This is a genomic window from Pantoea sp. X-Soil-OKNW-556 (genome assembly GCF_059730695.1).
In genome coordinates, this window is the sequence record NZ_AP035990.1 from 3,678,817 (window position 1) to 3,909,502 (window position 230,686).

At 54.3% G+C, this 230,686-nt stretch carries 205 protein-coding genes, 2 tRNA genes, 1 pseudogene and 1 riboswitch; of the genes and pseudogenes, 88 read left to right on the forward strand and 120 right to left on the reverse strand.

Translation table 11 applies throughout. From position 1 onward, the window contains the following. Window positions 1-144: 144 nt before the first annotated feature. Both speA and AC6I8T_RS17080 read right to left on the reverse strand, forming a co-directional pair. Window positions 145-2,121, reverse strand: coding sequence for a biosynthetic arginine decarboxylase (gene speA / locus AC6I8T_RS17075; RefSeq protein WP_071783608.1), 1,977 nt, complete (start codon window positions 2,119-2,121; stop codon window positions 145-147). A 242-nt stretch (window positions 2,122-2,363) separates the two neighbouring features. Beyond that, complete coding sequence (locus AC6I8T_RS17080; RefSeq protein ID WP_208723662.1) at window positions 2,364-2,789, reverse strand: hypothetical protein; 426 nt, start codon at window positions 2,787-2,789, stop codon at window positions 2,364-2,366. Between the two features lie 128 nt (window positions 2,790-2,917). Between AC6I8T_RS17080 and metK the strand changes: the two genes are divergently transcribed. The 8 genes from metK (at window position 2,918) to ruvX (ending at window position 10,232) form a co-directional block, all read left to right on the forward strand. Further along, window positions 2,918-4,069: a methionine adenosyltransferase gene (gene metK / locus AC6I8T_RS17085; protein WP_021186208.1), complete on the forward strand. Its 1,152-nt coding sequence runs from the start codon at window positions 2,918-2,920 to the stop codon at window positions 4,067-4,069. A gap of 463 nt (window positions 4,070-4,532) precedes the next feature. Continuing rightward, window positions 4,533-5,927 (forward strand): sugar porter family MFS transporter, encoded by a 1,395-nt coding sequence (locus tag AC6I8T_RS17090; protein WP_208723661.1) that lies wholly within the window; start codon window positions 4,533-4,535, stop codon window positions 5,925-5,927. Between the two features lie 100 nt (window positions 5,928-6,027). Further along, window positions 6,028-6,540, forward strand: coding sequence for a SprT family zinc-dependent metalloprotease (locus tag AC6I8T_RS17095; protein WP_497834170.1), 513 nt, complete (start codon window positions 6,028-6,030; stop codon window positions 6,538-6,540). A gap of 75 nt (window positions 6,541-6,615) precedes the next feature. After that, window positions 6,616-7,323, forward strand: coding sequence for a deoxyribonuclease I (gene endA / locus AC6I8T_RS17100; RefSeq protein ID WP_021186205.1), 708 nt, complete (start codon window positions 6,616-6,618; stop codon window positions 7,321-7,323). 74 nt (window positions 7,324-7,397) lie between these two features. Beyond that, entirely contained in the window at window positions 7,398-8,129 is a 732-nt protein-coding gene (rsmE, locus tag AC6I8T_RS17105; protein ID WP_036627824.1) for a 16S rRNA (uracil(1498)-N(3))-methyltransferase, read from the forward strand. 91 nt (window positions 8,130-8,220) lie between these two features. Then, entirely contained in the window at window positions 8,221-9,165 is a 945-nt protein-coding gene (gshB, locus tag AC6I8T_RS17110; RefSeq protein ID WP_013510368.1) for a glutathione synthase, read from the forward strand. A gap of 87 nt (window positions 9,166-9,252) precedes the next feature. Further along, window positions 9,253-9,816: a YqgE/AlgH family protein gene (locus AC6I8T_RS17115; protein ID WP_208723660.1), complete on the forward strand. Its 564-nt coding sequence runs from the start codon at window positions 9,253-9,255 to the stop codon at window positions 9,814-9,816. After that, a complete protein-coding gene (gene ruvX, locus AC6I8T_RS17120; RefSeq protein WP_021186202.1) occupies window positions 9,816-10,232 on the forward strand; it encodes a Holliday junction resolvase RuvX in 417 nt (138 codons plus the stop codon). Before AC6I8T_RS17115 ends, ruvX begins: the two co-directional genes overlap by 1 nt. Before the next feature lie 4 nt (window positions 10,233-10,236). On the opposite strand, the gene AC6I8T_RS17125 is transcribed toward ruvX, so the two are convergent. After that, window positions 10,237-11,229: a type IV pilus twitching motility protein PilT gene (locus AC6I8T_RS17125; RefSeq protein ID WP_497834171.1), complete on the reverse strand. Its 993-nt coding sequence runs from the start codon at window positions 11,227-11,229 to the stop codon at window positions 10,237-10,239. A 16-nt stretch (window positions 11,230-11,245) separates the two neighbouring features. On the opposite strand from AC6I8T_RS17125, the gene AC6I8T_RS17130 reads away from it, so the two are divergent. From AC6I8T_RS17130 to hemW, 4 genes are read left to right on the forward strand one after another with little or no spacing between them, the layout of a single operon-like run. Further along, window positions 11,246-11,953 carry a YggS family pyridoxal phosphate-dependent enzyme gene (locus AC6I8T_RS17130; RefSeq protein ID WP_497834172.1) on the forward strand — a complete coding sequence of 236 codons (708 nt, stop codon included), beginning with the start codon at window positions 11,246-11,248 and terminating at the stop codon, window positions 11,951-11,953. Window positions 11,954-11,965: 12 nt separating this feature from the next. Then, window positions 11,966-12,520, forward strand: coding sequence for a YggT family protein (locus tag AC6I8T_RS17135; protein WP_021186199.1), 555 nt, complete (start codon window positions 11,966-11,968; stop codon window positions 12,518-12,520). Between the two features lie 20 nt (window positions 12,521-12,540). Beyond that, window positions 12,541-13,134: an XTP/dITP diphosphatase gene (locus tag AC6I8T_RS17140; RefSeq protein WP_021186198.1), complete on the forward strand. Its 594-nt coding sequence runs from the start codon at window positions 12,541-12,543 to the stop codon at window positions 13,132-13,134. After that, window positions 13,127-14,266, forward strand: coding sequence for a radical SAM family heme chaperone HemW (hemW, locus tag AC6I8T_RS17145; RefSeq protein WP_497834173.1), 1,140 nt, complete (start codon window positions 13,127-13,129; stop codon window positions 14,264-14,266). Before AC6I8T_RS17140 ends, hemW begins: the two co-directional genes overlap by 8 nt. A gap of 53 nt (window positions 14,267-14,319) precedes the next feature. Here hemW and AC6I8T_RS17150 read toward each other — a convergent pair whose 3' ends face one another. Next, a complete protein-coding gene (locus AC6I8T_RS17150) occupies window positions 14,320-15,054 on the reverse strand; it encodes a GntR family transcriptional regulator (RefSeq protein WP_208723656.1) in 735 nt (244 codons plus the stop codon). 500 nt (window positions 15,055-15,554) lie between these two features. Here AC6I8T_RS17150 and tkt point away from each other — a divergent pair, with 500 nt between their 5' ends. The 4 genes from tkt to ulaA all read left to right on the forward strand — a co-directional run bounded on the left by tkt (window position 15,555) and on the right by ulaA (window position 19,815). After that, window positions 15,555-17,549 (forward strand): transketolase, encoded by a 1,995-nt coding sequence (gene tkt / locus AC6I8T_RS17155; RefSeq protein WP_497834174.1) that lies wholly within the window; start codon window positions 15,555-15,557, stop codon window positions 17,547-17,549. 33 nt (window positions 17,550-17,582) lie between these two features. Further along, complete coding sequence (locus AC6I8T_RS17160; protein WP_021186194.1) at window positions 17,583-18,044, forward strand: PTS sugar transporter subunit IIA; 462 nt, start codon at window positions 17,583-17,585, stop codon at window positions 18,042-18,044. A 35-nt stretch (window positions 18,045-18,079) separates the two neighbouring features. Further along, entirely contained in the window at window positions 18,080-18,352 is a 273-nt protein-coding gene (locus tag AC6I8T_RS17165; RefSeq protein WP_021186193.1) for a PTS sugar transporter subunit IIB, read from the forward strand. A gap of 86 nt (window positions 18,353-18,438) precedes the next feature. Beyond that, complete coding sequence (ulaA, locus tag AC6I8T_RS17170; protein ID WP_021186192.1) at window positions 18,439-19,815, forward strand: PTS ascorbate transporter subunit IIC; 1,377 nt, start codon at window positions 18,439-18,441, stop codon at window positions 19,813-19,815. 80 nt (window positions 19,816-19,895) lie between these two features. On the opposite strand, the gene AC6I8T_RS17175 is transcribed toward ulaA, so the two are convergent. The 3 genes from AC6I8T_RS17175 to trmB all read right to left on the reverse strand — a co-directional run bounded on the left by AC6I8T_RS17175 (window position 19,896) and on the right by trmB (window position 21,748). Next, the gene (locus tag AC6I8T_RS17175; protein ID WP_208723654.1) at window positions 19,896-20,612 is read right to left on the reverse strand and encodes a YggN family protein; all 717 of its coding nucleotides are present in this window, start codon (window positions 20,610-20,612) and stop codon (window positions 19,896-19,898) included. 89 nt (window positions 20,613-20,701) lie between these two features. Next, window positions 20,702-21,028, reverse strand: coding sequence for a YggL family protein (locus AC6I8T_RS17180; RefSeq protein ID WP_021186190.1), 327 nt, complete (start codon window positions 21,026-21,028; stop codon window positions 20,702-20,704). Further along, window positions 21,029-21,748 carry a tRNA (guanosine(46)-N7)-methyltransferase TrmB gene (gene trmB / locus AC6I8T_RS17185; protein WP_021186189.1) on the reverse strand — a complete coding sequence of 240 codons (720 nt, stop codon included), beginning with the start codon at window positions 21,746-21,748 and terminating at the stop codon, window positions 21,029-21,031. A gap of 154 nt (window positions 21,749-21,902) precedes the next feature. Here trmB and mutY point away from each other — a divergent pair, with 154 nt between their 5' ends. From mutY to mltC, 3 genes are read left to right on the forward strand one after another with little or no spacing between them, the layout of a single operon-like run. Further along, window positions 21,903-22,988, forward strand: coding sequence for an A/G-specific adenine glycosylase (mutY, locus tag AC6I8T_RS17190; protein WP_208723653.1), 1,086 nt, complete (start codon window positions 21,903-21,905; stop codon window positions 22,986-22,988). Continuing rightward, window positions 22,988-23,260 (forward strand): oxidative damage protection protein, encoded by a 273-nt coding sequence (locus AC6I8T_RS17195; protein WP_013510385.1) that lies wholly within the window; start codon window positions 22,988-22,990, stop codon window positions 23,258-23,260. The genes mutY and AC6I8T_RS17195 overlap by 1 nt, the downstream gene beginning before the upstream one ends. Before the next feature lie 51 nt (window positions 23,261-23,311). Continuing rightward, window positions 23,312-24,391, forward strand: coding sequence for a membrane-bound lytic murein transglycosylase MltC (gene mltC / locus AC6I8T_RS17200; protein ID WP_021186186.1), 1,080 nt, complete (start codon window positions 23,312-23,314; stop codon window positions 24,389-24,391). Between the two features lie 175 nt (window positions 24,392-24,566). Here the strand turns inward: mltC and AC6I8T_RS17205 are convergent, their stop codons facing one another. Further along, window positions 24,567-26,714, reverse strand: a complete 2,148-nt coding sequence (locus AC6I8T_RS17205; RefSeq protein ID WP_208723652.1) for an ornithine decarboxylase — start codon at window positions 26,712-26,714, stop codon at window positions 24,567-24,569. A 190-nt stretch (window positions 26,715-26,904) separates the two neighbouring features. Here AC6I8T_RS17205 and AC6I8T_RS17210 point away from each other — a divergent pair, with 190 nt between their 5' ends. Next, window positions 26,905-27,111: a hypothetical protein gene (locus AC6I8T_RS17210; RefSeq protein ID WP_209012096.1), complete on the forward strand. Its 207-nt coding sequence runs from the start codon at window positions 26,905-26,907 to the stop codon at window positions 27,109-27,111. A gap of 96 nt (window positions 27,112-27,207) precedes the next feature. On the opposite strand, the gene AC6I8T_RS17215 is transcribed toward AC6I8T_RS17210, so the two are convergent. From AC6I8T_RS17215 to AC6I8T_RS17225, 3 genes are all read right to left on the reverse strand, one after another. Beyond that, a complete protein-coding gene (locus AC6I8T_RS17215; protein WP_208723650.1) occupies window positions 27,208-28,536 on the reverse strand; it encodes an NAD(P)/FAD-dependent oxidoreductase in 1,329 nt (442 codons plus the stop codon). Window positions 28,537-28,564: 28 nt separating this feature from the next. Continuing rightward, the gene (locus tag AC6I8T_RS17220) at window positions 28,565-29,269 is read right to left on the reverse strand and encodes an SDR family NAD(P)-dependent oxidoreductase (RefSeq protein ID WP_497834175.1); all 705 of its coding nucleotides are present in this window, start codon (window positions 29,267-29,269) and stop codon (window positions 28,565-28,567) included. A gap of 127 nt (window positions 29,270-29,396) precedes the next feature. After that, entirely contained in the window at window positions 29,397-30,197 is an 801-nt protein-coding gene (locus AC6I8T_RS17225) for an IclR family transcriptional regulator (protein ID WP_208723648.1), read from the reverse strand. 191 nt (window positions 30,198-30,388) lie between these two features. Between AC6I8T_RS17225 and AC6I8T_RS17230 the strand changes: the two genes are divergently transcribed. From AC6I8T_RS17230 to AC6I8T_RS17250, 5 genes are read left to right on the forward strand one after another with little or no spacing between them, the layout of a single operon-like run. Beyond that, the gene (locus AC6I8T_RS17230; protein WP_021186180.1) at window positions 30,389-31,213 is read left to right on the forward strand and encodes a transporter substrate-binding domain-containing protein; all 825 of its coding nucleotides are present in this window, start codon (window positions 30,389-30,391) and stop codon (window positions 31,211-31,213) included. 17 nt (window positions 31,214-31,230) lie between these two features. Beyond that, the gene (locus AC6I8T_RS17235) at window positions 31,231-31,941 is read left to right on the forward strand and encodes an amino acid ABC transporter permease (protein WP_021186179.1); all 711 of its coding nucleotides are present in this window, start codon (window positions 31,231-31,233) and stop codon (window positions 31,939-31,941) included. A gap of 3 nt (window positions 31,942-31,944) precedes the next feature. After that, the gene (locus AC6I8T_RS17240) at window positions 31,945-32,754 is read left to right on the forward strand and encodes an amino acid ABC transporter permease (protein WP_021186178.1); all 810 of its coding nucleotides are present in this window, start codon (window positions 31,945-31,947) and stop codon (window positions 32,752-32,754) included. Beyond that, window positions 32,751-33,500, forward strand: a complete 750-nt coding sequence (locus AC6I8T_RS17245) for an amino acid ABC transporter ATP-binding protein (RefSeq protein ID WP_208723647.1) — start codon at window positions 32,751-32,753, stop codon at window positions 33,498-33,500. Before AC6I8T_RS17240 ends, AC6I8T_RS17245 begins: the two co-directional genes overlap by 4 nt. Before the next feature lie 17 nt (window positions 33,501-33,517). Then, on the forward strand, window positions 33,518-34,828 hold the full coding sequence (locus AC6I8T_RS17250) for an NAD(P)/FAD-dependent oxidoreductase (protein WP_208723646.1): 1,311 nt from the start codon (window positions 33,518-33,520) through the stop codon (window positions 34,826-34,828). Between the two features lie 211 nt (window positions 34,829-35,039). Here AC6I8T_RS17250 and AC6I8T_RS17255 read toward each other — a convergent pair whose 3' ends face one another. Then, a complete protein-coding gene (locus AC6I8T_RS17255; RefSeq protein ID WP_497834176.1) occupies window positions 35,040-35,159 on the reverse strand; it encodes an Rpn family recombination-promoting nuclease/putative transposase in 120 nt (39 codons plus the stop codon). Window positions 35,160-35,406: 247 nt separating this feature from the next. Between AC6I8T_RS17255 and acuI the strand changes: the two genes are divergently transcribed. Continuing rightward, complete coding sequence (gene acuI, locus AC6I8T_RS17260) at window positions 35,407-36,390, forward strand: acrylyl-CoA reductase (NADPH) (RefSeq protein WP_208723645.1); 984 nt, start codon at window positions 35,407-35,409, stop codon at window positions 36,388-36,390. 81 nt (window positions 36,391-36,471) lie between these two features. Here acuI and AC6I8T_RS17265 read toward each other — a convergent pair whose 3' ends face one another. Genes AC6I8T_RS17265 through AC6I8T_RS17285 form a run of 5 tightly spaced genes read right to left on the reverse strand, consistent with a single transcriptional unit; the run spans window position 36,472 to window position 42,538 of the window. Continuing rightward, entirely contained in the window at window positions 36,472-37,251 is a 780-nt protein-coding gene (locus AC6I8T_RS17265) for a heme ABC transporter ATP-binding protein (RefSeq protein ID WP_208723644.1), read from the reverse strand. After that, window positions 37,244-38,245: a FecCD family ABC transporter permease gene (locus tag AC6I8T_RS17270; protein WP_021186386.1), complete on the reverse strand. Its 1,002-nt coding sequence runs from the start codon at window positions 38,243-38,245 to the stop codon at window positions 37,244-37,246. The genes AC6I8T_RS17265 and AC6I8T_RS17270 overlap by 8 nt, the downstream gene beginning before the upstream one ends. Beyond that, window positions 38,238-39,062, reverse strand: coding sequence for a heme/hemin ABC transporter substrate-binding protein (locus tag AC6I8T_RS17275; RefSeq protein ID WP_497829497.1), 825 nt, complete (start codon window positions 39,060-39,062; stop codon window positions 38,238-38,240). Before AC6I8T_RS17275 ends, AC6I8T_RS17270 begins: the two co-directional genes overlap by 8 nt. Beyond that, window positions 39,059-40,090 carry a hemin-degrading factor gene (locus AC6I8T_RS17280; protein ID WP_497834177.1) on the reverse strand — a complete coding sequence of 344 codons (1,032 nt, stop codon included), beginning with the start codon at window positions 40,088-40,090 and terminating at the stop codon, window positions 39,059-39,061. The genes AC6I8T_RS17275 and AC6I8T_RS17280 overlap by 4 nt, the downstream gene beginning before the upstream one ends. 51 nt (window positions 40,091-40,141) lie before the next feature. Then, window positions 40,142-42,538, reverse strand: coding sequence for a TonB-dependent receptor domain-containing protein (locus tag AC6I8T_RS17285; protein ID WP_021186383.1), 2,397 nt, complete (start codon window positions 42,536-42,538; stop codon window positions 40,142-40,144). Window positions 42,539-42,783: 245 nt separating this feature from the next. Between AC6I8T_RS17285 and AC6I8T_RS17290 the strand changes: the two genes are divergently transcribed. After that, complete coding sequence (locus AC6I8T_RS17290; protein ID WP_021186382.1) at window positions 42,784-43,071, forward strand: Rdx family protein; 288 nt, start codon at window positions 42,784-42,786, stop codon at window positions 43,069-43,071. A gap of 80 nt (window positions 43,072-43,151) precedes the next feature. Here the strand turns inward: AC6I8T_RS17290 and AC6I8T_RS17295 are convergent, their stop codons facing one another. The 8 genes from AC6I8T_RS17295 to AC6I8T_RS17330 all read right to left on the reverse strand — a co-directional run bounded on the left by AC6I8T_RS17295 (window position 43,152) and on the right by AC6I8T_RS17330 (window position 49,717). Then, the gene (locus AC6I8T_RS17295; RefSeq protein ID WP_021186381.1) at window positions 43,152-44,027 is read right to left on the reverse strand and encodes a LysR family transcriptional regulator; all 876 of its coding nucleotides are present in this window, start codon (window positions 44,025-44,027) and stop codon (window positions 43,152-43,154) included. Between the two features lie 69 nt (window positions 44,028-44,096). Then, the gene (locus AC6I8T_RS17300) at window positions 44,097-44,819 is read right to left on the reverse strand and encodes a DUF554 domain-containing protein (RefSeq protein WP_208723640.1); all 723 of its coding nucleotides are present in this window, start codon (window positions 44,817-44,819) and stop codon (window positions 44,097-44,099) included. Window positions 44,820-44,829: 10 nt separating this feature from the next. After that, on the reverse strand, window positions 44,830-45,408 hold the full coding sequence (locus tag AC6I8T_RS17305) for a UbiX family flavin prenyltransferase (RefSeq protein ID WP_021186379.1): 579 nt from the start codon (window positions 45,406-45,408) through the stop codon (window positions 44,830-44,832). Between the two features lie 11 nt (window positions 45,409-45,419). Then, complete coding sequence (locus tag AC6I8T_RS17310) at window positions 45,420-46,901, reverse strand: UbiD family decarboxylase (protein WP_208723639.1); 1,482 nt, start codon at window positions 46,899-46,901, stop codon at window positions 45,420-45,422. Between the two features lie 195 nt (window positions 46,902-47,096). Continuing rightward, window positions 47,097-47,636: a PadR family transcriptional regulator gene (locus AC6I8T_RS17315; protein WP_021186377.1), complete on the reverse strand. Its 540-nt coding sequence runs from the start codon at window positions 47,634-47,636 to the stop codon at window positions 47,097-47,099. 92 nt (window positions 47,637-47,728) lie between these two features. Next, a complete protein-coding gene (locus AC6I8T_RS17320) occupies window positions 47,729-48,517 on the reverse strand; it encodes a siderophore-interacting protein (RefSeq protein ID WP_497834178.1) in 789 nt (262 codons plus the stop codon). Between the two features lie 20 nt (window positions 48,518-48,537). Then, entirely contained in the window at window positions 48,538-49,332 is a 795-nt protein-coding gene (locus AC6I8T_RS17325) for an SDR family oxidoreductase (RefSeq protein WP_497834179.1), read from the reverse strand. Continuing rightward, entirely contained in the window at window positions 49,274-49,717 is a 444-nt protein-coding gene (locus AC6I8T_RS17330; RefSeq protein ID WP_497834180.1) for a GlcG/HbpS family heme-binding protein, read from the reverse strand. The genes AC6I8T_RS17325 and AC6I8T_RS17330 overlap by 59 nt, the downstream gene beginning before the upstream one ends. Window positions 49,718-50,099: 382 nt before the next feature. Here AC6I8T_RS17330 and AC6I8T_RS17335 point away from each other — a divergent pair, with 382 nt between their 5' ends. The 4 genes from AC6I8T_RS17335 to AC6I8T_RS17350 are packed head-to-tail and all read left to right on the forward strand — an operon-like array spanning window position 50,100 to window position 53,517. Further along, complete coding sequence (locus AC6I8T_RS17335) at window positions 50,100-50,993, forward strand: metal ABC transporter substrate-binding protein (RefSeq protein WP_369758295.1); 894 nt, start codon at window positions 50,100-50,102, stop codon at window positions 50,991-50,993. Window positions 50,994-50,996: 3 nt separating this feature from the next. Continuing rightward, window positions 50,997-51,818: a manganese/iron ABC transporter ATP-binding protein gene (locus AC6I8T_RS17340; protein WP_021186372.1), complete on the forward strand. Its 822-nt coding sequence runs from the start codon at window positions 50,997-50,999 to the stop codon at window positions 51,816-51,818. A gap of 2 nt (window positions 51,819-51,820) precedes the next feature. Next, window positions 51,821-52,681: a metal ABC transporter permease gene (gene sitC / locus AC6I8T_RS17345; RefSeq protein WP_208723636.1), complete on the forward strand. Its 861-nt coding sequence runs from the start codon at window positions 51,821-51,823 to the stop codon at window positions 52,679-52,681. Continuing rightward, the gene (locus AC6I8T_RS17350; RefSeq protein ID WP_208723635.1) at window positions 52,675-53,517 is read left to right on the forward strand and encodes a metal ABC transporter permease; all 843 of its coding nucleotides are present in this window, start codon (window positions 52,675-52,677) and stop codon (window positions 53,515-53,517) included. The genes sitC and AC6I8T_RS17350 overlap by 7 nt, the downstream gene beginning before the upstream one ends. Here AC6I8T_RS17350 and AC6I8T_RS17355 read toward each other — a convergent pair. The 5 genes from AC6I8T_RS17355 to AC6I8T_RS17375 form a co-directional block, all read right to left on the reverse strand. Next, window positions 53,514-53,723 carry a hypothetical protein gene (locus AC6I8T_RS17355; protein ID WP_021186369.1) on the reverse strand — a complete coding sequence of 70 codons (210 nt, stop codon included), beginning with the start codon at window positions 53,721-53,723 and terminating at the stop codon, window positions 53,514-53,516. The genes AC6I8T_RS17350 and AC6I8T_RS17355 overlap by 4 nt on opposite strands. Before the next feature lie 177 nt (window positions 53,724-53,900). Then, window positions 53,901-54,767, reverse strand: coding sequence for a helix-turn-helix domain-containing protein (locus tag AC6I8T_RS17360; RefSeq protein ID WP_021186368.1), 867 nt, complete (start codon window positions 54,765-54,767; stop codon window positions 53,901-53,903). A 251-nt stretch (window positions 54,768-55,018) separates the two neighbouring features. Beyond that, a complete protein-coding gene (locus AC6I8T_RS17365; protein WP_021186367.1) occupies window positions 55,019-55,165 on the reverse strand; it encodes a DUF2474 domain-containing protein in 147 nt (48 codons plus the stop codon). Between the two features lies 1 nt (window position 55,166). Further along, window positions 55,167-56,171, reverse strand: a complete 1,005-nt coding sequence (gene cydB, locus AC6I8T_RS17370; protein ID WP_021186366.1) for a cytochrome d ubiquinol oxidase subunit II — start codon at window positions 56,169-56,171, stop codon at window positions 55,167-55,169. Beyond that, window positions 56,172-57,584: a cytochrome ubiquinol oxidase subunit I gene (locus tag AC6I8T_RS17375; RefSeq protein WP_021186365.1), complete on the reverse strand. Its 1,413-nt coding sequence runs from the start codon at window positions 57,582-57,584 to the stop codon at window positions 56,172-56,174. Window positions 57,585-58,042: 458 nt separating this feature from the next. On the opposite strand from AC6I8T_RS17375, the gene yghX reads away from it, so the two are divergent. Then, window positions 58,043-58,933 carry a YghX family hydrolase gene (gene yghX / locus AC6I8T_RS17380; protein ID WP_021186364.1) on the forward strand — a complete coding sequence of 297 codons (891 nt, stop codon included), beginning with the start codon at window positions 58,043-58,045 and terminating at the stop codon, window positions 58,931-58,933. Window positions 58,934-59,022: 89 nt separating this feature from the next. On the opposite strand, the gene AC6I8T_RS17385 is transcribed toward yghX, so the two are convergent. Then, window positions 59,023-59,394 (reverse strand): winged helix-turn-helix transcriptional regulator, encoded by a 372-nt coding sequence (locus tag AC6I8T_RS17385; RefSeq protein ID WP_021186363.1) that lies wholly within the window; start codon window positions 59,392-59,394, stop codon window positions 59,023-59,025. A gap of 101 nt (window positions 59,395-59,495) precedes the next feature. Between AC6I8T_RS17385 and AC6I8T_RS17390 the strand changes: the two genes are divergently transcribed. Next, entirely contained in the window at window positions 59,496-60,350 is an 855-nt protein-coding gene (locus AC6I8T_RS17390) for an SDR family oxidoreductase (protein WP_497834181.1), read from the forward strand. 112 nt (window positions 60,351-60,462) lie between these two features. Here the strand turns inward: AC6I8T_RS17390 and AC6I8T_RS17395 are convergent, their stop codons facing one another. After that, window positions 60,463-61,329: a LysR family transcriptional regulator gene (locus AC6I8T_RS17395; RefSeq protein ID WP_497834182.1), complete on the reverse strand. Its 867-nt coding sequence runs from the start codon at window positions 61,327-61,329 to the stop codon at window positions 60,463-60,465. Between the two features lie 94 nt (window positions 61,330-61,423). Here AC6I8T_RS17395 and AC6I8T_RS17400 point away from each other — a divergent pair, with 94 nt between their 5' ends. The 4 genes from AC6I8T_RS17400 (at window position 61,424) to treF (ending at window position 66,008) form a co-directional block, all read left to right on the forward strand. Beyond that, on the forward strand, window positions 61,424-61,924 hold the full coding sequence (locus tag AC6I8T_RS17400) for a lactoylglutathione lyase family protein (RefSeq protein WP_013510426.1): 501 nt from the start codon (window positions 61,424-61,426) through the stop codon (window positions 61,922-61,924). Then, window positions 61,917-62,867 (forward strand): zinc-binding dehydrogenase, encoded by a 951-nt coding sequence (locus AC6I8T_RS17405; protein ID WP_208723632.1) that lies wholly within the window; start codon window positions 61,917-61,919, stop codon window positions 62,865-62,867. The genes AC6I8T_RS17400 and AC6I8T_RS17405 overlap by 8 nt, the downstream gene beginning before the upstream one ends. Window positions 62,868-62,885: 18 nt before the next feature. Continuing rightward, complete coding sequence (locus tag AC6I8T_RS17410; protein ID WP_208723631.1) at window positions 62,886-63,989, forward strand: NADH:flavin oxidoreductase/NADH oxidase; 1,104 nt, start codon at window positions 62,886-62,888, stop codon at window positions 63,987-63,989. A 360-nt stretch (window positions 63,990-64,349) separates the two neighbouring features. Next, entirely contained in the window at window positions 64,350-66,008 is a 1,659-nt protein-coding gene (gene treF / locus AC6I8T_RS17415) for an alpha,alpha-trehalase TreF (protein WP_497834309.1), read from the forward strand. A gap of 102 nt (window positions 66,009-66,110) precedes the next feature. On the opposite strand, the gene AC6I8T_RS17420 is transcribed toward treF, so the two are convergent. Next, complete coding sequence (locus tag AC6I8T_RS17420) at window positions 66,111-66,932, reverse strand: alpha/beta fold hydrolase (RefSeq protein WP_415174922.1); 822 nt, start codon at window positions 66,930-66,932, stop codon at window positions 66,111-66,113. 217 nt (window positions 66,933-67,149) lie between these two features. Here AC6I8T_RS17420 and AC6I8T_RS17425 point away from each other — a divergent pair, with 217 nt between their 5' ends. Continuing rightward, a complete protein-coding gene (locus AC6I8T_RS17425) occupies window positions 67,150-68,739 on the forward strand; it encodes an MFS transporter (protein WP_036625608.1) in 1,590 nt (529 codons plus the stop codon). A gap of 2 nt (window positions 68,740-68,741) precedes the next feature. Here AC6I8T_RS17425 and AC6I8T_RS17430 read toward each other — a convergent pair whose 3' ends face one another. Beyond that, window positions 68,742-69,650, reverse strand: coding sequence for a LysR family transcriptional regulator (locus AC6I8T_RS17430; protein ID WP_208723629.1), 909 nt, complete (start codon window positions 69,648-69,650; stop codon window positions 68,742-68,744). Between the two features lie 122 nt (window positions 69,651-69,772). Between AC6I8T_RS17430 and AC6I8T_RS17435 the strand changes: the two genes are divergently transcribed. Both AC6I8T_RS17435 and AC6I8T_RS17440 read left to right on the forward strand, forming a co-directional pair. After that, window positions 69,773-70,333 (forward strand): antibiotic biosynthesis monooxygenase, encoded by a 561-nt coding sequence (locus AC6I8T_RS17435; protein ID WP_021183385.1) that lies wholly within the window; start codon window positions 69,773-69,775, stop codon window positions 70,331-70,333. 18 nt (window positions 70,334-70,351) lie between these two features. Next, window positions 70,352-72,220, forward strand: a complete 1,869-nt coding sequence (locus tag AC6I8T_RS17440; protein WP_208723628.1) for an amidohydrolase — start codon at window positions 70,352-70,354, stop codon at window positions 72,218-72,220. Window positions 72,221-72,265: 45 nt separating this feature from the next. On the opposite strand, the gene AC6I8T_RS17445 is transcribed toward AC6I8T_RS17440, so the two are convergent. After that, entirely contained in the window at window positions 72,266-73,213 is a 948-nt protein-coding gene (locus AC6I8T_RS17445; protein ID WP_208723627.1) for a sensor domain-containing diguanylate cyclase, read from the reverse strand. 370 nt (window positions 73,214-73,583) lie between these two features. On the opposite strand from AC6I8T_RS17445, the gene uxuA reads away from it, so the two are divergent. Continuing rightward, entirely contained in the window at window positions 73,584-74,648 is a 1,065-nt protein-coding gene (gene uxuA, locus AC6I8T_RS17450) for a mannonate dehydratase (RefSeq protein ID WP_036625611.1), read from the forward strand. A gap of 84 nt (window positions 74,649-74,732) precedes the next feature. Here the strand turns inward: uxuA and AC6I8T_RS17455 are convergent, their stop codons facing one another. Continuing rightward, on the reverse strand, window positions 74,733-75,818 hold the full coding sequence (locus tag AC6I8T_RS17455) for an oxidoreductase (protein WP_208723626.1): 1,086 nt from the start codon (window positions 75,816-75,818) through the stop codon (window positions 74,733-74,735). 204 nt (window positions 75,819-76,022) lie between these two features. Here AC6I8T_RS17455 and AC6I8T_RS17460 point away from each other — a divergent pair, with 204 nt between their 5' ends. Further along, the gene (locus tag AC6I8T_RS17460) at window positions 76,023-77,087 is read left to right on the forward strand and encodes a sugar ABC transporter substrate-binding protein (RefSeq protein ID WP_208723625.1); all 1,065 of its coding nucleotides are present in this window, start codon (window positions 76,023-76,025) and stop codon (window positions 77,085-77,087) included. A gap of 8 nt (window positions 77,088-77,095) precedes the next feature. Further along, window positions 77,096-78,340, forward strand: coding sequence for an LVIVD repeat-containing protein (locus tag AC6I8T_RS17465; RefSeq protein WP_208723624.1), 1,245 nt, complete (start codon window positions 77,096-77,098; stop codon window positions 78,338-78,340). Window positions 78,341-78,423: 83 nt separating this feature from the next. Here AC6I8T_RS17465 and yfiB read toward each other — a convergent pair whose 3' ends face one another. The 4 genes from yfiB to AC6I8T_RS17485 all read right to left on the reverse strand — a co-directional run bounded on the left by yfiB (window position 78,424) and on the right by AC6I8T_RS17485 (window position 81,949). Next, entirely contained in the window at window positions 78,424-78,897 is a 474-nt protein-coding gene (gene yfiB, locus AC6I8T_RS17470; protein ID WP_036625454.1) for an outer membrane lipoprotein YfiB, read from the reverse strand. Then, complete coding sequence (gene dgcN / locus AC6I8T_RS17475) at window positions 78,894-80,108, reverse strand: diguanylate cyclase DgcN/YfiN (RefSeq protein ID WP_208723623.1); 1,215 nt, start codon at window positions 80,106-80,108, stop codon at window positions 78,894-78,896. The genes yfiB and dgcN overlap by 4 nt, the downstream gene beginning before the upstream one ends. A 1-nt stretch (window position 80,109) precedes the next feature. Beyond that, entirely contained in the window at window positions 80,110-80,679 is a 570-nt protein-coding gene (gene yfiR, locus AC6I8T_RS17480; RefSeq protein WP_208725545.1) for a regulatory sequestration protein YfiR, read from the reverse strand. A 343-nt stretch (window positions 80,680-81,022) separates the two neighbouring features. After that, window positions 81,023-81,949, reverse strand: a complete 927-nt coding sequence (locus AC6I8T_RS17485; protein ID WP_497834183.1) for a proline dehydrogenase family protein — start codon at window positions 81,947-81,949, stop codon at window positions 81,023-81,025. A 521-nt stretch (window positions 81,950-82,470) separates the two neighbouring features. Here AC6I8T_RS17485 and adiC point away from each other — a divergent pair. The 3 genes from adiC (at window position 82,471) to AC6I8T_RS17500 (ending at window position 88,821) form a co-directional block, all read left to right on the forward strand. Further along, window positions 82,471-83,805, forward strand: a complete 1,335-nt coding sequence (gene adiC / locus AC6I8T_RS17490; protein ID WP_497829521.1) for an arginine/agmatine antiporter — start codon at window positions 82,471-82,473, stop codon at window positions 83,803-83,805. Window positions 83,806-83,819: 14 nt separating this feature from the next. Beyond that, window positions 83,820-86,126, forward strand: a complete 2,307-nt coding sequence (locus AC6I8T_RS17495; RefSeq protein ID WP_208723619.1) for an Orn/Lys/Arg family decarboxylase — start codon at window positions 83,820-83,822, stop codon at window positions 86,124-86,126. Between the two features lie 157 nt (window positions 86,127-86,283). Then, complete coding sequence (locus AC6I8T_RS17500) at window positions 86,284-88,821, forward strand: M60 family metallopeptidase (RefSeq protein WP_497834184.1); 2,538 nt, start codon at window positions 86,284-86,286, stop codon at window positions 88,819-88,821. Window positions 88,822-88,907: 86 nt separating this feature from the next. Here AC6I8T_RS17500 and AC6I8T_RS17505 read toward each other — a convergent pair. Beyond that, window positions 88,908-88,983, reverse strand: a tRNA-Phe gene (locus AC6I8T_RS17505). Between the two features lie 193 nt (window positions 88,984-89,176). On the opposite strand from AC6I8T_RS17505, the gene AC6I8T_RS17510 reads away from it, so the two are divergent. Continuing rightward, window positions 89,177-90,499, forward strand: coding sequence for a methyl-accepting chemotaxis protein (locus AC6I8T_RS17510; RefSeq protein ID WP_497834185.1), 1,323 nt, complete (start codon window positions 89,177-89,179; stop codon window positions 90,497-90,499). Window positions 90,500-90,543: 44 nt separating this feature from the next. Here the strand turns inward: AC6I8T_RS17510 and mrdA are convergent, their stop codons facing one another. The 13 genes from mrdA to AC6I8T_RS17575 form a co-directional block, all read right to left on the reverse strand. Further along, window positions 90,544-92,436: a penicillin-binding protein 2 gene (gene mrdA, locus AC6I8T_RS17515; RefSeq protein WP_497834186.1), complete on the reverse strand. Its 1,893-nt coding sequence runs from the start codon at window positions 92,434-92,436 to the stop codon at window positions 90,544-90,546. A gap of 397 nt (window positions 92,437-92,833) precedes the next feature. Beyond that, entirely contained in the window at window positions 92,834-93,547 is a 714-nt protein-coding gene (deoD, locus tag AC6I8T_RS17520; protein WP_013510469.1) for a purine-nucleoside phosphorylase, read from the reverse strand. A gap of 33 nt (window positions 93,548-93,580) precedes the next feature. After that, complete coding sequence (gene deoB, locus AC6I8T_RS17525) at window positions 93,581-94,804, reverse strand: phosphopentomutase (RefSeq protein ID WP_021183402.1); 1,224 nt, start codon at window positions 94,802-94,804, stop codon at window positions 93,581-93,583. A gap of 95 nt (window positions 94,805-94,899) precedes the next feature. Further along, on the reverse strand, window positions 94,900-96,222 hold the full coding sequence (deoA, locus tag AC6I8T_RS17530) for a thymidine phosphorylase (protein ID WP_208723615.1): 1,323 nt from the start codon (window positions 96,220-96,222) through the stop codon (window positions 94,900-94,902). A gap of 53 nt (window positions 96,223-96,275) precedes the next feature. Then, window positions 96,276-97,055 carry a deoxyribose-phosphate aldolase gene (gene deoC / locus AC6I8T_RS17535; RefSeq protein ID WP_208723614.1) on the reverse strand — a complete coding sequence of 260 codons (780 nt, stop codon included), beginning with the start codon at window positions 97,053-97,055 and terminating at the stop codon, window positions 96,276-96,278. 283 nt (window positions 97,056-97,338) lie between these two features. Continuing rightward, on the reverse strand, window positions 97,339-98,115 hold the full coding sequence (locus AC6I8T_RS17540) for a TatD family hydrolase (protein WP_208723613.1): 777 nt from the start codon (window positions 98,113-98,115) through the stop codon (window positions 97,339-97,341). Further along, entirely contained in the window at window positions 98,112-99,164 is a 1,053-nt protein-coding gene (locus tag AC6I8T_RS17545; RefSeq protein ID WP_497834187.1) for a patatin-like phospholipase family protein, read from the reverse strand. Before AC6I8T_RS17545 ends, AC6I8T_RS17540 begins: the two co-directional genes overlap by 4 nt. Window positions 99,165-99,307: 143 nt before the next feature. After that, a complete protein-coding gene (locus AC6I8T_RS17550; protein WP_013510475.1) occupies window positions 99,308-99,469 on the reverse strand; it encodes a DUF1328 domain-containing protein in 162 nt (53 codons plus the stop codon). A 113-nt stretch (window positions 99,470-99,582) separates the two neighbouring features. Beyond that, window positions 99,583-100,197 (reverse strand): molecular chaperone OsmY, encoded by a 615-nt coding sequence (gene osmY, locus AC6I8T_RS17555; protein ID WP_021183407.1) that lies wholly within the window; start codon window positions 100,195-100,197, stop codon window positions 99,583-99,585. Between the two features lie 258 nt (window positions 100,198-100,455). Then, window positions 100,456-102,045 carry a peptide chain release factor 3 gene (gene prfC / locus AC6I8T_RS17560; RefSeq protein WP_013510477.1) on the reverse strand — a complete coding sequence of 530 codons (1,590 nt, stop codon included), beginning with the start codon at window positions 102,043-102,045 and terminating at the stop codon, window positions 100,456-100,458. Between the two features lie 252 nt (window positions 102,046-102,297). After that, on the reverse strand, window positions 102,298-103,401 hold the full coding sequence (locus AC6I8T_RS17565) for an amidohydrolase (protein ID WP_497834188.1): 1,104 nt from the start codon (window positions 103,399-103,401) through the stop codon (window positions 102,298-102,300). A 10-nt stretch (window positions 103,402-103,411) separates the two neighbouring features. After that, window positions 103,412-103,885 (reverse strand): YjiG family protein, encoded by a 474-nt coding sequence (locus AC6I8T_RS17570; protein WP_021183410.1) that lies wholly within the window; start codon window positions 103,883-103,885, stop codon window positions 103,412-103,414. Further along, on the reverse strand, window positions 103,875-104,543 hold the full coding sequence (locus tag AC6I8T_RS17575) for a nucleoside recognition domain-containing protein (RefSeq protein WP_021183411.1): 669 nt from the start codon (window positions 104,541-104,543) through the stop codon (window positions 103,875-103,877). The genes AC6I8T_RS17570 and AC6I8T_RS17575 overlap by 11 nt, the downstream gene beginning before the upstream one ends. A gap of 467 nt (window positions 104,544-105,010) precedes the next feature. Here AC6I8T_RS17575 and ftnA point away from each other — a divergent pair, with 467 nt between their 5' ends. Then, window positions 105,011-105,517 carry a non-heme ferritin gene (gene ftnA, locus AC6I8T_RS17580; protein WP_021183412.1) on the forward strand — a complete coding sequence of 169 codons (507 nt, stop codon included), beginning with the start codon at window positions 105,011-105,013 and terminating at the stop codon, window positions 105,515-105,517. A gap of 33 nt (window positions 105,518-105,550) precedes the next feature. Here the strand turns inward: ftnA and AC6I8T_RS17585 are convergent, their stop codons facing one another. From AC6I8T_RS17585 to AC6I8T_RS17615, 7 genes are all read right to left on the reverse strand, one after another. Next, window positions 105,551-108,400, reverse strand: a complete 2,850-nt coding sequence (locus AC6I8T_RS17585) for a sensor domain-containing protein (protein ID WP_497834189.1) — start codon at window positions 108,398-108,400, stop codon at window positions 105,551-105,553. Between the two features lie 306 nt (window positions 108,401-108,706). Then, entirely contained in the window at window positions 108,707-110,413 is a 1,707-nt protein-coding gene (gene olsF / locus AC6I8T_RS17590) for a bifunctional ornithine lipid synthase OlsF (protein ID WP_208723610.1), read from the reverse strand. A gap of 143 nt (window positions 110,414-110,556) precedes the next feature. Beyond that, window positions 110,557-111,261: a proteasome-type protease gene (locus AC6I8T_RS17595; RefSeq protein ID WP_021183415.1), complete on the reverse strand. Its 705-nt coding sequence runs from the start codon at window positions 111,259-111,261 to the stop codon at window positions 110,557-110,559. Window positions 111,262-111,281: 20 nt separating this feature from the next. Next, window positions 111,282-112,082, reverse strand: a complete 801-nt coding sequence (locus AC6I8T_RS17600; RefSeq protein ID WP_208723609.1) for a transglutaminase family protein — start codon at window positions 112,080-112,082, stop codon at window positions 111,282-111,284. Then, complete coding sequence (locus tag AC6I8T_RS17605) at window positions 112,079-113,008, reverse strand: alpha-E domain-containing protein (RefSeq protein ID WP_021183417.1); 930 nt, start codon at window positions 113,006-113,008, stop codon at window positions 112,079-112,081. Before AC6I8T_RS17605 ends, AC6I8T_RS17600 begins: the two co-directional genes overlap by 4 nt. Beyond that, the gene (locus AC6I8T_RS17610; RefSeq protein ID WP_013510490.1) at window positions 113,002-114,441 is read right to left on the reverse strand and encodes a circularly permuted type 2 ATP-grasp protein; all 1,440 of its coding nucleotides are present in this window, start codon (window positions 114,439-114,441) and stop codon (window positions 113,002-113,004) included. Before AC6I8T_RS17610 ends, AC6I8T_RS17605 begins: the two co-directional genes overlap by 7 nt. A gap of 124 nt (window positions 114,442-114,565) precedes the next feature. Next, window positions 114,566-115,186 carry a cupin domain-containing protein gene (locus tag AC6I8T_RS17615; RefSeq protein ID WP_021183418.1) on the reverse strand — a complete coding sequence of 207 codons (621 nt, stop codon included), beginning with the start codon at window positions 115,184-115,186 and terminating at the stop codon, window positions 114,566-114,568. A 261-nt stretch (window positions 115,187-115,447) separates the two neighbouring features. Here AC6I8T_RS17615 and AC6I8T_RS17620 point away from each other — a divergent pair, with 261 nt between their 5' ends. Beyond that, window positions 115,448-115,930 carry a YlaC family protein gene (locus AC6I8T_RS17620; RefSeq protein WP_021183419.1) on the forward strand — a complete coding sequence of 161 codons (483 nt, stop codon included), beginning with the start codon at window positions 115,448-115,450 and terminating at the stop codon, window positions 115,928-115,930. 102 nt (window positions 115,931-116,032) lie between these two features. Here AC6I8T_RS17620 and AC6I8T_RS17625 read toward each other — a convergent pair whose 3' ends face one another. The 3 genes from AC6I8T_RS17625 to AC6I8T_RS17635 form a co-directional block, all read right to left on the reverse strand. After that, the gene (locus tag AC6I8T_RS17625) at window positions 116,033-117,445 is read right to left on the reverse strand and encodes an aminotransferase-like domain-containing protein (protein WP_208723606.1); all 1,413 of its coding nucleotides are present in this window, start codon (window positions 117,443-117,445) and stop codon (window positions 116,033-116,035) included. A 107-nt stretch (window positions 117,446-117,552) separates the two neighbouring features. Further along, a complete protein-coding gene (locus AC6I8T_RS17630) occupies window positions 117,553-119,634 on the reverse strand; it encodes a putative bifunctional diguanylate cyclase/phosphodiesterase (protein ID WP_208723605.1) in 2,082 nt (693 codons plus the stop codon). A gap of 155 nt (window positions 119,635-119,789) precedes the next feature. Continuing rightward, complete coding sequence (locus AC6I8T_RS17635) at window positions 119,790-121,889, reverse strand: putative bifunctional diguanylate cyclase/phosphodiesterase (protein WP_497834190.1); 2,100 nt, start codon at window positions 121,887-121,889, stop codon at window positions 119,790-119,792. A gap of 543 nt (window positions 121,890-122,432) precedes the next feature. On the opposite strand from AC6I8T_RS17635, the gene AC6I8T_RS17640 reads away from it, so the two are divergent. From AC6I8T_RS17640 to AC6I8T_RS17660, 5 genes are read left to right on the forward strand one after another with little or no spacing between them, the layout of a single operon-like run. Continuing rightward, window positions 122,433-123,002: a spore coat protein U domain-containing protein gene (locus tag AC6I8T_RS17640; RefSeq protein ID WP_013510497.1), complete on the forward strand. Its 570-nt coding sequence runs from the start codon at window positions 122,433-122,435 to the stop codon at window positions 123,000-123,002. Between the two features lie 29 nt (window positions 123,003-123,031). Next, window positions 123,032-123,541, forward strand: a complete 510-nt coding sequence (locus tag AC6I8T_RS17645) for a Csu type fimbrial protein (RefSeq protein WP_036625498.1) — start codon at window positions 123,032-123,034, stop codon at window positions 123,539-123,541. A gap of 25 nt (window positions 123,542-123,566) precedes the next feature. Further along, the gene (locus AC6I8T_RS17650; RefSeq protein ID WP_021183425.1) at window positions 123,567-124,256 is read left to right on the forward strand and encodes a fimbrial biogenesis chaperone; all 690 of its coding nucleotides are present in this window, start codon (window positions 123,567-123,569) and stop codon (window positions 124,254-124,256) included. Continuing rightward, window positions 124,256-126,694 carry a fimbria/pilus outer membrane usher protein gene (locus tag AC6I8T_RS17655; protein WP_497834191.1) on the forward strand — a complete coding sequence of 813 codons (2,439 nt, stop codon included), beginning with the start codon at window positions 124,256-124,258 and terminating at the stop codon, window positions 126,692-126,694. Before AC6I8T_RS17650 ends, AC6I8T_RS17655 begins: the two co-directional genes overlap by 1 nt. Next, window positions 126,691-127,668, forward strand: a complete 978-nt coding sequence (locus AC6I8T_RS17660; RefSeq protein ID WP_208723601.1) for a Csu type fimbrial protein — start codon at window positions 126,691-126,693, stop codon at window positions 127,666-127,668. The genes AC6I8T_RS17655 and AC6I8T_RS17660 overlap by 4 nt, the downstream gene beginning before the upstream one ends. A 100-nt stretch (window positions 127,669-127,768) precedes the next feature. Here the strand turns inward: AC6I8T_RS17660 and AC6I8T_RS17665 are convergent, their stop codons facing one another. From AC6I8T_RS17665 to exbB, 3 genes are all read right to left on the reverse strand, one after another. After that, a complete protein-coding gene (locus AC6I8T_RS17665) occupies window positions 127,769-129,085 on the reverse strand; it encodes an MFS transporter (protein WP_208723600.1) in 1,317 nt (438 codons plus the stop codon). A gap of 244 nt (window positions 129,086-129,329) precedes the next feature. Continuing rightward, window positions 129,330-129,752, reverse strand: a complete 423-nt coding sequence (gene exbD, locus AC6I8T_RS17670; protein ID WP_021183429.1) for a TonB system transport protein ExbD — start codon at window positions 129,750-129,752, stop codon at window positions 129,330-129,332. Window positions 129,753-129,757: 5 nt separating this feature from the next. Further along, a complete protein-coding gene (exbB, locus tag AC6I8T_RS17675; protein ID WP_208725544.1) occupies window positions 129,758-130,480 on the reverse strand; it encodes a tol-pal system-associated acyl-CoA thioesterase in 723 nt (240 codons plus the stop codon). 343 nt (window positions 130,481-130,823) lie between these two features. On the opposite strand from exbB, the gene AC6I8T_RS17680 reads away from it, so the two are divergent. From AC6I8T_RS17680 to AC6I8T_RS17700, 5 genes are all read left to right on the forward strand, one after another. Next, window positions 130,824-131,801: a TRAP transporter substrate-binding protein gene (locus AC6I8T_RS17680; RefSeq protein WP_208723599.1), complete on the forward strand. Its 978-nt coding sequence runs from the start codon at window positions 130,824-130,826 to the stop codon at window positions 131,799-131,801. A 46-nt stretch (window positions 131,802-131,847) separates the two neighbouring features. After that, window positions 131,848-132,354, forward strand: a complete 507-nt coding sequence (locus AC6I8T_RS17685; RefSeq protein ID WP_021183432.1) for a TRAP transporter small permease — start codon at window positions 131,848-131,850, stop codon at window positions 132,352-132,354. Window positions 132,355-132,369: 15 nt separating this feature from the next. After that, window positions 132,370-133,656 carry a TRAP transporter large permease gene (locus AC6I8T_RS17690; protein ID WP_208723598.1) on the forward strand — a complete coding sequence of 429 codons (1,287 nt, stop codon included), beginning with the start codon at window positions 132,370-132,372 and terminating at the stop codon, window positions 133,654-133,656. A gap of 184 nt (window positions 133,657-133,840) precedes the next feature. Beyond that, the gene (gene metC, locus AC6I8T_RS17695; RefSeq protein WP_208723597.1) at window positions 133,841-135,031 is read left to right on the forward strand and encodes a cystathionine beta-lyase; all 1,191 of its coding nucleotides are present in this window, start codon (window positions 133,841-133,843) and stop codon (window positions 135,029-135,031) included. A 106-nt stretch (window positions 135,032-135,137) separates the two neighbouring features. Further along, window positions 135,138-135,800 (forward strand): DedA family protein, encoded by a 663-nt coding sequence (locus AC6I8T_RS17700; protein WP_013510509.1) that lies wholly within the window; start codon window positions 135,138-135,140, stop codon window positions 135,798-135,800. Here AC6I8T_RS17700 and AC6I8T_RS17705 read toward each other — a convergent pair. Further along, window positions 135,795-136,721, reverse strand: a complete 927-nt coding sequence (locus tag AC6I8T_RS17705) for an AraC family transcriptional regulator (protein WP_497834192.1) — start codon at window positions 136,719-136,721, stop codon at window positions 135,795-135,797. The two genes, AC6I8T_RS17700 and AC6I8T_RS17705, sit on opposite strands and share 6 nt — an antisense overlap. A gap of 204 nt (window positions 136,722-136,925) precedes the next feature. Between AC6I8T_RS17705 and dkgA the strand changes: the two genes are divergently transcribed. Next, complete coding sequence (gene dkgA, locus AC6I8T_RS17710; protein WP_021183437.1) at window positions 136,926-137,753, forward strand: 2,5-didehydrogluconate reductase DkgA; 828 nt, start codon at window positions 136,926-136,928, stop codon at window positions 137,751-137,753. A gap of 118 nt (window positions 137,754-137,871) precedes the next feature. Here dkgA and ftsP read toward each other — a convergent pair whose 3' ends face one another. The 3 genes from ftsP to parC all read right to left on the reverse strand — a co-directional run bounded on the left by ftsP (window position 137,872) and on the right by parC (window position 142,481). After that, entirely contained in the window at window positions 137,872-139,302 is a 1,431-nt protein-coding gene (gene ftsP / locus AC6I8T_RS17715; protein WP_021183438.1) for a cell division protein FtsP, read from the reverse strand. A gap of 121 nt (window positions 139,303-139,423) precedes the next feature. Further along, on the reverse strand, window positions 139,424-140,161 hold the full coding sequence (locus AC6I8T_RS17720) for a 1-acylglycerol-3-phosphate O-acyltransferase (RefSeq protein ID WP_021183439.1): 738 nt from the start codon (window positions 140,159-140,161) through the stop codon (window positions 139,424-139,426). 49 nt (window positions 140,162-140,210) lie between these two features. Continuing rightward, window positions 140,211-142,481, reverse strand: coding sequence for a DNA topoisomerase IV subunit A (parC, locus tag AC6I8T_RS17725; protein ID WP_021183440.1), 2,271 nt, complete (start codon window positions 142,479-142,481; stop codon window positions 140,211-140,213). A gap of 411 nt (window positions 142,482-142,892) precedes the next feature. On the opposite strand from parC, the gene AC6I8T_RS17730 reads away from it, so the two are divergent. The 6 genes from AC6I8T_RS17730 to AC6I8T_RS17755 all read left to right on the forward strand — a co-directional run bounded on the left by AC6I8T_RS17730 (window position 142,893) and on the right by AC6I8T_RS17755 (window position 148,241). Then, window positions 142,893-144,452 carry a BglG family transcription antiterminator gene (locus tag AC6I8T_RS17730; RefSeq protein ID WP_208723596.1) on the forward strand — a complete coding sequence of 520 codons (1,560 nt, stop codon included), beginning with the start codon at window positions 142,893-142,895 and terminating at the stop codon, window positions 144,450-144,452. Between the two features lie 18 nt (window positions 144,453-144,470). Then, window positions 144,471-144,941, forward strand: coding sequence for a PTS sugar transporter subunit IIA (locus AC6I8T_RS17735; RefSeq protein ID WP_021183443.1), 471 nt, complete (start codon window positions 144,471-144,473; stop codon window positions 144,939-144,941). Between the two features lie 22 nt (window positions 144,942-144,963). Further along, window positions 144,964-145,278 (forward strand): PTS fructose transporter subunit IIB, encoded by a 315-nt coding sequence (locus AC6I8T_RS17740; protein WP_013510517.1) that lies wholly within the window; start codon window positions 144,964-144,966, stop codon window positions 145,276-145,278. An 11-nt stretch (window positions 145,279-145,289) separates the two neighbouring features. Further along, on the forward strand, window positions 145,290-146,381 hold the full coding sequence (locus tag AC6I8T_RS17745; protein ID WP_021183444.1) for a PTS fructose transporter subunit IIC: 1,092 nt from the start codon (window positions 145,290-145,292) through the stop codon (window positions 146,379-146,381). Between the two features lie 9 nt (window positions 146,382-146,390). Then, window positions 146,391-147,242 carry a class II fructose-bisphosphate aldolase gene (locus AC6I8T_RS17750; RefSeq protein ID WP_208723595.1) on the forward strand — a complete coding sequence of 284 codons (852 nt, stop codon included), beginning with the start codon at window positions 146,391-146,393 and terminating at the stop codon, window positions 147,240-147,242. 135 nt (window positions 147,243-147,377) lie between these two features. Beyond that, window positions 147,378-148,241: a ketose-bisphosphate aldolase gene (locus tag AC6I8T_RS17755; RefSeq protein WP_021183446.1), complete on the forward strand. Its 864-nt coding sequence runs from the start codon at window positions 147,378-147,380 to the stop codon at window positions 148,239-148,241. Window positions 148,242-148,270: 29 nt separating this feature from the next. Here AC6I8T_RS17755 and AC6I8T_RS17760 read toward each other — a convergent pair whose 3' ends face one another. Together AC6I8T_RS17760 and AC6I8T_RS17765 are read right to left on the reverse strand one after the other, a co-directional pair. After that, on the reverse strand, window positions 148,271-149,254 hold the full coding sequence (locus AC6I8T_RS17760; RefSeq protein ID WP_497833612.1) for an IS110 family RNA-guided transposase: 984 nt from the start codon (window positions 149,252-149,254) through the stop codon (window positions 148,271-148,273). A 274-nt stretch (window positions 149,255-149,528) separates the two neighbouring features. Next, on the reverse strand, window positions 149,529-150,296 hold the full coding sequence (locus AC6I8T_RS17765) for a transporter substrate-binding domain-containing protein (protein WP_021183447.1): 768 nt from the start codon (window positions 150,294-150,296) through the stop codon (window positions 149,529-149,531). Window positions 150,297-150,449: 153 nt separating this feature from the next. On the opposite strand from AC6I8T_RS17765, the gene AC6I8T_RS17770 reads away from it, so the two are divergent. Next, a complete protein-coding gene (locus tag AC6I8T_RS17770; protein WP_021183448.1) occupies window positions 150,450-151,031 on the forward strand; it encodes an NAD(P)H-dependent oxidoreductase in 582 nt (193 codons plus the stop codon). Between the two features lie 30 nt (window positions 151,032-151,061). Next, on the forward strand, window positions 151,062-151,373 hold the full coding sequence (locus AC6I8T_RS17775; protein ID WP_208723594.1) for a putative quinol monooxygenase: 312 nt from the start codon (window positions 151,062-151,064) through the stop codon (window positions 151,371-151,373). A gap of 96 nt (window positions 151,374-151,469) precedes the next feature. On the opposite strand, the gene AC6I8T_RS17780 is transcribed toward AC6I8T_RS17775, so the two are convergent. From AC6I8T_RS17780 to nudF, 6 genes are read right to left on the reverse strand one after another with little or no spacing between them, the layout of a single operon-like run. Then, complete coding sequence (locus AC6I8T_RS17780; protein WP_021183450.1) at window positions 151,470-152,369, reverse strand: LysR substrate-binding domain-containing protein; 900 nt, start codon at window positions 152,367-152,369, stop codon at window positions 151,470-151,472. 56 nt (window positions 152,370-152,425) lie between these two features. After that, the gene (gene parE / locus AC6I8T_RS17785) at window positions 152,426-154,321 is read right to left on the reverse strand and encodes a DNA topoisomerase IV subunit B (protein WP_021183451.1); all 1,896 of its coding nucleotides are present in this window, start codon (window positions 154,319-154,321) and stop codon (window positions 152,426-152,428) included. Window positions 154,322-154,368: 47 nt separating this feature from the next. Then, the gene (gene yqiA / locus AC6I8T_RS17790) at window positions 154,369-154,950 is read right to left on the reverse strand and encodes an esterase YqiA (protein WP_208723592.1); all 582 of its coding nucleotides are present in this window, start codon (window positions 154,948-154,950) and stop codon (window positions 154,369-154,371) included. A 3-nt stretch (window positions 154,951-154,953) separates the two neighbouring features. Beyond that, a complete protein-coding gene (gene cpdA, locus AC6I8T_RS17795) occupies window positions 154,954-155,781 on the reverse strand; it encodes a 3',5'-cyclic-AMP phosphodiesterase (protein ID WP_208723591.1) in 828 nt (275 codons plus the stop codon). Between the two features lie 43 nt (window positions 155,782-155,824). Next, entirely contained in the window at window positions 155,825-156,250 is a 426-nt protein-coding gene (locus AC6I8T_RS17800) for a DUF1249 family protein (protein ID WP_013510528.1), read from the reverse strand. Beyond that, on the reverse strand, window positions 156,247-156,882 hold the full coding sequence (gene nudF / locus AC6I8T_RS17805) for an ADP-ribose diphosphatase (protein WP_021183454.1): 636 nt from the start codon (window positions 156,880-156,882) through the stop codon (window positions 156,247-156,249). Before nudF ends, AC6I8T_RS17800 begins: the two co-directional genes overlap by 4 nt. 213 nt (window positions 156,883-157,095) lie before the next feature. Here nudF and tolC point away from each other — a divergent pair, with 213 nt between their 5' ends. From tolC to AC6I8T_RS17820, 3 genes are all read left to right on the forward strand, one after another. Continuing rightward, window positions 157,096-158,568 carry an outer membrane channel protein TolC gene (gene tolC / locus AC6I8T_RS17810; protein ID WP_021183455.1) on the forward strand — a complete coding sequence of 491 codons (1,473 nt, stop codon included), beginning with the start codon at window positions 157,096-157,098 and terminating at the stop codon, window positions 158,566-158,568. Between the two features lie 142 nt (window positions 158,569-158,710). Continuing rightward, window positions 158,711-159,370 (forward strand): DUF1190 family protein, encoded by a 660-nt coding sequence (locus AC6I8T_RS17815; RefSeq protein WP_021183456.1) that lies wholly within the window; start codon window positions 158,711-158,713, stop codon window positions 159,368-159,370. 8 nt (window positions 159,371-159,378) lie between these two features. After that, complete coding sequence (locus AC6I8T_RS17820) at window positions 159,379-160,542, forward strand: glutathionylspermidine synthase family protein (protein ID WP_021183457.1); 1,164 nt, start codon at window positions 159,379-159,381, stop codon at window positions 160,540-160,542. Window positions 160,543-160,586: 44 nt separating this feature from the next. Here AC6I8T_RS17820 and ygiD read toward each other — a convergent pair whose 3' ends face one another. Further along, on the reverse strand, window positions 160,587-161,372 hold the full coding sequence (ygiD, locus tag AC6I8T_RS17825) for a 4,5-DOPA-extradiol-dioxygenase (RefSeq protein WP_208723590.1): 786 nt from the start codon (window positions 161,370-161,372) through the stop codon (window positions 160,587-160,589). A 156-nt stretch (window positions 161,373-161,528) separates the two neighbouring features. Beyond that, on the reverse strand, window positions 161,529-162,185 hold the full coding sequence (gene ribB, locus AC6I8T_RS17830; RefSeq protein WP_021183459.1) for a 3,4-dihydroxy-2-butanone-4-phosphate synthase: 657 nt from the start codon (window positions 162,183-162,185) through the stop codon (window positions 161,529-161,531). Between the two features lie 109 nt (window positions 162,186-162,294). Beyond that, window positions 162,295-162,444, reverse strand: a riboswitch (FMN riboswitch). A gap of 171 nt (window positions 162,445-162,615) precedes the next feature. Here ribB and ubiK point away from each other — a divergent pair. Then, window positions 162,616-162,900, forward strand: a complete 285-nt coding sequence (gene ubiK, locus AC6I8T_RS17835; protein ID WP_208723589.1) for a ubiquinone biosynthesis accessory factor UbiK — start codon at window positions 162,616-162,618, stop codon at window positions 162,898-162,900. Between the two features lie 103 nt (window positions 162,901-163,003). Here ubiK and hldE read toward each other — a convergent pair whose 3' ends face one another. Genes hldE through AC6I8T_RS17850 form a run of 3 tightly spaced genes read right to left on the reverse strand, consistent with a single transcriptional unit; the run spans window position 163,004 to window position 168,682 of the window. Further along, on the reverse strand, window positions 163,004-164,428 hold the full coding sequence (gene hldE, locus AC6I8T_RS17840) for a bifunctional D-glycero-beta-D-manno-heptose-7-phosphate kinase/D-glycero-beta-D-manno-heptose 1-phosphate adenylyltransferase HldE (RefSeq protein ID WP_021183461.1): 1,425 nt from the start codon (window positions 164,426-164,428) through the stop codon (window positions 163,004-163,006). Between the two features lie 54 nt (window positions 164,429-164,482). After that, on the reverse strand, window positions 164,483-167,341 hold the full coding sequence (glnE, locus tag AC6I8T_RS17845) for a bifunctional [glutamate--ammonia ligase]-adenylyl-L-tyrosine phosphorylase/[glutamate--ammonia-ligase] adenylyltransferase (protein WP_497834193.1): 2,859 nt from the start codon (window positions 167,339-167,341) through the stop codon (window positions 164,483-164,485). 30 nt (window positions 167,342-167,371) lie between these two features. Continuing rightward, window positions 167,372-168,682, reverse strand: coding sequence for a CYTH domain-containing protein (locus AC6I8T_RS17850; protein WP_497834194.1), 1,311 nt, complete (start codon window positions 168,680-168,682; stop codon window positions 167,372-167,374). A 203-nt stretch (window positions 168,683-168,885) separates the two neighbouring features. On the opposite strand from AC6I8T_RS17850, the gene AC6I8T_RS17855 reads away from it, so the two are divergent. Both AC6I8T_RS17855 and AC6I8T_RS17860 read left to right on the forward strand, forming a co-directional pair. Further along, window positions 168,886-169,506, forward strand: coding sequence for a TIGR04211 family SH3 domain-containing protein (locus AC6I8T_RS17855; protein ID WP_208723586.1), 621 nt, complete (start codon window positions 168,886-168,888; stop codon window positions 169,504-169,506). 136 nt (window positions 169,507-169,642) lie between these two features. Next, window positions 169,643-170,875, forward strand: a complete 1,233-nt coding sequence (locus AC6I8T_RS17860; RefSeq protein ID WP_497834195.1) for a multifunctional CCA addition/repair protein — start codon at window positions 169,643-169,645, stop codon at window positions 170,873-170,875. 17 nt (window positions 170,876-170,892) lie between these two features. On the opposite strand, the gene bacA is transcribed toward AC6I8T_RS17860, so the two are convergent. Next, complete coding sequence (gene bacA, locus AC6I8T_RS17865) at window positions 170,893-171,711, reverse strand: undecaprenyl-diphosphate phosphatase (protein WP_497834196.1); 819 nt, start codon at window positions 171,709-171,711, stop codon at window positions 170,893-170,895. A gap of 190 nt (window positions 171,712-171,901) precedes the next feature. After that, entirely contained in the window at window positions 171,902-172,261 is a 360-nt protein-coding gene (folB, locus tag AC6I8T_RS17870) for a bifunctional dihydroneopterin aldolase/7,8-dihydroneopterin epimerase (protein WP_036625522.1), read from the reverse strand. Window positions 172,262-172,367: 106 nt separating this feature from the next. On the opposite strand from folB, the gene plsY reads away from it, so the two are divergent. Continuing rightward, on the forward strand, window positions 172,368-172,973 hold the full coding sequence (gene plsY / locus AC6I8T_RS17875; protein ID WP_208723584.1) for a glycerol-3-phosphate 1-O-acyltransferase PlsY: 606 nt from the start codon (window positions 172,368-172,370) through the stop codon (window positions 172,971-172,973). Window positions 172,974-173,003: 30 nt separating this feature from the next. Here the strand turns inward: plsY and tsaD are convergent, their stop codons facing one another. Further along, a complete protein-coding gene (tsaD, locus tag AC6I8T_RS17880) occupies window positions 173,004-174,017 on the reverse strand; it encodes a tRNA (adenosine(37)-N6)-threonylcarbamoyltransferase complex transferase subunit TsaD (RefSeq protein ID WP_021183468.1) in 1,014 nt (337 codons plus the stop codon). A 280-nt stretch (window positions 174,018-174,297) separates the two neighbouring features. Here tsaD and rpsU point away from each other — a divergent pair, with 280 nt between their 5' ends. From rpsU to rpoD, 3 genes are all read left to right on the forward strand, one after another. Further along, on the forward strand, window positions 174,298-174,513 hold the full coding sequence (gene rpsU / locus AC6I8T_RS17885; protein WP_001144069.1) for a 30S ribosomal protein S21: 216 nt from the start codon (window positions 174,298-174,300) through the stop codon (window positions 174,511-174,513). Window positions 174,514-174,631: 118 nt separating this feature from the next. After that, window positions 174,632-176,377: a DNA primase gene (gene dnaG / locus AC6I8T_RS17890; protein ID WP_021183469.1), complete on the forward strand. Its 1,746-nt coding sequence runs from the start codon at window positions 174,632-174,634 to the stop codon at window positions 176,375-176,377. 245 nt (window positions 176,378-176,622) lie between these two features. Further along, window positions 176,623-178,467, forward strand: coding sequence for an RNA polymerase sigma factor RpoD (rpoD, locus tag AC6I8T_RS17895; protein ID WP_013510546.1), 1,845 nt, complete (start codon window positions 176,623-176,625; stop codon window positions 178,465-178,467). A gap of 47 nt (window positions 178,468-178,514) precedes the next feature. Here the strand turns inward: rpoD and mug are convergent, their stop codons facing one another. Together mug and AC6I8T_RS17905 are read right to left on the reverse strand one after the other, a co-directional pair. Continuing rightward, window positions 178,515-179,027: a G/U mismatch-specific DNA glycosylase gene (gene mug, locus AC6I8T_RS17900; RefSeq protein WP_021183470.1), complete on the reverse strand. Its 513-nt coding sequence runs from the start codon at window positions 179,025-179,027 to the stop codon at window positions 178,515-178,517. Beyond that, on the reverse strand, window positions 179,024-179,611 hold the full coding sequence (locus AC6I8T_RS17905; RefSeq protein WP_497834197.1) for a TetR/AcrR family transcriptional regulator: 588 nt from the start codon (window positions 179,609-179,611) through the stop codon (window positions 179,024-179,026). Before AC6I8T_RS17905 ends, mug begins: the two co-directional genes overlap by 4 nt. A gap of 136 nt (window positions 179,612-179,747) precedes the next feature. On the opposite strand from AC6I8T_RS17905, the gene AC6I8T_RS17910 reads away from it, so the two are divergent. Next, the gene (locus AC6I8T_RS17910; protein WP_208723582.1) at window positions 179,748-180,539 is read left to right on the forward strand and encodes an SDR family NAD(P)-dependent oxidoreductase; all 792 of its coding nucleotides are present in this window, start codon (window positions 179,748-179,750) and stop codon (window positions 180,537-180,539) included. A gap of 195 nt (window positions 180,540-180,734) precedes the next feature. After that, window positions 180,735-180,810: transfer RNA gene (locus AC6I8T_RS17915), tRNA-Ile, on the forward strand. Window positions 180,811-180,865: 55 nt separating this feature from the next. Here the strand turns inward: AC6I8T_RS17915 and AC6I8T_RS17920 are convergent. Beyond that, window positions 180,866-181,159, reverse strand: a complete 294-nt coding sequence (locus AC6I8T_RS17920) for a hypothetical protein (RefSeq protein ID WP_208723581.1) — start codon at window positions 181,157-181,159, stop codon at window positions 180,866-180,868. 56 nt (window positions 181,160-181,215) lie between these two features. Further along, window positions 181,216-181,341: pseudogene (locus AC6I8T_RS17925) on the reverse strand (hypothetical protein); the annotation flags it as partial. 301 nt (window positions 181,342-181,642) lie between these two features. Here AC6I8T_RS17925 and AC6I8T_RS17930 point away from each other — a divergent pair. From AC6I8T_RS17930 to AC6I8T_RS17950, 5 genes are all read left to right on the forward strand, one after another. After that, window positions 181,643-182,134 carry a hypothetical protein gene (locus tag AC6I8T_RS17930; protein WP_208723580.1) on the forward strand — a complete coding sequence of 164 codons (492 nt, stop codon included), beginning with the start codon at window positions 181,643-181,645 and terminating at the stop codon, window positions 182,132-182,134. A gap of 477 nt (window positions 182,135-182,611) precedes the next feature. Further along, window positions 182,612-185,041 carry an EcoAI/FtnUII family type I restriction enzme subunit R gene (gene hsdR, locus AC6I8T_RS17935; protein WP_497834198.1) on the forward strand — a complete coding sequence of 810 codons (2,430 nt, stop codon included), beginning with the start codon at window positions 182,612-182,614 and terminating at the stop codon, window positions 185,039-185,041. 73 nt (window positions 185,042-185,114) lie between these two features. Beyond that, entirely contained in the window at window positions 185,115-186,584 is a 1,470-nt protein-coding gene (locus AC6I8T_RS17940) for an N-6 DNA methylase (protein ID WP_208723578.1), read from the forward strand. Beyond that, window positions 186,584-188,320, forward strand: a complete 1,737-nt coding sequence (locus tag AC6I8T_RS17945; protein WP_497834199.1) for a restriction endonuclease subunit S — start codon at window positions 186,584-186,586, stop codon at window positions 188,318-188,320. Before AC6I8T_RS17940 ends, AC6I8T_RS17945 begins: the two co-directional genes overlap by 1 nt. A 10-nt stretch (window positions 188,321-188,330) precedes the next feature. Then, complete coding sequence (locus AC6I8T_RS17950; RefSeq protein WP_497834200.1) at window positions 188,331-189,434, forward strand: DUF8606 domain-containing protein; 1,104 nt, start codon at window positions 188,331-188,333, stop codon at window positions 189,432-189,434. Between the two features lie 505 nt (window positions 189,435-189,939). Here AC6I8T_RS17950 and AC6I8T_RS17955 read toward each other — a convergent pair. From AC6I8T_RS17955 to tssB, 24 genes are all read right to left on the reverse strand, one after another. Next, window positions 189,940-190,983 carry a VasL domain-containing protein gene (locus AC6I8T_RS17955; RefSeq protein WP_497834201.1) on the reverse strand — a complete coding sequence of 348 codons (1,044 nt, stop codon included), beginning with the start codon at window positions 190,981-190,983 and terminating at the stop codon, window positions 189,940-189,942. Window positions 190,984-191,001: 18 nt separating this feature from the next. Next, window positions 191,002-193,365 carry a T6SS phospholipase effector Tle1-like catalytic domain-containing protein gene (locus AC6I8T_RS17960; protein WP_497834202.1) on the reverse strand — a complete coding sequence of 788 codons (2,364 nt, stop codon included), beginning with the start codon at window positions 193,363-193,365 and terminating at the stop codon, window positions 191,002-191,004. Further along, window positions 193,353-193,832 carry a Tli1a family immunity protein gene (tli1a, locus tag AC6I8T_RS17965; protein WP_497834310.1) on the reverse strand — a complete coding sequence of 160 codons (480 nt, stop codon included), beginning with the start codon at window positions 193,830-193,832 and terminating at the stop codon, window positions 193,353-193,355. Before tli1a (AC6I8T_RS17965) ends, AC6I8T_RS17960 begins: the two co-directional genes overlap by 13 nt. Before the next feature lie 35 nt (window positions 193,833-193,867). After that, window positions 193,868-194,386, reverse strand: a complete 519-nt coding sequence (tli1a, locus tag AC6I8T_RS17970) for a Tli1a family immunity protein (RefSeq protein ID WP_497834203.1) — start codon at window positions 194,384-194,386, stop codon at window positions 193,868-193,870. Window positions 194,387-194,398: 12 nt separating this feature from the next. Continuing rightward, on the reverse strand, window positions 194,399-195,166 hold the full coding sequence (tla1, locus tag AC6I8T_RS17975; RefSeq protein ID WP_208724212.1) for a toxin Tle1 chaperone Tla1: 768 nt from the start codon (window positions 195,164-195,166) through the stop codon (window positions 194,399-194,401). Between the two features lie 20 nt (window positions 195,167-195,186). Continuing rightward, a complete protein-coding gene (locus AC6I8T_RS17980) occupies window positions 195,187-197,580 on the reverse strand; it encodes a type VI secretion system Vgr family protein (RefSeq protein ID WP_497834311.1) in 2,394 nt (797 codons plus the stop codon). A gap of 44 nt (window positions 197,581-197,624) precedes the next feature. Beyond that, complete coding sequence (gene tssE, locus AC6I8T_RS17985; RefSeq protein WP_208724213.1) at window positions 197,625-198,065, reverse strand: type VI secretion system baseplate subunit TssE; 441 nt, start codon at window positions 198,063-198,065, stop codon at window positions 197,625-197,627. Continuing rightward, a complete protein-coding gene (gene tssJ, locus AC6I8T_RS17990; protein ID WP_497834204.1) occupies window positions 198,062-198,598 on the reverse strand; it encodes a type VI secretion system lipoprotein TssJ in 537 nt (178 codons plus the stop codon). The genes tssE and tssJ overlap by 4 nt, the downstream gene beginning before the upstream one ends. Next, window positions 198,576-199,646: a type VI secretion system baseplate subunit TssG gene (tssG, locus tag AC6I8T_RS17995; protein WP_497834205.1), complete on the reverse strand. Its 1,071-nt coding sequence runs from the start codon at window positions 199,644-199,646 to the stop codon at window positions 198,576-198,578. Before tssG ends, tssJ begins: the two co-directional genes overlap by 23 nt. Then, window positions 199,610-201,364 carry a type VI secretion system baseplate subunit TssF gene (tssF, locus tag AC6I8T_RS18000; protein ID WP_497834206.1) on the reverse strand — a complete coding sequence of 585 codons (1,755 nt, stop codon included), beginning with the start codon at window positions 201,362-201,364 and terminating at the stop codon, window positions 199,610-199,612. Before tssF ends, tssG begins: the two co-directional genes overlap by 37 nt. A gap of 31 nt (window positions 201,365-201,395) precedes the next feature. Then, window positions 201,396-202,982 carry a type VI secretion system protein TssA gene (gene tssA / locus AC6I8T_RS18005; RefSeq protein ID WP_497834207.1) on the reverse strand — a complete coding sequence of 529 codons (1,587 nt, stop codon included), beginning with the start codon at window positions 202,980-202,982 and terminating at the stop codon, window positions 201,396-201,398. A 17-nt stretch (window positions 202,983-202,999) separates the two neighbouring features. Then, window positions 203,000-206,356 (reverse strand): ImcF-related family protein, encoded by a 3,357-nt coding sequence (locus tag AC6I8T_RS18010; protein ID WP_497834208.1) that lies wholly within the window; start codon window positions 206,354-206,356, stop codon window positions 203,000-203,002. Further along, on the reverse strand, window positions 206,349-207,449 hold the full coding sequence (locus tag AC6I8T_RS18015; protein ID WP_208724219.1) for a KPHS_23130 family T6SS system protein: 1,101 nt from the start codon (window positions 207,447-207,449) through the stop codon (window positions 206,349-206,351). The genes AC6I8T_RS18010 and AC6I8T_RS18015 overlap by 8 nt, the downstream gene beginning before the upstream one ends. Window positions 207,450-207,473: 24 nt before the next feature. After that, window positions 207,474-209,837 carry a T6SS phospholipase effector Tle1-like catalytic domain-containing protein gene (locus AC6I8T_RS18020; RefSeq protein ID WP_497834209.1) on the reverse strand — a complete coding sequence of 788 codons (2,364 nt, stop codon included), beginning with the start codon at window positions 209,835-209,837 and terminating at the stop codon, window positions 207,474-207,476. Further along, window positions 209,825-210,304, reverse strand: a complete 480-nt coding sequence (gene tli1a / locus AC6I8T_RS18025; RefSeq protein WP_437180280.1) for a Tli1a family immunity protein — start codon at window positions 210,302-210,304, stop codon at window positions 209,825-209,827. The genes AC6I8T_RS18020 and tli1a (AC6I8T_RS18025) overlap by 13 nt, the downstream gene beginning before the upstream one ends. Before the next feature lie 35 nt (window positions 210,305-210,339). Further along, on the reverse strand, window positions 210,340-210,819 hold the full coding sequence (gene tli1a / locus AC6I8T_RS18030) for a Tli1a family immunity protein (protein WP_497834312.1): 480 nt from the start codon (window positions 210,817-210,819) through the stop codon (window positions 210,340-210,342). A 35-nt stretch (window positions 210,820-210,854) separates the two neighbouring features. Next, window positions 210,855-211,334, reverse strand: coding sequence for a Tli1a family immunity protein (gene tli1a / locus AC6I8T_RS18035; RefSeq protein ID WP_497834313.1), 480 nt, complete (start codon window positions 211,332-211,334; stop codon window positions 210,855-210,857). 148 nt (window positions 211,335-211,482) lie between these two features. After that, the gene (gene tssH, locus AC6I8T_RS18040; RefSeq protein WP_497834210.1) at window positions 211,483-214,107 is read right to left on the reverse strand and encodes a type VI secretion system ATPase TssH; all 2,625 of its coding nucleotides are present in this window, start codon (window positions 214,105-214,107) and stop codon (window positions 211,483-211,485) included. Window positions 214,108-214,228: 121 nt separating this feature from the next. Further along, window positions 214,229-214,732, reverse strand: a complete 504-nt coding sequence (gene tssD / locus AC6I8T_RS18045) for a type VI secretion system tube protein TssD (RefSeq protein ID WP_208724224.1) — start codon at window positions 214,730-214,732, stop codon at window positions 214,229-214,231. Between the two features lie 5 nt (window positions 214,733-214,737). Further along, complete coding sequence (locus AC6I8T_RS18050; RefSeq protein WP_497834211.1) at window positions 214,738-216,327, reverse strand: OmpA family protein; 1,590 nt, start codon at window positions 216,325-216,327, stop codon at window positions 214,738-214,740. Continuing rightward, complete coding sequence (tssL, locus tag AC6I8T_RS18055) at window positions 216,324-217,004, reverse strand: type VI secretion system protein TssL, short form (protein ID WP_208724226.1); 681 nt, start codon at window positions 217,002-217,004, stop codon at window positions 216,324-216,326. Before tssL ends, AC6I8T_RS18050 begins: the two co-directional genes overlap by 4 nt. Beyond that, the gene (gene tssK / locus AC6I8T_RS18060; RefSeq protein WP_208724227.1) at window positions 217,001-218,341 is read right to left on the reverse strand and encodes a type VI secretion system baseplate subunit TssK; all 1,341 of its coding nucleotides are present in this window, start codon (window positions 218,339-218,341) and stop codon (window positions 217,001-217,003) included. Before tssK ends, tssL begins: the two co-directional genes overlap by 4 nt. Window positions 218,342-218,356: 15 nt before the next feature. Further along, window positions 218,357-219,898 (reverse strand): type VI secretion system contractile sheath large subunit, encoded by a 1,542-nt coding sequence (gene tssC / locus AC6I8T_RS18065; protein WP_497834212.1) that lies wholly within the window; start codon window positions 219,896-219,898, stop codon window positions 218,357-218,359. A gap of 38 nt (window positions 219,899-219,936) precedes the next feature. Then, entirely contained in the window at window positions 219,937-220,434 is a 498-nt protein-coding gene (gene tssB, locus AC6I8T_RS18070; RefSeq protein WP_021183490.1) for a type VI secretion system contractile sheath small subunit, read from the reverse strand. Between the two features lie 568 nt (window positions 220,435-221,002). On the opposite strand from tssB, the gene AC6I8T_RS18075 reads away from it, so the two are divergent. Beyond that, window positions 221,003-222,433, forward strand: coding sequence for an RHS repeat-associated core domain-containing protein (locus AC6I8T_RS18075; RefSeq protein ID WP_497834213.1), 1,431 nt, complete (start codon window positions 221,003-221,005; stop codon window positions 222,431-222,433). 181 nt (window positions 222,434-222,614) lie between these two features. Next, on the forward strand, window positions 222,615-223,709 hold the full coding sequence (gene ddlA, locus AC6I8T_RS18080; protein ID WP_021183493.1) for a D-alanine--D-alanine ligase: 1,095 nt from the start codon (window positions 222,615-222,617) through the stop codon (window positions 223,707-223,709). A gap of 3 nt (window positions 223,710-223,712) precedes the next feature. Here the strand turns inward: ddlA and AC6I8T_RS18085 are convergent, their stop codons facing one another. From AC6I8T_RS18085 to AC6I8T_RS18100, 4 genes are all read right to left on the reverse strand, one after another. After that, window positions 223,713-225,137, reverse strand: coding sequence for a GGDEF domain-containing protein (locus AC6I8T_RS18085; RefSeq protein ID WP_208724230.1), 1,425 nt, complete (start codon window positions 225,135-225,137; stop codon window positions 223,713-223,715). Between the two features lie 254 nt (window positions 225,138-225,391). Further along, a complete protein-coding gene (locus AC6I8T_RS18090) occupies window positions 225,392-226,840 on the reverse strand; it encodes a SulP family inorganic anion transporter (RefSeq protein WP_208725584.1) in 1,449 nt (482 codons plus the stop codon). A gap of 2 nt (window positions 226,841-226,842) precedes the next feature. Beyond that, window positions 226,843-227,484, reverse strand: a complete 642-nt coding sequence (locus AC6I8T_RS18095) for a carbonic anhydrase (protein WP_208725585.1) — start codon at window positions 227,482-227,484, stop codon at window positions 226,843-226,845. Window positions 227,485-228,053: 569 nt separating this feature from the next. Beyond that, complete coding sequence (locus tag AC6I8T_RS18100; RefSeq protein WP_036625550.1) at window positions 228,054-228,863, reverse strand: 5'-nucleotidase, lipoprotein e(P4) family; 810 nt, start codon at window positions 228,861-228,863, stop codon at window positions 228,054-228,056. A 109-nt stretch (window positions 228,864-228,972) separates the two neighbouring features. On the opposite strand from AC6I8T_RS18100, the gene AC6I8T_RS18105 reads away from it, so the two are divergent. Then, complete coding sequence (locus tag AC6I8T_RS18105; RefSeq protein ID WP_208724231.1) at window positions 228,973-229,692, forward strand: purine nucleoside phosphorylase YfiH/LACC1 family protein; 720 nt, start codon at window positions 228,973-228,975, stop codon at window positions 229,690-229,692. Here the strand turns inward: AC6I8T_RS18105 and idnR are convergent. Further along, window positions 229,656-230,675 (reverse strand): DNA-binding transcriptional regulator IdnR, encoded by a 1,020-nt coding sequence (gene idnR, locus AC6I8T_RS18110; protein ID WP_208724232.1) that lies wholly within the window; start codon window positions 230,673-230,675, stop codon window positions 229,656-229,658. The genes AC6I8T_RS18105 and idnR overlap by 37 nt on opposite strands. Window positions 230,676-230,686: the final 11 nt, after the last annotated feature.

Below are 230,686 nucleotides of genomic sequence, written 5' to 3' on the forward strand. Positions count from 1 at the left end.
GTCTGCGCCATTCCTTCTTTAAATGACAAGAGAAATTACCACGGTGATCACGATCGCAATTTTAATAAAAAAGACAGGAGTGAAAAAATAGTGGAGAAATAAATGGACCGAGCCACGAACGTGGCCCGGTGAAGAGACGATTAATTATTCGTCTTCAAGATAGGTATAACCGTACAAACCGCTCTCAAATTCTTCCAGGAACTGCGCACGCAGATCTTCGTCTATATCGGTTTGCTTCACCTGATTACGGAACAGCGTCATCAGTTCTGCCGGGTTGAGCTGCACATATTCCAGCATATCTGCCACTGTATCGCCTTCATCTGAAAGCTGAACTTCCACGCTGCCATCCTGGAAAGCAAACACGTCAACCGCTTCGGTATCGCCAAACAGGTTATGCATGTTGCCGAGAATTTCCTGATACGCGCCCACCATAAAGAAGCCCAGCATCGGCGGGTTGTCGATATCGTATTCCGGCATCGGCATGGTGGTGGCAATGCCGTCGCCATCCACATAGTGATCGATAGTGCCATCTGAATCGCAGGTGATGTCGAGTAGCACCGCACGACGTTGCGGCATTTTGTTCAACCCTTCCAGCGGCAACACCGGGAAGAGTTGATCGATACCCCAGGCATCCGGCATCGACTGGAACAGCGAGAAGTTGACGTAAATCTTGTCAGCCATACGCTCCTGCAACTCATCGATAATCGGGCGATGAGCACGGTTGCTCGGATCAAGGTGCTGCTGGATGTAATGACAGATGCTGAGGTAAAGCTGTTCCGCCCAGGCGCGCTGACGCAGATCATAAGTGCCGGACGAGTAACCGGTATGGATGTCAAACAGATCCATCTGGCTGTCGTGCAACCACTCACGCAACGAGCGACGCACGTTCGGTTCGTGCATCTCCTGCCAGGTATCCCACATGCTCTGGATTGGGCGTGGCGCATCTACATCCGGCGCTTCCGGGTTGCTAAATTCGTTGCGCTCAACACCAATAATATTGGACACCAGCACGGTGTGATGAGCGGTTACCGCACGACCCGATTCGGTAATCACCGTAGGATGCTCAAGACCGTGTTCATCACAGGCATCACCAATCGCCCAAATCACGTTGTTAGCGTATTCATTCAGGCCGTAGTTAACCGAGCAATCGGACTGTGAACGTGTTCCTTCATAATCCACACCCAGACCGCCGCCGACGTCAAAACATTTGATGTTAACGCCAAGCTTCGCCAGCTCTACATAGAAACGGGCTGACTCACGCACCCCGGTAGCAATATCGCGAATATTCGCCATCTGCGAACCAAGGTGGAAATGCAGCAATTGCAGGCTATCGATACGACCCGCTTTACGCATGATCTCCACCAGCTGCAACACCTGCGACGCCGCCAGACCAAATTTGGACTTTTCACCGCCGCTCGACTGCCATTTACCGGAGCCTTGCGATGCCAGACGTGCACGAATACCGAGGCGAGGCACGACATTCAGCCGTTCTGCCTCTTCCAGCACCATGCGTACCTCAGTCATCTTCTCGATCACCAGATACACCTTGTGACCAAGTTTCTCACCAATCAACGCCAGACGTATGTATTCGCGGTCTTTGTAGCCGTTACAGACGATAACGGTTCGGGTTTTACCCGCATGCGCCAATACCGCCATCAGCTCCGCCTTGGAACCAGCTTCCAGCCCCAGCGGTTCGCCGGAGTTGACCAGCGACTCAATCACACGTTTGTGCTGGTTTACCTTGATGGGATACACCAGGAAGTAGTCACCTTTATACCCGTAGGATTCGCGGGCACGTTTGAAGGCACCGTTAATCGAACGCAGACGGTGCTGCAAAATCTGTGGGAAGCAAAACAGCGCGGGCAGGCGCTGACCATCAGCTTCACGCTCTTTCACCAGTTTGGCGAGGTCGACACGAACTTCCGGCATGTCCGGATCCGGGCACACGCTGATGTGGCCCAATTCGTTGACGTCGTAATAGTTATTACCCCACCAGGCAATATTGTAGGTGCGCAGCATTCGGCTCGCTTCCTGATCATTCATCGCCACCTCCTGCATGGAGCGGAGTACACCCTGTTCGCCAGCTGACGAACCCTTGATATTCTTCATGTCGTCAGACATCACGAACCTCAATTTTCCGTTGAAATATGAAAAAGTTGCCGGGTTTTGTCGTTATTACGCCGGGATAAAATTGCCCCATTCTGCCTGCTTATCCTCAAGAGCTGCTGACGTTAAGTGTAAAACACCAGGCCGGGATGCGTGCAACCGTGCCAGAAATAGCCTGGCAGTGCCATCATCACCCGAGCGTGAAAAAAATCACCAGGATTGTGGGAACAAGTTAGCCGGCGCTCGTGTCGGGATAATTACCGCAACGAACAAAACTTCGACTGGAGTGAAAAACAGAAGTGGAAATGGAAAGGATTGCCAGCGCGCACGTTGAGCGCAGTGAACCGTAAAAAGAGAAAGGGTGGTTCATTACTTTTATCACCTCCAACGCATGGGGAAAACATGCGGGAAACGGCCTGGGTGAAAGCCAGATACACACATATCTGACGGGCGCGACGCACGGCGGCGTCATCCTTTTGGGCTGTGGTCGACAGCAGCGGCGATTTATACAGCCTGACGCATAAAATTGCAAAAGCTTTTGCCAGAGCGGCCGATACCGGGATCAATACGGTGATCCGTGTCAGGAAAATTTTCCAGTTCAGCTGTTGCGTAAAATGCGGAAACAGAAAAAGGGCTGGTAATTCGCTCAGTGAGTAACCTAAAATAGCCGTCCAGATGGTCATCCATCTAAACTGGTTAACATCCAAGCTTTCTTACTGCTCGCGGCTTTGCCTGAAGGGGCGTCGAGCCTGGCACAACCTCGCTTACGCTATGCAGTCGAATTCAAACCATTTGTAAGGTAAAGAACAGAATGGCTAAACACCTTTTTACGTCTGAGTCCGTATCAGAAGGACATCCTGATAAAATCGCTGACCAAATTTCTGACGCCGTGCTCGACGCCATCCTTGAACAGGATCCGAAAGCTCGTGTGGCCTGCGAAACTTACGTGAAAACCGGTATGGTGCTGGTTGGCGGTGAAATCACCACCAGCGCATGGGTTGATATCGAAGAGATTACCCGTAATACCGTTCGTGAAATTGGCTATGTTCATTCCGATATGGGCTTCGATGCCAACTCTTGCGCAGTACTGAGCGCCATTGGTAAACAGTCTCCGGACATCAACCAGGGCGTTGACCGTACCGACCCGCTGGAACAAGGTGCTGGCGATCAGGGCCTGATGTTTGGCTACGCCACCAACGAAACTGACGTTCTGATGCCTGCTCCGGTAACCTATGCGCACCGTCTGGTCCAGCGTCAGGCTGAAGTACGTAAAAACGGCACCCTGCCGTGGCTGCGTCCGGATGCAAAAAGCCAGATCACTTTCCAGTACGATGGCGGCAAAATTGTCGGTATCGATGCCGTGGTACTGTCGACTCAGCACGCGGAAGAGATTTCCCAGACTGACCTGCGTGAAGCGGTAATGGAAGAGATCATCAAGCCGGTTCTGCCAACTGAGTGGATCAACGCCAGCACCAAATACCACATCAACCCGACTGGCCGTTTCGTTATCGGTGGCCCAATGGGTGACTGCGGTCTGACCGGTCGTAAAATCATCGTGGATACCTACGGCGGCATGGCGCGTCACGGCGGCGGTGCTTTCTCTGGTAAAGACCCATCAAAGGTTGACCGTTCTGCGGCTTACGCAGCACGCTACGTGGCAAAAAACATTGTTGCGGCTGGCCTGGCTGACCGTTGTGAGATTCAGGTTTCCTACGCAATCGGCGTGGCAGAACCGACATCGATCATGGTGGAAACTTTCGGTACTGAGAAAGTGGCAACCGAGCAACTGACCCTGCTGGTACGCGAGTTCTTTGACCTGCGTCCGTACGGTCTGATCCAGATGATGGACCTGCTGAAGCCTATCTACAAAGAAACTGCCGCTTACGGTCACTTTGGCCGCGAACACTTCCCATGGGAAAAAACCGACAAAGCTGCACAGCTGCGCGAAGCTGCTGGTTTGTAAGTTTATACCCCTGCGGTTCAATTAAGGGAGGCCAATGGCCTCCCTTACTATTTCTCACATCCGTAGCGGCGCGATTTATCGCGCATTTTTTTCGTGCCAGAAACCAAAGCGCGCGATAAATCGCGTCGTTACATTTCGGGTCAGCTTTTCCATTAACAATAAATTGTTAACGATTACATTTTGAAACGCTTTAAATATCTGAGATTTAGGAATTTTGCAGCGTGGTTATTCCAGTAAAAATGCGTTATTTTCAGCGTCGTCTGATAGCCGATATTTAGAATGATGTCAGAAACTTAAAGGGTGCTATACCTTACTGGTTACAGAACCATTTTGGGCGAAAAATGCTGAATGACAGGGATTCAGCGAGTGTAACCGATTACATTCATGTGATCCTCCTCACTTTTTCCCGCAAGCAGGTTCCTTAACATTGATAAAAACAACGATAGATAAATTTGGAGGCAATATGCCTGGCAATACTCATAAAAGCAGAACCTCAAATAAGGCGATGACCTTGTTTGTCTGCTTTCTCGCGGCTCTGGCCGGCCTGCTGTTCGGTCTGGATATCGGCGTTATCGCTGGTGCCCTGCCCTTTATCGCTAAAGACTTTAACGTTACCGCCCACCAGCAAGAGTGGATCGTCAGCTCCATGATGTTTGGTGCAGCAGTGGGTGCTATCGGCAGCGGCTGGATGTCATCACAACTGGGTCGTAAAAAAAGCCTGATGGCCGGAGCCATTCTGTTTGTGATTGGCTCCCTGTGGTCAGCCTTTGCACCCAACCCGGAAATGCTGATTGTTGCCCGTGTGGTACTCGGTCTGGCAGTCGGTGTAGCGTCTTACACTGCGCCACTGTATTTGTCTGAAATCGCACCGGAAAAAATCCGCGGCAGTATGATCTCCCTGTATCAGCTGATGATCACCATTGGTATTCTGGCCGCGTACCTGTCCGACACCGCGTTCAGTGACGCGGGTGCATGGCGCTGGATGCTGGGTGTCATCACCATTCCGGCAATCCTGCTGTTGGTAGGCGTGGTATTTCTGCCAAACAGCCCGCGTTGGCTGGCGGCGAAGGGTAACTTCCGCGATGCGCAGCGCGTGCTCGATCGCCTGCGTGACACCAGCGAGCAGGCCAAACGCGAGCTGGATGAAATCCGCGAAAGCCTGAAGATCAAACAGTCAGGCTGGCAGTTGTTCCAGAGCAACAGCAACTTCCGTCGCGCGGTATTCCTTGGCGTGCTGTTGCAGGTGATGCAGCAGTTCACCGGTATGAACGTCATCATGTACTACGCACCGAAAATCTTTGAAATCGCGGGCTTCGCCAACACCACACAACAAATGTGGGGCACGGTGATTGTCGGCCTGGTCAACGTCCTGGCAACCTTTATCGCTATTGGCCTGGTGGATCGCTGGGGCCGTAAGCCTACACTGGTGCTGGGTTTCCTGGTGATGGCAGCCGGTATGGGTATCCTCGGTACCATGCTGCATGTCGGTATTCACTCAGCCGGTGCGCAGTACTTCGCGGTTGCGATGCTGTTGATGTTTATCGTCGGCTTCGCCATGAGCGCCGGTCCGCTGATTTGGGTACTGTGCTCTGAAATCCAGCCGCTGAAAGGCCGTGACTTCGGTATCACCGTCTCAACAGCGACCAACTGGATTGCCAACATGATCGTCGGTGCCACCTTCCTGACCATGCTGAACTCACTGGGCAACGCGCCGACCTTCTGGGTCTACGCCGGACTCAACGTGTTCTTTATCCTGCTGACGCTCGTGCTGATCCCTGAGACCAAAAACGTCTCGCTGGAGCACATCGAACGCAACCTGCTGTCGGGTAAAAAACTGCGTGAAATCGGTCAGGAATGATCGAAACATGCGCTAACAAGGGCTGCCTGCGGGCGGCCCTTTTTTATGGCACGTCCCGCAGCAGTTGAGTTCCCCCGCGCAACGCCTTATGCTTTCCGCCATGAAAACGCCCCGCCTGCCCATTGCCATACAACAAGCCGTGATGCGCTCACTGCGCCAGTTCCTGCAACTGGCAAATGAGCGGCTGAAACGCAGCTATCCCGAACCGAAACTGATTTATCAACAACGTGGTACAGCGGCAGGCACCGCCTGGCTGGAGAAGTGGGAAATCCGTCTCAACCCGGTGTTGTTGCTGGAAAATCAACAGGCGTTTATCGACGAAGTGGTGCCGCACGAACTCGCGCATCTGCTGGTATGGAAAACCTTCGGTCGCGTTGCCCCACACGGCAAAGAGTGGAAATGGATGATGGAGGAAGTGCTGGGTGTACCCGCACACCGCACACATCAATTCGAAATCGACTCGGTGCGCAGCCGTACCTTTGCCTACCGTTGCCGTTGTCAGCAACATCAACTCACCGTGCGCCGTCATAACCGCGTCGTGCGTGGCGAAAGTGAATATCGCTGCGTACATTGCGGTACGATATTGCAACCTGGTGAATTTTCAGCAAGTTAGTCGGTAATCTCATTTCACCGCCGGGCGCATTCTGCTAACCTGCCGCCTTTTTTCGCATCGGGTTAAGTTTGGAATATGTCTCGCAAAATTATTATCGCCCTGACCTTGTTAGTCGCTCCGCTGAGTGCCTGGAGCCTCAACCTCAATAATTACCATCAGAATAACTTCCAGCAGGCCAAAGAATACGCGGCCTCAATCAATGCCGATGCGCCCGGCAGTTTCTACTGTGGCTGCAAAATCAACTGGCAGGGCAAGAAAGGCGTACCTGACCTCAGCAGCTGTGGCTATAACGTGCGTAAAAATGCTAACCGCGCAGCTCGCATCGAATGGGAACATGTGATGCCTGCCTGGGAGTTCGGCCATCAGCGCCAGTGCTGGCAAAACGGTGGACGTAAAAATTGCAGCAAAGATGCCGATTACCGCCGCATTGAGAGCGATCTGCACAACCTTGAGCCGGCAATAGGTGAAGTGAATGGCGATCGTGGCAACTTCCAGTACAGCCAGTGGAACGGTGGTGAACAGCCCTACGGCCAGTGCAGCATGAAGATCGATTTCAAACAGAAACTGGCGCAGCCACCGGAGCGCGCCCGTGGAGCCATTGCCCGCACCTACTTTTATATGCGCGATCAATACAAACTGAGCCTGTCACGTCAGCAAACACAGCTGTTTACCGCTTGGGATAAGCAATATCCGGTGACGCCGTGGGAGTGCGAACGCGATCAACGCATCGCCAAAGTGCAGGGCAATCATAATCCTTATGTGCTTCAGGCTTGCCAGCGCTAAAACCGCTACCCTACACTAGCTGCTTTCCGATTGAGCCGTGCCGCTGGCACGGCATTAACGCTGGCAGGAACCGCATGCGTATACCTCGCATTTTTCACCCCGAACCCCTTACTGTGAACAGTGAGGTCTTCCTTGATGAAGACGCCGCCAATCACGTCGGACGCGTGCTGCGTATGAACGCAGGCCAGCGGCTAGAGCTGTTTGATGGCAGTAATCTGACTTTTGCCGCCGAAATCACCCAGGCTGATAAAAAGCGTGTAAAAGTAAGAGTCCTTGACAGTCAACAGGATGATCGCGAATCACCGCTGCATCTGCACCTTGGACAGGTGATGTCGCGCGGTGAAAAAATGGAATTCACCATCCAGAAATCCATCGAACTTGGCGTCAATGTCATTACGCCCTTGTTTTCTGAACGCTGTGGCGTAAAGCTGGATGCTGAGCGTCTGGCAAAAAAAATCCAGCAATGGCAAAAAATTGCAATTGCCGCCTGCGAGCAGTGCGGCCGTAATCGCGTGCCGGAGATTCGCGAAGCGATGACGCTGGAAGCCTGGTGCAGTGAAGCCGATGAAGGGCTAAAACTGAATTTACACCCGCGCGCCAGCCACAGTATCAACACGCTGCCCCACCCTGTTGAGCGCATCCGCCTGCTGATTGGTCCTGAAGGCGGCCTGTCGACAGAGGAGATTGCCATGACAGCACAGCACGGTTTCACTGATATTCTGTTGGGACCACGCGTGTTACGCACCGAAACCACCGCCCTCACCGCCATTACGGCACTTCAGGTGAGGTTTGGCGACCTCGGTTAAGGGATACTTTCGGGTTGTATAAAGACGCCAGCGTTAACATGGCGTCCTGACTAAGCAGGGGTAGTGAGTTCCCCCCTTTGAGGAGAGAATAATGATTAAGCTTGGCATCGTTATGGACCCGATTTCGTCCATCAACATTAAAAAAGACACCAGCTTCGCCATGTTGCTGGAAGCGCAGCGCCGTGGTTACGAAATTCATTACATGGAGATGAACGATCTCTCCCTGCGTGGCGGTGTGACGTACGCACGCACGCGCCTGCTCAGCGTAGAGCAAAACTACGATAAATGGTATGAATTTGGCAGCGAGCAAGAGATCAAACTGGCCGATCTCAATGTGGTGCTGATGCGTAAAGATCCGCCGTTCGATACCGAATTTATCTATGCCACTTACCTGCTGGAACGTGCTGAAGAGCAAGGTACGCTGATCGTCAACAAGCCGCAGAGCCTGCGTGACTGCAACGAAAAACTCTACACCGCGTGGTTTGCCGATCTCACCCCCGACACGCTGGTGACGCGCAGCAAAGAGAAATTACGCGCCTTCTGGCAGGAGCACGGCGATGTGATCCTCAAACCGCTGGATGGCATGGGTGGTGCATCGATCTTCCGCGTGAAACAGGATGATCCTAACTTCGGCGTTATCACCGAAACCCTGACCAATCACGGGCAGAACTTCTGCATGGCGCAAAACTACCTGCCAGCCATTAAAGATGGCGACAAACGTGTGTTGGTGGTTGACGGTGAACCCGTCCCTTACTGCCTGGCGCGAATTCCGCAAGGTGGCGAAACCCGTGGTAACCTGGCAGCGGGTGGCCGTGGCGAAGCTCGTCCCCTGAGCGACAGCGACTGGGAGATTGCCCGTCGCGTTGGGCCGACGCTTAAAGCAAAAGGGCTGATTTTTGTCGGTCTTGACATCATCGGTGATAAACTGACGGAAGTGAATGTGACCAGCCCGACCTGCGTGCGTGAAATTGAAGCCGCCTTCCCAATCTCCATCACCGGTATGCTGATGGATGCCATTGAGAAACGTCTGGGCTAAGGATGCCGTCGGAGCCAAGGCTCCGTGAATGTCTCCAATACCGGCATTGCCGCAGCAATGCCGGTTATTTTTGGTATACGAGTGAGAATGAATTTACAGCATCATTTTTTGATTGCGATGCCATCCCTGCAAGATCCCTTCTTCAAGCGCTCGGTCGTGTACATTTGCGAGCATAACGAAGATGGTGCTATGGGCTTGATTATTAATAAGCCGATGGAGAATCTGACGGTCGAAGGCATCCTTAAAAAGCTCAAAATCAGCCCATCAGATCGCGATCCAGCTATCAGGCTGGATAAACCGGTATTCGCTGGCGGCCCGCTGGCGGAGGACCGTGGCTTTATTCTGCATTCTGCACAACGCGTCTACTCCTCCAGCATTCGTATTTCAGACACCACCGTGATCACCACCTCAAGAGATGTGCTGGAAGCGATTGGTAGCAGCTCTCAACCAGAACATGTGCTGGTGGCGCTGGGGTACTGCGCCTGGGAAAAAGATCAGCTCGAAAACGAATTGCTGGAAAACGCCTGGCTCACCACACCAGCATCCAGCACCATTCTGTTCCAGACGCCGATCGCGGAACGTTGGCGTGAAGCCGCGAAATGCCTGGGTGTGGATATCCACAATATGACTAACGATGCAGGACACGCCTGATGGCCAGTGAAACGCTGCTGGGCTTTGATTTCGGCACCAAAAGTATTGGCGTTGCTGTCGGACAGCAACTGACAGGCACCGCCCGCGCGCTGGCGGCGCTTAAAGCGCAGGATGGTACGCCGGACTGGAACCTGATCGAGCGGTTACTAAAAGAATGGCAGCCCGACTACGTAGTGGTAGGTCTGCCGCTCAATATGGATGGCAGCGAACAGGAACTGACCGCGCGCGCACGTAAGTTTGCCAACCGCCTGCATGGTCGTTTTGGGGTGCGTGTTGAGTTGCAGGATGAACGCCTCAGTACCGTTGAAGCGCGTGCCGGTTTGTTCGAACGTGGTGGCTACCGCGCGCTGCAAAAAGGCGCGGTCGATTCGCAATCGGCCGTCATCATCCTCGAAGATTGGTTCGACACCCACTGATCGTTCAAATCATCCCTGCCTGCTGTCGCGCCAGCTCGCTCTGGGCGAAGGTTTGCATTCCGGCCTGTGCGCCGGTTTGCAGTACTCCCGGCAACTGATGCATTTTCCCTTCGCGAATCAGGTTAGCTACCGCAGGCGTCGCCACCAGCACTTCAAACAATCCCACCCGCCCTCCCTGCTTTGCCGGCACCAGCCGCTGCGCCAGCACCGCTTTCAGGCTCCCTGCCAGTTGACTGCGCACCAGGTTTTTTTCCTCGGCGGGAAACACGTCCACCAACCGGTCCACTGCCTGAGTCGCACCACGCGTATGCAAGGTTGCCAGCACCAGATGGCCAGTCTCAGCCGCCGTTAATGCCAGGCGGATAGTTTCGCTATCGCGCAGTTCACCTAACAGAATCACATCCGGGTCCTCGCGCAGCGCCGCCTTCAGTCCCTGACGGAATGAAGCACAGTGCGCCCCAACTTCACGCTGTTGAATCAGCGAACGCAGGCTGTGATGAATAAACTCGATGGGATCTTCCAGCGTGAGAATATGGCGTGACTGCGCACGGTTCAGGCTATCGACCAGCGCCGCCAGTGTGGTGGATTTGCCACTGCCGGTTGCACCGGTGATGAGAATCAATCCCTCCTCCAGCAGAAGCAATTGCTCAACAACCGGCGGCAACCCCAGGCTGTCGATTGCCGGTACCTGACTGGCAATCAACCGCAAAGCCAGGGACAAACCGTGCCGTTGGAGAAACAGATTGGCGCGCAGTCGCACGCCACTTGCCAATGTGATGGCAAAATCGACGTGCCCCTCTGCTTCCAGCGCCGTCTGCTGCGCGGTATCCAGCCACTGCATCATAAAGGCTTCCAGCCAGGCCGGTTCCAGTGCGGATTGCTCCGGGATGGGCTCCAGCACCCCTTGCCGTCGCCAGTGTGGCAAATGTCCGCTGCAAAGGTGCAGATCGGCGGCGTTATGCTTTACACTAAGGGCCACAACTTTATCCAAATCCATAGAAATTCTCCTGACTATGACTTCCATTGAGCACAACTTACAGCAAGTACGCGAGCGTATCGCCGCTGCTGCCGCGCGTTGCGGACGCGCTCCAGAAGAAATTACGCTGCTTGCAGTGAGTAAAACCAAACCTGTGAGTGCGGTCGAAGAAGCCATTGCTGCCGGACAGCGGGCGTTTGGCGAAAATTACGTGCAGGAAGGGGTTGAAAAAGTCACCACGCTGGCCGCACATCCTGAACTGCAATGGCACTTCATTGGTCCATTGCAATCGAACAAAAGTCGCCAGGTGGCGGAGCATTTTGACTGGTGCCATACCGTGGATCGTCAGCGCATTGCGCAACGTCTTAATGACCAGCGCCCGACGCACCTGCCGCCACTTAATGTGTTAATTCAGGTAAATATCAGTGACGAGAACAGCAAATCTGGCATCATGCTGGAGGCGCTGCCGACGTTGGCACAGGAGATTTCTGCCTTGCCGCAGCTACGTTTGCGCGGCCTGATGGCGATTCCGGCACCGGAACAGGATTATGATCGCCAGTTGGCGGTCTGCCAGCAAATGGCTGCCGCGTTTCGTGCCCTGCAACAGAATTACCCTGACGTCGATACGCTTTCTCTGGGAATGAGCGACGACATGGAAGCGGCCATCGCCGCTGGCAGTACTATGGTGCGTATCGGCACCGCCGTATTTGGCGCGCGGGATTATGCGCGCACTTCACAACAATAATTGAGGAACCTCATGTTAACAATGACGTTTTTAGTCAAAACGCTGATCGACCTGTACGTGATGGTCTTGCTGCTGCGCATCTGGATGCAGTGGTCACGCTGTGACTTCTACAACCCGCTGTCGCAGTTTGTCGTGAAGATTACCCAGCCAATTATCAAACCACTGCGCCGCGTATTACCGGCATTAGGGCCGATTGATACCGCCTCGTTACTGCTGGCGTTTGTGCTGACCACCCTGAAATACCCGATTCTGCTGTTGATTCAGGTAGGCGTGTTTTCGGTAGATCCAACCAACCTGTTGGTTGGCCTGTTATCACTGCTGAAGTCAGCCGGTTATCTGGTGTTCTGGGTAATTATCATTCGTTCACTGATGAGCTGGATCAGCCAGGGCCGCGGTCCCATTGATTATGTGCTGATCCAACTGACTGAACCGCTGATGGCACCGATTCGTCGCATTTTGCCAGCTATGGGCGGTATCGATTTTTCTGCCATGATTGTCATTCTGGTGCTGTATGCGCTGAATTTCCTCGGCATGGACCTGTTCCCGGGTCTTTGGTATTTGCTGTAATTCGTTAATCTGGAACTGTTATGCAAAAAGTTGTTCTCGCCACCGGTAATCCGGGCAAAGTTCGTGAACTGGCCGACCTGCTGGCGGCCTTTGGTCTGGATATCGTGGCGCAAACCGAGTTAGGCGTAGAGTCAGCGGATGAAACTGGTCTGACTTTTATTGAAAACGCCATTCTCAAAGCCCGCCATGCCGCGCAAATCACCGGTCTGCCTGCGATTGCCGACGACTCCGGTTTGGCGGTCGACGCCCTCGGCGGTGCGCCGGGTATCTACTCTGCCCGCTATGCCGGTCTCGATGCCAGCGATCAGCAGAACCTCGACAAATTGCTGATTACGCTGGAAAATGTGCCAGACGGCGAACGTCAGGCGCAGTTCCACTGCGTGCTGGTTTACGTGCGTCACGCGGCCGACCCTACGCCTCTGGTATTCCACGGTAGCTGGGCCGGTGAAATCACGCGTGCTGCCGCGGGTGCAGGCGGTTTTGGCTATGACCCGATTTTCTATGTACCTGAATTAGGCAAAACGGCGGCTGAGCTGAGTAAAGATGAAAAGCGCGCTGTTTCTCACCGTGGCAAAGCATTGACGCTGTTACTGGATGCGATGCGCAATGCCTGATTTACCACCGTTAAGCCTGTACATCCACATTCCGTGGTGTGTACAAAAATGTCCCTACTGTGATTTCAACTCCCACGCATTGAAAGGCGAGGTGCCGCACATCGAGTATGTGCAGCACCTGCTGAACGATCTTGAGCAGGATTTACCGCTGACCAGCGGCCGCGAAGTCCGTACCATATTTATTGGTGGTGGTACGCCAAGTCTGTTAAGCAGCAACGCGATGCAAATGTTGATGGATGGCGTACGTGCGCGGCTACCGCTGGCGCCCGATGCCGAAATCACCATGGAAGCCAACCCTGGTACGGTAGAAGCCGACCGCTTCAGCGGTTATCAGCAAGCCGGGATTAACCGCATTTCAATTGGTGTGCAGAGTTTCAGTCCGCAAAAACTGGAGCGTCTCGGACGTATTCACGGTCCGGAAGAAGCAAAACGCGCGGCACATCTTGCCGCCGGTCTTGGGTTACGCAGCTTCAACCTCGATTTGATGCACGGTCTGCCAGACCAGTCGTTGGAAGAAGCGCTCGACGATCTGCGCCAGGCGATTTCCTTAAATCCACCTCATCTGTCGTGGTATCAGCTGACCATTGAGCCAAATACGTTGTTTGGCTCACGCCCGCCAGTGCTGCCGGATGATGACGCGCTGTGGGATATCTTCGAACAAGGCCATCAGTTGCTGACCGCCGCGGGTTATCAGCAATATGAGACTTCGGCCTATGCGAAGCCCGGCTATCGCTGTGAGCATAACCTCAACTACTGGCGCTTCGGTGATTACCTCGGTATTGGTTGTGGTGCGCATGGCAAACTGACACAGCCGGATGGCCGCATTGTCCGTACCGTAAAAACCCGTCATCCGCGTGGTTTTATGAAGGGTAATTACCTCGATAAACAGCATGATGTCGCAGATGCCGACAAACCGTTTGAGTTCTTTATGAACCGTTTCCGTCTGCTGGAAGCGGCACCGCGCGCCGATTTCCGCCGCTACACCGGGTTGGATGAGGCAGTGATTCGTCCACAGATCGATGCAGCGATCGCAGCAGGATATGTGCTGGAAACGGAGCAACATTGGCAGATTACGGAAAAAGGTAAGTTGTTCCTGAACTCACTGCTGGAGTTGTTCTTAGCTGAAGAGTAGCCCCGACTTAGCGGCGCGATTTATCGCGCGTGTTTAAAAAAACGCGCGATAAATCAGCCTCTCTCGGTATTTTGTCGCAGCTGAAGCAGGTGGGTGTTAATCAGCGCGATATTCACTTCGCACGGCGTACCATCATCCAGATAGACGGTTTCACTGATCTCCAGCACGGCATCGTTCTCTTTCAAATTCAGCAGATTAAGCTGATCAGCATCGGTTAAGTTGATAGCGCTTAGGTTCTGATCCCTGCGCTGCACTTTCTTCCCGGTGAGCTGTTCAATATACGAGTATTTGGAGATCTCCAGCTTGCTGAATTCCATGCTGCTAAACATGGTGACCGGCAAATGAATATGTTCCAGCGCCACCGGGATATCATCAAAGCACATTAAACGGACGATTTTATACACCTGATCGCTGTTCTTAATGCGTAACGACTGTGCCATATCTGGCGTTGGCACCTTCATGATGCTGACGGTGATAACTTTCCTGATGCCTTTATAGCCTTTTTTCTGCGCCTGATAATCAAAAGGTGACAGCGCATGAAAACGGCCAGAATGGTTACTTTTGCCAATCGAGCCAACAAACAGACCTGAGCCTTTCACCCGGTAAATTCGCTGCTGTTCAATCAAAATTCTGGTTGCTTCGCGCACCGTCGCGCGGGTGATGCCGATGTTCTTGGCTATCGCGATTTCGGTGTCGAGCTTATCGCCAGGCAGAAGCCCATCCTCTTTGATTTTGCGGAGGATGTAATCGACAACCTCTTTCTGCTTCTCAGTAATGCCATCGACCATCAGCGTTGTTCCCGATAAGTGTAAGACCCGACAACCGCGAGCCATCAGTGCACATGTATGCCTGAGTTTATTTTCTTCGTACCAGCCTGACCGTATGAGGATGTGATCCAGTTAACGAATTTGCACTCCCGCTCAGGGTGTCCAGCCAGATTTGAATCTTACATATTGTATCTGTACACGTCCAGGTGCATCATCAAGATGACTAGACACATTAAACATGTATAGACTTAATCAGGCAACCATAAAACCCGATTGATATAAAATAAAAATCAGGACACCTGCATAACAAATCAAATCAAGATAATGATATTTATCATTATTTATTTAGATGCTGTGACTTCCCAGCCGAAAGCAGGATGACGGTGGGAATATCTTCACACATCACGACAGGGCGCCACACCAGGGGCAGCCACCGGGAAGTGACTGGACATCTTTTACCACCGACCCAGCGATGACAGTCAGGATTTCTGCATAAAACAGCGCTAGAGCGAGATCAGTTCATGGTAAATAGAGAGTTAGCAAACGCGATTCGATTTCTGAGCATTGATGCGATCCAGCAAGCCAATTCAGGGCATCCTGGCGCGCCAATGGGAATGGCGGATATTGCCGAAGTGGTATGGCGTCACCACTTACGCCACAACCCCAAAAACCCACAGTGGTTCAACCGTGATCGCTACGTTCAGTCCAACGGACATGGCTCCATGCTGCTTTATTCCTTGCTGCATCTGACTGGCTATGATGTGACCATTGAAGACATCCGTCAGTTTCGCCAGTTGCATTCCCGCACGCCAGGACACCCCGAATACGGTTATACACCCGGCGTAGAAACCACCACCGGCCCACTTGGTCAGGGCGTGGCAAATGCCGTCGGGATGGCGATTGCCGAAAAAGGGCTGGCGGCACAGTTCAATAAACCGGATTTCGCGCTGGTCGATCATTACACCTGGCTGTTTTTAGGCGATGGCTGCCTGATGGAAGGGATCTCCCATGAGGCATGTGGCCTGGCAGGCACTTTGCAGCTCGGCAAACTGATTGCCGTCTGGGACGACAATGGCATCTCGATTGATGGGCATGTGGAAGGCTGGTTCTCAGAAGATACCGCCGCCCGCTTCCGCGCTTATGGCTGGCATGTGATTGAAGGTGTCGACGGACATGATGCAGCGGCAGTGGATGCTGCGGTGCGTGAAGCCAAAGCCGTCACCGACAAACCCAGCCTGCTATGTTGCAAAACCATCATTGGTTTTGGTTCACCGAATAAAGCCAATAGCCACGATTGCCACGGCTCAGCCCTTGGCAGCACAGAAGTCGCGTTGGTGCGTGAAGCTCTGAACTGGCCGCATGCGCCCTTTGAAATTCCCGCTGCCATCTACCAGGCCTGGGATGCAACCGAGCAGGGTGGAAAAAACCAGCAAGAGTGGGATCACCTGTTTGCCGCTTATCAACAGCGCTGGCCGGAGCTGGCGGCGGAATTTAGCCGCCGTATGCAGGGTGAGCTGCCTGCCAACTGGGCACAGGACATGGACAGCTACATCGCCGGATTGCAGGCAACGCCAGCTAATCTTGCCACCCGTCAGGTCAGCCAAAAGTGCCTGAACCATTTTGCCGATTTACTGCCGGAACTGCTGGGTGGATCAGCGGATTTGTCACCCTCAAACCTGACCCGACAGCAAACCTCTGTCGATTTCAGCGCTGAAAATCCGGCGGGAAATTACATCTCATACGGTGTGCGTGAATTCGGTATGTCAGCCATCATGAATGGCCTGGCGCTGCATGGTGGTTTTATCCCCTACGGCGGCACTTTCCTGATGTTTATGGAGTATGCACGCAATGCGGTGCGTATGGCGGCGCTGATGAAAATCCGTTCGGTCTTCGTCTATAGCCACGACACCATCGGTTTGGGCGAAGATGGCCCAACCCACCAACCGGTGGAACAATTAGCTTCGCTGCGACTGACACCCAATATGGAAACCTGGCGTGGCTGCGACCAGGTTGAGGTCGCGGTGGCATGGCGTCAGGCGATTGAACGCCAAAACGGACCAACCGCGCTGGTCCTTACCCGACAACCGCTTGAGCAGCAACCGCGTTCGGCGGCCCAGGTGGCGGATATTTCCCGTGGTGGTTATGTCCTTGTCGATTGTGATGGCAAGCCCGAGTTGTTGCTGATCTCATCCGGTTCAGAAATCGAGTTGGTGGTTGCCGCCGCTAAAGTGCTGCGCGAAGAAGGCTGCAAAGTGCGGGTGGTTTCCCTGCCCTGTACCGAGCGTTTCGATCAACAGGACGAACAATATAAAGAATCGGTACTACCGAAAGACGTGCGTCAACGTCTGGCGGTGGAAGCCAGCATCGAAGGATTCTGGCAGCGGTATACCGGTCTGGATGGGAAAGTGATTGGTATGAAATCATTTGGTGAGTCAGCACCGGCCAACGTCCTGTTCAAACATTTTGGCTTTACGGTGGAGAATGTCCTTGAGACCGCCCGTAGCCTGCTGAAGTAAACACCGAATACGACTTTAATTCAGGATATAACTATGTCGAATCTGTCAAAGTGGCTGAATGAGGAAAAGATCCAATACCTGGAAAATGTCTCTGACTGGAAAGAGGCAATTCAGGTTGCAGGACGCCCACTGCTGAATGAAGGCGCCATTTCTCAGCAATATATTGATGTCATCATTCAGCAAAAAGAGGACATTGGTCCCTACTTTGTTATCGCACCACGTATCGCTATGCCCCACGCGCGCCCTGAACAGGGAGCGCAAAAACTGGGGTTATCGATTGTCAAACTGGGCCATGCCGTTAAATTCGATGCGGATGAAAATGATCCGGTTGATGCTATTTTTATGTTCTCAGCACCGGACAGTAACAGCCATATTGAAATGATTTCGCAACTGGCTGAAGTCCTTTCCGATGACGAGACGATGGGGCGATTATTCAACGCAGGTAGTAAAGAAGAATTGAGCGCCATTTTACTGGCAGATAAGGCTGTTAATTAAGAAAACCATTCAGAATACGAATCAAGAGGTGTTATATGAAAATTATGGCGGTTTGTGGCTCAGGCCTGGGAAGCAGTTTTATGATGGAAATGAACATTAAAAAAGTTCTTAAAGCCATCGAAATCACAGCGGATGTCGAACATTCCGATCTGGGTTCAGTTACCCCGGATGTTGCTGATGTTTTTGTGATGGGTAAAGACATTGCCTACAGTGCGAACCTGCCTGAGGACAAAGTCATCATCATCAATAACATCATTGACATCAAAGAGCTTGAGCTAAAGATCCGCGAATATTTTAATAAAGCCTGACTCAACCTTCTCTACCCTTAATAATTCAGGTTGCAACCAGGGTATATGCAACCTGAAAAAATAGAACGCTTACCGCTGAGGTTAATATGTTTATCCAAAACCTTTTATTGGTAGTTGTCGACGTGCTGAAAGTGCCTTCAATCCTCGTAGGGTTGGTGGCTTTATTTGGTCTGGTCGCGCAAAGAAAACCGTTCCCGGATGTGATTAAAGGCACGGTAAAAACGATTCTGGGTTTCTTAGTACTGGCAGGTGGTGCCTCCGTATTGGTTGGTTCACTGACGCCACTCGGTGATATCTTTAAGCAGGCATTTGATGTACAGGGAATTATCCCTAACAACGAAGCGATGGTTTCCATTGCACTGGAAAAATACGGCGCGCCCACCACGCTGATTATGGCGTTTGGTATGGTGGCGAATATTGTGGTTGCCCGCTTTACCCGCCTGAAATATATCTACCTTTCCGGTCATGTGACATTTTACATGGCCTGTATGGTGGCAATTATTCTGTCGGTGGCCGGCTTCGAAGGTGTCCAGCTTATTTACACCGGTTCACTGGCACTCGGCATGTTGATGGCATTTTTCCCGGCGCTGGCTCAGCCGCATATGCGTAAAATCATCGGCCATGACCAGGTCGCGTTAGCCCATACCGGCACGGTGGGTTACGTGTTGTCTGGCTGGATTGGTTCATTAGTCGGTAAAGGTTCAAAATCTACCGAAGAGATGAACATGCCAAAAAACCTGAGTTTTTTGCGTGACAGCACCATCTCTATTTCCCTGACGATGATGATTATCTATTTTATTCTGTCCGTTTCTGCGGGCAAAGAGTATGTGGAAAGCCATTTCAGTCATGGTCAGAACTATCTGGTCTACTCATTCGTGCAGGCGATCACCTTCGCGGCTGGCGTATTTATTATTCTGCAAGGCGTTCGTTTAATTCTGGCAGAAATCGTCCCGGCGTTTACCGGTTTCTCTGAGAAGCTGGTGCCAAATGCACGCCCGGCACTCGACTGTCCGATTGTATTCCCTTACGCGCCGAATGCGGTACTGGTTGGCTTTATTTCCAGCTTCGTTGGGGGTCTGGTTGGATTATTTATCCTCGGCCAGCTGAAATGGGTATTAATTCTGCCAGGCGTAGTGCCTCACTTCTTCTGCGGTGCCACCGCCGGGGTATTCGGTAATGCGACCGGAGGTAAACGTGGTGCAATGCTCGGTGCGTTCGCACATGGTGTATTAATTACCTTCCTGCCGGTAGCGCTGTTACCAGTACTGGGCGCGTTGGGATTAACCAACACCACCTTCTCGGATACCGACTTTGGTGTCACCGGGATCATCCTCGGCAATATGGCCCGATATATGGACAAGGGCACCATCACTATGGTGATTACCGGGATTTTCGCTCTGCTGGTTATTTATAACTTTGCCACCAGCAATAAGGCCGTGGCAAAAGAAGTGAAAGGCGAATAAAACTTATCACTGAAAAGTAGCGGCGCGATTTATCGCGCAGTGTCGGAAAAAACCGTGCGATAAATCGCGCCGCTACGAAATTAACCTTTAAAACCTTGTACCAGGCCTTTACGCTGCCCTTCCAGATCCGTCACACGATTACATACTTCATGGCCAAAATTCTGGAAATCCTGCTCCTGCTTGTTCCACTCGGTTTGAATCGACTGTTGTAAACCACCAAGATTGCCCATCAGCGCCTGCAATGGGTTATTGCCGCCACCTGTCTGCTGGCTACCCATCTCGTTCAGGCTGTCCTGTAAGATGCCGCCCATAGTGCTTTGCACCAGCTTTTCACCGTCGGCACGCACCTGATCAATGGCCTGATGATGGAAAGTCAGACCATCATTGCGATGTTCGATAATGCGGTTCATCTGCTGCTTCAGCTGACCATCCAGCTTAGTAAGACGATTACGCACGTTGCTGTTTGGCCCCAGCTTCTCGACAATCACCTGATCCAAAGCAACGCGGCTACGCTCCAGTCGCGTGCTGGCACCTTGATCAATCCAGGGCAAGTCACGGCGCAACGCATTTTGATAGTTGATCGCTTTCTGGCGCGTCGCGTTATCAACGCTAACTTTCTGACCATTGAACTGCACGTCACCCTGCGGCGAGATTTCGAGGTTGCCGTTCTCTCCCACCACCTGCACGCTCTGCGGCTTAATAATCACATCATCTTGTGGCTTAACGCTGCATTCATAAGCAGCCTGAGCCTGTGTCGCCGCCAGCAATAACGCGGCGAGAAGCGCTTTACGAACCATGAAATCTCCTGCGTCCATTTGCGGAACCGTAGCGGCGCGATTTATCGCGCCGCTACGGGGTGTACCAATAAGTACCGTCTACAGGATTCTTAGTCCCACCACACATCAAAGAGTTCAGTCACCTGCACGTCTGTCAGGCCACGATCCTGTAACCATTTGCGAACCAGTTCACGATGCTCATCGGTGCACTTGCCAGTTTGTTGCAGGCACACCAACCCTTCCCAGACCAGGTAACCGCTACCATCGTAAGCCAGACCATTTGGATCAATCACTTCATTGATGAAAGCATCCAACGTGCTGTCAATTTGCTCCTCGCTGGTACCTTCGGCAAAACGCCAGGCAACGGAGAAACCCAGTTCCTGAAACTCATCAATATGCAATTTTTTACGTAAACGACGGCTGCGCTGTGTGGCCATTTATTTCACCCTCTCAAACATCAGATCCCAAACGCCGTGGCCCAGTCGCTGCCCGCGTTGCTCAAATTTGGTTAACGGACGCGTCTCCGGACGCGGCACGTAATCATGACTTGCAGACAGGTTTTGATAACCCTGAATGCTGCTCATTACTTCCAGCATGTGCTGGGCGTAGGCTTCCCAGTCGGTCGCCATATGGAAGACACCGCCCAACTTCAGCTTACGCATGACCAGCTCAGCAAACGGTACCTGAACGATACGACGTTTGTTGTGGCGCGCTTTATGCCAGGGGTCCGGGAAGAACAACTGCACCATGCGCAACGAGTTATCTGGAATCATCTTCTCCAGCACTTCAACGGCGTCGTGACACATCACACGTAGGTTTTCCACGCCCGCTTCTTTTGCTGAACCCAGACACGCACCAACACCTGGCGCATGAACTTCAATGCCGAGGAAGTTCTGATGCGGGTTATTTTTCGCCATCGTCACTAACGAGGCTCCCATACCAAAACCAATTTCCAGCACCAGCGGCGCATCACGGCCGAACAACGCGGTCAAATCCAGCGGTTCCGGCTGATACTCGACGCCCATCTCCGGCCAGTATTGATCGAGTGCCAGCTGCTGCCCTTTGGTTAAGCGCCCCTGGCGGCGCACAAAACTGCGGATACGGCGCAATGGCCGCCCGTTCTCATCAAATTCTGGGGTGATGACGTCATTAATCATGTCAAAGCCTGTTGATTAGCGTGTTCAGGGAAACGCGCATTATGCAAAGTTCAATAGCAGAAGCAAGCCTTTGCAAACTTCCGGTTTACACCCTGATGTCTCTATGCTGGAATTCCTGCCTGAGTGTAGAGTAACCACGGAAAATTTCCTTCTTATGATGCAAGCGCCGCAGTTCGCGCAACAGGTGCTGGACTGGTATCAGCGCTTTGGTCGCAAAACCCTGCCCTGGCAGCAGGAGAAAACGCCCTACAAAGTATGGCTCTCCGAAGTGATGTTGCAGCAGACCCAGGTTGCCACCGTCATTCCCTATTTTGAACGCTTTATGGCGCGCTTCCCCACGGTTGCCGATCTGGCGGCTGCGCCACTGGATGAGGTGCTGCATCTGTGGACCGGTCTGGGCTATTACGCCCGTGCGCGTAACCTGCACAAAGCGGCAAAGCAGGTGGTGGATAAGCACGCTGGTGAGTTCCCGCGTAACTTTGATGACGTGGCCGCGTTACCGGGTGTTGGCCGCTCAACGGCGGGGGCGATATTGTCGCTGTCGCTGGGACTACACTTCCCCATCCTCGATGGCAACGTTAAACGTGTGCTGGCGCGCTGCTACGCCGTAGCAGGCTGGCCGGGGAAAAAAGAGGTCGAGAAGCGGCTATGGCAACTGAGCGAAGAAGTGACGCCAGCACAGGGCGTCAGCCAGTTTAATCAGGCGATGATGGATCTCGGCGCGTTAGTGTGTACCCGCTCACGTCCGAAGTGTGAGATTTGCCCGCTTAGCAGCGGCTGTGTCGCATATGCCAATGCCAGTTGGGCCAACTATCCCGGCAAAAAACCTAAGCAGACGCTGCCCGAACGCAGTGGCTGGTTTCTGATGATGCAACACGGTGATGATGTCTGGCTGGAACAACGCCCACCCGTGGGCCTGTGGGGCGGCCTGTTCTGCTTCCCGCAATTCACCACCGAACAGGCGATGACCGACTGGCTGGCAGAACGCAGTATTCACGCCAAACCGCAGCAGCTCACTGCATTCCGCCATACTTTCAGCCATTTCCATCTGGATATTGTGCCTATGTGGCTGGCATGGCCTTCGTCCGGGTCGCTGATGGATGAAGCAGGCGGTCTCTGGTATAACTTAGCGCAACCACCGTCAGTGGGTCTGGCTGCGCCGGTCGAGCGCCTGTTGCATGAACTGCGACATCCCCAGCAACTGGCACTGCATACGCGAGTGACCGAAGAGGAAGAGTAATGAGCCGCACTATTTTTTGTACTTATCTGCAACGCGACGCTGAAGGTCAGGACTTTCAGCTCTATCCTGGCGAGCTGGGTAAGCGCATCTACAACGAAATCTCCAAAGAGGCTTGGCAGCAATGGATGACCAAGCAGACCATGCTGATCAACGAGAAAAAACTCAACATGATGAACCCAGGCGATCGCAAAGTGCTGGAACAGGAGATGGTGAATTTCCTGTTTGAAGGCAAAGATGTGCACATTGAAGGTTACACACCGCCGGAAAAATAAACTTTCTGGGCCTCACCTTGAGGCCCTTTTCAGGTCAGGCTTGCATTAACAATGAATAAAAAATTGATCGCCCTGCTGGCAATCGCACCGCTTTTGGTTTCCTGCTCCGGACACAAACAAGGGCAATATCACGAAGAGTGGGTTAAGGACACCAACGGTTTCGACATTCTGATGGGTCAGTTCGCCCATAACATTGAAAATATTTGGGGAATCAATGAGGTTCTGATCGCAGGCCCCAAAGATTACGTCAAATATAGCGACAACTATTACACCCGCAGCCATATCAACTTTGATAGCGGTAGCATTACCATTGAAACCATTTCCGGCACCGATCCGATGGCGAGCCTGCGTCAGGCGATCATCACCACGCTGTTGATGGGTGATGAACCGGGTAATGTGGATCTCTATTCAGATGCCAACGATATTCAGATCAGTAAAGAGCCAATGCTGTACGGCCAGGTGCTGGACAACACCGGCCAGGCCATTCGCTGGCAGGGCCGTGCTGGTAACTTTGCTGACTACCTGATTCAGAACAAACTGCAAAAACGCACCTCTGGCTTGCATGTTATCTGGTCGGTGACCATCCCGATGGTGCCGAACCATCTCGACAAGCGTGCGCACAAATACCTGCCAATGGTACGCAAAGCCGCAGAAGAGTATGGCGTGGATGCGTCATTGATTCTGGCAATTATGCAGACCGAATCGAGCTTCAACCCCTATGCGGTGAGTAATTCTGATGCGCTGGGACTGATGCAGGTAGTGCAACATACCGCCGGGGTTGATGTGTTCCGCATGAAGGGCAAATGGGGTAAACCCAGCCGTAGTTATCTGCTTGATCCGGAGAACAACATTGATGCCGGTACGGCCTATCTGTCGTTGTTGCAGAACACCTATCTGGGTGGAATCCAGGACCCGGTATCACGCCGTTATGCAGTGATTACCGCTTATAATGGCGGCGCGGGCAGCGTATTGCGGGTGTTCTCCAGCGATAAAGATCGCGCGTTTGCGATGATTAATGGTATGTCGCCGGGGCAGGTATATCAGACGCTCACCACCAACCATCCATCAGCGGAATCACGTCGTTATCTGTACAAGGTGAACAGCGCCCAGCGCAGTTATCACCGTTATTAAGTGCGGTCAGTTCCCTCACCCCAACCCTCACCCCAACCCTCTCCCGCAAGACGGGAGAGGGGGTAGATCGGGCAGACTTCTCCCGCTTACGGCAGAGGGCGAAGATTCAGCATATTGCACATCTCCTTCTCCCGCTTGCGGGAGAAGGCCGGGATGAGGGCAACAGCAAGCACAATCAAACCATCATATTCGCCACTAAATGCTTACGCCCGCTGTCATCCTCTTCGGTGTAAACCCCCTGCAACTCCGGCGAGAATCCCGGCAGCAGGTTAATACCTTCTTCCAGTGCGAGGAAATAGCGCTGCACCGCCCCACCCCATACCTCGCCCGGCACCACGCACAGAACGCCCGGAGGATAAGGCAACGCACCCTCAGCGGCGATACGTCCTTCCGCTTTGGCAATCGGCACTAACTCAACGTCGCCGCGAATATATGCCTGATGCGCATCCTGCGGGTTCACCTTAACCGGCGGGAAGCAGGCTTCGCGGAACATGGCTTTTTGCAGATCTTTCACGCCATAGCTGACATACAAATCATGCATTTCCTGGCACAGACGGCGCAGGGTATACCCCTGATAACGCGCCATATTTTTGCGATACACGCTCGGGAGTACCTCCGCCAGAAGCGCATCCTCTTTAACGTGCTGCTCAAACTGCTCCAGCATCGCGACCAGATGCGCCATCTTCTCGGCGCTTTCCGCTGGCGTTAGCAGGAAAAGAATCGAGTTGAGGTCGCATTTTTCCGGCACGATGCCGTTTTCACGCAGGTAGTTCGCCAGAATGGTGGCCGGAATGCCGAACTCGGTGTATTCCCCGCTGGCGGCATCAATGCCCGGCGTGGTCAGCAACAGTTTGCAGGGATCCACCAGATATTGCTCGCTGGCATATCCGGAAAATCCGTGCCATTTCGCGCCTGGTTCAAAGCTGAAGTAAGCCGGATCGGCGGCGATAGCCTCCGTTTCCGCTGCCTGCCACGGTTTACCGTGCACCTGCTCCGGCAGAAATGGCAGGATCATCTCACAGCGTTCCAGAATCGCTTTACGTGCATCAATGCCCAGCGTGACGCACTCGTGCCACATGCTACGACCCGCCTCGCCCTGATGCATACGCGCGTTGATATCCAGCGCGGCGAACAACGGGTAGAACGGGCTGGTTGAGGCGTGCAGCATAAAGGCATTGTTCAGGCGCTTGTGGGGACAAAAACGTTTCTGCCCACGCAGATGGTTATCTTTCTTGTGAATTTGAGAGGTTTGCGAGAAACCGGCCAGTTGCTTATGCACCGACTGGGTGACGAAAATTCCCGGATCGTTCTCGTTCAGCTCCAGCGTCAATGGTGAGCAGCCTTCCATCAGCGGGATAAATTGCTCGTAACCCAGCCAGGCCGAATCAAACAGGATGTAATCACACAGATGGCCAATGCGGTCCACCACCTGGCGTGCGTTGTACACCGTGCCGTCGTAGGTGCCGAGCTGGATAATCGCCAGACGGAACGGACGTTGCTCTTTGGCACGCTTCGGCGCGACTTTCTTTACCTGCTCGCGCAGATATGCTTCGTCAAAGCAGTGCGCATCAATACCGCCAATAAAGCCAAACGGGTTGCGCGCCGCTTCAAGATATACCGGCGTGGCACCGGCCTGAATCAACGCGCCATGATGGTTGGATTTATGGTTGTTACGGTCAAACAGCACCAGATCGCCACGCGTCAGCAGTGCGTTAGTCACCACTTTGTTGGCGCTGGAAGTGCCGTTCAACACGAAATAGGTTTTATCGGCGTTGAAGACTTTGGCCGCATATTTCTGTGCGTCTTTGGCTGAGCCTTCGTGGATCAGCAAATCGCCCAGTTTGACATCCGCGTTGCACATATCGGAACGGAAGACGTTTTCGCCATAGAATTCATAGAATTGACGACCAGCCGGATGCTTTTTGAAGAAGGCGCCGCCCTGATGCCCCGGACAGGCAAAGGTGCTGTTTTGCATATCAACATAGCGTGTCAGGGTGTCAAAGAACGGTGGCAGCAGTTCCGCTTCATAAGCTTGCGCCGCTTCTTCCAACGCGTCCCACTCTTCCGGTGCACCGTTGATCTCGGCAACGACGCCCGGCAGTTGCAGCACCTCTTCGTCAAAGGCATTGGCAACGAACACCGGCAGATTGAAGCCGGTATGGCGCAACAACGCCAACACGCCACTCCGCGTATCTGCCAAAGAGACGACAACAGCCGCTACGTCGGTAAAGTCAGTATTGTCCAGCGTCACCACGTCGCGCATGGTGTTCAGGCTCAGGTTTGGCGCTACAGCAGCGCTGGCAGCAATTTTCAGTGGTGTCATAACACAAATCCCCAGAGGTCAAGGATGAGTGGGTGCCAGTGGCACAGCAATGAGGAAGATTCCCCGGCGAATAACGTCAGACGGATCGGTGCAAAAAGAGATCACAGCCGCAACCGATAGACATCAGTAAAGTCAGAAAATGTCTGTCTTTACTCATGTCCAACAGTGAGCGCGTGGCTGGCCTCACCGCATGGTGAGCGAGAAATGCGAACAACAGATGACGGAGGAACGCTTGCAGCGAAGCGAACAGGAACAAGTGCAGATGCGCATTGTACCGACCATGGCGGCGTCCTCAGTGATTAAGGGGGTGGATAACTATCAGGGGCGCAATAATGTCATCTTTTTTTTGCCGGAACAACCCGCTACCCGCAATTTCCGCATAGCGATAACTTATTGATAAAAAATGTTTTTTATCAACCGATAAAATTAAAAGTGCTTAATTATCCGCACCTTATGCAAATTTATGCAAGGCGCGGATATTGATAACAAAGCATTACAACCAATGCTGCGCGCGAATCTTTTCACCATCGCTAAACCGGCTAAAGCGGAACGGCTGGGCATCCACCGACGGCGTGCTGTTCAGCACCAGATCCGCCATCAGCTGACCGGCTCCGGGCGCGATACCGAATCCGTGACCAGAAAAACCGGTCGCCAGATACAACCCGGCTACCTGATCAATCCCGGAGATCACCGGAATGGCATCCGGCATGGTATCAATTAACCCGCCCCAGCTCTGCGCCACCGGCAGATCGCGTAGCGGTGGCAGCAACTCTGCCAGGTTTTGACGCATGCGCTGTACGATCAACGGATTAATCACCGGATCGAGCACGCGCAGCACTTCATAGATCGATCGTTTATCTGGCTGGCCGGGCTTCCAGCGCAGCGCTTCATCGACAAAACGCTTACCGAGACGCAACTGCAACGATTTACGTTCCACCCAAAAGGCAGGCATAAAGCGTGGGCTAAAACGTAACGAATCCAGCGTGATATCGGCGGTATTGGTGGCCGAACTGGCGACCGTCAGGCCACCATCCAGCCGTTTACGCAGCGCAACACTACCGAAGCTGGCGCAGGCACCAGGATCGAAATCCACCGGACGGGTTCGTAGCACCGTCGACAACACCTTCAATTGCGGCAACGTCACGCCCAGCCCTTGCAACAACAGGCGTGACCAGGCTCCCCCCGCCACCACCACTTGCTGACAACGAATGGCGCCGTGCTCGGTGACCACTTCGCTCACGCGCCCATTGGTACGTTCAATGGTGCGAACCGCGCAATGCTGTTGCAGATTCAGTCCCTGCTCCATCGCCGCAGCAACCATCGCCGGAGCCGCTTTCTGCGGTTCGGCGCGCCCGTCCAGCGCGGTATATAACCCACCGGGATAGCTGCCCTGTAGCTGCGGCAGATGCTGACTCAGCTGTTGCGGCGTCAGCATCTCGCTGTGAATACCGTAATGTTGCGCTTCATTGACCCAGCGCTGATGGCGCTCACGCTGCTGTTCGGTGCGTGAGGCATAAACGATGCCATTGCGACGAAAACCGGTTTCGCGGTTTACACGCACATTCATCCCCTCCCACAACTGCATGCTGAGGTTGATCAGCGGCAGCTCGCGCAGGTCACGCCCGGTACGACGACACCAGCCCCAGTTACGGCTCGACTGCTCTGCCGCCACCGTGCCCTTCTCCAACAGCACGGTTCTGACACCGCGCTGCACCAGCGACAACGCGGTCGCCACGCCGATAATCCCGCCACCAATCACCACCACATCGGCGCTCGTCGGAAAGGTTTCCGAAGAGGGAACTGCATCAACGCTGGGACCCATGATTATTTCCTCGTCAGGTAAAAGGGCATCAATAGTTATCTTCCACCGTCCAGTTCACCGGAATTTCGGCGATGCTGGTGGTGGTGGGTAATTCCAGAACCGTACGGATCAGGTGCGCCAGATCTTCCGGCTGCGTCATTTTTTCTGCGGGCACCTCGGTCAATGCCGTCCCCATATCAGTGGCGACAAAGCCGGGGCAGATGGCGGTACAGCGAATGCCATAGGCATCACCGATTTTGCGCAGCCCGTGGGCCAGCGCCAGCGCGGCATACTTGCTCATGGCATACAGGCTGGAGCGTTCGGCTTTGACGCGTTTTCCGGAAAGCGACACCAGCATTACGATGCGCCCGGCACCGCTGGCCTGCAAATGGGGCCATGTCAGACGGCTCAACCGCATCGGTGATTTGACGTTAACGTCAAAGGTACGATCGAACTCGTCGTCAGTGGCTTCCAGGATCGACAGCGGCAGCATCATGCCGGCGTTATGTACCACCGCATCAATGCGACCGAACTTCGCGAGGGTGGCATCGACCCACGCCTGTTCCGTGGCGGCATCAAACGCATCAAAACGACATACCAACTGATTTTCGCTATCGCTAACCAGCACATCCTCTGGTGACCGGCAGCCCAGGCTCACCGCCCAACCGTTTGCCAGCAGATTGGCGGCAATCGCCGCCCCGATACCGCGACTGGCACCACTGATTAACGCGACTTTACGTGTTGATTTTTTCATAGCTCCCCCTTGTGAAATGTTTGGCTAAAGCCTGCGCGATGAATCGCGCCGCTACGGATATGTGCATCATCAAACGCCGCTGCCTGCCATTTCTCCCTGCGGTAGCGGCGCGATTTATCGCGCGTGTTTACAATGACGCCCGCAACCGCGTATCCAGCGGGCTGATCAGTGGCGCAATTGCCGCCACTTCCTCTTTCAACAACGCCACATAACGCTGCTGCACCTCGGGGTTCAGACGTGGTGAGAGGAAGGTCAACCCCAACGATCCCACCACGCCAGCGCCGGAAACCATGATCGGCACGGCGATCCCGGCGATCCCCGGAATTAACTCCCCCGGATCGATAGCGAAACCCTGCTGCCGCGTCTGCTCCAGCTTGAGCTGCAAGGTTTGCACCGTAAGTTGCGGCCAGCTATCAAGCCGTGCCCGGTTACGCGCCAGAATCGCCTGCTGCTGTTCCTCCTCCAGAAACGCCAGGATCGCCAGACTGCCAGGCCCAAGGCCCAACGGCACCGCTCCGCCCACCGAACCGGTCAGCGTCTGCATCTGGTATTCGCTGTCGTAACGGTCAATGCACACCGAATCATCACGATCGCGCGCCATCAGCATCGCCGTCTCACCGGTCTGCTGCCGTAACCGCTCCAGCGCAGGCTGGAACTGGCGACGCAGGCCAGGCCCGCGCGCCGCTTTGGCACCGAACACCAGTAACTTGGTGCCCAGCCGATAACATTTGTCACTCTGCACCTTCTGCAACAACTGATGTTCCACCAACGAATTAAGAATGCGGTGGCAGGTGACTTTATTCAGACCTGAAAGCTCACACAGCGTTTTTAACGTCGTCCCTTCACTGCCCGCATCGGCGACCAGATCGAGCAACATCACCGCACGATCCAGCAGTTGTACCCCATTTTTCCCCGAATTTTCGCTCATCGGCCTCACCGCTAAAGTTCCACATTGTGAAACTTTAAATCATAAGATTTCAGTATATGGTTTTTTGTTGACTAATTTTCTAGCAGATTTCATATTCGGTTGACAAGTGAGCAACGCGTTTCAACAAAAAAAGTCGCTCACAGAACAAAATTTACAACACCTGCAGATTCACCCCGACAGAGGAAATATCTATGAAAAACCATCGCATGCGTATTCTGGCTGCCTCGATGTTGCTGTTGGCTGCCCCGGTAATCACCCACGCGGACACCCTGTCCGACATCAAGGCCCGCGGCGTGTTAACGGTCGGGGTGAAGAATGACTACCCGCCTTACGGCTACATGGACAACAACGGCAACACCGTCGGTTTCGAGATCAGCCTGGCGCGCTATATCGCCAACGAACTGCTCGGCTCACCAGACAAAATCAAGCTGGTGCCGGTAAACGCCTCCAACCGTATGCAATTCCTCAACTCCGGGCAGATCGACATCATCATGGCAACCCTCGGCGTCACGCCGGATCGTGCCAAACAGATCGATTTTACCGATGAGTACGTCTCCGCCGCTGGCCCGTCGATCCTGGCGCGCAAAGAGGTGAAATTTACCCAGTGGGAGCAGTTAAAAGGCCAGAAAATCTGTGGTATCCAGGGGTCTTACTTCAATAAAACCGTGACAGAAAAATATGGCCTGCAACTGGTGAACTTCACCGCGCTGCCGGAAGCCTATCGCGCGTTGCAGGACAATCGCTGTGTGGCGATGGTGTTTGATGACATGTCGCTGCAAAACAAGCTGAAAGAGCCGGGCTGGAGCGACTACAAAATCGCGGTGAAACCCTATGAATACCTGCCGATGGCCGGTGGCCTGCGTAAAGGAGACGATGCCTTCCGCGCCGCCGTCGATAAAGCAATTGTTAAAGCAGAAGGCGAAGACAAGCTGATTGGCTGGGAAAAAGAGTTTGATATGCCACCGTCGCCGTATATCGCCAAACGTGCGGAAGCGGCGCGCGCTGCGGCCAAATAAGCCGTCAGGAGCGAAATATGTTCGGACTCGATTTCTCCTGGCTGCTCGACCCCACGTATCAGCAATGGCTGCTTCAGGGCGTGCTGCAAACGCTGGAACTGGCGGCGCTCTCATCAGCGTTCGCCATTGTTATCGGCCTGTTGGGTGCCTTCTGCCTGACGTTCCGTCTCGCGTGGCTGGATGCCAGTATCGAGCTGTTCGTCGAGCTGTTTCGCAACACGCCGCCACTGCTGCAAATGTTGTTCTTCTATTTCACGCTAACGCAGATTGGTTTCACCACGGAAGACCCGGTGACCGGCTTACAGGTGCCGCTGATTAGCGCCTTTATGTCAGCCACCGTGTCGCTCAGCCTGTTCGGTGGCGCGTTGTGCATCGAAGCCTTTCGGTCCGGCTTCGATGCAGTGCCGAAGGCCACGCTGGAAGCGGCGCGCTCGCTGGGTTACACGCGCTGGGGATTGTTCCGTCATGTGCAGGTACCGATTGCCTCCCGCATCTGCCTGCCACCGCTCACCAACGTGCTGACCAACCTGTTCAAAACCACCTCACAGGCATCGGTGATCACCGTCCCGGAGCTGATGTATGCCGCCGGGCAAATCTACAACGACACCTTCCGCACGCTGGAAGTGATGCTGCTGATCCTGGTGATCTACGTGGTGCTGGTAAGCCTGGTGGTGTGGTTGATTGGCTGGGTGCAGCGCGCCCTCGCCTATCCTGGTTATGGAGCCTGATCCATGAGCGATGTTCTGTACCTGAAACGTAAAAAGCAGACGCGTCACGCCTTTCTGTTTATTGGTCTGTTGATCCTGCTGTTCAGCATGGTGACCGATCGTGGCGGTGAGTGGCGTCAGGTGTGGGAAAAACTGCCGCTGCTATTGACCGGTTCTATGCACGGCTGGCCGCTCAACGGCGGTTTTATCCTCAACATCTTTATCGGCATTGCCAGCATGGCGATTGCCACGGTGCTCGGACTGTTTCTCGGTTTGATGATGCTGGCGAAACGCCGCTGGTTAAGCATTCCGGCACGCGCCGTGATGAACTTCCTGCGCAACGCCCCGTGGCTGGTGCTGCTGTTTTCGATGTTGTATCTGCTGCCATACCGCGTTGAATGGCTGGGCTTCCAGTTTACGCTGTCGCCGCTGTTTAAAGCGATTGTTGGCCTGAGCCTGCCCACTGCTGCCAACTTCGCCGAGGTGATTCGCGGTGCGGTGAATTCGGTGCATAGCGGTCAGTGGGAATCAGCACGTTCGCTTGGCTACAGTCAGTGGCAAATCTATCGCATCGTGATCCTGCCGCAGGCGCTGCGCCGCATCATTCCTGGCTGGATGAATCTGTATGCGCTGCTGGCCATCTCCACCGCGCTGGCGACCGTGACCGGCGTACAGGAGGTGGTGACGTTGCTACGCACCACGCTGGCAACCGAAAGTGAAGGCTCGCTGGTCTACTTCTACGTCACCGTGCTGCTGATGTTCTTCTGTTATTGCTACCCGATTGCCCTGCTGGCACGTCGGCTGGAAAACCAAACCAAAGGGGATGCCATATGATCGCTCGCACTCCGTCCCTGATCGAGCTGGACAATATTCACAAATCTTTCGGCAACACCGAGGTGTTGAAAGGCATTTCGCTGGAAGTCACCAAAGGCGAAGCGGTATGCATCATCGGGCCTTCCGGCTCAGGGAAATCCACCATTTTACGTTGTATCAATGGCCTGCTGCCGATCGACGACGGCTTTATCCGTGTTGGTGAGCACCGCGTACATGAGATCGAGAGCGAAAAAGCGATGCGCCCGCTGCGCCACCAGGTGGCAATGGTGTTCCAGCAATACAACCTGTTCCCGCATCGAACCGTGCTCGACAACGTGATGATGGCACCGATGCAGGTACTGAAACATCAACGTGAAGCGGTACACGAGCGCGCGCTACGCCTGCTGAAAAAAGTGCGGCTGGAAGGAAAAGAGGGACGCTATCCGGGCGAACTCTCCGGCGGCCAGCAGCAGCGCGTCGCCATTGCCCGCGCGCTGGCAATGCAGCCAGAAATCATCCTGTTTGATGAAGTCACCGCCGCGCTGGACCCGGAAACGGTGAAAGAGGTGTTGAACACCATTCGAGAGTTGGTGGATGACGGCCTGACCTGTCTGCTGGTGACACATGAAATGCGTTTTGCGCGCGAGGTATCGCACCGGGTGTGCTTCACCGACAAAGGCAAAATTGTGGAGATGGCGCCCCCGGCGCAGCTCTTTGACGATCCGCAGGATGCGCGCACGCGCGAGTTCCTCGGCCAGGTGTTGTAACGGAGTTGAGAGACATCATGTCTGATCAGGCAATTTTTACTGAAGATTTCAAAACCACCCCGTACTGGTGGGAAGCCGCACCGCCGGAAACCTGTCGCGATCCGCTCCCGGCGGAAACCGAGATCGCGATCGTTGGCTCCGGTTTTGCCGGGCTGAATGCCGCGATCGAGCTGGCTCGTCATGGCAAAAAAGTCGTGGTACTGGAGGCTAACGAGCTGGGCAGCGGCGGCAGCACCCGTACCGGTGGGATGATCAGCAGCGGGCAGAAACTGGTGGTAGGTGGCGCAATCAAAGGCATCCCACCGGAGCTGTTCCAGCGCATGATCGCCGACTCGATCGCCTCCTTTGCCTTTATTCAGGATCTGGTGCGCGAGGAGCAACTGGACGCGGATCTGTTTATCGGTGGCCGCTATTTTGGCGCGCACACGCAAAAGCAGCTGGCTGGTTTGTATCAGATGGGAGATATCCTGCATCGCGTTACCGGTGTCACGGTGCATAAGATCGATCGCGCAACTCAGGCACCGATCATCGGTTCCGATTTTTATCACGGCGGCATTTTGGTGGACGAGTACGGTGGCGTACATCCGGGTAAATACAACCGGGCATTACGCGATTTGGCGCGTAAACTGGGCGCGCAACTGTTTTCCCATGCCCGCGTGACTGGCGTGGAAACCGAGGGCGGTAGCAAAGTGATTTACACCGAGCGTGGCACGCTGCGCGCACGTCAGGTGATTTTTCTGACCAACGGTTACACCGACGCCCAGGCATCGCCGAATCTGGCAAAACGTATTGTGCCGGTGAAGAGTTATCAGATCGCCACCGAGCCGCTGCCACCTGAGTTGATGGCGAAGTTGATCCCCGGCGGCCGGATGATCACCGACAGTCGTCGCGATCTGATCTACACCCGTCCGTCGCCAGACGGCACCCGTCTGTTGTTTGGATCACGTCCCGGCATTATGGATTGCGACGATAAAACCGCGGCGATCCGTATTCGCCAACGTATGCTGGCGATCTGGCCGGAACTGGCACCGTATCGCATCAGTCATGCCTGGAGCGGATATGTAGGTATGACGTGGGATAAAACCGCTTATGCCGGTGAAATGGATAATGCGCGTTTTGCCGTGGGCTGCAACGGTAATGGCGTGGCGCTGATGAGCTGGCTGGGTTATCGCGCCGCACAAAAGTTGCTCGGCACCGAGCCGCGTCCGCTGTCGTTTGAGCGCAACACCTTTAAACCGATCCCGCTGTACGCTGGGAAGCCGTGGTTTTTACCGCTGGTGACCGGCTGGTATCGTTTCCGCGATGCGGTGGATAAGGCGCGGGATTGAAGCCTCTCCCCGTAGCGACGCGATTTATCGTGCAGTTTTTTCCGACACCACGCACGGAACTGCGCGATAAATCGCGCCGCTACCGTTAAGTCCGTGATTCAGGCACGCAGTTGTTGTAACTCGTCTTCACTGATGCCTGTCACCTCGATGGCGCTCTTCTTGCTGTCCTTCCTGTCGTCCTTCCAGACGAGACTCCAGACGCCATTGTTGTTCAACCGTCATAATCTGTTCCTTTTAACGGGAGATGGATTTCCAGGAACTGCCTGGCGATCGGCGGGTGGCTAAGAAACCTTTTGAACAGTGAATCATGCGGGGCCGGGATAACACTCATAAACGTAACACCTGCCAGTCCGATATAAAGTGCACGGACATTAACAACGGGTATAACCCACTGAAATACACCAGGTAAAATTATCACAGCGATTTAAGAGTTTCAGAGCGCCTTCAGGAAATATTCAGGAATGTCATCGATGTTTCGAAGGGTAGCAACGAATGAAGTGCAGTTGATTTGGCTCACTAGATGCATCCTGATTTGAGGAGTACCATGACCCCACTTTCCTCAACCAGCCGGAGGCTGCATGTTTAAGGCACTGGTCATTGATAATGACGAACAGGGATACCGCACTACCCTAAAAGATCTGGAAGAAAAACAACTACCGGATCAGGATGTCACCCTCGAAGTTAGCTACTCCACCCTAAACTACAAAGACGCCCTTGCTATCTGCAATAAAGGCCCAATCGTACGCCAGTTCCCGATGGTACCAGGCATCGATTTTGTTGGTCGGGTGATCAACAGTCGCCACCCGCAATGGCAGCAGGATGATGTCGCGCTGCTGACCGGCTGGGGCGTCGGCGAGAAATATTGGGGTGGCCTGGCGCAGAAAGCCAGTGTCTCCGGTGACTGGCTGGTCAAAGTCCCCACCGCACTCAGCCCGCTGCAAACCATGGCAATCGGCACCGCCGGGTTTACCGCGATGCTGTGCGTAATGGCGCTGGAAAAACAAGGAATTACCCCGCAGCACGGTCCAGTTCTGGTCACTGGCGCCAGCGGTGGCGTCGGCAGTTTTGCCGTCAGCCTGCTGGCGCGTCTCGGTTATGAAGTGGTGGCCTCCAGCGGTCGAGCCAGCGATAGCGACTATTTGATCACCACCCTCGGTGCAGCGTCGGTCATTGATCGTAATGAACTCAGTCAACCCGGCAAACCGCTGGCGAAAGAGCGCTGGGCCGCCTCTATCGATAGTGTCGGCAGTCATACGCTCAGTAACGTGCTGGCGGGCATCAAACGTGATGGCGTGGTCGCTGCCTGCGGTATGGCGCAAGGTCTGGATCTGCCTACCAGCGTCGCTCCCTTTATTCTGCGTGGCGTGATTCTGGTGGGCGTAGATAGCGTAATGTGCCCACTGCCGCTGCGTCAGCAGGCGTGGCAACGTCTGGCAGATTTGGTCGATGGTGAGCAACTACAAAAACTCACCCGCGTGATCCCGCTGAGTGCGGCGCGTGAAGGAGCAGAACAGCTGCTGGCGGGTGAAGTGCGTGGACGTCTGATCGTCGATTGTCGGTAGCATCTGCCAAAAAAGCGCGATGAATCGCGCCGCTACAAACCGTACCCAATAGTAGCGGCGCGATTTATCGCGCAATGTCACTCAGGCGCGTAACTGAATTTGCGGTCTGCCCTGCTCCGCTTGCCGTACCACGTCCAGCTCCGCCTGATACCATCGCGTCAGTGTCTGCTCGGTCATCACCTCATGCGGTGCCCCCTCTGCCACCAGTTTTCCCTGATGCAACAACAGGATACGATCAGACCACAATGAAGCCAGATTGAGATCGTGCAATACGGTACATACGCTAAACCGGCCATTACGCGTTAAGCGATGCAGCAGCCGCAGGCTATGCTGTTGCCAGAACAGATCCAGCGCCGAGGTAGGTTCATCGAGGAACAGCCAGCCACGCGGACCATCCGCATGCCACAACTGCGCCAGCACACGCGCCAACTGCACGCGCTGCTGCTCACCACCGGACAGCGAGCGATAATCACGTCGTGCCAACTCAAGGCTACCGGTGATATGCATCACCTCCTCAATCACCGCCTTCGCTCCCGTGGTCGGCCAGGGCGCACGTCCCATCCCCACCACATCTTCAGCTGGCATCGGGAAGGTCATGGTGTTTTGCTGGCGCATCACTGCACGACGCTGGGCCAACGGTTCACGCGGCCAGTCTGCCAGCGGGCGATCACCCAGCCAGCACTCCCCTGCATCCGGTGTAAGGAAACCGGTTAACAAACGCAGCAACGTAGATTTACCGGCACCGTTCGGGCCGATTAACGCTACCATATTGCCCGGTTCGAGAGTCACCGAAACATTATCAATCAGCGCCCGTGCGCCGTGGCTAAATTGCAGACCGCGCGCCTGCATCCGATCACTCATTTATCCCTCTCTGTTGACGCAGGATCAGCCAAAGAAACCACGGGCCGCCAATCAGGCTGGTTAACAGACCCACCGGCATTTCTGCCGGGATCACCACCGTGCGCGCCAGAGTATCCGCCAGCAACAACAGGATCGCCCCTGCCAGCGCCGATCCCGGCAACATCCAGCGATGATCGCTCCCCAGACAGAAACGCATCACATGCGGCACCACCAGTCCGACAAAGCCGATAATCCCGCTGACCGAAACGGCCGTTCCCACCAGCAACGCGCTCAGCACCAGCAGCTGACGCTGGGTGCGTTTTACATCGATCCCCATGTAATGCGCGTCTTCTTCACCGAGTTGCAGCAGGTTAAGACGGCGCGCACGCGTCTGAATGGCAATCAGCGTCGGTAAAATCAGCAGTGCACATACCGTCAGACTCGGCCACTGCGCGGAGCTGAGGCTGCCCATGCCCCACAGCGCCAACTGGCGCAACTGCTGATCATTGCTGATCCACGACAGTACCCCGACCGCCGCGCCACACAACGCGTTAATGGCGATGCCCACCAACAGCAGACGCGACAGGTTACCCAGTGCCAGCCGACTAAAGCTGAATATCAGCAACGTCACCACCAGGCTACCGATAAAGGCCGCCAGCATGGGCAGCCACAACGCGAGAATGGGTGGCAAAGCCACCGGTACAATAATCGCCAGGGCCACTGCCAGACCGGCTCCGCTGCTGATACCCAGCAATCCAGGATCGGCCAACGGGTTGCGAAACAGCCCCTGCATCACCGCACCGGATACCGCCAGCGCCATGCCAAGCAGTACCGCCAGCAATACACGCGGCAGACGGATATTCAGCCAGATCTGCCACACCATATCGCTGAGCGGCGCATGCCACAGGGTGCGGATCGAGAGCGGCATCGCGCCAAAATTGGCGGCCATCAACATACATATCACCATGCTGACGGCCATCAGGCTCAGCCAGCGCAGCAGTGCAACGCTAGTCATGTTTGGCCGCTTCAGCTGCACGACGCAGCTTGACGATGGCATCTGGCGTGTCCAGACCAAAACTCAGCAATGCCATCTCATCCACCACCAGCAACGCATGATGCTGTCCGGCAGGCGTCAGCGCCAGTCCCGGCAGCGACCAGACTTTCTCCTCGCCACCGAGGGTGCGCAGGCCATCCTGACCCACCACCACCAGATCCGGTGCCGCAGCCACAACACCCTCCTGCGACAGCGGCTGATAATGCGGCACTGCCGCCATTGCATTCACCAGACCGGCACTGCGAATCGCGCCATCTGCCCCGGTTTGCGATCCCGCCGCCAGGGTGTTCATGCCGCTGTGCGCCATGATAAACAGGACCTTCACCGGCAGTGGCTGGCTCGGCAGTTGCGCCAGTTGTTTCTGCACTTGCTCGGTCAGGGCATTGGCCGCTTCTTCACGATGCAACGCTTTGCCGATGGTGGCGATTTTTTCCGGGATCGCCTCAATGCTGTTTTTACCGGTAACTTCCACCACCTTTACCCCCGCCTGCGCCACCTGTTGCAGCACCAGCGATGGTTTTGCCAGTTCACTACTCAGCACCAGCGTCGGTTTCAGCGCCAGAATGCCTTCCGCATTCAACTGACGCATATAACCGATGTTCGGCAGTTTATTCGCCTGGGCAGGCTGCTGGCTGGTACTGTCGCGCGCCACCAGGTCCTGCTGAGCATCCAGCGCATAGATGATTTGCGTGACATCTCCGCCAATGGAAACCACGCGTTCCGCTGCCAGCGTCGGCAGTGCCAGCGCAGTCAGCAACAACAGGGTCAGACGTTTCATACGGCAGCTCCTGGGGTGGTAAGCAATGCCAGCTGTTCACGCCAGCGCGCCTGCTCCGGCGTACCTTCGCTGCGCTGGCCGTAAAGTTGCGCGATCTGAGTGCCGTCAGCGGCGAACAGTTCAAGGCTGGTGACGAAACCATCGCCGCTCTGCTTACGCGTCACCCAACTTTCGCTGATGTGGTCCGCCAGCAGATGGAGCGTGAACGCCGGGTTGAAGATGTTGATCCAGTTATCCATCGGCATCAGTTTTTCTACCGCGCCGGTGAAGATCTGGGTGCAGCCACGGTTGCCGACAAAGATCATGATTTCGTTGCCGTCCTGCTGCGCCTGGTTCAACAACTGGGCCAGCGAATCATTGCTGACCTGCCATGCCAGATCGTCTGCAACCGCGCGGAATGCCTGCTGACGTGAAATGTTATGGCGTTTCAGCAGGCCGAAGAATTGGTGCACATCGGTCATGGCACGCCATTCGGCTTCGATGGTGCTGGCATCCACGGTCGTGCTGTGCTGCGGATGACTCGCTGGTGTCAGCTCCAGTGCGGCCTGGTCTGCGGTGGTGAACTGCGCTATCAGCGCATCCCAGGCAGCGATGTCGGTGTTGTCGGTGGTGTAGATTTTCAGCACCGCGTCACCGTGCCTGTCAAAAATCTGAATACTTTGACGTTCACCGCGCGCAGTCATCTCTTGCAGGAAGAAGGCGCTATGCCACTGCTGAGGAAACAGACGCTGGTCCAGTGCGCGCGGGTTGAGGATCAGTCCGGCATGTTCGCCGAGGTGCAGGTTTTCATATTTGCCAACCTGCTCGTGCACCGCATATTCATTGCGGGTGATGCTTTTGGTTTCACCCACCGCTTCGAGGGCGGCCAGCAGTGCCGGGAAATCGGTTTTCAGCGCTTTTGCATCGTGGCCGACGCGCGCCTCACAGAGTTGCGCTTCGCCAATGCCCATCAGCGCCGCCAGATCGCGGGCGTATTTTTTGGGATGTTCGCCTTTCAGGGCCAGATAGTGTTCGTAACGTTCGTTCATTGCGCATGCTCCATGAAAATGCCCTGCGTTGCCGCAGGGCGAAGTGATTTATTAGAAATCGACGTTCACACCCAACTGGAAGGTGCGTCCGGGCATCACAGCAAGCTGTGAATCATAGTAGTTCTGATCGGTTTTGCTGGTAGTGGATTCCAGATCGCGGCTGCTGAGGTAGTCCCAGTATTTGCGATCCGTCAGGTTGTAGATACCGCCACTGATCTTGACGTTTTTGGTGACGCGGTAGTAAGCCGTCAGGTCAACCAACGCATAACCGGGGATATTCTGGTAGTAGGTATTGCTGGTGGTGCCAATCGCGCTGCCAGCATTGGTATAGGTCTGACGCTGGGTATACGTTGCACGCTTACCATGATTAAAGGTAGCGGTAACGGCTGCACCGTAGCGCTGATCGGGATCGTCATAGGCCACACCCGTAATCAGACGCATCGGCGGCACACTCTCCAACGGCACGTATTTATCACCCAGGTAGCTGGACTTAGACGCGCCCTGCGCATAACCAAATGCCAGACGTGCGCTCAGGCCATCGACTTCTGGCACCCATGTGCCGATGTTGAACTTGCTACCGAATTCCGCACCGTAGATATAGGCTTTGTCACGGTTTTCCGCACGGTAAGCAATGCCAATGTTGCTCGGGATGTCAGTAAAGACTTCCGGATTCGAACTACGGCTGTAACGGGTGTAGTCGATAAAGTTTTTGTAGCTGTTGTAGAAGGTCGCCGCGGAGAAGGTGATCCCTTCAACCGCTTCGCCTTTCAGACCGAACTCAAAGTTATTGCTGGTTTCGGTTTTCAGGTCGGTGTTACCCAACAGTGCATACTGATTTGAACCACCATAATTGGATGTCAGGTTCCATGAACCATACAACTGGCTTGGGTTCGGGAACTGTGCGCCGCGCTTGTATTGCAGGTAAGCCATCATTTTCGGCGTCAGGTTGTACTGGAAGGCGATTGACGGCAGCAGCTGGCCATCACTAAAGCTCTTGCCATACAGCGTTGACACTGCACCCGTTGATACATCGGCATCCCCGCCCGAAATGCTGGAGAGGTTCTGCGGCTTGGTATTCTGATAAGCGTAACGCACGCCAGGAATCACGGAGAAGGTATGGCCGTTCAAATCCCAGCTCATGGTGTCTTCAACAAAAGCCCCGAAAGTCCAGCTACGGCTGTTGGCTTCTGGCGGAGTGATATTGTTGTAAGACGTCTGCGCCGGGTCCATCCAGTATGGACGCTCAGTTTTCGCGATGCTGGCGTTCAGACCATAGCTGAAGTTGTTAAACAGCCAGCTCTTTTCACCTTTGGTTTCAAAACCATAGGTTTTGGTGTTGTAGTCTGAATAGATATTGTGCGCTGCAACGGAACCGGCGACTGGCACGGCAGTATCATCGTGTGCCTGCGTTTCCTGGTAATAGATGCTGCTTTCAAGCGAATCTACCAGCAGGTTATTGTCCGGCGTCCAGAGATCTTTCAACATGCCACTCCAGCGACGAGTCTGGCTGCTCTGATCGGCACGGCCATAAATGGTCGTGGTGCCTGTGCCCCAGTAATCGAAGTTGGTGTGATTGGTTTTGTGGTAGTAGTCCAGCGTGGCGCTGAACTGATGCTCGCTGTTCGGCTGCCAGATTCCGGTGGCAGCGATGGCATCCGAGTGCCAGTTGGCCGGGTAGGCATCGATAGTGCCGCTATTGTTACGGGTTTCCTGACCGTCACGACGGCTAATCACCACGATACCACGCAGGGTTTCATCACCTGCTGCGGCGGTGATGCCATTGTGCCAGCTACGGTTGGAAGAATCGTAGTCGCTCTGATAACCGAAGTAGGTCTGCTTAGTTGGCGACAGGTAATCATCCGGTGATTTGGGACGGAAGGACACCGAGCCACCGAGGGCGTTATTCTTGTAGGAAACATCGGTCGCACCGGAAACAATACCGACTGAGCCATACATGTAAGGATCGATATAGTCGCGGCCAATCCCGAAGGTGCCTGAACCGGTGCGGCCAACGGAGCTACGCCCCGTTGCAAAAGGCTGTTCGATACCGTCTACGTCGATAGAGACACGGTTATCTTCCAGGCCACGGATGTTATAACCGGTATAACCACCACGGTCGCCAGTGTAGCCGCTTTTGCCGGTGTTACTACCGCCTGCGGCGCCCGGCGCGCTAACCAGCGGCTGATAACGCATAATTGAACCGAAATCATTACCACCCTGCTTTTGCATTTCTTCAGCTGAGATGGTGTTACGGCTGCCAGCAACCAACGGTTGTTTCGGTGCAGTAACGGTCATCACCGGTTCATTGGTGGTGGTTTTCTTGCCTGAAATGGTCAGATCTTGATTATCGCTGGTCGCTGCATAGCCACAAGCCGCGTGAATCGCTGACGCTAAGATCGCCGTTTTGAAAAGACGCTGGTGAGTTAACCCCGAAAATAATGAGGACATAGACGCGAAATACCTGGTTAATTGTTAGTATTCGCTCACTTGCTTGCTGCCAGAAAACCACAGGTTTTGTATATAAAACCGTAAAAAGTTACAGACTTTTTTTATGTTATAAATGATTTCGTCAGGAATGTAATGTAAGTGGTAATCATTATCAATAGCATTTACACTAAGATGTATCTTAGACAGCACAATTTGTTAACCATAGTTAACTTATTACTAATCAATTAATTAAGATGAGCGATGACATGGCACAGAAACCCGCGGTGAATATTCATTACTGTACGCAATGCAACTGGTTGCTGCGTTCAGCGTGGATGGCGCAGGAGTTGCTGCATACTTTTGCTGATGATTTAGCTTCGGTGACGTTACAACCCGGCACCGGTGGCGTGTTTGAAATCACCATCGATGGCAACGTGATTTGGGAACGCAAGCAGGAAGGCGGCTTCCCCGATGCGGCGGCGTTAAAGCAGCGGGTGCGGGATTATTGCTTCCCGGATCGGGAGCTGGGCCATGTGGATAAGAAAAAAAACTAGCGAGCTGAATCGTAGCGGCGCGATTTATCGCGCTCTTTTACAACCGCACCGCAGCCAAAAACGCGCGATAAATCGCGCCGCTACGCCACTTCATGTTCCAGCGGCCACAGCAGGCGATCCTGCGCGGTGCTCAACGCAACAATCGCCGGATGGTAAATCGCGAAGGGTTCCGCCAGTGGACACACCATATATCTGCCCTGCGCACTGGGGATAAACTCCGATCGCGGTAAAAAGGCTGCACCATCAAACCCCTGCTCCATCATTTCCAGCACCAGACGGGGTTCGGATACCTTGATACTGATGTTCACCTGTTCAAGGCTACTGAACAGCTTACTGCGCAGCACTTCATAGGTTCCTTCCCCACCAATGCGGTGTAGCAGAATCAGCGGAATGCCGCTGAGATCGGCAAACTGCAACGCTTTTCCCGCCAGCATTGGCGCGTAATGTGAAGAGATCACCGCAATGGTATCAATCGGTTCCAGCTCACGCACAAACCACGCCTGACGATCGCCAGGGGTTTGCATCAGCGCAATATCAACGGTGTTATCCAGCAGCATCGCTTCCAGATGGCTGGAGTCAGACACGATAACGTTAATATCCCAGTCGGGGCGGTTGCGGTAGTAATCCATCAGGATGGTATTGAAATAGCGCAGATACAGGTAGGAGATACCGATATTCACCCGACGCTGCTTACGCGTGGCAATGGTGATGGTCTGACGCTTCAGTTGATTGACCCGGCTCAGGATGTCGCATGCCTGACGATAAAGAAAAGTTCCGGCCTCGGTCAGCACCATACGGCGTGGGGTGCGGGTAAACAGCGGCGAACCAATTTCCTCTTCCAGTTCCTGGAGACGTTTACCCAGCGGCGGTTGTGCGATGTTCAATAGCTTTGCGGCTTTACTGATGGAGCCCTGTTCCGCTATTGTGCAAAAGTAATGCAATCGTTTGAGATCCATGATGCTCCGCGCCTCCTCGCGCCTGATACGACATGGCTAACCCCGATCCAACCGCGGCTGTCGTACTGCTTAATGAATAAACATCGTCCACAGATGGCTGATCGGCATCACCAGCACCAACGCGGGTAACATATTCGCCACCGGGAATGATTTAATTCCGGCGATACGGAAACCCGCCGCCAACATGATAAATCCACCCGCCGCGGTAAAGTCACTCATCATGGTTGCGGTGGTGTGCGGCATAATCAGTACTGCGGCTGACGCCAGCACCAGCTGAATGATGAGCTGTGGTACGGCAATCACCGCTACCGCATAACCCAGCAAGGTAGCAAAAATCGCGGCGGTGAAGATATCCATAATGGATTTAACAAACAGGATATTGGGATCGTGTGTCATCCCTTCGGTCATCGCTCCGATAATGCCGGTACCGCTGGCGCAGAACAACACCATAATCGCCACGTACTTCTCGGTAAAGGCCGCGCCCGTCAGACCGGTTTCGGTTTGTTCACCCTGGAAACGCCCAACCAGCCCTTTTGCCAGATTACCGAGGCGGCCAATTTTCTCCTCCAGAAACACCAGTTCACCGAGAGCGGCACCGATAATCAGCGCCAGAATCACCGCCGGTAAGCTGTGAATCTTACCAATCAATACGATCCCGAGGCCCATCGACGACAGGCCGAAGGTCATCGGCAGTGCTACGCGTAAGCGTTCCGGCACTTTGGTGCCGAGAAAAGCGCCTGCCATCCCACCAATCAGCACGGCGCTGCCGTTGACAAAGGGTCCCACTACCATAATTTACTCCTTAGGCTTCATTATGTTTTTCACCCCAGCGCTTCAGGTTGCCGACGTCGAGATCAAACAGGTCGAGGGCACGCGATACACTGTGATGCACCATTTCATCCACGGATTGTGGCTTCTGGTAAAAGGCCGGAACCGGCGGGTAAACGATCCCGCCCATTTCCGTCACTGCTGCCATATTGCGGATGTGCACCAGATTGAGCGGCGTCTCACGTACCATCAGCACCAGCCGACGCCGCTCTTTCAGGATCACATCTGCTGCACGGGTCAGCAGATTGCCGGTCAGCCCATGTGCGATGGACGCCAGCGAATTCATTGAGCAGGGCGCAATCAGCATGCCGAGGGTCTTAAACGAGCCGCTGGAGATCGAGGCGCCGAGATTGCTGATGCTGTGCACCTCATCCGCCAAATCGGTAATCTCCTGCCGCTGCCAGGTGGTTTCCATGGAACGCGTCACCTCTGCACCTTTGGTCACCACCAGATGCACCTCAATATCCTGATCGCGCAGCAGTTGCAGCGCCTTCATGCCGTACTGAAAACCGGATGCGCCACTAATGCCGACGATAATGCGCCTTCTGCTCACTACAACCTCACTTACTCAAAATCGGGAAGGAAACGTTTTACATCTACCTCTTTGAACTTCGAACGTTCAAAGTGGGCTTTCATATGCCACGGCACGGTGCAGTCAAAGATGGTTTTGGTGGTCATCCCTTGCTGGGTAATGCTGGCGCTGTAGCCTGGCTGCTGCGATGGGTCGAGCGGATGGCAACGCACCCCGGCGATGGTGGCGATATCGACATCGCCCTGGAAGCGGGTCTGCATGGCCCACAGAATGTCGTCGGTGTCGAACACGTCCACGTCGTCATCCACCAGAATGACGTGTTTCAGTTCTGAGAACGCGGCAAAAGCAATCAGGGCAGCCTGACGCTGACGACCTTCATCCACTGGCGCAGATTTTTTAAACTGGATCACCGCCAGCAGTTTGCCGCCACCGGAGGTGTGCGCATTGACGTTCAGCACACGGCCTGGCATCGCGCGTTCCAGCATATCGAGAATACTGGCTTCGGTCGGGATACCGGCCATGCTGACGTGTTCGCCGCTTGGACCAAGGGTGGTTTGCAGAATCGGATGTTTACGGTGCGTCACCGCTTTCACCTTGATAACCGGCAGCTCGGCTTTCGCTTCGCCGGTATAACCCGGGAATTCCGGCATCGCTTTGCCGGTGTTAGTGTTCTGGTCTTCACGCACCCGCACATTTGGCAGCAGTTCGCCTTCAATCACGATTTCAGCGTGTGCAATGGCTTTCTCGTTGATGCTGACACAGGGAGCCAGTTCCACCGGTTTGCCACGTAATGCACCGGCAATGCTCAGCTCGTTAAAGCCCAGTGGAGTTGTTGGCGGCTCAAAGCAGGCGGCGATTTCGATTGCCGGGTCAACACCGATGCTGATGGAGATCGGCAGCGGTTTGCCGGCTTTTTCGGCTTTCTCACGGAAGGCATCAATATGGCGGCCTGGAGTCAGCCACATCGACAGTTCGTCGCGGCTCTGGATGCACAGACGGTGAATGGTGATATCCGATTCGTGAGTTTCCGGGTCGGAGGCGTAGCACATCCCCATAGTGAAGTAAGGACCGGCATCCTCTTCGGTATTGGTTGGCGCAGGCAGCAGGGTACGCAGATCAAACTCAGGGTCTTCCGCGTAATGCACCACTTCCTGACACAAGGGTTTCTCGCTGATCACTACCGGTGCCACCGCGTGATGCACCGAATCTTTCAGCAGAAAACCAAGTTTTTCCGGCGCGCAATCCAGCAGATGACCAACACGTTCACGGGTGGACATCAGGCCGGTCACCACGCGCACATCAGGAAAACCTTTCACCTTGTTGAACATCATCGCCGGGCCTTTGCGCGTCGGACGTTCACAGGTGCCGCCAGCACCAACATAGCGGTATACGCCGGAGAGTTCCGCATGGGGGTCGACTTCGGTATCGGTACTGACGAATTCGCCTTTCAGACTTTGCAGCAATGCGATAGCCGAACGCAGATCATGCACCGGCTGTTTTTTTGTTTCAGACATATTCTTTTCCCTTAACGCTTCAGAGTGAATGCGATGAGGGGAAAGTAGCGCTGAATAATTGCGGGAAAAACTACCGTTTATATTTACCACCCAAACCTTTTTGGTTTGGATGATATTTATGCTACACGTTTGTTTTTATTTGTTTATTTAAATAAAACAATATTGCAACAAATTTTGGCGTAAAAATGATTTAGATCAACTCTTTGCAATTTTTTCCGCAGCTTCGTTCAGTGCGGAAATCACAATATTCAATGCATCTTCAGAAATATTTTCCTGCGCCAGACGATGATTTAACGTGAATTTAATATTGTGAATTGCCTGTTCTACTGCCGGAATGCTGCGATTATTGACCAGAATAGCCAGCGAGGTTAAGCGGCTAATAATGGTATCCACATTTTCACGATTTTCAGCCAGCAGCGCGCGGCCACTGTCGTTAAGCGTGTAGGCTTTACGCGACTCCTGCGCATCCACCACGCGAATGGCATCGGTTTCTTCCAGCAGCGTCAGGTTGGGGTAGATAATACCGGGACTGGGGGAGTATTCCCCTTTGGAGAGTTCTTCAACCGATTTGATCAGCTCATAGCCGTGAGCGTCGCTCTGGGCAAGAAAGTGCAGCATCAACAGGCGGATATCGCTGGCATCAAGCATACGTTCCCGACGCTTTTTGCGTGCGCCTGCACAAAATGCACGCTGGGCGTGGTCGCCGTGCCAGGGAGAGTCGCGATGCTGTTTCATTGCCTGCCTGAGGGGTCGGTTAAGGGAGGTTGATAGTAGTCTGCCGCCTGGCAAAATTCAACACAGGCGGCAACTGGACGGGCAAGAGTCGGTTATTTCTGATGCCAGTAGGCGACAGCGCGAACAAAATCGGTATCTGCACCGCGACGCTGGGTAAAGTAATCGCTCAGCAGTTTCACCGCCTCACCTTCCCCGGTCAGCCAGATAAAGTATTCCTCGCTGGGGATGGAGATCTGATCCAGCTTTGCAATCAGCGCGCCGAGGTTATCGCTCTGCATGGTGCCGCTGCCCAGCCAGCTAATATTCACACCGTCGCGATCGCCCAGATAATCACGCCCGGTGGCCTCATCAACAAACGCCAGCAGATGCACCTCCTGCGCCTCAACTTCCGCCAGACGGCGTTTGATAGCGGGCAGACCGGTCTCATCAAAGACATAAACCTGGCAGTCATAATCAACCGGGACCACACAGGAACCACGCGGGCCACCCATCGCCAACTGATCGCCCGGCTGCGCGTCGTTAGCCCAGCTACTGGCGACGCCGCCATCGTGGATATAGAAATCGAGGGTTAGCGAATCGACACCGTTAAATTCCAGCGGGGTGTAATCACGCGCGGCCGGACGTACGCCAGCAGGCCACACCACACCTTCGTCGGTCATGGTCGGCAGTGTCAGCGCGCTACCCGGCTCCGGGAAGAACACTTTGATGTGGTCATCATAAGAAGGCGAGTTAAAACCGGCCAAATCGCTGCCGGTAAAAACGATACGCCAAAATTGTCCGGCAATGCGTGTTTTGCTCGCTACGGTAATGTGGCGAAAACGCAGTTCATTGCGTACGCGACGGGGTGCGCGTGGGTTGGCCGAAGAGGTCTGTTTTCTCAAGTCATATCTCCCTGCGAGGATCAGCCGAGCATAATGCCGCCGTCCACCGCAATTTGTTGTCCGGTAATAAAGTCGTTTTGTATTAAGAACAGATAAGCGCTGGCGAGTTCATCAATCTCAGCGGTGCGTCCCAGCGGAATGATCTCAGCAAAGTGCTGCCGGGTTTGTTCCACCTGCTCCGCCGCCTGCTGTCGCCAGAACGGCGTCACCGTCCAGGTAGGGGCGACACAATTGACGCGCGCTTTGGGTGCCAGCTCCACCGCCAGGCCCTGCGCCAGCGACACAATGCCCTGATTACCCACATAACTGGCGCAGGCATCCTGAGCGCGGCCGCCGGTACCGGCGGTGAAGGTCAGAGAACCACCTGCCCGCACTTTTTCTGCCGCCAGTTTGCCAATCAGCACATTGGTGAGGAATTTTGAGTAAATCACTTTCTCAATCAGCGCCATATCGGCGCTAAGGAAACCACCGCCCATCGCATCGCCGACCATCGAAACCAGATGATCGAAGGCAGTGAGCTGTTTAAACGCACTGCGCAGTGCGTCATGATCGTGTGCATCGACCACCAGCGTCGCTACCTGAGCGCCCTGCTGCGTCAGCGTGGCTTGCGCCTGTGCCAGACGTTCGGCATTGCGACCGAGAAGGGTCAGTTGCGCCCCCTGCGCTGCCGCCAGTTGAGCCACCTGCCAGCCAATGCCGGAGCTGCCGCCAACCACCACCAGATGTTTAGCCTGTAATGATGCCATTCCCTGCTCCTCAGAATGCAGCCAGCGCTTCAGCCGCCAGTTCAGCCACCAGCGAATCGTTCGCGCCATGTGCCCCGCTCACGCCTACCGCGCCAATCACCTCGCCGTGCAACCACAGCGGAATGCCGCCTTCCAGCGGCGTCACACCCGGTGTGGCAAGAAAACTCGGGCTGCCGCTGTTGATAAAGCTTTCAAACTCTTTCGAAGGAGCGCGCAGCAACGCGGCAGTCCGCGCTTTACCCTGCGCGACACTTGGGCTGATGCCAATTGCCGCATCGCTGCGGTCAAGACTGACCAACTCACCGGCGCGATCCACCACCGCTACGCTGATATGCCAGTCATGCTGTGCAGCGGTTTCCAGTGCTGCCGAGATAACGGTACGTGCCGCCGCCAGCGAAATCGAGTGATAGGTCCGGGCCAGCCCTGCGCTGGTCGATTCAGGTTTTTTTTCCATTATTTTGCCTCGCGTCGGGCGTCAGAAGCCCGCGCATGAATCAAATATGAAAGCGAAACTCATTCTCATCTGACGCAGGACAGAATAGTTATGATATATCTTAAGCGCAATGCCGAAAAATGCTATCTACGTACGCAGATATATCCAGCTATCCGTAGCGGCGCGATTTATCGCACGAAATTTAGTGCAGCCAGATTCCCTCATCCCGGCCTTCTCCCGCCAGCGGGAGAAGGAGAAGTGCAACCTATTTACTCCGCTACGCCAGCGCATACACAGCTTTACACACCAGACCTTTCTCATTTCATTAGCAACTGCTATAAAGTATAGCAATTGCTATATCAGATCGATTTTCAATCACTTCGGGACTGACGGTATGAAAATGATGAAAGGAATCGTGCTCGGCGCGCTGCTGAGCACGTTGTTCAACCCCGGCGCTTACGCCCGCGAAAAACTGAAGGTCATCACCACCTTTACGGTGATCGCCGATATGGCGAAAAACGTCGCCGGGGATGCCGCAGAGGTAAGTTCCATCACCAAACCGGGGGCAGAAATTCATGAATACCAGCCGACGCCAGGCGATATCAAACGCGCGCAGGGTGCTCAGCTGATTCTCGCCAACGGGATGAACCTCGAACTGTGGTTCCGTCGTTTTTATCAGCACTTAAAAGATGTGCCCGAGGTTATCGTCACCCAGGGCGTGACACCGATGGGCATCACCGAAGGCCCGTACAACGGCAAACCGAATCCTCACGCCTGGATGTCACCCGATAACGCGCTGATTTACGTCGATAATATTCGCGATGCGCTGGTGAAATACGATCCAGACAATGCGGCGATCTATCAGCGCAACGCCGCCGCTTACAAACAAAAAATCACTGATACGCTGCAACCACTGCGTCAGCAGGTGGCACAACTGCCGGAAAACAAACGCTGGCTGGTGTCGAGCGAAGGTGCATTTTCCTATCTGGCGCGCGATCTGGGGCTGAAAGAACTCTATCTGTGGCCGATTAATGCCGATTCGCAAGGCACACCACAGCAGGTACGTCGGGTGATTGACCGCGTGCGTGCGGATCAGATCCCCGCCGTGTTCAGTGAAAGCACGGTATCCGATAAAGCGGCACGTCAGGTGGCACGCGAAACCGGCGCGCATTATGGCGGCGTGTTGTATGTCGACTCGCTGAGCGGCCCTGATGGCCCGGTGCCGACCTATCTCGACCTGCTCAACGTCACCACCCGCACCCTGGTGCAGGGCATCAAAGACGGTTTGAAGGAGTAATCCATGACAAAGCTGCCAGCGATTAGCGCTTCCGGGGTCAGCGTCACTTACCGTAACGGACACACGGCGCTGCGTGAGGCCAATTTTAACGTACCAGGCGGCTCGATCGCTGCCCTGGTCGGGGTTAACGGTTCCGGCAAATCAACGCTGTTCAAAGCGGTGATGGGCTTTGTGCGCCTGGCACAGGGAGAAATCCGCATTCTCGGCATGCCGACGCGCCAGGCGCTGCGGCGCAATCTGGTCGCCTACGTGCCCCAGGCCGAAGAGGTTGACTGGTCCTTTCCGGTGCTGGTCGAAGACGTGGTGATGATGGGGCGTTATGGCCATATGGGGATGCTGCGTATCGCCAAAGAGCACGATCACGCCATCGTCAATGCCGCTCTGGAACGGGTTGATATGCTGGCCTTTCGCCAACGCCAGATTGGCGAGCTGTCCGGTGGGCAGAAAAAACGCGTGTTTCTGGCACGCGCGATAGCACAGCAGGGAGAAGTCATCCTGCTGGATGAACCTTTCACCGGGGTGGATGTGCAGACGGAGGCGAAGATCATCAGCCTGCTGGGTGAGCTGCGAGACGAGGGCAAAACCATGCTGGTATCGACCCATAACCTCGGTTCCGTTACCGAATTCTGTGACTACACGGTGATGGTGAAAGGCACGGTACTGGCAAGCGGCCCAACTGCCACCACCTTCACGGCGGAAAATCTCGAACGTGCCTTTAGCGGGGTGCTGCGCCATGTGGTGCTGAACGGCTCGGAAGACCGCATCATCACCGATGATGAACGGCCGTTTGTGTCACATCTGCCGCCAGGCAGTGAGAGGGCCTGACTATGCAATGGCTGATGGAACCCTTTACCTACCAATACATGCTGAACGCCATGTGGGTATCGGCACTGGTCGGCGGGATATGCGCTTTTCTCTCCTGCTACCTGATGCTGAAAGGTTGGTCGCTGATTGGCGATGCGTTGTCGCACTCGATTGTGCCCGGCGTGGCAGGCGCATATATGCTCGGTTTACCCTTCGCCCTCGGTGCCTTTCTCTCGGGAGGATTGGCCGCGGGCAGCATGTTGTTTCTCAACCAGCGTACTCGCTTAAAAGAGGATGCGATTATCGGTCTGATTTTCTCCTCGTTCTTCGGCCTCGGGCTGTTTATGGTGTCGCTAAATCCGACAGCGGTGAATATCCAAACCATTGTATTAGGTAACATTCTCGCCATCGCTCCCGCCGATATCCTGCAACTGACGCTGATTGGCGCAGTCTCCATTTGCGTGCTGTTTTTCAAATGGAAAGATCTGCTGGTGACCTTTTTTGATGAGAACCATGCGCGCGCCATCGGCCTCAATCCACAACGGTTGAAGCTGCTGTTTTTCACCCTGCTGGCGCTCTCCACCGTGGCAGCGCTACAAACTGTCGGCGCATTTCTGGTGATCTGCCTGGTGGTGACACCGGGGGCTACCGCCTGGCTGTTGACCGATCGCTTCCCGCGCCTGCTGGCTATCGCCGTGGCTATCGGCAGCGTCACCAGTTTTCTTGGTGCCTGGGCCAGCTATTATCTTGACGGTGCCACCGGCGGCATCATCGTAGTGGCGCAAACGCTGTTGTTTTTGCTGGCATTTGTCTTTGCTCCGCAGCAGGGGCTGCTGGCGCAACGCCGCCGCGCCCGCGCGCATCAGGAGGATATCCCATGCTGACGCTGCTGCTGGAACCTTTCCAGTTTGCCTTTATGAATCAGGCCTTGTTGATTGCGCTGGTGGTGGCAATTCCCTGCGCGTTGTTATCCGTGTTTCTGGTGCTGAAAGGCTGGGCCTTGATGGGCGATGCCATGAGTCATGCGGTGTTTCCGGGGATTGTGCTGGCGTGGATACTCGGTCTGCCACTGGCGCTGGGCGCTTTTGTTGCCGGCGTATTTTGCGCTGTCGCCAGCGGCTACCTGAAGGACAACAGCCGCATCAAGCAGGATACGGTGATGGGCATTGTGTTTTCCGGGATGTTCGCGGTCGGGTTGATTCTGTATATCGCCACCAAACCGGAAGTCCATCTGGATCATATCCTGTTCGGCGATATGTTGGGCATCACCCCCGGCGACATGGTGCAAACCACGCTTATCGCAGCGGTGATTTTGCTGATCATGGCGGTGAAGTGGCGGGATTTTTTATTGTTCTGCTTCGATCAACAACAGGCACAGGCCAGCGGCTTGCGCACCGGCTGGTTACATTACGGCCTGCTGTGCATGGTCGCGCTGACCATCGTCGCCACCATGAAGGCGGTGGGCATTATTTTGTCGGTGTCGTTGCTGATTGCGCCGGGGGCAATTGCCTTGCTGCTGACGCAACGCTTTTCACACGCGCTGATGGCGGCGGTGACGGTGGCGGTGCTGGTTTCGCTTAGCGGGGTGTATCTGTCGTTTTATCTGGATAGCGCACCTGCGCCCACCATCGTGGTGTTATTTTCCGCGGTGTTTATCGTCGCGTTTATCCGTGCCAGCTTGCTGGCGCGGCGGGCTGAACGTCAGACGCTACAAACTTAGTTTTGCAGCGCGTCGTTGTGACCACACTCCAGCATGCCGCCATTATTTTGCGGTAACGGGTTATCACCGGAAATCTCATGCTGTTGGCAGCTCTGGTGCGGATGCAAACCGGCTGGCGGTGAGAATGGTTCAGAGAGCTGAGCGCCGGCAATAGCCGAAAACGCGGTCAGCGCTGTCACAAGGAACAACGGTAAAAGTCGCATCATTTTTCTTCTCTTTAGTGGTCCGGGCTGGACCAGGAATGCAGGTGATTATTCAGCCTGATTCGGGGGCGTCAGGGTTTTACGCGGGGGATCAGGTTTCGATGGAGAATTTTACGCCGGTTATGGGAAGTATTTTATAAAATCGTGCGGTTTATCACAGTTCACCGCACGAATTATGCATTATCCGGCACTAACCGGAATGAAGAAGGTGCCGGTTAACAGATCCGGGGTGCTGTTTTTCAGATCAAGACGTAGCAGATCCTTGCCCTCACGACGGGCAACGCCCAACGCCGGTAGATGGATATAGTACATATCGGCGGTAAAGGCGTTGATCTGCTCCGGCGTACCCTGCCAGTCAATTTCCGCATACAAACCACTTTCACCGGTCCAGTTCACCGCATTACCCGGCAGCACATCACCATGCTGGCTTTCCAGCGCCTGAAACAGGCTGATATGTTGCTGGTCGGCGGAGCCTTCCCCCGGACTGAACTGAAAACCGAGCCAGCCTTTGTTCACATGCTGTCCGGCAAAAGCCACGAAATCGCGCGCATGTTGGGCGACCACATCACCATGATCGTGGATGTACTCCCCAAAACGACATTCCCACTCAATCACTTCACCGCACAGGCGCAACTCGGGCTTCTCCGCCAGCCGCACGTCAACCCAGCGATGCTGCGTGGGGATGCGACTGTGGAAATCCTTTAACTGAAGTTCCGGAATGCGGCGATATGCACCCGGGGTCAGCGAGAAATGGTTTTTGAACACGCGGGTGAAATTCTGTTGGTTATCAAAACCAAAACGCACGGCGATATCAATCAACGGCATACGCGTCAGGCGCAGCGCCATCGCTGACATGGTCAGACGACGCTTGCGGGTGTACGACGCCAGCGTTTGTCCGGTCATTTCTTTGAACATGCGCTGCATGTGCCATTTGGAATAACCGGATTTCAGGCTAATCAGATCGATGTTGAGTTCGTCGGTCAGGTTCGCTTCAATCCAGTCCACCAAATCGTTGATGTACTGTTTTTTCAGAGTCAGGCTGAGCATTTTCTGTGATGATCGAAAGGAAATGGAGACGCAGAATTGCGTATTCGGTCACACAAATATAACAAAAATGTATTGCTAATGTAAGGAAGGGTAAAGAAAGCGCAACGGGAAAAGCATTAATTGCTTAGTTCGCTAATATTTTCACCAGCAATGAATGCTGACGCAGATCACGTAGCGGCGCGATTTCTCGCGCAATTTCGTGCGCGATGTCAGAAAAAAACGCGCGATAAATCACGCCGCTACATTTTTGATCAATGCGAGCGCATCCCCGCGGCCGTCATCATCATACGAAACAGCGATGCCACCACACCGAGTGCCAGCACGCTTGCAGCGTAAATAATCACCAGCCACATCACCCGCTTCCAGAGTGGTGCTTTCACTTCAGTGTGTCCTGACATATCAATGATATCCTTCGTTGGCTTTCACTTTTCCCCGGAACACGTAGTAGCTCCAGAAGGTATACATCAGGATCACCGGGATAATCAGCAGCCCCCCCACCAGCATAAATGCCTGGCTGATCGCCGGAGATGCTGCCTGCCACAGGGTGATGGAAGGCGGAATGATATAGGGCCACACGCTTATCCCCAGGCCGGAAAAGCCGAGGAAAATAAGCAGCAACGTCAGCAGGAACGGACTGTAGTGTGCTTCGCGTTTGATGCCCCGCACAATGCCCCATGCACACACCAGCACCAATACCGGAACCGGCAGGAACCAGAACAGATTTGGCAGGCTGAACCAGCGTTGTGCAATGGCTTGATGGCTGAACGGCGTCCACAGGCTAATAATGCCGACAATCACCAGTAAGGCGATTACCAGCGGTGTTGCCAGCGCTGACATCTTACGATGCAGGTCGTGCTCGGTTTTCATAATCAGCCAGGTACAGCCAAGCAACGCATACGCCACCACCAGACCAACACCGCAGAACAGCGGGAACGGTGCCAGCCAGTCCAGGGGGCCACCCGCGAAGGTACGGCCACTGACCGGAAAGCCGTTGATGATGGCACCGACAGATACGCCCTGGCTGAAGGTGGCGAGAATCGAACCGCCGATAAAGGCTTTGTCCCAGAAAGGACGGTGTGATTCGGTTGCTTTGAAGCGGAATTCGAACGCCACGCCACGGAAAATCAGGCCAATCAGCATCACCGTCAGCGGGATGGTTAACGCGTCGGCAATCACCGAGTAGGCCAGCGGGAAGGCCCCGTACAGCCCGGCACCGCCGAGGATCAACCAGGTTTCGTTGCCGTCCCAGACCGGGGCCACGGTATTGACCATCATGTCGCGTTCAACCGCATCTTTGTTGAACGGGAACAGCAAACCGATACCGAGATCAAAGCCATCCATCACGATATACATCAGGATGGCGAAGACGATGATCGCAAACCAGATAATTGAAAAATCGATCATTTAGCGTTCTCCTTCCTGATGAGATACGGCAGACAGTGGACGTGCCGGGGTGTTGCTCTGACCCGGACCACCCGGATTCACATCGTGACCTTCACCGACTTTCGGCCCCTGCTTTATCAGACGCATCATGTAGACATAGCCCACACCGAATACCGAGCTGTACACGAGGATAAACGCCAACAGGCTGATGCTCATATGCAGGTCACCGTGGGCGGAAACCGCATCAATAGTGCGCTGCACGCCGTACACCACCCACGGCTGACGGCCAATTTCTGTGGTGAACCAGCCCGCCAGAATCGCCAGCAGTCCCGAGGGTCCCATTAGCAGCGCAAACCACAGGAATGGGCGCGACTGATACAGGCGGCCTTTGAAACGTAGCCACAGGCTGACCACGCCAAGGGTGATCATCAGCAAGCCCAGCGCCACCATCACGCGGAACGACCAGAAGACCACGGTGGAATTTGGCCGATCTTCTTTCGGGAACGACTTCAGTGCCGGAACCTGTTTATCGAGGCTGTGGGTCAGAATCAGGCTACCGAGATAAGGGATTTCCAGCGCGTATTTGGTGCGCTCCTGCTCCATATCCGGAATACCGAACAAAATCAACGGGGTGGCTTCACCTGGCGGATTTTCCCAGTGTCCTTCAATCGCCGCTATTTTCGCTGGCTGATGTTCAAGGGTGTTCAGACCGTGCGCGTCACCGATCATCGCCTGAATCGGCGAAACGATCAGCGCCATCCACAGCGCCATAGAAAACATCTTGCGAATGGCCGGGTTGTCATTCCCTTTCAACAGATGCCATGCCGCTGATGCCCCGACAAAAAAGGCGCTGGCGAGGAACGCTGCTGTCGACATATGCAGCAAACGATACGGGAATGAGGGGTTGAAAACGATTTTCAACCAATCCTGCGGCACCACGATACCGTTCTCAATGATGTAACCCTGTGGGGTATGCATCCAACTGTTGGACGCCAGAATCCAGAAGGTAGAGATGATGGTGCCCAGCGCCACCATGCAGGTGGCAAAGAAGTGCAGGCCCGGGCCGACTCGGTTCCAGCCGAACAACATCACACCGAGAAAACCGGCTTCAAGGAAGAAGGCGGTCAAGACTTCATAGGTCAGCAACGGGCCGGTGATGCTCCCCGCAAACTGTGAAAAGCCGCTCCAGTTAGTACCAAACTGATACGCCATCACCAGGCCAGAAACCACGCCCATACCGAAGTTGACAGCAAAGACTTTGGACCAGAAATGGTAGAGATCGCGATAGGTTTCGTTACGGGATTTCAGCCACAAACCTTCCAGCACCGCCAAAAAGCTGGCAAGACCGATGGTGATGGCCGGGAAAATGATATGAAAGGAGACAGTAAACGCGAACTGTATCCTTGCCAGGTGAAAAGCATCTAATCCGAACATTGCTTACCTCTTTGCCGCATATTGCACCAGGTTTTTACTTATAATTAACAAACAAAGCGCCACGAATTTATTTAGTGGCCGCTAAAGAAAAGGCGGTCCACTGTAAAAGGAAGTGATTCGAACAAAAATAAACAGTGAGGATTGATAAAACTATAACAGTATTTTTTGATTATGATCATTGCGCTGCAAAAACGCTATCCAACTGAATTAAAGACAAATATTGTTATTCATGGTGAAGGTGTTGTTTTATTTATTATTTATCGAAACGAGGGAATTAGTTAATTTCTGGTACAAATTCACCCGCGGCTGATCTGCTCGCCGCTAATTAAAACGCCAAAAATAAACCGTCTATTCACATCCATGCAGTTAACCCTCTGCGGCATGCGATTTGCCAGATGTTAAAAGCTGTGCTTTGTTAGAGCGGCAATACCATCTGGTTAATCAGCGAAGGAGAGGTTATGACACGTCTTACCGCACAGGATTTTCCGCAGGAACTGCTGGAGCTTTACGACTACTACGCCCACGGCAAAATCAGCAAACGCGAGTTCATCGCGCTGGCCGCGAAGTTCACCATCGCCGGGATGACGGGCGCGGCGCTGCTCAGCGCGATGAGCCCGAACTATGCGCTGGCGCAGCAGGTAGAATTTACCGATCCCGACATTGTCCCCGAATACATCCACTATCCATCGCCACAAGGCCACGGCGAAGTGCGCGGTTATCTGGTGCGTCCGGCGAAAACCAGTGGCAAAGTGCCTGCGGTGGTGGTGGTGCATGAGAACCGCGGCCTGAACCCCTATATCGAAGACGTGGCGCGCCGCGTAGCAAAAGCGGGCTATATCGCGCTGGCCCCTGATGGCCTGAGTTCAGTGGGGGGCTATCCGGGCAACGATGAAGAAGGCAAAGCGATGCAGGCGAAGATCGATCCGGTCAAGCTGATGAATGATTTCTTCGCGGCGGTAGATTTTCTGATGCACCACGAAGCGGGCACCGGCAAAGTCGGCATCACCGGTTTTTGTTATGGCGGCGGGGTCGCCAACGCCGCCGCCGTGGCCTTCCCGGAACTGGCCTGCGCGGTGCCGTTTTATGGCCGCCAGCCGAAGGCGGAGGATGTCCCGCGCATTCAGGCCCCGCTGCTGCTGCATTACGCTGAGCTGGATAAAGGTATCAATGAGGGCTGGCCGGCTTATGAAGCCGCATTGAAAGCCAATCATAAAGTGTATGAGGCGTACATTTATCCCGGCGTGAACCACGGTTTCCATAATGATTCGACACCGCGTTACGACAAGGCGGCAGCCGAGTTGGCGTGGAGCCGCACATTAGGATGGTTTGAAAAATATTTGCACGGTTAACTCATTCCGCACGTAGTGGCGCGATTTATCGCGCGGATTTTTCTGGCACCACGCACGGAACCGCGCGATAAATCGCGCCGCTACGCTCATCAGACATTGTCACGCACATCCAGAATCCGGTGCAGGTTGCTTTCCAGCCAGTCAGCCAGACCAATCACCTGTCCTTCCACCTCACGTCCGAGTTCCGTGAGGTGATACTCCACATGCGGCGGCACCACGTCATAGGCAATGCGTTGCACAAAGCCATCTTCTTCCATATAGCGCAGCGTCTGTGCCAGCATGCGTTCGCTGACACCACCAATCCTGCGTCGCAGTTCGCTAAAACGCAGGGTTTCCTCACGTAGCGCCAGCAGCACCAGCACGCTCCAGCGGCTGGTAATGCGTTTCAGCACCTCACGCGACGGGCAATTCACGTTAAGCAATTCACCACGACTAAATTTTTCACTCAGGTTTTCAGACATTTAATGTCATCCCTTCAAACTAACAAATCTGTAAGTACTTACTAAAAGTTAGTTTATCTCCTAACCTGATGGCATACCAGTTCAAACTGAAGGAGAACAACATGATTGCGATTACAGGTGCCACCGGTCAGCTTGGCCGTTTAGTGATTGACGCGTTACTGAAAAAAGTCCCGGCCAGTGAAGTGATTGCCGCCGTTCGCTCGCCAGAGAAGGCTGCCGATCTGGCTGCGGTGGGCGTGACGCTGCGTACCGCGGATTACAGCCAGCCAGAGACGCTGAAAACGGCCTTTGCCGGTGTCGACAAACTGTTGCTGATTTCCTCCAGCGAAGTGGGACAGCGAGAAGCTCAGCACAAAGCGGTGATTGACGCGGCCAAAGCGGCTGGCGTGGGTTTTATTGCCTATACCAGCCTGCTGCATGCGGATACCACGCCGCTGGGTCTTGGTGTCGAGCACAGAGCCACCGAAGCGCAGCTCAAGGCTTCCGGCATTCCGTTCGCGCTGCTGCGCAACGGCTGGTACACCGAAAACTATGCTGCCAGCATCCCACCGGCACTGGCGCATCATGCGTTTATCGGTTCGGTAGGTGAAGGCCGCATCGCCTCGGCCGCGCGTGCTGACTACGCGGCAGCGGCAGCGGAAGTGATCAGCCGTGACGATCAGGCGGGTAAAATCTATGAGCTGGCAGGTGACGACAGCTATACCCTGGCAGCATTCGCGGCAGAAATTGCTAAGCAGTCCGGCGAGAAGGTGGATTATGTCAACCTGCCGCAGGCTGACTTCGCCGCAGCGCTGAAAGGTGCGGGCTTGCCGGACGGCCTGGCAGAGATGCTGGCGGATTCAGATGCCGGTGCTGCACAGGGTGGATTGTTTGATAACAGCAAAACCCTGAGTCAGCTGATTGGGCGTCCGACCACCGCTTACGCGGAAGTCATCAAGGCGGCGTTAGCGAAATAGGTGCTGGCTGTTGCCCTCATCCCGGCCTTCTCCCGCAAGCGGGAGAAGGAGATGTGCAATATGCCAATGCATCGCCTCTCCCGCTTGCGGGAGAGGGTTAGGGTGAGGGCCATCACACCTTACCCTCCAGCCAGCGCAGTGCCTGCTGCGCACGCCCTGACAGCGGCCATTCGGCGCGATGGATCAACCAAATGGTATCCACCAGCGACACGCCGCAACGCTCTACCTGAATCGCATCCTGACGGGCAAACGCCAGCCGCGCCGATTGTGGGATCACCGCAAACCCCAACCCAAGCGCCACCGGTTCAAGGATCAAACTGATCTGATTACTGAAACCTCGCTGCGGCAAATTCCGTACTCCCGGATTGCCGGGAAAACGGCGGCTTAGCAAACGCGTCGCCATCGCCTGACCATCAGGATGATCGATATAACCCAGCGTTTCCAGATCCGCCCAGCTATGGATCTTCACCCCGGCGGGCACCACCAACTCCAGCGGCTCCTCGGCGAATTTCTCCGCCACCAGCCGTTTATCATCCGGCTTTTGCGTCACCAGCCCCATTTCGTAGCGGTTATGCAGCACCGCATCTATCACCTCACTATCCGGTGCAAAACGATGCCGAATACTGAGATCCGGGTACTGTTGCTGAAGTTCCAGCAGCAGCGGGTAGAGGCGCAGACCGATGCTGCCCGGTGAAATCAGGCTGACTTCGCCACAGGTCAGATCCTCTTCGCTTAAACGCAGCGTCAGATGGCGCTGAGCGCGATCCACTTCCTGACAATAATCCAGCAGCGCCAGTCCGGCGGGTGTCAGCTCCAGCGGGCGTTTGCTGCGCAGGATCAACGGCCCCAGTTGCTGCTCCAGATGGCGGATGTGCTGACTTACCGCCGCCTGGGTAATCCCCAGCCGATCCGCGCTGTCAGTAAAACTCCCAAATTCCGCCAGCATGGCGAATGATTTTAACCACTGTGGATTGAACATAATGAAATTTTATAAAACCCATAACTGAATCACTGTTTTCATTATACTTGTTGCGCAGTAGCCTGTAGATCTTTTCGACAAATGGAGAACGCAGATGACTGCTCCTTACCCGCGTACCTTTTCCCATATTGGCCTGTCGGTCACCGACCTCGACGCGGCCGTCAAGTTTTATACCGAAGTGATGGGCTGGTACCTGATTATGCCGCCGACCGAAATTCAGGAAGATGATTCCGCGATTGGCGTGATGTGCAGTGACGTATTTGGCGGTGGCTGGGAGAAATTCCGCATCGCGCATCTCTCCACGGGCGATCGCGTTGGGGTAGAAATCTTCGAATTTAAAGCGGCGGAAAAACCAGAGAACAACTTCGAATACTGGAAAACCGGCGTGTTCCATTTCTGCGTCCAGGACCCGGATGTTGAAGGTCTGGCAGCGAAAATCGTCGCCGCTGGCGGCAAACAGCGTATGCCGGTGCGTGAATATTTCCCCGGCGAGAAGCCGTACCGCATGGTGTATATGGAAGATCCATTCGGCAACATCATTGAGATCTACAGCCACAGCTACGAGCTGACCTACTCGGCAGGTGCTTATGTTTAACCTGCCTGACGACTGGCGCGGCTGGGTATGGCAAGGCGGCAACACGCCGAATGATTTACAGGATCGTTATCTGACGACCGCCCCTTTAGCACCCGGCGATGTACTGGTACAGAACGCAGCGATTGGCCTCAATCCGGTGGACTGGAAGGTGCTCGGCAGCCAAATCGGCAAGGTGCCCGGCGTGGATGGCGCAGGTACCGTGGTGGCGATTGGCCCGGAGGTCGATCAACGCTGGCTTGGTACGCGCGTGGCTTATCACCAAAGCCTGCAACGTCCTGGCAGTTTTGCCGAATTCACCCCGATCGCCGCTCAGGTGTTGATGCGCGTCCCGGACGCCATCGATTTTGCCACCGCTGCCGCCTTCCCCTGCCCGGCCCTTACCGCCTGGCAGGCGATTGAGAAAGTACCTGCACAACCGGGTGCCCCGCTGTTGATTGCCGGTGCCGGTGGTTCCGTCGGGCATTTTCTGGTGCAACTGGCGCAGGCTCGCGGATTTGAAGTGACAACGCAAAGCAGCGAACGTCACTTTTCACGTCTGCAAGCACTGGGGGCGAAGCACACGCTCAGCGATCCCCGGCAGAATGCCACGCGTTTCTATGCCGTGATTGATGCCATCAGCCCGGAACATGCCGCCAGTCTGGCCGATCTGTTACTGGCAAACGGCCATCTGGTCTGCATTCAGGGCCGGGTTGAGCAGTGGCCCTGCACACCGTTCGGGCGTGCGTTGTCGCTACACGAAGTGGCGCTGGGCGCGTTGCATCTGCATGGTGACGCGCAGCAGTGGCATACGTTGACGCAACAAGGTGAACGTATGCTGGCACAAATCACGCAGGGAACCTTACACAGCGAGTTACTGCTGCATTTTCCTTACGACCAGCTACCTGCACAGTTGCAGGCGTTACAGCATCGTAACTTCAGCGGCAAACAGATTATTTTGCTTTAACCATATTAAGAGGTTGTTATGTCAGGGCTATTTTCTCCGTTCACGCTGAAAGACGTGACGCTGCGTAACCGTATCGCGATTCCACCAATGTGCCAGTACAGCGCCATTGATGGTCTGAGCAACGAATGGCACTACGTTCATTACAGTAGCCAGGCGCGCGGCGGAGCCGGTCTGGTGATTGTTGAAGCCACCGCAGTATCACCAGAAGGCCGCATCACCCCGGCCTGTTTGGGGATATGGAACGATACCCAGGCCGAAAAACTGGCACGTATCGCGCGGGAGATTAAAGCCGCAGGCGCGGTGCCCGGCATCCAGATTGGTCATGCCGGACGTAAAGCCAGCGCCAATAAGCCGTGGGAAGGTGACGATCATATCGCGGAAAGCGACGCCAACGGCTGGGAAACCCTCTCCCCATCGGCCATCGCCTTTGGTAACAACCTGCCGCGCGTGCCAAAAGCCATGACGCTGGATGACATCAAACGCGTGCGCGATGATTTCGTCAGTGCCGCCAAACGTGCGCGTGACGCCGGTTTCGAATGGCTGGAGTTGCACTTCGCCCACGGCTATCTGGCGCAGAGTTTCTTCTCAGTCCACGCCAATCAGCGCACTGACGAATATGGCGGCGATGCCTTTGGCCGCAGTCGTTTCCTGCGTGAAACCTTTGATGCGGTTCGTGACGTGTGGCCAGAAAACCTGCCGCTGACCGCACGTTTTGGTGTGCTGGAGTTTGATGGCCGCGACGAAGAGACAATGCAGGAAGCCCTCACCCTGACCAAATACTGGCGCAGCAACGGCATGGACCTGTTGAGCGTCAGCATGGGCTTCTCTACCCCGGATGCCAATATTCCCTGGGGCAGCCCGTTTATGGCCCCGATCGCCGAGCGTGTGCGCCGTGAGGCTGACATTCCGGTTGCCTCCGCCTGGGGTATTGATACGCCGCACATCGCCAACGCCACCATTGAACAAGGTCAACTGGACCTGGTGATGGTTGGTCGTGCGCACCTGAAAAACCCGCACTGGCCGTATCATGCTGCGCTGGCGCTGGGTAAAAGTGAGCCGTCGTGGGTGCTACCGGCACCGTATGCCCACTGGCTGGAGCGCTACAGGGTCAGTGAAGGTTAAGTTTTACACTTTCCGTAGCGGCGCGATTTATCGCGCATGTTTTAAAAGACACGCGATAAATCGCGCCGCTACGGGTTGCCGCTGCGTTTGCCATCAATTGATCAATATTTCCCGCCAGATTTTGCCCGCCAATGGCGTTTTTCTTATTTACAGATAATTCTGCCTGCTTATTTATAGCTTCATTTCAAATGCTGTTTTCATTTCCTGAAATATAGAGCATTGTTATCGCTGAAAAATCGCCAAAATAGCCGATCAATCGACATGATTTATTACGTTCATAGATATTTCGCATTGTTGCCCTGAGGGTTGAGAGATCTATAATTTGCACTTTGTATAAACCGGAGTTTCCAGGAGGCCGCTATTAATACTAACCAACAGCAAAATAATGCGTTCGAGGAAAAACGTACTGATGCTGAACTGGAGTATCAATACGATCCTCACGAGCTAATTCTTGAAGGCATGGAGGATTCGGAGCCGGAGCCGGAGCTGATTGAAGGCCTGCCCGCCCCGGATGCGCTGACGCCTGCCGATCGTTATCTGGAGCTTTTCGAGCATGTACAAATGTCGCGGATATTTGCCGACAGCAAAACCTTTCCCGATTGTGCGCCGAAATATGATCCGCTGGATATTTTAATCCACTATCGCCGCCGGAAACGTTCTGCCCAATTCGATCTCACTAAGTTCGTGCATGATCATTTTTATCTGCCGCAGCACCATGAAAGTTTTTATGTATCGAACCCGGATAAAACCCTGACAGAACATATTGATGAGTTGTGGCCGGTGTTAACTAAAATGCCGCAACAACATATGCCGCACTCGTCGCTGTTGCCACTGCCGAAACCTTATGTGGTGCCGGGGGGACGCTTTGGTGAGACCTACTACTGGGATTCTTACTTCACCATGCTCGGTCTGGCGGAGAGTGGGCGCGACGACTTACTGCGCGATATGGCGGATAACTTCGCCTGGCTGATTGATAACTATGGCCATGTGCCCAACGGCAACCGCACCTATTATCTCAGCCGCTCGCAACCGCCTGTGTTTGCGTTGATGGTGGAGCTGTTTGAAGAAGACGGGATTCGCGGCGCGAAACGTTATCTCGACCATCTGATGAAGGAGTATCAGTTCTGGATGGACGGTGCCGGATCGCTGATGCCCGATCAGGCCTACCGCCATGTGGTGCGTATGCCCGATGGTTCGTTGCTGAATCGCTACTGGGACGACCGCGACACGCCGCGTGATGAATCCTGGATTGAAGATGTGGAAACCGCCAGCAAATCAAGTCGTCCGGCCAATGAGGTTTACCGCGATTTGCGTGCCGGAGCGGCTTCCGGCTGGGATTACTCCTCCCGCTGGCTGCGCGATCCCCACCGCCTGGCGAGCATTCGCACCACACAGTTCATCCCGGTCGATCTGAACGCGTTTCTCTACAAACTGGAGTTGATGATCTCCACCTTGTCGCACGCCAAAGGCGAGGAGCTGACCGCTCTGGCATGGCAGAAAAAGGCCGAAGTGCGTAAGCGTGCGATTCATCGTTATCTGTGGGATAAAACCGCCGGGGTGTATCGCGATTACGACTGGCGTCGCCAACGTTTTGGTGCCTTCACGGCGGCGGCGGCGGTGCCGCTGTTCCTCGGCTTATCGACGCCTGAGCAGGCACATTTGCAGGCGGTGGCATTGCGTCAGTTACTGTTGACTCAGGGCGGGCTGGTGACCTCAATGGTGGAAAGCGGTGAGCAGTGGGATAAACCCAATGGCTGGGCACCGCTGCAATGGATGGCAATTGTCGGGTTAAATAACTACGGCGAAGAGACGCTGGCCACGGAGATTGCGGTGAACTGGCTGACCACGGTGAAGAACTTCTATTCGCTGCATCATAAGCTGGTGGAGAAGTATGACATCAGCGGCGACCGCGCCCGTCCGGGTGGGGGTGGTGAGTATCCGTTACAGGATGGCTTCGGCTGGACTAACGGTGTCACCCGTCGCCTGCTGGCGATGTACGGACATTTACTGGCGGATTGATATCTAACAATGCGCGGTAAACCGCGCCGCTACACGATGTGTGCAAAATCCCGTAGCGGCGCGATTCATCGCGCAAGTTTTTAGCGATTTATCGCGCGGATTTTAGTTGCGCTGTAAAAACGCCAACAAATCCGCATTCAACTGATCCTGGTGCGTTACCGCAAAGCCGTGCGGACCATTCTCATACACCTTCAGCTCAGACCCTTTAATCATCTCATGCACCAGCTTACCGGTGGCTTCAAACGGGACAATCTGGTCATTGCTGCCGTGGATTACCAGCGTCGGCACATCCACTTTGGCGATATCGGCACGGAAATCAGTCTCAGAAAACGCCGTGACACAATCCAGCGTACCTTTCAGCGAAGCCAGTAACGCGATATTCAGCGTCTGGATCATCACGCCATCCGACACCGTCTGTCCGGCATTGGTGCCATAAAATGGAACCGCGAAATCTTTAATAAATTGCGCACGATCCTGACGCAATCCCGCTTTAATGCCATCAAATACCGCACTTTCCACCCCTTCAGGGTGATCGCTGGTTTTACCAAAAATGGGGGTGACTGCGCCCAGCAGCACCAGTCCTTTCACCTTCGCGGTGCCGTAACGGCCAATATAACGCGACACATCGCCGCCACCCATCGAGAAGCCCACCAGGGTGACATCGCTGAGTTGCAGATGCTCAATCAGGCCATGAATATCATCGGCAAAGGTGTCGTAGTCATAACCTTCCCACGGCTGTTCGGAGCGACCGAAGCCACGGCGGTCAAAGGCAATTACCCGGTAGCCACGTTCCGCCAGGAAATTCATCTGGCTGTCCCACATGTCAGCATCCAGCGGCCAGCCGTGGCTGAACAGTACCGGTTGGCCTTTGCCCCAATCTTTGTAGTACAGGTTCACGCCGTCTTTAGTCTTGAAAGTGCTCATAATTTTTCTCCGTCAGGTGAGTAATGTTGTGTCTCGCTAATCAAACTACCCTGCACTGCCGGAAAAACCTAAAGCAGAGATTTTGACAACTTGTTCAAACTTTTTTGCGCTTCTAAGCTGTCAAAAAAGCCTGGACAAGATGGCCGATTTTTTCCGCTATCAACCATCGGCCAGGGTTCGTAAGGTGCAGTTATCGCAACCTTATTGGAGAATGACCATGAGCCAGCCCCCAACCAACGCCCTGCGCAGCAGCGCTTTTTCCCCCTTCGCCTACGGGCTGTTTGCCCTGATTTGGACCGCCTCGGTATTGGGCAACACCGGCAGCTTTATCCGGGATGTCGCCAGCGCCTGGCTGGTGACCGGACTGTCGGATAACCCTGCCGCCGTCGCCCTGATGCAAACCGCCGCCACGTTGCCAGTGTTTCTGCTGGCGCTGCCTGCTGGTGTGTTGTCCGATATCGTTGACCGTCGCCGTTTGCTGATTGCGGTACAGATATTGATGGCGAGTGTCAGCGGCACCCTGCTGGTACTGTCACACAACAACTGGCTGACCACCGAATGGTTGATCGGTCTGACCTTCGTCGGCGGCATCGGAGCGGCGCTGTTTGGTCCGGCGTGGCAAGCGATTGTGCCGGAGTTGGTGCCACGCCATGAATTGAAAAACGCCGTGGCGCTCAACTCACTGGGGATAAATATCGCGCGCGCTATCGGACCGGCCACCGGCGGTTTGCTGCTGGCCAGTTTCGGCGCGATGGCGGCCTACGGCGCAGATGTCGCCAGTTACTTCTTCGTGGTCGCCGCGCTGCTGTACTGGAAACGTCCGGCGAAGGCCAAAACCGAACTTAACGAACACTTCTTCGGTGCCTTCCGTGCCGGGCTGCGTTATGTGCGCGCCAGCCGCGATTTACACCGCGTGCTGCTGCGCGCCGCGTTGTACTTCGCCTTCGCCAGCGCCGTCTGGGCGCTGCTGCCGCTGGTGGCGCGTAATATGTTGCAGGGCACCGCTGGGTTCTACGGTTTGCTGCTTGGCGCGGTCGGTGTCGGGGCGATTGGCGGGGCCTTGTTGTTGCCACGTCTGCGCCAGCACATGGGTAACGATGGCCTGCTGCTGCTCTCCGCCCTGCTCAGTGCGGGCGTGATGCTGGCGCTGGCAATCAGCCCGGCACAGTGGCTGGCGCTGCTGTTGATGGTACTGCTCGGCGTTGGCTGGATTATCGCCCTCACTACCCTGAACGGGGTGGCGCAGGCGGTGCTGCCGGACTGGGTACGTGGACGCGGTCTGGCGGTCTATCTGATGGTATTCAACGGTACGCTGGCAGGCGGTAGCCTGGTGTGGGGGTTGATTGCCCAGCATATCGGGCTGGCGCAGGCGCTGCTGCTGGCTGGTGGCATGTTGCTGATCACCGCCCTGCTGCTGAAACGTCTGGTGCTGCCTGCCGGTGAGGCGGATCTGCAACCAGCACAGCACTGGGCTGACCCGACGGTAAGCGGAGAAATGAACGGCCATCGTGGCCCGGTGATGATTCAGGTGCGCTATCAGGTCCCGCAGGAGGATCGTGCCGATTTCAAACGCGCCATGCGCAAACTGGCCGCCGCACGCCGCCGTGATGGTGCCTATGCCTGGGGATTGATGGAGCAGAGCGACGACCCCACCGCCCTGCTGGAGTGGTTCCTGGTGGAGTCATGGCAGGAGCACCTGCGCCAACACCAGCGCGTCTCACGCGCCGATGTGGCGCTGCAACAGGCGGTGCTGCAATATCATCAGGGTGACGAACCGCCACAGGTCAGCCACCATATCTCTATCTAATCTCAGGCTGGCAGGTAGATGTCGTGCAGCCCCGGTAGCGTGAGTAAGCGCTCACGCCACCAGTTGGCGGCATTTCCGTTGGCGCTTTCGTTCCACGCCAGATAGGCCATATCGCGTCGGCACTCGCTATCCAATTGACGCTCCACCAGCGCCCCACTGCGCAAATGCGGCTCCGCCAGATAGCGCGGCAGGTAACCGCAGCCCAATCCGGCAAGCTGTGCCTGCAACTTAGACGGAAAATCGTGCACACTGAGGGTCTTCTGTTCATCCAGTACGCGCAAATCCATCCCTGCGCCGTGGCGTGATGAATCATGCACCGTCACCGCACGATACTGACGAATTTGCTCGCGCAACAACGGTTCCGGTGCAGACGCCAGCGGGTGCTCCGGCGCAACGGCAAACACGTATTCCAGCCAACCCAACGGCTGACAGCCAATCTCTTTACGCGTGGCCGGTTCCTGCACCGCACCAAACACGATATCCGCTTCACCGTAATGCAGCGCTTCCCAGCACCCCGCCAGTACGTCATGACGGAATTGCAGCTGGGTATGCGAATGCTGCTGGTAAAACTCATCAATCAGCGGCGTCAGCAGGCTAAACGGCACCGAGGCATCGACGCTGATCACCAGTTGGCTCTCCCAACCGCTCTCCACGTAGCGCGCCTGCTGCTCCAGCTCATTCACCGCCCGCAGCAGCGTCCGGCCTTTTTCCAGCATCAGACGCCCGGTTGGCGTAAAGGTGGCACGATGACCGGAACGATCCAGCAGCGTGATTTTGAGATCGCTCTCCATCTTCTGCACGGTATAGCTGAGTGCAGACGCGGTTTTAAACAGCCGTGCCGCCGCCGCGGCAAAGGTGCCATGACGATCGAGCGCATCCAGAATCAGCAGCGCCTCGAGGTTTAAACGCATTCCAACCGCCTCCCCAAAATTTGTTGAACAACAACCCAAAAACAATCCGTTATCAATAAACGCTCTCATTTCGTATTTTTTTCCTCAACGACGCAAGCACTTTCACCAGCGAGGAATCCATCATGAATTACCCACAACAGGCTCATCACGTCACGCTGGTGATCACGCACAGCATCCAGCCGGAAAAACAGGCCGACTATGAAAAGTGGCTGGAAACCATCATGCCGCAGGCAGCCAGCTTTCCGGGACACCTCGGAGTGAACGTGCTGCGCCCGGTCCACGGCGACAACGCCTACACCGTGCTGATTCGTTTTGTCGGTATGGATGAGCTGTACGCCTGGCTGAAATCACCGGCCCGTCAGGACCTGGTCAAGGAACTCCCGGCCATCCTGGCGCAACCGGAACATATTGAAGTGCGTCCCGGCGCCGCGTTTTGGTTTACCCCGACGCAAAAAGGCCAGGTCAAACCGGCCAAATGGAAACAATACTTACTCACGCTGGGGGTGATTTTTCCCTCAGCCAACCTGGTCCCCTGGTTCTGGAATACGGTGTTGCCTGTAAGCCACGGCACGCTGTGGGGGAACTTTCTCGATAATGCCAGCGTCGTGGCTTTGGTGGTTTTCCTGTGGATGCCACTGCTGACCCGCGTGTTGAAACAATGGCTGATTGGCCGCAAAGCATAATCTGACAGGAGACGAAACATGACCACCGCTTCACTGATTTTGACCAACGGCAAATTCCACACCGTTGACCGCGCCAATCCGCTGGCAACTGCTGTGGCGATTAAAGATGGCAAATTCCTTGCCGTAGGCAGCGAAGCCGAGGTGATGCGCTTTGCCGGTAGCGATACGCAACTTATTGATGCTAAAGGCCACACCGGCATTCCCGGCCTGAACGACTCGCACCTGCACCTGATTCGCGGCGGTCTGAACTACAATCTTGAACTGCGCTGGGAAGGCGTGCCATCACTGGCGGATGCGCTACGAATGTTGCGTGAGCAGGCACTGCGCACCCCCTCGCCACAGTGGGTTCGCGTGGTGGGTGGCTGGACCGAATTCCAGTTTGCCGAACGTCGTATGCCGACGCTGGATGAAATCAACGCGGCAGCACCGGATACGCCGGTGTTTATTCTGCACCTGTATGATCGTGCATTGCTGAATCGTGCGGCGCTCAAGGTGGTGGGTTACACCAAAGATACGCCGAATCCGCCGGGCGGCGAAATCCAGCGCGACAGCAACGGTAACCCGACCGGGATGTTGATTGCCCGTCCCAACGCCATGTTGCTGTATGCCACGTTGGCGAAAGGGCCAAAATTGCCGCTGGAGCAGCAGGTCAACTCCACCCGTCAGTTTATGCGCGAGTTGAATCGCCTCGGTCTGACCAGCGCCATCGACGCCGGTGGCGGTTTCCAGAACTACCCGGATGATTATGATGTGATTTCTGAGCTGCACGCCAAAAAGCAGCTAACGGTGCGCATCGCTTACAACCTGTTTACCCAGCGTCCCGGCCATGAGCTGGAAGATTTTGAAAAATGGACCGATATGCTGAAACCGGGCCAGGGCACCAATTTCCTGCGGCACAACGGTGCGGGAGAAATGCTGGTGTTTTCGGCGGCCGATTTTGAAGACTTCCTCGAACCACGCCCTGACCTTGCACCCGGTATGGAAGATGAGCTGGAGCGTGTGGTACGCCACCTGGTGGAGCATCGCTGGCCGTTCCGCTTGCACGCCACTTACAACGAATCGATCAGTCGCATGCTGGATGTGTTCGAGAAAGTTAACCGTGACATTCCGTTTAACGGCCTGCACTGGTTCTTCGATCACGCAGAAACCATCACCGAAGCCAATATCGAGCGCGTCAAAGCGTTGGGCGGCGGCATCGCGGTGCAGCACCGCATGGCGTTCCAGGGGGAATATTTTGTCGATCGCTATGGCAAACAAGCCGCAAAACAGACGCCGCCGGTAGCGCGGATGCTGGATGCCGATGTCCCGGTGGGTCTGGGTACGGATGCAACGCGTGTTGCCAGTTACAACCCGTGGACCGCGCTTTACTGGCTGGTTTCTGGCCGCACCGTCGGCGGAATGCAACTGTATGATGATAACGCCCGCATCGACCGCGAAACCGCGCTGATGCTGTGGACCAAAGGCAGCGCCTGGTTCTCCAGCGAACAAAATGCTAAAGGAGAGATCAAAGTCGGCCAACTGGCAGATTTGGTGCTGCTGTCGAAAGATTTCTTCAGCGTGGCAGAAGAGGAGATCAAGGGAATTGAATCCGTACTGACCCTTGTTGATGGCGCTGTGGTGTATGCGGCAGGTAGCTTTACCCCGCTGGCACCGCCGCCGGTGCCGGTGTTGCCGGAGTGGTCGCCAGTGGTGACGGTGCCAGGTCATTATCGTAGCGCCCCACCGCAGACAACGGGTCGCGCCGGGATGATGCCGAAAGTGCATCAATGCAGCGGCCCGTGTGGCGTGCACAGCCATGCGCATGATGTTGCGCGTCAGTCATCGGTGCCAGTGTCCGATAACAATGCCTTCTGGGGCGCGCTGGGGTGCTCGTGCTTTGCGTTTTAAGATGGTGCGCTGTTTTGAGACGTAGCAGCGCGATTTATCGTGCTGTTAGGGCACCAGGCCAAAGCCCTGTTTGCCGTTCTTTTTAATGCTATACATGGCTTCATCGGCGCGCATCAGTGCGTCGTCGAAGCTATCCTGCACCTGTACCTGCGCAATCCCAATCGATGCGCCAATTTCTGCCGTGCCATTCCCCAGTTCGAACGGTGTGAGGGCGGCATCCAGCAGAGTCTGAGCCATGATTCTCACCTTAGGGAAGTCGATCAAAAACGGCATCAACAGCACAAACTCATCACCGCCAATACGACCAATCACCACCGAAGACAGCACCGCATCCCGCATCCGCTGACTGAGCTGCATCAACACTTCATCGCCGCTGCGATGCCCGAGGGTGTCATTGACGTGTTTAAAGTTATCCAGATCGATATAAGCAAGGCACAGCGGCCCCTGCTTTTTCATCTGACTGAAATGGGTTTGCAGCGAATGACGGTTGGTAAGACCGGTGAGCGGATCATGATTCGCCAGCGTCGATAGCTGCGCTTCATAATTCTTCTCTTTGGTCATGTCGATATGCGTACCCGTCACCTTCAACGGGTTGCCCTGCTCGTCCCATTCGCTGACGCGTCCACGATCCAGCACCCAGGTGATGGTGCCGTTTTTCGCCACCATGCGATGCAACGCTTCGTAATAAGGAGCACGGCCTTCGATATGGTCGTAGAACGCTTTCAGCACCTCATCCGCATCTTCGGGGTGCAGATGCTCGCGCCACACTTCAAACTTCGCGTTCAACTCTTTCGGCTGGAAGCCCAGCATCGCTCCCCAACGTCGGTTAAAAATCACCAATTTGCCGCTGGGGATATCCAGTTGCCACAGGCACAGCCCGGTGCCGTCCAGCGCTGCGCTCAGCTTATTGCGGGCGTCATGCGCTATACGCTTGAGTCGCGCATTATGCTTTTTCAGGTTCTGAATCTGCTGGAGCAGCGCTTCATCGGACATAATTCACGGACGGCGAGCAAATAAGGTTTATTGTGCCTGCCAGGAATATTCTGTAAATGCCCCAATTGAAAAGCCGATCAGTGGCGTTTAATCGCCATAAAATCAGATGTTATACCGTTCCGCTTGCTGATTAGCAGCAAACCACGCTGTTTTTAACTATTTCTGGTAGTGAATGAGACATATCTGCGACCGGATTAAGATTGCATTTTGGGCTGGTGCGGTTTATCCGTGGTCGCCAGCGCGCGGCCAACGGATAAATTGTGTTCTGTGACACGGATCAAGGGTTATCAGCAGCAGGGTGCTGTCATCATGAATACTAGAATGGTAGCTTAGCAGTTATCACAGAAACACGATGACGGTGGATGACATTATGCAGCTGACAATGCGTTGGTTTGGTCCGAAAGAAGATAAAGTTTCGCTGGAATATATTCGCCAGGTGCCGGGCGTGCGTGGCATCGTCGGTGCGCTCTACGATGTGCCAGTGGGTGAAACCTGGCCGAAAGATAAGATCAAAGCGCTGGTCGATCAGGCACATGCTGCGGGCCTGACCGTGGAAGTGATTGAGAGCGTCAACATTCATGACGACATCAAAATCGGCCTGCCAAGTCGCGACCAATATATTGAGAACTACAAGCAAAGCATCCGTAACCTGGCCGAAGTCGGGGTGAAGGTGATTTGCTACAACTTCATGCCGGTGTTCGACTGGATGAAGACCGAAATGAATTACGTGTTGCCGGATGGCTCCATTACTATGGCGTTCGAGAAGAAAGGTATCGATAAAAGTCTCGACGAAGTGGTGAAAGAGGTACTGGCCAGCTCCAACGGTTTTGTTCTGCCTGGCTGGGAACCGGAGCGACTGGCCAAAGTGCAGGAGCTGTTTGCTAAATATGAAGGGGTGGATGACGCAAAACTGCGTGAAAACCTGGCATATTTCCTGAAAGCGGTGATCCCGGTGTGTGAAGAGGTGGGTGTGAAGATGGCGATCCACCCGGATGATCCACCGTACTCGATCTTCGGTCTGCCGCGCGTGGTCAAAAACCGCGACGATCTCGACTGGATCTGTAATGTGGTCGATTCACCAGCCAACTGTATTACCCTGTGTACCGGCTCGATCGCTGAAGATCCGCAGAACGATGTGTATGCGATTCTGGCCGAATTCTCACGCCGCAAACGCATCCCGTTTGCCCATGTGCGTAATATCAAAATCATTCAGGACAAGGATTTCTATGAATGCGCACACCCCACCGAGTATGGCTCGCTGGATATGTATCAGGTGCTGAAGGCGATGTACGACAATGGTTTCGACGGCTATATCCGTTCCGATCATGGTCGCTTTATCTGGGGAGAAACCGGCCGCCCGGGTTATGGTTTGTATGACCGCGCACTGGGCACCACCTACCTGCTGGGACTGTGGGAAGCGCTGAGTAAGCGTTGATCCTTTTGTACTGACATGCGCGATAAATCGCGCCGCTACACAATGTTCCGTGCTGTAGCGGCGCGATTTATCGCGCAGTTTTGTTTAAACGCCCAGCGCCTCTACCTGCTCAATCGCTGCCCACAGCGTTGCAGGCGTCAACGTAACCGGCAAATAATGAATCGATTCTACCGGACGCAGCGTGTGCTGAATAACACGATCGACCTGATCGCGCTGGCGGATATCCACGTCCAACTGCGCCAGCGTGGTGGGTAAATCGAAGCGTTTATAGGCGGCAATCAGTTGCCGGGTGATGTCGTGTTGCCCCAGTAACGCGCTCTGCACCAGAATCCCATACGCAACTTTCGTGCCGTGCAGGAACGCTGCCGTTTGTGGCAGGGTCGTTAAGCCGTTATGCACCGCATGTGCCGCCGCAATCCGTGTATAGCGCTCACCAAGTCCCCCGACCATGCCGCCCCCGGCGACAATCGCGTCCACCACATCGCGGAACGCCAGCGTCAGTTGCTGCGCACGCTGGTCGCTGAGCGCGGCGGCGCTTTTCTCCAGCAAGACATCACGCAGCGTCTGCGCCACATCCAGCCCGAGCCGTACCGTCAGCGGCAGGGTTTCTGGCTGCGGTGCCAGTACCACCGCCTCGTACCACTTCGCCAGCGTATCGCCGATGCCCGCCTGCAAATAACGCGCTGGTGCCTGCAAGATGATCTCCGGTTCCAGCAACAACAGATGGTTGGCGTGGGGAAAGATTTCAAAATGCAGCGCTTCGCCTGCCTCGTTATACCAGACGGAAAGCGGCGTCCAGGCCGCGCAGGTGGCGGCGATGGTCGGTATCGTCACCACCGGCAAATTCAACCGATGCGCCAGCGCTTTGGCGGTATCCAGCACCGTACCGCCGCCGACGCCAATCACCACCTGACGATCGTTGCCTGCCCGTTGCGCCAACCGCGTGACCTCATGCGCGCTGCAATGGCCGCCAAAGATATCAACAATCGCCCCTGGCAACGTCAACGGCTCCAGCCAGTGCCGTGCCGCTGCCAGTGCCTGGCGCCCACCCACCCAGATGGCATGGCGCAGCTGATCTTCGCTGTAGTAATCACGTAGTCGGGCAATGGCGCCGGGATGTGAGTAGTAGTTGGCCGGGCCGGGTACGACCTGAATCGGATGTTCGCTCATAATGGGGTTTCCCTGAAAAAGAAACCGTTATCGTCAACCTCCGCTGCCTGCAAAGCTAATGATTTATCTGGCATTACTTATGCCTTTTCCTTGATTGCCAACCTTACGCGGAGGATGAAAAATCCGCACAGATCGCCCGCTTACCACAATAAAAATCGGCGGCGCGCCACCTGCTTATCATTCATCACCATTCGGGGAAATTGCATGAAATCATTGGCCGTTACGTTGTTATCGCTGAGCCTGATCAGCAGCTTTGCCAGTGCCGCGCAAACGTTGGCACCGCTGCCTGCGGCGTTGGCAAATCATCAGGGACCGATTCGGGTGGCAGTGATCCGCAATCTGGGTTCCGACGATAACACCACCCAGTTTGTCGCCGGAGCCATCCAGCAGGGTAAACAGTTGGGCTTTAAAGTCAGTACCTTCCTGAGTCAGGGCGACGATGCGCGTTTTCAGGACTTTGTGAATCAGGCGATCAGCCAGAAATATGACGGCATCATCCTGTCACAGGGACGCGCGCCCTACTCCACCGAGTTGGTGAAACGTATTCATGACAGCGGCATTGCGCTGTCCGTTTTTGATACATCGGTGGATAACACGCCGCCGGGCGTTACGGTGACGCAGCAGGATGACGCGTCACTGACACAACTATCGCTGCAACCGTTAATCAAAGACTTCAACGGCAAAGCCAACATCATCAAATTGTGGGTGGCGGGCTTCCCGCCGATGGAGCGCCGTCAGGCTGCCTGGGCGGAGATCAAGAAAGCCAATCCCGGCATTCATGAACTGGAGTCCGTAGGCGCGGTTTCTGCCGATGTGCAGGGCGATACCGCCAACAAAGTCGGTGCGCTGCTGGCGAAATACCCGAAAGGGAAAATCGATGCCATCTGGGGTACCTGGGATGCCTTCAGCCAGGGTGCCTATAAAGCCTTGCAGGAGAATGGACGCACTGAAATCAAACTCTACAGCATCGATATCTCCAACGGTGATTTGCAGTTGATGCGCGAAAAAAACAGCCCGTGGAAGGTCAGCGTGGCAGTCGATCCCCGGCTGATTGGTGCCATCAATATGCGCCTGATTGCGTATAAACTGGCGGGTGAAGCCACTCCGGCCAGTTATGACTTTAAAGCTTCGGCTATCCCACAATCGTTGGTCACCGGCCAACCCGGCGCGGCCAACGTGGCAGCTTTGCAAAAAGTGATCCCCGGCTGGGGCCAGAGTAACGATTTTGTCGCGCCGTGGTTTGCCACCCTGGCCGCCAAAGCGCAATGAGGTCAGCCATGACAACCTCACTCCCCACCCCGGAATACAGCCGCAACATGCGGCTGATTGGGCACAGCGTTCAGGACGGACGCCCGGATGGCGTGCAGGTGATGGTGCATCGCGGTTTTGCTTACGTCGGCCATATGGTGTCACAAGGCTTTAGCGTGATTGACGTACGCGATGCGCGCCAACCCAAAACCGTCAACTATGTCGCCGCGCCACCCGGTACCTGGAATGTGCATTTGCAGGCCCATGACGACCTGTTGCTGGTGATCAACGCGCGTGATCTGTTTGCTGATGTGCGTTTCGCGGATGAAAAGGTCTACTACACCCGCGCGGTTGGCCAGACCACGGCGGATATTCAGGAAACAAGCTGGCAATCCGGGCTGCGCATTTTTGATATTTCCTCACCGGCGCAGCCGCGTGAAATCGCCTTTCTCGCGCTCGATGGCATTGGCATCCATCGTATCTGGTATGTTGGCGGGCGCTGGGCCTATGTATCTGCGCTGATTGCGGGTTTCAGCGATTATATTTTGCTGACCATTGATTTAGCCGATCCGCAACGCCCTGCCGTCGCCGGACGCTGGTGGCTGCCGGGCATGCATACCGCTGGCGGTGAAACGCCTGACTGGCCGGAAGGGAAACGTTATGCATTGCACCACGCGATTATCAGCGGCGATACCGCTTATGGATGCTGGCGCGATGGCGGGTTGACGCTGCTGGATGTCAGCGATCGCAGCGCGCCGCAACTCATCAGCCATCGCAACTGGAGCCCTCCCTTTGGCGGAGGCACTCATACCGCGCTGCCGTTACCGGCGCGCGATCTGTTGGTGGTGCTGGATGAAGCGGTGCTGGATAACCAACAAGATGGCGAGAAGCTGATTTGGTTGTTTGATATCCGCGAACCGGCCAACCCGGTGAGCATCGCCACCTTCCCGCAACCTGATGAACGCGATTATGTGGCAAAAGGGGCGCATTTTGGCCCGCATAATTTGCATGAGAATCGACCCGGCAGCTTTGTTAGTGACACGCTGATTTTTGCCACTTACCAGAATGCTGGCGTGCGCGCATACGACATCTCCAATCCGTATCAACCCAAAGAAACGGGCGCACTGGTGCCCGCACCACCTGCACGCATGATGGACACCCGGCCCGATCGCCCACAGGTGATTCAGAGTTGTGATGTGTTTGTCGATGCGCAGGGGATAATCTACAGCACCGATTACAACGGTGGGTTATCGATTATTGAGTATCTGGGGTAGCCAACTTTTCTGCGCGATAAATCGCGCCGCTACGGAATGTTCGATAGTTTGTAGCGGCGGGATTTATCGCGCGACAGAGAGGGCTATGGCGCGGTAATCACCACCGCCACACGCCGGTTCTGCGCACGTCCCTGGGCGTTGTTATTGCTGGTCACCGGATATTTCTTTCCTAAGCCACGCGTTTCAATGTTGCTGCGCGGCAGCGATGCCCCCTCAGCCCACTGCGTTGCCACCGCGTTGGCGCGCTTCAGTGACAGCTGTTCGTTGTAACTGTCGGTGCCGTAATTATCAGTGTGACCATCAATACGCAAATGCTCAATACCGGTCGCGGCCAGATTGGTCGCCATACGGTTAATGGTAGTTTTACTTTCTGGCGTCAGTTCTGACTCATTGATACCGAACAGAATTTTGTCAGACATCCCCAGTCCCCAGCCTTCGGCATTCGGGCTGAAGCCCTCCTGACGCATAGCCGCAATTTGCTCGTCCGTGAAGGTTCTTTTTGACTGACATCCGGCGCAAGCAATGATGCACAAGAGAAGGAAAGCTTTAATTTTCATCCTGATACCTTTGTAATCCCTTTATTTTTGTACATGTGCATATCTGCACGTTCAAGAATCGAGGTCACAGAATCACCGTGTTGCGACCAGGCATAACCAATCGTCACGGACGTGGTGATATTGACGCCTGCCGAAATGGCGATCTTTTGCGTGATACTCGTTTCAATCCTGGTGGTGAGCTGCTGCAACTCCTCTTCACTGGTCATACTGGTGATCAAAATAGCAAACTCATCGCCTCCCAGACGCGCCACCAGGTCACTCTTCGTCACCAGGCCAGAGAGTCGGGAAGCGATGCTTTGCAGCACTTCATCGCCTGCGGCATGGCCCCAGGTGTCGTTAATGCTTTTGAAACGATCACCATCCAGAAACAACAGCACGAAATTTTCCTGCGCCAGTTGCTGATCCAGCAGTTGATTCAGTTTGCTGATAAATGCCGTCCGGTTTGCCAGCCCGGTCAATGGATCTTTCAGCGCTTTAGCCGCCAGTGACTTATTATCCCGCAGCAGTGAAGCTTTCAGGGTTTGCATCTCTGCCAGCAACGAGTTGAGGTCCTCGGAGAACACCTGAAACTCTTTGGTGGAACTGCCAGAAATACGTGGGGAAAAATCCCCGGAACGGATGACATAATGAATGGTGCTGGTGATATTTCTGAAGGAGGCAAGAATGCCACGATGCAAAAGCTCACTGACCAGAAACGAAACAATAAAAACGAAAATCATGCTACAGGACAGAATAATGACTGAGTATTCAATGAAATCAGCCACATTGGTTACGGTCCCCGACAGCGTCAGCGTCCCCACCACAGCATCTTCATGGGTTACATTCACCGTTAAAGGTTCGGCATAGATCCATTGGCGCAGCAGGCGCTGAAACCGGCTATCGTCATTGGTCGTATCCTGCCAGTCCACTAACACCGTTTGTTCCGACGAGACCAGTTTTGCCGCAGAGAACATCCCCTGCGAACCCAGCAGTACCACTTTTTTCTTCGCGTCATAGCTGTCTTCAAATACGGTGGCCGCAGTCAGGCTGGTACTTAACGTATTCGCGATAAGTTCGAGATTTCTTTTCTCATAACTTTTAATAAACAACATGGAGGTGGAAAAAAGTAATAACCAGCACAGCAGTAAAATAACCGCAGCATTGATGGTACTGATTTTGCGTAACTTATTCCGTATAGATGATTTTTCTGTTTTTATATCTTCGAATTTCATCTTACTGACTTCCTTTGCGAGACAGTAACAACACTTCTGAATTTACTTTCACACCGCTCCGGGCCAGTGAATCGAGATTGACAGAAAACACCGTTTTATCCTGATGGAAAATAAGGCAAAAAGCCGCGCCAATGGTACATTCCGGGTTAGTTTCAGCAATCGCCAGAACGGGTCTGTTGCTGATTTGCTCCAGCAACTGTGCCTGCTGCTGCGGGGACTGAGCGCCAAAATACACGGCATCACACTGCGCGGTTAACAGATCATTCTCGCTGACGAGATAACTCACCGTATAGCCATTGCCCGTCTGGGTTGACGGCAAAGAGAGATGCTGTGAAGAAGGCAGCACACAGAGTTTCGGCAGACGTTCCAGACCCGGCCAATGCGTAAAGCTGATAATCCCGCTGACAATGCGATTCGCAGCGTCGTCTTGTGCAGCGACGGCACGCGAGGGCATTAAAATAAACAGGAAGATACAAGGGAGAGAGATAATGAACATCCTGGTCAGGGTAATAACCGACATAAAGGAATGCATTCCACTCGGGATGCGGAGTTTTTCTGATTTTATTGGCATACATCCATCCCTGAAGGTTATGGGTAAAATTTTACCATCGTCGTCGAAATATGAATAGATCCCGGCCATTACCCTAAGAGAAATAACGCAGAACTGGGGCAAATTGTACCGGGTATTGTGGCGAAGGTTTGGTAATTATTGGTCCTGACAGCAAACAAAAATATAATGATTAAATGGATCGATTTATAATATTAAAAAATAAATTTTTCATGTAGTTAATGGCAAAAAACAGATCCATTTTAAAATTTATAAATGCCGAAAAGGACAGTTTCCCGCGATTTTATCGGATTTTTCTGCCTCACCAACGAAAACCGCCAGTCACAAATGACTGGCGGTTTCGGCGTTAGCGCTTAATCAATGCCCGCAGTATGTAACCGGCAATGCGCGGATTCTCCTGCAAACGTCGGGTGCTGTAACCATACCAGTCGGCACCATAGGGCACATACACCCGCACAGCAAAGCCGAGGGCATGCACTCTGGCACGTAGGGTTTCACACACACCCAGCAGCATCTGAAATTCAAAAGCATCAGGCGCAACATGTTGCGCTTTTGCCAGGGCAACCACCGCGTCAATCAACGCTTCGTCATGTGTCGCGACACTGACAAACAGCCCTTCAGCGAAGCAGCGCTTAACGTGAGCGAGGTAATGGGGATTGATCGCCGAGCGGTCCCGACTGGCTTCAGCCACCAGGAACTGCGGGTCTTCCTGATAAATGCCTTTGCAGATACGTAAACGGCTGCGTGTGGCCATTAACTGATTGATATCCGCATAGCTGCGCTGCAAGTACGCCTGAACGGCAATCCCCAGATCGGGATAGTGCGGCTGCAAACGACTCAACAGATTCAGCTCTTTCTGCGTGCATTGCAGATCTTCCATATCCAGTGTGGCGGTTTTTGCTACCTGTGTCGCCTGCGTCAGGATCTGCCGGATACGCGCTTCGCACTGCGCTTCATCATTCAGTAACCCTAAAGCCGAAGGTTTAATCGATAATTCAGCGTCAAGATTATTGGCAGCAATAGCGGCAATAGCCGTGGCATAGGCGGCGTTCATCGCATCGGCTTCAGCAGCAGAAGTGGCAGATTCGCCCAGCACATCCAGCGTCACGCCAAACCCGGCACGATTCAGGTTTTGAATGACCTGCAACGCCTCTTCCAGGGTGGAACCGGCCAGATAACGCGTGGACAAACGCTTAACGATAGCGCGTGGAATAAAAGGCAGACTACGGGCAACTAACACATCAATAAAATGCATTTTCTGGTTCTCAGACAATAGATTACCTGATTCAGCACAACATGCGCAGAATCCGGGCACAAACGTGTCTCCCGATACTTTAAGCATCGGTCACGCATCAGATGAGCAATGACCGCGCGTTACGCGCGTAGCTCAGAGGTGTGCAGTTGTCAGAGGAGGCCAGGCAGCAGCATTCACAGTGCAATGTTTCCTGTCAGGTCATTGGAACAAAGAAGGCTGGCAGATTGCGCGAGTTTGCTGTGTTCTGTCAACCCGGCTGATTGCCCTGATTGTTATAGGGGGATAAATTTAATTGGTTACTAATTTAAACGTTATTTAACAGATATTACCAATGAAAAAAAACCTTATTTTATTTTCTGATATATCAGTTTGAAAATTTAAAAACTCCTATAAAACAACACAAAGGATAAATTTAAACGAAGCGACGATAAAAATTACCCACTTCCACTTGTGCAAAACAAATAATTATCAACTATAGATATGATTCACTAAAAAATTCCCCGCTGTTTATACCCTAAATAACACGACATGGAGGGTGTATGGCTACGCCTGAAAGTAAGAAAGTTGGATTAGTGCCTGTAACATTAATGGTGGCTGGCAATATCATGGGTTCCGGCGTTTTTCTGTTGCCCGCCAGCCTTGCCAACACCGGTGGCATCGCCATTTACGGCTGGCTGGTGACCATTATTGGCGCGCTGTCATTATCGATTGTCTATGCCAAAATGTCCTCGCTCGATCCCAGCCCTGGTGGCTCTTATGCTTATGCCCGACGCGCTTTTGGTCCATTTTTAGGCTACCAGACCAACCTGCTTTATTGGCTGGCCTGTTGGATTGGTAATATTGCGATGGTGGTGATAGGTGTCGGATATTTAAGTTATTTCATCCCGGCATTAAAAAACCCACTGGTACTGACCTTTACCTGTATTGCGGTTCTTTGGTTGTTCGTGATTTTAAATATTGTTGGCCCACGGATGATTACTAAAGTGCAGGCTGTTGCCACCGTGTTGGCATTATTTCCTATTTTGGCCGTCGCCATCTTTGGCTGGTTTTGGTTTAGCGGTGCCACTTATATGAGCGCGTGGAATGTCAGCGGACAGGGTACGTTTGGCGCCATCCAAAGTACCTTAAGCGTGACGCTCTGGTCATTTATTGGCGTCGAAAGTGCCTCAGTGGCAGCCGCCGTGGTGGAGAATCCCAAACGTAACGTACCGATAGCCACCCTTGGCGGAGTGCTGATTGCGGCAGTGTGCTATGTCCTTTCCACCACAGCGATTATGGGCATGATACCCAATGCTGATTTGCGCGTGTCCGACTCGCCCTTTGGCGATGCGGCACGCATGGCACTGGGGAATACCGCGGGTGCACTGGTGACCTTCTGTGCCGCCGCAGGTTGTCTGGGATCGTTAGGTGGCTGGACCCTGCTAGCCAGCCAGACCGCGCAGGCCGCCGCCAATGATGGTCTCTTCCCGCCGATATTCAGCAAAACCAATAAACAGGGCGTACCGGTCGCCGGGCTGGTGATTCTCGGCATTCTGATGACGATATTTCAGCTGACCACCATTTCCCCCAATGCCACCGCCCAGTTCGCCCTGGTTTCTTCCGTATCGGTGATTTTTACCCTTGTCCCTTATCTCTACACCTGCGCCGCCCTGCTGCTGGTGGGACATGGTCATTTGGGTAATCAACGTCCTGCCTATGCTGGCATCACCCTGCTCGCGTTCCTGTATTGCATCTGGGCAGTGGTGGGTTCTGGTGCCCAGGAAGTCATGTGGTCCTTTGTCGCCCTGATGGTGATCACCGCGATGTATACCATCAACTACAACCGCCGCCATAAAAACCCCTATCCCCTTGATGCCCAGCCGCAGAACGACTAAACAAGGAGTCAACGATGTTAGATATGAGCCAACATAAGAAACGCACCGTGCTGGTGGTAGACGACAGCATTGTTGCCCCCAATACCACCGGTGGTCGCGCTGTGCTGGAGCTGATTGAAGCACTGGAAGAGAACAATCTGGCGGTCATTGGCTCAGCCAGTTTTACCGATGCCGTCGCCACCATCATGTCTGATTCATCGGTGTGTTGCGTGTTTGTCGACTGGACCTTAGGTAAAAATGACGACGATACCCACCGTGAGGCCTTTACTCTGTTGCAGACCATTCGTCAGCGCAATCGTGAAGTGCCGGTATTACTGATGGCTGAACACTCCTGCATCGATTCACTCAATCTCGATGTCCTGCAACTGGTGAATGAATTCGTCTGGATGCTGGAGGATACCGCGGAATTTATTGCCGCCCGCGCCATCACGCTGATTGATCGCTATTTTGACCGCCTGCTGCCCCCCTTTACCAAAGCGCTGTTTAATTACACCCAGCACTCCCCGGAATATTCATGGGCAGCGCCGGGGCATCAGGGAGGGATTGCCTTTACTAAAACCGCCGTGGGCCGTGAGTTTTATGACTTTTTCGGTGAAAACCTGTTCCGCACCGATACCGGTATTGAACGCGGTTCTCTGGGTTCGTTGCTGGATCACGCCGGACCAATAAAAGACTCTGAAGCCTATGCCGCACGGATATTTGGCTCGCATCAAAGCTATTCAGTGCTGAACGGCACCTCCGGTTCCAACCGCGCCATCATGGCAGCCGTGTTGGGCGATAAAGAGTTCGCCCTGTGCGATCGCAATTGCCACAAATCGATCGAGCAAGGATTGGTGATGAGCGGTGCGATCCCGGTCTTCTTCGTACCAACACGTAACCGCTTCGGCATTATTGGCCCGATCCCCCGGCGTCAATTCGAACCTGCCGCCATCCGGGAAAAAATCAAACATCATCCGTTTGCTGAACTGGCAGTTCACGATAAGCCGGTGTACGCGGTGGTCACCAACTGCACCTACGACGGTATGTGCTATCACGCCAGCGTTGCGGAGGCGCTGTTGGCCGAGAGCGTTGATCAGATCCACTTCGATGAAGCCTGGTATGCCTATGCCCGCTTCAATCCATTCTATAAAGATCGCTTCGCGATGCGCGGCGATCCCGCCGATCACGATCCTTCCGGACCGACGGTGTTTGCCACGCATTCAACGCATAAATTACTTGCGGCACTGTCGCAGGCATCGTGGATTCATGTGCGCAACGGCAAAAAGCCGGTCGAGCATTCGCGTTTTAACGAATCCTATATGTTGCAGGCTACCACTTCCCCGCTCTACGCCATCATCGCCGCAAACGAAGTTGGTGCCGCCATGATGGACGGCAAGCAAGGGGAAACCTTGACCCAAGAGGTGATTAACGAAGCGGTCGATTTTCGCCTCGCGTTGGCAAAGGTCAATGCGACCTACAAATCTCGTGGGGAGTGGTTTTTCGCCCCGTGGAACGCGACCGAAATCACCGATGCCGCCAGCGGTAAACGCATTCCGTTTGTTGATGCTTCACGCCAACAGTTGGTTAGTGATCCCAACTGCTGGGTACTGAAACCTGGCGAAGCCTGGCACGGTTTTGGCGATCTGGAGGAGGAATGGTGTCTGCTGGACCCCATCAAAGCCGGCATTTTGTGCCCCGGAATGGGTGATGATGGTGAAATGCAGGCAAGTGGTATCCCTGCTGCGATGCTGACGGCCTTCCTGAGCCAGCATGGCATTGTCCCTTCACGTACTACTGACTTTATGGTGTTGTGCCTGTTTTCGGTTGGTGTGACCAAAGGAAAATGGGGCACGCTGATTAACGTTTTGCTGGAATTTAAGCAGCATTATGATGCCAATACGCTGCTGGTAAGCTGCCTGCCTGACCTGGTTGCTGGCCATGAAGATCGTTACGGCAAAATGGGCCTGAAAGATATTTGTGATGAGATGTTCGCTTATATGCGCACCAGCCAGATGGATCGCCTGCAATCGGAAGCCTTTGGCAAGCTGCCACAACCGGTGACACTACCGCGTGACGCGTTTCAGAAGCACATGGCTGGTCATTGCGAGCAGTTACCGCTGACGCAACTGGCCGGACGAACCTCCGCCGTCGGCGTTATACCCTATCCTCCCGGTATCCCAATCGTGATGCCTGGGGAAAGCTTTGGTGAAGCAGACGGCCCGTGGCTCAGTTATATCCGCAGTATTGCCGAATGGGGCGAACGCTTTCCAGGCTTCGAGAAAGAGCTGGAAGGCGCGGAAATGAAAGACGGTGTTTATCACATCTGGGTATTAAAGCCGTAGCAGTGAATCATGCCTGGTCGGTGTAACGACCAGGCAATCCTTCGCCACATCTGAGTGCGACCAGGAATTATCTTGGTCATCCATTCCACTATCTGATTTCAAAATATTTCAACAGCCACAAGAATACCGGGACTACATCTCAATGGAATGAAAAATCGTGAAGTTAAATCAATTAGCTATGGGGATCACCCTGGCACTTTCCCCGCTGCTGCTTACAGGTCATGCAAGCGCCAGCAGCTCTCCGTGGTGGGAAGAATTTAGCAGCAATGCCGGGTTTATTGAGGCGCTGCCGCATATTGGCACCAGCCTGGAAGAATTACGTCAGGATACGGAGAAAGGACTTCGAGATTCGTTCGATAGCCGCACACCTTTGTTCTGGCTGAAACGAACGATGGAGATGTACCCTCCCGGGTTCCCGGATCGTTACAATATGCCGGTGGCCCACCATGAAACCAAAGATTGGATCAACGCGCCTTATGCCACCATGGGTCGTGGTATTTTCTTTTTTACCCGAACCTTTGGCGAAGCCGGGCAAAATATCACCGTGAGTGTTGGCAATATCCCTGCGGGCGCAAAGTGCTATGCGGCGACTGGGCGTGAGTTTGCGGATAAAGATGCCATGTATCTGGATCAACAACAATTAACCGCGCAAAGCGACAACACCTACACGTTTAAAAAATCCGGCGTTTTATTATTAGGCTGTGGTGATCCGGATAAACAACAAGTGAGCGAATTTGTTCCCTTTAAAATAAATGGCGGCAGCAACAGCCATTTATTTATTTTAGGGCAGAGTCGCCAAAGTGATTGGGCGGGAAGTAAAACGGTTGCAGGTAAATTTGGTTTTGCGCTCTTATATGACGGGCATGCAAACACGGTAGTTCCGAACAGAATCGCACAGCAAACCGATGAAATGGTTGGCAAAGTATTGGGTGACAACCTGCGTGTCGCGGCGCTGTACGAAAAGATCAATGGTATGGATGGCACAGAATATCTGTTCACCTCCCCCAGGGGTTCGATGTTCACGAATTACGATAACTGTTGCTTCGCGGATTATCGCAACGGTTATATCGGTGTCGGCTTCCATGCCAATCGCATGAATGATAAGAACGGCGATAACTGGGGAGTCTGGCATGAAATTGGTCATGAGTACGAGCCGATTAAAGAGGCATTTAGTACCTTCTCTGAAATCCAGGTTAACCGCTATTCCATTGAAGCCTGCCAAATGTTTAAGGGTCGCGAAGTTCCCCTGAACCAGTGCCATGTCGATATTTCTCCTGAAGAGGGTATCTGGGACAAGCAGGCAGTGGCTAACTTTATTGCTTCCGGCATGCATTATCCAGATTACAGCGCCATTAATAACCTCTGGAAGCAACTCAACTTCTTTTCACGTTTACGCTTCTCGTATGGTGAAGATTTCTTCCCTCATGTTAACCAAAGGCGTTTGAAGGCAATTCAGCAGGCACCAGGCACTACCATCGCAGAAAAGACCGATTCCGTTATAGGTTCAAAACAAAAGGTCATCGACTTTAGTGTGGTGGCTTACAGCCAGGCTGCCGGGCAGGATTTGCGCCAGTACTTCACGCAGTGGGGACTGAATTTCAGCGCCCAGGCTGGACAGAAAGTTGCTGATCTCAAACTACCACAACCAGGTGAAGAGCAAGGCGAGCAGCCGGCACCCCAGGTGAATCTGAGTCGGGACAACATCGTCGCTGTCGCAACTTACAACAATGGTTTTGGTTATAGCGTCACCGCCAGCAGCGACCAGAATGATGTCAGCTATCAATGGAAGCGCATTGATGGCGATGCGCGTATCTACACCAAAACCAACAACACCGCGACAGTGGAGGTGGTGATTCCTAAGAATGTGGCTAACGTCTCTACGCGTTTTGAAGTTACGGCGAGCAGTAAGCACGGAAGCGACAGAAAAACGCTGACCGTCTCCGCCATCGCGCCAGCAGTCGACATTATCGGCCCGGTAAGTATGGATTCGACTTCACCGGTTCAACTGGAGGCGCAGGCTAACTTTGAACAAGCCAGTTATGACTGGTCACTGTTAAAAGGCAACCAGGTTGTTACCGCAGGAATTGACCAACATGGGCAGGTGAAATCCGGTCTGGAAGCCGGTAGCTACACCGTAAAAGTGACCGCAACCAGTGTCGCAGGTGCACGCACCGCCTCACAAAACCACACCATCAATGTGACTACGCCGGTACAGAATAGTGATCAGGCATTTGTCACCGCTGCGAAGCTGAAGATGATTGCCAATGACAAAGGTGAAAACATGGTCTTTAGCGGCGGCGTCTCCTCTGACGTCACCGCAACCAGCACCCCGTCTTATCGCTGGACCTTACCCGCTGTTGCTCACGGTGGCACTAACGGCTGGGCTAACCAAAGTTTCACGGTGACAAAAACCACTCAGCCACAAACCCTGAAGGTTAAAGTGAGCGTCACCGCAGGTAACCATAGTCGCGATCTGGAGGAGGAAATTACGGTTCCGGCTATTGCGAACGGAGGTAGCGATTACCCAGCCTGGGTGTATGGCACCCGTTATGCGAAAGGTGATGTGGTGAAACATGACGGTAAGTTGTTTGAGTGTACCGTTGCCGGCTGGTGCAGCCAGACGGGCCAGTGGTCACAGATGCATTATGAGCCAGGTAAAGGAATCAGTTGGACTCAGGCGTGGAAATACCATTAATCCTTGCTGATTCGTTGCCCTGAGCAAAAGGTTTGTTCTGGCCCAAAAAGCAAAAACCCAGCCATAAGGCTGGGTTTTCTGAATAGTGGTGCCCGAACCCGGAATCGAACCAGGGACACGGGGATTTTCAATCCCCTGCTCTACCGACTGAGCTATTCGGGCAACGGGGCGCATTAAACCCTAACCAGCCCGTACCGTCAAACGCTTTTCAGCGAAATGCAACTGACTGCCGTCTTTTGCAGCAACCAACGGACTAAGTGGTAAAAATTCATGTCCAGTCACGCTTTTTCGGTGGATTTTTAATCGATCGCGCCGATAACCGAACTGATACCATACCAATAAAATAAGGTTCACCATGTTTACCACTATCACATCAGGCATTCTGTCACGTTTGGCGTGGCAGCGGCGCAGCCATCCCTCAGCCACGCTTAACGCGTTGCATGATGCTATCGCCATCATCGAGTTCACACCGCAAGGACGTATCCTGACCGCCAATGACCTGTTTCTCAGTTGTATGGGATACACATTGGCGGAAATCGTCGGTCAACATCACAACATGTTCTGTACGGCCGATCTGATCCAGTCACCCCAATATGGTGATTTTTGGCGGCGGCTGAATCGCGGCGAAGCCTTCAGCAATAAGTTTCTGCGGGTGGCTAAAAACAGCCGTCCCATCTGGCTGGAAGCCAATTATGTGCCGGTGCAGGATCGCAGCGGTCGGGTGATTAAAATCATTAAGCTGGCGACGGATATTACTGAGCATATTGTTGATGCCCAGGAACAACGCGCCATGACCACGGCCATTGAGCGCTCTATGGCCGTGATCGCCTTTAACCTGAAAGGTGAAGTGCTGCAAGCCAATGCTAACTTCCTCAACACCATGCATTATCATGCCGATGAGATCGTGGGTCGCCATCACAGCCTGTTCTGCACGGAGGAGCTACGTAACAGCCCAGAATATCAGCAGTTCTGGCAGAAACTGAATCGAGGTGAGTTTATTTCCGGCCAGTTTCAGCGCGTGAACAAACAAGGCAGCATCGTCTGGCTGCGTGCCACCTATAACCCGGTATTTAGCGAACACGGTGAGCTGTATAAAGTGGTGAAGTTTGCCACCGACGTCACGGCACAGGTGGAGAAGAACCAACAGGAGCGCAAGGCGGCCCAGCAGGCCTATCAAACCGCCCAACAAACCACGGAAAACACCCGACTTGGCGCAACGGTGATTGAGAACAGCGTGCAAACCATGCATGACCTTGCCAGTGAGCTTCAGGATATTTCCGGCGATATCCATAACCTGAGCAATTCCTCCGACCGTATCGGCGCGATTGTGGAAAGTATTCGCAGTATCGCAAATCAAACCAATCTGTTGGCGCTTAACGCGGCAATTGAAGCTGCGCGCGCCGGTGAACACGGTCGCAGCTTTGCGGTGGTCGCCAACGAGGTGCGAACCCTGGCGGCAAACATCAACCGCGCCACCAGCGAAATTGAGAGCAAGGTGCAGCAGAACCACCAACTGGCGGATAAGGCGTTGAAAGGGATTGAATCCAACCTGAAGCGCGCCGATCAGGGCGTTGTGCTGGCACAACAGGCTGGCGGCGTGATGACAGAAATCCGTGACAGTGCCGACGATGTCGTGCGTGCCATTAGCCACGTCACCAAGACGTTAAAAGGCGAGTAATCGGCACGACCCCGCTGACCTGGTGACACAGCGGGGTGGTTCCATTAATGAGCCGCAGGCGCGTTAGCGATATTCGCGGTCTCCAGCGGCACGGCTGGCGGCGGCAGGAAGATATGGTCGAGGATATTACGCATCACCGGCGCAGCGGTAATCCCTTCATTCCCGCCGTTTTCCAGAATCAACGCCACCGCCACTTTAGGATCGTTGAACGGCGCAAAGGCGGTGTAAAAAATATGGTCACGCAGGCGCGTCGGGATCATTTTCGCGTTGTAGACCTGGTTCTGCCGCAGGCTAAATACCTGTGATGTCCCGCTTTTTGCCGCTATGCCGTAAGGGGCGGTGTGGAAATATTTATAACCGGTGCCGTTAGGTGCATTCGCCATTCCAAACATGGCATGGCGTACCAGCGACCAGTAGGGTGATTTCGGGTCGCCAATTTGCGGTTGCGGATCTTTTGGCGCATATGCCTGCTGGGTGGTGCCAAGCTGCACTTTCCCTAACAGATGCGGATTAATCACCCGACCATTGTTAATTAACGCCACCAACGCTTTTACCATCTGAATCGGCGTCGCAATCCAGTAGCCTTGTCCAATCCCCACCGAGACGGTGTCGCCCTGATACCAGCCCTTCTTATGAACTTTCTGTTTCCATTCGCGGCTCGGCAGCAGTCCGGCGTATTCTTCATTGAGATCGATACCGGTCGGTTTACCGTAGCCAAACTGGCTGAGCATATGGTGGATGCGGTCAATCCCCATCATAAACGCCACCTGATAAAAGAAGGTGTCCGCCGACTCCTCAATCGCGCGCGTCACATCCAGCATGCCGTGACCGCTTTTTTTCCAGTCGCGGTATTTACGATCGGTCCCCGGCAGCGTCCAGGTCGGCGCGCCAAAGAAGGTGGTTTGCGGGGTGATGACGCCAGTTAGCAGCGCCGACATCGCCATATAGGGTTTCACCGTTGAAGCAGGCGGGTAAAGGCCCTGGGTCACACGGTTAATCAACGGCAGGTTCTTATCCTGCAACAGGGTTTTATACGCCTGATAACTGATGCCTTTCACAAAGGGGTTCGGGTCATAGCTGGGGCTGGAAACCATTGCCAGCACGCTGCCATCATGCGGATCCTCAATCAGCACCGCCGCACGTTGCCCCACCAGTTGGCTCTCGACATACTGTTGCAGATGCAGGTCGAGCGTCAGATAGATATTTTTCCCGGCAACCGGCGGCACTTCTTTCAGGACGCGCACGATGCGGCCGTGGTTATCCACTTCGACTTCCTGATAACCGGTTTTGCCATGCAGAACCGATTCGTAATAGCCTTCAATGCCCTGCTTACCGATGTTGTGGTCAGCGGCATAGTTTTCACCCACGCCCTCTTCGTTCAGGCGTTTGTAGTCGTTATCGTTAATTTTCGACACGTAACCGACCACATGCGCCAGGTCAGCACCATAGGGATATTGGCGATCCTGGTAGGTATCGATACTCACGCCGGTAAAGCGGAATTGGTTGACTGCAAATCGCGCCACCTGCTCGTCAGTCAGTTCTTCTTTCAGCACCACCGGTTTGTAGCGGCTGTTTTGCTTGAGGTTTTTCCAGAAGGTGTCGATCTCTTCCGGGGTTAAATCGACAATCGGCGTCAGCGCTGCAATGGTCGCCTTCATATCATCGATTTTGTAAGGGGTCAGCAGGATGTCGTACCAGGTGACATTACGCACCAGCGGAATGCCGTTGCGATCGTAAATCAGCCCGCGCGTCGGCGCGATGGGGATCATTTTGATGTCGTTTTCGTTGGATCGCGTCGCGTAGTAGCTGTGCTCATCCACCTGCAAATGGTAGAGGTTAACACCGAGGATAGTGAAACAGATCACCACCAACGCAAAGGCCACGATCGCGCGGCGAACAAACAGTTTCTCTTCGGCTTCGAAATTACGGAAATTCATCGGGGGGCTTTATCTCATCGTTAGCCCGCTAATGATAGGGAGTTCTCGCGTCAGAGCCAGCAGGAAGATGCACAAGCCTGGGTAAAAGTGTGACAGATGGTTTCACCCCTCACCCTAACCCTCTCCCGCAAGCGGGAGAGGGAACCGATCGAGCGTGTTTCTATCTCCCGCAAACGAGAGAGGCAACCGATCGAGCGTGTTTCTATCTCCCGCAAACGAGAGAGGCAACCGATCGAGCGTATTGCACGTCTCCCTCTCCCTCATGGGAGAGGCAACCGATCGAGCGTATTGCACGTCTCCCTCTCCCTCATGGGAGAAGCAACCGATCGAGCATATTGCACGTCTCCCTCTCCCTCATGGGAGAGGGCCGGGGTGAGGGTAACCTGGCGCAGAGGAATTAATCCCCCAGCAGCACCGACTCCAGCGCGATCTTAATCATATCGTTGAAGGTAGTCTGACGCTCAGCCGCAGTGGTCTGCTCGTGGGTACGGATATGATCCGACACGGTACAGATCGCCAGCGCTTTGGCACCAAATTCTGCTGCCACGCCGTAGATACCCGCCGCTTCCATCTCCACACCGAGGATGCCGTACTTTTCCATGACGTCGAACATCTGCGGGTCCGGGGTGTAGAACAGGTCAGCGGAGAAGATGTTACCAACGCGCGCGTCAACACCCAGAGCTTTAGCCGCATCAACGGCGTTACGCACCATGTCGAAATCGGCAATCGCAGCGAAATCGTGGTCTTTGAAGCGCATACGGTTCACTTTGGAATCCGTGCTGGCACCCATACCAATGACGATATCGCGCAGTTTCACATCCGCACGCACCGCGCCGCAGGAACCTACACGGATAATCTTCTTCACACCAAACTCGGTGATCAGTTCTTTGGCGTAGATCGAGCAGGATGGGATACCCATACCGTGGCCCATCACCGAAATTTTGCGACCTTTGTACGTCCCGGTGTAACCCAGCATGCCGCGTACGTTGTTCACTTCAACCGCATTTTCGAGGAAGGTTTCTGCAATGTGCTTCGCACGCAGCGGATCGCCCGGCATCAGAACCACGTCCGCGAAATCACCCATTTCTGCATTAATATGAGGCGTTGCCATCGTTATTTTCCTTATTAAAAATTGGTCGCTGTTTTACAGCATGCTTTTGCCGTAGTCCATGCTGGACAGGCCAAAATAGTGTGCGATTGTCTGGCCGATATCGGCAAAGGTATCACGATAACCCAGAGAGCCGGGTTTAACTTTCGGGCCGTAGATCAACACCGGAATATGCTCACGGGTATGTTCGGTACCGTGCCAGCTGGGGTCACAACCGTGGTCGGCGGTCAGGATCAGAATGTCATCCTCCTTCACCAGTTCCATCAGCTCAGGCAGACGACGGTCAAACAGCTCCAGCCCGCCAGCATAACCGGCGATATCGCGACGATGGCCCCAGGTCGAGTCAAAATCGACGAAGTTGGTGAACACAATCGACTGATCCGGCGCTTTCTTCATTTGCGCGATCGTGGCGTCGAACAATTCATCCAGACCGGTGGCTTTCACTTTTTGCGTGATGCCCTGCTGCGCGTAGATATCCGCGATTTTGCCCACGGAAATCACTTCGCCGCCCTTCTCATCCACCAGCTTTTTCAGCATGGTCGGTGACGGTGGTTCAACCGCGAGATCGTGGCGGTTGCCGGTGCGCTGGAAGTGACCGGCCTTGTCGCCAACAAACGGGCGCGCAATCACACGACCAATGTTGTAGCCACCTTCGGTCAGCTCTTCACGGGCGATTTCGCACAGCTCGTACAGCCGCTCCAGTCCAAACGTCTCTTCATGGCAGGCAATCTGGAATACCGAATCCGCCGAGGTGTAGAAAATCGGCTTGCCGGTTTTCATGTGCTCCTCGCCGAGTTGGTCAAGGATCACCGTCCCGGATGAGTGACAGTTGCCGAGGTAGCCTGGCAGATCGGCGCGTTGTACCAGTTTATCCAGCAGTTCCTGCGGGAAGCTGTTCTCCTTGTCGCTGAAGTAGCCCCAGTCGAACAGTACCGGCACACCGGCAATTTCCCAATGGCCTGACGGCGTATCTTTACCGGAGGAGAGTTCACTGGCGTAGGCATAGGCGCCGATAATTTCCGCACGCGGATCCAACCCTGGCGGGAAACGCCCGGTGGAGAGTTCAGCGGCTTTACCCAACCCCAGCGCGGTGAGGTTTGGCAAGTGCAGCGGACCTTCGCGGCCTTCATTGGCCTGGCCTGCAAAGCACGCTTCGGCGATATGGCCGAGCGTATCCGATCCTTCATCGCCGAACTTAGCGGCGTCTTTGCTGGAGCCGATCCCAAAGGAATCGAGCACCATAATAAAAGCACGTTTCATGCAAGTCTCCTGCGCAACTGCGCGATGACAAGTCAAAAAAAAGCGATCAGATCAGTATACCCGAATGGCTTCGGCCTGGCACGCAGCGGCGGCAACTATTCGCTGATGCGGCGATAAACCACCGGCGTCTCAGGCGGCGCAGTGTCACTCAGGGTGATGGCTGCTTTGACCGCAGCGGCAGCCTGCTGCCATTGCGCTTCGGTTGCGGCGTGGATTACCGCCAGTGGGCGTTGTGCATCAGCCTGCGCCCCAAGGGTAATCATTTCGCTCAGACCAACGCTGTAATCAATGGTATCGCTGGCGCGTTGACGACCACCGCCCAGTGCCACCACCGCCATGCCGAGGGCGCGGGTATCCATCGCGCTGACAATGCCCGGCTGGTCGGCATACACCGCTTTACTCAGCATGGCGGCAGGCAGGTAATGGTCCATACGCTGGATAAAGTCCGTCGGGCCTTGCTGCGCGGCTACCATACGGCCAAACACCTCTGCCGCCTGGCCGTTATCCAGCACCCGTTGCAGTTGCTGCCGAGCCTCGGAGTCATTTGACGCCAGCTTGCCGGATATCAGCATTTCACTGCACAGCGCCAGCGTCACCTCCAGCAGGCGGGGATTACGCGCTTCGCCGGTAAGGAACTGCACCGCTTCGCGCACTTCCAGGGCGTTACCGGCGCTGGAAGCCAGCACCTGATTCATGTCGGTCAGCAGCGCGGTGGTTTTGCACCCTGCGCCATTGGCAACGCCGACAATCGCCTGTGCCAGGTTTTCTGAGGCTTCAAAGGTTGGCATAAAGGCACCGCTGCCCACTTTGACATCCATCACCAACGCATCCAGCCCTTCCGCCAGCTTTTTCGCCAGGATCGAGGCGGTGATCAGCGGGATCGAATCAACGGTGGCGGTGATATCGCGTGTCGCGTAAAAACGTTTGTCAGCCGGTGCCAGTGAGTTGGTCTGACCGATGATCGCCACCCCATTTTCTTTGATGATCTCGCGGAAACGATCATCGCTCGGGAAGATGTCAAAACCGGGGATCGCTTCCAGCTTATCCAGCGTGCCGCCGGTATGGCCAAGACCACGACCCGAGATCATCGGCACATAACCACCACAGGCGGCGATCATCGGGCCAAGCATCAGCGAAGTCACATCACCCACGCCGCCGGTTGAATGTTTATCGACAATTGGCCCGTTGAGGTTCAGCGCCTGCCAGTTCAACACCGTGCCGGAATCACGCATCGCCATCGTCAGCGCCACGCGTTCGGCCAGCGACATATCGTGGAACCAGATGGTCATCGCCAGCGCGGCGATTTGTCCCTCTGATACGCTGTTATCACGCACACCGTTGATAAAGAAACGGATCTCCGCTTCGCTCAACTCACGACCATCGCGTTTTTTGCGAATAATTTCTTGTGGCAGGAACAAGGTTGCCTCCCCGGCTGAAAATCGCGCGATAAATCGCGCCGCTACGAAAACAATTAATACCCAGCTTTGCTGGCGGTGGTGACATGGCCCAGCGTATTAAGCAGGCTCGCCAACAGGCTGGAAGCGCCAAAACGGAAATGGCGCGCATCCGCCCAACCCGCACCAAGGATATCGTCGGCCAGTTGCAGATAATGGGCCGCATCCTCTGCGCTGCGCACGCCACCTGCCGGTTTAAAACCGACCTGCTGCTGCACGCCTTTATCGCGGATCACGCTCAGCATGATAGCGGCGGTTTCCGGCGTGGCGTTGACCGGCACCTTACCGGTGGAGGTTTTGATAAAGTCGGCACCGGCATCGATAGCGATTTCGGAAGCCTCACGGATTAACGCCGCATCTTTCAGTTCACCGCTTTCGATAATGACTTTCAGCAATACACCAGATGCCGCACAAGCTTCTTTGCAGGCTTTCACCAGATCAAAACCGATCTGACGATTGCCCGCCAGCAGCGCGCGATACGGGAACACCACATCCACCTCATCGGCACCGTAAGCGATCGCCGCGCGGGTTTCCGCCAGTGCGATATCCAGATCATCATTGCCATGCGGGAAGTTGGTCACCGTGGCGATACGGATTTCCGGTGTGCCCTGCTCGCGCAACGCTTTGCGCGCCACCGGGATAAAGCGCGGGTAGATACAGATAGCGGCGGTGTTACCAGCGGGTGATTTGGCCTGGCGGCACAGCGCGATTACTTTTTCGTCAGTATCGTCATCGTTCAGTGTGGTCAAATCCATCAGTTGCAGTGCGCGCTGCGCGGCTGCGGTGAAATCAGTCATGGTGCTCTCCAAAAAAGTCAGCCTGGGCGGAAGTCGCCCGCCAAGGAATGTGATAATTCTAACAATTTGAGCGACGAAATATTCGATCATTCATCACATGAAAAAAGAAAACTGTGCAAATAATACATTTATTAGGTGATAAAAATCACAAAATATCACCATTACATGCCCGGTACGATCGGGAATGCAGATGTTATTATTATCACATTAATTGAGAAAGTTGTGTCGCCACCACCCTGTAAATGTAGCCAATTCAGAGCAGCACGCAGGGATCAGACCAGGTTCAGTCGGGGAGATTGAAGACGCGCAGGCTGTTTTGCCATAGCGCATCAGCGATGACATCCGGCGGCTCACGGCGTAGCTGGCACAAGACATCAAACACCAGCCGTGCTCGCTCCGGGCGATTGGGTTCGCCCTGATAACCGTTCAGCGGCATATCAGGCGCATCGGTTTCCAGTAACAGGGAATCCAGCGGCAATGCTGCGATGGTGTTACGCGTTTTACTGGCGCGTTCATAGGTAATGGTGCCACCGACGCCGATCGCATAGCCAAGTTGGATAAAACGCTGTGCCTGTTGCAGGCTACCGGCAAAACCGTGCACCACACCACGGCGCGGCAGATCGTGACGGCGCAAATGCAGCGCCAGCTGATCGTGGGTACGACGTGAATGGAGGATCACCGGCAGATCGAAACGTTTGGCTAGCTTCAACTGCCCATCCAGCAGCCGGGTTTGTTTGTCGAACTGGGGATCGTCCATATACAGATCGAGTCCGATCTCCCCCAATGCCACGCGTTTTACGTCCGGGGTGTGCAGACAATCCGTCAGTTGATCAAGGTGCGTATCCTGATGCACGGCGATCTGAATCGGATGCAGCCCCAGCGCGGCATATAACGCGGCATGTTGTTGTGCCAGCTGGCTGACCAGCGCAAAGCGGCTGGCATCGACGCTGGGTACAATAATACGTTCAACCCCTGCCTGCGCAGCACGCACAATGCTCGCTTCCGCCGCATCAACAAACGGCGGGAAGTCAAAATGGCAGTGGGTATCGATAAATCTCATGCCAGCGAACCTGCATCATAATCAGCATCGTTACCGGCCACGTCTGGCGTGTTGACCTCGCGGTTATCCGGCGCATTCGCCACCGCAGCAGGTGGCGTAACGACAGTATGCCGCACAAATGGTTCGGCATCACTCAGCCACTGCCCGAGCGTGGCCAGGAAATAGCGGCCGCAGCGCCGCCCCAGATGGTAATCCTGATTCAACGAGGCGATGCGACTGCCCAGCGCGTTACTGGCTAACTGTTTGGGTGGGAAGATCTCGATAATGCGCAAATCCCCCGGCGGCTGATCGATAAATTGTTGAATATCATGATAACTTTCTTCGTGCTGATGCAAGATGTTGATCATTGGCTGCAAAGCGCTGTCGCTCAGCCAGCGTTCCATGCGCTTGATCCATTTCGGTGTGTACGACATCTGCGACGGAACGGTGCGAATCACCACAACGGTATCGGCACCCCGCCGGGCCGCCTCACGCACCGGAATGGCATCGCTGATACCGCCATCCAGATAACTGATGCCATCCATCTCCACGCCGCTGCGATAGAACCCCGGAATGGCACTGGAGGCTCTGATGATATCGAGCCAGGTATTGCGGGTTGGGCTGAAGTAATGCGCGCTGTAATCATCGCTGCGGCAAGCGCACATATAAAACTCACTGCCTTTGGCAAACAGCCCCTCCGCCGTGCTCATCGCCAACGGCAGCTCCTGACTGGTGATATCTACCAGCCAGTCCAGATCGATCAGATTTCCGCCACGCACAAAACGCACCGGATCAAAGAAGAGTTTGCTGGTGGTGTAACGGGTGATCACGCGCCGCGCATAACCCGGTTGGGCGCAGACATACGCTGAGAGATTTTGTGCGCCTGCGGAGGTGCCAAGCATCAGATCAAAAGGATTGAAGCCTGCACGCTGAAACTCATCCAGCACTCCGGCGGTAAAGATGCCACGTTGACCGCCACCTTCGCACACCAGCGCAATTTTGTTTGATTTGAAGGGCGTGAGCGCTAAGGGTTCGATGGTTCCCAGCGTCACAGGGATGCGTATACCCAAGATGTGTCCCTCAGCGGTTCTTTCTCTGAGGGGTGCTAAAGCGCAGAATCGCCACCGCCCGCAACCCGGAGAACCAGTCATTATTATGCCCTGACTGGTCTCCGCTTCAGGCTACTGCCGGGTGAGCGAACTATGACTCAGAGTCAGGGTCGTTTACGCCCGGTAAACAGGCTGATGAGGAACAGAATAATACCGACAATAAAGACAATTTTAGCCGCCCATGCTGCCGTACCCGCCAGACCGCCAAATCCTAATGCTGCAGCAATCAGTGCGATCACCAGAAAGATAATGCCCCAACGAAACATAAGCCTCTCCTTACCATCGTGAAAATCGAACTGCTTAGTTCATCCCAATGTGGGTGTGCAGAAAGATGTTGTTATTACGCTGCGGCGGATACGAAAAGCCGCAGCGCCCAGGGTTAAGATTTAATCGTCAGGTCATTCTTGACACTTTTCACGCCTTCAATGGCTTTGGCGATCTGTTCAGCGCGGTCCGACTGCGCCTTGTTGGCAACCGTACCGGACAACTGCACCACGCCATCCGTGGTTTCCACCTTCACGTTGCGTGATGGCACGATGTCATCCGCTAAAAGTTTAGCTTTGATTTCACTGGTGGTTGCCGCATCCCCGGCATAACCTTTCAGTGAGGTGGTTTTGCTGTCTTTAACGTGCAGTTTGTCACTGACGGATTTCACCCCTTCAACTTTCTGCACCACGGCTACGGCTTTTTCCGCCTGATCCTGAGAGGTGACAAAACCGCTCAAGGTCACTACGCCCTGATGCGTGTTTACTGAGATATCCGTGCTTTTTATCGCTTCATCATCCACCAGCGCCGCTTTCGCTTTGGCGGTGATGCCGCTGTCATCCATATACCCACCGACTTTTTTCATAGAGCTATCGATTTTTGCCCCGGCACTGTCGGCGGTCGCCTGCGCTTTTTGCGTCAGGGATTCATCGGCCAGTGCTGCGCCACTCATCAGGGCCGAACCCGCCAGAGCGGCAATCAGGGTTTTGGCAATCTTAGTCTTAATCATCGATATCATCCTTCTATCCGTTTACGCATCCGCAACCGCGAATGAGCCAGCAACAAACGGCGTTGCTGCGATAATGGACGCAATGAAACCTGAAGTTTCTTTTCTCGTCCGACAGAATGATCATAGACGGGACTGAGGGTTTTGCCGGTTTTTGTGGTTGATATCTCGCCAAAAAGCGAAAAAAACAGCGTTTTTAAGAGGAGTCTGGAAGGGAAAAACAGGGCCAGTGGAAACCACAGGCCCTGGAGAAAACGGCGATTAATGCTCGCGCGTTTTGCGGAAAGTCACGTCAGGATAACGTTCCTGGGTGATATTCAGATTCACCATGGTTGGGGCAATATAGGTCAGGTTATCGCCGCCATCCAGCGCAAGGTTGATCTCGTTTTTACGTTGAAATTCATCGAATTTCTTCACGTCAGCACATTCAACCCAACGCGCGGTTGCCACGTTGACCGATTCGTAAATTGCTTCAACGTTGTATTCGCTTTTCAGGCGCGCGACTACCACGTCAAACTGCAACACACCCACCGCACCAACGATCAAATCGTTGTTATGCACCGGACGGAATACCTGTACTGCGCCCTCTTCCGACAGCTGTACCAAACCCTTCAGCAATTGTTTCTGCTTCAGCGGATCGCGCAGGCGAATACGACGGAATAGCTCAGGGGCGAAGTTCGGAATACCGGTGAACTTCATGTTCTCACCCTGGGTGAAGGTGTCGCCAATCTGGATGGTGCCGTGGTTGTGCAGACCGATGATATCGCCCGGATAGGCTTCTTCCACATGTGAACGGTCACCGGCCATAAAGGTCAGCGCGTCAGAGATCACCACATCTTTGCCGATGCGAACCTGACGCAGCTTCATGCCCTTCTCATATTTACCGGATACCACGCGCATAAAAGCCACGCGGTCGCGGTGTTTCGGGTCCATGTTGGCCTGAATCTTGAACACGAAGCCGCTGAACTTCTCTTCTTTAGCTTCCACGGTACGGGTGTCGCTCTGACGCGGCATCGGTGCCGGTGCCCAGGAAACCAGGCCATCCAGCATATGGTCAACGCCAAAGTTACCCAGCGCGGTGCCGAAAAACACCGGGGTGATTTCGCCGCTCAGGAACAACTCTTCATCAAATTCGTTGGATGCACCCTGCACCAGCTCCAGCTCATCGCGCAGCTGCTGCGCCAGATCTTCACCGACGGCTTTGTCGAGATCCGGATTGTTCAGCCCTTTAACGATACGCACTTCCTGAATGGTGTGCCCCTGACCAGTCTGGTACAGATAGGTTTCATCGTTATAGAGGTGATACACGCCTTTAAACAGTTTGCCGCAGCCGATCGGCCAGGTAATAGGCGCACAGGCGATCTTCAGCTCGTTCTCGACTTCATCCAGCAGCTCCATCGGGTCGCGGATATCACGGTCAAGTTTGTTCATAAAGGTGATGATCGGCGTATCACGCAGACGGGTCACTTCCATCAGCTTACGGGTACGATCTTCAACACCTTTGGCGGCATCGATCACCATCAGGCAGCAGTCCACCGCCGTCAGCGTACGGTAGGTATCTTCCGAGAAGTCTTCGTGCCCGGGGGTATCCAGCAGGTTCACCAGGCTGTCACGATAGGGGAACTGCATCACCGAGGTGGTGATGGAGATACCACGCTGCTTCTCCATCTCCATCCAGTCGGATTTGGCGTGTTGGTTTGATCCACGGCCTTTTACCGTACCGGCGGTCTGGATCGCCTGTCCGAACAGCAGAACTTTCTCGGTGATAGTGGTTTTACCGGCGTCCGGGTGCGAAATGATCGCGAAGGTACGGCGGCGCGCCACCTCTTGTAAAAAGGGAGCATTAGACATCAGTGAAATCTTCTCAAAGGGCAACGCACGAGCCGCGCGCTGCGAATAAATCAGGGTGACCGGGGCTGAGCCAGCGGTTATTCAGGCGGCATAGCATACAATATTTCAGTGAGGTGGGGAATGTTGGGTGCACGCAGCCCCCTCATCCCAGCCTTCTCCCGCCAGCGGGAGAAGGAGGTGTGCTATATGCTCGATCGGTCCCCTCTCCCGCTGGCGGGTGAGGGTTAGGGTTAGGGTTAGGGCAAGGAAAAACTAACCCAGCACCCGTGTTACGGCGGCTTTGAAGATCTTCACCCCAATTTCCAGCGAACTCAGTTCAAAACGCATCTCAGGGTGATGCAGGCCCGGCACCAGGTTGGTGCCTAATCCCCAGAATCCGGCTTTCACCGTTGGGCATTTCACCGGGTAATAGAAGAAATCTTCACTGCCTGGCGTCGTTTTCGCGCCCAGCAGCCCCTCTTCGCCCAGCACATCAACAATCGCCGCCCGAATCACCGCCGTCGCCTCCTCATGGATCTCCGCCGCAGGCATTTCCTTGAGCACCACCACCTCGGCAGTTGCCCCCAGTGCCGCAACGCTATTGAGCACCGCCTGCGTCACTTTTTGTTTGAGGATATCCATCGGTTCGTTTTCCTGCGAACGCAGGTCCCACACCACGCGCGCTTCATCCGGTACCGAGTTGGTGACACCGGCATCACAGAGAAAACGTGTCGCTTTGACGCTCCAGTTCAGCCCCGGTGACAGATGGATACTGTTCACGGCCTGCACCGCCTGTACCGCCGCGTCGAGCGCATTCACGCCAAGGTGCGGGCGTGCCGCATGGGCCGGAACGCCTTTGATGGTCGCTTCCAGCGTGCTACAGGCAGAATAGATCACCGCAGGCGTCGCCTGTCCCACATGGCATTCTTCCAGCGGGCGCACATGGAAACCGAGGATCATCTCGACATCCTCCATCGCCTCGCCCTCGATCATCGACAGCGCGCCTGCGCCCAGTTCCTCAGCGGGTTGGAACAATAACTTCAGGCGGCCTTTTTTGATTGCCCCTTCTTTCAACAGCTCCTGTGCGGCAGTCAGAACCACCGAGGAGTGACCATCATGACCGCAGGTATGGCGTGCACAAGCGACACCATCAATGACATGTCCCAGTGCATCCATATCCGCACGCAATGCCAGCACCGGGCCGGGCACACCGCTGTCAATTTCCGCCACAATGCCGGTGGTGTTGTTAATGCCGCGAGTGACTTTGATCCCCGCCTGTTCCAGCTGGTCGGCGATATAGGCTGAGGTTTTAAACTCCTGAAAACCCAGTTCCGGGATTTCATGCAGAAAATGATAATGTTCTAAGACGTTGGACACCGGTTAGCTCCTAAACAAAAAAACGCATCACAAGCATGGCGATCACCGCATTGATGATGCTGGTCAGCATCAACAGCGGCCAGTATTTCTTCGGCACATCGGCAACACCCAACAGGCGACCCATGTATTGCAACTGTGATCCCATCAGGAAAATTGCCGGGGCCAGGATAGTGATATCCGCTCCGCTCAGAGTCCCTTTGGTCAGCAGACTGACTGCCACCCCCACTGCTGCCGAGGAGGATAACCAGGCCGTCAGCAACACAGTAATGGCTTCCCCCGGTAGGCCAAACAGCCCCATCACCGGGGCAAAGAGATGCCCGAGGAATTGCATAATGCCCAGCAGATTCAGCACTTCCGCCAGCACATAAGCCATCACCACATTTGGCATCAGATTATGGATAGCGATATGGAAGCCTTTACGCGCACCCACGATAAAAATATCGAACGGGTTATTATTCACCCGTGACGGAGCATTATTTGACATCGGCAAAATCCTTTTTATAAACACTATTTAACATGAAACGGACAAAAGCCGCACCGACGAATTTGAGAACAAACATTAACACCAGCGGAATAATGATCGGAGCCGTCATTGAAGCAAACAACGCCGAGCCGATAGCAAAATAGTTATTGATCAAACCGGCACCGGAATATTGCCAGGCGGACATCACCACGATGTCTTTTTTGCTGACCTGTTGCTGGTCGTACATCTCTTTGGTTAATGCAGCGCCAGCATCGGTACTTTGCAGATCGGTAATTAATGCCAGACCACAGCGACCCGGCAAACCCATCAACGGTTTCAGCAGCGGCGTCAACAACTTGTGCGCGGCGCGAATCGCACCGTAATGGGTAAAGATCTCCAGTACGCCCAACGCCAGCATCACCGTTGGGGCCAGCGACAACGCAAACAGAAAACCTGCTTTGGCGCTCAGGCCACCGGCACCGAGGAAGGTATTGGTCGATTCTTTCATGGTGCCGAAACTGCCGCCCAGCGTGGTGAAATCAAACGCCCCTAACCAGCTAAAACCGTCCACCTTATAAAATAAGCCGGAGAAAAACAGAATGGCCAATATCAACGCGACGTAACCGCCGATACCCGCCGACACCCGTTCATGGGTAGCAATGATTTTTTCTTCAGACATAAAACCCTCCTGCTGGCGTTATTTTTTAACCAGACAGTTGCAATATATGGAACTAAGTTCTAAGCAGGATTTATGCCAGCTGGAATTTTCTTTAATTGCGAAAGCGCTAATTTTGTTCAGTAACAATTAAATGACCGAAATATCAATCTTTCTGCCTGAAGAAATTCAGCGCAGATGCCTTTATTTCTCACATCAATATTTTCGTCAGGTAATCAGATCGCTGAAAATAAAATCAATAACGCAGTGAGTGCACGCTAAACAGGCAACCTCGACGCATCATTATGGTGCAATAAATCCGAATGAAAAGAAGACAAAAATGAGAATCGGTCGCATTCAAAAACCTGAATAATTCCATTTATAATCAATAAGATAAATTCAACTTTTTGACGAAAATCACTTCACAAAAAAGTATAGGTTGATGCATAATTCACCGCACTCACCTGAAAAATTTAAAAAAGGAATCAGCCATGTTAACTGCTGAAATGACTGCTCGTCTGAATGACCAACTGAATCTGGAATTCTTCTCTGCCAACCTCTACCTGCAAATGAGTGCCTGGTGCAGTGACAAAGGTTTTGAAGGGGCTGCCTCCTTCCTGAAAATGCACTCTCGCGAAGAGATGGAACATATGCAGCGCCTGTTTGATTACCTGAGCGATGCCGGTTCTCTGCCAGTACTGGGCAGCATCGCGGCGCCGCCGGTCAGCTGGAACTCCCTGGCTGAACTGTTCGAAGAAACGTTAAATCATGAAAAGCTGATCACCAGCAAAATCAATGAACTGGCTCATGCGGCGATGACCACGCAGGATTACTCCACCTTCAACTTCCTGCAATGGTACGTGGCGGAGCAGCATGAAGAAGAGAAGCTGTTCAAAACCGTGCTGGATAAACTGGCGTTGGTGGGCAGCAAAGGTGAAGGCCTGTTCCTGATCGACAAAGATCTGGGCCGTATGAATACCGAAAGCCACGGCGCATAAGATAAAACGGCCCGCATTGCGGGCCGATTTGTTTTATTCCAGCGTTTTTAAGCGTAGCTCTGAAGGCTGCGGCCGACCAAAAAGGTAGCCCTGGAACAGGGTACAACCCTCTTCACGCAACCGGGCAAACTGCTCGCTGCTCTCCACCCCTTCTGCGGTGATCTGAATATCCAGACTCCGGCTCATCCCGGTGATAGCCCGGATAATCGCCAGCGCTTCACGACTGTCACCCATATCGCTGATAAACGACTTGTCGATTTTGATTTTGTCGAACGGGAAGGACCGCAGGTAGCTGAGAGATGAATAACCCGTGCCGAAATCGTCCAGCGCAATTTGCACGCCCAGCGCTTTCAGACTTTGCAGAGTACGAATATTACCGAGGGTATCATCCAGCAACACCGATTCGGTGATCTCCACCTCAAGACGATGCGGTGCCAGTCCGGACTCACGCAACGCGCCTTCTACCACCGATACCAACGAGCTGTTTTTGAACTGCAACGGCGACAGGTTAACCGACACCGATTGGTCCCCTTCCCAGCTTGCTGCTTCACGACAGGCTTCATACAGCGCGTACGCCCCCAGCAGATGGATCAGACCGGTTTCTTCGGCGATCGGGATAAAATCGTTCGGCATGATCAACCCTTTGATCGGGTGATGCCAGCGCATCAGCGCTTCATAGCCAATGATCCCTTTCTCATCACCATCGGTGATCGGCTGATAGTAGAGCTTGAGCTGACGTCCGCTAATCGCATCGCGCAGATCGTTCTCGATCACCCGGCGACTCCGCGCCAGGTCATCCATCTCCAGCGTGAAATGCTCATAACGATTTCGGCCATTACGTTTGGCTTCGTACAGCGCCATATCAGCGCAGCGCAGCATATGTTCCGGCGTGTTAGCGGCCTGTGAACTCAGCGCAATCCCGACGCTCAGCCCGACTGACAGATTATGTCCCTCCAGATTGACCGGAGGACGAATCGCTTCAATCAGTCGCTGCGCTACCACGGCGCCTTCATCGGCGTTACGAATGCCAGGCAGCACAATCGCAAACTCATCACCGCCAATACGTGCCAGGGTGTCGTGATCCCGCAATACATTCCGCAAACGCTTTGCCACCGTACGCAACAGGTCATCACCAATCTGATGGCCCAGCGCATCGTTGACGTTTTTGAAGTTATCGAGATCGAGACACAGCGTGGCGGTGATATACCCGCCCTGTGTATCCGCGCGCAGTGCCTCACTCAGTTTCTGGCGGAACAGAATGCGGTTGGGCAGGCTGGTCAGGTTGTCGTGGTGCGCCATATGGTGAATACGCGCATCCGCTTCACGCTGGTCGGTCACGTCCTCCACAATCAGCATCACGAAGTTCTGCCGCAGATCTTTTCCGGCGATAGTGGTGGCGCGGGTATGCAGAATGCGCTCGCCGCCCGCCGTCAGCAACAGTTGCTCGCGTGTATGGATACCTTCACTGCGCAGGGCAATATCCGCCAGGCTGTTGAAGTAATCACTCAGCTCTGCCGACATACATTCATGCGGCCGTTTATGCATGATCAATAACTTGTTGATGCCGAACAACTGCTCGGCTTTGTCGTTGACCATCAGAATTTCACGGGTGATGGCGTCTTCAACAATCACACACGACGGGATATGGGTAATGATGGTGTCGAGGAATTTCGACAGCTCAGAGGCTTTGGCGCTCTGCGCTTCGGCCAAATCCCGTGCACGCAGCAACTGCTGCTCATGTTCACGACGTTCAGTCACATCACGGGTGATTTTTGCAAAGCCAATCAGTCGGCCTTCTTCATTGTGGATAGCATCGATCACCACATGCGCCCAGAAGGCGGAGCCGTCCTTACGATAACGCCAGCCCTCATCCTCAAAGCGACCGGTTTTCAGCGCGATACCCAGGTTGGCATCCGGCGCTTTCGACTGGCGCTCCTGTGCACCGTAGAACACCGAAAAATGCTGGCCGACAATCTCTTCGGAACGATAGCCTTTCGCCCGTTGCGCCCCGGCATTCCAGTTCACCACCCGCCCCTGCACATCCAGCATGTAAATGGCGTAATCCCGCACCCCGGTGACCAACAGCCGAAAGGTTTTTTCCTGCTCACGCTGGGCGCGCAGTAACGCCTGTTGTTCGGTGCAGTCACGGGTAATTTTGGCGTAGCCGATCAACTTGCCGGCATCATCACGGATGGCATCGATAATCACATGCGCCCAAAAGGCACTGCCATCCTTACGATAACGCCAGCCTTCATCTTCAAAACGCCCGGTTTTAAACGCGATACCGAGGTTCTTCTCCGGGATATGGTTGAGGCGATCCTGTGCGCTGTAAAAGCGTGAAAAATTCTGTCCGACGATCTCTTCCGCGACATACCCTTTGGCGCGTTGCGCACCGGCATTCCAATTTTCGACGTTGCCGTCCAGATCCAGCATATAGATGGCGTAATCGGTGACACCCTCCACCAGCAGGCGGAACCGTTCTTCCTGCTCACGCTGCCTGCGTTGTTGCTCCTGTTGCTGGGTACAATCACGGGTGATTTTGGCAAAGCCGAGCAGCTCGCCATATTGATCGCGGATCGCATCAATAATCACATGCGCCCAAAAGGCGCTGCCATCTTTGCGGAAACGCCAGCCTTCAGTCTCAAAACGTCCGGTGGCGGTGGCATTGGCTAAGCCACGCAGCGGTGCACCATTTTTACGATCGTCTTCACTGTAAAACAGCGCGAAATTCTTGCCGATAATTTCTTCAGCGGTGTAGCCCTTGGCGCGTTGTGCGCCAGCGTTCCAGCTCGCTACCGTACCGTCCGGCTTGAGCATGTAAATGGCGTAATCAAGCACGCTTTGCACAAGCAAGCGGTACATGACGTCAGAATTATTATCCATTTTTATTTGCCTATTGCTGGCCTGATGTCACCTGGTAACCCAGGAAAATTCTTAATTGCTCTGCAGACTTAATAGCAAATACGCAGCGTTGACAAGCGCTATCAGCTTACAGGCGAAAGTTGGTAATTTGGTTATCGGCAGTGGCGAGAAATTGTTCAGTGGGATACGCAATAAATTACATTGTGTTGACGGCATTCAGATGTCAGCACCGTGACATCCACTGAAAACGACACAAATTCGTAGTGGCGCGATTTATCGCGCCATACGTGCGTGACGTGGGAAAAACCTGCGCGATAAATCGCGCCGCTACGGGACCAGATGCATCGCGATATAGCGCTCATAACGTGCGGCTTTGACGCGCGTCAGGTCGACCAACACCAGGCCATCGATGCAATGGTTAAAATCGGGGTCGCTACCGAAATCAATAAACTGCACTCCACCCGGTTCGCACAGTTCCGAGTATTGCTTGTACAGCGTCGGAATAGCGGTACCGAGGTTGGCAAGCAGATGCTTCAGGCGGCGTAAATCTTCCTGGTAATTGTCGCCAGTAAACTGCGCCAGCACTTCCGGTAGCGAAGCCGGATAGGGACGACGCGATGTTGCCAGCGGCAGCTCGGTCGGGAAATAGAGGCGATAAAACGCCACCAGCAGGTCGCGGGCCGCCAGCGGCATCCCGCCGGAGATCGAGACCGGGCCAAACAGATAACGGGTTTCCGGGTAGCGGGCGATATAGGCACCAATCCCCATCCACAGGTAATCCAGACCCCGTTTGCCCCAGTAAGCGGGTTGGATAAAGCTGCGTCCCAGCTCCAGTCCCTGGCGAATTATCGGCAGCATACGTTCGTCATAATGAAACAGGCTGTCGCTGTAGATCCCTTCCAGGCCGCGCCGCTCCAGCTGCTCTCCCCCCGGAATAAAACGGTACGCGCCCACAATCTCCAGCTCGGCGTCATCCCACAAAATCAGGTGATAGTAATCATCATCGTACTTATCCAGGTCACGTCGTCGGCCGCTGCCCTCGCCTACCGCGCGGAAAGCAATTTCACGCAGGCGGCCCAGTTCTCGCAACAACGGCACCCAACTTGCGCCGTTGCGCCGCCACAGGTAGATCTGCTTACCATCCGGCAATGTGCCGAGCCGCTCGCTCTCCAGCAACGCTTTTCTCAGCTCAGCACGATCTTCCGGGCGAGCGATGGCTGCCTCGGTCTGAAACAGGCCACGTCGTCCCTGACTGATACGGTACAGATGCTTGCGCAGCCGCTTCGCCAGCTCTTTACCTGGCGTGTGGCCGTCGTGCCAGTGCGCAAAGGGGATCTGCTCACCGATATGCAGCTTGATACGCGAACCACGCTGGCGAAACATCTCACGCACCAGCATCAGCAAGGCCAGCGGCTGGGCAATCTGGCTGACGGCATAAAAAGCCGCGCTGTTACGCCCCACCACATGCACCGGCACCAGCGGAGCACGGGCACGGGCGGCAAGGCGCAGGAAACTGTGATGCCAGCGGCGATCGCGCACGCCACGGGTGGTCAGACGTGAAACTTCCCCTGCCGGGAAAACAATCAGTACGCCCTGATTGTCGAGATGCTGCTGCATACGCGTCAACTGCTCACGACTGGTGCGGTTGCCCATGTTATCCACCGGCAGCATCAGGTTATTCAGCGGTTCCAGCATCATCAGCATGCGGTTAGCGACAATTTTCACATCGCGCCTGACCTGCGATACCGCAGCCAGCAGCGCCAGACCATCCAGCGCGCCCAGGGGGTGGTTAGCCATAATCACCACCGGGCCATGAGAAGGAATTTGCTCCAGATCGCGCTCGCTTAACTCGCAGCGCACATCAAGGTGCTCCAGCACCTGCTCCACCATGTCCACCCCTTGCAGGTGGCGATAGCGAGCGGCAAATTGTTGGAATTCGTGTTCACGCAGCGCCCATTTCAGCAGGCGTTTTTGCCATCCCGCCGCCTGGAAGCCCGGCCAGTAAGTATTGAGAACCTGATCAACAGAAAACATTGTTCACCTTCTTATAGGGAGCGGTTATCGCCCCGAAGGTAAAACGGCTTGTTTTCAGATTTATGAACGTCGTTATCAGGTTTAACAGACGCGCGATAAATCGCTCCGCTACAGCACCGATTTATCGCGCTTGTTGGCAGGAACTACAATTTCAGCGGCGGGAGCTGCGAGAACACGCTGAGCAGCCCCTTGCTCCATAGCTGGCGGATCTGTGAAAAATAGGGGTGCTGGTCAGTGATATGGTACTGCTCGTTGTCGCTGAAACTGTCGCTGTGATAGATCATCACATCCAGCGGCAACCCGACCGAGATATTACTCGCCAGGGTCGAATCCATCGAAATCAGCGCGCACTGCATCGCCTGGCTGAGCGGCGTTTCGTAGCGCAGCACACGGTCAATGATCGGTTTGCCGTATTTGCTTTCGCCAATCTGGAAATACGGGGTATCGACGCTGGCTTCAATAAAATTCCCCTGCGGATAGATTTGGAACAGCCGCGGCTCTTCGCCACGGATCTGTCCACCCAGCAGCAGCGTGCCGCCAAACTCTTCACCATCGCGCTTGATCACTTCGCGCAGCGTTTCGCCCACCAGTAACGCAATGTCATACAACGATTTCCCGTTGAGCAGATTGGGCTGGTCGCTGTCATCATTACCGCGTCGCAGCAGGCTCATCACGCTTTGCGTGGTGGCGAGGTTGCCAGCGCTTTGCAGCACCAACGTGCGTTCATCATCCACCTGAAACACATGCAACTTACGAAACGACGAAATATGGTCGACGCCCGCGTTGGTGCGTGAGTCGGAAACAAAAATCATCCCTGATGATAAACGCATTGCCACACAATAAGTCATAGTCACGCCTGCAAAGAGAATTACTGCTGCGAGTGCACCTGTTGCACCGCAGCCACCGCCAGCATATCTTCACCCCCGCCGCCCAGGCGCATGCCGCGAACCGGACAGGCGTCGAGATAATCCACGCCCACCGCCAGCCGTAAGTGCTGCCGGGTGCTGCGGGTATTATTGGTGATATCAAAGCTGTGCCAACTGCCATCCAACCAGGCTTCAACCCAGGCATGGGTGGCAACGTGTTCGACATTGTCAGTATAGAGATAACCGCTGACATACCGCGCCGGAATCCCCAGACTGCGACAGCAGGCGAGAAACACATGGCTGTGATCCTGGCAAACACCAGAGCCGGCGGCAAATACTTTCGCGGCGGTATCACTCACCTGGGTGCTGCCGGGACGATAAGGCATTTTCAGCAGCAGTTCTCCCATCAATTTTTCCAGGCTGGCAAGCGGTGCTTCGGGTCGCCAGTAACGCAGGGCAAAATCGCGGATGGCGCTATCCGGTTGCGTCAGCGGCGTACCGCGCAGGAAAATCAGCGGTGACAGCGTTGACTCCGGATCGGCCGCCAGTTCGCCTTCATCAAGAATATCCACCACACCGCGCGCGGCGATTTCCAGCATCTGATGCGGCGTGTCCAGCGTCAGCACATGCATCACGTTGCCGTAAGTATCGACGGTACGGGTCGCATCGCAGGGCAGCGCCAGCTCCCACGACAGAATTTTTTGATGCACCGAGTTTTGCGGTGTCAGGCGCAGATACTGGGTGCTGAGTTTGACCGGATGCTCCCAGGCATACCAGGTTTTATGCTCGATGTTCAGTCTCATTTCGCCTCCAGATAGGTGTGATTGATGCTGTCAGCCAATGCGTTAATGTCTGCCAGGAAATGGTTCAGCCAGTTATTCAGGCCATCACGCGTCAGGCTTTCCCAGGTGCTGAACCGCATCTCAGCCAGCAATACTGTGGCAAGATAGCGCGGGCGATCTTCACCGCTGCTGCCGATCTGCTCCAGTTGGTTAGCGATCTCTTCAATGCAGGAGTGCAAGGATCGCGGGCTTTCGCTGCGCAGGATCAGCATTTCATTGACCAGATCCGGCATCAGCTGTTGTTTGAAGATGGCGTTATAGGCCTCGCGGGCGGATACCGCACGCAGCAAGGTGTCGAGGCAATAATATTCGCGTACCGAATCAGGATGCTGCTCCAGCAATTGTTGATTGACGCTCAACAGGCGCGTACTGCCGTCAGCACGCTCCATCAGGGTGCCGAGGCGAATAAAACTCATGGCATCGCCGCGCAACAGGGTGCCAAACATCGCACCACGAAACAGATGGCAACGCTCCTTGACCCAGTCAAAAAAGCTGTCGGCATTGGCACTGGAAATGCCACGACGGCGCATGCTACGCATCTCAATCCAGGTGGAGTTGATGCTTTCCCACACTTCCGACGAGAGGCTACCGCGCACCGCATGGGCGTTGTTCCATGCCGATTGCCAACAGCAAAAAATGCTGCTGGGATTGCGATCGTCGAGAGCAAAGAAGTTGAACAACTGCGGCATGGTGAAACGACCGTTGAGCGTTTCAAACAGCTGACGCGTGCCAGTAAGATTGAGCGGCAACAGCAGCTCATCACCGTGGCTGTTACGCACCGGCATCAACGACAGCCGGTTAGTCACATCCAATACCCTGGCGAGTTGTTCCGCGCGCTCCAGATAACGCGCCATCCAATAGAGGCCACTGGCCGTGCGGCTTAGCATGATGCGTCATCCTCCAGAACCCAGGTATCCTTGGTGCCACCGCCTTGCGATGAGTTCACCACCAGCGAACCTTCGGTTAGCGCCACGCGAGTTAAACCGCCCGGTACCAGACGGATATCCGCCCCGCACAGCGCAAACGGACGCAGGTCGATATGCCGTGGTGCGAGGCCGTTGTCGATAAAGGTCGGGCAGGTCGAAAGCGACAGGGTATTCTGCGCGATATAGTTATCCGGCCTTGCCTGGAGACGCGCCCGGAAGTCGCTCAGCTCCTGTTGACTCGCCACCGGACCAATCAACATGCCGTAGCCACCTGCGCCGTGCACTTCCTTCACCACCATCTGATCGAGGTTGGCCAAAACGTAGGAAAGATCTTTCGGGTTGCGGCATTGCCAGGTTGGCACGTTATTGAGGATCGGATCTTCGTCGAGGTAGAAACGGATCATATCCGGCACATAGGGGTAGATCGATTTGTCATCCGCTACCCCGGTGCCGATGGCATTCGCCAGCACCACATTCCCGGCACGGTACACCGACAGCAATCCGGGTACGCCGAGCATTGAGTCCGGGCGGAACGCCAGCGGATCGAGGAAGGCATCATCCACGCGTCGATAGATCACATCCACTTTGCAGGGTCCGGCGGTGGTACGCATCATCACCGCGCCATCTTTAACAAACAGATCGGCGCTTTCCACCAACTCGACGCCCATCTGCTGGGCGAGGAAGCTGTGCTCAAAATAGGCGCTGTTGAAGCGGCCCGGCGTCAGCACCACCACCACCGGATCGTTCACCGGCGAGCTTTCACGCAACGTCTGCAACAGATGCGACGGATAACGCTCGACCGGGGCCACATGCTGCTCGGCAAATAACTCCGGGTAGAGGCGCATCATCATCTTGCGGTTCTCCAGCATATAGGAGACGCCAGACGGGGTGCGCAGGTTATCTTCCAGCACGTAATATTCGCCATCGTTGTTGCGCACCATATCCACGCCGACGATATGCGCATAGATATTACGATGTAGATCAACACCTTGCATGCAAGGCTGGTACTGATCGTTGACCAGCACCTGCTCGGCAGGAATGATGCCCGCCTTCAGGATGTGCTGTTGATGGTAGATATCGTGCAGGAAGGCGTTGAGGGCTTGTACCCGTTGTCGGATACCGCGATCGAGCATTGCCCATTCGCTGGCAGGAATAATACGCGGCACGCTATCGAACGGAATCAGGCGCTCTGCGCCACCGTCCTCGCCATAGACGTTGAAGGTGATGCCAACGCGATGAAACAAAAGTTCCGCTTCCTCACGTTTACGCGCCACTGCCTCTTTGTCCGCCGCTTGCAACCATTCCCAGTAGTGCTGATAGTGAGCGCGGTGTTGGCCGTCGCTCAGCAACATCTCATCATAGAAGTGTGATGCTATCTGGTAGCTTTCTTTCATGATTTACCCGGCGCTTATCAGAGGACCTGATTTCACTGCTGCACAAACTGTGCCAGGCGCGTGCGTGCTGCACCGCACGCGCACCTTATCAGTGAGTTAACGCCGGAAATGGGTGCAATGCACCTTATTGGTGCAGAAGCTGCTGCGCGACCGGTAACCAGATTTCCGTCATTGCTCCCTCCCCGCCGGTGAAAGGATCGCGCTTCGGCATGGGTACGCGCTGAATCTGCGCCTGAGAGGTTCTCAGAAAACGCGGTTCATCGCGCAGCGTTTCCGGCGATATACCTTCAGGATAGGCGCCAACGGTGAAGAAATCCTCACTGGCGTGGATCTGTTTATGGCCGACCCCCGCCGGGATCAGCACCGCATCCCCCTCGCGCAACGTCACCATGCGACCACTGTCGCCACCAAATAACACTTCTGCCCAGCCCGCGCCAACACCGATTATTTCATGCGTATTCGGGTGGTAATGGGTATACGGAAAGATGGGAGAACGCCACGCAGCGGGCCAGCCGTTGCGGGTAAAAGTTTCTTCAAACCAGATGGCGGTGTCCTGATTTTCCTCGTCTTCGCTGTCGTTGTCGGGGGCAACCCCCGGCCAGATGATCAGCGGCAACGGATTATTCGGCACCCCGCCAGACGGGATAGATAACATCAGATGCTGCGGGTTACTGGAAGCCCCTGCGGAAAAGGTGCCAGCGGCGAAAGACATCAGTAACAGCAGGCTGGATGGGTAGACAGTCATACTCTTTCTCCGGTTAGCCACGTTGCTTAAGTGTGGCAAAAACGGATGACAATACAATGTGCTCAGGCCCGCAAAATTCACATAAAAGCATGATTTTGCTAACTAAAGCCAAATTAATGATTAACCTCTTTAACATTTTGGGCGTAATGACCTTGCCCTGCGATTTTGTGCGCAACTGTTATAAAAATTCTTCACTGATCTGTGTCTGCCGCCCTTCACTGTTACGTGCTTTACTGGCAGGCAGTGAAAGAGAGGTGAACAATGGACGCCATAAAACAAATCCTGCTTGATGAAATCGCCACACTGAATCGCGAAGAACGTCGCGACAATTTGCCACGTTTTAGCTTTTCGTTTCTGAAAACGCACCCTGGCCTGTGGGCGGTGATGTACTTGTGCTACGGGCTGTGCGTGGCGCTGATTTTTTCCACCGACATGCTCGGCTGGCCCGCATTCTGGTTTGCCACGGTTTTCGTGCTGGTGATGAGCTTTTTAATGCTGCTGGATATCAATCCGAAATACCGCTTTGAGGACATTGATGCGCTGGATCTGCGCGTTTGTTACAACGGCGAGTGGTATTACATTCAGCCGGTATCCTCCCAGGGCATCAACAAGATTCTGGATAACCCCGGCACGCCGGACCGTGTGCGTAGCGGTATTCATCGCCTGATGCAGCAGAAAGGCGAAGTGGATTTTTACGATGTGTATTACCTGACCTGGGGACATCGGCAGGCAGCGCAGGTTTAAATTTAACCTGACCGGCATACTGCACATCTCCTTCTCCCGCTAGCGGGAGAAGGTCGGGATGAGGGAGTCTGGCCGCAAAAGACTGCGCGATAAATCGCGCTGCTACGGGTGCAGTTGTTTGATTAACTGACCTAATTTTTCCACCGCCGCTTCGGCGCGCGCATCCCACGGCCAGGCAGTATTGAAGCGGAAGCAGTGACGGAAATCTTCACTGCTGGAAAATAGCTGCCCCGGCGCGATACTGATCCCCTGCTCTAACGCCAGATGATAAAGCTGCGTGGTATTGATGCCCTCGGGTAAGGCTACCCATAAAAAGTAGCCGCCCGGCGTATCGCTGATGCGGGCATCCGCTGGCAGTACCTGACGCAGCGCAGTGCGTGCCAGCTGTTTACGTTTTGCTAAGGTCTGACGCAGCCGTTTCAGATGGCTGTCATAACTGCGGGTGGAGAGAAAATCCGCCAGCGCCAGTTGCATCGGCGCGCTGGTGGAGAGCGTACTCATCAACTGAATACGCTGGACACGTTGCGCATGCCGGCCCGCCGCCACCCAGCCGATGCGAAAGCCCGCCACCAGATTTTTCGAGAAGCTGCCGCAATGCATGACATCACCAAGGCGATCAAAAGCTTTCGCCGGTAATGGTTTCTCCTCGCCAATCCATAACTCACTGTAAACATCGTCTTCAATCAGCGTCACGCCATAGCGCGCCAGCAGCGCCACCAGTTGTTCCTTGCGCGTGTTGCTGAGAGTAAAACCCAGCGGATTTTGCCGGTTGGTCATCAGCCAGCAGGCTTTGACCGGCCAGCGTTGCAGCGCCTGTTCCAGTTCGTCAAAATCAATGCCCTGCTCGACATCACTGGCTATGGCGATGGCGTTCAGCTTCAGGCGTTCAATCGCCTGCAATGCACCATAGAATGAGGGATTCTCTATCACCACCCAATCCCCCGGCTCGGTTACCGCCTGCAAACTCAGGTTGAGGGCTTCCATCGCCCCGTTGGTGATCACGATGTCGTCCGGTGAAATGGTGATCCCCTGCTGTGCGTAGCGTTGCGCCAGGATTTTGCGCAGCTCAGGGTTACCGGGCGGCAAATTGTTGAGCGCGTCCGTCGGTTTCAGGTTATGCGAGACTTTGACCAGCGAACGCATCAACTGGCGCTGAGGAAACAACTCCGGATCGGGGAAGGCGGAACCAAACGGCATAATCGCCGGATCGCGTGTCGCCTGGAGGACATCAAATACAAAGCTGTTGGTATCGGTCTGCTCCAGGCGTTCGACCGTTTGCGTCGCCAGACGCGGTCGCAGTGCCGCAGCGCGCGGCGCAATGTAATAACCGGATTGTGGTTTTGACAAAATCCAGCCCTGACTCTCCAGCACTTCGTAGGCGTGCATCACCGTCATCAGGCTGAGGCCGGATTGATCGGCCTGCTGACGCAGCGAAGGCAATTTTTCTCCGGGTTGCCAGATATTGGCTTCGATTTGTTCGCGCAGTTGATCGACCAGCTGCTGGTATTTCGCCACCTGAATCTCCGTCAGAATGTAATGTGGGGATTTTCCCTCACCCTAACCCTCTCCCGCAAGCGATTGTAGTGGCGCGATAAATCGCGCCACTACTCTATGCAAAATGCTTATTTCGCCGTCTCTTCCAACACGCCAACAAACTCCGGCAGTTCGCCGATGCGGTCTGGCGGCAGGGGCCGCCCCAGCAGATAACCCTGCAATGAATTACATCCCAGCCCGGTGAGAAACGCCTGTTGTTCCTCGGTTTCTACCCCTTCGGCCACCACTTTTAAATCCAGCGATTGCGCCAGCGCCACAATCGCGGAGACGATGGTGGCATCTTCCGATTTCGCTTGCAGTTCATTGACGAAAGCACGGTCAATTTTCAACTCACTGGCCGGTAAACGTTTGAGATACAACAGGCTGGAATAGCCGGTACCAAAATCGTCAATCGAGGCTTTCACCCCCATATTGGTCAGTTCCGTGAGAATACGCACGCTCTCTTCAGGATCGCGCATCGCCGTGGTTTCGGTGACCTCCAGCGTCAGCAGCTCTGCCGGAATCTGGTGCTGAGTTAAGGCGGTGGTGACGGTTTCCACCAGATTGCACTGCTCAAACTGCAAAGCCGACAGGTTCACCGCCACCGACCAGTGAGGATGCCCCTGCAAATGCCAGCTATGCAGCTGACGGCAGGCTTCGTTAATCACCCAGTTACCAATATTGACGATCATCCCGGTCTTTTCCGCCATCGGCAGGAATTTGTCCGGCGTCAGCAGGCCGCGCGTCGGATGCTGCCAGCGCAGTAAGGCTTCAAAACCAATAATGGGTCCACGCGGTGCGCAATATTTCGGCTGGTAGAACAACCGCAGCTCGTCATTATCCAGCGCCTGCCACAGATCGTTGTTCAGTTGCAGTTGGCTTTGCGCCAGGGTGTTCATCGAGGGCTGGAAGAAGTTGTAGCCGTTGCGTCCGTTGTTTTTGGTGTGATACATCGCTGCATCCGCATTAAACATCAGCTCGCGCTCATCCACACCATCGCCAGGGTACACCGCGATACCGATACTCAACGACACCACCAACTCGTAACGCGAGATGCTGAACGGCTTCTCGATCGCTTTCACCAGCGCATCAGCCGCCGCCGCCGCATCATTAGGATCATCAATCTCAATCAGCAGGACAAACTCATCGCCTCCCATGCGCGCCAGGGTGTAATGCCCTTTCATCTGCCCGGTCATGCGCTCGGTCACGGCAATCAGCAGGTTGTCTCCGACATGATGACCAAAAGCATCATTGACCGCTTTGAAGCCATCCAGGTCCATAAACATCAACGCGAAGTGAGACTGTTCGCGGTCAGCTTTGTTGATCGCCTGATCGAGGCGGTCTTCCAGCAAAATACGGTTCGGCAGGCGCGTCAGATTGTCATGCAGCGCCAACTGTGCCAGTTCCCGGTTCGCCTCCGCCAGTGAACGGGCCAGGATCGAGGTGCGCGCCTGCATGCGAGCATCGAGCATTGAAACCAGCAGAGTGATGCCGAGGATCGCGAGCGTCACTACCGTCACCAGCATTGCCAGCCAGTTGCTATTAACCCCCATATGGGTAGCGTGGCTGTGCATCGGGAAATTCGCCGCCGCCATACCCGTGTAATGCATACCGGCAATGGCACAGCCCATTACCACCGACGCGCCAAGACGCAACAGGGTGACGCGGCCAGTGCCTTCACGCAGAGTAAACGCCAGCCATAGCGCCACGCCAGAAGCCACCAGGGCAATCGCGACAGATGCCGCAACCCAGTAACCATTCCAGACGATGCCAGGCGAGAACATCAGCGCCGCCATGCCGGTGTAGTGCATTGCCACCACGCCAAAACCCAGCACCAATGCGCCACCGCACAGTCGCGACCAGGGCAGTTCGCCCGAGCACACCAGCCACAATGCAAAGATCGATGCCAGCACCGCAATCACCATCGATGCCACGGTGAGCAATGGGTCGTAACTCATCACCATATCGAGGCTCATCGACAACATGCCGATAAAGTGCATCGCCCAGATGCCCACCCCCATGGCAAAGCCGCCGCCCAGTAGCCATACCAGCGCTGATTTGCCACTGGCAGTCGCTACTCTTCCCGCCATATCCAGTGCCGTGAAGGAGGCCAGCATCGCCACCAACACCGAGACGATGACGGTATACCAATCGTACGAAGTCACTAACATAGTGAGTTCCCAAGTCATAGCTGGATTAACAGCTGTGGTGTTGTTAATAAAACGTAAAATATATAAATATTATTGTATTATTTATCGGCAGTCATGCTGCCGTTATTGGTCGTTGAACGATGAAAGATTACGATTCAGAAAATCAAAATTGCTCGTCACGCACCCGCCATGGGTGCGATATTTTCAGGAATAACCAGCGGTGCGCCCATTGTCATCGTGAACTCGCCGATACGATCTGCCGGGGTAGGTTTGCCCAGTAAATAACCTTGCAACGTATCAAAACCCAACCCGGTTAATAAGCGTTGCTGTTCTTCCGTCTCCACACCCTCGGCGACCATGCGCAAATTCAGGCTTTGTGCCAGGGTAATCATCGCACTGACGACGGTGGCGTCTTCGCTGTCGGCACGCAGACTATTGATGAAGCTACGATCAATTTTCAGCTCGGTCGCTTCAAGATGTTTCAGATGCAGCAGATTGGCATAACCAATACCGAAATTATCAATCGCGACCTTCACCCCCAACTGGTGCAGCTCAGCAATACGTTGCTGACTGAATTGCGGGTCGCGCATGGCGATAGTTTCGGTAATTTCCAGCATCAACGCGCCTTCCGGTAAAGCATGCCGTTGCAGAATTTCACTGATGCTGTCGATCAGGTCGCGCTGATGGAATTGCAATGCCGACAGGTTAACGGAGACGCTCCAGTGGCTGTTCCCCTCTTCATGCCATTGGCGCAACTGGCGACAGGCTTCGTTGATCACCCAGTTGCCCAGCGCGATGATCTGCCCGGTTTTCTCCGCTCGCGGCAGGAACATATCCGGCATCAACAAGCCACGGCGCGGATGCTGCCAGCGCAGCAGGGCCTCAAACCCCATCAGCAAGGTCCCACCGGCACGAAACTTCGGTTGATAAAACAGGCGCATCTCCTGATGTTCCAGCGCGTGCCACAGATCATTAGCCAACGCCAGCTGGTGCTGCGCAACCGTGCTCATCGCCGGTTCAAACAGGCACCAGCCGTTACGCCCACTGTGTTTGGTGTGATACATCGCGGAATCGGCGTTGAACATCATCTCCTGCTTGCTGCGGCCATGCAGCGGGAAGATGACGATACCAACGCTGAGTGACACCCGTAGCGAATAACGGTCGAGTTCAAAAGGGGCATCGATGGTATTCACCAGGCGCTGGGCGATAGTCGCGGCCTGTAAACCGTCACTGTCGGGACTGAGTAGCACAAATTCATCGCCCCCGAGACGCGCCAGAATGACATCCTCACGCAGTTGATTACGCAGGCGCGCAGCTACCGCGACAAGTAAGCGATCACCAACGTGATGTCCCCAGGTATCGTTGACCGCCTTAAAGCCATCCAGATCCATAAACATCAATGCGAAGGTTTGATCGTTGAGCGTGGCATGTTTGACGGCAGCGTCCAGTTGCTGCTCCAGCAACACCCGGTTAGGTAAGGTTGTGAGATTGTCGTGCATCGCCAGTTGGCGTAATTCATTGTTGGCATGCTTCAGCTTCGCTGCCAGTCGCGCCGCGCGTAGCTGCGCATCCAGCATCGACAGCAACAACGTGATCCCAAGGATGGTCAGGGTGATGATGGTCACCCATACTGCCAGCCCCTGATCGCTGACACCGTGTTCCATCATGCTGCTGGTGTTGTTGAACTGCGCAGCGGCCATTCCGACATAATGCATTCCGGCAACGGCAGCCCCCATGACCAGGGAGGCACAACCCCGCATCAACAACAGGCCATCGCCCTGGCGCAGATGAAATGCCAGCCAGAGCGCAGCGCCGGATGCGGCATAAGCAATCAACACCGACAACGCAACCAGCTCGATATTCCAGTGAATGGCCGGTTCGATCATCAGCGCGTTCATGCCGAGATAGTGCATCGCCACCACCCCGCTGCCGAGGATTAACGTACCGCGCACCAACCGACGCCATGTCAGGTGGCTACCGCGTACCACCTGGGCAAACGAAAAGATGGCTGCGACGATCGCCACCGCCAGTGACCATGAGGTGAGCGGCACATTGTAACGCATGGTCATCGGTAGCATCATCGCCAGCATACCGATGAAATGCATCGCCCAGACACCAATACCCATCGCGGTGCCACCAGCCACCAACCACAAACGAGCGATGCAGCCACGAGACACCGCAACGCGTCCGGCAGTATCCAGTGCCGTAAATGAGGCGATAAAAGCGACGATTAATGAGCTCGTCACCAGAACGCTATCCCAGGTAATCAGCAACATGAGCGCTCCTCACTAACCCGCTAGCGAGCAGGTGCTGAATTATCGAACAGGAACAAAGATTAAAAAGCATGCATAAACGGTCAGTTAACTTTTAAAGCGATGCAGCCGCTAATCGAGCCAGGAGAATCTGGGGATTAGCGCGCTGGGGCTTTTTTATGTTCATTATCTATCGCTAAGTGGAGAATCGTTATTATGTCTGATTAATGCATGAACATAACACTGAACCTTGCATCGCGGTAGAGGGAGAAATAATTCCTTGTTTAGTTTTTTTGACCTGCCGGGATCCCTTGCTATCACTGAATTATCGGCGAATTGAATAAATTGATTAGGGAAAAATTATTGGTGGACCTGACAGGCTTCGCTTTGCTGAACTATAGTAAAGAAAACTGATATAAATCATTTCCCTGCCGCATAAGAACTTTCTTAGACAGCAGGGGTTTTGCTGTACCGCCAAACATGGCTTCTTGTTATTTTTCGGTTGATTTCATAAATACATCATCAGGTGAAAAAGCACTGACCCTGGATAATCAGTAAGGAATGATTATGAAACTCAAGCTTTTTCTTTTGGCCGCCAGCCTGAGCGCCACCTTCCCGCCGTACGCTGCTTTCGCTGCCACCACAACGGGAACCATTAACGCGACGCTCACCCTGACTACCGGTTGCCTGGTGAATGGTCAATCAGCCACGACCGGGGTGAACTTCGGTACATTAAACTTCGGTAGCAGCGCTGCCACTTTTGATACATTGAATGCCACCCTGGTTGGGGCATCTGGCAATGGTATCTATGTTCGCTGCACCACCGGTCAAACCTTTAACGTGCAGGTCACCAGCAGCAATGCTGCGCCAGCCACCATTTATGGCACCGTGAGTGGACAACCACGCTATTTAATCCTCGGTTCCAACAACACACAAGGCATCGCCTACACCCTGTACAGCGATGCAGCCTTCACCACCGCTATCGCCAATAACACCAATATCGCGCCGAGCGGAACCACCGACCCAACCCTGGGGACCAACTACGCCATTTATGGTCGCGTAGTCGGTGGTGGTTTCAACCCGTTAATTCCGGCGGGAACCTACACCGATACCATTAACGTTGCTGTGAATTACTGAGGCAGAAACTTCGGTTAAACAGGGTGAGAGTGGTCAATGGGTGGACGCGCATTGTTGGCGGTCTGGCCCTGCTGATAGGGAGTGTCAACGCCTGGGGGTTGCCGAGCGCAACCTTTCAGGTCTCTGCCTCAGTGGTGGCTGGCTGCGTGGTTTCCGGTACTAATCCCGGCGTTTTTGGCACGCTCAATTTTGGCACCCAGTCTGGCGTCGCCAGCAACAGCGTCAGTGCCACTTTTGTCCAGAGTTCCACCATCAGCCTTGCCTGCACACCAGGCACCACGGTCAGCATGTCAATCAATGGCGGCAGCAACTACACCACCACCCGCAACCTGAAACTGGCCAGTTTCACCAATACCGTGGCCTACAGCTTATACAGCAACGCCAGCCACACCACCGCGATTGGGGTGAATTCACCCATCACGCTGAGTTACAGCAACGCCAACAACATCACGTTGCCGATTTACGGCGTGTTGCAGTTACCCGGGCCGACGCGCGCCGGGGTTTACACCGATACGCTAACCGTCACCCTGAGTTGGTGAAGGAACAACAAAGAAGGAATAACACATGAAAAACCTGCTGCTGATATGGCTGCTCACGTTCAGCGCTCTCAGCCATGCTGCTAACTCGTTGATGATCTGGCCGATTGATCCCGCCATCAATCCCGACGACAAAGCCAGTGAGCTTTGGCTGGAGAACCGTGGCGATGCGACCACCTTAATGCAGGTACGGATTTTCGCCTGGCAGCAGGTAAATCAACGTGAACAATATCAGACCCAGACTGAGGTGGTCGCCAGCCCGCCACTGGTCCGCGTCGAGCCGGGGCAGAAACAGCTGGTGCGCTTAATCAAGCAAACCCCGCCTGCTGCCGGTCAGGAGATGGCCTATCGCGTGGTACTGGATGAAATCCCTACGCCACGGAGTCCCGGTGCCAATCAGGCTGGGCTCACTTTCCAGATGCGCTACTCGGTGCCTCTGTTTGTGTATGGCAGCGGTCTGACTGTCGAAAGTGCCAAACCCGACCTGAGCTGGCAGGTGGAGAACAGCGGGGGCAGGCGCTGGCTGCTGTTGACCAATCACGGCAACGGCCATGCGCGCCTGAGCAATGTCACGATTGGCGGGCGCAAGCTGGGTGACGGTCTGTTCGGCTACGTTCTGGCAAACAGCAGCAATCGCTGGCCGCTTAACAGCAGCGTGAGCGGCGAACTGGAGGCCGAGATGAATAAAGGCCACTGGCGTAGCGCTGCTCTGCGCTAATGCGATTTTCGCCACATCCCTGCGCGCTGGCGGTGACCAGCGCCCTGTGCTGTCTGATCCCCCTGATAAGTAGCGCGGAGACGTTCTCCGAGCTGCCGCCTCCTCCTGCCCTGCAAAATAACGCGGCGGGACAGCAATACATGCTGGAGCTGATCATCAATCAGGGAGAACAAGGCAATATCGTCCCGGTTGAACAAAAGAACGGGGATTTTTGGCTGCGGCGCGGCGATTTGGAACGCGCCGGGATCCCGGCAGACAAGTTGCAGGGCCAGCAGATCAATGTTAACCAGCTGAACAGCGTCAAAGTGGATTATGACAACCAACGTCAACGCCTGCTGCTGACCGTTCCCCCGGCCTGGTTACCGGGCCAGGTGATTGGTCAGTCGCACAATGGCCCGCGCTATCCCGGTCGTAGCAGCACGGGAGCGCTGCTCAATTACGACTTCTACGCCACCCGCACCGATCATAGCGGCACGCGTCTCGCGACCTGGAATGAGTTGCGCTTATTTGGTGCTGCCGGACAATTCTCCAGCAACGGCGTGTGGCAGCAGCAACTGGAGGGCAGCGCTCCGCAGCAGCAGCAGGGTTATATCCGTTATGACACCTGGTGGAGTAACGAAAACGAGGAAGCGATAGTCAGCTGGCGCGCCGGGGATCTCATCACCGATTCTCTCTCCTGGAGCAACAGCGTGCGTCTCGGCGGCGTGCAGATTGGCCGTGACTTCAGCGTGCGTCCGGACCTGGTCACTTACCCGTTGCCACAGTTTTCCGGCCAGGCGGCGGTGCCGTCCACCGTTGATCTGTTTATTAATGGCTATCGTTCCAGCCAGGCCAACGTTCAACCCGGCCCCTGGTCACTCACCAATGTCCCCTTTGTCAACGGTGCTGGCGATGCGGTGATCACCACCACCGACGCGGTGGGCCGTCAGGTCACCACCACGCTGCCGTTTTACGTTTCCAGCAATCTGCTGAGACAAGGCTTGTCCGACTACTCATTTTCCGCCGGGGCGATGCGTGAAAATTACGGCATCAAAAACTTCGACTACGGCGCAGCCGCGGCCAGCGGTTCATATCGCTACGGTCTGACTGACTGGCTGACGCTGGAAACTCACGCCGAAGGCAGTGATGAGGTCGCGATGGGCGGTGCTGGCGGTCAGGTGAAACTCGGCAGTTGGGGAGTGATCAATGGCGCGCTGGCGCAGAGCCAGATGAGCGGTAAACCCGGCACGCAATATAGCTGGGGTTATCAGTACAACAACAGTTGGCTCAGCCTTGGCACGCAACACACGCTGCGGACCGTGGATTTTGGCAATCTGGCGCTGGTAGGCAATCGCAGTGACTCGGAGGACACCTCTTATTCGCTGGCACGTCGCAGTGCGCAATACACCGCCAGCGTGTCGATGAATCAATACGGGAGCCTCGGACTGGCGTACCTCGATATCAACAGCGGCGATGGCGAACGTACACGCCTGTGGAACCTGTCGTGGAGCAAAAATCTTTGGGGTAACAGCAGCCTGTATATTTCCGCCAGCCGCGATCAACAGCAAGGGGAATGGAGCGGAGCCATCTCGCTGGTGATCCCGTTTGGCGAACAAGGCAGTGCTTCGGTCAGTATGGAACGCGACCAGCAGGGAGAAAACAACCAACGCATTTACCTGTCACGCGCCATGCCGAGCGACGGCGGTTATTCGTGGGATGCTTCCTGGGCTAATCAGGGCGGCAACAGCGGCGATTATCGCCAGGGGAGCCTGCGCTACCGCAACAACAAAGTGGATACGTCGGCGGGCTTTTATGGCGACGACGATAACATCACCCAGTGGGCAGATTTCAGCGGCGCGCTGGTGCTGATGGATAACCGCCTGTTTGTCGCCAATCAGATCAACGACGCCTTTGTGCTGGTGAAAACCAACTATCCCGACGTCAACATCCGCTACGAAAACCAATCAATGGGACGCACCGATAAAGAAGGTTATCTGCTGGTTCCGTCGATTAGCAGCTACTACGCCGCGAAATACGATATCGATACGCTGGACTTGCCTGCGGATATGACATCACCGCGTGTCGAACAGCGTTTCGCCGTGAAGCGCCAGAGCGGCTATCTGCTTAATTTCCCGGTAGAGAAACTGCGTTCTGCCAGCGTCATTCTGCATGACAGCAACGGAAAACCGCTCCCCGTCTCCAGCCAGGTGCTACGTGCCGGGCAGGCAACCGAGTATGTCGGCTGGGATGGGATTACCTGGATGGAGAACCTGGAGGCCAGCAATCCTATCCAGGTCACCACGCCGGATGGTCGTAGTTGTCGCACTGAACTCACGATCGCCAATGGTCAGCCGCTGGCGCTGAAAACCTATGGCCCGCTCACCTGCGCGTTGCCACCGCCGCCACCTGGCGCTGCGCTACCCAATAGCGAAAACTCTACAACAGGCATATCACCATGAAAAAAATGCTGCTCCTGCTGACGTTGTTACTGTTACCAGGTCTGGTACAAGCCGCCTGTAGCCTACCTGCATCAACCGCCAGTTTTGGCTCGGTCACCACCTTTGTGGTCAATTCGACCATCAGTTCCACCTCAACCACCGCAAACGTGAACTGTGGCGCAGGTTCAGCCCTGACCTTATTAGGAACCAACCAAATTACCTTTCAGCTTGCCAGCGCGTCCAACGTCAATGGCACGCGTGGCACCCTGAAACGCAGCGGCGATACCGGCAGCGATAACATTCCGCTGCGCCTGTGTATGGACAGCGCCTGCGCCACTGAGCTGACAGTGGGGGGGGCGACCTATACCTTTTCACAAGCGGTGCTGGCGAACCTTGCCGGTCTGTTCGGCAGCCTGAACTTTGCCTTGCCGGTGTATCTGAAAACGGTGACGGGGCAGACGGTGGCGGCAGGTACCTATACGGCGACGCTCAACCTGTACGTCACCTATAACATTTGCACCAGCCTTGGCGTGGGTGGACTTTGTCTGACACCGCAGACCGGAACCGGCACCATTCCGATTACCGTGACGGTGGTGATATCGAATGATTGCACCACCATCACTGCACCTAACGTCAGTTTTGGCAGCGCGCCACTGGTCAGCAGCTTTTCCACCGTGCAGCAGACCATTAGCGTGGTATGCAGCAAAGGCAGCACCTATACCGTGGGCCTGAGTAATGGCAGCTATGCGGCGAATGGCGTGCGGAATATGGCGAGTGGCACCAACCGGTTAAGCTATGACATCTACCAGGGAACCACCACCACCACACGCTGGGGACCCACCGGTACGGACCGCTGGAGCAGCAGCACCTCAACGACCGTCAGCGCCGATGGCCTGACACGCGGCTATACCTATACCGCGCAGATTCTGACCACGCAAAATACCCCGGCTGCGGGTAATTACACGGATAATGTGGTGGTGGATTTGTCGTTTTAGATTTTTCCGTAGCGGCGCAATTTATTGCGCTGTTTTTTAGCAAAAGCAACCTCTGGCAAAAAGACGCGCGATAAATCGCGCCGCTACGACTGGATTATAATCAAGCATTTACCGCCGCAGTGCTGTGGCGCGTGCGATACTGCTTCACCATCCGGCCTATCAGCAATGTGCCGATCAAACCGCACACCGCCGCGAACGACAGCCATACGCCTGGCATCGCTTTGTCACCCGTGGCGTGAATCAGATAGCTGGAGACAGCCGGGGTAAAGCCGCCAAACAGCGCGGTTGCCAGGCTATAAGCCAGCGAGAAACCGGATGCGCGTACCTCGGCTGGCATGATTTCCGCCAGATAGACCACCATCGCCCCGTTGTAGCTGGCGTAGAGGAAGGATAACCAGAGTTCAGCCACCACCAGATGGGCGAAGGTCGGCGATCCGACCAGCCAGTGCAGCACCGGCCAGGCCGTGAGGATCATCAGGATGGTAAAGGTTATCAGCAACGGACGGCGACCAATCCGGTCGGACAACGAGCCCATCACCGGCAACCAGAACAGGTTGGAAAGACCGACAAACAGCGTTACCAGAAAGCTATCTTTATCGCTCATCATCAGCACGGTTTTGCCGAATGTGGGGGTAAATGCGGTGATCATATAGAACATCACCGTGGTGGTGACCACCATCAGCATACCGGCTAACACCAGCGCCCAGTTCTGTCCCACCGAGCGCATAATCTGACGCATGGTCGGATGATGTTTACGCTGACTGAAGGCTTCAGTCTCCTCCAGCATACGGCGAATCCAGAACAGAAACGGTACGATCAGACAGCCAATGACGAACGGAATACGCCAGCCCCAGTCAGTCACCGCCTCTTTTTCCAACAGGTGGTTCAGGCCCAGTCCCAGCAGCGCCGCGAAGATAACCGCCACCTGCTGGCTGCCAGATTGCCAGCTAACGTAGAAGCCTTTACGCCCTTTCGGGGCCACCTCAGCCAGATACACAGACACGCCGCCCAATTCAACACCGGCGGAAAAACCCTGCAACAAACGACCAATAAGAATCAACACCGGTGCTGCCGCCCCAAGGGTGGCATAGCCTGGCACCACCGCAATCGTCAGCGTACCCAGCGCCATAATACCGAGGGTGACCAGCAAGCCTTTGCGGCGGCCATGATGGTCAATGTAGGCACCGAGCACAATCGCCCCTAACGGACGCATCAGGAAGCCTGCGCCAAAGGTCATCAGCGTCAGCATTAATGACGCAAACGGGTTATCACCGGGGAAAAAGGTTTTTGCAATCGCGGTCGCGTAATAACCAAACACCATGAAATCGTACATTTCAAGGAAGTTGCCGCTGGTTACGCTAAAGATAGTTCTGGCACCGCTCTGCGATGACTTTTGTAAAGAAGAAGGTGAGCTCATAGGATTTTCCAGTGTCTTCCATGCGGGGATGTCCCTTTTATCGTGACGTCTCCCTGATGAATGTGATCCAATTCACCATTGCACTTTACAAAAGCAGGGTTATACGTAACCAAACATTAACAAAGTTGATCCGCAGGATAATTGCCCGTTAATCCGCCTGATTCGTGGTTTTCCTTTTTGGTCGTCCATTACGCCCATAACAAAAAGGGCGCCCATTAGGGCGCCCTCATAACTTTCAGTGAAACTACTTCTTCACCGTTTCCATACCCATCAAGCCAATCTTCAGATATCCGGCTTCACGAAGTTGGTCCATCACCGACATCAGGGTTTCATAACTTACTGATTTGTCAGCCTGGAAGAAGATAGTGGTTTCTTTATTGCCTTCCGTCTGCGCCGTCAGCGCATTGACCAGCGTCTCTTTGGTGACCTGATCGTTGCCGATATAAACCTGGTTATCTTCTTTAATCGACAAATAAACCGGTTTTTCCGGACGCGGCTGCGGCGCACTGGTGGAAGCGGGCAGATTGACGCGAACATCCACGGTTGCCAGCGGCGCGGCCACCATAAAGATGATCAGCAGAACCAACATCACGTCGATAAACGGCGTCACGTTGATTTCATGCATTTCGCCATCGCTTTCCAGGTCGTCGTTTAAACGCATCGCCATCGCAATTACCCTACGCGCAGTTTCTGTGCGGCAGCCGGACGAGCCACTTCGTTAGTCACGTTTCCCAGGTCAAGGTCACGGCTTTGCAGCAGCAGCACCTGCGCCGCCACATCACCGAGCGACGCTTTGTAGCTGGCAATCATACGGGCAAATACGTTGTAGATGACCACGGCAGGGATTGCAGCGACCAGACCAATCGCGGTCGCCAGCAGCGCTTCCGCAATCCCAGGAGCGACCACCGCGAGGTTGGTGGTTTGCGTCTGTGCGATGCCGATAAAGCTGTTCATGATGCCCCATACCGTACCGAACAGGCCGATAAACGGAGCAACCGAACCAATGGTGGCGAGGAAACCGTTACCGCGGCCAGCATGACGGCTGAAAGCGGCAACACGGCGTTCCAGACGGAAGCTGGTACGCTCTTTAATACCATCGGTGTCTTCGACACCGGCTGAAAGTTCCAGCTCGTTCTGTGCATCGTTAAGTAACACGGCGCTGTGGCTGTTACCCTTGAAGCTGGCGGCAGTGCTGGAGGCGTCATCTAATGAACGCGCATCACTCAGGGCGAGATGTTCGCGTTTCAGTCGGCGCTTGGCTGAACTCAACTCAGCAAACTTACCAAAGAAGATTGCCCAGGTGACCACAGAGGCCATCAACAGGCCAATCATGACCACCTTTACCACGATATCGGCATGATGATACATGCCCCAAACGGAGAGATCCGTCTGCATCAAATCACTGGCTACCACGCTGCATCTCCAACTTCAATTGCATAGTTCACGATCGAGCGCCGGATCATAACAAATTAGCGGGCCGAATTGATAGTAGTTCTCATTACTATTTACAAACGAAAAGTGCGTTTTTCCACCACAGTTTCTTTCGATTGTGAGCAGGTTTTATAAATGTGACGCACCGTATAAAATTATTAAAACATCGTTTCAAAATGTGATGCATTTCATTCAATCAACATCTGCCCACTTTTTCACCACACGATTTTCATTATTCTGAGCCAGCCCTGCCTTTTAACGGTGCCGTTGCACTGTCCGATTTCGCTACCTCTTGCTGGAGCAAAAAATGACGCTGAAAAAAAGACTACTCGCAGTTTCGTTGTCCTCCATGATCGCCCTGCTGGCCTGTAATGCGCAGGCCAAAGTCCTTAAGGTGGCGGAAGTGCAGCCCGCCGGTTATCCCACCGTGGTCGCGCTGGAGCATATGGGGGAGAAACTGAAACAGGCCACCGATGGTCGTCTGGAGATGAAGGTGTATGCCGGTGGCGTGCTTGGCGATGAAGATCAAACCTTACAACAGGTTCAACTGGGCGCGATTGATATGATCCGCGTTTCGTTGGCCCCGGTGACCACCATCGCGCCGGAAACCAGCGTGCTTACCCTGCCCTTTATCTTCCGCGATGAAGATCATATGCACAAAGTGCTGGATGGTAGCGTAGGTGAGCAGATCGTCGATAAATTCAATAAAGATCCCAACACCCGCATGGTGTTTCTCGGCTGGACCGATGCCGGGACGCGCAACATGATCACCAAAAAGCCGCTGACTAAGCCTGAAGATCTGCAAGGTATGAAGATCCGCGTGCAGAACAGCGCCATCTCGCTTGCCACGCTAAAAGCAATGGGCGCTAACCCGGTAGCGATGGGCGTCAGCGAAGTGTTTAGCGCCATGCAAACCGGCGTGGTGGACGGCACTGAGAATAACCCACCGACCTTTGTCGCCCATAACTACCTGCCCGTAGCGAAGTACTACACCCTCACCGGCCACTTTATTCAGCCAGAGATGATCCTGTTCTCCAAACCGGCGTGGGATCGCCTCTCTGCTGACGATCAGGCGTTACTGAAGAAGCTGGGCAAAGAAGCTCAGGATGAGGAACGTCAGTTGTGGGCCAGCTACACCCAGCAATCGATTGAGAAAATGAAGGCCGGAGGCGTCACCTTCCAACAGATCGATCGCGACTACTTTGTCAAAGCTACCCAACCGGTACGCGATCAGTTTGGCGGCAAGTATCAGGATCTGATGACACAGATCGCCGAGGTGAAATAACCCCCCACGCCGCGCGCAGGCGTGGCGTTTCACTCAGGATCCAATTATGAACGCATATTCCCGGTGGATGGATCGGTTGTACCTGCTGTGCATGTGGGTGGCGGCGGCAGCGTTGATGATCATGGTAGCGGTCATTCCCGTCGGCATCTTTGCGCGCTATGTATTGAACAGCGCGCTCTCATGGCCAGAGCCGGTAGCCATTATCTGTATGATCATTTTTACCTTTGTCGGCGCGCCGGTCGGCCTGCGGGCCGGCACCCATATTTGTGTCTCTATGTTGACCGATCGCTTGTCACCTGGCGGCCAAAAATGGGCGCTGCTGTTGTGTAACCTGCTGTTAATCGCCTTATGTGTGGTGCTGTTCCGCGCCAGCTACAACCTGTGTGCCGCGATGTGGATTCAGCCGCTGGCCTCACTGCCCAATGTCACCTATGGCGAAATGTATTTACCGATCCCGATTGGCACCGTTTTTACCCTACTGTTTGCCCTGGAACGTCTGCTGAATGGCGACCAGAGCCAGCGCCCAATCGTCACGCTTGGCGGCACCCACTAACCTCGGAGCATCGTGATGGACGCATTCATCCTGATTGGCAGTCTGATTCTGTTGCTGTTGGTCGGCTTTCCGGTTGCTTTCGCGGTCGGGTTTAGCGCCTTTATCGGTGCCTGGTGGATTGACCTGCCGCTTGAAGCGGTGGTGATTCAGGTGACCAACGGCATCAATAAGTTTTCGTTACTCACCATCCCGTTCTTTATTCTGGCAGGCGCAATCATGGCTGAAGGCGGGATCGCCCGACGCCTGGTGAATTTTGCCTATATCTTCGTCGGCTTTATTCGTGGCGGCTTATCGCTGGTGAATATCGTCGCATCGACGTTTTTCGGTGCAATTTCCGGTTCTTCCGTGGCGGATACCGCCTCGATAGGCTCGGTAATGATCCCGCAAATGGAGGAGAAAGGTTATCCACGCGATTTTGCGGCGGCGGTGACCGCCAGCGGTTCGGTGCAGGCGGTACTGACGCCACCCAGCCATAACTCGGTGATTTATTCGCTGGCAACGGGCGGCGTGGTGACCATTTCCTCGTTGTTTGTCGCCGGTATTTTTCCCGGTCTGCTGCTCGGAGCATGTCTGATGGTGATGTGTCTGGGATTTGCGCGCAAACGTGGGTATCCCAAAGGTGAAGCGATCCCGTTTCGCCAGGCGCTGAAGATCTTCTTTGATGCCTTCTGGGGGTTGTTCACCATCGTCATTATTCTCGGCGGCATTCTGTCCGGGATTTTCACCGCCTCGGAATCTGCGGCCATTGCCTGCCTGTGGGCATTCTTCGTCACCATGTTTATCTATCGTGACTTTAAGTGGAGCCAGTTGCACATCCTGCTGTTTCGCACCATCAAAACCGTCACCATCGTGATGGTGTTGATTGCCTTCGCAGCCGGTTTTGGCGCGGTGATGACCTTTATGCAACTGCCCACCGCGATTACCGAAGCCTTTACCAGCCTGTCGGACAACAAGTACGTGATCCTGATGTGTATTAACGTGCTGCTGCTGGTGATCGGTACGCTGATGGATATGGCACCGATCATCCTGATCCTGACGCCTGTGCTGCTGCCTGTCGCTACCTCACTCGGCGTGGATCCGGTGCATTTCGGCATGATCATGATGACCAATCTCGGTATCGGCCTGATCACGCCACCTGTCGGCACCGTGTTGTTCGTTGCCAGTGCGGTCAGTAAACAGAAGATTGAACAGGTGGTCGGCGCGATGCTGCCGTTCTACTGCATGCTGTTTCTGGTGTTGATGTTAATCACGTATGTCCCGGCGCTGTCGCTGTGGCTGCCACATATCATGGGGGTGATGTAAAGGTAGGCCCGTAGCGGCGCGATTTATCGCGCAGGTTTTTCCACATCGCGCGATAAATCGCGCCGCTACGGATCACGCTTCGTCCAATGAAGGTGACTGTCTGATATTCCGTAATCAGGGGCAACGCACAGGACCGATTCGTGTTAACGTGGTGGTTTTGTGAAATGCGGCAGGAAAGGCAGTGATGGCAACGAAAAAAATAGACACCACGCTGGTCAGCGCGGGACGCAGCAAACGTTACACTCAGGGTTCAGTCAACAGCGTGATTCAGCGTGCCTCATCGCTGGTGTTTGACACCGTCGCCGATAAAAAACGCGCCACCGCCGGGCGGGCGAAAGGCGAACTGTTTTATGGCCGTCGTGGCACCCTGACACACTTTTCCCTCCAGGATGCGATGACCGAACTGGAAGGCGGTGCCGGTTGCGTGCTCTATCCTTGTGGTGCTGCTGCGGTTGCCAACGCTATTCTTTCGTTTGTCGCCGCTGGCGATCATGTACTGATGAGTGGCGCGGTCTACGAACCGACTCAGGACTTCTGTACCAAAATCCTCAGCAAACTTCAGGTCACCACCACCTTTTTTGATCACTGCATTGGCAGCGAAATCAGCGCGTTGGTGCAACCCAATACTCGCGTGGTGTTTCTGGAATCCCCGGCATCCATCACTATGGAAGTGCAGGACATCCCGGCGATTGTCGCCGCAGTGCGCAGCAAAGCCCCTGATGCCATCATCATGCTCGATAATACCTGGGCGGCGGGCGTTTTGTTTAACGCTCTGGAGCATGGCGTCGATATTTCGATCCAGGCCGGGACCAAATACCTGATCGGTCACAGCGATGCGATGATCGGCACTGCCGTCGCTAACGCCCGCTGCTGGGATCAACTGCGTGAAAATTCCTACCTGATGGGCCAGATGGTGGACGCCGATACCGCCTATATGGCGAGCCGTGGTCTGCGCACGCTGGGTACGCGTCTGCGCCAGCATGAAGAGAGTGGTTTACAGGTGGCGGAGTGGCTGGCCGCTCGCCCGGAAGTGGCGCGCGTTAACCATCCGGCGCTGGCGCAGTGCAAGGGGCATGAATTCTGGCAGCGAGATTTTACCGGCAGTAGCGGCCTGTTTTCCTTCATCCTGCATGAGAAGCTGAGCAGCGAGCAGCTGGCGCACTATCTCGACGGTTTCCACCACTTCAGCATGGCCTACTCCTGGGGCGGTTATGAGTCGCTGATCCTCGCCAATCAACCGGAAGAGCTGGCTGAGATTCGCCCGGCAGGTGGCGTCGATTTTACCGGTACGCTGGTGCGGCTACATATTGGTCTGGAACACGTTGCCGACCTGATTGAGGATCTGCAAGCCGGGTTTGAGCGCCTGAAACGCTAAAATCTTCAACAAAGCCTCAACAAGCCTGATGCCGCGTGGCAGAGATCAACGTCTGCTGCTACGCAGGCCGTTAAAATAAAATCCTTGTGACTTGATGGAATAGCAGATGGGTGTTTTACATGAGATTGTCCAGGCGCTCTGGCATCAGGATTTTGCCGCGCTGGCCAATCCGGATGTGGTGTGGATTGTCTACGGTGTGATGTTTGTGACGCTGTTTCTCGAAAACGGTTTATTGCCAGCGTCTTTTCTGCCGGGCGACAGCTTGCTGCTGCTGGCTGGGGCGATGGTTGCCAAAGGTGTGATGGACTTTGTCCCGACCATGCTGATTTTGACCACCGCGGCCAGCCTTGGCTGCTGGCTGAGCTATCTTCAGGGACGCTGGCTGGGCAACACCAAAATTGTCAAAAGCTGGCTGATGCACCTGCCAGCCCAATATCACCAACGCGCCTGGCAGTTGTTTAACCGCCACGGGTTGATGGCGCTGCTGGTGGGTCGCTTTCTGGCGTTTGTGCGTACCCTGCTGCCAACCATGGCAGGCATTTCCGGTTTGCAGAACGGTCGTTTTCAGTTTTTTAACTGGCTGAGCGGCTGGCTGTGGGTATGCATTGTGGTGGCGTTCGGCTATGGCATCAGCCAGGTGCCGTTTATCAAACGCCATGAAGATCAGGTGATGGCGATTCTGATGCTGCTGCCGGTAGTTTTGTTGTTCGTCGGGCTGGCGGGCAGCATTCTGGTGATCTGGAAAAAAAGACGCCCGAAGGCGTCATAGAAGCTGCGCGGCGTCGGCGGTGGACTCAAACACCGTCTGACGCACGCGGCTTGCCTCCTCTCCCGGCGTGACGCCGAAATAGCGCTTAAACTCGCGTGAAAATTGCGAAGGGCTTTCATAACCGACGCGTACCGCCGCGGCACTGGCACGCATCCCATCCTGTAACATCAACAGGCGCGCCTGATGCAGGCGATAGCGTTTCAGATACTGCAACGGCGAGGTTTGCGTTACGGCTTTAAAGTTGTGGTGGAACGCCGATACGCTCATGTTTACCTCTGCCGCCAGCGTCTCCACGCTAAGGTTTTCACTAAAATGACTTTCGATACGGCGCAACGCACGGGCGATCTGGCTAAATTGCGTCTGGCGGCTGATCAATGATAACAGCGCACCGCCACAAGGCCCGGTCAGCACGTAGTAGATAATTTCCCGCACGATTTGCGGCCCGAGCACACGCGCGTCACGCGGTATCCGCATCACATCCAGCAGACGCTCAGCGGCGCACAGCATCTCTTCACTGAGAAAAGCGGAATGAATGCCAGAGGTTTGCGGCTGCGGCTGAAAATCCTGATCGTCGCCAATCTCCATCAACAAATCCTGTAGGCTGGCGTTATCGACCGTCAGACACATCCCCGCCAGCGGCTCTTCTGGCGTAGCTTCGGTTTCACACTCCACTGGCAGCGGCACGGTGAGCATCAGGTATTTGGTGGCGTCATAATGGAACACCGTGCTGCCGAGATAGCCGGTTTTACGCCCCTGAAACAGAATGACAATGCCGGGCTGATACATCATCGGCGTGCGCGGCAACGGCTCGTCGGCGTAGATCAATCGCACGTTATCCAGCTGACATAGCGGCTGGCTACCAGGCTTCATCAGCGCAATCACCTGACGGGCAAGCTGACGGCAAAGCGTGTCATAAGGCATGGCATAGTCTCTCGCAGCAAAAAAGGCAGTTTGCCGCACCTCGGGCGAAAGCTCCAGCTTGCTGGAGAATCAGGCAAGATTCCGGCAGAAACAGACAGCACAAAAATGCCGCAGAGTTGCCACAATGAACCCGAGGCTAAGGTTTGTTGACTAGACTTAACCTCAGTGTTTCCGGTGAGTCACTGCGACAAATAAGGAGCAACTATGGCAGACCAACCACTGATTAAACTGCACGACGGCAATATGATGCCGCAGCTCGGGCTGGGTGTCTGGCAGGCAAGTATTGATGAAGCACGCAAAGCGGTATTAAAAGCGCTGGAGGTGGGCTATCGCTCTATCGATACGGCTTCCGCCTACAAAAACGAGGAGGCGATTGGTCAGGCGTTGCAGGAGACGGACGTGCCTCGCGAACAGGTTTTCGTCACCACCAAGCTGTGGAATGATGACCAGAAAAATGCGCAGCAGGCGCTGGAAACCAGCCTTGAAAAACTCAAACTGGATCAGGTGGATCTTTACCTGATGCACTGGCCCTGTCCGTTTAAAGATCTGTACCTGAGTGCCTGGGAACAGATGATTAAGTTGCAGCAACAGGGTCTGACCAAAAGTATTGGGGTGTGTAATTTCAACGAAGCACATCTGAAACGTCTGATGGATGAGACCGGGGTTTCCCCGGTGGTAAACCAGATAGAACTGCACCCGATGTTGCAGCAGCGCACCCTGCACGCGTGGAATGCCCTGCACCAAATCCAGACTGAATCCTGGAGTCCGCTGGCGCAAGGTGGCCAGGGGGTGTTTGATCAGGAAGTGATCAAAAGCCTTGCGAAGAAATATGGCAAAACTCCGGCGCAAATCGTTATTCGCTGGCATCTGGACAGCGGATTGGTGGTGATTCCGAAGTCTGTGACGCCGGCGCGTATTGAGGAGAACTTTAAGGTGTTTGATTTCCGGTTGGAGAAACCGGAGATCAGTGAGATCACCACGCTGGATATTGGTAAGCGGTTGGGACCAGATCCGGAGAAATTTGGCGGTTAGGTGCGAGCTATTGCCCTCACCCCGGCCCTCTCCCGCAAGCGGGAGAGGGAGGAAGTACCCGTGCACCTCTCAATCCCCTCTCCCGCTTGCGGGAGAGGGTTAGGGCGAGGGAAAGAGATTACGCCGATGGGTTAACCAATAACTGCCCCGCTGTACCGCGATCCGCCAGCTCCAGCGTTTGGCTGTAATAAACAAACGGGAAGTGATCCGACGAACTCTGCGTAAAGCTCACCAGCAATTCGACATCACCATCAACCCACACCGTATCCTTCCAGCCGCGATCTTCACCCATCGGCTGCGCGCCATTGACGCTTTTAATCAGGAACATCACGCCCTGAATATGCAGTGACTGCGGGCGGTCGGCATGCAGGATCCAGCGTTCAAAGCTGCCCTGCTGCGCGGTGGTATCAATACGCCCCATATTCCACAGCGCACCATTGATGCCCGGCATGCCATCGCCAATGCGGAATTCACGGGTACGTACCGCCGCACCATCCAGAATCTGATCCGCCAGCAGACGCATCGGCAGATTGTCCGTCACCAAAGGCAGCAAACCGGTCGGTCGCAGCGTCAACACCAGGGTGTTGGCAAGAATCGATGAAGGTTCAAACAGCCCGCGCAAACGATCCATCAGACCCGCCGCAGTGCCTGCGGTGATCGACACGACATCGCCCTGCGACATATCCACCAGCACTTCACGTCGCTCACCCGGAGCCAGCGACAGACGCTGCACCGCGACCGGCGCAGGCAAAAAGCCCTGATCGCTGGCGATCACCGTAAACGGGCGATTATCGGAGAAAGCCAGATCGTAACGACGTGAGTTAGACGCGTTCAACAGGCGCAAACGCACCCAACCGCGTGAAACCTCCACATAGGGATTTTGCACGCCATTGACCAGTAAGGTGTCGCCGAGGAAGCCGCCATCCTGCGGCGGGTCGTACACCGGGGTGGCAAAGTTGTCGAGACGCTTGTCCTGAATCACCAGCGGGAAATCATCCACACCGTAATGCTTTGGCAGCGGCAGCGTCTTGCTGACGTCATCTTCAATCAGCCACATCCCCGCCAGCCCGTTGTAGACATGCGGGGCCATACGGTTGGGGGTATTGGCGTGATACCACAGGGTCGCTGCTCCCTGACGAATTGGCAGCACGGGTGCCCAGTCAACACCCGCCGACATCATACGCGGCGCGCCACCCATCAGGGCGCCTGGCACCTGAAGACCGCTCACCGTCATCGCCACCGGCTCATTGAGACGATTGCTGTAAATCAGTTTTACGTCGTCGCCGCTGTACACACGTACCGTCGGGCCAAGATACATGCCATTGATGCCCCAAACCGGCACTTTGTTGCTGTCGCCATTGAATGACCAGTGGCTACGCTGGAGCGTGAGAAAGAGTGGCTGACCGCGGCGTGATTCAATCAACGGCGGGACCGGAAGAGGTGTATCACCAGCGGGTGCGGAAGCGGCACGCGCGGTGTATGGCATAGCGCTGGTAGCAAGCGCAACACCGGCAGAAAGCTGAATAAACTGACGTCTGCTGCAAGACATAAAACTTCAGACCCTTTGAGCGTGGCGTGAGGACGCCGTCCATTTTTTCTAATTGCTATTGCTGTGCTGTCCCCCAAGCGGGGAGATGGCACGGGGCAGATTGCCTGCCCCGTGGGAACGGTCAGATTTTACCGTTTTTTTCACGCTCGGCGACTTCGGCGTTCAATTCTTCCAGCTTTGCCGACATTAATTCGCGGCAGTGGGTCGCCAGCTTACGTACTGAACTGTCGGCAAACGCGGCAGTGTCCACCGGGGGTAACATCTCAACAATCACCAGACCGTTGTTCCAGCGATTGAGTTTGATTTTGTCATGGGTGTTGGACACCACCACCGGGATGATGGGCACCCCTGCTGCCATCGCGGCATGAAACGCACCCGTTTTAAACGGCAGCAGGCCACGCCCGCGGCTGCGCGTCCCTTCCGGGAACATCCAGAACGAAATGCGTTTCTTTTTAAACTGATCGATCAATTCACCTATGGTGCCATGTGCCTTGGCTCGATTATCACGGTCAATCAACAGGTTGCCCGCCAGCCAGTACAACTGACCAAAAAACGGGATCCACAACAGGCTTTTTTTGCCAACGGTCACCGTGGTGGGCTGCACAATTTTGGCTGCCGTGATCATGTCGAAGTTGTTCTGGTGGTTTGCGATATAAATGGCGTTGCCATAGCTCGCGGCATCGGCCGGTTTACGCAGTTCCACTTTGACACCAAACACCGATGATAAGCGACCAAACATGTGGCCAAAAGTGGCCACATGGCGCGGGTTACGCGGTGAAAACAGGCACCAAATACAACCAAACACACAGACCAGAATCGAATAGATGATTACAAAAATAGCCCGTAAAATTAGTAACATAGCTTCCTCAATAATGGCATACCCTTGCCTGCTTTATTATTTTGCAGGGTTATTCTTCACTCGCTTCGCTGTGGCGCGTTGGGGCATCCAGCTCAACACGGTCGATACGTTGCAAACCGCGTGGTAACAACGTACCACGACGACCACGATCGGCGCGGAACTTCTGCAACTCTTCGCTGCGTAGCACCAGCTTGCGCTTGCCTACATGTAAGGTAATCGCGCTGCCGGTCGGCAGAATCAGCAACCACACCAGCTTGTCACTACCCGCTGCGGCTTCTGCGGATGGGATAGAGATGATTTTGTTGCCCTTGCCTTTCGACATTTGTGGCAGCTCGCCCACCGGGAACATCAACATGCGGCCGGCCTGAGTGATCGCCAGCAACATGTCATCTTCGTGATTCACCGCCATCGGCGTCATCACTTTGGCGTTTTCCGGCAGCGTCAGCAGCGCTTTACCCGAACGGTTGCGCGACACCAGATCGGCAAAGGTACAGATAAAGCCATAACCCGCATCCGAAGCCATCAGCAATTTCTGCTCATCCGGCTCCATCAGCACCTGCTCCATCACCGCGCCCGGTGGCGGCGTCAGCTTGCCGGTTAACGGCTCGCCCTGACCACGCGCCGACGGCAGCGATGTCGGATCAAGGGTATAACTGCGGCCGGTGGAATCGATAAACGCCACCGGTTGATTGCTCTTACCTCGCGCGGCAGCCAGATAACTGTCTCCCGCTTTGTAACTCAGACCGGCTGGGTCGATATCGTGGCCCTTGGCACTACGTACCCACCCCATCTGCGACAGTACAATGGTGACCGGCTCGGCGCTCACCAGCTCTGTTTCGCTCAGCGCTTTGGCTTCTTCACGCTCACGCAGCGGTGAACGACGATCGTCGCCGTAGGTCTGGCTGTCAGCCTGCAACTCTTTCTTCAGCAGGTTGCTCATCTTGCGCTCAGAGGCGAGGATCGCCTGCAACTGATCGCGCTCTTTTTCCAGCTCTGCCTGCTCACCGCGAATCTTCATCTCTTCGAGTTTAGCGAGGTGGCGCAGTTTTAATTCCAGAATCGCTTCGGCCTGCGTCTCGCTGATATCAAAGCGCGACATCAGCACCGCTTTCGGCTCGTCCTCGGTACGGATGATGTGGATCACTTCATCAATATTGAGGAACGCCACCAACAAACCTTCAAGGATATGCAGGCGACGCAACACGCGTTCCAGGCGGTAGTTCAGACGGCGGGTGACGGTATCGCGACGATACACCAGCCATTCAGAGATAATTTCCAGCAGGTTTTTCACCGCCGGACGGTTATCCAGCCCGATCATGTTCAGGTTAACGCGGTAGCTTTTTTCCAGATCGGTGGTGGCAAACAGGTGGTTCATCACCTGATCCAGATCGACACGGTTAGAGCGTGGCACAATCACCAGACGGGTCGGGTTCTCGTGATCGGATTCGTCACGCAGATCCTCCACCATTGGCAGCTTTTTATTGCGCATCTGTGCAGCAATCTGCTCCAGCACGCGCGCCCCCGAAACCTGATGCGGCAGCGCGGTGATGACCACTTCACCCTCTTCTTTTTTCCACACCGCGCGCTGGCGGATGGAACCGCGACCGTTCTGGTAAATCTTACGAATCTCATCACGCGGGGTGATGATCTCGGCTTCGGTCGGGAAATCCGGTCCGTGCACGATATCCAGCAGTTCATCCAGCGTGGTGTTTGGCTTCTCGATCAGGGTGATCGCGGCCTGCGCCACTTCGCGAATGTTATGCGGCGGGATGTCGGTCGCCATACCTACGGCGATGCCGGTGGTGCCGTTCAGCAGGATGTTCGGCAGACGCGCCGGTAACATCTTCGGTTCCTGCAAGGTGCCGTCAAAGTTGGGGATAAAATCCGACGTACCCTGGCCCAGCTCACTCAGCAGGATTTCGGCATATTTGGACAGGCGCGATTCGGTATAACGCATCGCGGCGAACGATTTCGGATCATCCGGCGCACCCCAGTTGCCCTGACCGTCCACCAGCGGATAGCGGTAAGAGAACGGCTGTGCCATCAGCACCATCGCTTCATAACAGGCGCTGTCACCGTGCGGATGGTATTTACCCAACACGTCACCCACGGTACGTGCTGATTTCTTAAATTTGGCGCTGGCGTTCAGACCCAGCTCAGACATCGCGTAGACAATACGGCGCTGTACCGGCTTGAGGCCGTCACCGATATAGGGCAGCGCACGGTCCATGATCACGTACATGGAATAGTTCAGGTACGCGTTCTCTGTAAATTTGTGCAGGGCAAGACGCTCTGCACCATCCTGCGTCAATTCGCTCATTAAGCTTGCATCCTCACTTCGTGGCCCACGGCGGCGGGACATCCGGCGGTCGTTTGGCGAGGATAGTACCTTATTCCCGTGGCTTAGTCACAGGGGAAGCCATCTCTGACATCAGGAATCATGGTTGGAAAATAAATGTGAGGCAGATTAAAAAAACAAAATAGAATGCGATCAGGATCACAATGAATAATTCCAACGCGCTGTGATCACGATCCCAATTAATTTTCAGATAATCCAATTCGTATTAATCCTGTCCTCTTCGGAGGACAACATTTAGTATTGTTGCTTTCCCCGTCCTTTTCTAAATTCATACTCCATAAGAAAGATTTTTTGCGCTCCTGATTTCTGGCATCTGGAAAATATAAAAAACAACCTGACGGGAAACTGTTTTGCCAAAATAAAGGTGAACGAATGCAAATACTGACTTCGCGACAACACCGATTAGTGAAACTGCTGTTGCAGCAGGCCGCGCCGCAACCCCTGAAGCAACTGGCGCAACAGCTCGGCGTATCCGAAAAAACCATCTACCGTGACCTGCAATGGCTGGAAAACTGGCTGAACAACTGGGCAATGGTGTTGGAGAAAACCCCTGGCCGCGGCGTACGCTTGCGGGTTGATGATGTTCAGCAACGCCTGCAACTGGAACAACAACTGAATGGCGATGACAACAGCGAAGCGCTGAGCCACAACAGCCGTCGGGTAAAAATTGCCTCCCAGTTGCTGAGTGATGCACCACGCGAAACCTCTATCAGTAAGTTGTCCGAACGTTATTTTATCAGCCATGCCTCCATTGTTAATGACCTGAAGGTGATTGAAGAGTGGCTGCAACCGTTGGGATTGACGCTGGCGCGCGGCCCAGGCGGCACCCATATCGAGGGCAACGAACAGACGCTGCGTCAGGCGATGGTGTCGCTGATTAATGATGTGATGCAGCAAAACGTCGCCGGAACGCCCTTGCTGCCACGGCTTGATCCCGGCAGCCAGCAGGCACTGGTCCATTATTTTGGCGATGAGGATGTGGCCTTTGTCCAGGCGCTGCTGCAACAGATGGAGCAGCAACTGAGTTACCCGCTGGGCGATGCCTGGTATCTCAATCTGTGCACCCACATTTTGATCATGATGCACCGTATGGCACAGGGGAACGTACTGGCGTTGCAGACCATGCTGGCGGCGCAGGATCTTGATAAGCGTATCCTGACCATCGCCCGACAGATGGTTACGCAGATTGAGGCACGTATCGGTTGTGCGCTACCCGCCGATGAAGTCGGTTTTATTTATCAATATATCGTCTCATCCGGCATTGTGGTGGAGGAACGTGGCGACCATGCGCCAATGCATAACCAATTTTCCACGGCGGAGTCGGTTAAAATAACCTGTGAATTAATTGATCGCTTCTCGGCCTTTATTCAGCAGGATTTATCTCAGGACCGTTTATTATTTGACGGGTTACTGGTGCATATTAAGCCTTTATTAAATCGCCTTAAATATCACATCCATATTCGTAATCCATTGCTGGATGATATTCAGCAGGAAATGAAAGAAATATTTTCACTGACACAACAGGCAATGCAATTGACAGCGCGCACGTTCGATCTCTCGCCAGTCGCCGATGACGAAATAGGTTACCTTTGCGTCCATTTTCAGGCCGCGCTGGAACGGCAAATTGCCCATAAACGCATTCTGGTGGTGTGCTCCAGCGGAGTGGGTACGTCGCATTTGCTGAAAAGTCGCATCCTGCGCGCCTTCCCGGACTGGGAAATCGCAGGCGTGGTATCAGCCAGCAACCACGAGGCATTTTGTCAGCGCGAAACGGTGGATTTGGTGATTACCACGATTCACCTCAGCAGCGGGGCCATCCCCAGCGTGTATGTCAGTGCATTTTTTAACGATGACGATATCCGGCGGGTTACCGACGCCATGATTGGCAGCCAGCTGCCACAGGGGACGCGCTGCGTCCTGGCTGAACATTAATTGAATGAGGTCTGACTGATGGATATTTCTCGCATTCTGACGCCGCGCCGCGTCAATCTGGCCCTGACTGCCACCAGCAAAGAAGAAGTGATCAACGAGCTGACCGAGCTGCTGTATCAGGACGGCGCCATCAGCGATCGCGAGGCATTTATCGCCGATGTCTGGCTGCGCGAAGCGGAAGGCTCAACCGGATTTGAAAACCATATCGCCATCCCGCACGGCAAGTCTGCCGCCGTGCGGCAAACGACCTTAGCCATTGGCCGCACCCAGCAGGATATTCCCTGGGAAACGCTCGATGGCAGCCAGGTGCGCTGCATCATCCTGTTCGCGGTGCGACTGGAAGATCAGAACACCACCCACATTCGCCTGTTGTCGCAGGTGGCCAGCGCGCTGGCCGATGATGAGGTGATTGCCCAACTGCTGGCGGAAAACGACCCCAGCAATATCATCCGGCTGTTTAGTCAGTACGCCGAAACCGACCTCTGTTAACCCTACTCCTCTGAGGTGACACATGAATATTGTCTGTGTAGCGGCCTGCACGGCAGGCATCGCGCATACCTATATCGCGCGCGAAAAACTGATTAAGGGCGCCCATGCACTGGGCCACACCATCCACGTCGAAACTCAGGGCACCATCGGCACCGAGACGGAACTGACGCGTGAAGCGATCGCCGCAGCCGATGTGGTGATCCTCGCCGTTGACGTCAAGATCAAAGGCGAAGAGCGCTTTCAGGGCAAGCCTATCGTGAGGGTCAAAACCGAAGTGGTGATCAAGTCACCGGTGAAATTCCTCGAAAAAGTGGCGGATTCACTGGCGCGAGCCTGAGGAGATCCATCATGAGTGACAACAAACGTCAGTACGGCCAGGAGATCAAAGGCCATCTGCTCACCGGTATCTCCTGGATGATCCCGCTGATCGTCGCTGCCGGGATCTGTATCGCCCTGGGCCAGGTGATCGGCGGGCCGGATGTCGGTAAGCAAACCGGCACCATCGCCTGGATGTTGAACCAGATCGGTGGCTGGGGGATGGGGCTGATCGTGCCGCTGATCAGCGCGGCTATCGCTTACTCGATTGCCGATCGTCCCGGTTTTGCCCCAGGTTTGATCGTCGGGTTTATTTGCGGCCAGATCGGCACCGGATTTATTGGTGGCATTCTCGGTGGCTTCCTCGTCGGTTATACCGTGCTGCTGCTGCGCCGCACCATCAAACTGCCGCAATCAATGCAGGGACTGATGCCGATCATGGTGCTGCCGCTGCTGAGTACCATCATCGCCGGGCTGCTGATGATGACCTTTATCGGCCAGCCGATTGTCTGGTTGCAGAAGGCGCTGATTCATCTGCTGGAATCGATGCAGGGTGGCTCGAAGTTTGTCATGGGGGCGATTCTCGGTGCGATGGCGACCTTCGACTTTGGCGGTCCGATCAATAAAACCATGTCGCTGTTTGCCGACGGCATGCTGGTGGATGGCATTTACGGTCCAGAGGCGGTGAAATTTGTCGGCTCCATCATCCCTCCCTTCGGCATCACCCTCTCCTTCCTGCTGACACGGCATAAGTACACCAAAGCGGAGAAAGAGGCGCTGAAAGCCGCTTTCCCGATGGGTATCTGCATGATTACCGAAGGGGTGATCCCGATTGCGGCCCGTGACCTGTTGCGTGTGGTTGCCAGCTGTGTTGTCGCCTCGGCGATTGCTGGCGGGCTGATTATGGTGTGGGGCGTGGAAGCGCCGGTGCCGCATGGCGGGATGTTTGTGGTGCCGCTGTTTACCAAACCCTGGCTGTTCTGTCTGGCGCTCGGCATTGGCACCGTGGTGTGTGGCGTGATGCTGTCGCTGATGAAGAAAACCGTGACCCAGGCGGATGAAGAGTTCGACGATGTGGAAGCCCCTGGCGTCCGCGATGAAGAGATCAAATTCACACTGGAATAAGGAGCCACCATGTTTGCCATGATGAATGACCTGATTCAGGCAGCAGCAAAACAACAATACGCGGTGCTGGCGATTAACTGCTTCAACCTGGAAACCACGCGGGCGGCGATTCAGGCCGCCGAACAACAGCGCGCACCGCTGATCCTCAATGTTTATCAGGGGCATAGCACGCATTTCCCACCTCCGCTTGCGGTGCCGCTGGTGCGGGCTTTGGCGGAAAGCGCCACGGTGCCGGTGGCGCTGGCACTTGACCACGGTAAAGCCTTCCCGCTGATTGGCCAGGCGTTTCGTGCCGGGTTTACCGGCCTGATGATCGATGCCTCATCTGAACCGCTGGCGGAGAACATTCGTCAGACCAGCCAGGTGGTGAAGATGGCACATACCGCTGGGGTGTGCGTCGAGGGTGAGCTGGGACATATCGCCGATGCCCCAACCTATGAACTGGCGGATGCCGCGGTGAAGATGACCCAGGTCGCCGACGTGCTGCCGTTCGTGGAGCAGACGCACATTGACCTGCTGGCGGTGTCGGTAGGTACGGCACATGGGCTATACCCGGCTGGCGTCAAACCGAAGATTGACTTCCAGCGTTTGCAGGAGTTGAACGCCGTGTCGCCCTTGCCACTGGCGTTGCATGGCGGATCGGGCACGCCGGCTGAGGATCTGCGCCGCGTCAGCCAGTTTGGCGTCGCCAAGATCAATGTTGGCGCAGCGGTATTTGATGCCGGTAAGAACGCCTTGCAACAGGCACTTAAACAACATCCCCACGCCGAGCTGGCAGATTTGCTCGGGCTGATGGAATCCGCCTGCCGCGAAGTGGTGGCCGAGTACCTGAGCTGGTCGGGGTCGGCCGGTAAGGTCTGATTACCGGGCACAGCATCGTAGCGGCGCGATTTATCGCGCAGGTTTACGGAAGACAGATTTCTTCCCAATTTTATTCATCATCGGGTCGGCGTTGCCGTCGGCCCTGACTAAACATCACCTTAAGGAAAACATAACATGTTGATTTCTATGAAAGAGATGTTGGCACCTACCCGTGAAAACCGTTTCGCCATTGGCGCATTTAATGTGGCGGATAGCTGCTTTATTCGCGCTGTGGTCGAGGAAGCTGAGGCGACTCAAACCCCGGCGATCATCTCCATCCATCCCAGCGAACTGGAATTCGTTACTGATGCATTTTTTGGCTACGTCCGTGAGCGCACGCTGAAAAGCACCGTCCCCTTCACCCTGCACCTTGACCACGGGGCTTCCATCGCTCAGGTGCTGCGCGCTATCCAGTGCGGCTTTACCTCAGTGATGATCGACGGCTCGCTGTTACCGTATGAAGAGAACGTGGCGCTGACCAAAGAGGTGGTGAAACTGGCGCATGCCGTGGGCGTTTCCGTTGAGGGCGAACTGGGCACCATTGGCGATACCGGCACCACGGTAGAAGGCGGCGTGAGTAAGGTGATCTACACCGAACCAGCCCAGGCCGAGGATTTTGTCCAGCGTACCGGTGTTGATACCCTGGCGGTCGCGATTGGCACCGCGCACGGCATCTATCCGAAGGATATGAAGCCGGAGTTGCAGATGCATATTCTGCGCGACATTTCACAGCGTCTGAGCATTCCGCTGGTGCTGCATGGCGGCTCCGCCAACCCGGATGCGGAAATTGCCGAAGCAGTGACGCTGGGCGTAGGCAAAATCAATATCTCCAGCGATATGAAGTTCGCCTACTTCCAGAAAGTACGCGAAATTCTGGCGCGCGAAACCTGGTGGGATCCGAATGTGATCTACCCGGATGCGATTGCGGCGGCAAAAGAGGTGATTCGCTACAAAATGAACCTGTTTGGTGGATTGGGTAAAGCCAGTTTGTATCGTTAATATTGTGTCCGTAGCTACCGTCTTGAACGTCAAGCGGTAGCTGCGTAATTTTCATCCCACTTCATCCGCGTTTTCAGCACCCCGAAGCACTGATGAACCAGCTTGCGCATCACCGCTCCAAGCGCGGCCTTGCTGGCTTTGCCCTTCGCGATTAGCCTCTGGTACAGCGCCTTCGCTGGGGCATTCCACCTGATCGCTACGATCGCCGCCATATACAGTTTCGCCCTTACGTCTGCCGGGCCTGTTTTTGACATCCGCGCACGCCCCCTGACTGAGCTCCCGGACGTTTTTTCCACCGGTACCACACCCAGCCACGCAGCGACCTGTGAAGCACTCCGGAACGGACACGAGCGCAGCACCGACAGCATTGTCGTGCCCACCACGCTGCCTATTCCTTTTATCGATTCCAGCAGCTCACGGTCTTCCTTCAGACCCGGATGATTATCTGTGTGGTCTGAGATGAGCGCTTCAATACGCTTCAGCTCGTCCCTGTGGGCTTTCAGGGTTCTCTCCAGCGAGTCAATGATTTCAGGCGCTGTGCGGGTTGAATGGGCTTTTTCCAGTCGGTTCTCCGCCCGCTGGACATCAGCCTGAAGTGAGTCCCGCAGACGCACCAGCTCCCGAAGTTTACGGACCTCCGGGGAGGGTGGCACCCAGGCATCAGGCTGTTTCAGCTCGCCATAACGGGCCAGGATGTAAGCATCAACGGAGTCGTTTTTAGTCAGGATAGCCATTCCACGGGCGAACTCCCTGACCCGCTGAGGATTGCTGATGCAGACCGTGACGGGGGTATTTTCATGAAGACTGAAGGCGACGTTTTCGTGATAAATGCCGGTCGCTTCGAGCACCACCATCACCTGTTCAGGATGGCATTTTTGCCTGATTAACCAGTCATTTATCTCCCGGCCGGCGTCGGGATGATTTTTGAGGGTTTTGGTTTTCTTTTTCCCGTTGCCGGGCAACAGGCAGAGGTCGAGTTTGTTTTTACTGACATCAATACCGAGATAAATCATAAGACAGCTCCCTTTCACATGAACCATCACGCCATCTTGCCTTGTACATACGAAGTCAGAGCTTCTGGTTACCGTTCAGAGTAGATGCTGGCGTGAAAGGAGAAACGGAGGGCTTTAAGCTACGGCACAAGATCGGGTCTTAAGCGGCGCGACAAGCTGCCTCCGTTTCGTGTAACGGGTAGCTAACCAGTTACAACTTCAAGATACAAGCGGCGCGATTTATCGCGCGGTTTTTGAAAAAACGCGCGATAAATTGCGCCGCTACGACCGGTTTTTATTTAATTACACCCAACCACTGCTCCGCGATACGCGCATAATCCCCGGTGGCGGTACTGAGATGCAGCCACTGATCAACGTACTGTTTCCAGCTCATATCATCACGCGGGATCATGTACGCCTTCTCGCCATACTGCATCGGTTGATCCGGGTTAAGTGCACAGAGCTGCGGATAGTGTTTCTGCTGGAACAAGGCTTCCGACGCATCAGTGATCATTACATCCGCTTTGTTATCCACCAGTTGCTGAAAAATGGTGACGTTATCGTGGAACAGCGTCAGCGAAGCGTTCGGCAGATGACTGTGCACAAAGGCTTCGTTAGTGCCGCCTGCCGGTTCAATCACTCGCACCTGCGGCTGGTTGATTTGTTCAATGGTTTGATACTTCGCTTTATCAGCGCAACGCACCAACGGGATTTTGCCATCCACCCCCAACGGTTGAGCGAACCAGGCAATTTGCTGGCGCTTCAGAGTGACTGACACGCCACCCAGCGCGATATCGCAATGCTGCGCGACAAAATCTTCGCTGAGGGTTTTCCATGTAGTGGGTACCCATTGCACTTTGGCACCGAGACTTTCCGCCAGCGACTGCGCCATGCTGATATCCAACCCTTCATACTGCCCGTCACTGCGCAAATAGCTATACGGTTTGTAATCCCCGGTGGTACAGACTTTGAGCGTTTTGCTTTCGCGTACCTGATCAAGGTGAGATTGCGCCTGAGCGACGCCGCTGACCAGAAGTAACGCACTGAATAACATGGTTTTCATTTTTCTTCTCTATTTTGTGTTTGCATTCCAATTGTTCCACACGCTGGCGCATTATTGCGTTAAAAGCAAAAGTCTTGTGATCTGACACGCATTTTTCTGCCTGGTCCGCGCGCGTAGAGTGAGCGTTAATTTCTCATAAGGAGCGCATGCAGCATGAGCAAAATTTTGATTATCGACGGTGGTAAAACCTTCGCCCATTCGAAAGGGGAACTGAACCATACGCTAACCGAGGTGGCAGCCAGCCTGCTGCGCGATTTGGGCCATGAGGTCGATATCACGGTGGCGGATAGCCACTACGTGGTGGCCGATGAAGTCCAAAAATATCTCGCCAGCGATGTGGTGATTTATCAAATGCCGGGCTGGTGGATGGGTGAACCCTGGACGGTGAAAAAATATATCGATGACGTGTTTACCGAAGGTCATGGCTCACTCTACGCCAGCGATGGTCGTAGCCGCTCAGATGACAGCAAAAAATACGGCTCCGGCGGTTTGATCCAGGGTAAAAAATATATGCTGTCGCTGACCTGGAATGCGCCACTGGAAGCCTTTACCGATCCTGAGCAGTTCTTCGAAGGGGTTGGCGTTGATGGTGTGTATCTGCATTTCCACAAGGCCAATCAGTTCCTCGGTATGACCGGGCTGCCGACCTTTATTTGTAATGACGTGATTAAACAACCAGATGTGCCACGCGACATCGCACGTTATCGGACTCATCTCAGCCAAATTTTTGCTTAACTGTAAACACCACAGGAAAAAGGACATCTCATGCTCACTGTCGTTGCAGAAATTTGTATCAAGCCAGGACGTCGTGCCACGGTACTGGAGGCGATTCATCGCCTGATCCCCACCGTGTTGCAGGAAGAGGGTTGCCACCAATATGACGCGCTGGTGGATCATCAGGCGCAGGTACCGTGGAAGCACAATTCACCCGATTCGATCTTTATGCTGGAGCAGTGGGATTCGCTGCGACATCTGGAGCAACATCAACAGATGCCGCACATGGATGCGCACCGCGCCACCATCAAAGATGATGTGGTGGATGTGAAGATTTTGGTGCTGGAAGCGGCAGAAAAATAACAGCACCGGGTGCTGATCATCTCCTTCTCCCGCTTGCGGGAGAAGGCCGGGATGAGGGAGTCAAACCGCACCAACCCCGCGCGATAAATCGCGCCGCTACAGTAAGCCTTTCTCTTCGATTTGTTCGCGCAAAAAATCCAGAAAACAGCTAATCCGTGAGGCCAGCGACTGATTGCGGTAGTACACCGCGTGAATCGGCAGCCGCAGTTCTCGCGTTTCCGCTTCCAACACCTGTACCAGCCTGCCACTGACGCGGTCGCCGCGACTGACAAAATCGGATAATCGCACGATGCCCTGACCGGCCAGCGCCAGTTGACGCAGGGTTTCACCGCTCGATGCCGACAGCGTGGGTTTGACGCGCAGAAATTCTCCTTCCTGCTGCCACACCGGCCAGACATTGTGCGCCTCCAACTGGCTGAACCCCAGCAGTTGATGATCGTGCAGACTGGCTACCGTCTCCGGCATGCCGTGTTTTGCCAGATAAGCCGGGCTGGCCAGCAGGCGGATCGCGCTGCTGCCCAGTACCCGCGCACGCAGCGAGGAATCACGTAATTCGCCGACACGAATCGCGATATCGGTTTGCTGCTCCAGCAGATCAATCACGATATCGTCGGTATTCAGTTCCAGCTGAATCTGCGGGAAACGCTGACGAAAGGCGTCCACCAGCGGCACAATCACATGCAACATAAAGGGAGCGGCCGCGTTGACGCGTAAACGCCCGGCGGGAACATCACGTCGTTGGGCGATTTGTTCCTCCGCCAGCTCAACGGAGGCGAGGATCTGGCGCGCATGTTCGAGGAAGATTTGCCCCTCTTCCGTTAACGCCAGACGACGTGTGGTACGATGCAGCAGCGTGGTTTCGAGCTTGCTCTCAAGACGACTCAGTGCCCGGCTGATACCGGAACTGGTCTGTTGCAGTTGCTCAGCGGCGCTGGTAATTGACCCGGTATCCACCACCGTAACCCAGGCGCGTAGTTCTTCCAGCGTGATCTTCACACGTTACTTCCTTTCAGCGTTGCCGATAAAAAAGGGCGCCGCAGCGCCCTGATTTCTTAAACTTCGATGTCGGCTAAATCGCCTTTTTCTTGCAGCCAGTTACGGCGGTCCTCGGAACGCTTCTTCGCCAGCAACATGTCCATCACGCGCAGCGTCTGCTCCACATCGTCATCGCTGACGGTGAGCTGTACCAGACGGCGGGTGTTAGGATCAAGCGTGGTTTCGCGCAGTTGCAGCGGGTTCATCTCACCCAGACCTTTAAAGCGCTGGACGTTTGGCTTGCCTTTCTTGCGCTTCAGCTGCTCCAGCACACCTTCTTTCTCGTCTTCATCCAATGCGTAATACACTTCTTTGCCGAGATCGATACGGTACAGCGGCGGCATCGCGACATAGACGTGGCCATTCTGGACCAGAGTGCGGAAATGCTTCACAAACAGCGCACACAGCAGGGTGGCGATGTGCAAACCATCGGAATCCGCATCCGCGAGGATACAGATCTTGCCGTAACGCAGTTGGCTGAGATCGTCGCTGTCAGGATCGATACCGATCGCCACCGAGATATCATGCACTTCCTGCGAGGCCAGCACTTCATCAGAAGACACTTCCCAGGTGTTCAGGATCTTACCTTTCAGCGGCATGATCGCCTGATATTCACGATCGCGCGCCTGCTTGGCCGATCCGCCTGCGGAGTCACCTTCGACCAGGAACAGTTCGGTTTTATTCAGATCCTGGGCGGTACAGTCTGCCAGCTTACCCGGCAGTGCCGGACCGCTGGTGAGTTTTTTACGCACCACTTTTTTCGCCGCACGCATACGACGCTGGGCGCTGGAGATCGCCAGCTCCGCCAGCTGTTCTGCGGCCTGCACGTTCTGGTTCAGCCACAGGCTGAAGGCATCTTTCACCACCGCCGACACAAAGGCCGCACACTGGCGCGAAGACAAACGTTCTTTGGTCTGCCCGGCGAATTGCGGGTCCTGCATTTTCACCGACAACACATAGGCACAGCGATCCCAGATATCTTCCGCTGAGAGTTTCACGCCGCGCGGCAGGATATTGCGAAATTCACAGAATTCACGCATCGCATCCAACAGCCCCTGACGCAGGCCGTTGACATGCGTACCGCCCTGCATGGTCGGGATCAGGTTGACGTAGCTTTCCGTCAGCAGCTCACCGCCTTCCGGCAGCCACAGCAGCGCCCAGTCAACCGCTTCCACATCACCGGCAAAGCTGCCGACAAAGGGTTTTTCCGGCAGCGTCGGCAGGCCGTTTACCGCCTCACACAGGTAGTCGGTCAGACCATCCTGATAGCACCAGCTCTGCTCGGTGTTGTTGACCTGATCTTTAAACACAATCTCCACGCCCGGGCAAAGCACTGCTTTGGCTTTCAGCAGATGGCTCAGGCGGGAAACGGAAAAGCGGGGGCTGTCGAAGAAACTTTCATCCGGCCAGAAGTGTACGCTGGTCCCGGTGTTGCGCTTCGCTACCGTACCGGTAACGTGCAAATCCTGTACTTTGTCGCCATTCTCAAACGCGATGTTGTAGATTTCGCCGTTGCGGCGCACCGTGACTTCAACACGTTTTGACAGGGCGTTAACCACCGAGATCCCCACGCCATGCAGGCCACCGGAGAACTGGTAGTTTTTGTTGGAGAATTTACCGCCCGCATGCAGACGGCAAAGGATCAGCTCAACCGCCGGCACCCCTTCTTCCGGGTGGATATCAACCGGCATACCACGGCCGTCATCAATGACTTCCAGTGACTGGTCAGCATGCAAAATCACTTCAACCCGTTTGGCGTGGCCAGCCAGCGCTTCATCGACGCTGTTATCGATCACTTCCTGGCCCAGATGGTTTGGGCGCGTGGTGTCGGTGTACATGCCAGGACGACGACGTACAGGTTCAAGGCCGGTCAGGACCTCAATGGCATCGGCATTATAACTTGATTGGCTCATCGTAACTGTCTGATTAGCAATATGAATATTGGCACACTACGCAGTTCTCAAGGGTGGTTTAGCCCAAGAAAATCAACAATCTGCGCAAAATGGCGTTCGAATCCGATAAAAGCATGATTGCCGCCCTCTTCGACCGTCTGACGGCACGCGCTGTAATAATCCAGCGCCTGACGGTAGTCGAGCACTTCATCGCCGGTCTGTTGCAGCAGCCAGATTAGATCGGGCGCTTCCAGAGGGTCAATCTGCATTACTTTCAGATCGTAAATGTGGCGTGACTCTAACACATATTGCTGACCGGTGTAGGGATTCCGGTTCTCACCGAGATAATCCACCAGCAGTTCAAAGGGCCGAACGGCGGGATTGACCACCACCGCTGGCAGCATAAAACATTGTGATAACCAAGTGGCGAGATAACCGCCAAGCGAAGATCCGACCAGACCCAGCGTCTCACCCGAGTGCTGTAAAACCATATCTTCGAGCATCAGGGCGGCATCTGCCGGGAACGGTGGCAGTTGCGGCACAATCACCTCAACCGCCGGATGGTGTTGCTGCATCCAATGCTGTAGCTGCGTGGCTTTTGCTGAGAGCGGTGAACTGTTGAATCCGTGCAGATAAATCAGTGCCGCCATCGTTTAGTAGCCCTCAGAGTCAAGATCAGGCCGGAATTCCTCACTTTGCAAACGGTTCACTTCGGTGTGCAAAGTGCCATCCGACTTGAGCGTAAACCAACGCCAGCCTGGCGCCACGGTATCTATGGTGAAGTTAGTACAATGCGGTTTGAACTGCACGCAGGTGGAAGGTGTCGCCAGCACCCGGCGGCCATGCCAGTCGAGATCCAGCTCCTGATGAATGTGACCACACACCAGATTCCGCGCGCGCGGAAAGTTCTGTAGCACCGCTTCCAGTTGGTGAGGATTGCGCAGGCTGTGTTGATCCAACCAGGTACATCCTGAGGCCAATGGATGGTGGTGCAACAACACCAACGTATGCCGTTCCGGGAATTTTGCCAGCGTTTTTTCCAGCCATTCCAGCTGATATTCGCTCAACATGCCATGCGGCACCCCAAACACCTGACTATCCAGCAGCACCAGTTGCCAGTGATCCCCCAGCAGCACATGTTTGTCTGCTGCAATCCCTGCATCGGCCAGCGTGTTGACCATCGCAGGTTGGAAATCGTGGTTGCCCGGCAACCAGACGCAGGGTTTAGGCAGGCGCGCAATGCCCGCCACGAAATGCTGATAAGCTTCGACCGAATGGTCCTGAGCAAGATCACCCGTGGCGATAATCAGGTCGTAATCGCGTTGCTGGGCCTCTATGGCATCCAGCACCGCATCAAAACTTGACCAGGTGTTCACCCCAAGCAGCGATTGGTGTTTTCCCGCGAAAAGATGGGTATCCGTGATTTGTAAAATCCTGATATCGGCCCCACTCGCCGCAGAAAGAGTTAGCAGGCTATCCAAAGCGTTTCCTTAATCTCCACGCCATTGCGCGCATTATACGCTATCAGCAAACGGGCAGTGCCACAGCACCGTGCGCCAGACAATAGCGTAACCAATCCGCAAGGAACTGGTTTATCTGATGTTTTTCATCGCGCTGATGCAGTTTTTTATTAGGGTAATCATAGCGCGCTTTAAAACGATAGATCTGCTGAGTGGAACACACTTCAGCGACCATCGCATCATGGTAGAGCCGTACCGACATCGACGGCAGACTCCAGTAACTCACCGCCGGTGCGACCTGGCGGATTTCCACCAACGTAGTGTAACGGGTGGATTCCTCGATGGTCAGCTGATAACTGGCGCCATTCACCTGATAGGTCACCGAAGCACCTGCCTCATCGCTTTTTGGCAGCAGGCGGCGTAACTGGGCGAAATTGGTTTCGCACAGGCGCATCATTTCGGGAAAGTCAGGGGTATAGCGCTGTCTCATTTTGGCTTCCACTCTTCTCTTAGTTTTTCATGGTGCAACGCCAGCCATTGCAAGGCGATGACAGACGCTGCGTTATCGATAATCCCCTCTTCCACCCAGCGATAAGCCTGTTCGCGGCTCACCACATGGACAAGAATATCCTCATTCTCTTCCTCCAGCCCGTGATTTCCCTCTGCCTGGCTGGCATCCACTTCTCCCACCAGGATCGACAGGCGTTCCGAAGTGCCGCCCGGACTGGCAAGGTAACTCACTATCGGTTTGGTGCGCCCAACCTTGAGGCCCGCTTCTTCAACGGCTTCGCGACGCGCCACCTGCTCCGTGGTTTCACCCGGTTCAATGATGCCGGCCACCATCTCCAGCAGCCAGGGCGTTGCACTGGAGTCAAGCGCCGGGATGCGGATCTGTTCGATCAGCACAACTTCATCACGCAGGGGATCATAGGGTAGCAGTACGGCAGCATGGCCGCGCTCAAAAACTTCGCGTTGCACTTCACCACTCATTTCGCCATTAAAAAGACGGTGACGGAAACGATAGCGAACAATGGAAAAAAAACCGTCGTAAAGTGTTTCGCGTGCAATAATTTCTACATCGTTTTTTGTGAAAGTCACAGGGGATTTTTTTTTATCCGCCATCTTCTGGCTCCTTATGCAGATTGGGATGGAGCGAAGAAAAGCCAACCCTTGTGCTCCGTCCGAGTGGTTCTTTCTGAATTATTTACGTAAATTAGAGGAAGAAGGCACGTTCAGCCAACTTATCTGTCGCGCCGTCTCTGCTAGAATCGGCGATTATTTTTTGGCTTACCTGCAGCGCTACCAGTGCAATTTGCTGCAACAAAAGGAATGCAAATGAAAAAACTGCTCCCACTTTTTATTGGACTGAGCCTGGGCGGTTTCAGCCTTGCCAGCCAGGCAGAGAACCTGCTGCAGGTTTATCAGCAGGCGCGTTTAAGTAACCCGACACTGCGTTCTGCTGCCGCCGATCGCGATGCAGCTTTTGAGAAAATTAATGAAGCGCGCAGCCCGTTACTGCCGCAATTAGGCCTGGGTGCAGATTATACCTATAACAATGGTTTCCGCGACAGCAGCGGCCTTCATTCCAACACGACCAGCGCATCACTGCAATTAACGCAAACGATTTTCGATATGTCGAAATGGCGTGCTCTGACGTTGCAGGAAAAAACTGCCGGTATTCAGGATGTCACTTATCAGATCGCCCAACAGGATCTGATTCTGAACACCGCTACCGCCTACTTTAATGTACTGAACGCCATTGATACCCTTTCTTATACCGAAGCGCAGAAACAGTCGATTTATCGTGAACTGGATCAGACAACACAACGCTTTAATGTCGGTCTGGTTGCTATCACCGACGTGCAGAACGCCCGCGCGCAGTACGACAGCGTTCTGGCGAGCGAAGTGACCGCCCGTAACACCCTCGATAACGCTGTCGAAGCGTTGCGCCAGATCACCGGCATGGATTACCTGTCGCTGGCGGAGCTGAATATTGACCGCTTCAAAACAAAACGTCCGGATGCCGTTAGTTCGCTGTTAAAAGAGGCTGAAAGCCGCAACCTCAGCCTGTTGTCTGCACGCCTGAGTCAGGATCTGGCGCGTGAGCAAATCCGCTCTGCGGAAACCGGCCATATGCCGACACTGGATCTGACTGCCTCGACCGGTATGTCGAACAGTAAATACGGCGGTAGCCGTGCGAATCAAAGCTCCAGCACTTCTGATTCCATCACCGGTTCTAATCAGGTGGGTCTGAGCTTCTCCCTGCCGCTGTATAGCGGTGGTTCGGTGACTTCGCAGGTGAAACAGGCGCAGTACAGTTTTGTCAGCGCCAGCGAGCAGTTGGAAAGCGCCCATCGCAGCGCCATTCAGACCGTGCGTTCCTCCTTTAACAACGTGAACGCCTCGATCAGTAGCATCGATGCCTACAAACAGGCTGTCGTGTCTTCACAAAGTTCTCTGGATGCGATGGAAGCCGGTTATCAGGTGGGTACACGTACCATTGTTGATGTGTTAGATGCCACCACGACGCTGTATAACGCGAAGCAGCAGTTAGCGGATGCGCGTTATAACTACATGATCAATCAGCTCAATATTAAATATGCGCTGGGCACGCTCAACGAGCAGGATCTGCAACTGCTGAACGGCCAGCTTGGTAAAGAGACATCCACCTCGCCGGAAACGGTAGCGCCGGAAAACTCGCAGCAGGCAGCCAGCGTAGATAATGGTCCTAAAGCGTCTTCTGCATCTGCCGCCGCTAAAGCGCGTCCGGCAGCGGCACGTAGCACCAGCAATCCTTTCAGTAACTAAGCCATTCCGGGGCCGCAAGCGGCCCCTTTCTCATTCAAACGTATAGCTACGTAAAGATCCCCTTACTGCCCGGCCTGTCGCTTCAATTTCCACCACTCATCCCCTATCCTAAGCGTCACCTTTGGGCACAGGATGAAAACAAATGAAACGGACTAAAAACATTAGACATGCCGCTTTTCGCAAAAGCTGGCAGGCGCGCCATTTGACGCCCGTTGCACTCGCGGTAACCGCAGTGTTTATGCTGGCTGGCTGCGAACAGAGCGATGAAACAGTTTCGCTGTACCAGAATGCGGATGATTGCAGCAAGGCTAATCCGAGCCAGAGCGCGCAATGTACCACTGCCTACAACAACGCATTGAAAGAAGCGGAACGCACCGCGCCAAAATATGCGACGCGTGAAGATTGTGTGGCGGAGTTTGGTGAAAACCAATGTCAGCAAACCCCGGCGCAGGCAGGCACCAATGCCGAAGCCCAACAAAGTGGCAGCTTCTGGATGCCGCTGATGGCAGGTTATATGATGGGTCGTATGATGGGTGGTGGTGCCGGATTTGCGCAGCAGCCGTTGTTCTCGCCCAAAACCCCCAATAGCCCGGCTAACGGCCAGTTTGTTGATGCGTCTGGCAAAAACTACGGTTCCGCCACCTCTGGCCGCACCATGACCGTGCCGAAAACCGCCCTGGCCCCCAAACCCGCGACGACCTCGACCATCACCCGTGGCGGCTTTGGTGAAACCGTAGCGAAGCAAAATACCATGCAGCGTAGCAGTGCCACCGGTACCAGCTCTCGCTCGCTGGGAGGCTAAGCCGCACCATGCAACGTATTGCCATTACCGAACGCCCGGACTGGCGCGCAAAAGCCACCGAGTATGGTTTTCAGTTTCATACCATGCACGGCGAGCCATACTGGTGTGAAGAAGCGTATTACCAGTTCACGCTGGCGCAAGTTGAGCAACTGGAAGACACCACCGCCGAACTGCATCAAATGTGCCTGCAAGTGGTAGAAAAAGTGGTGAACAGCGAAGCGCTGCTCACCCGCTTCTGCATTCCTAAACACACCTGGGATTTTGTGCGTGATTCGTGGAAATTACGCCAGCCGTCGCTTTATTCACGTCTCGATCTTGCCTGGGATGGCAAAGGTGATGCCAAGCTGTTGGAAAATAATGCCGACACGCCAACCTCGCTGTATGAAGCCGCTTTTTTCCAATGGATCTGGCTGGAAGATCAGCTCAATGCAGGCAACCTGCCGCAAGGTAGCGATCAGTTTAATAGCCTGCAAGAGAAGTTGATTGAGCGCTTTGCCGCGCTGCATCAACAGCATGGTTTTAACTGGCTGCACTTTGCCTGCTGTCGTGATACCGAAGAGGATCGCGCCACCGTGCAATATTTGCAGGATTGTGCGACCGAAGCCGGGCTGCCGAGTGAATTCCTCTACATCGACGAGATTGGCCTGGGTGAAAAGGGGCAGTTTACTGACGTCAATGATCAGGTGATCAGCAACCTGTTCAAGCTGTACCCGTGGGAATTTATGCTGCGCGAGATGTTCTCCACCAAACTGGCAGATGCTGGTGTGCGCTGGCTGGAACCGGCATGGAAGAGCATCATTTCCAACAAAGCGTTGCTGCCTTTGCTGTGGGAGATGTTCCCCAACCATCCTAATTTGTTGCCTGCCTATTTCGCCGATGCCGCCAATGTGCCGCAGATGGATAAATATGTGGTGAAACCGCTGTTTTCACGCGAAGGGGCCAATATCCGTATCATCGAGCACGGACAGGAAATCGCGCGAGCTGATGGGCCTTACGGTGAAGAGGGTATGATTGTGCAGCAGTTCCACCCGCTACCGAAATTTGGTGATAGCTACACGTTGATTGGTAGCTGGTTGATTGACGATCAACCCGCCGGGATCGGTATCCGCGAGGATCGCGCGCTGATCACCCAGGATCTGTCACGCTTCTATCCGCATACCTTTATTGAGTAACTTCATCGCGGCGCCATGTCTCGCGCCGCGATGCAACACGACTTTTATCCCACTTGCACCGACAACATGCTGATGGCACCCATCTCCATTCCTTCCACCGGAATAGAAACGCCTTCATCTTCGTGACGTGCGCCCAGCACATACAACAGCGGCAGATAATGATCCGGTGTTGGGTTCGATAGTTTCGCGCCTTCGTGTTGCAGGTAATTAACCAGCGGATGTGACGTAATTTCACCCTGATAATTCAGGTTATCCAGCACATATTGGTTGAAACTTTCCGCCCACGGGTAGGCTTCGGTAGCGCCTTCCCAACGCAACATACGCAGGTTATGTACCACGTTACCGCTGGCAACAATCATCACGCCACTCTCGCGCAATGCGGCCAACTTGCGGCCCAACTCAAAATGCCAGGCGGGAGGTTTAGTCCCATCGACACTCAGCTGTACCACCGGGATATCCGCCTCCGGGTACATTTTTGCCAGCACCCCCCAGGACCCGTGATCAAATCCCCATTCCTGATCGAGATGCACCATCACCGGTGACAGCAGCTCCGCGACTTCCTGTGCCAGTTCTGGTGACCCGGGGGCCGGGTAGCGCACATCAAACAGCGCCTGCGGAAAGCCACCGAAATCGTGGATGGTGCGTGGATTGCTCATCGCCGTCACCGCAGTGCCGCGGGTGTACCAATGCGCCGAAACCGCCAGGATGGCGCGTGGGCGCGGTAAAGTCGCCCCCAGTTTCTGCCAGGCTTGGGTATAGCGGTTATCTTCCAGTACGTTCATCGGGCTGCCGTGACCAAGAAACAGGGCTGGCATGCGGGTGTTGCTCATGATTAATCCTCTGACAAAAGTGCCGATTTATTAATCATTACGATACGCTGATTTACGTCAGGATTAACGCTGATAACCATGATGATCTTTATCAGAGAATTTGAATGAAAAAAAAGGCCGGATCATCGATCCAGCCTTTTTCTCAGTCCACGCAGCTTAGCTGGCGTGACGTGTTTCATGCTGACGGCGATACGCCACCAGATCTTCAATCGTCACCACAGGCATATCATGCTGTTTAGCGAACACAATCGCTTCCGGCGCATGCGCCATGCTGCCGTCATCATTGGTCAGTTCGCACAGTACGCCGGCAGGTTTGAAACCCGCCAGGGTGACCAGATCGATGGTCGCTTCAGTGTGACCACCGCGTGCCAGCACGCCGCCTTCACGGGCGCGCAGCGGGAAAACATGGCCAGGACGGTTCAGGTCACTCGGTTTCGCATTATCAGCGATAGCAGTACGGATGGTGGTGATACGGTCTTTGGCGGAAACACCGGTCGTCACACCCTGTGCTGCTTCGATGGTCACGGTAAAACCGGTGCCGAATGAGCTGGTGTTGTTGTCCACCATCATCGGAAGGTCGAGTTGCTGACGGCGTTCTTCGGTGAGGCAGAGGCACACAATCCCGCTGCCGTGGCGAATCGTCAGCGCCATCTGCTCAACGGTCATGGTTTCAGCGGCAAAGATCATGTCGCCTTCATTTTCACGATTTTCATCGTCCAGTACCATCACACCGCGACCATTACGCAGTGACTCGATAGCACGTTCTACACGCTGTTCCGGCGTGCCAAATTCAGAAAGTAGCGTCTGATTCATGGTAAAAAACCTTTATTTAAAAAATATGAGTTACCAGAATCAGGGCGAGCTTAGGAGTGCGTTTAAAACACATGGCAATAACGTGACACGGGCATAGCCCGTTTGATGTCGTTACCCTCTCCCATCCGGACTTTAACCGTCGGCCCCGGAATTACACCGGATCTGCTGACCTTTCACTTTGCAGCGAAAGCGCTCGCGGGCTTTCAGCCGAAGCTGATTTACCGCCGGTGGGGAATTTCGCCCCGCCCTGAGAATAAGCGAAGTCACTATAACGCCAATCACCTGGTCGGGCAATCAACAAAAGCGCAAATGCTTTTGCATTTCCTGCGGTGCAGATTTCAGGTTTAACCTTTTCGTTTCTGGCATTACACTTAATGCTTATTAAGACCGAATACGCGCTGTCATCGGCCCCCGTAACCAGGAAATTATCATGATCGACACGAAAAAAATTGAACAACTGGCCCGCCAGGTGCATGAAGCCATGCCGAAAGGCATTCGCGAATTTGGCGACGATGTCGAAAAGAAAATTCGTCAGGTTTTGCAGGCACAATTAACCCGTATGGACCTGGTTAACCGTGAAGAGTTTGATGTGCAGACGCAGGTGTTGCTACGCACCCGTGAGAAACTGGCCGCGCTGGAACAGCGTCTGGCCCAACTGGAAAGCCGCAGCACGCCACCAGCCGCCGATGTGGTTAAGCCAGAAGAAACAAAATGATCAATTAAAAAAACTGTAGCGGCGCGATTTATCGCGCGTCTTTGACTTTAACGTAGTCAACAATACGCGCGATAAATCGCGCCGCTACGTGACATCTGGCGGCTTAATGGCTGCGAATAGTTTTGATGATATTGGTGGTGGAGATACCATCTTCAAAGTTGAGCACCCGCACGTCGCCGCCGTTGGCCCACACTTCTTTGCTACCCGCGATATCTTCTGGCTTGTAGTCGCCACCTTTCACCAGCAGGTCTGGCAACACTTCAGCGATCAGACGCTGCGGCGTGTCTTCTTCAAATGAGACGACCCAATCTACCGCTTCCAGTGCGCCCAGGACGATCATACGGTTTTCCAAGGGGTTAACCGGACGCGTTTCGCCTTTCAAACGTTTGGTCGAAGCATCGCTGTTGACGGCCACAATCAGACGATCGCCCAGCTTGCGGGCATTGGCCAGATAAGATACGTGCCCGGCATGCAGAATGTCGAACACGCCGTTGGTCATCACCACTTTCTCACCACGCTGACGCGCCTGTGCCACCGCCGCTTTTAACTGCGCTTCGTTCATCACACCAAAGCCGCTATCCGGGCGGGCGTGAATGGCGTTTTCCAGCTCGACAGTGCTCACGGTTGAAGTACCCAATTTACCCACCACGACACCGGCCGCCGCGTTCGCAAGGAAACAGGCATCTTCGAGGCTTTCACCCGCCGCCAGAACCGCCGCCAGCACGCCAATTACCGTATCACCGGCACCGGTCACGTCGTACACTTCCTGTGCCTGAGTGGGCAGATGCAGCGGTGCTTTACCCGGCTGCAACAAGGTCATACCGTTTTCAGAACGGGTCACCAGCAACGCGGAAAGATCGTAATCCGCCACCAGCTGCATACCACGGCTGACGATCTCTTCTTCGCTTTTGCACTTACCCACCACCGCTTCAAACTCTGACAGGTTCGGCGTCAGCAGCGTCGCCCCGCGATAGCGAGCGAAATCGGTGCCTTTCGGGTCGATCAATACCGGCACTTTAGCTTCCCGCGCCAGTTGGATCATGGTCTGAACGCTGTTCAACGCCCCTTTGGCATAGTCAGACAGTACCAGCGCGCCCGCCTGTGCCAGTGACTGGCGCAGACGTTGATGGATCGGCTCAGGATCAACCTGTTCAAATCCCTCTTCAAAATCGAGACGGATCAACTGCTGATTACGCGACAGGACGCGCAGTTTGGTGATGGTTGGATGGCTTTTAACCGCCACAAAATCGCAGTCCACTTTCACCTGCTGCAACGTGTTACTCAGCACACGCGCCGCATCATCTTCACCGGTCAGGCCGATCAGGCGTGAAGCCGCCCCCAGCGCTGCAATGTTCATCGCAACGTTGGCCGCGCCGCCAGGACGCTCCTCCACGGTATCCACTTTCACCACCGGTACCGGTGCTTCAGGCGAGATACGGCTGGTGGGGCCATACCAGTAGCGGTCTAACATCACATCACCGACAACCAGCACAGCGGCCTGGTTAAATGCGGGCAGTGTTACTTTCATTCCAGAGACTCCAGACTGCGATAAAAATAGTGCGCGGATAATAGCACAGATGGCTTAGTGTTCCGCGCTGTCAGATTCAGCCCCAGCTAACCAGCGCTGCCAGCTGGCGTTGACCGTCGTGCGCTCTGCCGCGAAGGCTTCCGGCTCCACATGGCCGGGTAACTCCTGCAACGCCAGATGATGCAATGCATCACGCAGCGTGACATAGGCATGCGTCAGCGCACGCGCTTCCTCTTCCGGCATAATGTCGTGCTGCGCCATCAGCTCAAAGATACGCACATTATCTGACCAACGGGTCAGCGCTGGCTGCCGGGCGGCGTAGCCTAAGACAAGATATTGCGCGATGAATTCAATATCGGTGATACCACCTTCATCGGTTTTAATTTCCCAGCGCCCTTTATGTTTGTTGCTGAGATGCGCGCGCATTTTTTCACGCATTTCACGTACGTCTTTCTGTAGAGTATCGGCATCACGCGGCAAGCAAAGAATGCCGCGCCGGATCTGATTAAATTGCTCGCACAACGCCGGTTCGCCAAACACAATACGTGCCCGCACCAGAGCCTGATGCTCCCAGGTCCAGGCTTCATTACGTTGATAATCATCGAAAGCAGCGAATGTGCTGACCAACATCCCGGCCGCGCCTGATGGACGCAGGCGTGCATCTACTTCATATAAAATGCCTGAAGAGGTCCGGGTGCTAAACAGATGCATCACACGTTGCGCCAGACGCAGATAAAACTGGCGGCCATCAATCGATCGTTCTCCATCGGTGACCGCATCGTCCGGGCAATCATGCAGGAAAACCAGATCGAGGTCTGAGCTATAACCCAGTTCCCAACCGCCCAGCTTGCCATAACCGACAACCGCAAAACCGCGCTCGTTGTCGTTACTCAGATGCGACGGGCGGCCATAGCGCTGCACCATCATGTTCCACGCTTGTTGTACCACTGATTCGATGATCGCTTCGGCCAGCCAGGTTAAGTGATCACTCACTTTCATAACCGGTAGCGTTTCGGCGATGTCGGCTGCGGCGATACGCAGATGCTGCGCCTGCTTAAACTGACGCAATGCTTCCAGTTGCTGCTCTTCATCGTCGGTGGGAATACGCATCAGATACTGACGCAACTCATCGCGATAGGCATCCGTCGCGGTGGGTTGATACAACGTTGCCGGATCGAGCAGTTCATCCAGCAGTAACGGATAGCGCGCTAACTGGCTGGCAAGCATGGGCGAAGCGGCACACAAGCGAATCAAATGACGCAACGCACCATGATATTCCGTCAGCAGTTCGAGATAGGTACTGCGCGTCAGCACGCCGAGCAGCAGCGGTGTCAGGCGATTGAGGAGCACCGCCGCATCATTGCGCGGACACACCTCGCTGAGCAGACGCGGCATCAGTTGATCAAGCGCCTGACGACCGCGCGGCCCAATGGTACGGCGGCCCACATCCAGGCGAAAGGCGTTTAACGCCTCAAACAGCGCATGTCGCTGTGTTTCATCCAACTGCGGTACCAGCACAGCCAGCTCACTTTCTTCCAGCGAGTCCTGCCATAACACCGCGAATTCTGCCAGTTCACGCTGATCATCAATATCGGGTGTATCATCACCAATCAGTTCATCGAAGATGGCGCGGACACCGGCCATATGCCGTTCAAGCTGGTTAATGAGCGCTGTCCAATCCGCCATCCCCATGCCCCAGGCCAGACGCTGCCGATCCAGTGCATTTTCCGGCAGGGTTTGAGTCTGTTCATCATTCAGGCTTTGCAACAGGTTTTCCAGGCGGCGTAAAAACAAATAGGCCTCACGCAAATGCCCCACCTGCTGTGCCGTCAGTAAACCCAGCTCACCAATGGCTGACAGCGTTGGCAGCAAGGAGCGCAGCTGAAGTGAACGCTCACGCCCACCACGAATCAGTTGGAATACCTGAACAATAAATTCGGTTTCACGGATACCACCCGCACCCAATTTAATATTGTCTTTCAGGCCACGACGGCGCACTTCGCGCGCGATCATTCCCTTCATGTTGCGCAGCGACTGGATGACGCTGAAATCAATATAGCGGCGATAGACAAAAGGCCGCAGCATCTGCTGCAACTCCTGGCTCCAGCGCCCCTGGTCATCGCCCATCAAACGCGCTTTAACCATGGCATAGCGTTCCCAGTCACGTCCCTGTTCCTGATAGTAATCCTCCAGCGCCGCAAAACTCAGCACCAGTGGACCGCTGTCACCAAACGGACGCAGGCGCATATCCACACGATAGACAAAACCATCCACCGTGGGTTGATCGAGTACTTTGATCAGACGCTGGCCCATACGGGTAAAGAACTGGGCATTATCGAGTTCACGCCGGCCACCGCGCGTCACGCCATTTTCTGGCCAGGCGAAAATCAGGTCGATATCTGAGGAAAAGTTGAGTTCGTTACCGCCCAGTTTGCCCATGCCGAGAATCAACATCGGCTGTGCTTCGCCAGCGGCATTGCAGGGGGTGCCGAAGTCGCGGCAGCAATCCTGCCATACCCAGTCGCGTGCGGCCGCAATCAGGGTTTCGGCCAGTACGCTCAGTTGTTGCAGGCTCTCACTGGTGCTGGCCTGTTGCAGGCACTGCATCCAGGCAATTCGCACCAGCATGTGACGGCGAAACAGGCGTAGCTCGCGCATCAGGTCGCTTTCGTTATCAATGCCCGCCAGCGTGTCATTAAGCCACGCGACGTAGTGTTGCCACTCTTCAGGCTGAGGAGGTTGTTGTTGCAACTGCTGCCACCACTTAGGGTGCTGTTGCAGGTTGTCGACAATAAAGTCACTGAATGCGAGCGCGCCTGCCTGTTCAGGGGTCAGTGCGTCTGGCGACAGACCTAATTTGTCTGCCGCACTGTTCAGTTGCGCCTGCATCAGCGCGGATAACGGTAACAACATCTCCCCTCCCTGAATTTGTTTTGCGTCGCGTTAACGCGATGCGCCGCTATTGAGCCAGAATGGCACCTGTTTAACCGCCTGATTCACTAAGGTATTCAAACCACGTTCCTGCTGGATATGGATAGCGTGCTGCAATGTCTGCCAGGATGACATCCAGTTGTTCACCTCTTCTGCCGGATAGGCCCCTGCCAGCAGATGGACCGCCAGCAACTGACGATTAAGGCGAGTGGCTTTATCCTGAAACTCATTAAACAACTGCACATCAACAAACGTTTCTTTCAGGTCGGCGGCGATGCGGCTCAGCATAATGTCGCTGAAGCGCTTGAAGGAACCCTGCAATTTGCTTTTGTTCTTATCATCCAACCAGTTTTGCCACTGTGATTCGACCAGCCAGTGAGTAAGCGCTAACTGAGCCTCTACAGAGGCAAGAGAAAAACAGAGTTCCTGAGCTTCCTGGTCGTCATTCGTCAGCACCTCTTCGATGCGCGTCAATTTCTGACGCAAATCGCTGCTGGCCTTGCGCGGTACCAGCGCGCCGAACAGTGAAAATGTCTGACGCAGCGCGTCCAGCGCTTCCAGAACTGACGTTTTTGCTGCCGGGTTACCTCGCAACCAGACCTCTTCATGGTATTGCCAGTGATTCAGCCCCGCAGACAAGGCGTTGATCATCCCCTGCTCCACCGTCGCTTTTGCCGGTATCTTCAACAGAGGAAAGGTCCGCAATGGACGGGGTGGATTACCTTGTGCCAATTGATAGCCACGGGCGGCTTTACTCAGGCTGCCAAGACGTAATCTCCCCATATCAATCAGCTTTGCAGCGAAACTCAGGAGGTCCGCACGGCTACCTTGTTTCAGCTCCAGCTCCACTTCATACAGCGGTTCACTGAATTCACCGGCAGCAACCTCACCACGGTCAAACGCCACTTCTATTTCACTGTCAGCAAATTGCACCAGCCACATCTCACGCTGGAAATGGGTGCTGAATAACGGTTCCAGCCGCTGCTGTAGTGCAGCGACATCGGTGCCTTGCGGCCAGATTTCGGCTGGCAGCAGCGCGATGTCCAGGTCTGGCGCATCAAGATCCACGTTATATTCCGGGCGCTGGTGCAAACCACCCACGGTTTTACCGGACGCTTTAAGCGTCATTTCATAGCGTTGATCAACGCCACGAATGCGCAGTCCCATATCCCAGCGACGCAACTGATTGTCATCGGTTTCAAAATAGATGTTGGTCAGTTCGCGTGCCGCCACATGTTGATGAGGCATTGCCGCCAGGTTGGTGGTAAGTTTTTCGGCCGCTTCTGGCGTGGCAATGAACTTTAATTCGATTTCGATGGTCATAATTTTTTTGAATACGCTGCTGGCACGTTAAGAAGTTAATCTGGCGAAGAGTAATGCACTGAATGCGCGCTGTCTTGGGTTTCTTTTGCTTTTACGACCCTTTTCGCACCAGATTGAGACCAGGATAGTTCTCATTCAGATTTATGGGAAGCCTCTCCAGACTGTGCCAGTGTTTTTACGCCTTTACCAAACTTTGATATCGAATGAAAAAAATTACTTTTGCCGCTCTTTCTTTGCTGGCTTTCAGCGCCATCTCGACAGCCCATGCTGCCGAAAAGCGTTATATCTCCGATGAATTATCCACCTGGGTACGCAGCGGGCCTGGCGATCAATATCGTCTGGTTGGCAAGCTGAATGCCGGGGAGGAAGTGCAGTTGCTGCAAACCAACACTGACTCCCAGTATGGTCAAATCCAGGACTCACAGGGTCGTACTACCTGGATTCCGCTGTCACAGCTGAGTACCGACCCCAGCCTGCGTACCCGTGTGCCACAGTTGGAACAGCAGGTGAAAGATCTCACCGATAAGCTGCAAAACATCGACAACAGCTGGAACCAGCGTACGTCGGAAATGCAAAATAAAGTGGCCAACAGCGACAGCACCATCAACGATCTGAAAGAGGAAAATCAGAAGTTGAAAAACGAGTTGATCGTCGCGCAGAAAAAAGTCAGTGCCGCCAATGTCCAGTTAGATGACAAGCAGCGCACCATCATCATGCAATGGTTTATGTATGGCGGTGGCGTGTTGGGTGTCGGTTTGCTGCTGGGTCTGGTACTGCCGCATATGGTGCCGCGTCGCAAAAAGAACAATCGCTGGATGAACTAAGCACCTTTTTGTTCTTTTTCTTAAGGGGATCGTAAGATGCCCCTTTTGGCATGTCCGAATTTTGGCCAAACTATGTAACAATTAAAGTCAGATGCGTGGATGGCACGCAAAGGCAGTTGACCTCTGGAGTAGTTGAGTGAAGACGTTTCTGGTCGGTGGCGCGGTGCGCGATGCGCTGTTGCGTTTACCGGTAAAAGATAAAGATTGGGTGGTGGTCGGCACTACGCCTGATGCGATGCTGGCGCAGGGCTATCAGCAAGTTGGCCGGGAATTTCCGGTTTTTTTGCATCCGCAAAGCCGTGAAGAGTATGCGCTGGCACGGACTGAACGTAAAAGCGGCAATGGCTACACCGGCTTTGTGACCTGGTTCGCCCCTGACGTCACGCTGGAGCAGGATCTGCAACGGCGCGATCTCACCATCAATGCCATCGCTCAGGCAGACAACGGCGAGTTGATCGACCCTTACGGTGGTCAACACGATCTGGCCAATCGAACCCTGCGTCATGTCTCTGCGGCTTTTAATGAAGATCCTCTGCGCGTATTACGTGTGGCGCGCTTTGCTGCCCGTTTCGCTCACCTCAACTTTCGCATTGCCGAAGAAACTCAGGCGCTGATGCGCGATATGACCGCCAGTGGCGAACTGGCACACCTCACGCCAGAGCGCGTCTGGAAGGAAACGGAAAAAGCGCTGCTGACACGTAATCCGCAGGTTTATTTCCAGGTGCTGCGCGACTGCGGTGCCTTGCAGGTGCTGTTCCCGGAACTGGATAACTTGTTTGGTATTCCCGCGCCCGTCAAATGGCATCCGGAGATTGATACCGGCATCCATTCGCTGATGACGTTAACCCTTGCCACGGCGCTCTCGGATGAGTTGGATGTCCGTTTTGCCACGCTATTTCACGACGCTGGCAAAGCGGTTACGCCGCGCGAAAAGTGGCCGAGCCATCACGGTCACGGCCTGGCGGGCGTACCAATTGTGGCTGCGCTGTGCGAGCGCTTACGCGTCCCCAATGCGATTCGCGATTTGGCGCTGATCGTCGCCGAATTTCACGATATGGTGCACACCATTGAGCGGCAGTCGGCCGAGATGTTGGTGGCGTTATTCGATCGCGTCGACGCCTGGCGTAAGCCACAGCGTGTGGAGCAACTGGCGCTGACCAGTGAAGCTGATGCCCGTGGTCGTGCCGGTCTGGAGAGCAACGCTTATCCGCAGGGAGATTATCTGCGCAAGGCTTTTGCCCTGGCACAGGCCGTACCAACCAAAGCGGTGATTGAGGCTGGATTCAAAGGGGCAGAAGTACGGGAAGAATTAACCCGTCGGCGCAGAGTCGCGGTGCAGGAAGGATTGATCGACACGCGGCCAGCCTGAGCTGGCCGCGCAAGGTCTTACATAAACAGCATGTAAACCACGCCCGCAATAATAAAGCGGTAGATGGCGAATGAGACAAACGAGATACGTTTAATCAGTTCCAGGAAGGCTTTGATCGCAATCAGCGCCACCACGAAAGCGGTCACAAAGCCGACGGCGAACATCGGCAGATCCTGCATCGTCAGAAAACTCATACTCTTGTAGAGATCCAGCGCCGTTGCCCCCATCATCATCGGCACCGCCAGAATGAACGAGAACTCCGATGCCGCATAGCGGCTCACACCCATCAGCATACCGCCTGAGATGGTTGCACCAGAACGTGAGAAACCAGGCCACAGCGCCAGACACTGGAAGCAACCAATCATAAATGCCTGGCGGTAGGTGATATCGTCAATCCCGACTGCTTTCGGCTGCTTAGGTTTGAGCATTTCCGCCGCCAACAGCAGCACGCCTCCAACCACCAGCGCATACATCACGTTGATCGGGTTAAACAGGGTTTTGATTTGATCGTGCAACACCAGACCAACCACCACCGCCGGGACCATACCCAGCAGGATATGGATCAGGGTCAGATGACCTTTACCCGTACCTTCATGTTTGACTTCACCAAAGTGAATACCGATTAAGCCAAAGAGCCGACGCCAGAACATCACCACGACAGCAAGAATGGAACCGAGCTGAATCACCACTTCAAAGGTTTCGGCGGTTTCACCCTCAAAGCCTAACAGGTGGCCAACAATAATCATGTGGCCAGTGGATGAGACCGGTAAGAACTCGGTCAGACCTTCCACTATCCCCAGGATTGCAGCTACCCAAAGCTGATGAATATCTGCCATCAACATTTTCCTCTATCCGTTTTAAACAGTAAAAAGGCGGTCGCATCTGCTTACCGCCTTAAATTATGCCTGCGCCAGTCTGAAGGAAACCTTAAGGTTTCCGGCAACTAAGCCGCACTAAGCGCGGCGGCTGCAACTAAGACACACCATAATTTGGTTTGGTTTCATTGTGATGGCAATCACATCGGATTTATTTAGGAATAGTCCCGCGCTCAATACGCACGCCAACCGTTGCTGCCTGCGCTACAGCCCCCGGTTTGCCTACGCGGATGCGTACGCCGGGCGTTTTGAAACGGTTCATCAACAGATCCGCAATTTCTTCTGCCACGCGTTCAACCAGGGCAAAACGCTGGCCGTTAAGATGGTTTAAAATAGCTTCGGTGACGTCAGCATAGCTGAGGCAATCATTAACATCGTCGCTGGCAGCCGCCTGACGGTTGTCCCACGCCATTTCGACATCGAGCACCAGCTTCTGCTGCATGCCCTGCTCCCAGTCGTAAACGCCAATGGTGGTGAACACGGTGAGTTGCTCGATAAATACGATATCCATGATGTAGTCTCTGTTTTTGGCTATGCCGGATACCACTTCCGGCGGATTATGCGTATTATCCACACTTACCGAGAACAAAACGACCCTACAGGAACGGTATGGAACTATGAGTGCTATCGCGCTTGGTATGATTATTTTCGCGTATCTTTGCGGCTCCATTTCCAGCGCGATACTGGTATGCAAACTCGCTGGCCTGCCCGATCCACGTACCGAGGGGTCTGGTAATCCGGGGGCGACTAACGTGCTGCGCATCGGTGGGAAAGCGCCTGCGGCAGCGGTACTGATTTTCGATATCGCCAAAGGCATGTTGCCGGTGTGGATTGCCTGGCTACTGCATGTTGCTCCGCTCTACCTTGGCCTGACGGCCATCGCCGCCTGTCTCGGTCACATCTATCCGGTATTCTTTCGTTTTCGCGGCGGCAAAGGCGTGGCAACGGCATTTGGTGCCATCGCGCCGATTGGCTGGGACCTGACCGGGTTGATGACCGGTACCTGGCTGTTGACGGTCCTCTTGAGTGGTTACTCGTCGTTGGGTGCGATTGTCAGCGCGCTCATCGCGCCGTTTTACGTCTGGTGGTTCAAACCACAGTTCACTTTTCCGGTATCGATGCTTTCCTGCCTGATTCTGTTGCGCCACCATGACAACATCCAACGCCTGTGGCGCGGCCAGGAAAACAAAATCTGGAAGCGGAAGAAAAAGAAGAAAGAATAAAAAAACCGGCGCAAGGCCGGTTTTTTTATTTTAGATGGCAGGCAATTCCGCCAATGGCCAACGTGGCCGGACGCTAACGCCCAACTCACCACGCGTACCACCTTTCAGACGCACCATGCCTGCGTAAGCAATCATTGCGCCGTTGTCGGTGCAGAATTCCGGACGGGCGTAAAACACTTCGCCGCCACGGGCCTGCATCATGTCAGCCATACGCTCACGTAACGTACGGTTGGCGCTCACGCCACCCGCAATCACCAGACGTTTAAAACCGGTCTGATCCAGCGCACGCTTACATTTAATCATCAGGGTATCCACCACCGCGTCCTCGAAGGCGCGGGCAATGTCGGCACGCGCCTGTTCATCCCCCGCATGTTCACGAATGGTGTTGGCCGCGAACGTTTTAAGGCCGGAGAAGCTGAAATCAAGGCCGGGGCGATCGGTCATCGGGCGTGGAAACGTGAAGCGACCCGGTGTGCCCTGCTGTGCCATCCGCGATAGCATTGGCCCGCCCGGATAGTCGAGGCCCAGCAGCTTGGCGGTTTTATCGAAGGCTTCACCTGCCGCATCATCGATAGATTCGCCCAGCAACGCGTATTCACCAATACCCGTGACGCTTATCAGCTGAGTGTGCCCGCCCGATACCAGCAGCGCGACAAACGGGAAGTCCGGTGGGTTATCTTCCAGCATCGGGGCCAGCAGATGGCCTTCCATATGATGGACCGGCACCGCCGGTACATTCCAGGCAAACGCCAGCGCGCGTCCAACGGTCGCTCCCACTAACAGCGCCCCGACCAGACCCGGTCCGGCGGTATAAGCCACCGCATCAATCTGCTGCGGCTGTAATCCGGCCTGTTTTAACGCCGCCTGAATCAACGGCACCGTTTTACGCACATGATCGCGCGATGCCAGTTCCGGCACCACACCGCCGTAATCGGCATGCAATTTTACCTGGCTATATAATTGATTTGCCAGCAGACCGGACGCGTCGTCGTAAATCGCGATGCCGGTTTCATCGCAGGACGTTTCAATACCCAGAACTCGCATAGCTTTCGTACCCTCTTCTTGCGGCGCGCAGTGTATCACAGGGAGATCACCGGCCGGACATCTTTGGGCTGGAAAAAGTGTTTTTCCGCCGCGCAAAGAGTGCGCTATACTCCACGGCCTGAAAAAACCGGCAGCCGCAATGGCAAACGCCCCTGTTGGTTTCAATTTGTCCTTGGTGCTTTACAAGCCAACCGCGGTTGGAGTAGAATTATGCACCATTTTGAAATGTGCTGGCGCCGCAGCCAGCAGCAAAACCGAATTTTATCGAGGTGAGAGTTACATGCCGGTAATTAAAGTACGTGAAAACGAGCCGTTCGACGTAGCACTGCGTCGCTTCAAGCGTTCCTGCGAGAAAGCAGGCGTTCTGGCTGAAGTTCGTCGTCGTGAGTTCTATGAAAAACCGACTACCGAACGTAAGCGCGCTAAAGCGTCTGCTGTTAAGCGTCATGCCAAGAAACTGGCTCGCGAAAACGCACGCCGCACTCGTCTGTACTAATTTCTTTCGGAGGTTCGCCTCCGCCGCGTGATCAACGCAGACAGAGTCAAGTAAGAGGCCGTGCTTTCCGAAAGGAAGCGCGGCTTGTTGCCGTTTATGAGCTGAAAAATCGGGGCTTATGGCTGGACGAATTCCACGCGTATTTATCAATGACTTACTTGCCCGCACGGACATCGTGGACCTTATCGATGCCCGCGTAAAGCTGAAAAAGCAGGGTAAGAACTATCACGCGTGTTGCCCATTCCATAACGAAAAGACGCCCTCTTTCACCGTAAACGGCGATAAGCAGTTTTATCACTGCTTCGGCTGTGGTGCCCACGGCAATGCCATCGACTTCCTGATGAATTTCGATCGTCTGGAATTTGTTGAGAGCATTGAGGAACTGGCCACCCAGCACGGCCTTGAAGTGCCTTATGAAGCGGGTAACGGCCCCAGCCAGATGGAACGCCATCAGCGCCAAAGCCTTTACCAACTGTTAGAAGGCCTGAACACCTTTTATCAGCAGAGTCTGCGCCAGCCGCAGGCACAGCTTGCTCAGCAGTATCTCGCCACCCGCGGCCTTAGCCAGCAAGTGATTGATCACTTCGCTATTGGCTATGCCCCACCGGGTTGGGATAACGCGCTCAAGCGCTTCGGTCAGCAGAAAGATGATCGAGAGTCGCTGATGGAAGCTGGCATGCTGGTTAGCAATGACAAAGGCCGGACGTACGATCGCTTTCGCGACCGCATCATGTTTCCGATTCGCGATAAACGTGGACGAGTCATTGGTTTTGGCGGCCGGGTGCTGGGCAACGATACGCCGAAATACCTGAACTCGCCGGAAACACCGATTTTCCATAAAGGCCGTCAGTTGTATGGCCTGTATGAAGCGCAGAAAAATCATCCCCAACCAGCGCGTCTGCTGGTCGTGGAAGGTTATATGGATGTGGTGGCACTTGCGCAGTTCGGCATTGATTATGCCGTTGCTTCGTTGGGAACCTCGACCACCGCCGAACATATCCAGCTGCTGTTTCGCTCGACGGAAAACGTGATTTGCTGTTACGACGGCGACCGCGCGGGTCGTGAAGCCGCCTGGCGTGCACTCGAAACCGCATTGCCTTACATGAATGATGGTCGTCAGCTACGCTTTATGTTTTTGCCTGATGGCGAGGACCCGGACACGCTGGTGCGCAAAGAGGGCAAAGTGGCGTTTGAAGCAAGGATGGAGCAGGCAATGCCGCTCTCCACGTTTCTGTTCGACAGCCTGCTGCCGCAAGTTGATCTGAGCACGCGCGACGGTAAAGCACGCCTGAGTACGTTGGCGCTGCCGTTGATCAGCCAGATCCCGGGCGAGACCCTGCGCATTTATATGCGTCAGGAATTAGGTAATAAACTCGGCATTCTTGACGATAACCAGTTAGAGAAGCTACTGCCGAAACAGGCCGAGAGTGGTGCCGCACCCACTGCACCGCCACTGAAGCGCACCACCATGCGCGTGCTGGTTGCCTTGTTGGTGCAAAATCCGCAGTTCGCCGCGATGGTGCCTGCTCTCGAAGGTCTTGAGCAGTCAAAAATGGCGGGGTTGCCGCTGTTCGTGGAGTTAGTCAGCCGTTGTTCTGAGAATCCTGGCCTGACGACCGGACAGCTACTAGAGTTATATCGCGGGACAAATTTTAGTCAGACACTTGAAACACTGGCCACCTGGAACCACATGATAGTGGATGAAGAGGCCGAAGCGGTCTTCCAGGATTCGCTGGCAAGTCTTTACGATTCCGCGTTGGAGCAGCGCCTTGAAGCGCTTATCGCGCGCGACCGTACCGAAGGATTAAGTGCCGCCGAACGCCGTGAATTCTGGGCCCTGAGCCAGGCACTGGCAAAGAAATAATCGTTTTAAGCGCCTTGGTTGCCGATACCGTTAAAATGGCAAGGAACCGGGGCGATAAGCATTAGCGGAACCTGGCGAAAAGCCAGGCCCGAAAAAAGAATCCAAGCGGCTTAAGTGCCGATTATAGAAGGGCAAAAGCCCTGGCCGCGACGAAGGCAGCGGCAAAAACACAACGCCTTCACTGTTATTGTTGGCTCGCTGCCGACCGACACCAATCTAATTAACAGAAGTGTGGATACCGTCTTATGGAGCAAAACCCGCAGTCACAGCTTAAGCTACTTGTCACCCGTGGTAAGGAGCAGGGCTATCTGACCTATGCTGAGGTCAATGACCATCTGCCGGAAGATATCGTCGACTCCGATCAGATCGAAGACATCATCCAGATGATTAACGATATGGGTATTCAGGTGGTGGAAGAAGCCCCTGATGCCGATGATCTGATGCTGAATGAAAACAGTGCCGATACCGACGAAGATGCCGCGGAAGCCGCCGCTCAGGTGTTATCCAGCGTTGAATCTGAAATTGGCCGTACCACCGACCCGGTGCGCATGTACATGCGTGAAATGGGTACTGTTGAACTGCTGACGCGTGAAGGCGAAATCGACATCGCTAAACGCATCGAAGACGGCATCAACCAGGTTCAGTGCTCCGTTGCAGAATATCCGGAAGCGATCACCTATCTGCTCGATCAGTACGATCGTGTTGAAGCGGGCGAATCACGTCTGTCCGACCTGATCACCGGCTTTGTCGATCCGAATGCAGAAGAAGATCTGGCACCAACTGCGACTCATGTCGGTTCTGAGCTGTCTGAAGAAGACCGCGACGACGACGATGAAGACGACGAAGAGAGCGATGACGACAGTTCTGACGACGATAACTCTATCGATCCAGAACTGGCGCGCGAAAAATTCGTTGAGCTGCGTACACAGTATGAAACGACCCGCACGGTGATCAAAGCCAAGGGCCGCAGCCATGCCGACGCAGTTGCCGAAATTCAGAATCTTTCTGAAGTGTTCAAACAGTTCCGCCTGGTACCGAAGCAGTTCGATTACCTGGTGAACAACATGCGTGAAATGATGGAGCGTGTGCGTACTCAGGAACGCATCATCATGAAGCTGTGTGTTGAACTGTGCAAAATGCCGAAGAAAAACTTTATCACGCTGTTCACCGGCAACGAAACCAGTGAAAGCTGGTTCAAAGCCGCGCTGGCAATGAACAAGCCGTGGTCTGAAAAACTGCTGGAAGTGCAGGATGACGTTATGCGTTGCCTGCAAAAACTGCTGCAAATTGAAGAAGAAACCGGCCTGACCATTGAGCAGGTCAAAGACATCAACCGTCGTATGTCTATCGGCGAAGCCAAAGCGCGTCGTGCGAAGAAAGAGATGGTGGAAGCTAACCTGCGTCTGGTGATTTCAATCGCCAAGAAATACACCAACCGTGGTTTGCAGTTCCTCGACCTGATTCAGGAAGGTAACATCGGCCTGATGAAAGCGGTTGATAAGTTTGAATACCGTCGTGGTTATAAGTTCTCAACTTACGCCACCTGGTGGATCCGTCAGGCCATCACCCGTTCTATCGCCGACCAGGCACGTACCATCCGTATTCCAGTGCATATGATTGAGACCATCAACAAACTCAACCGTATTTCGCGCCAGATGTTGCAGGAGATGGGCCGCGAGCCAACGCCGGAAGAACTGGCTGAGCGTATGCTGATGCCGGAAGATAAAATTCGCAAAGTGCTGAAAATCGCTAAAGAGCCGATCTCTATGGAGACGCCGATTGGTGATGATGAAGATTCGCATCTGGGCGATTTTATCGAAGACACCACGCTGGAGCTGCCGCTGGACTCTGCTACTTCTGAGAGCCTGCGTTCCGCAACCCACGACGTGCTGGCGGGTCTGACTGCGCGTGAAGCGAAAGTGCTGCGTATGCGTTTTGGTATCGATATGAATACCGACCACACGCTGGAAGAGGTAGGCAAACAGTTCGACGTAACGCGTGAGCGTATTCGTCAGATTGAAGCCAAGGCGCTGCGTAAACTGCGTCACCCGAGCCGTTCCGAAGTACTGCGTAGCTTCCTTGACGACTGATTTGGTCCAAAACAAAAAACCCCGGCTTGCCGGGGTTTTTTATTGTCTCAGAACAACTGTAATCCTTCATATAGCTGGCGATAGGCGGCAGCCATCTCCTCCAGCGAAGCGCGATTCAGGCCGCTCGGGTTGGGCAGCACCCACAACCGGGTAGCACCGAGCATTTGCGGCTGCTCGCCCCACTCCACCTTACGCTGGCGAAATGCGCGCTGGAAGGCATCTTTGCCCAGCACCGCCAATGCACGCGGCTGGTAACGCAGCACCTTTTCCTGCAATCGACTGCCGCCATCGCGCAGCTCATCACCCGCCAGTTCTGTGGCCTGTACGGTAGGACGCTCCACCAACATGGTGATGCCACAACCCGTTTCCAGTAAACGTTGCTCCTGTTCCGGCTTGAGTTGCTCATGGGTAAATCCTGCCAGATGAATCACCTTCCAGAAGCGATTACCCGGATGTGCAAAATGGAAACCGGTGTGCGCTGAGGATTGGCCTGGATTGATGCCGCAAAACAACACCTGCAAATGCGGAGCGATGATGTCGCGAATGTTGTGTTCACTCATGCCAACACCAACCCGGCGCGTTGCTTCACTGACTGACGGCTGGCAGCCAAAATATCGTTCGCGTCGGCTTCATCCGGACAGGCGCGCGCCAGCGCCATCGCTCCCACCATCTCGGCCAGTATGCTGGCAGCAAGGGTGTCGGCCTGAGCATTACCCAACTGCTGCAAAGGTTCCGCCAGACGCTGGCGAACCGCTTCACGCCGTCGGGAAAACAACGTACGCGCCTCGATTGGCAAATGCGCCATTTCACTGGCAAGCGCGGGCAGTGGGCAACCTTCACCCGGCATCGCACGATGGATATCAGAGAGATAATTATCAATTAGCAATGCCAGGCGCTGAGCCGGGTCCTCGACCTGCACAATCGCGGCAATACGTTGCGCAGAGTCAGCAAACATTTGTTCAATCACCGCCTCAACCAATGCTTCACGCGACGCGAAATGGGCATAGAAACCACCGTGCGTCAAACCGACACGCTTCATTAACGACGCCACGCCAATGCTCTCAGTACCACACTCACGCATCACTTTGGCCGCCTCATCCAGAATGCGTTGACGCGTACGCGCTTTGTGGCTCAGTTTTTCCATCTTCTGCCCCTCCTGATCATCAGTTACGACAATCATAGTAATTATTACGACCATCATGTTCCAGCTTGACGAAAAATATTATGACCGTCATATTTATCACGTCAAATATGATAACCATCATTTAGAGGAATCGACCATGTCATCATCTCAACTGGCTTTGATCACCGGCGCATCCAGCGGTATTGGCGCAACCTACGCAAAACAACTGGCCGCTCGCGGTTACAACCTGATTCTGGTGGCACGCGATGCTGCCCGCCTTAACGCGCTGGCGCAGAGCTTGCGAGAATCAGCAGGCGTGGAAGTCTCCGTAGTCCCGGCAGACCTCACCAAAACGCAGGATTTGCAGCGCATTGAACAAGAAATTCGTGACAACCACCAAATCACTTTGCTGCTGAATAACGCAGGAATGAGCGTAGAGGGTGAATTTATTGATGCGGATATCGAACGTATTCAAACCATGCTGGCGTTGAATATTGTCGCACCAACCCAATTAGCTCATGTCGCAGCCCAGGCTTTTCGTGCGCGCGGCCATGGCACCATCATTAATATTGCTTCCGTGCTGGCGTTGATCCATGAGCGCTTTAACGGCGCATACGACGCGACGAAATCCTTTGTTTTGACACTAACGCGCGCCATGCAGCGTGAGCTGGCTGATAGCGGAGTCCACGTCCAGGCTGTCCTGCCCGGTGCAACGCGTACCGAAATTTTTGATCGTTCAGGCACCCCAATTACGACATTCCCGGCAGAAATGCTGATGGAAGTGGAAGATCTGGTGAGTGCCGCGCTGAGTGGACTGGATGCTGGTGAGTCGGTCACCATCCCGTCGCTGGAAAACACTGGGCTATGGCAGGAATTCGATAACGCCCGGATAGCGTTGCAACCTTATTTGTCGCTGAACAAACCGGCATCACGTTATCAGCAGGCATAAAGGTAACAAGCAGACAGGGCATTCCTGCCCTGTCTCAGATTCGTCTACGGATTAAGGGGATTGTTGTCACAACGGATAAGGGATCTACGAATTTTCTTATGGATATCAAGGAGTCAGATACTGCGCTAATTTTGAGCAACCAGCTATCAATGGCTGGATCACCCTGGCGAGATACTTTATAATCCCCGCTCCGCTGGCCCCTTAGCTCAGTGGTTAGAGCAGGCGACTCATAATCGCTTGGTCGCTGGTTCAAACCCAGCAGGGGCCACCAAATTTAGTGATGAAAATCATTAAGTTAAAACGCATATCATCAGTTGACTTGTTGGTTATGCTCTCTGAGTGCCCCCTTTTTGTCCCCCCAATTTTTTCATCTTTCGGTTCCAGCCCCATGTCCATGCCCAGCGCCGAGTTGGACCAATGTCTTTTTCAGCAATGGCTCTCAGTTTATCGAGATACTTTTCTGCTATTTCCCACAATTCCTGCGCATAACTAGCTATTGTGTAATGATTAGATTCTTCTCCTGACATTGCCTCTGAATGCCTGGAATCTGCGTCAGAAATTTCGTCATAGAATGCTCTTAGATTGCTAAGAAGTTTTTCGTTAAATCTTAGTTTACCCATTGAGCACAATCACTTAGTTGCTGGCAATAGATGGCATCTTCAACGGCTTCTGCCGTAGGCCGGCTGGCAGGAAAAAGCGCGCAGGCTCGCACCACGCTCAGCAGTTCGGTGGCCACGGCCAACGTGTCGGCATCATCGCCGGTGCAAACCAGTCCCACATTCACCGTGCTGACGCTGATAATCGTTCGGGTGCCTTAGTTGATTTCCTCAACACGCACGTCGTGGTGGTAATCCCGAGCCATAAAACGAATCTCCGGTTTAGGGGTTTCGTTATGGTCGCGCCTCCTCTACATCAAGGCACGCACTGGACGTCGTGTGAAGGCCGTCACATTAACTGGATAACTTTAACGCATGAAATCAGCGCCCTCAAAAAGCGTGAAGGCGGTTTTTTGCTGGGTTTTCATGGTGTAGTATCGGAAAAACTCACTTCAGCACTAAGGTTGAGCGCAGCATCGACTGACATTGACCGGCAAGGTAACAGGGATGGCTTACGATAATCACTACATTGTTAACTGGATGGAAGCAGACAAAGAGCTGGCGCTCAGACTGGACCGCGCGCTTAAAGGTGTCAAAGATGAGATGCTGGAAAAAGGACAGCAGCTTTCAGATGCCTTCACCCGAGCAACCTGGTATACATCATGTCTGACGGATAATTATCAGGATGTTTGCTCCAGGCTGGGTAATGAGGATGTCAGGTTTGTTAAGGGTCTGATTGAACTGGTAAAAAGAAGAGATATCATCTTTATTCTTATCAAACTGTATGTGGAAACTTATCTAAAGAACGAATCAGAAGATAAAGTCACAAATATCGCTCGCGCATTATCAAAAATGGGCGCACATACTGCCAGCGGTGTGCTGACGAGTCGAGCACTTACTTTTGCTGTAGCACAGTCAATTGCACATTCATTCTCACTGACTTCACATTTTGCACGTAACAAAATCGCAAATGGGCAAATTATGCTCTTTGGGCATTAACTGGCTACAGTTATGTGACCGAAGCGGCTAAAAAGGCTGAAGAATTACAACGCTTTCAGCTCGCCTATTATTATGTCCTCTACAGTCAGAACCTTGAGATGATGTATTTTCTAATCGAGCCTATTATCTCCAGAAACAATCACTTCAGTACCCTTGGAAAAACTGCAACAGAACTGGCACAAGGGCTATACAGGTTAATGCAATGATAAACAGACTGTTCAAGAGAATATTTAAAGACCTTACCTGGTATTTCTCCGGGGCAATCCCCGTTATTCTGGTTATCATTTTCTCGATGATCGCCGTTACATACTGGGAAAAATACGCCATCAAAAGCATCGGAATATTCATCCTGGTGATGATTGCTGCATATGTCTATGTGGCGGTGAAATTCAAAAGTTAGCAAAAGGCATTAACGAAGCACTTTATTTGTGCAAAAATCGGTCCATCTTCCTTCATTTTTATCTGACCGGAAATGCTATGGCTGGCGTGAACAAAGCTCAACTGACTGAAACCGATATCATCACCAAATTTATCCTTCCGGCTATCAAAGATGCGGGCTGGGATGTCATGGCCCAGATCCGCCAGGAAGTAAAACTGCGCGATGGCAAGGTCGTGGTGCGTGGGAAACTGGCGGCCCGTCTCGCGGTCAAATCAGCAGATATTGTGCTTTACCATAAGCCAGGGTTACCGTTAGCGGTCATTGAAGCCAAGGCTAATAAGCATGAAGTCGGCAAAGGCATGCAGCAGGGGTTAGGCTATGCCTCACTGCTTGACGTTCCATTTATTTTTGCTTCCAACGGTGACGGTTTTATCTTTCACGATAAAACCAATCCATCACAGCTCGAGTCGGAGATCGCCTTACATGATTTCCCAACACCTGCTGAGCTGTGGCACAAATTCTGTATCTGGAAAGGTTATACCTCAGAGCAGCTCCCGGTCATTACTCAGGATTACTTCGATGATGGCAGCGGTAAAGCCCCCCGTTATTATCAGCTCCAGGCCGTAAATAAAACCATTGAAGCCGTGTCTGCTGGCGCGAAACGTGTATTGCTGGTAATGGCGACAGGGACAGGAAAAACCTACACCGCGTTTCAGATCATCTGGCGGTTGTGGAAGGCAAAAAACAAGAAACGTATTCTCTTTCTTGCTGACCGCAATATTCTCGTAGACCAGAGCAAGAATAACGACTTTCAACCCTTCGGTAGCGCAATGACCAAAGTGACGGGACGCACCATTGATCCGGCTTTTGAAATCCACCTTGCGCTATACCAGGCCATCACCGGACCAGAAGAGTCACAGAAAGCCTATAAACAGGTTGCTCCCGATTTCTTCGACCTGATTGTCATCGATGAGTGCCATCGCGGCAGTGCTTCTGAAGACAGTTCATGGCGTGAAATTCTCGAATATTTTGGCAACGCCACGCAGGTGGGCCTCACTGCGACCCCTAAGGAGACGGATGATGTCTCCAGCACCGACTATTTTGGCGACGCGGTATATACCTATTCGCTTAAAGAAGGCATCGAGGATGGCTTTCTTGCTCCCTACAAAGTGGTGCGCGTGGATATTGATGTCGACCTACAGGGCTGGCGGCCAACCAAGGGGCAGATTGATAAAAACGGCGAGCAGATTGAAGACCGGATCTACAATCAAAAAGATTTCGACCGCACAATGGTGATTGACGAGCGCACCCTGCTGGTGGCGCAAACCATTACTGACTATCTGAAGCGCACCAACCCAATGGATAAAACCATTGTTTTCTGTAACGACATCGATCACGCCGACCGAATGCGCCGCGCCCTGGTTAATCTGAATCCCGAACAAGTCGCCAGGAATGAAAAGTATGTGATGAAAATCACCGGCGATGATGATGAGGGTAAAGCTCAGCTGGATAACTTTATTAATCCCAAAAAAGCCTATCCGGTGATTGCAACCACGTCTGAGCTGATGAGTACGGGGGTTGATGCCAAGACCTGTAAGCTGGTGGTACTGGATCAAAATATTCAGTCGATGACCAAGTTCAAGCAGATTATTGGCCGTGGCACGCGTATTGACGAGAAGTATGGCAAATTGTGGTTCACTATCCTCGACTTTAAAAAAGCCACTGAATTATTTGCCGATGAACGTTTTGATGGCGTCCCTGAAAAGGTCATCCGCACCACTTCAGAAGAGATCACTGACCCTGAATCAGATTTCGACGAGGAACTGGCAGATGAAACACCTCCAGAAGAAGCAGGCAATGCCGTAACGGCGCTGGAAGAAGAAGCGGCAGAATACGGCGTAACACCAGACGACGAACCAACCGTATTTGTCGAAGACGATGAGCATAAAATCCGCAAATTCCACGTCAGCGGCGTTTCGGTTAAGGTGCTGGCTAAGCGCGTGCAGTATTACGATGCCGACGGAAAGCTGGTCACCGAATCTTTCCAGGACTACACCCGCAAAACCCTGATAAAATCCTACGCCTCACTCGATGAGTTCACCTCAAAGTGGCAAGGCAGCGCGCGCAAGCAGGCAATCATCGAGGAGCTTGAGCAACAGGGGATTCTCTGGGAAGTTTTGGCTGAAGAAGTGGGCAAAGATCTCGACCCATTCGATTTACTCTGCCATGTGGTTTACGGCCAGCCAGCGTTGACTCGCCAGGAGCGGGCAGCGAACGTGCGTAAACGCAACTACTTCACCAAATACGCAGAGCCAGCACAACGGGTACTCAGCGCCCTGCTCGATAAGTATGCCGATGAAGGCGTCAAAGAGATTGAGGATATTCAGGTACTTAAACTGAAACCCTTCGATACCCTTGGGCGTCCACTTGAGATCATCAAAAGCAGCTTTGGCGACAAACAAGCTTATGAAAATGCCGTGAACGAACTGGAAAACGAAATCTACCAGTTGCCGCCGCGCTCCGCCTGACCGCTTAACAATTTAATGCCACCGATGAGTCTACACTCGCGGTGGCATCCTTTTTTAAAATGGATAATCCACTATGTCTATCAGCTCCGTTATCAAATCCCTTCAGGACATCATGCGCAAAGACGCGGGGGTTGACGGCGATGCCCAACGCCTGGGCCAACTGTCCTGGCTGCTATTTCTGAAAATCTTTGATACCCAGGAAGAAGAGTTAGAACTGGAGCAGGATAACTACCAGTTGCCTATCCCGAAGCGCTACCTCTGGCGCACCTGGGCCGCCAACAGCGAAGGGATCACCGGCGACAGCCTGCTGGAGTTTATCAATGATGACCTGTTCCCAACCCTTAAAGATCTCACTGCCCCGGTGGATAAAAACCCGCGTGGCTATGTGGTGAAACAGGCGTTTAGCGATGCCTACAACTACATGAAAAACGGCACTCTGCTGCGCCAGGTGATTAACAAGCTGAATGAAATCGACTTTAGCAGTAGCACCGAACGTCATCTGTTTGGCGACATCTATGAACAGATTCTGCGTGATCTGCAAAGCGCCGGTAACGCCGGTGAGTTTTATACCCCGCGTGCCGTCACCCGTTTTATGGTGAACCGCATTGACCCGAAACTGGGTGAGTCGATTATGGACCCCGCCTGCGGCACCGGCGGCTTCCTGGCCTGCGCTTTTGACCACGTAAAAGATAACTACGTTAAAAACACCGCGGATCATCAGACGCTGCAACAGCAGATTTTCGGCGTTGAGAAGAAACAACTGCCGCACCTGTTGTGCACCACCAATATGTTGCTGCACGGCATTGAGGTGCCGGTACAAATCCGTCATGGCAATACGCTGAACAAACCGCTGTCATCCTGGGATGAGCAGATTGACGTCATTGTTACCAACCCGCCGTTTGGTGGCACCGAAGAAGACGGCATTGAGAAAAACTTTCCAGCGGAAATGCAAACGCGTGAAACCGCTGATCTGTTCCTGCAACTGATTATCGAAGTGCTGGCAAATAAAGGCCGCGCGGCGGTGGTCCTGCCTGACGGTACGCTTTTTGGTGAAGGCGTGAAAACCAAAATCAAAAAACTGCTGACCGAAGAGTGTAATCTGCACACCATAGTGCGTTTACCCAACGGTGTGTTTAACCCGTATACCGGCATTAAAACCAATATCCTGTTCTTCACTAAAGGCCAGCCGACCAAAGATATCTGGTTCTATGAACACCCGTATCCAGAAGGTGTGAAAAACTACAGCAAAACCAAACCGATGAAGTTTGAAGAGTTCCAGACGGAAATCGACTGGTGGGGTAACGAAGCCGACGGTTTTGCCAGCCGAGTTGAAACCAATCAGGCGTGGAAAGTTGGCATCGATGAGATTATTGCCCGCAATTTTAACCTAGATATCAAAAACCCGTATCAGGGTGAAGTCGTTAGTCACGACCCGGACGAACTGCTTGCTCAGTACCAACAGCAGCAAACCGAGATTAGCCAGCTGCGCAACCAGCTGCGCGATATCCTCGGTGCCGCGCTTGCGGGCAAGGAGGCCAACTGATGTCTGTTGAACAACTGATCACCCAACATATCGATACCTGGACTTCTGCCTTACAGACGCGTTCGACGGCGGGACGCGGTAGCAACGGTAAAATTGACCTGTACGGCATTAAAAAGCTGCGTGAGCTGATTCTGGAACTGGCAGTGCGCGGCAAACTGGTGCCGCAGGATCCGAGTGATGAACCTGCGTCTGAATTACTAAAGCAGATTGCAAAAGAAAGAGACGAATTAGTTAAAAGTAAAGTGATTAGGAAATCTAAATCGCTTGAGGAAATTACAAACGCCAAAACACCCTTTGAATTGCCTGATGGTTGGGAGTGGTGTTATTTAAATGACATAGGTAATTGGGGGGCGGGCTCCACGCCAAATCGCTCTAACCCTGAATATTACAATGGCAATATTCCGTGGTTTAAATCAGGCGAACTTACCTCAGATTTTATTTCGAACTCAGAGGAGAAAGTTACAGAACTAGCATTGCAAGAGTGTTCACTCCGAGATAATAATGTCGGCGATGTATTAATTGCGATGTATGGAGCCACAATTGGTAAGACATCGATCTTAAATGTTCGTGGCACCACTAATCAGGCAGTATGTGCTTGTACTCCGTATGGTGGAATTTCGAACACCTATTTATTAACTCTTTTAAAAGCTTACAAGAGGATTTTTATAGGCATGGGCGCTGGTGGAGCTCAGCCGAATATCTCAAGAGAAAAACTTATTGCCACAGTGTTTGCACTTCCGCCTAAAGCTGAACAAAACCGAATTATCTGCAAAGTTAATGAACTCATGTCCCTCTGCGATCAATTGGAACAACAATCCCTGACCAGTATGGATGCACATTCTCAGCTTATAGAAACTCTACTGGCAACACTCACCGACAGTAAAAATGCCAAAGATTTAGCCGAAAACTGGGCGCGAATCAGCCAGCATTTCAACACGCTGTTCACCACTGAAGCCAGCATCGACGCACTTAAACAAACCATTCTGCAACTGGCAGTAACGGGTAAACTGGTGCCTCAAGACCCGAACGATGAACCGGTATTCGAGCTGCTTGAACGTATTGAGCAGGAAAAAAGTCGATTAGTTGCCAGCTCAAGCTTAAAAACTTCCGCAAGCTATGTAATAAATTCTAATGATGTTTATCTTCATATTCCTGAAAGTTGGGGATGGGTCAGGCTCGGAAACATTGCAAGATTCATAGATTATCGAGGAAAAACGCCGAACAAACTAAACACTGGTATCCGCCTTATTACAGCAAAAAACATTAGAAATGGTTACATTGATTTTCAACCCGAAGAATTTATCTCTGAAAATGACTATTTAGATTGGATGAGCCGAGGCTTTCCTAAAAAAGGCGATTTGCTTTTTACGACCGAGGCTCCTTTAGGAAATTCTGCAATTATAGATTTTGAGGGCAAATTCGCATTGGCACAGAGAGCGATTTGCTTTCAGTGGCATATAGAGCAAATATCTCCATTCATGCTTTTACAGTTTATGTCTACTCCTTTCCGAAATCAGCTTATTGCAAATGCAACTGGCATGACAGCTATGGGTATTAAAGCCTCCAAGCTGAAAGAAATTCCTGTTGTTGTCCCACCTCTAAAAGAACAAAATTTAATCGTTAAAACTGTCAAAGAACTATTCACTTTGTGTGACACTCTAAAATCCCGCCTGCAATCCGCCCAGCAAACCCAGCTTCACCTGGCGGATGCACTCACTGACGCAGCATTAAACTAAGGAACAGACGATGCCGGTTCACCATGCTATCTGGCGGGTGGGTGATAAACCCCAACCATTGACTATCAGCAAACTGGCCAGTGAGAGTTTGCTGGAAAGAATGATCTTAAACGACCCAACCATTCTTTCAGACCAGTGGATGATTATCGGGCATCAGGAAAATACGCTCGATAAGGGGCGTATTGACCTACTGGCGATTGCGCCCGATGCTTCACTGATATTGATTGAGATTAAACGCGACCGTACACCGCGCGAGGTGGTGGCTCAGGCGCTGGATTATGCCTCGTGGGTGGATGATTTAACCGCCGACCGCCTGTCACAGATTTATGAAAAATTCTCTGGTGGTGGCAATCTGGGTGACGCCTTTAAGCAACGTTTCAATGCTGAGTTAGAAGAAGAGTCAATTAACCAGTCGCACCAAATCATTATCGTGGCAGCAGAGCTAGACCCCTCCACTGAGCGTATCGTGGACTATCTTAGTAAAAATGGTATTTCCATTAACGTTCTGTTCTTTAAGGTCTTTCAGCATGGTGAGGAGCAGTTTTTAAGTCGCGCCTGGCTTATCGACCCCAGCGAGACGCAAACTAACGCTGCTCAAGCCACCGCAGGGGCCAGTGCCAAAACCAAGGAGCCGTGGAACGGTGAGTTCTATGTCTCGTTTGGTGACCCAGCCAGCCGTAGCTGGGAAGAGGCCCGCCGCTATGGCTTTATCAGCGCCGGTGGCGGAAGTTGGTATAGCCAGACCTTAAAACAACTTCAGCCCGGCGATCGCGTATGGGTGAAAATCCCGGCTACCGGTTATGTCGGCGTTGGCATCGTGCAAAGCGCCGTTGAACCTGCCAGCAGTTTTACACTGGATACCGAAGCTGGTGAAAAACTCGCGATGGACGTACTCAAGCATGGCGAACTGTACCGCCAAAATGCGGATGACCCTGATAAGTCAGAGTATTTCGTCCCAGTGAAATGGCTTGAAACCCGTAGTGAGCAGGAAGCCAGGAACGAGGTTGGATTCTTCGGCAATCAGAATACCGTTTGCAAACCTACCACGCCAAAGTGGCGACATACTGTTGAAAGATTGAAAAATCACTTCAGAAACTGGAGTACGAACGAGTAAAAATTTCCCGCATTCAGGCGAATGGATTTTAATAAGGATCTTAACAATGCGTAAAATCCTCTACTCCGAATACACGTTCCGGCGGTCACACGAAGGTGTGGCTGCCCCGACGGTTTATTCGGGGATTACCCATGCAAACAAGAAATCGCGCGTTTCGTCGCCATCATATGAAAAGGCTCAAAACTAAACGCAGTCGATATAATAATGCGGCTTACAGCTGGCCTGAAGGGGCGAATATCGGGAAGGCTTACCATACGCCATGCCCCTGCTCATGCTGGATGTGTGGACATCAGCGTTTTCATCACGGAATGAACATGCAGGAAGTGACAGCAAGAGCCAAATACCAAGACTAAGCAACAGAGCCCACCTCAATGGTGGGCTATTTCCCGGCCAATACCAATGCAAATGCCATCATTGGATATGCCAGAAATCTAACGCTGCTTACTGAGCTGATTCTATAAAAATCTGCTTATATAACATCAATTGAACCTATCGATCACCAGCATCAGTTTCCCTTCTCCTCCCGCAGCAACTGATACCGATACTCCAACTGCCTCAACAGTATCTCGATCTGAACCTGTTCACCGCTTTGATTTCCCTCGTCTTCAGCGTAACGCCGTAGCTGCTCCTCAACTGGTGGATGCTGATTAAATGCCTGCATTACTGAAAATATGCTGGATTTCAATTCACTTACCGTCAGGTATTTGCCGCGCGTTTTATCCAGACGGTTAAGTTGCTCTGTCAATTGCTGTAACTCAGCCATTCCTTGCTGCCAACTCTGTAAGCGCTCAAACGGAATAGCTTCTTTTACCCTACGTTGTTGTTCCATGTGCGCCTGTTGTTGCATTTGCTCATACCTGAACCAGACCACACCTCCCAACACCATCGCCCCAGCCAGTAGCGCGCAACAGGCACCGCTGACGAAAGGCTTTAACATTGAAGCTGACGCTCCCACTGTAGGCTGAATGACATAGACTTTCGGAGTCGGCGGTTCGGAGAGTGGCTGCGGCATATTTACCGCCCCCTCCTTAAGATGCGCGATTGCAGACTTTATCTGCTCGTACAGAGCGCCTGTCTGACCTGCATCTCTCATGCCATAGCCTGTGAGCGTATCACGTAGTGACTGGAGCAATGCTTCGCTGCGGTACAACCCCGTTAACTCATCCTGATGCTGAAACATACAGCAACGCAGAAAGTTCTGGAGCCGACGTACCAGGGTACTAATGATATCCATGCGCGGCGACATGGCCTGCGGCCACAGTACCGTCCACTGGCATGCAATCAGCGCCTCGAGGATGCTCAAACCTTCATTCAAGCCGTGCACCCCAGCCGTGTGTATGCGCGCCAGGGTGTACCAGGAGGCGCTTTGCAACTCCATGCCATTCAACTCAAACAATGCGAGACAGAGCTTCTCGACATGTCGCCAGTCCACATCAGGACGGGCAGGATGAGAAAGTTTGCCTATCTCATCACGCAACGTGACGTATTCGCTGAAGGTACGCGGGTCTCCACCAATCTGGATTGGTTGGGGAGGTAGTTCGCTCATCATCCGTTGATTATCCTTTGGTTATGCGATCGCTGACTGTGCCTTTTCACGCCATCCTTCCTGAAGGGCGCTTTTCACCTGGGCCAGATGCCGTTCACTGTTGATCGCTCTCTGTTGTGCCACCACCACACCGGGTTCCCGGGTGAACTGACGCAGACTGGCAGACTCCGCCAGCAGCGGCACGGGCGCTCCGCTCTGCCGGTCCACTACCTCCACATCGTACACGGCCAGAGCCGGGGGAATGTCCCTGTCGGATTTGACCCTGAAGCGGAGGAGAACTGGCTCATCCTGGGTGACCATCCCCGGTACCTTCCCGTCAACCACCAGCGCTGCCAGAGACTTGCTGCACTTGTCGCCAAAGTAAATCATCCGGTAGCGGAAGTAGCTGCCCCAGGGTTCACGACTGCCCAGACTGGCGTGGAGAAACCAGGCGCGCGAGTCATGCACCTGGTCATCAAACAACGCCATAAGCAACCCGTCAGCAGATTCAAGCAGCACCCGGTGTTTTTGCTCCCCTGCCGCTTTCATTCTGAGGTACTCCGTCTCCTCATCATCGCTGTTCAGCAGAAAGGCCACCTGCTGCGTCTTATCCACCAACACCTCCATTGCGCTGTTCAGGCTGCGAAAGACTTTGTGATAATCCTCCGCAAATTCCTGTGCCGCCTCCCTTAACTGCGTCTGCGCCATATCCGGGTCGAAATCTTTAATACCCGGCTCCGGGAGATAATCTTTCAGCCTGGCCGATTTACGTCTTCTGGCCTCCACGGCAGCCTGGTCCTTATCCCGCTGGATCCTGGCCTGCCTGCGGACCTCCGGACCGGCCTGCGTGTCTGTGGCGCGCTGATAGAAAGGCGTCTGCAACAGCGTTTTCAGCGCATGACGGTTGATGCGCCAGCCGGTTATCCAGGCCATCTGTGCATCGGCGGCCACTTCAATACATACCGGGGCCTGAGTGGGCTGGTAATCGGCGGCCTGAAGATCATCAGGGGTGTCGGGGGTGGGGAGATTAAGGGTGTGCTCGCGCCAGGCGTTGAAGCGATTTACAAGTGGTACATCAATGACAAATTTCTCTTGTATATCAGGTGACATCAAACGCCACTGTTGGCCCTCTAAGGCTTTAGGTAATGATACTGGCGGCATTTTTAAGGGGGCACCTGCTTCAAATGCCGTTGCATATAAATCATGTAAGGTAACCTGAGAAAGTAAAAAACTATCGTCCTGCCCGCACCCTTTTCCCTGATCCCCCCGTTGATACCCGCCCCCCACATCAGAATGCATGCCCGGATACATCACCTCGACGCTGTTCTCCGGATACTTCCCGTTACTCCGCCGGATGGAATCCAGCGGAAAACACAGGCGCTGCTCATGGGAAGATACCAGATGCACACAGCGTTTAATCAGGCCGCCGTAGGTGGTCTCATCCGGCAGTTCCAGCGTGCCATCCGCCCACGACATATGCCCGTCAGCCAGAGGGGCCATATGTGCCACTCCCACCGAAGCCACCGTGTCCAGCAGACCGAGAAACTCCACGCTGAGGGGAATTTTCATCCCCTCCACCGCCAGACACTGCTCGGGTCTGTCTTCGCCCGCTGCGGGAGGGGGCAGCAGTTCACTGAGCCAGCTGACAAAGGCACGCGCTGCCGCTGCTCCCCGGGAAAAGCCGTAAATATACAGTTTGATACCCAGCAACTTCGGTTTGCCCGGCTCCGGCTGCTCCAGTGCGTTTTTCAGCCGGGCTTTCAGCGCCCGCAGCTGCCGGGTAAATTCCTCATAGCGGTTATGACTGCCGCCAAAACCGAAATGGGTCCAGCTGGTCTTCATATTTTCCAGCGCTGCGCGGCTCTCACCGTTACTCATCCACAGTTCAGTCAGGGTAAATTTCAGCACATCAATAATACGCAACAGCGCCCAGTTAATCCGGTTCTCCCCGTTACTGGCGAATGCCTGCCCCCACGCGCTGTAATCCAGGTCATCAATTTCCGGGAACGGCGTGCCCACGCCGGGAATATAGAATTTGAAATAGTTCTCCGCCCCGATATCGAATAACTGCGCCTGTTGTGCACCGACACCGCCAGCATAACCACTGCCGATGGTGGCACTGAACAGCCGGGCGATATTGGTCGGATGTGGCGGGTCAGACAGATACAGGTCGTTATTCAGGTTATTGCCGGTGCCGTCGAAAAACAGGCTGATATGCAGCGTTTTGCAGCAGGGAGGCTCCACCCGCCGTCCGGCCGCCAGACAGAGCTCCTGACGATACGCCCGCTCCCGGCTGTTCTGCTTTTTGCAGTTTTCGCCCACCAGCGCGGCAGCCGCCGGTAAACGGCCCTGCGCCGGAAATGCCGGGGGATACCAGACCTGTGCTTTGCCGGTTATTTCGGACATACCTTCGGCTCCTCCATCCTTAAGGGTTCTTTAATCGGGTAGTTCGCATTTCTCGGCGACCAGCAACTGGTGGTCACTTTAATCTCGTCGCAGGGCAGGAAATGGATGGTGATACCGCAGGTATCCTGGCCGTTATAATCCGGCAGCGGCACTGTCTTACTGTGCTGTTTTTTTTGAGAATCAATATTTTTTTTCCACTCCAAATATCTTTGTCGATTCTCATAACCCGGAAAATCCATCGAAATACCCACCCCGGTTTCCCAGTCCACCGTTACCGTCATCCCCGGCTGCCATTTCTCCGGCACGCTAAAACAACAGCCTCCCCCGCCACCCTGATACGGGCCGATAATATCGATGCCGGACTGACCATTAACGCTGAAACGGTTAATCGCCCAGTGGGTGTGATTAATCGCTTTAATCACCCCGGCCCCGGCCTTTGATGGCATAAAGATCGACAAAAACACCATGCCGGCTAAAAAAACGGCATAAGAAATACGACGGATTAGTTCGGACATACTTTCGGCTCCTCCATCCTGATAGGCTCTTTGATGGGGTAAGACGGGCTGCCATAGGTGAAACAACTGGAGGTTACTTTAATCTCGTCGCAGGGCAGGAAATGGATGGTGATGCCGCAGGTATCCTGGCCGTTATAATCCGGCAGCGGCACCGTCCTGGTATGCTGGCGGCTCAGGGCCTTCATTTTCTTCTCCCAGGCCAGATATTTCGCATCGTCTCCGAATCCCGGAAAACCATCCATATCACCCACCCCGGTCTCCCAGTCCACCCTTACCGTCATTCCCGGCTGCCATTTTTCCGGCACGCTAAAACAACAGCCGCCACCTCCCCCCTGATACGGGCCGATAATATCGATGCCGGACTGACCATTAACGCTGAAGCGATTAATCGCCCAGTGGGTATGATTAATCGCCTCAATAACCCCACCACCGGCATTTACCCTCAAAGGAAAAAATTCCGTAATCAACAGCACAGATAAAACCCGTACAAAATGTATTTTTTTCATGCGGAATTCCTTTCAGCAGGATAATTTCTCGGTAATATATTCAGATATTTTCCCGCACACCCAAGCATCGCGTTCATCATCCATGATTAATCCTTTATCGGTGGCTTCCTGCATGCCGCGATAACAAATCTGAAATAAAGTTTCCGCAGAGATAAAAGAGGGGATGGCGAGTGGCTGCTGTGCCAACAGAATATTGGCATCGCACACGCACATCAGATATTCCAGTTGTTGATCGCTGAGGTCGATAGATTTCACGTCCTCACCGCAAACTGGCGGAGAACCATCACCCACCAGCCGTTGCGGCGCACCATCTCTGTCCAGCCAGCTCCAGAAAAGCACCGGGCGGTGCAACTGTTGCCGCTGCTCATCGTTCAGCAATCCCCCGGCAAGTAGGGGAAATAGTCGGGGATCGTAGAAACGCAGCAGACCCGGTCGCCCCTCATGGCGACCATCCGTGCACTTTTGCAGCCAGCCTGCCAGCGTAGGTGTCGGCCAGAGCGAACAGAACATCAGCACGGCAGATTTTGTTGCCACTTCGCCACAGAGATCATCCAGCCACAAACGTTGCGATCGATTATTTAATTCAAAACGAATTAACAGTGGTGCTTGCCTTACCGAACTTTCCTCCGGAAGTCCCTGCCATAACGAATGCCATTCAATGGGAAAACCATTCAGAATTGGAATAATAGAAAAATCGACAGCGGCCTGGTCAAATATCATATAAATATATTCAACACCAACCTGACGACAATCATCTTCCAGTGAGGAAATCCATTCCATTTATATACCTCCGTATTTTATTAACGCGGAACAAATCCCTGCGCCAGCAACCGTGCTTTTTTCAGACACTCCTCACAGACCGATGCGGGTAATTCCGGCAAGGGAAATTGCTGGCTGGCAGGGTTATCCAAATTATGCTGTCCTTTAAGACTTAATCGCCCCGGCCCGTGGATTTCAATTTGTCCCTCGGGAGAGAGGTGGATATATGCGCCACCACAACCGAGTGTGATACCGTTTTTAGCCAGCAGTTGCAGATGCCCCTGCGTTGACTGCACCGTTATATCCTTCAACGATGTTATGGTAAGCGTATCGCCATGTGATTCTACTGCCAGCGGGCCTTTTGCAGAGACCAGCCGCATTCCCTCCTGCTGTGCCAGTAGTGATATTCCCTGAGTAGCATTGGCTGATATCCGTTGCGCCGTGGCGATATTCACCTCTCCAAGACTTTGGAGATACAGCCCCTCACCGCTGGTAAGTACCAGGCCAGCGGGTGTCACTGCACCAATCCCTTTCGGTGCGCTTAGCAACATTGCCGGCTCATGCAATTGACTGGCACTCGCCAGGTAAGCTTTCAGCGCCGCACTATCCGGTGAAAAGTTATGATGGGTTTGAGTGAGCCGCCCCCACTCGGAGAGTTGATTGATGGCCCCTTTCAGCAAGCTGACCGGTTGCGCCATTTCTAACGACTTACCCTGTGCCAGGGGCTGCGCATCAGCGCTAAGATATAACCCCTTCTGCGCCCGGATGGCCCCCCAACTGTCGGTGCGCAGCTCAAATCCTTCACCGCGCGGCTGGCGTTCACTGTCCACCAAATGCCCAAGATTCAGCTGACTTTTGCCACCGTATTCGGTACTCAGCTTGATGTGCTCCTGTCCCCGGGTGTCATCCAGCCGCAGCTTGTTATTCGCCGGGGTGCGCAACACATTGCGTTTGTAGTTACGAATGGTGACCGGATCCGGTCGCAATGAATTGTGCAACACGCCAGCGATATAAGGTCGGTCTGGATTGCCGTGTTCAAAACCGATCGCCACTTCCGTTCCTGCCAGCAGCGGCAGGTGCAGGCCGTAGGTTGCTCCGGCGTAAGGTCGGGACTGCCGCACCCACAGGCTTTCAAAGCCGTTTTCCCACTCCGCACGATCAAACAACAAATGCACCCGGTAACGTCCATCGCGGTCAATATGCCCGTAGCTATCGCTGCTGTCAGTGCTGGTGATACGCGCCGGTAGCGTTCCTGCCATCACCGGACGCGCGATCCTGTCCGGACGGAAACTGTAGACCGCCTCCGCCGGTATGCCGCTCAGCGTGCTCACCAAAGCCCGGTCCCGCGCGGCGCTGCTGCTCATCGCAGTTATCACCATGCCCTGGCTGAAGGTCTGCGGTGCGCCACTTCCCTCGTTCACCCGTAGCACCGTTCCCGGCAGCAGCGCCGCGCAATTGGAAATCGCACTCAGTTGCGTCTGTCGGTTCAGATAACGCTCGTGCTGCAACCGGGCGTAGAAAGCACCGCTTTCTGTCTCCGGCGTGGCGCTCTCCACCTTTCCGACTCGCAGATAGTTATCCCCCCAGTGATACGCCTCGCCACAGGTGGTGGGGTCGCTGCCCGTCACCTCCGCCTGCGCATCCATATCAGCGCCGGCGTCGCGGTAGTTATAGTCACGGGTGATGACGCACTTCTCAACCACCTGATAGTGGCTCTGCAATCCCCATATAGCCTCCATTCCCCCATCATGCTGCCCGGATGGCAACAATGCGGGCAACGTCAGACCACGCACGTAACCCTGGGAACTGTCGTAAAACTCCACCACATCGATATTCAGCCGCGTATCGGTGCTGAAGCGAAACCAGATCCCCACCTCTGCCAGCAGACGGGTGATAAAACGCAGGTCATCTTCGTCATACTGCATCACCTGCTCACGCGGCGGATATTCCCGACTTAGGCTGAACAGAAAATCCTGGCCGCGCATGTTGTGACGATCACGCAGTACCGATTCCACAATTTGTGGTACCGACATATCCTGCCAGATTGCGTTTTGTCGCTGGCGCGACAGCAGTGCCAGCCGCGGTTGCAGCGTCAGGGCGTAACGCCCCTCGTCGACCGACACCCCAAGTGCATCGAAGCCGGTTACCACGCCCTGAACCACGCGTTGTGGAGGGAGAGACGGCAGGTAGTTGTGTTGCGGCGGAGCGGCCTGCAAAGTAAGCGAGGCTGGCTGTAATAACATCGCTTCGCGGCTTAGTGACTTGTCGCAGCAGGTAAAGGTTATCTGCCAACTGAACGGCATATTCAACGCCTCGCTGGCGGTAAAGCTGAGTACATCCAGCAAGGTGCTGTTGTTCCCGACGCGCAGCAGATAAGGGCTGTGATTGAAGATCGGGGCGTTTTCGCCGCTCGTTGGTATCCGTAGTTCGGTCATCATCCGTTGATTGTCCTTATGCAGATTTGCTCACTGCCCTGCGGTTACAGAGCCTTGTTTTCAATTAACTGCTGTTGTTGCAGATGGCGGATCAGCACACGTCCCTCCGGCATAAACGCGGTACCAAATCGCACCAGCCCAACCTGTTTCAGTTCTGCCTCAATGACATAACGCAGTTCGCCGGGTAACGTTTGTTCCAGCATGAATACGTCAATCTTTGCCAGGCGCGGCTCGTATTTCAGCAGTACCTGCATCAGGGTGAAGAGCAACTGATGGGCTGTTGCTGGCATGCCCTGTAGAATGAGTGTCATATCCGGCAAGCCATAATCAGGGATATGCGCCAGTGAACCCGCACGGGTGTTCAGAATACGTTGGATGTTATCCAGTACGGACAAAATCACCTGATTCTGCTCACTGACCTGATGCAGCGCCAAACCACCGTTAAAACCCCCTTTCAGCAATTCGTAGAGCGAGGGCTGACTCATGATTTCGCCTCCGCTCGCAGCAGCAAATGCCGGCTATCCAACTCAATCACTCTTGGTGTATCCGGGTCGAGATCGTTACGCTCCAGCACCAGCCGCCAACTGTTTCTGGCCATATCGGGGTGTTGGAACAGCCCGACAATGGCGACAAATCGCGTCTCTGATTCCATAGGCATATTCAAAGCAACATCCCCTCCGGGCGTCACAATCACATCACGCTCCTCCAGCAGGTCTGGGTGCAGCACCTCGGCAGCCTCATGGATTAATTGCTGATACACAGTGCTATCAAACGTTTTCCGCGCCTTTAACTGATAAACCCGCACCATCACCGGCTCAGAAAGTGGATGATGTTCACGGATATCGCTGTTAAGGCTTTCACGAGCGGAAAAGTCGAGATGCAGAATCTTTATCTGTTTGTAAAACATCGCGTTAAAAGTCGAAGCGGTGCTATCAACAATGTTTTGCTGTAACCCGCAGGCGGTGAGATTTAATGCAGCGGTGCACAACACCAGATTACGTAAAATGGTAGACGACACGTCGGTTTCCTTGTGTTGGTGTGGCGGGTTCCATGCCGGTATAGCTGCCCAGTTCGGTGGTGAAAGTGGCTGGAATATCGGCGGGGCAGGTTTCCCCCTCCACGCCAAGCACGCCGATCATTCCCAACCAGAAAGACGCCTCGCCCAGGCGGGGTGGCGCCAGAAGCGATGTATTGAGTGTCAGTCTGATACGTGCGGTGTAACGCCAGCCCAGATACACACGCAGCATCACCTGAAAGTCCTGGTATAACAGTCCATCGGGCAACCAGCAGCGTGCCTCATCGGCACAGTCAGTCTGCAAATTAATCAGCAGCTGGCTGCTGACATCCATCACTTCATCCCCCAAGGGAAGATTGCCATCAAGCAGCAGTCCCGGTTCGGAGAGGCCCCTCGGTTCACTCACCGGCACCGGACGCAGACTATGCGGCTGCACCTGAACAGACGTCTGCGGAGCAAGCAGCCGTACCAGCGCGGCTATCCCCTCTGCTGTTCTGCCGGGTTGACGCATAACACCCAGCAGCGCCAGAAAACGTGAAATCGGCGTCGCAATCTGTTTTCCGGTGCCGGGAATGCCCAAGCCAATCAACCCAAGTAGCGACTGAGATGTCTCATCTTTGCCCCCTGCTTCGAAGGTGGCGGGGTACGAATATTTACGCCAGATGCGGTAGAACTGGGTCAGCACACGGTGGTTAAAGATATCGAGAAAGCCCTGCAACCCCTCGTGCCCTTCACTGCGCTGTGCGATGTCGTCGAGATACACGCCAGGCATTGGCGCATCCACACCATAAAGCCCAAGAAAAGTGGTGCGCACCACCGGTGGCCCCTCGCCATACTCCAGCGCTTTTAGTTCACTGGCAGGAAAGCCCATGCCGGGATGAGGCAACAGACGAACAGGGTCATCGCCGGGATGGCTGGTACTGCCGAGCGGTGGGTTGTCGCGATGCAGATGTTCAATCAGTTGGCAAAAGCGATAAAAATTCAGGCGGTGCAATTCGTTCTCAAAGCGCGGCATCAGCCGGGAATGCGACGGTGGTGTTTCTCTTCCCATTCCAGGCGTTCTCCGGTGGGTTGCAGAATTAAAATCAGACGGTTAAAGAGATGGATATCGGTATACAAGGCAAAAAAGCGGCTGAGCATTTCACCAAACAGGCAGATATCACCACTTCCGGCAAAACCGACGCTGTCGAGGGTGATCTCAATTTGCACACCGCGCAGCAGATGACCTTGCTCGTATCGCGTCGTCTCCTGATGACAAACGTGCAGAATGGCCTCCAGCCGGCGGCGGTTCATCTCACTGTGCGTCCAGTCATAGAGCGCAAGCGTGCCACGCAGGACCTCGGCGTTATCCATCATCCACAGGAAACTGGAGCCAAGGTGACTCAGTACCCGCCAGTGGAAACGATCGCGATTGGGGGGATAGCAGGGTAGCGTTGGCGCACACAGATTGCGCACCTGTACCTGAGCGGCGGCGGATTTCACGGCATGATCCAGGAGCGTACTTTGTAGCGCCCGACGTGGCAGTTGCCCATTGGTGCCAGTGACGCTGACAGACAAGCTCTCGTCCTCCGGTACGCGATGGTTATCGAAAGCGTCGCCACCGAGGATCAACCAGGTTTCATGCAGGCCGGATGGTCCCTGACGTACCCGCGTGTGGTAGTAATGTTCCGGGGCGGTATGACGCAGCATGCCACCTCTATGACGAAAGCTGGTAAAGGGCACATAGGGTTGGTTAAGGGAAGAGGTCACGGCATCCACCGAATAAATTTCGGTATGGCCATCCTGTACACGCATTGGACGTAGCAGGTATTCCGTCTGCAAACCGTTAATCGTTAGCGGGTCAGATTCCAGCGTAAACAGGTTGATGACCGGCACCGTGTTCAGCCGCAGATGCTTTTCGCTAAAGACAAAGTCATGCTCCCAGCGCCTGGACAATATCACCTCCAGCTCAAACCACGGTAATGAGGCTGGCAGTTGCGCTTGCTCCAACCCATGCAGCGCCACCGCCATAAATTTTTCCCGAAAGGTGAAATATTCCAGCAGCAACTGATAACCACTGAAGCTGCTGTCACTGCCCGGCCACAGCCGATCATCAGGATCAAAACCTTGTGCGCTAAAGTGTCCCTCCACGATCCGGCTATCGTTCTCCCCTGCCAGGCGCAGGCGCATGCTGGCAACATGCAGGGTCAGCGCTTCGTGCAACGCACAGGCCAGGGGTGCATCGGCGTTGAGATAAAGTGGAATCTGGCTGACATCCATCCGGCTCCAGTCGGCCAGCTCGCCGCTGTTGAAGCGCAGACGGATCATGGAACGCCCCTGGGCATCGGTCGCGAGTCCCACCTTTTCCAGTACCAGCGGCAGCAGCTCAATATCGCGGGTGGTGGTATAGCGACAGCGCGTCCCTTTCTCCCCGATCGGGCGGGATAACACTTCAAAACCGCGCGCAATCCGCATTGGCTCCTTCATCATCTGCCAGTCAGGGGTAAACTCCACCACCGATAACGAAGGAATGGTGCGCAGGTAATGTGGCCACAACAGGCTGACCAACCCTTCCGTTAACTCGGGCAGATCATCATCCAGCTTTTCCCGTAGCCGTCCCATCAAAAAGGCAAAACCTTCAAATAGCCGTTCTACATAGGGATCGCGCGCACCGGCTTTATCCAGGTTAAGCATCGCCGCCTGCTCCGGATGAGCACGGGCAAACTCTTCACCCGCTTCCAGCAAGTAGCGCATTTCAGCGTCGTAATAACGCAGGGTTAAATTATCCATGGAGAATTCACATAAAAGTCGAGGAGGGGAATCAGCCGCAAAGTACTGCGGCACGCGCCGGATCAATGGTAATCAGCCCGGCCAGTAAGCTATTCATCTCGGATTGCAGCCGGGCTTTGTCGTTCTCGCTGCGCGCCGCTCGGGTTCGGAGTAGCTTCAATCGTCTGGCCCGAACTTCGAACATAAACTCAGGTGACCAGTGCGCCAGCGTGAGGTTCTCCGCCTGACTGTCCAATTCGCGTAGCAGATGCAGCGCCATGTCGTTCTTACCCAGTTGTTCACACACCCTCGCCATCAGCAAGCGCAGCAACCACCTCGCTCGTGGGCTATTGACGCCGGGGCGCTGCTGTAACCAGTTAAGTGCCGCTTCCACGCCTTCCTCATCCGCTTTCGCCAGCGCATCGCTCTCCAGCGCAAGGATGTCGCCCTCCTGTTCCCCGCCGCATGCCACGGCGACGGGTTCACGATACGAAGCATCGTTGCTCACCTGCCGGGCAATCCAGTTCAACGTCACTTCATCGGCAAAGGGCATGCCGTCGGAGAATGTCAGGCCTTCCAAACCCGGTAGCCGCAGTAACAACGCGCCGAGATCCTGTTCAACCAGGGTTGCCAGTCGGGAATCGGCCTTACCCCGGTTGAGTGCTTCCCAGACGTACCATTGCACATCAAGCCACAAATGGTTGACCCCCTGCGCGAAGAGCGAATCGGTCAGCTCCAGCAGTTCCTGCCAGCTTTGCTGCAACCAGAGGCGTTTCAAATGCGCCAGATGTTCGGGTTTGGGGGGAGACAGACGAGTTCTTCCACTGGCATCCAGCGGCGGCAGATGGTGAAGCGTGTCCCAGCGTACGCTCTTCATCAGATGATGTGCAGCCAGCCAGCCCTCTGGCTGGTCACGCAGATAGCGCGCCAGTGACCTGGCCTGGTCGAGAAGATCACGCCCCGAGCAGACCGGGGCCACGATCGACGCAGTGATGTGCTGGTGAGCATCAACGTCTGACGACTCGCGGCAGTTTTGCGGTACCAATACGTCAGCCCCGCCGCTGCGCGCCAGCCGCACCTCCAGAGCCTGAACCAGCGGCGCGAGAACCGGACGTTCCTCTGCGCTCAAGAGGTCATGTATCCGAAGCAACCCCGCACAAACGCGACGAATGCGCACCCTATCCACTTCCGGCCACAGCGCGAGGCTGTCCAGCATTCTGCCACTGCCGAGCCAGCTTAATGCGCCCTGGCGGCTACGGGGCCGCTGTGGGTGCAACAGTTCACCATATTGCTGCAATGAGGCAGCCAGTAACTCCAGACCTTCAGCCAGCCCTTGCTCTCCCTGCTGGTGCAGGCGCGCCCACAAATAAAACGTGATCACCCGGATATCTTTACTCACCGAGAGCAGTAAAGGTTCTGCCAATGCAATGATTAACGCCGTATCAACGCCGGAGAGCTTGTTGACCTCTTCACGCATTTGCTGGAAATGATCGTCATACGCAGGGTCCTCGCCGGTGGGTGACCGATCGGCGATCGGCTCCATCCAGCGCGCCCAGTCACTGATATGTTGCTTCGCTTCTGCGCGTAAGGCTGATTCTTCTGCGCCGCAGGCGCTGATTAACACGGCAATCCCTGTCATGCTGCGTCGTCCCCTGGTTATTCATATTGTGTCAGCGCCTGCGCAGCAGACTCTGCATCCACGCTGAAAATCTCATCCGGTAAGGTGAAGCCTCGTAAACGCAGGAGCGCCAGCGGGCCATCGCTCATTTGGGTGCGCAGTATCCATTGCAGGTTCCGCTTGTCAGCGATGGCGAAACTGAGCTTCCACTGGCTGCGATCCAATTGCTGACGTTTCCCCTGCTCCAGCCAGCGAATAAAGCCCCAGGTACCCGCATAATCACCGTAGACACGCCCCCCGCTACCCACCGTTGACCAACTCAGCAGCGTGCCAGGCTTTAAGCTTTCCCCTGGCCAACGGAACGCACGCCATTCCGCCATCTGGTTGAAGTAGCGAAGCTTTTGCCCATCCACCGTCAGATGTGTCTCCACCACCTCAGGTACCGGGCGCCCCTGTAATTCGAAGCTAATGCCCTGGGTGCCGTCAGTGAACAGAATATCCGCCAGTTCGCGCAACTGATTGATCGCTTTCAGGAAAGCAGGGTTGAACGTCAGTCCCTGACTGTGGGCACGGTCTGGCACCCAGTGGCTGCCCTCTTTCTGCAACACCCCAGCGAGGCGATGGTTCAGGAAACTATCGAGGCGACCGGCATCCTTCCGGATGAACTCAGCCAGCATCGGCAGTGAGGCGTCGCTGTTGCTGACGGCAAACGGGTAGCGGCCATCAAATGCGTTACGCCAGTTTTCCACCACTGCACGACGCCACTGCGCGTTCAAACTGATTGCTGAAGGTTGCAGAATGGTCCCCCAGGCCTGAGCCAATGGCTGGACAAACAGCGTCTGACCAAAACCACTCCACTCTTCCCCCAGACTGGCCGCCATCAGGCTGCCGTACTGCTGGGTGTCGGTCAGGTCGATGCTTTTCCCCTGAAAAACCGTCTGGGCCAATGCCTGTAACATCTCCTGGGGATCAGATGCGGCAGCCACCTGCTGTAATCTGAGTCGTACCCGAGTGATACGCGTCAGGTACGTTTGCAGGCTGAGTGAATTGTCGGCGGCCACCAGTTGCGATCCGTTGCCTCGTCCTACCAACGTCAGCAGTGGGCCAAAAGTGGCATCCAGTGGACCGGTGGGTTCAACCGGTTGCTGATTGATGACCGGCTGCGCCTTGCGGCCAATCAGCGTTTTCGCAGAGTTAAGCAGGCTGGTGGCAATCGCATCGCGCTGTTGTCCGGTCTGCCCTTGCCAGGCGAGGGTGTTGATCAACGCTATCAGTGGCGACTGGCGCACATCACTCATCAAGGTGAGCTGATCGGTTACATCGGCGATATTGTGCGTCGGGTTGAGGCGCAATCCGTTGAGAAAATTCAACCAACTGGCGGCAAAATCGGTGAAGTAGCGTTGCGTCAACCGCTCCTGTAATGCCTCAGGGGAGACATCCTGCGCCAGCGCGCTTCGGCTGTCACTCAGCACCCAATCAATCTCCTCACGACGCTCCCGCGCAGCTTTCTCAATTGCCTGCTTCACGCCCCCCTCCCATGCCTGACGCGTGAACATACCAGGGACCGTCTTATCACTGGTAAACAGGCGATGTGGATCGGTACCTGGCGTCATATCCTCCAGATCGACATCGGCATAGTTACGACGTATCGCCTGCAATACATTGTTATATAACGTGCTCTCCGCATTACGGCGGCCAATTTGCTGGAGTAACACCTGTCGCACCTGGGTGAGCAGCGCCGGGTCAGGCTGAATCGCCCATTGGGGGTGCGAGGGCAACGAGGTGGCATAGAATCCCCATAAATCCGGCGCCAGACTCTGCCACAGGCTGGTGGAGATCCCTTCACGTTGCGGTTCCACATCTTTCAGGGTCTGCGCATAGAAATCCGCGCTGGCACGCTCCGGGCGGGACATCATCAACCAGGCCTTCAATTGGTTATAACCGGAGGACGCCAGAGACGCGCGCAGCGGGCTATCGGGCGGCAGTTCAGCCAGACGGGTCAGCCTCGCCTCAAGAGCTACGCGGGCAGGTGCGTGAATCAGACGGTCGCTCGTCACGCCATACCAGGGCAGCAATGCCGCGTACAGTTCACGCGTATGACTGAGCAGAAAGCGCTGATACCAGGGAGGTCCCTGCGCCAGCCAGTGTTGTTGGCGGCCAAGATCATTGCGCAGGCGATGCAGAGCGATCAGTTGCGCGTCATTGATAGCCGGATTGTCCACCAGCTTTCTGACCTCTTGAGCAGCATTTATCACCTGCGTGCGGTTAGCCACAAACGACACCAGCATGCCGGCTCCCCAAAGCGACATCAGCCCCAGCAGCGACCAGACCAGCGTTTGCTGCCAGGGCAAGCCGATGCGTCTGCCTTTCATCTCATCGCTGGCAATCTTCTGCCACAGAGATGGATGCGGTAGCGAATGAGGACGAACGTCGGTGGAGGTGGTGTCCGGCAGGCTGAACATCAGGCCACGTAACGACACAGGTGTTTGTGGCATAAACCAGGGCGTGAGGTGCTGCTGCCATTGATGACTGCCACCTTGTTTAAGTTGCTGTAAGAGACGCAACAGCCAGTCATGGTTGAGGTTGCGTACGACCTGTGCCATTCCCCGTTCGCACAGCAAAGTCTGGAGATGCTCCAGTTGTTGCTGAATATCTTCCGGTGTCGCGCCAGCGATAAAAGTCACGCCTGCGGAACAGGGTTCGACTCCCTCTTGCGCCCTGTCGCTGCGCACCGGTTGCCATAGCCAGATCGGGGGCCGCCAACGCAAAATGGCGCTGATATTTTCCAGCGCACGCAGGAAAGTATCACTTTGGCGTGCGGTCAGGATTTCATCCTGCCCCAACACCTGCACGATGCCATCCAGCGGGCGGCCAGGGCGCAGTATACGTAAAGCAGCCAGTTTTTCGCGACCCACTTCGCTGTGCAGATCGCCGCCATAAATCAGTACGGTACGTCGGCCTTCCAGCCATTGCTGTTTCCTCAGCCCTGGAATCAGGATGTCGATGGCGTCATCTTCTCCGGTGACCAACAACAGACGGACTTTACTGCGCCAGAAGACGGTATAACGCGTGTGCAGATGGTGACGTAACGCGGCTAACGCTGGCTGCTGTTTATCCTCCGACTTACTTTCTTCGGTTTTGGACATCGATCTGATTGCAGCACGAATACCGCCCCCGCTAATAGCAACAACCAGCGCACACAGGCACAACAGCCCTATCCACAGCAACAAACAGCTTAACGCAAGCTTGAAAAGCGCTTGCCACTCAGTAGTACGCTCCAGCGGGAAATACCACCACAGCACCCCTCCCACAATCCCGGGCAGAGCGGCCCCCACAAGGATAAAGATGACGGTTGCCTTTACTGAGAAAAAGGTTAGTTTTTCTTGCTTACTCATAGGGTTTCACGATTCCTGTGCTTATCCCGCCCGAGGGATCGCGAGCGATCCAGCCGCAGGGGGCATCCTGTTGTGTACTGCCGATGGCGGCCAAAGACATCACTACCAGTGACGCCAGTGCGCCCATCTCGCCCCAGTTATTGTCCTGTAGATGATGGGTCAGACTCCAGTCCCCGTTAGAAGGTAAGACGTTGTCTGGTAAAGAGAAAAGAATGCAGGTGTCAGGAGGGGAAGTCAGTGCGCTTTGCTGTAACACGCGCAGATACATATCTGGCAGCCCGACATCTTCATCCTGCCGGGAGATCTCCCCCCGGGTGATGTGTACTGCCCCTTGTTTTGCAACCAACCAGAGCACCGCCGCGTCACCGGCTTGCTGTGCATCATGGCCCAGTGGCTGCGAGTGACATCCGCCAATCAGCAAGGTTGTCGCTGCATCTCCATCACTCATTTGTCGGATAGCTGACGAGAGCGAGGCTTCTCCCTGCCAGGGTTGAGGCCGCATGGGAAGTATTAGTTCAGGCAGTAAAATGGCGGCCTCCTGCACAAAAGCCTGCCAGGCGTTATGACTCCCTTGCCAGTAACAACAGCAGGGCGATACTGACAGCCCTGTACTCCGCTGGTTGCACCACTGTGACACCAACTGCCGGGCCAGACGCACCTCCCTGTCACCACGGTCATGGCAGAAAATTTTCGCTATATGATCCGTCTTCGGAGAGCTTTGCTCACGTTGCAGCAATTGTTGCCAGTGCCCGGGTTCGCATCCGGCCGGACCCAACAGCACGATATCCTGAATAGCCATCGTTTGTTGATGCTGTTGCCACCACCGGCGATGTTCAACATCAACCTGTTGCTGATAAAAAGCGGCATTATGGCTGGCACAACGGAACCACAGCTGGCGGAGCACCCAGAGCCAGATAAATGTCAGGATGGCCATTGCAGCCAGCACAACTGGCATGACCCGATCCTCACCGTGGCTGAACAGCGCCAGCGAGCTGGAGAGACATAGGGTGAATAACATGCCTGCTGCCAGCCAACGTTGTTTGTTTGGCACTTGTGGCAGTCGGTAAGGGGGGTAGTCGGTGGGCATTCTCATGTTGTTATCCCTGACCGGAATGCTTTACGCATTGGCTAACTGATCTTTCTCTGACCAGCGGTTCTGGATGGCAGTTTTCACCTGGGCCAGATGCCGTTCACTGTTGATCGCTCTCTGTTGTGCCACCACCACGCCGGGTTCCCGGGTGAACTGACGCAGACTGCCAGACTCCGCCAGCAGCGGCACGGGCGCTCCGCTCTGACGGTCCACTACCTCCACGTCGTACACGGCCAGAGCCGGGGGAATGTCCCTGTCGGATTTGACCCTGAAGCGGAGGAGGACTGGCTCATCCTGGGTGACCATCCCCGGTACCTTCCCGTCAACCACCAGCGCTGCCAGCGACTTGCTGCACTTGTCGCCAAAGTAAATCATCCGGTAGCGGAAGTAGCTGCCCCAGGGTTCACGACTGCCCAGACTGGCGTGGAGAAACCAGGCGCGCGAGTCATGCACCTGGTCATCAAACAACGCCATAAGCAACCCGTCAGCAGATTCAAGCAGTTCCCGGTGTTTTTGCTCCCCTGCCGCTTTCATTCTGAAGTACTCCGTCTCCTCATCATCGCTGTTCAGCAGAAAGACCACCTGCTGCGTCTTATCCACCAACACCTCCATTGCGCTGTTCAGGCTGCGAAAGACTTTGTGATAATCCTCTGCAAATTCCTGTGCCGCCTCCCTTAACTGCGTCTGCGCCATATCCGGGTCGAAATCTTTAATACCCGGCTCCGGGAGATAATCTTTCAGCTTTACCGATTTACGTCTTCTGGCCTCCACGGCAGCCTGGTCCTTATCCCGCTGGATTCTGGCCTGCCTGCGGACCTCCGGACTGGCCTGCGTGTCTGTGGCGCGCTGATAGAAAGGAGTCTGCAACAGCGTTTTCAGCGCATAACGGTTGATGCGCCAGCCGGTTATCCAGGCCATCTGTGCATCGGCGGCCACTTCCAGGCAGACCGGGGCCTGAGTGGGCTGGTAATCGGCGGCCTGAAGATCATCAGGGGTGTCGGGGGTGGGGAGGTTAAGGGTGCGTTCGCGCCAGGCGTTGAAGCGGTGGATTAAATCCGGGGCTACCGCAAATTGCTCTATCAAATCATCGGCCATAGACCGCCATGCATCTTTGGCCAACGAAGATGGCAAACTGAGTTTAGGAACTTTTAACGGTGAGCCCGCTTTAAATGCTTCTGTATATAAATCATTTAACGCGATCTGTGAAAGTAAAAGGCTGTCATCGCTACCGTTAGCTTTACCCTGGTCCCCCCGTGGATACCCGCCTCCCACATCAGAATGCATGCCCGGATAAATCACCTCGACGCTGTTCGCCGGGTATTTCCCGTTGCCGCGCCGGATGGAATCCAGCGGAAAACACAGGCGCTGCTCATGGGAAGACACCAGATGCACACAGCGTTTAATCAGGCCGCCGTAGGTGGTCTCATCCGGCAGCGCCAGCGTGCCATCCGCCCACGACATATGCCCGTCAGCCAGAGGGACCATATGTGCCACTCCCACCGAAGCCACCGTGTCCAGCAGACCGAGAAACTCCACGCTGAGGGGAATTTTCATCCCCTCCACCGCCAGACACTGCTCGGGTCTGTCTTCACCCGCTGCGGGAGGGGGCAGCAGTTCACTGAGCCAGCTGACAAAGGCACGCGCTGCGGCGGCTCCCCGGGAAAAGCCGTAAATATACAGTTTGATACCCAGCAACTTCGGTTTGCCCGGCTCCGGCTGCTCCAGTGCGTTTTTCAGCCGGGCTTTCAGCGCCCGCAGCTGTCGGGTAAATTCCTCATAGCGGTTATGACTGCCGCCAAAACCGAAGTGGGCCCAGCTGGTTTTCATATTTTCCAGCGCTGCGCGGCTTTCGCCATTGGTCATCCACAGCTCTGTCAGGGTAAACTTCAGCACATCAATAATACGCAACAGCGCCCAGTTAATCCGGTCCTCCCCGTTACTGGCGAATGCCAGCCCCCATGTGCTGTAATCCAGGTCATCAATTTCCGGGAACGGCGTGCCCACGCCGGGAATATAGAACTTGAAATAGTTCTCCGCCCCGATATCGAATAACTGCGCCTGTTGTGCACCGACACCGCCCGCATAACCGCTGCCGATGGCGGCACGAAAAAGCCGGGCGATATTGGTCGGATGTGGCGGGTCAGACAGATACAGGTCGTTATTCAGGTTATTACCGGTGCCGTCGAAAAACAGGCTGATATGCAGCGTTTTGCAGCAGGGAGGCTCCACCCGTCGTCCGGCAGCCAGACAGAGTTCCTGACGATACGCCCGCTCCCGGCTGTTCTGCTTTTTGCAGTTTTCGCCCACCAGCGTGGCAGCCGCCGGTAAACGGCCCTGCGCCGGAAATGCCGGGGGATACCAGACCTGTGCTTTGTCGGTTATTTCGGACATACCTTCGGCTCCTCCATCCTTAAGGGTTCTTTAATCGGGTAGTTCGCATTTCGCGGCGACCAGCAACTGGTGGTCACCTTAATCTCGTCGCAGGGCAGGAAATGGACCGTGATGCCGCAGGTATCCTGGCCGTTATAATCCGGCAGCGACACTGTCTTACTGAGCTGGCGTTTTTGCGCGTGGTTCTTTTTCGTCCAGGCCTGATATTTTTCCCAGTCAGCAAATCCGGGAAAATCATCAGAAGATCCAACCCCGCTCTCCCAGTCCACCCTCACCGTCATTCCCGGCTGCCATTTCTCCGGAACGCTAAAACAACAGCCTCCCCCGCCGCCCTGATACGGGCCGATAATATCGATGCCGGACTGACCATTGATGCTGAAGCGATTAATTGCCCAGTGGGTGTGATTAATCGCTTTAATCACCCCGGCCCCGGCCTTTAACGGCATACAGATCGACAAAAACGCCATGCCGGCTAAAAAAGCGGCACACGAAATACGACGGATTATTTCGGACATACTTTCGGCTCCTCCATCCTTAAGGGTTCTTTGATCGGGTAGTTCGCATTACGCGGCGACCAGCAACTGGTGGTCACCTTAATCTCGTCGCAGGGCAGAAAATGGATGGTGATACCGCAGGTATCCTGACCGTTATAATCCGGCAGCGGCACCGTCCTGGTATGCTGGCGGCTCAGGGCCTTCATTTCTTTTTTCCAGGACAGATATTTTTCCCAGTCAGCAAATCCCGGAAACCCTTTCATATCACCCACCCCGGTCTCCCAGTCCACCCTCACCGTCATTCCCGGCTGCCATTTCTCCGGCACGCTAAAACAACAGCCACCCCCGCCGCCCTGATACGGGCCGATAATATCGATGCCGGACTGACCATTGATGCTGAAGCGATTAATTGCCCAGTGGGTGTGATTAATCGCTTTAATCACCCCGGCCCCGGCCTTTGACGGCATACAGATCGACAAAAACACCATGCCGGCTAAAAAAGCGGCACAAGAAATACGACGGATTATTTCGGACATACTTTCGGCTCCTCCATCCTTAAGGGTTCTTTGATCGGGTAGTTCGCATTACGCGGCGACCAGCAACTGGTGGTCACCTTAATCTCGTCGCAGGGCAGAAAATGGATGGTGATACCGCAGGTATCCTGACCGTTATAATCCGGCAGCGGCACCGTCCTGGTATACTGGTGGCTCAGGGCCTTCATTTTCTTCTCCCAGGCCAGATATTTCGCATCGTCTCCGAATCCCGGAAAACCCTCCATATCACCGACCCCGGTCTCCCAGTCCACCCTCACCGTCATTCCCGGCTGCCATTTCTCCGGCACGCTAAAACAACAGCCACCCCCGCCGCCCTGATACGGGCCGATAATATCGATGCCGGACTGACCATTGATGCTAAAGCGATTAATTGCCCAGTGGGTGTGATTAATCGCTTTAATCACCCCGGCCCCGGCCTTTGACGGCATACAGATCGACAAAAACGCCATGCCGGCTAAAAAAGCGGCACAAGAAATACGACGGATTATTTCGGACATACTTTCGGCTCCTCCATCCTTAAGGGGTCTCTAATCGGCAGCGAGTATTACGCTGTTCAGCACAGGTATCGTTTTACGCAGCGGGTGAATGTAGCCATGCTTATCCACCAGCCACACCAACGCTCTGATCTTCCAAAGACAGCACAATGCCCTGCTCAATATCCCAGCCCAGCTTCAGGACGGTGGTTTTATGCCCGGCAGCGATCAGCGTCAGTAGTTGTTGGCTTAGTACCGGGAGAATCTGTTGGTTCAGCAGATTGTCGATATTACGTGCGCCGCTATCCGGCAGCAGGCAGGCGGAGGTGAGGGCGTCATACAGGTTTTCTTCAAGCCTGGTACAGACGCCATAGTGTTGAGCCAGGCGTTGGCTGACCAGGTCCAACTTCATGGCAACGATGGTGCGCATCGCTGCCGGTGTGAGTGGCCGGTAGATCACCGTCTGGAAGCGTGCCAGCAGGGCTGGCTGGAAATGGTCACGCAGCAGTGGACGTAACCGTTCCTGTAGCTCAGCATCGCTGATGTCGGGATGCTCCTCCAGGAGTTGCATCAGTGGATCGCTGCCGAGATTAGAGGTCATCAGGATAACGGTATTGCGAAAATCGATCTCGCGACCTTCACCGTCGCGCATAACTCCGCGATCGAATACCTGATAAAACAGGTTCAACACATCAGGGTGCGCTTTTTCCACTTCATCCAGCAGCACCACGCTATAGGGACGCTTACGTACCGCTTCCGTAAGGATACCGCCCTGACCATAACCGACGTATCCCGGAGGTGAACCCTTAAGCTGACTGACAGTGTGCGCTTCCTGATATTCGCTGAAGTTGAGGGTGATAAGCGAGCGCTGACCACCGTAAAGGGTATCCGCCAGCGCCCGGGCGGTTTCGGTTTTTCCGGTGCCGCTGCTACCCACCAGCAGAAATACCCCTTGTGGGCCATTTTCCGCCGCGAGGCCGGTTTTGGTTGCCCGCAACCGTTGTGCAATTGCATGCAGCGCGTGATCTTGTCCAACAATGCGCTGAGCCAGCACGGTGTCCAGCATCAGCAACTCACTCTGCTCGTCTTTCATTAGTGAGGAGAGCGGGATGCCGGTCCAGTCAGCGACGACATTCGCCACCGTGCGTGCGTCCACATCGAGCGCCAGCAGTGGTGCAGTCTGCTGAACCTTAATCAGCTCATCCTGTAGCGCGGCAATCTCCTGTTCGCGGGAAGGATCGCTGCGGCAAGCCAGCAGCTGTTCCGTTAGTTTTTTTTCCTGTTGATATCGCGTTTCCAGCACAGCCAGATCGTCATTGTGCTGGCGGATAAGCTGCCGGGTCTCCGCCAGGCGATTGTTGCCGTCATAATGGCCGACAGCACAATCCTCCAGCAATGCTTGTTGTTCGATCTCAAGCGCGACAATTTGCGTTCTGAGTCGTACCAGCGATTCCGGCACAGTGTCCAGGCTCATGCGTACCCGCGCACTGGCGGTGTCCAGCAGATCAACGGCTTTATCCGGCAGTTGGCGGCCCGTCAAATAACGCCGCGACAGGGCCACCGCAGCACGCACCGCCTCGTCTGAAATGTAGACGCCGTGGTGTTGTGCATAGCGGGGTTTCAGGCCGCGTAGCATCAGGCAAGCGGTTTCATCATCTGGCTCATCAACCTGCACACGTTGAAAACGCCGTTCCAATGCTGCATCACGTTCGAAATATTGTTTGTATTCACTCCAGGTAGTGGCCGCGATAGTGCGGAGTTCCCCCCTTGCCAGTGCCGGTTTCAGCAGATTGGCAGCATCGACGCTACCCGCCGGATTGCCTGCGCCGATCAGGGTATGGGCTTCATCAATAAACAGCAGCACCGGGCTGGTTGCCTGCTGTACTGCCGCAATGATATTTTTCAGCCGTTGTTCAAACTCACCTTTTACACCCGCCCCCGCCTGGAGCAGGCCCGCATCAAGAGTACGAACGCTAACTGACTTCAGGCTATCCGGTACGTTTCCCTGCACGATACGCAGCGCCAGCCCCTCCACCAGCGCGGTTTTACCCACGCCAGGTTCCCCCACCAGAATCGGATTGTTTTTGCGTCGGCGAGCGAGGATATCCACCATCTGACGGATTTCATTGTCACGCCCAAATACCGGATCGATATGGCCAGCGCGGGCGCGGGCCGTGAGATCAAGGGTAAAACGATCCAGCACCGCCTGATGTGCATCGTGTTTTACACCGGGAGCAGGCAATGCCGCTGCGGCACTAAAAATCTCAGGCGGTCTGACCCGCTCATCGGACTGTTCTTCAAGCAGTGGGCACAAGCGATCAAGCTGAGTTTTACCCAATGTCAGTAGCGGCCAGAGTTCATCACACACCAACAGCGCTGGGGTATCCACGATCGCCATCAACACATGGAGCGTGCGAATCTGAGTGCTTTCATTTTCCAGCGAAGCACACAACCAGCTCTGCTTCAGCAATGTTTGCAAGCGAGCTGAAAGCGAGGGATTGCTGCGTACGGTACGAGGCAGAGTATCCAGATACCGCAACAAAGATTGCCAGATGGCATCCAAATCCCATGCATAACGACGGGCGATCACCGTCAGATCACCTTCACCTGCCTCCAGTAACTTCAGCAGCCAGTGTTCAGGCGTGATCTCTGCGTGGGTTCGCGTCTGACATAAACAGGCCGCAGCCTCGAGGGCTCGCGCGCAGAAGGGATTGAGGCGTCGCAACAAAACGGCGGATTGATGTTCCATATCTCTTTCTCCAATTCAGGCACGCTACCGCCCCTGGCCGTAACCCATGCCCATCAGGTGTTAACTTCCGGTGTTGTTTGCCGAGCAGAATAAAAGCGGGCGGCAATGCCGCCCGCGCTGGTTAGCCAGCCGCAACCGCGACAGGTCGCGCATTCCACTCATCAGAATGAACAAGGTTGCCGTCTTTATAGTTCCAGGTGATTTTCTCGTAGCGCAGCTCAATCTCTTCCAGGTGATTACGCTTCTCTTTGGTGGTGTCTTTGATGTCATGCATCAGTGGACTCACCTTCACCACCTTTACTTTTTCCAGCTTGATGTTGAAGTACTCCACTTCGTTCCCACCACTATCGATGAGGTAATATTTCAGTTCAGCACTGTCCAGCGTCTGGCCGGTAGTCACTGCCTTATAGAGATAGGGGCTGGAGGAGTCGATCGCTTTGGTAAACTGCAATGGCGCATGGATACGTGTGCCTGTCACCTTGCCGGTGTTGTCATCGGTGGGGATATGCACCTGATGTTTCATTGCAACCACCTCAATGCTTCCTTCACGGTTTTCAGCCTCGACCGAGCCTTTAATCGCCCCGCCGCCATCGTCCTTCAGCCACAGATAAACTGGAATCGCCATAATTTTCACTCCGTTAAGTGTTGATTACCGTCACCATCCCGTGATGACAGCAGGGTGTCATCTGGCACCTGACAGGCATCTGCCTGCGGCACCAGATGGATTTCGACACGCCGGTTGGTCGCGCGCCCCTCCGAGGTATCGTTGGTAGCAAGAGGACGACTGACACCGTATCCCTGCACCGCAAAGCAGCTCTCCGCTATAGCACCGGTGTCCCGCATCCAGTTACGCACGGCTTCGGCACGTTTCAGTGAAAGCTGCTGATTAAATCCGGGATCGCCGGTATTGTCGGTATGGCCGCTGATCACAATCAGCCAGCCCGGTCTGGCTCGAATGCCAATCAGGGCATTAATCAGTACTTTGGTAGAGCCCGACTTCAGCTCTGCTTTGCCAGAATCAAACAAAGCCAGGCTGTCAAGCTGGGCAATCGTCGGTTGGGGTTCAGGCTGATGTGGATGCAATGGAGAAGGCTGCCAGCTACGGATAGCATTCAAGACGGGCAGGTGCAGACGCTCACCACGATACAGCCCCAGTCCCAGATACAAAGGTGCCCCCTGTCGAGCCCAGTGGTTCAGCTGAGCAGCATCCTCTCTCAGTACCGCAACTGCCGCCGCTTTTGGCGCTACCTCAGTCATGGCAATAGCCTGGTAACTGGCGAGATCAAACGCGATACGACGGATAAGCGACTGGTTGTGCCATGCGCTGCAACTCATCGCGATGATCGCGGAAACAAACAAGCCCGTCAGGACAACCGGCAGCGCCCGGCGAAAAGGGGTAAAGCCCTGCCCGCGAGGTAACAAGGGTAGGAAGAAATCAGGTTGGGCATACTCATCCTGGTTTGCCGACCAGCCAGCAACCGACTGCAAGGCGGTGTGCCTGGACAGCCATTGCCGCCAAAGTGAATCCGGCTGTTCCTGCACCAGCGCGGATTGCAGCGCGCTGAGGATGGCATAAGGTGGCACTGCATCAACATCCGGATGCTGCGCAGTAAAGATCTGGCGCACCTGCTGGCCGAAACCGCGCTCCACCGAGTTAAACAGCACCTGCTGCTGTAGCACGGTGCTATCCGCCTTTGCTAACCACTGCTCGATGGATTGTGGTGCCTGTCCCTGGTACCAGATCTGCGTTCCCGCCTCTGAGGTCGTAACTTGCCACAGAGGAGTTGCCGTCAGCGTGACGTTGCCCGCCACTCTGATGGTTATCAGCAACGGCAACGCCTGCCGCGTTTCACGCCGCAGCACACCAATTTGCCAACGTAATTCATGAAGCTGGTTTTCCAGCGCTGAGTGTTGTGTATGCTGCTGCGGATTAACGCTGATACAGACGGCAATCTGCCCACCCCAGCCAGGACGACATTGCAGCAACTGACGCAAAACATGCTGGAGCTCGCTGCTGGCCATGATGCGTATCCAGCACCCCTGTGGCACGAGTCGGACAAATTCTCCCTGCGGCCAGCCCTCTGCGTCATCGCCGCAAGACAGCACCACCGGCAGGCGATAGTCCGCGTCTGGCAAAGCCTTACTGAATGACGGAGCAGAATGTAGAGGGCGACGGAAAGCAGCCCACCACATCTTCCAACGCTGAAGTGCAGACTTCATCCTTTCACCTCGGGCAGCAGTGTCGCTATCAGTTGATCCAGCCAGCGATCCAGCCCCCACCACAAAGCCAACAACAGCAGCGCGGCAATTCCCAGGCGAACCGGCCAGTGGCTCAACACGCCCTGCGACAAACCGCTGCCAGCCCCAACCAACAGAGGCTGATCAGTGGTGAGCGAGCAAGGGGGAACACGTTCATTGAGCGCCCCGATCAGGTTTTGACGCTCCGTAACGTCCAGCGACGGATAGCCGCCAAGGAATCCCAACAACATCACCCGATGAAAGCACTTCACTACCTGAGCATCCGCAGCGGGCTGGCTAAGTACCTGCCGCATCCGGTCACACAACGTTTCACCGGCATCGATGGTATGCAGAAAGTGCCCCTGAAGCGGCAGGTGATACCACTGCGTGCAGGCATCATCCTGCACGCCACGCCCCTTGACCGCTTCATCGAGTAATGCACAATGCGCGCGCAGGATATCGTGACGGCTTTCGTCACTGACGCCTGCATTACGCAGGACTTTCTGAACCCGCTCGATGTCAGTCACGCAACGCTGCCATAACGCTTTGCCCTCTCCCTCCCTGAATTGTGGCTGATGCCGAAGACCGATGACCTGGAGCCAGCAGTTCAGCATCAGTGCATCAATATCCACGGGACTTTCCAGTTGGTTGTCACTCATGTTCTTAGTACCGCAAAGAGTTCAAGTTCCGGGTCCCCCAGGGTACCGGGGACGTAAAACATGCAGCAGCCGCTCTCCAGCATCGCGCGTGCTGCCGGATGCGACAGGTCGAGTGAGAAATATTGATTTTCCAGCCGCAACGGAATGGCGGCTGGAACATGGCTCAATGGCTGGAGTGGAACCCCCAACTGTGAAGTGTTCACCAGGCTGACAACATCATCCGGGCTACCCACTTTGCACTGACGTGGAACCTGTTCCTGAAGTTGCACCACGGGTAAGGGTGAGCGTACGGAAAGATAGAAATCCGCCTCTTCACGCAAACGAGGATCATTGAGGCGAGCACGCCACTGGCGCAGCCTGCGATCATGGCTCATCTCAATCGCCACCACGCGTGAAGGCAGGCTGGCTTCCAGCAGCTGGGAAAGCAGCCTCAATAACGGCGGAAATACATTGTTGAGATCATCATGCTGATAGCAAGGTATCGCGTTGACCTGGTGCTCAAGGGAAAATGTCAGCAAACTACCTGCCAGCCGTGCCAGTTCCGGATATAACCGCTCTGGCGCGCTTTGCGGATAGCGCAAGAAATTTGCCAGTACCGGCTCAGCGCTGTTCAACGCATTTAACAACCAGAACAACGACACATCTGCGACAGCGAAATCAGCCATACGCTGGTTGCTTTCACGACGCATCCCCATCAGACGAGCCAGCCGCGCACGCAGCTGCGTCATCAGTTGTTCCAGAGAAGTCATTAACCCGCAATGTCCACTCATCACCAGCAGCGGGGGAAGAAACTGACTGTCAATTGTCCAGGTTCCCTGCGCATCCCGTTGCAGACGCACCAGTGGACAGGTCAACCAATCGCTGTTGTCCTGATGGGCAAAGCGCAGCGCCAGCTCCGGATGCAACACGGCAATCTGTTTTGAGTCATCACCAAACAGATTGCGAATGTCGCGCCAGTGCTGACGAAAACGCACCGGACGTTCCGCCACCTGATCGGGTTGCAGACAATTGCCGCCGTTGGCGTACATTTGCGGGAGCGCCAGCACCACGACCCCCTCCTTGTGCTCAGAACTCAATGTCAGTGTCGGAGGGAGTGGATCGGCATTTTGCGTATCAATCAACGTTCCATCGCGAAAACGGACCCGCAGATGCCGGGGCTGAAGCCGACCCTGCCTTAGCGATTCCAGTTCAAACTCAGCCTGAAATACCCCCCAGGGATGATTGAGCCCCATGTTTGCCAGACACTCACTGCGCCAATCCATCCAGGCCGTCTGCTGTTGGAAATGCTGGGGCGAGATCATCACCCCCCGCCCCCACAGCGGTTGTTCGGTTTTCATCCCTGATTACCACCCTTACGATTTCGCTTTTGGCATCTGTGAAACCAGCGACAGGTTGACATCCATGCCTTCCACCTGGAAATGCGGCACCGCGAACAACTTCACGCGGAAAAAGCCGGGGTTATCTTCAATGTCTTCCACCACCACCCGAGCGTCGCGCAGGGGGTGCGATGCCTGAAGATCATCGCCGGGATCAGTCATCTCCGTGACCAGGCTACGTACCCAGGTGTTCAACTCCATCTCCAGCAGACGTCGATCCTTGGTGGTACCGATATTTTCACGCTGGATCATCTTCAGATAGTGCGCAATTCGCGATAGCAGAAAAATGTAAGGCAGTCGTGCGTTGATGCGGCTGTTGGCGGTGGCATCGGCAGTGTCATACTGAACCGGCTTTTGCGTCGAATTAGCCGAGAAAAAGCAGGCATAATCGCGGTTTTTGTAGTAGCTCAGCGGAATAAAGCCGAGATTGGCAAACTCAAATTCACGGGTTTCCGGGATCATCACTTCGGAAGGTATTTTTACCTGATTACCCGTGCCAAGATCGTAGAGGTGGATAGGTAAGTCCTGTACTGCACCACCCGCCTGTGGGCCGCGAATTTGTACACACCAACCATTGTGGATAAAACTGCGCACCATGTTGGCGGCAAAGGCGAAGGACGCGTTAATCCACAGATATTTATCATGATCCGGGCCTTTCACCTCCTCGACGTAGTTAAAGCTACGCACCGGCACGGTATCCGGACCATAAGGCAGACGTCCCAGCACACGGGGCATAGTCAGGCCGATATAACGCGCATCATCACTTTCCCGGAAGGACTTCCACTTGATGTACTCGGCGCGGTCGAAGTAATTGCCGATATCCTTAATGGCGGCGACCTCTTCCATATTTTCTTTCAGGAAAAATGCCGGGCCGACGGAACCGATAAATGGCATATGTGCCGAGGCCGCCACCCTGGCGATATTACGCAACAGGGCAATATCCTGGGCGGAAGCATCAAACTCCCACGCCGAGATCATCGCCGCAATGGGTTCACCACCGGGAGTGTCATACTCGCTGACATATGTTTGCAGATAGAGGCCGCTCTGGATAATCTCCGGTGAATCTTCAAAATCCTGACGCAGAGCTTCTTTGGAAAGGTCCAGTAGGGCAATTTTGACGTTCTGGCGAAAATCGGCCTTATCAACCAAAGATTTCAGACCACGCCAGGTGGACTCAACTTGCTGAAAAACGGGGTGATGCATTACCAGGTCAAGCTGGCGACTGATTTGTTGATCAAGGTGTGCAATGTGGAGATCCAGCAACGTTTTGTCGAGCTTCTCAACTTTCGAACCATGTTGTTTCAGGCATTCCAGTAGCACCTGCATCGCTGCGGTAACGCGTTCATCCGCACTGGCATCGGACATTGCCTGATTGTCCTGCCAGATGTCTAACTCACGAAGTTGCGACACCGGATTGAGATTAATTTTTTCGAACAGGGAGTTATAAATACCGGCCGAAGCTGGTCTTTCAAGCACAGTCGTTTGACCGCCAGTAGCAGTTTCATTCTTTGCAGGCATGACTATTCTCTCGTATTAATCCATTAAATGACGGGTGATTAGGCCTTTTCTGGCACCAGGGAGGTCAGTTCAGCGCGCAATTCATCGCTCAGCGCGGGATCTTTCAGGATGGCTTCAAATTCTTTGCGGAAGGTAACGTTATCGAGCAGGTTGGATTTAAGGTCGCGCAACAAATTGCGCATCGCGAGCATCGCTTTAAGTTGCGGGATTTGGCGGGCAACCTGTTCCGGTTCAAAGTCGCTGATCTCGCGGAAAGTCAGGTTCAGCCACTGTTCGCTGCCGTCAGCGGCAAGTGTATCCGGTACATTCAGATTGATGGCAGGCGAAAACTCCGCCAGTACATTGTTGAAATTGTTTTTGTTAACTTCGACTTTTTCTCGTTCAGAAATCAGGCGAGTTTCCTGACCATGACTAAAATCCCCCGTAACCAATAACTTAAGTGGCAGTTCAACTTTCTTCTGGCTCCCCCCTGTATGTAGGTCCAGTTTGATATTGACTCGCGCCTTCGGGATCTCATTTTGATAAGAATTGCTCATATTTACTCCTTGTAAAAATGGCAGGGAAAATGGCAGGACAAATCTTTCCGTGTGTAATTCTTGCGCAATATAAATGAGAGTTCTGAAGGAATGCAACGCCTGAAATTACATATTTCGGCATGTATCGCAGAAAAAAAGGCTGGCAATAAACAGTTTCGTGCAATTAAATACCAGGAATTTTCATATTTTTTTATGAAAAAAAATAAAAATATCAGATTAATAATTCGTTACCTTGAAAAAAATAACATCAATAAATTTCAAGTCATTACGTAATGCCGTCCAGTTAAAACCATCGCGTAGCTGGCAAGCATTAAGCGAAATCGTCGGCATGATCCTGCTGCTGTTACTACTCACCAGAATCTATTTGCCATTTTTTTGATCAACCCGACATTTACGCAAGCTATACTTTGGTATAGTTAAGACATTATTTCCCTGGTGTTAGCCTGAATAGATTAGGCATCCCCTCTTCCGAGGGGAATTTTTTTTGCAACCCTGACATCAGGGAAGACTATTTTTTGGATATGATTTCTATAATCCTGCGCTTTTCATCCTGATGGAGAAAAGTACAATGCAATCAAACGGAAATATCATGCAGCGTGAGCAGTATCGTTACTGCGTGCCTGGCACACGCGTGCTAAAGTCCTCGTCACAAAAAAATGCCAATTCGGTGCAACAGCATGTCATCCGTTATTTGCCAGGAATTGAAATGCGTATGCGCTATGCGGGAACCAGACAGAAAGAAAAATTAACGGTGATAACCGTCAATAATTTGCGAATCTACTGCTGGTTGTCAGGCATGCCTGAAGGGACCGATAACCAACTTCAACGCCACAGCATTCAGAATCGGAATCACAGCAGTACACTGGAAATTGATGGCGAAGCGGGAGTCATCAGCCGCGAAGAATATTATCCTTACGGCGGAACAGCCATCTGGTTAACTCGAAGCCAAATAGAAGCATGTTATAAAACCCTTCATTATTCAGGTAAAGAGCGCGACATAACTGGCCTGGTTTATTATGGTTATCGATATTATTCCCCCTGGATAATGCGCTGGATGAATCCTGATCCTGCGGGGAGGATTGACGGGCTTAATCTATTTTCCATGGTTGAGAACAATCCTGAAACCTTTAACGATCATGATGGTCTGGCTCGCAAAAATAGTGATAAAACGCATATCACTTATAAACAGGGCTTTATTGCATGGAAACAACAGGAATTATGGAAGAATCCCAACTGGGATGTGAAAACTGGTCGAGCTTTATATGGAAAAATTGATAAAACATCGCTATTGGATGAAAGTTTTATCATTGACCCTCCCAGTCACAATTACGTTTGCTTGTGGGCCAACTGTAATTACCAAAGCAACTTACAGAAAAATTACCATGCTCATCTGAAAGATATTCATTCTGATGGCCGTCCTTTTAAATGTGACTGGGAGGGTTGTGGACTGGATTATATTCACAGTAGTGGTTTGGCGAAACATTATAATATCCATACCCGGGATAAAACCTATTTTTGTGATCAGGCTGGTTGCAATCGCTCTTTTTTCTATCCGAGTGCGCTGGCACAACACCTTGCGAAGCATGAAAACTTGCGAAATTATCGGTGTGAAAAGTGTAACCGAGGATTTAATACCTCTGGTGAATTAAGCCAGCATATTAGAATAGTTCATGCTGTACGAAGAGATTTTTTTTGTCAGGAGAGCGGTTGCAAAAAAACGTTCAAATCCTTATCTGAACTTAAGATCCATATCAATCGATGTCACAAAGAGCATCGCTATTGTTGTGATGACTGCGGATTAAGTTTTTCGACACGTCGTGGATTGAGCATTCATATTAATACCCACACCGGTGATACACCTTATAAATGCCACTTCCAGAATTGCGACTATGAGGCTGGGCATCCCTTTTCTCTAACACGCCATCTTCTAAAAAAACATGAGTACAATGCGCCTGATGGGCGTTGCAAAAACACACGGTTACATTCACACCCGCATTAACGGAAACCTAACTACGTTACGGTTCATTCATCATTTCCCAGATGCTGGCCTGAATAAATCACACATCCCCTCTTTCGAGGGGATTTTTTTGCCGCTATCCGCCCTTCTCCTCATCTGATTTCCCCTCTTACCACCCCGTGCTATCTTAGCCATTCGCTTTATCGCAATCGGACAAAAAACAATGGCAAAACAACGTGTGGGGATCATTTTCGGTGGTAAATCAGCCGAGCATGAAGTGTCATTACAATCAGCCAAAAATATTCTTGAGGCTATTGATACCAGCAAATTTGAAGTGGTGTTGCTGGGCATCGATAAACAGGGCGAGTGGCATCTGAATGATGCATCCGGCTTTCTGCTAAATGCAGAAAACCCCTCACTGATTGCCCTCAATCGCTCTGGCGAGAATGTGGCGCTGGTGCCCGGCCAGGCATCGCAGCAGTTGATCACGCGTCAGAATGCCCACCCGTTGTCGCAGGTTGATGTCATTTTCCCGATTGTTCACGGTACGCTGGGCGAGGATGGCTCGCTACAAGGCCTGCTGCGCATGGCTAATCTACCGTTTGTCGGTTCTGGCGTACTGGGTTCCGCCGTCAGCATGGATAAAGATTTCACCAAACGTCTGCTGCGTGATGCCGGTCTTAAGGTTGCCCCCTGGATTAGCGTCACTCAGGCGCAACGTGCCCGGCTTGATGCACAGGCGGTGGTGGATCGTTTTGGCCTGCCGCTGTTTATTAAACCGGCGAATCAGGGTTCTTCGGTTGGCGTCAGTAAAGTCAGCCGTCTCGAAGAGTTTGCGGCAGCGCTCGATCTCGCCTTTACCTTCGATCGCAAGGTATTGATTGAGCAAGGTATTAAGGGACGCGAAATTGAATGCGCCGTATTGGGTAATGATGAGCCGGTCGCCAGCCCCTGCGGTGAAGTGGTGGTGCACGATGCGTTTTATTCGTATGACACCAAGTACATCAGCGAGAACGGTGCACAGGTAGTTGTCCCCGCCACGATCAGCACAGACGATAGCGAAGCGATTCGCGCCGTGGCATTGCAAGCGTTTCAGGCACTGGAATGCAGCGGGATGGCGCGTGTCGATGTGTTCCTGACTGAAGGCGGGGAAATCATCGTCAATGAAGTCAATACCTTGCCTGGTTTCACCAACATCAGCATGTATCCGAAGCTCTGGCAGGCAGCCGGTCTGGATTATCGCTCGTTGATCACCCGGCTGATCGAACTGGCGCTGGAGCGCCATCAGCAGAGCAGCGCCCTGAAAAGCAGCATGTGATTATCAGGCCACGTCGTTAACCAGCGCGCGTGGCTCGACAGCGGGCGAGGTTTGATTGCGACCGTTGCGCTTCGACAGGTAAAGATTTTTGTCAGCCGCCGAAATCAGGCGGTTCACCACCCCATGCCACTCACGCTCATTCACTGCATTGCCAAGCGCCAGCCCCAGGCTGGCCGTCACGGTGACGGTATTTCCCTGCAACCAGAATTTCTCTCTGACCATCGACTGACGAATCGCTTCGGCCAGTTGATAAAGCTGGCTGTGATTGTAATCAAACACCACCACCACGAACTCTTCGCCACCAAAACGGCAAACCAGACCTCGATTATTCACCACATCCTGAATGCGGCGAGCGATCTCTTCCAGCACACCATCACCCGCATCATGACCGAAATTGTCATTAATGGTTTTGAAATAGTCGACATCCAGCATCACAACACCTGCCGCTCGCTGCGGTGAGAATGGCTCCTGGCGCAGATTTTCATACAACCCGGAACGCGATAACAGCTGGGTGAGAAAATCAAAATTGGCGCGTAATGACAAACGTTGGTTTAGCTGACGGATGGCATCCATACTGACAGCCACCAGCAACGGGCTGATGGTGATGGTGGCGACGCCGAGGCGAACCGAGGTCAGATGGCTGATGGGCAACAAGGCATCATCGCCCTGAATATTCATCACCCCGTGAGAAACCAGGATAATCTCGGTGATGCCCGTGAGCAGCAGCACCAGACTGGTGATGGGGATTGGCAGGACAATCGCACACCAAATCAATGCCGGGACCGGGAACGTCAGGCTACCCGCGCCACCAATCATCGCGCCAATGGTGAGCGACAGCACCACGCCCGTCAGCGGCAGCAGTTTTCCGGGATGCAATAATGAACGCCAGGGGACGGTACGCAGCGGGCGTGCCAGTAATACCGGCAGCAACATCAACGACGTGGAGAATTGTTCGCTGAACCAGTCGCCCCAGGCAGTAATAAAGCGTGCGTTGAAATCCACTTCCTGCGCCCAGGCACCCCAGGTAGCACAGGCCAGCGCCGCCAACAAACAGGCGGGGAAAATACGCATCGCGTTGATCACCTGGCTATTCGCCGAGGGCGGCAGCAGATGCTTAATCAGCATGCTCACCGCGACCAGAATAAACAGGATATTCGCCACATTGAGGGTGACCGCAGGCAGCGCCCAGCCTGAAAATACCGTATCGTTGAACACCATAGCGACAAAGCACACCACATAACTGGAGATGCGGTGCAGATAAGGATTACGCACCATCAACCCGGCAATCAGCGCGTTGACCGGCCAGAACAGCGACAGCTCCTGCGGCACACGCAAATGGCTGCCGATAAAGCAGAAGAAAAGCGTGATGAGGAACAGTGAGAGAGCATTCTTCTTAAAATTATTCTCTGCAAACAGCTTAACGCGCATACGTCTGAACCCTGTAACCTGGAAAGTCGCTGCCATACGCCGGTGGGCATCAGCAGGCATTAAACCTGAAAAGTTAGTAATCTGATTCGTTAATTAAGCTCGTGTTCATCCTTCAACTCTGCGGCTGAATCCATCGCCGGTACTAAAGGATGTTGGAGAAAAGCGGGATAATTATGCCCTGTAAACAAAAAAATCGGATATCCGAGATATCCGATTTTTAAGCCAAAACACAAATTTCAGTGGCTAACCGATTGCTATTTTACCGCGACTGGCCATTGACTCAGACGAATGCCACGTTTATCCGCACTTTCGCCAAAATCCTGGAGTACCGCCTTCACATCCGGATCGAGATACTCAGCATTATCGTGGTCCACAATCACCACGCTATTTTCCGGGATCTCCGCCAGTAGTCCCTGCAATTTGGGATTGTGAATAAAGGTCAGATTCTGCTGGAAGCGCAATACGTAATGGTCGTCATAACGGGTGAGTTGCAACGCATTACGATGGCTTTGATAGAGGCTACACAAAAGCTGGGTCGCAATACCGATGCCAATCCCCGCCAGCATGCCAAACACGATGATGCCGCCAATGGTGGCGAGGAAAGGTACATATTGCTGCGCACCCATACGTATTTGTTCGATGAACAAGCGTGGCGTCGCCAGTTTATACCCGGTATACAACAACACCGCAGCGAGGCTGGCGAGTGGGATGGCATTCAGTAAATCGCTGAACCACAAACCGCAAATCAGCAGCAGCACGCCATGCAGCAGAATCGACACCTTGGTTTGTGCACCCACGCTGACGTTAACCGAACTACGCACAATCACCGCAGTGATCGGCATCGCCCCAAGTAAACCGGCGGTCAGATTTCCCACCCCCTGAGCAAACATCTCTTTATTGGGTGACGGTGCCGGATGTTGTGGACGCAGCTTTTTCAGCGCCTCCTGACTGAGCAATGTTTCCAGGCTGGCAACCAGCGCCAGCGTCACCGCCACCACCCACACCGACGGATTACGCCATGCCAGCCAGTCCGGGGTTTCCAACTCAGCAGCAAGCTGAGCCATGCTGTCAAACTCCGGCAGGGCAATACGCGGCAGGCCAGCCAAACCGAAGAGCGTCGCCAGACAGCCGACCAGTACCGCCACCAACGGCCCCGGTATCCAGCTCAACGCTTTGATCGACTTGACGACAGGCGTGGTCCACAACCAAAGGATCACCAGGCCAACGCCCGCCACCAGCATTGCCGAGGTGGAGAAGGCAAACTCGCCATTGACCAGCGACACCAGCTCCGCATCGCCTGCGGCCCCCAGCGCCACCGGAATCTGCTGGATAATCAGCAAAATACCAATCGCGGCCAGCATTCCTTTGATAACGCTACCCGGCACCAGCGCGATAAAACGTCCGGCACGCAACAAACCAAACAGGCACTGCAACAAACCGGCAAGAATCAATGCGGTGAGAAAGGCGGAGAAACTGCCCAGCGTCTCGATTGACGCCACCACAATGGTGACTAACCCGGCGGCCGGGCCGCTCACGGCGAAGCGCGACGGGCTTAACGCAGTGACCAGCAACCCCCCAATCACCCCGGTGAGCAGACCGGCAAACGGCGGCAGGCCACTGGCCTGGGCAATACCGAGACAGAGTGGCAGCGCCACCAGAAAAACCACCAGACCGGCCGGGATATCCTGGCGCAAGGTATGCAGATTCATGGTATCGATTCCTCTGTAGATTGCTGAATTAACTCTTTGAGATGTCCTGATTGCAGGTCATACACGCAACCAAACACGTCCAGCGTCTGACCGGCCTGCCATGCCGAACGCACCGGTTCGCTGCCAGTCAGTTGAGCAAATTGGGCCAGCACGTTGGCCTCCACCAGACGGTTAAGTTTGTCGCTCTCCTCTTCGTGCGCATCGGCAGCACGATACGCCGCCAGTCCCTGCGCCAGGTCACGGCGCAGAGCTGCAATGCGGCGCGCCAGCGCCGAATCCTCTTTAGCCAGCGTGCTTTCCGGCAGTCCCAGCGCGGCCTGCACCCCGCCACAGCCGTAGTGGCCGCACAACACAATGCGTTGTACGCCGAGATAGAAAATGGCGTACTGCAATACGCTCATTAAGTTGTCGTCATCAGGCACCACCATATTGGCGATATTGCGATGGACAAAAAGCTCGCCGGGATGTGCGCCAGTCAACACTTCCGCCGGAACACGGCTATCGGAGCAGCCAATCCACAAGGAATGGGGTTTCTGCTGATGAAGATATTTTTCGAAATAGTGCGGATTACGCTGGCGGCGCTGTAATGCCCAACTGCGATTTTTCGCTAATAAGGGTTTGAGTGTCGTCACAATTATCTTCTCTTAATGTCCGGGAATATCGCATCCAGGCGAATAACGCCGTGAATAAGACCTGATTCAGGGGAAAAACTGAAGATCCCTCACAGAAAATGGTTATAGACACTTAAGAGTAGTTATGCACCAGGAATATTTCTACGTGCGACAAAATGCCTCTCAATGTAAATTGAGATTCAGTTTACGTCAGAGAAATGTAAGGTTATGCAAGAGATGGCCGCAATGTTACGCCGAATGATACGCATTAAAATCATAAAGTTATTTATTAATTTCAATGGTGAGTTTTTAATGCAATGACAAAAAAATACACGTACTTTGATCAGGACTTTCGATCTTCCATACCAGACAGACCATTTTTACCAGGAAATATCTTAATTATAAAATTTATGATTAGACGATTTCACCATAAAATAATCTTTATTGCAGAATAACACGCCATTATCGACCGATTGTGGTGGCAAGAGATCAGGAAAATAATGAGTGGAGTAATAGTTGCAATGAAAAGTAAATATTGCTGGACCTAAAGCGGATAAAAAAGCGCCCGCATCACAGGCGCTTTTTTGCCTGACGAATTATTTACCGTTCCACGCTTTGAGACGCGCTTCACGTACCTGCAACTGCTGTTCTGGCGTCAACTTGTTGTAGTTTTCCGCCATCCCGCTCTCCCAGTCACCATAAAGTGGATTAGGCAGGACGATAAACTGGGTGCCAAAACGCTGATGGTTGCTGCTCACGAACGCCTGACGCTGCGCGTTGCCCTGATGCCATGTCGCCCCACCAAAATCATTCAGGTTATCCCCGGCGTACAGCACCACGTTATAGCCTTCCGCTTTGATGGCATCAAAACGCGCCTGTTTGTTGGAACTGCCGGTACTGAGTCGCACCGTTTTTTCACTCACCCCGGTAAAACCGAGTTTCTTCAGGTTATCCACCGTCGCGGCGTAATCTTTCTGGTCACGGTTGGAGACGTAAAACATGATGCCGCCGTGACTGTTCACGTAGTTAGCGAAATCGACCGCTCCCGGTACCGCCGTTGCCTGGCGCGCCTGGGTCCAGGCAGACCAGGTTTTTCCGCTGAATGGCTGACCATTCTTCGCCTGCCACGCGCTGTAGGCGCTGTTATCAATCATCGTTTCGTCAAGATCAACAATCACCGCTTTCGGCTTACCCGCCAGCGAAGGGGCCTGATCAAACGCCATACGCGCAGTATTGAATGCCTGCCAGCTCAGCGCCTGATATTCGCCCGACTGCTGGAACCAGTTGACGGCCAGCACCGATTGCTGGGCAAGCTGCATCTGTGCCTGCTGTTTGTTTGGCTGCGCGCAGCCTGTCAGCACCAATGCCATCAGGCCGGAGGCGGCCAGCCAGGTGGTTTTTTTCATCATTTCATCCTTAAGCGATTGCGGTCAGTTTAGGTAAAGCGTTAAAAATGTAGCAGTTAACCAACGCGGTTGGCAGTACAAAGCGATCGGCAAGATAAAGGAGATACTTATGGCTCACCACCCACTCCAGGTTCCACGTTCATCCTTGCTGGATGCGCTGAGCTGGCTGGAGTACGCCTTTCAGCCTGCGGGCGTTGCAGCTCCTGACGACGCGGCCTACGGACACCAGCGCCATAGCGCGACCGTGGTGATGGCGACCGATAACCTACCGCCCAAAAGCTGCGAATCTGACGCGGTGATTGGCGAGGGATCGCGACCGGTGGCGGTGTACACCGCCGATTGTTTGCCGGTACTGTTTGCCGATACCCATAGTCGCCAGGTGGCGGCGGTGCATGCTGGCCTGAAAGGCACGCTGTCCGGCGTGTTGAACAGCACCATCGATCGTCTACTCACGTTGGGCGCGCAAACGAACACGCTGCATGTCGCCATCGGCCCGGCGATTGGGCCGTGCTGCTACGAACTGGGTAGAAATTTAGTGGATGAAATGCAGGCACAACCGGGTTTGCCCTCCCTGAGCTGGTCCGAAACCCAACCGAAAAATCTGCGTGCTATCCGTCCCCAGGCACAACCACAACAGCACGGGATCTGGTTTGACTTGCCGCATCTGGCGCGGGGCTTACTGCAACAACGCGGTATCCCGGCTGCGCAGATTGAGGTGGTGGAGATGTGTACCTATTGTATGGCCGAGAGCGGGTCCAGCTACCGCTACAACACCCATTTCGCCAGCGGTTATCAGTCACGTTTTTCGTGGATCCGCTGCCGTGACTGAAGGGTTTCACCGATAAAAATCTGGTAGTTAAGATCAACGCTGTCCACCGTGAACGCCGGATCGGCGATCTTCTTCAGCAGCAGCTCTGCCGCCTGGTAGCCAATCTCATAGCGTGGCGTGACCACGCTGGCGAGGCTGGGATACATTTCACGGCTGCTCTCCAGGCCGTGAAAACCACTGATGGCGATCTTATCCGGCACCGCAATCCCCTGACGCTGGCACCACGACAAAGCGCCGAGGGACAAATCGTCATTGGTGCAGAAAATCGCATCCAGTTCAGGGTGCAGCCGCAATGCCTGTTCCAGCATGGTGGCTCCCAGACGCTGGGATGACATGGCGCGAGGGTTGATACGTGCCGCCCGTAACTTCTGCTCCTGCATGGCTTTACGAAAGCCCTGAAACCGACACTCATCACGCCGATCGTCCAGCGAGCCGAGATAGACAATGCAGCGCCGCCCCTGTTCAAGCAACGTGCGCGTCATGTCGTAGCCCGCATCGAAGTTGTTGTAACCCACCTGCATATCCAGACACGGCCCCTGGGTATCCATCACCTCAACAATCGGGATGTTAGCCGCACGCAGATATTTCACGGTACGGTGCGTATGGTGCTTATCGCTCAGGATAATGCCGTCAATATTCCAGGAAAGCAGGTTACGTACCTGCTCCTCCTCGCTACGGGGATCATAGTTGTAGTTGGCGATCAGCGTTTGACAGTGACTGGCGCGAGTGGCCTGTTCGATGCCACTCAGCAGATCGGCAAAGATCTGATTTTTAAACGATGGGATCAACACCCCCAAGGTACGTCCCGGTGCATGACCCGGCATCGCTACCGGGCGTTGGGGATCGTAATTAAGCTCAGCCATTGCGCGTGCGATACGCTCGCCGGTTTGTGCTGCGACCTTATCCGGTGTGCGCAGATAACGGCTGACGGTCATCCGGGTAACGCCCGCCCGCTCGGCAATATCCTGCAACGTTGTTGTCATAGCTCACCTCC

Excerpts from the sequence above, each read along its gene's own strand:
- speA (WP_071783608.1), bottom strand. The coding sequence starts at position 2,121 with ATGTCTGACGACATGAAGAATATCAAGGGTTCGTCAGCTGGCGAACAG.
- AC6I8T_RS17080 (WP_208723662.1), bottom strand. The coding sequence starts at position 2,789 with ATGACCATCTGGACGGCTATTTTAGGTTACTCACTGAGCGAATTACCA.
- metK (WP_021186208.1), top strand. The coding sequence starts at position 2,918 with ATGGCTAAACACCTTTTTACGTCTGAGTCCGTATCAGAAGGACATCCT.
- AC6I8T_RS17090 (WP_208723661.1), top strand. The coding sequence starts at position 4,533 with ATGCCTGGCAATACTCATAAAAGCAGAACCTCAAATAAGGCGATGACC.
- AC6I8T_RS17095 (WP_497834170.1), top strand. The coding sequence starts at position 6,028 with ATGAAAACGCCCCGCCTGCCCATTGCCATACAACAAGCCGTGATGCGC.
- endA (WP_021186205.1), top strand. The coding sequence starts at position 6,616 with ATGTCTCGCAAAATTATTATCGCCCTGACCTTGTTAGTCGCTCCGCTG.
- rsmE (WP_036627824.1), top strand. The coding sequence starts at position 7,398 with ATGCGTATACCTCGCATTTTTCACCCCGAACCCCTTACTGTGAACAGT.
- gshB (WP_013510368.1), top strand. The coding sequence starts at position 8,221 with ATGATTAAGCTTGGCATCGTTATGGACCCGATTTCGTCCATCAACATT.
- AC6I8T_RS17115 (WP_208723660.1), top strand. The coding sequence starts at position 9,253 with ATGAATTTACAGCATCATTTTTTGATTGCGATGCCATCCCTGCAAGAT.
- ruvX (WP_021186202.1), top strand. The coding sequence starts at position 9,816 with ATGGCCAGTGAAACGCTGCTGGGCTTTGATTTCGGCACCAAAAGTATT.
- AC6I8T_RS17125 (WP_497834171.1), bottom strand. The coding sequence starts at position 11,229 with ATGGATTTGGATAAAGTTGTGGCCCTTAGTGTAAAGCATAACGCCGCC.
- AC6I8T_RS17130 (WP_497834172.1), top strand. The coding sequence starts at position 11,246 with ATGACTTCCATTGAGCACAACTTACAGCAAGTACGCGAGCGTATCGCC.
- AC6I8T_RS17135 (WP_021186199.1), top strand. The coding sequence starts at position 11,966 with ATGTTAACAATGACGTTTTTAGTCAAAACGCTGATCGACCTGTACGTG.
- AC6I8T_RS17140 (WP_021186198.1), top strand. The coding sequence starts at position 12,541 with ATGCAAAAAGTTGTTCTCGCCACCGGTAATCCGGGCAAAGTTCGTGAA.
- hemW (WP_497834173.1), top strand. The coding sequence starts at position 13,127 with ATGCCTGATTTACCACCGTTAAGCCTGTACATCCACATTCCGTGGTGT.
- AC6I8T_RS17150 (WP_208723656.1), bottom strand. The coding sequence starts at position 15,054 with ATGGTCGATGGCATTACTGAGAAGCAGAAAGAGGTTGTCGATTACATC.
- tkt (WP_497834174.1), top strand. The coding sequence starts at position 15,555 with ATGGTAAATAGAGAGTTAGCAAACGCGATTCGATTTCTGAGCATTGAT.
- AC6I8T_RS17160 (WP_021186194.1), top strand. The coding sequence starts at position 17,583 with ATGTCGAATCTGTCAAAGTGGCTGAATGAGGAAAAGATCCAATACCTG.
- AC6I8T_RS17165 (WP_021186193.1), top strand. The coding sequence starts at position 18,080 with ATGAAAATTATGGCGGTTTGTGGCTCAGGCCTGGGAAGCAGTTTTATG.
- ulaA (WP_021186192.1), top strand. The coding sequence starts at position 18,439 with ATGTTTATCCAAAACCTTTTATTGGTAGTTGTCGACGTGCTGAAAGTG.
- AC6I8T_RS17175 (WP_208723654.1), bottom strand. The coding sequence starts at position 20,612 with ATGGTTCGTAAAGCGCTTCTCGCCGCGTTATTGCTGGCGGCGACACAG.
- AC6I8T_RS17180 (WP_021186190.1), bottom strand. The coding sequence starts at position 21,028 with ATGGCCACACAGCGCAGCCGTCGTTTACGTAAAAAATTGCATATTGAT.
- trmB (WP_021186189.1), bottom strand. The coding sequence starts at position 21,748 with ATGATTAATGACGTCATCACCCCAGAATTTGATGAGAACGGGCGGCCA.
- mutY (WP_208723653.1), top strand. The coding sequence starts at position 21,903 with ATGATGCAAGCGCCGCAGTTCGCGCAACAGGTGCTGGACTGGTATCAG.
- AC6I8T_RS17195 (WP_013510385.1), top strand. The coding sequence starts at position 22,988 with ATGAGCCGCACTATTTTTTGTACTTATCTGCAACGCGACGCTGAAGGT.
- mltC (WP_021186186.1), top strand. The coding sequence starts at position 23,312 with ATGAATAAAAAATTGATCGCCCTGCTGGCAATCGCACCGCTTTTGGTT.
- AC6I8T_RS17205 (WP_208723652.1), bottom strand. The coding sequence starts at position 26,714 with ATGACACCACTGAAAATTGCTGCCAGCGCTGCTGTAGCGCCAAACCTG.
- AC6I8T_RS17210 (WP_209012096.1), top strand. The coding sequence starts at position 26,905 with ATGGTGAGCGAGAAATGCGAACAACAGATGACGGAGGAACGCTTGCAG.
- AC6I8T_RS17215 (WP_208723650.1), bottom strand. The coding sequence starts at position 28,536 with ATGGGTCCCAGCGTTGATGCAGTTCCCTCTTCGGAAACCTTTCCGACG.
- AC6I8T_RS17220 (WP_497834175.1), bottom strand. The coding sequence starts at position 29,269 with ATGAAAAAATCAACACGTAAAGTCGCGTTAATCAGTGGTGCCAGTCGC.
- AC6I8T_RS17225 (WP_208723648.1), bottom strand. The coding sequence starts at position 30,197 with ATGAGCGAAAATTCGGGGAAAAATGGGGTACAACTGCTGGATCGTGCG.
- AC6I8T_RS17230 (WP_021186180.1), top strand. The coding sequence starts at position 30,389 with ATGAAAAACCATCGCATGCGTATTCTGGCTGCCTCGATGTTGCTGTTG.
- AC6I8T_RS17235 (WP_021186179.1), top strand. The coding sequence starts at position 31,231 with ATGTTCGGACTCGATTTCTCCTGGCTGCTCGACCCCACGTATCAGCAA.
- AC6I8T_RS17240 (WP_021186178.1), top strand. The coding sequence starts at position 31,945 with ATGAGCGATGTTCTGTACCTGAAACGTAAAAAGCAGACGCGTCACGCC.
- AC6I8T_RS17245 (WP_208723647.1), top strand. The coding sequence starts at position 32,751 with ATGATCGCTCGCACTCCGTCCCTGATCGAGCTGGACAATATTCACAAA.
- AC6I8T_RS17250 (WP_208723646.1), top strand. The coding sequence starts at position 33,518 with ATGTCTGATCAGGCAATTTTTACTGAAGATTTCAAAACCACCCCGTAC.
- AC6I8T_RS17255 (WP_497834176.1), bottom strand. The coding sequence starts at position 35,159 with ATGAGTGTTATCCCGGCCCCGCATGATTCACTGTTCAAAAGGTTTCTT.
- acuI (WP_208723645.1), top strand. The coding sequence starts at position 35,407 with ATGTTTAAGGCACTGGTCATTGATAATGACGAACAGGGATACCGCACT.
- AC6I8T_RS17265 (WP_208723644.1), bottom strand. The coding sequence starts at position 37,251 with ATGAGTGATCGGATGCAGGCGCGCGGTCTGCAATTTAGCCACGGCGCA.
- AC6I8T_RS17270 (WP_021186386.1), bottom strand. The coding sequence starts at position 38,245 with ATGACTAGCGTTGCACTGCTGCGCTGGCTGAGCCTGATGGCCGTCAGC.
- AC6I8T_RS17275 (WP_497829497.1), bottom strand. The coding sequence starts at position 39,062 with ATGAAACGTCTGACCCTGTTGTTGCTGACTGCGCTGGCACTGCCGACG.
- AC6I8T_RS17280 (WP_497834177.1), bottom strand. The coding sequence starts at position 40,090 with ATGAACGAACGTTACGAACACTATCTGGCCCTGAAAGGCGAACATCCC.
- AC6I8T_RS17285 (WP_021186383.1), bottom strand. The coding sequence starts at position 42,538 with ATGTCCTCATTATTTTCGGGGTTAACTCACCAGCGTCTTTTCAAAACG.
- AC6I8T_RS17290 (WP_021186382.1), top strand. The coding sequence starts at position 42,784 with ATGGCACAGAAACCCGCGGTGAATATTCATTACTGTACGCAATGCAAC.
- AC6I8T_RS17295 (WP_021186381.1), bottom strand. The coding sequence starts at position 44,027 with ATGGATCTCAAACGATTGCATTACTTTTGCACAATAGCGGAACAGGGC.
- AC6I8T_RS17300 (WP_208723640.1), bottom strand. The coding sequence starts at position 44,819 with ATGGTAGTGGGACCCTTTGTCAACGGCAGCGCCGTGCTGATTGGTGGG.
- AC6I8T_RS17310 (WP_208723639.1), bottom strand. The coding sequence starts at position 46,901 with ATGTCTGAAACAAAAAAACAGCCGGTGCATGATCTGCGTTCGGCTATC.
- AC6I8T_RS17315 (WP_021186377.1), bottom strand. The coding sequence starts at position 47,636 with ATGAAACAGCATCGCGACTCTCCCTGGCACGGCGACCACGCCCAGCGT.
- AC6I8T_RS17325 (WP_497834179.1), bottom strand. The coding sequence starts at position 49,332 with ATGGCGCGAACGATTCGCTGGTGGCTGAACTGGCGGCTGAAGCGCTGG.
- AC6I8T_RS17330 (WP_497834180.1), bottom strand. The coding sequence starts at position 49,717 with ATGGAAAAAAAACCTGAATCGACCAGCGCAGGGCTGGCCCGGACCTAT.
- AC6I8T_RS17335 (WP_369758295.1), top strand. The coding sequence starts at position 50,100 with ATGAAAGGAATCGTGCTCGGCGCGCTGCTGAGCACGTTGTTCAACCCC.
- AC6I8T_RS17340 (WP_021186372.1), top strand. The coding sequence starts at position 50,997 with ATGACAAAGCTGCCAGCGATTAGCGCTTCCGGGGTCAGCGTCACTTAC.
- sitC (WP_208723636.1), top strand. The coding sequence starts at position 51,821 with ATGCAATGGCTGATGGAACCCTTTACCTACCAATACATGCTGAACGCC.
- AC6I8T_RS17350 (WP_208723635.1), top strand. The coding sequence starts at position 52,675 with ATGCTGACGCTGCTGCTGGAACCTTTCCAGTTTGCCTTTATGAATCAG.
- AC6I8T_RS17355 (WP_021186369.1), bottom strand. The coding sequence starts at position 53,723 with ATGATGCGACTTTTACCGTTGTTCCTTGTGACAGCGCTGACCGCGTTT.
- AC6I8T_RS17360 (WP_021186368.1), bottom strand. The coding sequence starts at position 54,767 with ATGCTCAGCCTGACTCTGAAAAAACAGTACATCAACGATTTGGTGGAC.
- AC6I8T_RS17365 (WP_021186367.1), bottom strand. The coding sequence starts at position 55,165 with ATGTCAGGACACACTGAAGTGAAAGCACCACTCTGGAAGCGGGTGATG.
- cydB (WP_021186366.1), bottom strand. The coding sequence starts at position 56,171 with ATGATCGATTTTTCAATTATCTGGTTTGCGATCATCGTCTTCGCCATC.
- AC6I8T_RS17375 (WP_021186365.1), bottom strand. The coding sequence starts at position 57,584 with ATGTTCGGATTAGATGCTTTTCACCTGGCAAGGATACAGTTCGCGTTT.
- yghX (WP_021186364.1), top strand. The coding sequence starts at position 58,043 with ATGACACGTCTTACCGCACAGGATTTTCCGCAGGAACTGCTGGAGCTT.
- AC6I8T_RS17385 (WP_021186363.1), bottom strand. The coding sequence starts at position 59,394 with ATGTCTGAAAACCTGAGTGAAAAATTTAGTCGTGGTGAATTGCTTAAC.
- AC6I8T_RS17390 (WP_497834181.1), top strand. The coding sequence starts at position 59,496 with ATGATTGCGATTACAGGTGCCACCGGTCAGCTTGGCCGTTTAGTGATT.
- AC6I8T_RS17395 (WP_497834182.1), bottom strand. The coding sequence starts at position 61,329 with ATGTTCAATCCACAGTGGTTAAAATCATTCGCCATGCTGGCGGAATTT.
- AC6I8T_RS17400 (WP_013510426.1), top strand. The coding sequence starts at position 61,424 with ATGACTGCTCCTTACCCGCGTACCTTTTCCCATATTGGCCTGTCGGTC.
- AC6I8T_RS17405 (WP_208723632.1), top strand. The coding sequence starts at position 61,917 with ATGTTTAACCTGCCTGACGACTGGCGCGGCTGGGTATGGCAAGGCGGC.
- AC6I8T_RS17410 (WP_208723631.1), top strand. The coding sequence starts at position 62,886 with ATGTCAGGGCTATTTTCTCCGTTCACGCTGAAAGACGTGACGCTGCGT.
- AC6I8T_RS17420 (WP_415174922.1), bottom strand. The coding sequence starts at position 66,932 with ATGAGCACTTTCAAGACTAAAGACGGCGTGAACCTGTACTACAAAGAT.
- AC6I8T_RS17425 (WP_036625608.1), top strand. The coding sequence starts at position 67,150 with ATGAGCCAGCCCCCAACCAACGCCCTGCGCAGCAGCGCTTTTTCCCCC.
- AC6I8T_RS17430 (WP_208723629.1), bottom strand. The coding sequence starts at position 69,650 with ATGCGTTTAAACCTCGAGGCGCTGCTGATTCTGGATGCGCTCGATCGT.
- AC6I8T_RS17435 (WP_021183385.1), top strand. The coding sequence starts at position 69,773 with ATGAATTACCCACAACAGGCTCATCACGTCACGCTGGTGATCACGCAC.
- AC6I8T_RS17440 (WP_208723628.1), top strand. The coding sequence starts at position 70,352 with ATGACCACCGCTTCACTGATTTTGACCAACGGCAAATTCCACACCGTT.
- AC6I8T_RS17445 (WP_208723627.1), bottom strand. The coding sequence starts at position 73,213 with ATGTCCGATGAAGCGCTGCTCCAGCAGATTCAGAACCTGAAAAAGCAT.
- uxuA (WP_036625611.1), top strand. The coding sequence starts at position 73,584 with ATGCAGCTGACAATGCGTTGGTTTGGTCCGAAAGAAGATAAAGTTTCG.
- AC6I8T_RS17455 (WP_208723626.1), bottom strand. The coding sequence starts at position 75,818 with ATGAGCGAACATCCGATTCAGGTCGTACCCGGCCCGGCCAACTACTAC.
- AC6I8T_RS17460 (WP_208723625.1), top strand. The coding sequence starts at position 76,023 with ATGAAATCATTGGCCGTTACGTTGTTATCGCTGAGCCTGATCAGCAGC.
- AC6I8T_RS17465 (WP_208723624.1), top strand. The coding sequence starts at position 77,096 with ATGACAACCTCACTCCCCACCCCGGAATACAGCCGCAACATGCGGCTG.
- yfiB (WP_036625454.1), bottom strand. The coding sequence starts at position 78,897 with ATGAAAATTAAAGCTTTCCTTCTCTTGTGCATCATTGCTTGCGCCGGA.
- dgcN (WP_208723623.1), bottom strand. The coding sequence starts at position 80,108 with ATGAAATTCGAAGATATAAAAACAGAAAAATCATCTATACGGAATAAG.
- yfiR (WP_208725545.1), bottom strand. The coding sequence starts at position 80,679 with ATGCCAATAAAATCAGAAAAACTCCGCATCCCGAGTGGAATGCATTCC.
- adiC (WP_497829521.1), top strand. The coding sequence starts at position 82,471 with ATGGCTACGCCTGAAAGTAAGAAAGTTGGATTAGTGCCTGTAACATTA.
- AC6I8T_RS17495 (WP_208723619.1), top strand. The coding sequence starts at position 83,820 with ATGTTAGATATGAGCCAACATAAGAAACGCACCGTGCTGGTGGTAGAC.
- AC6I8T_RS17510 (WP_497834185.1), top strand. The coding sequence starts at position 89,177 with ATGTTTACCACTATCACATCAGGCATTCTGTCACGTTTGGCGTGGCAG.
- mrdA (WP_497834186.1), bottom strand. The coding sequence starts at position 92,436 with ATGAATTTCCGTAATTTCGAAGCCGAAGAGAAACTGTTTGTTCGCCGC.
- deoD (WP_013510469.1), bottom strand. The coding sequence starts at position 93,547 with ATGGCAACGCCTCATATTAATGCAGAAATGGGTGATTTCGCGGACGTG.
- deoB (WP_021183402.1), bottom strand. The coding sequence starts at position 94,804 with ATGAAACGTGCTTTTATTATGGTGCTCGATTCCTTTGGGATCGGCTCC.
- deoC (WP_208723614.1), bottom strand. The coding sequence starts at position 97,055 with ATGACTGATTTCACCGCAGCCGCGCAGCGCGCACTGCAACTGATGGAT.
- AC6I8T_RS17540 (WP_208723613.1), bottom strand. The coding sequence starts at position 98,115 with ATGAGATTTATCGATACCCACTGCCATTTTGACTTCCCGCCGTTTGTT.
- AC6I8T_RS17550 (WP_013510475.1), bottom strand. The coding sequence starts at position 99,469 with ATGTTTCGTTGGGGCATTATCTTTCTGGTGATCGCACTGATTGCTGCA.
- osmY (WP_021183407.1), bottom strand. The coding sequence starts at position 100,197 with ATGATTAAGACTAAGATTGCCAAAACCCTGATTGCCGCTCTGGCGGGT.
- prfC (WP_013510477.1), bottom strand. The coding sequence starts at position 102,045 with ATGTCTAATGCTCCCTTTTTACAAGAGGTGGCGCGCCGCCGTACCTTC.
- AC6I8T_RS17570 (WP_021183410.1), bottom strand. The coding sequence starts at position 103,885 with ATGTCAAATAATGCTCCGTCACGGGTGAATAATAACCCGTTCGATATT.
- AC6I8T_RS17575 (WP_021183411.1), bottom strand. The coding sequence starts at position 104,543 with ATGTCTGAAGAAAAAATCATTGCTACCCATGAACGGGTGTCGGCGGGT.
- ftnA (WP_021183412.1), top strand. The coding sequence starts at position 105,011 with ATGTTAACTGCTGAAATGACTGCTCGTCTGAATGACCAACTGAATCTG.
- AC6I8T_RS17585 (WP_497834189.1), bottom strand. The coding sequence starts at position 108,400 with ATGGATAATAATTCTGACGTCATGTACCGCTTGCTTGTGCAAAGCGTG.
- olsF (WP_208723610.1), bottom strand. The coding sequence starts at position 110,413 with ATGTTTTCTGTTGATCAGGTTCTCAATACTTACTGGCCGGGCTTCCAG.
- AC6I8T_RS17595 (WP_021183415.1), bottom strand. The coding sequence starts at position 111,261 with ATGACTTATTGTGTGGCAATGCGTTTATCATCAGGGATGATTTTTGTT.
- AC6I8T_RS17600 (WP_208723609.1), bottom strand. The coding sequence starts at position 112,082 with ATGAGACTGAACATCGAGCATAAAACCTGGTATGCCTGGGAGCATCCG.
- AC6I8T_RS17605 (WP_021183417.1), bottom strand. The coding sequence starts at position 113,008 with ATGCTAAGCCGCACGGCCAGTGGCCTCTATTGGATGGCGCGTTATCTG.
- AC6I8T_RS17610 (WP_013510490.1), bottom strand. The coding sequence starts at position 114,441 with ATGAAAGAAAGCTACCAGATAGCATCACACTTCTATGATGAGATGTTG.
- AC6I8T_RS17615 (WP_021183418.1), bottom strand. The coding sequence starts at position 115,186 with ATGACTGTCTACCCATCCAGCCTGCTGTTACTGATGTCTTTCGCCGCT.
- AC6I8T_RS17620 (WP_021183419.1), top strand. The coding sequence starts at position 115,448 with ATGGACGCCATAAAACAAATCCTGCTTGATGAAATCGCCACACTGAAT.
- AC6I8T_RS17630 (WP_208723605.1), bottom strand. The coding sequence starts at position 119,634 with ATGTTAGTGACTTCGTACGATTGGTATACCGTCATCGTCTCGGTGTTG.
- AC6I8T_RS17635 (WP_497834190.1), bottom strand. The coding sequence starts at position 121,889 with ATGTTGCTGATTACCTGGGATAGCGTTCTGGTGACGAGCTCATTAATC.
- AC6I8T_RS17640 (WP_013510497.1), top strand. The coding sequence starts at position 122,433 with ATGAAACTCAAGCTTTTTCTTTTGGCCGCCAGCCTGAGCGCCACCTTC.
- AC6I8T_RS17650 (WP_021183425.1), top strand. The coding sequence starts at position 123,567 with ATGAAAAACCTGCTGCTGATATGGCTGCTCACGTTCAGCGCTCTCAGC.
- AC6I8T_RS17655 (WP_497834191.1), top strand. The coding sequence starts at position 124,256 with ATGCGATTTTCGCCACATCCCTGCGCGCTGGCGGTGACCAGCGCCCTG.
- AC6I8T_RS17660 (WP_208723601.1), top strand. The coding sequence starts at position 126,691 with ATGAAAAAAATGCTGCTCCTGCTGACGTTGTTACTGTTACCAGGTCTG.
- AC6I8T_RS17665 (WP_208723600.1), bottom strand. The coding sequence starts at position 129,085 with ATGAGCTCACCTTCTTCTTTACAAAAGTCATCGCAGAGCGGTGCCAGA.
- exbD (WP_021183429.1), bottom strand. The coding sequence starts at position 129,752 with ATGGCGATGCGTTTAAACGACGACCTGGAAAGCGATGGCGAAATGCAT.
- exbB (WP_208725544.1), bottom strand. The coding sequence starts at position 130,480 with ATGCAGACGGATCTCTCCGTTTGGGGCATGTATCATCATGCCGATATC.
- AC6I8T_RS17680 (WP_208723599.1), top strand. The coding sequence starts at position 130,824 with ATGACGCTGAAAAAAAGACTACTCGCAGTTTCGTTGTCCTCCATGATC.
- AC6I8T_RS17685 (WP_021183432.1), top strand. The coding sequence starts at position 131,848 with ATGAACGCATATTCCCGGTGGATGGATCGGTTGTACCTGCTGTGCATG.
- AC6I8T_RS17690 (WP_208723598.1), top strand. The coding sequence starts at position 132,370 with ATGGACGCATTCATCCTGATTGGCAGTCTGATTCTGTTGCTGTTGGTC.
- metC (WP_208723597.1), top strand. The coding sequence starts at position 133,841 with ATGGCAACGAAAAAAATAGACACCACGCTGGTCAGCGCGGGACGCAGC.
- AC6I8T_RS17700 (WP_013510509.1), top strand. The coding sequence starts at position 135,138 with ATGGGTGTTTTACATGAGATTGTCCAGGCGCTCTGGCATCAGGATTTT.
- AC6I8T_RS17705 (WP_497834192.1), bottom strand. The coding sequence starts at position 136,721 with ATGCCTTATGACACGCTTTGCCGTCAGCTTGCCCGTCAGGTGATTGCG.
- dkgA (WP_021183437.1), top strand. The coding sequence starts at position 136,926 with ATGGCAGACCAACCACTGATTAAACTGCACGACGGCAATATGATGCCG.
- ftsP (WP_021183438.1), bottom strand. The coding sequence starts at position 139,302 with ATGTCTTGCAGCAGACGTCAGTTTATTCAGCTTTCTGCCGGTGTTGCG.
- AC6I8T_RS17720 (WP_021183439.1), bottom strand. The coding sequence starts at position 140,161 with ATGTTACTAATTTTACGGGCTATTTTTGTAATCATCTATTCGATTCTG.
- parC (WP_021183440.1), bottom strand. The coding sequence starts at position 142,481 with ATGAGCGAATTGACGCAGGATGGTGCAGAGCGTCTTGCCCTGCACAAA.
- AC6I8T_RS17730 (WP_208723596.1), top strand. The coding sequence starts at position 142,893 with ATGCAAATACTGACTTCGCGACAACACCGATTAGTGAAACTGCTGTTG.
- AC6I8T_RS17735 (WP_021183443.1), top strand. The coding sequence starts at position 144,471 with ATGGATATTTCTCGCATTCTGACGCCGCGCCGCGTCAATCTGGCCCTG.
- AC6I8T_RS17740 (WP_013510517.1), top strand. The coding sequence starts at position 144,964 with ATGAATATTGTCTGTGTAGCGGCCTGCACGGCAGGCATCGCGCATACC.
- AC6I8T_RS17745 (WP_021183444.1), top strand. The coding sequence starts at position 145,290 with ATGAGTGACAACAAACGTCAGTACGGCCAGGAGATCAAAGGCCATCTG.
- AC6I8T_RS17750 (WP_208723595.1), top strand. The coding sequence starts at position 146,391 with ATGTTTGCCATGATGAATGACCTGATTCAGGCAGCAGCAAAACAACAA.
- AC6I8T_RS17755 (WP_021183446.1), top strand. The coding sequence starts at position 147,378 with ATGTTGATTTCTATGAAAGAGATGTTGGCACCTACCCGTGAAAACCGT.
- AC6I8T_RS17760 (WP_497833612.1), bottom strand. The coding sequence starts at position 149,254 with ATGATTTATCTCGGTATTGATGTCAGTAAAAACAAACTCGACCTCTGC.
- AC6I8T_RS17765 (WP_021183447.1), bottom strand. The coding sequence starts at position 150,296 with ATGAAAACCATGTTATTCAGTGCGTTACTTCTGGTCAGCGGCGTCGCT.
- AC6I8T_RS17770 (WP_021183448.1), top strand. The coding sequence starts at position 150,450 with ATGAGCAAAATTTTGATTATCGACGGTGGTAAAACCTTCGCCCATTCG.
- AC6I8T_RS17775 (WP_208723594.1), top strand. The coding sequence starts at position 151,062 with ATGCTCACTGTCGTTGCAGAAATTTGTATCAAGCCAGGACGTCGTGCC.
- parE (WP_021183451.1), bottom strand. The coding sequence starts at position 154,321 with ATGAGCCAATCAAGTTATAATGCCGATGCCATTGAGGTCCTGACCGGC.
- yqiA (WP_208723592.1), bottom strand. The coding sequence starts at position 154,950 with ATGGCGGCACTGATTTATCTGCACGGATTCAACAGTTCACCGCTCTCA.
- AC6I8T_RS17800 (WP_013510528.1), bottom strand. The coding sequence starts at position 156,250 with ATGAGACAGCGCTATACCCCTGACTTTCCCGAAATGATGCGCCTGTGC.
- nudF (WP_021183454.1), bottom strand. The coding sequence starts at position 156,882 with ATGGCGGATAAAAAAAAATCCCCTGTGACTTTCACAAAAAACGATGTA.
- tolC (WP_021183455.1), top strand. The coding sequence starts at position 157,096 with ATGAAAAAACTGCTCCCACTTTTTATTGGACTGAGCCTGGGCGGTTTC.
- AC6I8T_RS17815 (WP_021183456.1), top strand. The coding sequence starts at position 158,711 with ATGAAACGGACTAAAAACATTAGACATGCCGCTTTTCGCAAAAGCTGG.
- AC6I8T_RS17820 (WP_021183457.1), top strand. The coding sequence starts at position 159,379 with ATGCAACGTATTGCCATTACCGAACGCCCGGACTGGCGCGCAAAAGCC.
- ygiD (WP_208723590.1), bottom strand. The coding sequence starts at position 161,372 with ATGAGCAACACCCGCATGCCAGCCCTGTTTCTTGGTCACGGCAGCCCG.
- ribB (WP_021183459.1), bottom strand. The coding sequence starts at position 162,185 with ATGAATCAGACGCTACTTTCTGAATTTGGCACGCCGGAACAGCGTGTA.
- ubiK (WP_208723589.1), top strand. The coding sequence starts at position 162,616 with ATGATCGACACGAAAAAAATTGAACAACTGGCCCGCCAGGTGCATGAA.
- hldE (WP_021183461.1), bottom strand. The coding sequence starts at position 164,428 with ATGAAAGTAACACTGCCCGCATTTAACCAGGCCGCTGTGCTGGTTGTC.
- glnE (WP_497834193.1), bottom strand. The coding sequence starts at position 167,341 with ATGTTGTTACCGTTATCCGCGCTGATGCAGGCGCAACTGAACAGTGCG.
- AC6I8T_RS17850 (WP_497834194.1), bottom strand. The coding sequence starts at position 168,682 with ATGACCATCGAAATCGAATTAAAGTTCATTGCCACGCCAGAAGCGGCC.
- AC6I8T_RS17855 (WP_208723586.1), top strand. The coding sequence starts at position 168,886 with ATGAAAAAAATTACTTTTGCCGCTCTTTCTTTGCTGGCTTTCAGCGCC.
- bacA (WP_497834196.1), bottom strand. The coding sequence starts at position 171,711 with ATGGCAGATATTCATCAGCTTTGGGTAGCTGCAATCCTGGGGATAGTG.
- folB (WP_036625522.1), bottom strand. The coding sequence starts at position 172,261 with ATGGATATCGTATTTATCGAGCAACTCACCGTGTTCACCACCATTGGC.
- plsY (WP_208723584.1), top strand. The coding sequence starts at position 172,368 with ATGAGTGCTATCGCGCTTGGTATGATTATTTTCGCGTATCTTTGCGGC.
- tsaD (WP_021183468.1), bottom strand. The coding sequence starts at position 174,017 with ATGCGAGTTCTGGGTATTGAAACGTCCTGCGATGAAACCGGCATCGCG.
- rpsU (WP_001144069.1), top strand. The coding sequence starts at position 174,298 with ATGCCGGTAATTAAAGTACGTGAAAACGAGCCGTTCGACGTAGCACTG.
- dnaG (WP_021183469.1), top strand. The coding sequence starts at position 174,632 with ATGGCTGGACGAATTCCACGCGTATTTATCAATGACTTACTTGCCCGC.
- rpoD (WP_013510546.1), top strand. The coding sequence starts at position 176,623 with ATGGAGCAAAACCCGCAGTCACAGCTTAAGCTACTTGTCACCCGTGGT.
- mug (WP_021183470.1), bottom strand. The coding sequence starts at position 179,027 with ATGAGTGAACACAACATTCGCGACATCATCGCTCCGCATTTGCAGGTG.
- AC6I8T_RS17905 (WP_497834197.1), bottom strand. The coding sequence starts at position 179,611 with ATGGAAAAACTGAGCCACAAAGCGCGTACGCGTCAACGCATTCTGGAT.
- AC6I8T_RS17910 (WP_208723582.1), top strand. The coding sequence starts at position 179,748 with ATGTCATCATCTCAACTGGCTTTGATCACCGGCGCATCCAGCGGTATT.
- AC6I8T_RS17920 (WP_208723581.1), bottom strand. The coding sequence starts at position 181,159 with ATGGGTAAACTAAGATTTAACGAAAAACTTCTTAGCAATCTAAGAGCA.
- AC6I8T_RS17930 (WP_208723580.1), top strand. The coding sequence starts at position 181,643 with ATGGCTTACGATAATCACTACATTGTTAACTGGATGGAAGCAGACAAA.
- hsdR (WP_497834198.1), top strand. The coding sequence starts at position 182,612 with ATGGCTGGCGTGAACAAAGCTCAACTGACTGAAACCGATATCATCACC.
- AC6I8T_RS17940 (WP_208723578.1), top strand. The coding sequence starts at position 185,115 with ATGTCTATCAGCTCCGTTATCAAATCCCTTCAGGACATCATGCGCAAA.
- AC6I8T_RS17945 (WP_497834199.1), top strand. The coding sequence starts at position 186,584 with ATGTCTGTTGAACAACTGATCACCCAACATATCGATACCTGGACTTCT.
- AC6I8T_RS17950 (WP_497834200.1), top strand. The coding sequence starts at position 188,331 with ATGCCGGTTCACCATGCTATCTGGCGGGTGGGTGATAAACCCCAACCA.
- AC6I8T_RS17955 (WP_497834201.1), bottom strand. The coding sequence starts at position 190,983 with ATGATGAGCGAACTACCTCCCCAACCAATCCAGATTGGTGGAGACCCG.
- AC6I8T_RS17960 (WP_497834202.1), bottom strand. The coding sequence starts at position 193,365 with ATGTCCGAAATAACCGGCAAAGCACAGGTCTGGTATCCCCCGGCATTT.
- tli1a (WP_497834310.1), bottom strand. The coding sequence starts at position 193,832 with ATGGTGTTTTTGTCGATCTTTATGCCATCAAAGGCCGGGGCCGGGGTG.
- tli1a (WP_497834203.1), bottom strand. The coding sequence starts at position 194,386 with ATGAAAAAAATACATTTTGTACGGGTTTTATCTGTGCTGTTGATTACG.
- tla1 (WP_208724212.1), bottom strand. The coding sequence starts at position 195,166 with ATGGAATGGATTTCCTCACTGGAAGATGATTGTCGTCAGGTTGGTGTT.
- AC6I8T_RS17980 (WP_497834311.1), bottom strand. The coding sequence starts at position 197,580 with ATGACCGAACTACGGATACCAACGAGCGGCGAAAACGCCCCGATCTTC.
- tssE (WP_208724213.1), bottom strand. The coding sequence starts at position 198,065 with ATGAGTCAGCCCTCGCTCTACGAATTGCTGAAAGGGGGTTTTAACGGT.
- tssG (WP_497834205.1), bottom strand. The coding sequence starts at position 199,646 with ATGGGAAGAGAAACACCACCGTCGCATTCCCGGCTGATGCCGCGCTTT.
- tssF (WP_497834206.1), bottom strand. The coding sequence starts at position 201,364 with ATGGATAATTTAACCCTGCGTTATTACGACGCTGAAATGCGCTACTTG.
- tssA (WP_497834207.1), bottom strand. The coding sequence starts at position 202,982 with ATGACAGGGATTGCCGTGTTAATCAGCGCCTGCGGCGCAGAAGAATCA.
- AC6I8T_RS18010 (WP_497834208.1), bottom strand. The coding sequence starts at position 206,356 with ATGAGTAAGCAAGAAAAACTAACCTTTTTCTCAGTAAAGGCAACCGTC.
- AC6I8T_RS18015 (WP_208724219.1), bottom strand. The coding sequence starts at position 207,449 with ATGAGAATGCCCACCGACTACCCCCCTTACCGACTGCCACAAGTGCCA.
- AC6I8T_RS18020 (WP_497834209.1), bottom strand. The coding sequence starts at position 209,837 with ATGTCCGAAATAACCGACAAAGCACAGGTCTGGTATCCCCCGGCATTT.
- tli1a (WP_437180280.1), bottom strand. The coding sequence starts at position 210,304 with ATGGCGTTTTTGTCGATCTGTATGCCGTTAAAGGCCGGGGCCGGGGTG.
- tli1a (WP_497834312.1), bottom strand. The coding sequence starts at position 210,819 with ATGGTGTTTTTGTCGATCTGTATGCCGTCAAAGGCCGGGGCCGGGGTG.
- tli1a (WP_497834313.1), bottom strand. The coding sequence starts at position 211,334 with ATGGCGTTTTTGTCGATCTGTATGCCGTCAAAGGCCGGGGCCGGGGTG.
- tssH (WP_497834210.1), bottom strand. The coding sequence starts at position 214,107 with ATGGAACATCAATCCGCCGTTTTGTTGCGACGCCTCAATCCCTTCTGC.
- tssD (WP_208724224.1), bottom strand. The coding sequence starts at position 214,732 with ATGGCGATTCCAGTTTATCTGTGGCTGAAGGACGATGGCGGCGGGGCG.
- AC6I8T_RS18050 (WP_497834211.1), bottom strand. The coding sequence starts at position 216,327 with ATGAAGTCTGCACTTCAGCGTTGGAAGATGTGGTGGGCTGCTTTCCGT.
- tssL (WP_208724226.1), bottom strand. The coding sequence starts at position 217,004 with ATGAGTGACAACCAACTGGAAAGTCCCGTGGATATTGATGCACTGATG.
- tssK (WP_208724227.1), bottom strand. The coding sequence starts at position 218,341 with ATGAAAACCGAACAACCGCTGTGGGGGCGGGGGGTGATGATCTCGCCC.
- tssC (WP_497834212.1), bottom strand. The coding sequence starts at position 219,898 with ATGCCTGCAAAGAATGAAACTGCTACTGGCGGTCAAACGACTGTGCTT.
- tssB (WP_021183490.1), bottom strand. The coding sequence starts at position 220,434 with ATGAGCAATTCTTATCAAAATGAGATCCCGAAGGCGCGAGTCAATATC.
- AC6I8T_RS18075 (WP_497834213.1), top strand. The coding sequence starts at position 221,003 with ATGCAATCAAACGGAAATATCATGCAGCGTGAGCAGTATCGTTACTGC.
- ddlA (WP_021183493.1), top strand. The coding sequence starts at position 222,615 with ATGGCAAAACAACGTGTGGGGATCATTTTCGGTGGTAAATCAGCCGAG.
- AC6I8T_RS18085 (WP_208724230.1), bottom strand. The coding sequence starts at position 225,137 with ATGCGCGTTAAGCTGTTTGCAGAGAATAATTTTAAGAAGAATGCTCTC.
- AC6I8T_RS18100 (WP_036625550.1), bottom strand. The coding sequence starts at position 228,863 with ATGAAAAAAACCACCTGGCTGGCCGCCTCCGGCCTGATGGCATTGGTG.
- AC6I8T_RS18105 (WP_208724231.1), top strand. The coding sequence starts at position 228,973 with ATGGCTCACCACCCACTCCAGGTTCCACGTTCATCCTTGCTGGATGCG.
- idnR (WP_208724232.1), bottom strand. The coding sequence starts at position 230,675 with ATGACAACAACGTTGCAGGATATTGCCGAGCGGGCGGGCGTTACCCGG.